This is a genomic window from Streptomyces albidicamelliae (assembly GCF_025642175.1).
Taxonomy (GTDB): domain Bacteria; phylum Actinomycetota; class Actinomycetes; order Streptomycetales; family Streptomycetaceae; genus Streptomyces; species Streptomyces albidocamelliae.
Genome location: NZ_CP106795.1, coordinates 5,533,583 through 5,764,268, shown reverse-complemented (window position 1 = coordinate 5,764,268; position 230,686 = coordinate 5,533,583). Strand labels below are relative to the sequence as shown.

At 70.6% G+C, this 230,686-nt stretch carries 197 protein-coding genes, 1 tRNA gene, 9 pseudogenes and 2 riboswitches (2 of these 209 cut by a window edge); of the genes and pseudogenes, 95 read left to right on the top strand and 112 right to left on the bottom strand.

Annotation, left to right across the window (positions count from 1 at the left end):
- Window positions 1–1,297, top strand: the 3' portion of a protein-coding gene (locus N8I86_RS26445; protein ID WP_263278870.1) for an alpha/beta hydrolase. 23 nt of this gene lie to the left of the window's left edge; the window shows 1,297 of its 1,320 coding nt (coding positions 24–1,320); its start codon lies off the left edge, out of view; the stop codon is at window positions 1,295–1,297.
- On the opposite strand, the gene N8I86_RS26440 is transcribed toward N8I86_RS26445, so the two are convergent.
- The 10 genes from N8I86_RS26440 to N8I86_RS26395 form a co-directional block, all read right to left on the bottom strand.
- Window positions 1,206–1,865, bottom strand: coding sequence for a trimeric intracellular cation channel family protein (locus N8I86_RS26440; RefSeq protein WP_263278869.1), 660 nt, complete (start codon window positions 1,863–1,865; stop codon window positions 1,206–1,208). The two genes, N8I86_RS26445 and N8I86_RS26440, sit on opposite strands and share 92 nt — an antisense overlap.
- A 47-nt stretch (window positions 1,866–1,912) precedes the next feature.
- Complete coding sequence (locus N8I86_RS26435; RefSeq protein WP_123436598.1) at window positions 1,913–3,304, bottom strand: M1 family metallopeptidase; 1,392 nt, start codon at window positions 3,302–3,304, stop codon at window positions 1,913–1,915.
- Between the two features lie 100 nt (window positions 3,305–3,404).
- Complete coding sequence (locus N8I86_RS26430) at window positions 3,405–5,015, bottom strand: ABC transporter ATP-binding protein (protein WP_263278868.1); 1,611 nt, start codon at window positions 5,013–5,015, stop codon at window positions 3,405–3,407.
- On the bottom strand, window positions 5,012–6,106 hold the full coding sequence (locus N8I86_RS26425; RefSeq protein WP_263278867.1) for an ABC transporter ATP-binding protein: 1,095 nt from the start codon (window positions 6,104–6,106) through the stop codon (window positions 5,012–5,014). Before N8I86_RS26425 ends, N8I86_RS26430 begins: the two co-directional genes overlap by 4 nt.
- Window positions 6,103–7,110, bottom strand: a complete 1,008-nt coding sequence (locus N8I86_RS26420) for an ABC transporter permease (protein ID WP_073889746.1) — start codon at window positions 7,108–7,110, stop codon at window positions 6,103–6,105. Before N8I86_RS26420 ends, N8I86_RS26425 begins: the two co-directional genes overlap by 4 nt.
- Before the next feature lie 72 nt (window positions 7,111–7,182).
- A complete protein-coding gene (locus N8I86_RS26415; RefSeq protein WP_443333246.1) occupies window positions 7,183–8,934 on the bottom strand; it encodes an ABC transporter substrate-binding protein in 1,752 nt (583 codons plus the stop codon).
- 55 nt (window positions 8,935–8,989) lie between these two features.
- Window positions 8,990–9,988, bottom strand: coding sequence for an ABC transporter permease (locus N8I86_RS26410; RefSeq protein ID WP_073889742.1), 999 nt, complete (start codon window positions 9,986–9,988; stop codon window positions 8,990–8,992).
- A 350-nt stretch (window positions 9,989–10,338) separates the two neighbouring features.
- Window positions 10,339–11,124, bottom strand: coding sequence for an enhanced serine sensitivity protein SseB C-terminal domain-containing protein (locus tag N8I86_RS26405; RefSeq protein ID WP_241840754.1), 786 nt, complete (start codon window positions 11,122–11,124; stop codon window positions 10,339–10,341).
- A gap of 211 nt (window positions 11,125–11,335) precedes the next feature.
- Window positions 11,336–12,127: an enhanced serine sensitivity protein SseB gene (locus N8I86_RS26400; RefSeq protein WP_073889738.1), complete on the bottom strand. Its 792-nt coding sequence runs from the start codon at window positions 12,125–12,127 to the stop codon at window positions 11,336–11,338.
- Window positions 12,128–12,193: 66 nt separating this feature from the next.
- Window positions 12,194–12,868 carry an ATP-binding protein gene (locus tag N8I86_RS26395; protein ID WP_263280156.1) on the bottom strand — a complete coding sequence of 225 codons (675 nt, stop codon included), beginning with the start codon at window positions 12,866–12,868 and terminating at the stop codon, window positions 12,194–12,196.
- A gap of 161 nt (window positions 12,869–13,029) precedes the next feature.
- Window positions 13,030–13,127: riboswitch (glycine riboswitch) on the top strand.
- Window positions 13,128–13,240: riboswitch (glycine riboswitch) on the top strand. It begins immediately after the preceding riboswitch.
- A 45-nt stretch (window positions 13,241–13,285) separates the two neighbouring features.
- Here N8I86_RS26395 and gcvT point away from each other — a divergent pair.
- The 7 genes from gcvT to N8I86_RS26360 all read left to right on the top strand — a co-directional run bounded on the left by gcvT (window position 13,286) and on the right by N8I86_RS26360 (window position 20,340).
- Window positions 13,286–14,404, top strand: coding sequence for a glycine cleavage system aminomethyltransferase GcvT (gcvT, locus tag N8I86_RS26390; protein ID WP_073889735.1), 1,119 nt, complete (start codon window positions 13,286–13,288; stop codon window positions 14,402–14,404).
- 117 nt (window positions 14,405–14,521) lie between these two features.
- Window positions 14,522–14,899: a glycine cleavage system protein GcvH gene (gene gcvH / locus N8I86_RS26385; RefSeq protein ID WP_073889733.1), complete on the top strand. Its 378-nt coding sequence runs from the start codon at window positions 14,522–14,524 to the stop codon at window positions 14,897–14,899.
- A 14-nt stretch (window positions 14,900–14,913) separates the two neighbouring features.
- Entirely contained in the window at window positions 14,914–16,176 is a 1,263-nt protein-coding gene (glyA, locus tag N8I86_RS26380; RefSeq protein ID WP_263278866.1) for a serine hydroxymethyltransferase, read from the top strand.
- Between the two features lie 63 nt (window positions 16,177–16,239).
- A complete protein-coding gene (locus N8I86_RS26375) occupies window positions 16,240–17,607 on the top strand; it encodes an L-serine ammonia-lyase (RefSeq protein WP_073889729.1) in 1,368 nt (455 codons plus the stop codon).
- Between the two features lie 42 nt (window positions 17,608–17,649).
- Window positions 17,650–18,609: an asparaginase gene (locus tag N8I86_RS26370; protein ID WP_263278865.1), complete on the top strand. Its 960-nt coding sequence runs from the start codon at window positions 17,650–17,652 to the stop codon at window positions 18,607–18,609.
- 105 nt (window positions 18,610–18,714) lie between these two features.
- Entirely contained in the window at window positions 18,715–19,746 is a 1,032-nt protein-coding gene (locus N8I86_RS26365; RefSeq protein ID WP_073889725.1) for a Ca2+-dependent phosphoinositide-specific phospholipase C, read from the top strand.
- Window positions 19,747–19,782: 36 nt separating this feature from the next.
- Window positions 19,783–20,340: a glycoside hydrolase family 25 protein gene (locus N8I86_RS26360; RefSeq protein WP_073889723.1), complete on the top strand. Its 558-nt coding sequence runs from the start codon at window positions 19,783–19,785 to the stop codon at window positions 20,338–20,340.
- A 30-nt stretch (window positions 20,341–20,370) separates the two neighbouring features.
- On the opposite strand, the gene N8I86_RS26355 is transcribed toward N8I86_RS26360, so the two are convergent.
- Window positions 20,371–21,132: a helix-turn-helix domain-containing protein gene (locus N8I86_RS26355; RefSeq protein ID WP_263278864.1), complete on the bottom strand. Its 762-nt coding sequence runs from the start codon at window positions 21,130–21,132 to the stop codon at window positions 20,371–20,373.
- Window positions 21,133–21,378: 246 nt separating this feature from the next.
- Between N8I86_RS26355 and N8I86_RS26350 the strand changes: the two genes are divergently transcribed.
- Genes N8I86_RS26350 through N8I86_RS26340 form a run of 3 tightly spaced genes read left to right on the top strand, consistent with a single transcriptional unit; the run spans window position 21,379 to window position 23,876 of the window.
- Window positions 21,379–22,050 (top strand): DUF4097 domain-containing protein, encoded by a 672-nt coding sequence (locus N8I86_RS26350; protein WP_263278863.1) that lies wholly within the window; start codon window positions 21,379–21,381, stop codon window positions 22,048–22,050.
- Window positions 22,051–22,080: 30 nt separating this feature from the next.
- Window positions 22,081–23,061: an ATP-binding cassette domain-containing protein gene (locus N8I86_RS26345; protein ID WP_263278862.1), complete on the top strand. Its 981-nt coding sequence runs from the start codon at window positions 22,081–22,083 to the stop codon at window positions 23,059–23,061.
- Window positions 23,058–23,876: an ABC transporter permease gene (locus N8I86_RS26340; protein WP_073889715.1), complete on the top strand. Its 819-nt coding sequence runs from the start codon at window positions 23,058–23,060 to the stop codon at window positions 23,874–23,876. The genes N8I86_RS26345 and N8I86_RS26340 overlap by 4 nt, the downstream gene beginning before the upstream one ends.
- Before the next feature lie 115 nt (window positions 23,877–23,991).
- On the opposite strand, the gene N8I86_RS26335 is transcribed toward N8I86_RS26340, so the two are convergent.
- Window positions 23,992–24,654, bottom strand: coding sequence for an NADPH-dependent F420 reductase (locus N8I86_RS26335; RefSeq protein WP_263278861.1), 663 nt, complete (start codon window positions 24,652–24,654; stop codon window positions 23,992–23,994).
- A 190-nt stretch (window positions 24,655–24,844) separates the two neighbouring features.
- A complete protein-coding gene (locus tag N8I86_RS26330) occupies window positions 24,845–25,057 on the bottom strand; it encodes an EF-hand domain-containing protein (protein ID WP_073889711.1) in 213 nt (70 codons plus the stop codon).
- Window positions 25,058–25,220: 163 nt separating this feature from the next.
- Between N8I86_RS26330 and N8I86_RS26325 the strand changes: the two genes are divergently transcribed.
- Window positions 25,221–25,889: a GNAT family N-acetyltransferase gene (locus N8I86_RS26325; protein WP_263278860.1), complete on the top strand. Its 669-nt coding sequence runs from the start codon at window positions 25,221–25,223 to the stop codon at window positions 25,887–25,889.
- On the opposite strand, the gene N8I86_RS26320 is transcribed toward N8I86_RS26325, so the two are convergent.
- From N8I86_RS26320 to N8I86_RS26295, 6 genes are all read right to left on the bottom strand, one after another.
- Complete coding sequence (locus N8I86_RS26320) at window positions 25,856–27,043, bottom strand: YncE family protein (protein ID WP_263278859.1); 1,188 nt, start codon at window positions 27,041–27,043, stop codon at window positions 25,856–25,858. The genes N8I86_RS26325 and N8I86_RS26320 overlap by 34 nt on opposite strands.
- Complete coding sequence (locus N8I86_RS26315; RefSeq protein WP_263278858.1) at window positions 27,043–27,861, bottom strand: polysaccharide deacetylase family protein; 819 nt, start codon at window positions 27,859–27,861, stop codon at window positions 27,043–27,045. Before N8I86_RS26315 ends, N8I86_RS26320 begins: the two co-directional genes overlap by 1 nt.
- A gap of 186 nt (window positions 27,862–28,047) precedes the next feature.
- Window positions 28,048–28,551, bottom strand: coding sequence for an ATP-binding protein (locus tag N8I86_RS26310; protein ID WP_055710475.1), 504 nt, complete (start codon window positions 28,549–28,551; stop codon window positions 28,048–28,050).
- A gap of 298 nt (window positions 28,552–28,849) precedes the next feature.
- Window positions 28,850–29,617 carry an enoyl-CoA hydratase/isomerase family protein gene (locus N8I86_RS26305; RefSeq protein ID WP_263278857.1) on the bottom strand — a complete coding sequence of 256 codons (768 nt, stop codon included), beginning with the start codon at window positions 29,615–29,617 and terminating at the stop codon, window positions 28,850–28,852.
- Between the two features lie 80 nt (window positions 29,618–29,697).
- A complete protein-coding gene (locus tag N8I86_RS26300; RefSeq protein ID WP_385330910.1) occupies window positions 29,698–30,930 on the bottom strand; it encodes a L,D-transpeptidase in 1,233 nt (410 codons plus the stop codon).
- Window positions 30,931–31,088: 158 nt separating this feature from the next.
- Complete coding sequence (locus N8I86_RS26295) at window positions 31,089–32,312, bottom strand: L,D-transpeptidase (protein WP_263278855.1); 1,224 nt, start codon at window positions 32,310–32,312, stop codon at window positions 31,089–31,091.
- Between the two features lie 224 nt (window positions 32,313–32,536).
- Between N8I86_RS26295 and glgX the strand changes: the two genes are divergently transcribed.
- The 5 genes and pseudogenes from glgX (at window position 32,537) to N8I86_RS26270 (ending at window position 38,211) form a co-directional block, all read left to right on the top strand.
- On the top strand, window positions 32,537–34,777 hold the full coding sequence (gene glgX, locus N8I86_RS26290) for a glycogen debranching protein GlgX (RefSeq protein WP_263278854.1): 2,241 nt from the start codon (window positions 32,537–32,539) through the stop codon (window positions 34,775–34,777).
- 180 nt (window positions 34,778–34,957) lie between these two features.
- Entirely contained in the window at window positions 34,958–35,464 is a 507-nt protein-coding gene (locus tag N8I86_RS26285) for a SigE family RNA polymerase sigma factor (protein WP_073889700.1), read from the top strand.
- An 11-nt stretch (window positions 35,465–35,475) separates the two neighbouring features.
- Window positions 35,476–36,090 (top strand): hypothetical protein, encoded by a 615-nt coding sequence (locus tag N8I86_RS26280; protein WP_263278853.1) that lies wholly within the window; start codon window positions 35,476–35,478, stop codon window positions 36,088–36,090.
- A gap of 131 nt (window positions 36,091–36,221) precedes the next feature.
- Window positions 36,222–36,944 (top strand): annotated as a pseudogene (locus N8I86_RS26275) (dolichyl-phosphate beta-glucosyltransferase); the annotation flags it as partial.
- Between the two features lie 10 nt (window positions 36,945–36,954).
- Window positions 36,955–38,211, top strand: coding sequence for a hypothetical protein (locus tag N8I86_RS26270; protein ID WP_404830832.1), 1,257 nt, complete (start codon window positions 36,955–36,957; stop codon window positions 38,209–38,211).
- A gap of 37 nt (window positions 38,212–38,248) precedes the next feature.
- Here the strand turns inward: N8I86_RS26270 and N8I86_RS26265 are convergent, their stop codons facing one another.
- Window positions 38,249–40,105, bottom strand: coding sequence for an ABC transporter ATP-binding protein (locus N8I86_RS26265; protein WP_263278852.1), 1,857 nt, complete (start codon window positions 40,103–40,105; stop codon window positions 38,249–38,251).
- Window positions 40,102–41,928: an ABC transporter ATP-binding protein gene (locus N8I86_RS26260; RefSeq protein WP_073890433.1), complete on the bottom strand. Its 1,827-nt coding sequence runs from the start codon at window positions 41,926–41,928 to the stop codon at window positions 40,102–40,104. Before N8I86_RS26260 ends, N8I86_RS26265 begins: the two co-directional genes overlap by 4 nt.
- 233 nt (window positions 41,929–42,161) lie before the next feature.
- On the opposite strand from N8I86_RS26260, the pseudogene N8I86_RS26255 reads away from it, so the two are divergent.
- A pseudogene (locus N8I86_RS26255) lies at window positions 42,162–43,918 on the top strand (ABC transporter transmembrane domain-containing protein).
- Window positions 43,915–45,687, top strand: coding sequence for an ABC transporter ATP-binding protein (locus N8I86_RS26250; protein ID WP_263278851.1), 1,773 nt, complete (start codon window positions 43,915–43,917; stop codon window positions 45,685–45,687). The pseudogene N8I86_RS26255 and the gene N8I86_RS26250 overlap by 4 nt, the downstream one beginning before the upstream one ends.
- A 53-nt stretch (window positions 45,688–45,740) precedes the next feature.
- Here the strand turns inward: N8I86_RS26250 and N8I86_RS26245 are convergent, their stop codons facing one another.
- Window positions 45,741–46,127, bottom strand: a complete 387-nt coding sequence (locus N8I86_RS26245) for a hypothetical protein (RefSeq protein ID WP_263278850.1) — start codon at window positions 46,125–46,127, stop codon at window positions 45,741–45,743.
- Between the two features lie 470 nt (window positions 46,128–46,597).
- Here N8I86_RS26245 and N8I86_RS26240 point away from each other — a divergent pair, with 470 nt between their 5' ends.
- From N8I86_RS26240 to N8I86_RS26230, 3 genes are all read left to right on the top strand, one after another.
- Window positions 46,598–48,649: a M4 family metallopeptidase gene (locus tag N8I86_RS26240; protein WP_263278849.1), complete on the top strand. Its 2,052-nt coding sequence runs from the start codon at window positions 46,598–46,600 to the stop codon at window positions 48,647–48,649.
- A gap of 244 nt (window positions 48,650–48,893) precedes the next feature.
- On the top strand, window positions 48,894–50,555 hold the full coding sequence (locus tag N8I86_RS26235) for a M4 family metallopeptidase (RefSeq protein ID WP_263278848.1): 1,662 nt from the start codon (window positions 48,894–48,896) through the stop codon (window positions 50,553–50,555).
- 70 nt (window positions 50,556–50,625) lie between these two features.
- Window positions 50,626–51,147 carry a DUF1990 domain-containing protein gene (locus N8I86_RS26230; RefSeq protein ID WP_073889686.1) on the top strand — a complete coding sequence of 174 codons (522 nt, stop codon included), beginning with the start codon at window positions 50,626–50,628 and terminating at the stop codon, window positions 51,145–51,147.
- A 100-nt stretch (window positions 51,148–51,247) separates the two neighbouring features.
- Here the strand turns inward: N8I86_RS26230 and N8I86_RS26225 are convergent, their stop codons facing one another.
- Window positions 51,248–53,866 carry a glycosyltransferase family 1 protein gene (locus N8I86_RS26225; protein WP_073889684.1) on the bottom strand — a complete coding sequence of 873 codons (2,619 nt, stop codon included), beginning with the start codon at window positions 53,864–53,866 and terminating at the stop codon, window positions 51,248–51,250.
- A gap of 332 nt (window positions 53,867–54,198) precedes the next feature.
- Between N8I86_RS26225 and N8I86_RS26220 the strand changes: the two genes are divergently transcribed.
- The 4 genes from N8I86_RS26220 to glgB all read left to right on the top strand — a co-directional run bounded on the left by N8I86_RS26220 (window position 54,199) and on the right by glgB (window position 61,980).
- On the top strand, window positions 54,199–56,328 hold the full coding sequence (locus tag N8I86_RS26220; protein WP_263278847.1) for an alpha-1,4-glucan--maltose-1-phosphate maltosyltransferase: 2,130 nt from the start codon (window positions 54,199–54,201) through the stop codon (window positions 56,326–56,328).
- A complete protein-coding gene (gene treS / locus N8I86_RS26215; protein WP_263278846.1) occupies window positions 56,325–58,025 on the top strand; it encodes a maltose alpha-D-glucosyltransferase in 1,701 nt (566 codons plus the stop codon). Before N8I86_RS26220 ends, treS begins: the two co-directional genes overlap by 4 nt.
- 93 nt (window positions 58,026–58,118) lie before the next feature.
- Window positions 58,119–59,513 (top strand): maltokinase N-terminal cap-like domain-containing protein, encoded by a 1,395-nt coding sequence (locus N8I86_RS26210; protein ID WP_123436618.1) that lies wholly within the window; start codon window positions 58,119–58,121, stop codon window positions 59,511–59,513.
- An 85-nt stretch (window positions 59,514–59,598) separates the two neighbouring features.
- Entirely contained in the window at window positions 59,599–61,980 is a 2,382-nt protein-coding gene (gene glgB, locus N8I86_RS26205) for a 1,4-alpha-glucan branching enzyme (protein WP_388938002.1), read from the top strand.
- A 130-nt stretch (window positions 61,981–62,110) separates the two neighbouring features.
- On the opposite strand, the gene N8I86_RS26200 is transcribed toward glgB, so the two are convergent.
- Together N8I86_RS26200 and N8I86_RS26195 are read right to left on the bottom strand one after the other, a co-directional pair.
- Entirely contained in the window at window positions 62,111–64,342 is a 2,232-nt protein-coding gene (locus N8I86_RS26200) for a HelD family protein (protein ID WP_263280155.1), read from the bottom strand.
- A 170-nt stretch (window positions 64,343–64,512) separates the two neighbouring features.
- Entirely contained in the window at window positions 64,513–65,034 is a 522-nt protein-coding gene (locus N8I86_RS26195; RefSeq protein ID WP_185091235.1) for an Lrp/AsnC family transcriptional regulator, read from the bottom strand.
- A 45-nt stretch (window positions 65,035–65,079) separates the two neighbouring features.
- On the opposite strand from N8I86_RS26195, the gene N8I86_RS26190 reads away from it, so the two are divergent.
- Entirely contained in the window at window positions 65,080–65,991 is a 912-nt protein-coding gene (locus tag N8I86_RS26190) for an NAD-dependent epimerase/dehydratase family protein (protein ID WP_263278844.1), read from the top strand.
- Window positions 65,992–66,028: 37 nt separating this feature from the next.
- On the opposite strand, the gene N8I86_RS26185 is transcribed toward N8I86_RS26190, so the two are convergent.
- On the bottom strand, window positions 66,029–66,796 hold the full coding sequence (locus tag N8I86_RS26185; RefSeq protein WP_073889674.1) for a DUF2127 domain-containing protein: 768 nt from the start codon (window positions 66,794–66,796) through the stop codon (window positions 66,029–66,031).
- Window positions 66,797–66,890: 94 nt separating this feature from the next.
- Window positions 66,891–68,564, bottom strand: coding sequence for an MFS transporter (locus N8I86_RS26180; RefSeq protein WP_263278843.1), 1,674 nt, complete (start codon window positions 68,562–68,564; stop codon window positions 66,891–66,893).
- Between the two features lie 142 nt (window positions 68,565–68,706).
- On the opposite strand from N8I86_RS26180, the gene N8I86_RS26175 reads away from it, so the two are divergent.
- Window positions 68,707–69,330: a TetR/AcrR family transcriptional regulator gene (locus N8I86_RS26175; RefSeq protein WP_263278842.1), complete on the top strand. Its 624-nt coding sequence runs from the start codon at window positions 68,707–68,709 to the stop codon at window positions 69,328–69,330.
- A gap of 209 nt (window positions 69,331–69,539) precedes the next feature.
- Here the strand turns inward: N8I86_RS26175 and N8I86_RS26170 are convergent, their stop codons facing one another.
- Window positions 69,540–70,919: a cation:dicarboxylate symporter family transporter gene (locus N8I86_RS26170; RefSeq protein ID WP_073889669.1), complete on the bottom strand. Its 1,380-nt coding sequence runs from the start codon at window positions 70,917–70,919 to the stop codon at window positions 69,540–69,542.
- Between the two features lie 154 nt (window positions 70,920–71,073).
- Here N8I86_RS26170 and N8I86_RS26165 point away from each other — a divergent pair, with 154 nt between their 5' ends.
- The 7 genes from N8I86_RS26165 (at window position 71,074) to dacB (ending at window position 79,194) form a co-directional block, all read left to right on the top strand.
- Window positions 71,074–72,726, top strand: coding sequence for a sensor histidine kinase (locus N8I86_RS26165; protein ID WP_073889668.1), 1,653 nt, complete (start codon window positions 71,074–71,076; stop codon window positions 72,724–72,726).
- Entirely contained in the window at window positions 72,723–73,436 is a 714-nt protein-coding gene (locus N8I86_RS26160) for a response regulator (protein WP_123436623.1), read from the top strand. Before N8I86_RS26165 ends, N8I86_RS26160 begins: the two co-directional genes overlap by 4 nt.
- Window positions 73,437–73,544: 108 nt before the next feature.
- Window positions 73,545–74,918 carry an extracellular solute-binding protein gene (locus N8I86_RS26155; protein ID WP_263278841.1) on the top strand — a complete coding sequence of 458 codons (1,374 nt, stop codon included), beginning with the start codon at window positions 73,545–73,547 and terminating at the stop codon, window positions 74,916–74,918.
- On the top strand, window positions 74,915–75,778 hold the full coding sequence (locus tag N8I86_RS26150; RefSeq protein ID WP_263278840.1) for a carbohydrate ABC transporter permease: 864 nt from the start codon (window positions 74,915–74,917) through the stop codon (window positions 75,776–75,778). The genes N8I86_RS26155 and N8I86_RS26150 overlap by 4 nt, the downstream gene beginning before the upstream one ends.
- Window positions 75,778–76,605 carry a carbohydrate ABC transporter permease gene (locus N8I86_RS26145; protein ID WP_263278839.1) on the top strand — a complete coding sequence of 276 codons (828 nt, stop codon included), beginning with the start codon at window positions 75,778–75,780 and terminating at the stop codon, window positions 76,603–76,605. The genes N8I86_RS26150 and N8I86_RS26145 overlap by 1 nt, the downstream gene beginning before the upstream one ends.
- A gap of 138 nt (window positions 76,606–76,743) precedes the next feature.
- On the top strand, window positions 76,744–77,451 hold the full coding sequence (locus tag N8I86_RS26140; protein WP_073889662.1) for a transcriptional regulator: 708 nt from the start codon (window positions 76,744–76,746) through the stop codon (window positions 77,449–77,451).
- Window positions 77,452–77,583: 132 nt separating this feature from the next.
- The gene (dacB, locus tag N8I86_RS26135; RefSeq protein ID WP_263278838.1) at window positions 77,584–79,194 is read left to right on the top strand and encodes a D-alanyl-D-alanine carboxypeptidase/D-alanyl-D-alanine endopeptidase; all 1,611 of its coding nucleotides are present in this window, start codon (window positions 77,584–77,586) and stop codon (window positions 79,192–79,194) included.
- Window positions 79,195–79,280: 86 nt separating this feature from the next.
- Here the strand turns inward: dacB and N8I86_RS26130 are convergent, their stop codons facing one another.
- The gene (locus tag N8I86_RS26130) at window positions 79,281–80,306 is read right to left on the bottom strand and encodes an ATP-dependent 6-phosphofructokinase (RefSeq protein WP_073889659.1); all 1,026 of its coding nucleotides are present in this window, start codon (window positions 80,304–80,306) and stop codon (window positions 79,281–79,283) included.
- A gap of 192 nt (window positions 80,307–80,498) precedes the next feature.
- Between N8I86_RS26130 and pta the strand changes: the two genes are divergently transcribed.
- The 3 genes from pta (at window position 80,499) to pyk (ending at window position 85,314) form a co-directional block, all read left to right on the top strand.
- Complete coding sequence (gene pta / locus N8I86_RS26125; RefSeq protein ID WP_073889657.1) at window positions 80,499–82,574, top strand: phosphate acetyltransferase; 2,076 nt, start codon at window positions 80,499–80,501, stop codon at window positions 82,572–82,574.
- 22 nt (window positions 82,575–82,596) lie between these two features.
- A complete protein-coding gene (locus tag N8I86_RS26120; RefSeq protein ID WP_263278837.1) occupies window positions 82,597–83,805 on the top strand; it encodes an acetate kinase in 1,209 nt (402 codons plus the stop codon).
- An 84-nt stretch (window positions 83,806–83,889) separates the two neighbouring features.
- Window positions 83,890–85,314 (top strand): pyruvate kinase, encoded by a 1,425-nt coding sequence (gene pyk, locus N8I86_RS26115; protein ID WP_263278836.1) that lies wholly within the window; start codon window positions 83,890–83,892, stop codon window positions 85,312–85,314.
- A 98-nt stretch (window positions 85,315–85,412) separates the two neighbouring features.
- Here the strand turns inward: pyk and N8I86_RS26110 are convergent, their stop codons facing one another.
- The 4 genes from N8I86_RS26110 to N8I86_RS26095 all read right to left on the bottom strand — a co-directional run bounded on the left by N8I86_RS26110 (window position 85,413) and on the right by N8I86_RS26095 (window position 89,713).
- Entirely contained in the window at window positions 85,413–86,789 is a 1,377-nt protein-coding gene (locus tag N8I86_RS26110) for a hypothetical protein (protein ID WP_263278835.1), read from the bottom strand.
- The gene (locus N8I86_RS26105; protein ID WP_073889651.1) at window positions 86,779–87,363 is read right to left on the bottom strand and encodes a DUF6114 domain-containing protein; all 585 of its coding nucleotides are present in this window, start codon (window positions 87,361–87,363) and stop codon (window positions 86,779–86,781) included. Before N8I86_RS26105 ends, N8I86_RS26110 begins: the two co-directional genes overlap by 11 nt.
- Window positions 87,364–87,480: 117 nt before the next feature.
- On the bottom strand, window positions 87,481–88,119 hold the full coding sequence (locus N8I86_RS26100) for a DUF6230 family protein (protein ID WP_073889650.1): 639 nt from the start codon (window positions 88,117–88,119) through the stop codon (window positions 87,481–87,483).
- A 622-nt stretch (window positions 88,120–88,741) separates the two neighbouring features.
- The gene (locus N8I86_RS26095; protein WP_073889648.1) at window positions 88,742–89,713 is read right to left on the bottom strand and encodes a tetratricopeptide repeat protein; all 972 of its coding nucleotides are present in this window, start codon (window positions 89,711–89,713) and stop codon (window positions 88,742–88,744) included.
- A gap of 209 nt (window positions 89,714–89,922) precedes the next feature.
- On the opposite strand from N8I86_RS26095, the gene N8I86_RS26090 reads away from it, so the two are divergent.
- The gene (locus N8I86_RS26090) at window positions 89,923–90,555 is read left to right on the top strand and encodes a TetR/AcrR family transcriptional regulator (protein ID WP_073889647.1); all 633 of its coding nucleotides are present in this window, start codon (window positions 89,923–89,925) and stop codon (window positions 90,553–90,555) included.
- A gap of 57 nt (window positions 90,556–90,612) precedes the next feature.
- Here the strand turns inward: N8I86_RS26090 and N8I86_RS26085 are convergent, their stop codons facing one another.
- The 4 genes from N8I86_RS26085 to N8I86_RS26070 all read right to left on the bottom strand — a co-directional run bounded on the left by N8I86_RS26085 (window position 90,613) and on the right by N8I86_RS26070 (window position 94,527).
- Complete coding sequence (locus N8I86_RS26085) at window positions 90,613–92,313, bottom strand: acyl-CoA mutase large subunit family protein (protein WP_073889645.1); 1,701 nt, start codon at window positions 92,311–92,313, stop codon at window positions 90,613–90,615.
- 75 nt (window positions 92,314–92,388) lie between these two features.
- Window positions 92,389–92,727: a DUF3817 domain-containing protein gene (locus N8I86_RS26080; RefSeq protein WP_073889644.1), complete on the bottom strand. Its 339-nt coding sequence runs from the start codon at window positions 92,725–92,727 to the stop codon at window positions 92,389–92,391.
- Between the two features lie 43 nt (window positions 92,728–92,770).
- The gene (locus N8I86_RS26075; RefSeq protein ID WP_073889642.1) at window positions 92,771–93,280 is read right to left on the bottom strand and encodes a MarR family winged helix-turn-helix transcriptional regulator; all 510 of its coding nucleotides are present in this window, start codon (window positions 93,278–93,280) and stop codon (window positions 92,771–92,773) included.
- 11 nt (window positions 93,281–93,291) lie between these two features.
- The gene (locus N8I86_RS26070; protein WP_263278834.1) at window positions 93,292–94,527 is read right to left on the bottom strand and encodes an MFS transporter; all 1,236 of its coding nucleotides are present in this window, start codon (window positions 94,525–94,527) and stop codon (window positions 93,292–93,294) included.
- A gap of 88 nt (window positions 94,528–94,615) precedes the next feature.
- Between N8I86_RS26070 and N8I86_RS26065 the strand changes: the two genes are divergently transcribed.
- Window positions 94,616–95,596: an ArsR/SmtB family transcription factor gene (locus N8I86_RS26065; RefSeq protein ID WP_263278833.1), complete on the top strand. Its 981-nt coding sequence runs from the start codon at window positions 94,616–94,618 to the stop codon at window positions 95,594–95,596.
- An 11-nt stretch (window positions 95,597–95,607) separates the two neighbouring features.
- Here N8I86_RS26065 and N8I86_RS26060 read toward each other — a convergent pair whose 3' ends face one another.
- The 5 genes from N8I86_RS26060 to N8I86_RS26040 all read right to left on the bottom strand — a co-directional run bounded on the left by N8I86_RS26060 (window position 95,608) and on the right by N8I86_RS26040 (window position 98,462).
- Window positions 95,608–96,255, bottom strand: a complete 648-nt coding sequence (locus tag N8I86_RS26060) for a TetR/AcrR family transcriptional regulator (RefSeq protein WP_073889638.1) — start codon at window positions 96,253–96,255, stop codon at window positions 95,608–95,610.
- The gene (locus N8I86_RS26055) at window positions 96,252–96,932 is read right to left on the bottom strand and encodes a DUF4166 domain-containing protein (RefSeq protein ID WP_263278832.1); all 681 of its coding nucleotides are present in this window, start codon (window positions 96,930–96,932) and stop codon (window positions 96,252–96,254) included. Before N8I86_RS26055 ends, N8I86_RS26060 begins: the two co-directional genes overlap by 4 nt.
- A complete protein-coding gene (locus N8I86_RS26050; RefSeq protein ID WP_073889635.1) occupies window positions 96,929–97,681 on the bottom strand; it encodes a hypothetical protein in 753 nt (250 codons plus the stop codon). Before N8I86_RS26050 ends, N8I86_RS26055 begins: the two co-directional genes overlap by 4 nt.
- 146 nt (window positions 97,682–97,827) lie before the next feature.
- Entirely contained in the window at window positions 97,828–98,121 is a 294-nt protein-coding gene (locus tag N8I86_RS26045) for an MTH1187 family thiamine-binding protein (RefSeq protein WP_073889633.1), read from the bottom strand.
- Window positions 98,118–98,462: a DUF3817 domain-containing protein gene (locus N8I86_RS26040; protein ID WP_073889632.1), complete on the bottom strand. Its 345-nt coding sequence runs from the start codon at window positions 98,460–98,462 to the stop codon at window positions 98,118–98,120. Before N8I86_RS26040 ends, N8I86_RS26045 begins: the two co-directional genes overlap by 4 nt.
- 183 nt (window positions 98,463–98,645) lie before the next feature.
- Between N8I86_RS26040 and N8I86_RS26035 the strand changes: the two genes are divergently transcribed.
- The 4 genes from N8I86_RS26035 (at window position 98,646) to N8I86_RS26020 (ending at window position 101,302) form a co-directional block, all read left to right on the top strand.
- The gene (locus tag N8I86_RS26035) at window positions 98,646–99,278 is read left to right on the top strand and encodes an AIM24 family protein (RefSeq protein WP_123436632.1); all 633 of its coding nucleotides are present in this window, start codon (window positions 98,646–98,648) and stop codon (window positions 99,276–99,278) included.
- A 1-nt stretch (window position 99,279) separates the two neighbouring features.
- The gene (locus N8I86_RS26030; RefSeq protein ID WP_073889629.1) at window positions 99,280–99,930 is read left to right on the top strand and encodes an AIM24 family protein; all 651 of its coding nucleotides are present in this window, start codon (window positions 99,280–99,282) and stop codon (window positions 99,928–99,930) included.
- Complete coding sequence (locus N8I86_RS26025) at window positions 99,927–100,733, top strand: AIM24 family protein (RefSeq protein WP_263278831.1); 807 nt, start codon at window positions 99,927–99,929, stop codon at window positions 100,731–100,733. Before N8I86_RS26030 ends, N8I86_RS26025 begins: the two co-directional genes overlap by 4 nt.
- 92 nt (window positions 100,734–100,825) lie before the next feature.
- The gene (locus N8I86_RS26020; protein WP_073889626.1) at window positions 100,826–101,302 is read left to right on the top strand and encodes a MarR family winged helix-turn-helix transcriptional regulator; all 477 of its coding nucleotides are present in this window, start codon (window positions 100,826–100,828) and stop codon (window positions 101,300–101,302) included.
- Here the strand turns inward: N8I86_RS26020 and N8I86_RS26015 are convergent.
- From N8I86_RS26015 to N8I86_RS26005, 3 genes are all read right to left on the bottom strand, one after another.
- Entirely contained in the window at window positions 101,299–102,582 is a 1,284-nt protein-coding gene (locus N8I86_RS26015; protein WP_263278830.1) for an MFS transporter, read from the bottom strand. The two genes, N8I86_RS26020 and N8I86_RS26015, sit on opposite strands and share 4 nt — an antisense overlap.
- 144 nt (window positions 102,583–102,726) lie before the next feature.
- On the bottom strand, window positions 102,727–103,683 hold the full coding sequence (gene meaB, locus N8I86_RS26010) for a methylmalonyl Co-A mutase-associated GTPase MeaB (RefSeq protein WP_073889624.1): 957 nt from the start codon (window positions 103,681–103,683) through the stop codon (window positions 102,727–102,729).
- Window positions 103,684–103,720: 37 nt separating this feature from the next.
- Entirely contained in the window at window positions 103,721–104,920 is a 1,200-nt protein-coding gene (locus N8I86_RS26005) for an acetyl-CoA C-acetyltransferase (protein ID WP_073889623.1), read from the bottom strand.
- Between the two features lie 150 nt (window positions 104,921–105,070).
- Here N8I86_RS26005 and mce point away from each other — a divergent pair, with 150 nt between their 5' ends.
- The 8 genes and pseudogenes from mce (at window position 105,071) to N8I86_RS25965 (ending at window position 115,353) form a co-directional block, all read left to right on the top strand.
- Window positions 105,071–105,511, top strand: a complete 441-nt coding sequence (gene mce, locus N8I86_RS26000; RefSeq protein WP_073889621.1) for a methylmalonyl-CoA epimerase — start codon at window positions 105,071–105,073, stop codon at window positions 105,509–105,511.
- Window positions 105,512–105,717: 206 nt separating this feature from the next.
- Window positions 105,718–109,632 carry a polarized growth protein Scy gene (gene scy, locus N8I86_RS25995; protein ID WP_073889619.1) on the top strand — a complete coding sequence of 1,305 codons (3,915 nt, stop codon included), beginning with the start codon at window positions 105,718–105,720 and terminating at the stop codon, window positions 109,630–109,632.
- A 182-nt stretch (window positions 109,633–109,814) separates the two neighbouring features.
- Window positions 109,815–110,750 (top strand): coiled-coil domain-containing protein, encoded by a 936-nt coding sequence (locus N8I86_RS25990; RefSeq protein WP_073889618.1) that lies wholly within the window; start codon window positions 109,815–109,817, stop codon window positions 110,748–110,750.
- 214 nt (window positions 110,751–110,964) lie between these two features.
- Window positions 110,965–111,228, top strand: coding sequence for a DUF3253 domain-containing protein (locus N8I86_RS25985; RefSeq protein ID WP_073889616.1), 264 nt, complete (start codon window positions 110,965–110,967; stop codon window positions 111,226–111,228).
- A gap of 71 nt (window positions 111,229–111,299) precedes the next feature.
- Window positions 111,300–112,253: an ABC transporter ATP-binding protein gene (locus N8I86_RS25980; RefSeq protein ID WP_263278829.1), complete on the top strand. Its 954-nt coding sequence runs from the start codon at window positions 111,300–111,302 to the stop codon at window positions 112,251–112,253.
- Between the two features lie 4 nt (window positions 112,254–112,257).
- Window positions 112,258–113,031 (top strand): ABC transporter permease, encoded by a 774-nt coding sequence (locus N8I86_RS25975; RefSeq protein WP_073889613.1) that lies wholly within the window; start codon window positions 112,258–112,260, stop codon window positions 113,029–113,031.
- 131 nt (window positions 113,032–113,162) lie between these two features.
- Window positions 113,163–114,481, top strand: a pseudogene (locus N8I86_RS25970) (ABC transporter ATP-binding protein).
- Complete coding sequence (locus N8I86_RS25965) at window positions 114,478–115,353, top strand: ABC transporter permease (protein WP_073889610.1); 876 nt, start codon at window positions 114,478–114,480, stop codon at window positions 115,351–115,353. The pseudogene N8I86_RS25970 and the gene N8I86_RS25965 overlap by 4 nt, the downstream one beginning before the upstream one ends.
- A 7-nt stretch (window positions 115,354–115,360) precedes the next feature.
- On the opposite strand, the gene N8I86_RS25960 is transcribed toward N8I86_RS25965, so the two are convergent.
- Window positions 115,361–115,687 carry an ATP/GTP-binding protein gene (locus N8I86_RS25960; RefSeq protein ID WP_073889609.1) on the bottom strand — a complete coding sequence of 109 codons (327 nt, stop codon included), beginning with the start codon at window positions 115,685–115,687 and terminating at the stop codon, window positions 115,361–115,363.
- Window positions 115,688–115,908: 221 nt separating this feature from the next.
- Between N8I86_RS25960 and N8I86_RS25955 the strand changes: the two genes are divergently transcribed.
- On the top strand, window positions 115,909–116,937 hold the full coding sequence (locus N8I86_RS25955; protein ID WP_263278828.1) for an LLM class flavin-dependent oxidoreductase: 1,029 nt from the start codon (window positions 115,909–115,911) through the stop codon (window positions 116,935–116,937).
- Window positions 116,938–117,053: 116 nt separating this feature from the next.
- On the opposite strand, the gene N8I86_RS25950 is transcribed toward N8I86_RS25955, so the two are convergent.
- The gene (locus N8I86_RS25950; RefSeq protein ID WP_073889606.1) at window positions 117,054–117,446 is read right to left on the bottom strand and encodes an SCO5389 family protein; all 393 of its coding nucleotides are present in this window, start codon (window positions 117,444–117,446) and stop codon (window positions 117,054–117,056) included.
- Between the two features lie 276 nt (window positions 117,447–117,722).
- Between N8I86_RS25950 and nucS the strand changes: the two genes are divergently transcribed.
- On the top strand, window positions 117,723–118,394 hold the full coding sequence (gene nucS, locus N8I86_RS25945; RefSeq protein ID WP_073889605.1) for an endonuclease NucS: 672 nt from the start codon (window positions 117,723–117,725) through the stop codon (window positions 118,392–118,394).
- A gap of 37 nt (window positions 118,395–118,431) precedes the next feature.
- Here nucS and N8I86_RS25940 read toward each other — a convergent pair.
- The 3 genes and pseudogenes from N8I86_RS25940 to N8I86_RS25930 all read right to left on the bottom strand — a co-directional run bounded on the left by N8I86_RS25940 (window position 118,432) and on the right by N8I86_RS25930 (window position 122,538).
- A pseudogene (locus N8I86_RS25940) lies at window positions 118,432–120,881 on the bottom strand (ATP-binding protein).
- A 272-nt stretch (window positions 120,882–121,153) separates the two neighbouring features.
- Window positions 121,154–121,477, bottom strand: coding sequence for an STAS domain-containing protein (locus tag N8I86_RS25935; RefSeq protein WP_073889601.1), 324 nt, complete (start codon window positions 121,475–121,477; stop codon window positions 121,154–121,156).
- Window positions 121,478–121,689: 212 nt separating this feature from the next.
- Entirely contained in the window at window positions 121,690–122,538 is an 849-nt protein-coding gene (locus tag N8I86_RS25930; protein ID WP_073889599.1) for a 3-hydroxyacyl-CoA dehydrogenase family protein, read from the bottom strand.
- A gap of 245 nt (window positions 122,539–122,783) precedes the next feature.
- Here N8I86_RS25930 and N8I86_RS39065 point away from each other — a divergent pair.
- Window positions 122,784–122,918 (top strand): annotated as a pseudogene (locus N8I86_RS39065) (ABC transporter permease); the annotation flags it as partial.
- 13 nt (window positions 122,919–122,931) lie between these two features.
- Window positions 122,932–123,504: a cob(I)yrinic acid a,c-diamide adenosyltransferase gene (locus N8I86_RS25925; protein ID WP_263278827.1), complete on the top strand. Its 573-nt coding sequence runs from the start codon at window positions 122,932–122,934 to the stop codon at window positions 123,502–123,504.
- 170 nt (window positions 123,505–123,674) lie between these two features.
- Here N8I86_RS25925 and N8I86_RS39420 read toward each other — a convergent pair whose 3' ends face one another.
- From N8I86_RS39420 to N8I86_RS25915, 3 genes and pseudogenes are all read right to left on the bottom strand, one after another.
- The gene (locus tag N8I86_RS39420; RefSeq protein ID WP_404830831.1) at window positions 123,675–123,989 is read right to left on the bottom strand and encodes a hypothetical protein; all 315 of its coding nucleotides are present in this window, start codon (window positions 123,987–123,989) and stop codon (window positions 123,675–123,677) included.
- Window positions 123,990–124,042: 53 nt separating this feature from the next.
- Window positions 124,043–124,117 (bottom strand): annotated as a pseudogene (locus N8I86_RS39415) (hypothetical protein); the annotation flags it as partial.
- Between the two features lie 133 nt (window positions 124,118–124,250).
- Window positions 124,251–124,820 carry a hypothetical protein gene (locus N8I86_RS25915; RefSeq protein ID WP_123436646.1) on the bottom strand — a complete coding sequence of 190 codons (570 nt, stop codon included), beginning with the start codon at window positions 124,818–124,820 and terminating at the stop codon, window positions 124,251–124,253.
- Between the two features lie 151 nt (window positions 124,821–124,971).
- Between N8I86_RS25915 and N8I86_RS25910 the strand changes: the two genes are divergently transcribed.
- From N8I86_RS25910 to N8I86_RS25900, 3 genes are all read left to right on the top strand, one after another.
- On the top strand, window positions 124,972–126,144 hold the full coding sequence (locus tag N8I86_RS25910) for a sensor histidine kinase (RefSeq protein WP_263278826.1): 1,173 nt from the start codon (window positions 124,972–124,974) through the stop codon (window positions 126,142–126,144).
- Window positions 126,141–126,782: a response regulator gene (locus N8I86_RS25905; protein WP_073889591.1), complete on the top strand. Its 642-nt coding sequence runs from the start codon at window positions 126,141–126,143 to the stop codon at window positions 126,780–126,782. The genes N8I86_RS25910 and N8I86_RS25905 overlap by 4 nt, the downstream gene beginning before the upstream one ends.
- A 125-nt stretch (window positions 126,783–126,907) precedes the next feature.
- Complete coding sequence (locus tag N8I86_RS25900) at window positions 126,908–128,728, top strand: glycoside hydrolase family 18 chitinase (protein ID WP_123436649.1); 1,821 nt, start codon at window positions 126,908–126,910, stop codon at window positions 128,726–128,728.
- A gap of 82 nt (window positions 128,729–128,810) precedes the next feature.
- On the opposite strand, the gene N8I86_RS25895 is transcribed toward N8I86_RS25900, so the two are convergent.
- The 26 genes and pseudogenes from N8I86_RS25895 to N8I86_RS25770 all read right to left on the bottom strand — a co-directional run.
- Window positions 128,811–129,257 carry a DUF2550 domain-containing protein gene (locus N8I86_RS25895; protein ID WP_073889588.1) on the bottom strand — a complete coding sequence of 149 codons (447 nt, stop codon included), beginning with the start codon at window positions 129,255–129,257 and terminating at the stop codon, window positions 128,811–128,813.
- 154 nt (window positions 129,258–129,411) lie between these two features.
- A complete protein-coding gene (locus tag N8I86_RS25890) occupies window positions 129,412–129,786 on the bottom strand; it encodes a F0F1 ATP synthase subunit epsilon (RefSeq protein WP_030610105.1) in 375 nt (124 codons plus the stop codon).
- A 110-nt stretch (window positions 129,787–129,896) separates the two neighbouring features.
- Window positions 129,897–131,333 carry a F0F1 ATP synthase subunit beta gene (atpD, locus tag N8I86_RS25885; protein WP_073889586.1) on the bottom strand — a complete coding sequence of 479 codons (1,437 nt, stop codon included), beginning with the start codon at window positions 131,331–131,333 and terminating at the stop codon, window positions 129,897–129,899.
- The gene (locus N8I86_RS25880) at window positions 131,333–132,250 is read right to left on the bottom strand and encodes a F0F1 ATP synthase subunit gamma (RefSeq protein ID WP_073889584.1); all 918 of its coding nucleotides are present in this window, start codon (window positions 132,248–132,250) and stop codon (window positions 131,333–131,335) included. Before N8I86_RS25880 ends, atpD begins: the two co-directional genes overlap by 1 nt.
- Window positions 132,251–132,271: 21 nt before the next feature.
- Window positions 132,272–133,864, bottom strand: a complete 1,593-nt coding sequence (atpA, locus tag N8I86_RS25875) for a F0F1 ATP synthase subunit alpha (protein ID WP_093474674.1) — start codon at window positions 133,862–133,864, stop codon at window positions 132,272–132,274.
- 139 nt (window positions 133,865–134,003) lie between these two features.
- Window positions 134,004–134,819 carry a F0F1 ATP synthase subunit delta gene (locus N8I86_RS25870; RefSeq protein ID WP_073889580.1) on the bottom strand — a complete coding sequence of 272 codons (816 nt, stop codon included), beginning with the start codon at window positions 134,817–134,819 and terminating at the stop codon, window positions 134,004–134,006.
- On the bottom strand, window positions 134,816–135,361 hold the full coding sequence (locus N8I86_RS25865) for a F0F1 ATP synthase subunit B (protein WP_073889578.1): 546 nt from the start codon (window positions 135,359–135,361) through the stop codon (window positions 134,816–134,818). The genes N8I86_RS25870 and N8I86_RS25865 overlap by 4 nt, the downstream gene beginning before the upstream one ends.
- 41 nt (window positions 135,362–135,402) lie before the next feature.
- Complete coding sequence (gene atpE, locus N8I86_RS25860; RefSeq protein ID WP_073889576.1) at window positions 135,403–135,633, bottom strand: ATP synthase F0 subunit C; 231 nt, start codon at window positions 135,631–135,633, stop codon at window positions 135,403–135,405.
- Between the two features lie 74 nt (window positions 135,634–135,707).
- Window positions 135,708–136,529, bottom strand: a complete 822-nt coding sequence (gene atpB, locus N8I86_RS25855) for a F0F1 ATP synthase subunit A (protein WP_263278825.1) — start codon at window positions 136,527–136,529, stop codon at window positions 135,708–135,710.
- Between the two features lie 225 nt (window positions 136,530–136,754).
- Window positions 136,755–137,207 (bottom strand): hypothetical protein, encoded by a 453-nt coding sequence (locus tag N8I86_RS25850; RefSeq protein ID WP_073889572.1) that lies wholly within the window; start codon window positions 137,205–137,207, stop codon window positions 136,755–136,757.
- 302 nt (window positions 137,208–137,509) lie between these two features.
- On the bottom strand, window positions 137,510–138,841 hold the full coding sequence (locus N8I86_RS25845; RefSeq protein WP_123436651.1) for an MraY family glycosyltransferase: 1,332 nt from the start codon (window positions 138,839–138,841) through the stop codon (window positions 137,510–137,512).
- A 161-nt stretch (window positions 138,842–139,002) separates the two neighbouring features.
- A complete protein-coding gene (locus tag N8I86_RS25840) occupies window positions 139,003–140,241 on the bottom strand; it encodes a serine hydroxymethyltransferase (RefSeq protein ID WP_263278824.1) in 1,239 nt (412 codons plus the stop codon).
- A gap of 103 nt (window positions 140,242–140,344) precedes the next feature.
- Window positions 140,345–141,022 (bottom strand): arsenate reductase/protein-tyrosine-phosphatase family protein, encoded by a 678-nt coding sequence (locus tag N8I86_RS25835; protein WP_073889568.1) that lies wholly within the window; start codon window positions 141,020–141,022, stop codon window positions 140,345–140,347.
- Window positions 141,019–141,666 (bottom strand): L-threonylcarbamoyladenylate synthase, encoded by a 648-nt coding sequence (locus tag N8I86_RS25830; RefSeq protein WP_073889567.1) that lies wholly within the window; start codon window positions 141,664–141,666, stop codon window positions 141,019–141,021. Before N8I86_RS25830 ends, N8I86_RS25835 begins: the two co-directional genes overlap by 4 nt.
- Before the next feature lie 49 nt (window positions 141,667–141,715).
- Window positions 141,716–142,561 (bottom strand): peptide chain release factor N(5)-glutamine methyltransferase, encoded by an 846-nt coding sequence (prmC, locus tag N8I86_RS25825; RefSeq protein ID WP_073889566.1) that lies wholly within the window; start codon window positions 142,559–142,561, stop codon window positions 141,716–141,718.
- A gap of 30 nt (window positions 142,562–142,591) precedes the next feature.
- Window positions 142,592–143,659: a peptide chain release factor 1 gene (prfA, locus tag N8I86_RS25820; protein WP_073889565.1), complete on the bottom strand. Its 1,068-nt coding sequence runs from the start codon at window positions 143,657–143,659 to the stop codon at window positions 142,592–142,594.
- A 108-nt stretch (window positions 143,660–143,767) separates the two neighbouring features.
- Window positions 143,768–143,989, bottom strand: coding sequence for a 50S ribosomal protein L31 (gene rpmE, locus N8I86_RS25815; protein ID WP_015657814.1), 222 nt, complete (start codon window positions 143,987–143,989; stop codon window positions 143,768–143,770).
- 187 nt (window positions 143,990–144,176) lie between these two features.
- Complete coding sequence (locus N8I86_RS25810; protein ID WP_263278822.1) at window positions 144,177–145,310, bottom strand: LCP family protein; 1,134 nt, start codon at window positions 145,308–145,310, stop codon at window positions 144,177–144,179.
- Window positions 145,311–145,581: 271 nt separating this feature from the next.
- A complete protein-coding gene (rho, locus tag N8I86_RS25805) occupies window positions 145,582–147,558 on the bottom strand; it encodes a transcription termination factor Rho (protein WP_073889562.1) in 1,977 nt (658 codons plus the stop codon).
- Between the two features lie 425 nt (window positions 147,559–147,983).
- Window positions 147,984–148,901, bottom strand: a complete 918-nt coding sequence (thrB, locus tag N8I86_RS25800; protein WP_073889561.1) for a homoserine kinase — start codon at window positions 148,899–148,901, stop codon at window positions 147,984–147,986.
- Window positions 148,902–149,228: 327 nt separating this feature from the next.
- Window positions 149,229–150,287, bottom strand: coding sequence for a threonine synthase (gene thrC, locus N8I86_RS25795; protein WP_073889559.1), 1,059 nt, complete (start codon window positions 150,285–150,287; stop codon window positions 149,229–149,231).
- A 6-nt stretch (window positions 150,288–150,293) separates the two neighbouring features.
- Window positions 150,294–151,586, bottom strand: coding sequence for a homoserine dehydrogenase (locus N8I86_RS25790; protein WP_073889558.1), 1,293 nt, complete (start codon window positions 151,584–151,586; stop codon window positions 150,294–150,296).
- Window positions 151,587–151,747: 161 nt separating this feature from the next.
- Window positions 151,748–153,139: a diaminopimelate decarboxylase gene (gene lysA / locus N8I86_RS25785; protein WP_263278821.1), complete on the bottom strand. Its 1,392-nt coding sequence runs from the start codon at window positions 153,137–153,139 to the stop codon at window positions 151,748–151,750.
- Between the two features lie 54 nt (window positions 153,140–153,193).
- Window positions 153,194–153,406, bottom strand: coding sequence for a DALR anticodon-binding domain-containing protein (locus N8I86_RS25780; RefSeq protein WP_263280154.1), 213 nt, complete (start codon window positions 153,404–153,406; stop codon window positions 153,194–153,196).
- Complete coding sequence (locus N8I86_RS25775; RefSeq protein WP_263278820.1) at window positions 153,306–154,460, bottom strand: DALR anticodon-binding domain-containing protein; 1,155 nt, start codon at window positions 154,458–154,460, stop codon at window positions 153,306–153,308. The genes N8I86_RS25780 and N8I86_RS25775 overlap by 101 nt, the downstream gene beginning before the upstream one ends.
- 411 nt (window positions 154,461–154,871) lie before the next feature.
- Window positions 154,872–155,387 (bottom strand): annotated as a pseudogene (locus N8I86_RS25770) (response regulator); the annotation flags it as partial.
- A 111-nt stretch (window positions 155,388–155,498) separates the two neighbouring features.
- Here N8I86_RS25770 and N8I86_RS25765 point away from each other — a divergent pair.
- Window positions 155,499–155,570 (top strand) — tRNA-Arg (locus N8I86_RS25765).
- A 401-nt stretch (window positions 155,571–155,971) separates the two neighbouring features.
- Window positions 155,972–156,340: a GNAT family N-acetyltransferase gene (locus N8I86_RS25760; RefSeq protein WP_263278819.1), complete on the top strand. Its 369-nt coding sequence runs from the start codon at window positions 155,972–155,974 to the stop codon at window positions 156,338–156,340.
- A 114-nt stretch (window positions 156,341–156,454) separates the two neighbouring features.
- Here N8I86_RS25760 and N8I86_RS25755 read toward each other — a convergent pair whose 3' ends face one another.
- From N8I86_RS25755 to N8I86_RS25695, 13 genes and pseudogenes are all read right to left on the bottom strand, one after another.
- Window positions 156,455–157,828, bottom strand: coding sequence for a tyrosine-type recombinase/integrase (locus N8I86_RS25755; RefSeq protein WP_263278818.1), 1,374 nt, complete (start codon window positions 157,826–157,828; stop codon window positions 156,455–156,457).
- The gene (locus N8I86_RS25750; protein WP_263280153.1) at window positions 157,825–157,995 is read right to left on the bottom strand and encodes a helix-turn-helix transcriptional regulator; all 171 of its coding nucleotides are present in this window, start codon (window positions 157,993–157,995) and stop codon (window positions 157,825–157,827) included. Before N8I86_RS25750 ends, N8I86_RS25755 begins: the two co-directional genes overlap by 4 nt.
- Window positions 157,995–159,371 (bottom strand): replication initiator, encoded by a 1,377-nt coding sequence (locus N8I86_RS25745; RefSeq protein ID WP_263278817.1) that lies wholly within the window; start codon window positions 159,369–159,371, stop codon window positions 157,995–157,997. Before N8I86_RS25745 ends, N8I86_RS25750 begins: the two co-directional genes overlap by 1 nt.
- A 99-nt stretch (window positions 159,372–159,470) precedes the next feature.
- Complete coding sequence (locus N8I86_RS25740) at window positions 159,471–159,773, bottom strand: SpdD-like protein (protein ID WP_263278816.1); 303 nt, start codon at window positions 159,771–159,773, stop codon at window positions 159,471–159,473.
- 19 nt (window positions 159,774–159,792) lie between these two features.
- A complete protein-coding gene (locus N8I86_RS25735) occupies window positions 159,793–159,948 on the bottom strand; it encodes a hypothetical protein (protein WP_263278815.1) in 156 nt (51 codons plus the stop codon).
- A gap of 14 nt (window positions 159,949–159,962) precedes the next feature.
- Complete coding sequence (locus N8I86_RS25730) at window positions 159,963–160,142, bottom strand: mobile element transfer protein (protein WP_135789794.1); 180 nt, start codon at window positions 160,140–160,142, stop codon at window positions 159,963–159,965.
- A 13-nt stretch (window positions 160,143–160,155) separates the two neighbouring features.
- Entirely contained in the window at window positions 160,156–160,857 is a 702-nt protein-coding gene (locus N8I86_RS25725) for a DUF2637 domain-containing protein (RefSeq protein ID WP_263278814.1), read from the bottom strand.
- Between the two features lie 86 nt (window positions 160,858–160,943).
- The gene (locus N8I86_RS25720) at window positions 160,944–162,311 is read right to left on the bottom strand and encodes an FtsK/SpoIIIE domain-containing protein (RefSeq protein WP_263278813.1); all 1,368 of its coding nucleotides are present in this window, start codon (window positions 162,309–162,311) and stop codon (window positions 160,944–160,946) included.
- Window positions 162,312–162,316: 5 nt separating this feature from the next.
- A pseudogene (locus N8I86_RS25715) lies at window positions 162,317–162,664 on the bottom strand (SCO3933 family regulatory protein).
- A gap of 183 nt (window positions 162,665–162,847) precedes the next feature.
- Window positions 162,848–163,669 (bottom strand): integrase, encoded by an 822-nt coding sequence (locus N8I86_RS25710; protein ID WP_263278812.1) that lies wholly within the window; start codon window positions 163,667–163,669, stop codon window positions 162,848–162,850.
- Window positions 163,666–164,517, bottom strand: coding sequence for a sigma factor-like helix-turn-helix DNA-binding protein (locus N8I86_RS25705; protein ID WP_263278811.1), 852 nt, complete (start codon window positions 164,515–164,517; stop codon window positions 163,666–163,668). The genes N8I86_RS25710 and N8I86_RS25705 overlap by 4 nt, the downstream gene beginning before the upstream one ends.
- A 175-nt stretch (window positions 164,518–164,692) precedes the next feature.
- Window positions 164,693–165,082 carry an ATP-binding protein gene (locus N8I86_RS25700; RefSeq protein WP_263278810.1) on the bottom strand — a complete coding sequence of 130 codons (390 nt, stop codon included), beginning with the start codon at window positions 165,080–165,082 and terminating at the stop codon, window positions 164,693–164,695.
- A gap of 89 nt (window positions 165,083–165,171) precedes the next feature.
- Window positions 165,172–166,017, bottom strand: coding sequence for a helix-turn-helix domain-containing protein (locus tag N8I86_RS25695; protein WP_263278809.1), 846 nt, complete (start codon window positions 166,015–166,017; stop codon window positions 165,172–165,174).
- Between the two features lie 567 nt (window positions 166,018–166,584).
- On the opposite strand from N8I86_RS25695, the gene N8I86_RS25690 reads away from it, so the two are divergent.
- The 3 genes from N8I86_RS25690 (at window position 166,585) to N8I86_RS25680 (ending at window position 169,693) form a co-directional block, all read left to right on the top strand.
- Window positions 166,585–167,154 carry a hypothetical protein gene (locus tag N8I86_RS25690; RefSeq protein ID WP_263278808.1) on the top strand — a complete coding sequence of 190 codons (570 nt, stop codon included), beginning with the start codon at window positions 166,585–166,587 and terminating at the stop codon, window positions 167,152–167,154.
- Window positions 167,151–167,837 (top strand): RES family NAD+ phosphorylase, encoded by a 687-nt coding sequence (locus tag N8I86_RS25685; RefSeq protein WP_263278807.1) that lies wholly within the window; start codon window positions 167,151–167,153, stop codon window positions 167,835–167,837. Before N8I86_RS25690 ends, N8I86_RS25685 begins: the two co-directional genes overlap by 4 nt.
- Window positions 167,838–169,378: 1,541 nt before the next feature.
- The gene (locus tag N8I86_RS25680; RefSeq protein ID WP_263278806.1) at window positions 169,379–169,693 is read left to right on the top strand and encodes a S1 domain-containing protein; all 315 of its coding nucleotides are present in this window, start codon (window positions 169,379–169,381) and stop codon (window positions 169,691–169,693) included.
- Window positions 169,694–170,413: 720 nt separating this feature from the next.
- Here the strand turns inward: N8I86_RS25680 and N8I86_RS25675 are convergent.
- Window positions 170,414–171,421, bottom strand: a complete 1,008-nt coding sequence (locus N8I86_RS25675; protein WP_263278805.1) for a DUF7019 family protein — start codon at window positions 171,419–171,421, stop codon at window positions 170,414–170,416.
- Window positions 171,422–171,936: 515 nt separating this feature from the next.
- Between N8I86_RS25675 and N8I86_RS25670 the strand changes: the two genes are divergently transcribed.
- On the top strand, window positions 171,937–172,263 hold the full coding sequence (locus N8I86_RS25670; RefSeq protein ID WP_263278804.1) for a hypothetical protein: 327 nt from the start codon (window positions 171,937–171,939) through the stop codon (window positions 172,261–172,263).
- A gap of 446 nt (window positions 172,264–172,709) precedes the next feature.
- On the top strand, window positions 172,710–173,255 hold the full coding sequence (locus N8I86_RS25665) for a GIY-YIG nuclease family protein (RefSeq protein ID WP_404830830.1): 546 nt from the start codon (window positions 172,710–172,712) through the stop codon (window positions 173,253–173,255).
- A 211-nt stretch (window positions 173,256–173,466) separates the two neighbouring features.
- Here the strand turns inward: N8I86_RS25665 and N8I86_RS25660 are convergent, their stop codons facing one another.
- Both N8I86_RS25660 and N8I86_RS25655 read right to left on the bottom strand, forming a co-directional pair.
- Entirely contained in the window at window positions 173,467–174,480 is a 1,014-nt protein-coding gene (locus N8I86_RS25660) for an HNH endonuclease family protein (protein WP_263278802.1), read from the bottom strand.
- The gene (locus N8I86_RS25655; RefSeq protein WP_263278801.1) at window positions 174,477–175,133 is read right to left on the bottom strand and encodes a class I SAM-dependent methyltransferase; all 657 of its coding nucleotides are present in this window, start codon (window positions 175,131–175,133) and stop codon (window positions 174,477–174,479) included. Before N8I86_RS25655 ends, N8I86_RS25660 begins: the two co-directional genes overlap by 4 nt.
- 992 nt (window positions 175,134–176,125) lie before the next feature.
- On the opposite strand from N8I86_RS25655, the gene N8I86_RS25650 reads away from it, so the two are divergent.
- The 5 genes from N8I86_RS25650 (at window position 176,126) to N8I86_RS25630 (ending at window position 185,462) form a co-directional block, all read left to right on the top strand.
- Complete coding sequence (locus N8I86_RS25650; RefSeq protein ID WP_263278800.1) at window positions 176,126–179,722, top strand: type I restriction endonuclease subunit R; 3,597 nt, start codon at window positions 176,126–176,128, stop codon at window positions 179,720–179,722.
- Window positions 179,719–181,164: a restriction endonuclease subunit S gene (locus tag N8I86_RS25645; RefSeq protein WP_263278799.1), complete on the top strand. Its 1,446-nt coding sequence runs from the start codon at window positions 179,719–179,721 to the stop codon at window positions 181,162–181,164. The genes N8I86_RS25650 and N8I86_RS25645 overlap by 4 nt, the downstream gene beginning before the upstream one ends.
- Before the next feature lie 23 nt (window positions 181,165–181,187).
- A complete protein-coding gene (locus tag N8I86_RS25640) occupies window positions 181,188–182,696 on the top strand; it encodes a class I SAM-dependent DNA methyltransferase (RefSeq protein WP_263278798.1) in 1,509 nt (502 codons plus the stop codon).
- A 53-nt stretch (window positions 182,697–182,749) separates the two neighbouring features.
- Window positions 182,750–184,294 (top strand): AAA family ATPase, encoded by a 1,545-nt coding sequence (locus N8I86_RS25635; protein WP_263278797.1) that lies wholly within the window; start codon window positions 182,750–182,752, stop codon window positions 184,292–184,294.
- Window positions 184,295–184,358: 64 nt separating this feature from the next.
- Window positions 184,359–185,462, top strand: coding sequence for a restriction system modified-DNA reader domain-containing protein (locus N8I86_RS25630; RefSeq protein WP_263278796.1), 1,104 nt, complete (start codon window positions 184,359–184,361; stop codon window positions 185,460–185,462).
- Window positions 185,463–186,120: 658 nt separating this feature from the next.
- Here N8I86_RS25630 and N8I86_RS25625 read toward each other — a convergent pair.
- Together N8I86_RS25625 and N8I86_RS25620 are read right to left on the bottom strand one after the other, a co-directional pair.
- Window positions 186,121–188,238, bottom strand: coding sequence for an AIPR family protein (locus N8I86_RS25625; RefSeq protein WP_263278795.1), 2,118 nt, complete (start codon window positions 188,236–188,238; stop codon window positions 186,121–186,123).
- Window positions 188,239–188,264: 26 nt separating this feature from the next.
- Window positions 188,265–189,629, bottom strand: coding sequence for a hypothetical protein (locus tag N8I86_RS25620; protein ID WP_263278794.1), 1,365 nt, complete (start codon window positions 189,627–189,629; stop codon window positions 188,265–188,267).
- 947 nt (window positions 189,630–190,576) lie between these two features.
- Between N8I86_RS25620 and N8I86_RS25615 the strand changes: the two genes are divergently transcribed.
- From N8I86_RS25615 to N8I86_RS25595, 5 genes are all read left to right on the top strand, one after another.
- Complete coding sequence (locus N8I86_RS25615) at window positions 190,577–190,879, top strand: hypothetical protein (protein ID WP_263278793.1); 303 nt, start codon at window positions 190,577–190,579, stop codon at window positions 190,877–190,879.
- A 268-nt stretch (window positions 190,880–191,147) separates the two neighbouring features.
- Window positions 191,148–191,645 carry a hypothetical protein gene (locus N8I86_RS25610; protein WP_260147803.1) on the top strand — a complete coding sequence of 166 codons (498 nt, stop codon included), beginning with the start codon at window positions 191,148–191,150 and terminating at the stop codon, window positions 191,643–191,645.
- A 47-nt stretch (window positions 191,646–191,692) separates the two neighbouring features.
- Window positions 191,693–192,034, top strand: a complete 342-nt coding sequence (locus N8I86_RS25605; protein WP_263278792.1) for a hypothetical protein — start codon at window positions 191,693–191,695, stop codon at window positions 192,032–192,034.
- A 476-nt stretch (window positions 192,035–192,510) separates the two neighbouring features.
- Window positions 192,511–192,762 (top strand): hypothetical protein, encoded by a 252-nt coding sequence (locus N8I86_RS25600; protein ID WP_263278791.1) that lies wholly within the window; start codon window positions 192,511–192,513, stop codon window positions 192,760–192,762.
- Window positions 192,763–193,220: 458 nt separating this feature from the next.
- Window positions 193,221–195,317 (top strand): CDP-glycerol glycerophosphotransferase family protein, encoded by a 2,097-nt coding sequence (locus N8I86_RS25595; protein ID WP_260147806.1) that lies wholly within the window; start codon window positions 193,221–193,223, stop codon window positions 195,315–195,317.
- Between the two features lie 190 nt (window positions 195,318–195,507).
- Here N8I86_RS25595 and N8I86_RS25590 read toward each other — a convergent pair whose 3' ends face one another.
- The 4 genes from N8I86_RS25590 to ku all read right to left on the bottom strand — a co-directional run bounded on the left by N8I86_RS25590 (window position 195,508) and on the right by ku (window position 200,353).
- Window positions 195,508–196,101 carry a putative immunity protein gene (locus tag N8I86_RS25590; protein ID WP_263278790.1) on the bottom strand — a complete coding sequence of 198 codons (594 nt, stop codon included), beginning with the start codon at window positions 196,099–196,101 and terminating at the stop codon, window positions 195,508–195,510.
- A gap of 83 nt (window positions 196,102–196,184) precedes the next feature.
- Entirely contained in the window at window positions 196,185–196,886 is a 702-nt protein-coding gene (locus N8I86_RS25585; RefSeq protein WP_263278789.1) for a DUF6308 family protein, read from the bottom strand.
- 71 nt (window positions 196,887–196,957) lie between these two features.
- Entirely contained in the window at window positions 196,958–199,066 is a 2,109-nt protein-coding gene (locus N8I86_RS25580) for a TerD family protein (RefSeq protein ID WP_263278788.1), read from the bottom strand.
- A gap of 159 nt (window positions 199,067–199,225) precedes the next feature.
- Entirely contained in the window at window positions 199,226–200,353 is a 1,128-nt protein-coding gene (ku, locus tag N8I86_RS25575; RefSeq protein ID WP_263278787.1) for a non-homologous end joining protein Ku, read from the bottom strand.
- A 53-nt stretch (window positions 200,354–200,406) separates the two neighbouring features.
- Between ku and ligD the strand changes: the two genes are divergently transcribed.
- Window positions 200,407–201,300, top strand: a complete 894-nt coding sequence (gene ligD / locus N8I86_RS25570; RefSeq protein ID WP_263278786.1) for a non-homologous end-joining DNA ligase — start codon at window positions 200,407–200,409, stop codon at window positions 201,298–201,300.
- Between the two features lie 1,133 nt (window positions 201,301–202,433).
- On the opposite strand, the gene N8I86_RS25565 is transcribed toward ligD, so the two are convergent.
- The gene (locus N8I86_RS25565; protein WP_073889500.1) at window positions 202,434–203,237 is read right to left on the bottom strand and encodes a nuclease-related domain-containing protein; all 804 of its coding nucleotides are present in this window, start codon (window positions 203,235–203,237) and stop codon (window positions 202,434–202,436) included.
- Window positions 203,238–203,337: 100 nt separating this feature from the next.
- Between N8I86_RS25565 and N8I86_RS25560 the strand changes: the two genes are divergently transcribed.
- From N8I86_RS25560 to N8I86_RS25530, 7 genes are all read left to right on the top strand, one after another.
- Window positions 203,338–203,844, top strand: coding sequence for a protein-tyrosine phosphatase family protein (locus N8I86_RS25560; protein ID WP_073889498.1), 507 nt, complete (start codon window positions 203,338–203,340; stop codon window positions 203,842–203,844).
- Between the two features lie 126 nt (window positions 203,845–203,970).
- Window positions 203,971–204,711 carry a hypothetical protein gene (locus N8I86_RS25555; protein WP_073889497.1) on the top strand — a complete coding sequence of 247 codons (741 nt, stop codon included), beginning with the start codon at window positions 203,971–203,973 and terminating at the stop codon, window positions 204,709–204,711.
- The gene (locus tag N8I86_RS25550; protein ID WP_073889495.1) at window positions 204,708–205,952 is read left to right on the top strand and encodes a sensor histidine kinase; all 1,245 of its coding nucleotides are present in this window, start codon (window positions 204,708–204,710) and stop codon (window positions 205,950–205,952) included. Before N8I86_RS25555 ends, N8I86_RS25550 begins: the two co-directional genes overlap by 4 nt.
- 119 nt (window positions 205,953–206,071) lie before the next feature.
- Window positions 206,072–206,533, top strand: coding sequence for a hypothetical protein (locus tag N8I86_RS25545; RefSeq protein WP_073889494.1), 462 nt, complete (start codon window positions 206,072–206,074; stop codon window positions 206,531–206,533).
- A 43-nt stretch (window positions 206,534–206,576) separates the two neighbouring features.
- Window positions 206,577–207,938 carry an FtsW/RodA/SpoVE family cell cycle protein gene (locus N8I86_RS25540; protein WP_073889492.1) on the top strand — a complete coding sequence of 454 codons (1,362 nt, stop codon included), beginning with the start codon at window positions 206,577–206,579 and terminating at the stop codon, window positions 207,936–207,938.
- A 23-nt stretch (window positions 207,939–207,961) separates the two neighbouring features.
- Window positions 207,962–209,419, top strand: coding sequence for a penicillin-binding transpeptidase domain-containing protein (locus tag N8I86_RS25535; protein ID WP_107423632.1), 1,458 nt, complete (start codon window positions 207,962–207,964; stop codon window positions 209,417–209,419).
- Between the two features lie 44 nt (window positions 209,420–209,463).
- Window positions 209,464–209,955: a DUF3291 domain-containing protein gene (locus tag N8I86_RS25530; RefSeq protein ID WP_073889489.1), complete on the top strand. Its 492-nt coding sequence runs from the start codon at window positions 209,464–209,466 to the stop codon at window positions 209,953–209,955.
- On the opposite strand, the gene N8I86_RS25525 is transcribed toward N8I86_RS25530, so the two are convergent.
- Window positions 209,939–210,754 (bottom strand): hypothetical protein, encoded by an 816-nt coding sequence (locus N8I86_RS25525; RefSeq protein ID WP_263278785.1) that lies wholly within the window; start codon window positions 210,752–210,754, stop codon window positions 209,939–209,941. The genes N8I86_RS25530 and N8I86_RS25525 overlap by 17 nt on opposite strands.
- A 166-nt stretch (window positions 210,755–210,920) precedes the next feature.
- On the opposite strand from N8I86_RS25525, the gene N8I86_RS25520 reads away from it, so the two are divergent.
- The 4 genes from N8I86_RS25520 (at window position 210,921) to N8I86_RS25505 (ending at window position 214,127) form a co-directional block, all read left to right on the top strand.
- Window positions 210,921–211,859 (top strand): AurF N-oxygenase family protein, encoded by a 939-nt coding sequence (locus tag N8I86_RS25520; protein WP_073889486.1) that lies wholly within the window; start codon window positions 210,921–210,923, stop codon window positions 211,857–211,859.
- 127 nt (window positions 211,860–211,986) lie between these two features.
- The gene (locus N8I86_RS25515) at window positions 211,987–212,643 is read left to right on the top strand and encodes a TetR/AcrR family transcriptional regulator (protein WP_123436697.1); all 657 of its coding nucleotides are present in this window, start codon (window positions 211,987–211,989) and stop codon (window positions 212,641–212,643) included.
- 4 nt (window positions 212,644–212,647) lie between these two features.
- Entirely contained in the window at window positions 212,648–212,950 is a 303-nt protein-coding gene (locus tag N8I86_RS25510) for a hypothetical protein (RefSeq protein WP_263278784.1), read from the top strand.
- Between the two features lie 112 nt (window positions 212,951–213,062).
- On the top strand, window positions 213,063–214,127 hold the full coding sequence (locus N8I86_RS25505; protein ID WP_073889482.1) for a C40 family peptidase: 1,065 nt from the start codon (window positions 213,063–213,065) through the stop codon (window positions 214,125–214,127).
- Here the strand turns inward: N8I86_RS25505 and N8I86_RS25500 are convergent.
- Genes N8I86_RS25500 through N8I86_RS25480 form a run of 5 tightly spaced genes read right to left on the bottom strand, consistent with a single transcriptional unit; the run spans window position 214,100 to window position 219,838 of the window.
- The gene (locus N8I86_RS25500) at window positions 214,100–215,353 is read right to left on the bottom strand and encodes a styrene monooxygenase/indole monooxygenase family protein (RefSeq protein WP_123436699.1); all 1,254 of its coding nucleotides are present in this window, start codon (window positions 215,351–215,353) and stop codon (window positions 214,100–214,102) included. The two genes, N8I86_RS25505 and N8I86_RS25500, sit on opposite strands and share 28 nt — an antisense overlap.
- A gap of 46 nt (window positions 215,354–215,399) precedes the next feature.
- On the bottom strand, window positions 215,400–216,056 hold the full coding sequence (locus N8I86_RS25495; RefSeq protein WP_073889456.1) for a GTP-binding protein: 657 nt from the start codon (window positions 216,054–216,056) through the stop codon (window positions 215,400–215,402).
- Window positions 216,037–216,444 (bottom strand): DUF742 domain-containing protein, encoded by a 408-nt coding sequence (locus tag N8I86_RS25490; RefSeq protein WP_073889454.1) that lies wholly within the window; start codon window positions 216,442–216,444, stop codon window positions 216,037–216,039. Before N8I86_RS25490 ends, N8I86_RS25495 begins: the two co-directional genes overlap by 20 nt.
- Complete coding sequence (locus N8I86_RS25485) at window positions 216,441–216,944, bottom strand: roadblock/LC7 domain-containing protein (protein ID WP_073889453.1); 504 nt, start codon at window positions 216,942–216,944, stop codon at window positions 216,441–216,443. Before N8I86_RS25485 ends, N8I86_RS25490 begins: the two co-directional genes overlap by 4 nt.
- Window positions 216,941–219,838: a nitrate- and nitrite sensing domain-containing protein gene (locus N8I86_RS25480; RefSeq protein ID WP_263278783.1), complete on the bottom strand. Its 2,898-nt coding sequence runs from the start codon at window positions 219,836–219,838 to the stop codon at window positions 216,941–216,943. Before N8I86_RS25480 ends, N8I86_RS25485 begins: the two co-directional genes overlap by 4 nt.
- Before the next feature lie 384 nt (window positions 219,839–220,222).
- On the opposite strand from N8I86_RS25480, the gene N8I86_RS25475 reads away from it, so the two are divergent.
- Complete coding sequence (locus tag N8I86_RS25475; protein ID WP_073889450.1) at window positions 220,223–221,011, top strand: protein phosphatase 2C domain-containing protein; 789 nt, start codon at window positions 220,223–220,225, stop codon at window positions 221,009–221,011.
- A gap of 19 nt (window positions 221,012–221,030) precedes the next feature.
- Here the strand turns inward: N8I86_RS25475 and N8I86_RS25470 are convergent, their stop codons facing one another.
- Window positions 221,031–221,522, bottom strand: a complete 492-nt coding sequence (locus tag N8I86_RS25470; protein ID WP_073889448.1) for a MarR family winged helix-turn-helix transcriptional regulator — start codon at window positions 221,520–221,522, stop codon at window positions 221,031–221,033.
- A gap of 239 nt (window positions 221,523–221,761) precedes the next feature.
- On the opposite strand from N8I86_RS25470, the gene N8I86_RS25465 reads away from it, so the two are divergent.
- The 6 genes and pseudogenes from N8I86_RS25465 to N8I86_RS25440 all read left to right on the top strand — a co-directional run bounded on the left by N8I86_RS25465 (window position 221,762) and on the right by N8I86_RS25440 (window position 226,671).
- Window positions 221,762–222,586, top strand: coding sequence for a lysozyme (locus N8I86_RS25465; RefSeq protein WP_263278782.1), 825 nt, complete (start codon window positions 221,762–221,764; stop codon window positions 222,584–222,586).
- A gap of 185 nt (window positions 222,587–222,771) precedes the next feature.
- Window positions 222,772–223,374: pseudogene (locus N8I86_RS25460) on the top strand (PAS domain-containing protein); the annotation flags it as partial.
- Between the two features lie 280 nt (window positions 223,375–223,654).
- Window positions 223,655–225,136, top strand: coding sequence for an ATP-binding SpoIIE family protein phosphatase (locus N8I86_RS25455; RefSeq protein WP_317633619.1), 1,482 nt, complete (start codon window positions 223,655–223,657; stop codon window positions 225,134–225,136).
- Between the two features lie 249 nt (window positions 225,137–225,385).
- On the top strand, window positions 225,386–225,571 hold the full coding sequence (locus N8I86_RS25450) for a hypothetical protein (protein WP_241840747.1): 186 nt from the start codon (window positions 225,386–225,388) through the stop codon (window positions 225,569–225,571).
- Complete coding sequence (locus tag N8I86_RS25445; protein WP_107423606.1) at window positions 225,572–226,420, top strand: DUF2637 domain-containing protein; 849 nt, start codon at window positions 225,572–225,574, stop codon at window positions 226,418–226,420.
- Window positions 226,417–226,671: a hypothetical protein gene (locus N8I86_RS25440; RefSeq protein ID WP_073889442.1), complete on the top strand. Its 255-nt coding sequence runs from the start codon at window positions 226,417–226,419 to the stop codon at window positions 226,669–226,671. Before N8I86_RS25445 ends, N8I86_RS25440 begins: the two co-directional genes overlap by 4 nt.
- A gap of 88 nt (window positions 226,672–226,759) precedes the next feature.
- Here the strand turns inward: N8I86_RS25440 and N8I86_RS25435 are convergent, their stop codons facing one another.
- The 3 genes from N8I86_RS25435 to lon form a co-directional block, all read right to left on the bottom strand.
- Window positions 226,760–227,401 carry a hypothetical protein gene (locus N8I86_RS25435; RefSeq protein ID WP_263278780.1) on the bottom strand — a complete coding sequence of 214 codons (642 nt, stop codon included), beginning with the start codon at window positions 227,399–227,401 and terminating at the stop codon, window positions 226,760–226,762.
- A 138-nt stretch (window positions 227,402–227,539) separates the two neighbouring features.
- Entirely contained in the window at window positions 227,540–228,574 is a 1,035-nt protein-coding gene (locus N8I86_RS25430; protein WP_263278779.1) for a serine/threonine-protein kinase, read from the bottom strand.
- Between the two features lie 490 nt (window positions 228,575–229,064).
- Window positions 229,065–230,686 carry the 3' portion of an endopeptidase La gene (lon, locus tag N8I86_RS25425; protein WP_263278778.1) on the bottom strand. Its footprint extends 799 nt past the window's final position, so the window shows 1,622 of its 2,421 coding nt (coding positions 800–2,421); its start codon lies off the right edge, out of view; its stop codon occupies window positions 229,065–229,067.

Sequence of the window (230,686 nt, the reverse complement as noted above, 5' to 3'; positions counted from 1 at the left end):
CCTCTGCACGACCATCGCCCTGTCCGTGGTCGCTCTCGTGCTGCCGCTCCTGACGTGGTCGCGGATGCGCGGGCCCCGGCCGCTGCGGCTGGCGGCGCGGACGCTGATGCTGCTGTTCGCCCAGGGCACGGCGGTGACCCTGGTCTTCGTCCTGGTGAACAACCAGAACGCCCTGTACGACAACTGGGCCGACCTCCTCGGCACCGGCGATCACGTCCAGCAGGCCGCGGACCTCGGCGGCGACGGCACCGGCGGGATAGCGGTGCAGCGGCTGCCCAGGGTCGAGCAGACCTTCACGCCGGCCGACGGACCCGGCATGCGCGCGGCCGGCGGAGTACGCGTCACCCAGCTCAAGGGCCGGGTCTCGGGCGTGAACGCCGAGGTCTACGTCTGGCTGCCGCCCCAGTACGACGACCCGGCCTACCGCGGCAGGAGGTTCCCGGTCGTGGAGCTGCTGCCGGGCTACCCTGGCTCGGCGAAGGCCTGGTTCGGCTCACTGCGGGCCCACGAACAGTTGCTGCCGCTGATGCGCAGCGGACAGGTCGCGCCGTTCATCCTGGTCGCGCCGCGCACCAACCTGCTGGCCGGCGTCGACACCGGCTGCGCCAACATCCCGGGCCAGGTCAACGCCGACAGCTGGCTCAGCATCGACGTGCCGAAGATGGTCACCGACAACTTCCGGGCCCAGCCGGCACCGCGGGGCTGGGCGGTGGCCGGGTACTCGGCGGGCGCGCACTGCGCGGCCAAGCTGGCCGCGGCCCACCCGGACCGGTACCGGGCCGCGGTGAGCATGTCCGGGTACAACGACCCGATCGGCGAGCGCAACTCCCTCGCCGCCCAGACCCCCGCCCTGCGCGACGCGAACAATCCGTACCTGCTGCTGCGGAAGGCACCCGTACCGCCCCGGATCGCGCTGTACCTCTCCGGTCAGCCCGGCGACGGCTACGAGGCGGGCACGGCCCTGCAGTCCGCGGCCCGGGCGCCGACCACCGTGCACGTGGTGTTCGTACCGCGCAGCGCGGGCGGCCACAACATGGCGCTGTGGCGGCCGCAGGTCACCCCGGTCTTCCGCTGGCTGACCCTGGAGATGGGCCAGGGCCGCGCCGGAGGCCGGGAGGGCGCCGCGGACGGCCCCGCCGGCTCCCTGCCGGGGGCCACCGGGTCCCTCACCGGTACCGCCGCCGGGGCCCGCCGGCCGGCCGGCGCTACTCCTCGGTCACCGTCGACCGGCGGTTCCACGCACGCGGCGCTCGCCAGTGGAACCGCATCGCGGCCAGCCGCAGCACGAAGGCCATGACGACCGCGAGCCCGCTGGTGAGGGGGGTCAGGGCGTCGTACCGGATGAACAGCACGACCATCGAGGCGCCGACGATGGCGGGGACGGCGTACAGATCGCGGTCCCAGCGCAGCAGCGAGGGCACCTCGTTGGCGAGCACGTCCCGCAGCACGCCGCCGCCGACGGCGGTGGCGAGGCCCAGCGTCGCCGAGGCGGTCAGGCCGAGGCCGTAGCTGTACGCCTTCGTGGTGCCGCTCACGGCGAAGAGGCCGAGACCGGCGGCGTCGAAGACGAGCACGCCCATCTGGATCCGCTCCACGTGCGGGTGCAGGAAGAAGACGACGAGCGTGGCCAGCAGCGGGGTGACGAAGTAGCCGAGGTCGGTGAAGGCGGCCGGCGGAACCGCTCCGATGACCAGGTCGCGGAACAGCCCTCCGCCCAGCGCGGTGACCTCGGCGAGCACGGCGATGCCGAAGACGTCGAAGTTCTTCCGGACGGCCAGGAGCGCGCCGGAGATCGCGAACACGAAGATGCCGATCACATCGAGCGTGTGCTGGACGGAGGGACTGAAGAGTTGCTCGAGCTGCACCCTGCCATTCTCACCCGACAGGACGGGTGAACCTTACAAAGCCAGGCTCACAGGGCGGGTTTCCCTGTTGTGAACAGCCAGGCGTCGAAGAGGTCGTCCAGCTGCTGCCCGCTGACCCGCTCGGCGAGGCGGATGAAGTCGGCGGTGTCCGCGTTGCCGTACCGGTGGAGCCTGGTCCAGGCGGGCAGCAGGCGGAAGAAGGCCCGGTCCCCGATCCGCTCGCGCAGCGCCTGGAGTGTCATCGCGCCGCGCTGGTAGACGGCGGAGGCGAACATCGTGTCGCGCTGCGGGTCGGCCACCTTGATCTGCCAGAAGGCGGAACCGGCGGGACGGGAGTCGTAGCCGGCGCGGAAGGAGTCGTGGGCGGAGCGGGTGCCCTGGTGCTCGGCCCACAGCCACTGGGCGTACGTGGCGAACCCCTCGTTCAGCCAGATGTCCTTCCACCGCGCCACGCTCACCGAGTCACCGAACCACTGGTGGGCCAGCTCGTGCACGATGGTCGACTCGCTGCGCACGGCCGAGTAGGCGGGCTTGCTCTGCACCTCCAGCGAGAACCCGGCCTCGGGCATGTCGTCGACGATCGCGCCGGTCTCCTCGAACGGGTAGGGCCCGAAGACCTGGGACCAGTAGTCCGTGGCGGCGGCGGTGACGGCGTACACGTCGACGCTGTTGCCGTTCTTCAGCACCGGGTCGACGGCGACGTAGATCGGGATGCCGCCGGGGGTCCTGCCGGTGCGTACGTCGAACTCACCGATGGTGGCCGTGGCGAGGTACGTCGCCATCGGCCTGCTCTCGCGCCAGTGGGTGTACGTCGAGCCGCCCCGGTCGTACGTCGACACCAGCCGGCCGTTGGAGACGGCGGTCAGGCCCCGCGGGGCCTTGACGCGGATGTCGTAGGTGGCCTTGTCGGAGGGGTGGTCGCTGGACGGGAACCAGGTGGAGGCGGCGTTGGGCTCGCAGGCGACGAAGACGCCGTCGCCGGTCTTCATCCAGCCGTAGTCCGAGCCGAACACGATGGGGCCGTTGAGCGGCCGGGGTACGCCCCCGTAGGTGACGCTCACGGTGAAGTGCCGTCCGGCGCGCAGGTAGTGGCGCGGGGTGACGGTCATCTCGTCGCCGTCCCGTGTGAACGCGGCGCGCCTTCCGTCGACTTCGACACGAGTGACCTCCAGCTGCTGGAGGTCGAGGTCGAAGGAGGAGAGGTTCTGGGTGGCGCGCGCGGTGAGGGTGGCACGGCCGTCGAGGCGGCCGGTGTCCGGGGCGTAGGCGAGGGCGAGGTCGTAGTGGCGGGCGTCGAATCCGCCGTTTCCGAGTTCCGGGAAGTAGGGGTCGCCGATGCCCGCCGTGCCCGGGGTGGGGGCGGAGGAGGCGGCGATGACGAGGAAGGAGGCCGCCGCGGTCGCGAGGGCCCCCAGACGTGCCGAACGGGAGAGTGCCATGAGTCGTCCCTTTCGAGCATGTGCCGGTCAGTGGACTGACACGGACGACTCTGCGCTCTCCCGTTGCGGCATGTACATGACTTTGCCGACTTGTCATGTGCTACTTGTCGGTTGACTCCTGGGAGTCGGTTCCGGACTCGGCCTCGCGCTCCGCCTCGGCCTCACGGCCGGCCTGCTCGGCGACGGCCTCCGGCTTCCCGGCGTCGGCCTCCGGCTCCGCGGCGGGAGCGTCGGCGGCGGCACCGGCGGTCGCCTCGGGCGCGTCGGCCGCGCCGTCGGCCGCGGGTTCGGCCTTCCCGGTGGAGACCTTCGCCCCGGGACCCGTCTTCGCGCCGGACTCCGCGGCGGCCTCGGCGGCCGCTTCGTCCTCGGCGACGGGCTCGGCCTCGACGACCGGTTCGGCCTCGGTCTTGGCGGACTCGGCTTCGGATTCGGCCTTGGCCTCGGACCCGGAGTCCGCCTTGGCAGCGGGCTTCGCCGCAGCGGCCGGCTTCTCGGCGGTCACCGTCTCCTCGGCGGTCACCGTCTCTTCGGCCGTCACCGTCTCCTCGGCCCCCGGCTCCTTCGCCGCGGCACCGCCGGCGGCGATCGAGTCCGGGACCAGCTCCGACGCGGCCTTCGCCACCGACAGCAGGACGGTGTCCTGCGGAGCCTGGTCGGCGAAGTTCTCCGGGTGGTGGCAGGCGACCCGCTGACCCGGCTTCAGCTCGACGAGCTGCGGCTCGGTCGTCTTGCAGATCTGCGTCGCCTTCCAGCACCGGGTGTGGAACCGGCAGCCGGACGGCGGGGCGATCGGCGAGGGCACGTCGCCGCGCAGCAGGATGCGCTCGCTCTTCTGTCCCCGGCGCTTCGGGTCCGGCACCGGCACGGCCGACATCAGCGCGTTGGTGTACGGGTGCATCGGCGCCTCGTACAGCGAGGTGCGGTCGGCGAGCTCGACGATCTTGCCGAGGTACATCACCGCGATGCGGTCCGAGACGTGCCGCACCACGGAGAGGTCGTGGGCGATGATCACGTAGGTGAGGCCGAGTTCCTCCTGGAGGTCGTCCATGAGGTTCACGACCTGCGCCTGGATCGACACGTCCAGGGCGGACACCGGCTCGTCCGCCACCACGAGCTTCGGCTTGAGGGCGAGCGCGCGGGCGATGCCGATGCGCTGGCGCTGGCCGCCGGAGAACTCGTGCGGGTAGCGGTTGTAGTGCTCGGGGTTGAGGCCCACCAGCTCGAGGAGCCGCTGGACCTCCTTCTTCACCCCGCCCTCGGGCTCGACGCCCTGCAGCCGGAAGGGCGCGGAGACGATCGAGCCGATGGTGTGCCGGGGGTTCAGGGAGCCGTACGGGTCCTGGAAGATCATCTGGATGTCGCGGCGCAGCGGGCGCATCCGCCCGGTGCTCAGCCGCGTGATGTCCTGGCCCTCGAAGGTGATCCTGCCGCCGGTCGGGTCCTGGAGGCGGGTGATGACCCGGCCCATGGTCGACTTGCCGCAGCCCGACTCGCCGACCACGCCCAGGGTCTCGCCCTTGCGCACCTCGAAGTCGATGCCGTCGACCGCCCTCACGGCGCCGACTTGGCGCTGGAGGATGCCCTTCTTGATCGGGAAGTGCTTGGTCAGGCCCTCGACCCTGAGCAGCACGTCACGCTCTTCCGGGGACGACGCCTGCTTCGGGACCGTGGCCTCGGCGACGGTGTCCGTCTTTTTGGTCTCACTCACAGCTTCGGCGCAATCTCTTCGGTCCAGATCCGCTGACGGTCCTCCGCCGAGAGGTGGCAGGCGGACCAGTGCCCGGTGCTCACCAGCTCCAGCTCGGGGCGCACCGTGCGGGTGACGTCCCCCTTGGGGATGTCCGCGTACGGGCAGCGCGGGTGGAAGGCGCAGCCCGAGGGGACGTTGATGAGGCTCGGCGGCTGGCCCTTGACGGGGATGAGCCGTTCGGAGGTGTCGCGGTCGATGCGGGGCATCGAGCCGAGCAGACCCCAGGTGTAGGGGTGCTGCGGCTGCTCGAAGACCTGGGCCGCCGGACCGCGCTCCACGCACCGGCCGCCGTACATCACGAGGACGTCGTCGGCGATCTCGGCGACCACACCGAGGTCGTGGGTCACCATGATGACCGCGGAGCCGAACTCCTTCTGCAGATCCCGGATCAGGTCGAGGATCTGCGCCTGGACGGTCACGTCGAGGGCTGTGGTCGGCTCGTCCGCGATGAGCAGCTCGGGGTTGTTCACCAGCGCCATGGCGATCATGGCGCGCTGGCGCATACCGCCCGAGAATTCGTGCGGGTAGCCGTCCACACGCTTGGCCGGCTCGGGGATGCCGACCCGGTCGAGCATCTCGATGGCCCGCTTCCGGGCGACCTTCTTGCTGACGTTGTGGTGCACCCGGTAGGCCTCGACGATCTGGTCGCCGACCTTGTAGTAGGGGTGCATGGCGGACAGCGGGTCCTGGAAGATCATCGCCATCTCGCGGCCGCGGAGCTTGCGCACCTCGTCCGGGGCGGCGGAGACCAGCTCCTTGCCGTCCAGCCAGATCTCGCCGGACATCTGCACGTTCTTGCCGCGGGTGCCGAGCCGGTGCAGGCCCATGATGGCCTGCGAGGTGACGGACTTGCCGGAGCCGGACTCGCCGACGACGGCGAGGGTCCGGCCCTTCTCCAGCGAGAAGCTGAGCCCGTCGACGGACTTGACCAGGCCGTCGTCGGTCGGGAAGTGCACCTTGAGGTCGCGGACCTCGAGGAAGGCCTCGGGCGCCTGGCGGGCGGAGGTGGGCTCCCCCACCGCGGCACCGGTCTTGGAGAGTTCGGTCACGAGAGCCTCACCCGCGGGTCGGCGGCGGCGTAGAGCACGTCCACCAGGAGATTTGCGAAGACGACGAAGAATGCGGCGAGCAGGGTCACGCCGAGGATCTTGGGCAGGTCGTTGTCGGTGATGCCCTGCACCGCGTACTGGCCGATGCCGGGCAGCGAGAACACCGACTCCGTGATCACGGCGCCGCCGAGCAGCAGACCGAGGTCCATGCCGAAGACCGTGATGATCGGGGTGAGGGCGGCCCGCAGTCCGTGCCGGGTGACGACGGTGCGCTCCCGCAGGCCCTTGGCGCGGGCCGTGCGGATGAAGTCCTCGTTCATCGTCTCCAGCATGCCCGAGCGGGTGAGCCGGGCGTAGATCGCGGAGTACAGCAGGGCGAGCGAACACCACGCCGGGAAGAGGGTGTTGGCCCACTGCGAGGGGTTCTCGGTGAACGGGACGTAGGTCTTGCCGAAGATCGGCCACTGATAGGTGAAGAGCAGGATCGCCAGGTTTCCCGTGAAGAACATGGGCAGCGAGACGCCGGTGAGCGCGATGCCCATGAAGGCCCGGTCCAGGACCGAACGCGGCTTCAGTGCGGAGACGACGCCGGCCACGACACCCGAGACCAGCCACAGCACGGCGGCACCGACGGCCAGCGAGAGGGTGATCGGAAGCCGGGAGGTGAGCTCCGGCCACACGGCCTGGTGGTTCTTGAACGAGTAACCGAAGCAGGGTGCGTCGCAGTGCACCGTGGTGGGGCCGAGGTCGTAGGTGGCGCCGGCCACGATCCCCTTGATGAAGTGCCAGTACTGGACGTAGACGGGCTGGTCCAGACCGAGGTTGTGCTTGACAGCGGCGATGTCCGCCTTCGACGGGCTCTTGCCGATGTACTGCTGCGCCAGCTGGTCCGCTGTCTGGCCGGCAAGCCGTGGCAGCAGGAAGAAGATGGCGAAGGTGACCGCGGAGACGACCAGCAGCAGGATCACTGCCGCGAACGTCCGGCGGAGGATGTACGAGATCACGGGGACCGGCGCTGGTGCCCGCGGGCCGCGAAGCCCGCGGGCACCAATGCCTTCACCTGCCTTCCGGGGCTGCTACTTCGACGCGACGCCGATGTTGAGGTAGTCGTACTGACCGCTGAAGGCCGCCGTGGAAACCAGGTTGGTGTAGTTCTGCGGACGGGCCAGCAGGACCTTGAAGTAGGTCAGCGGGACGATGACGGCGTCGTCCATCGTCTTCTTGTCGATCTGCGTGTAGAGGCTGTTGCGCGCGGCGTCGTCCTGCGTGCCGATCGCCTTGCCCAGCAGGGTGTTGACGTCCTTGTTGTCGTACTGCGACAGGTTCGTGTTACCCGACTGGCTGATCGCCTTGCCGTTCAGGATCTGCTGCAGGAAGCCGTAGCCGGAGGGCCAGTCGGCACCCCACTGCATCATCTCCAGGCCGATGTTCTGCTTCTTGGTGAACTTCGGCACACCCGCGTAGTCGGTGAAGTACTTGCCCGACGGGAACTGCTTCAGGCTGGCGTTGATGCCGACCTTCTTCAGCGAGTTGATGATCGCCGTGGCGGCGTCGATCTCCTGCGGACGGTCCGAACGGGCCGAGATGTTCGTCGAGATCGACGACTTGCCGCAGGCCTTGAGCTGCTCCTTGGCCTTGGCGACGTCGCCCTTGTTGCCGGCGGTCGCGTAGGCGTCGGCCTTCTCGTAGCCCGGGATGTCCGGAGGCAGGACCGTGGAGGCGATGTCACCGCGGATCGGGCCGCCCTCGGCGGTCTGCACCGAGACCTTGTCGATCGCGAACTGCACGGCCTTGCGGCACTCGACCTTGTCGAACGGCTTCACCGTGGTGTTGATCGCCATGTAGACCAGGCGGCCACCGTAGGTGTTGTCGGTGTTGGCCTTCTTGTCGGCGTCGGTGAGCACCTTGGCCTGCGTGGAGGCCTGGACACCCGTACCGGCCAGGTCGATCGCGTCGCCGGCGAGGACGTCCTGGTCGATGGTCTCCGGGTTGACCTTCAGCTTGACGACGATCTTCTCCGGCAGCTGCTTGCGCAGCGGGTCGGTCTTCGCGTCCCACTTGTCGTTGCGCACGAGCACGGCCTGCTTGCCGTCCTCGTAGCTCTGGAACTTGTAGGAGCCGGAGGACACGATGTTCTTGACGTAGTCGACGCCCTTGTCCTTCGCCTGGGGCACCGGCGCCGTCTGCGGGGCGGCGACCAGGTAGTCGAACTCCTGGAAGGCCTGCTTCAGGTGGAAGACGATCGTGGTGTCGTCCGGCGTCTCGATGGAGGACAGGCCCTTGCCGCTCTTGTCCTTGTAGGGGCCCTTGTACTTGTCGCCGTCGGCCATGAACTGCTGGAAGTAGTTCGGGCCGAGGGAGAGCACGTCACGCGCGAAGTTCGAGCGCTCGACGGCGTACTTGACGTCCTTCGACGTGATCGCCGTGCCGTCCTCGTACTTCAGGCCCGCACGCAGCTTGTACGTCCAGGTCTTGCCGCCGTCGCTCGGGACGCCCTTGCTCGCGGCGAGGTCCGGGACGAGGGTGTTGCCCTTCTCGCCGGCGCCGGGCTGGAACGTCATCAGCGGGCGGGCGTACAGCCGGCTGAGGTTGTACATGTACGCGTAGTACGTGTTGCCCGGGTCGAACGAGTCCGGGACGTCGGACAGCTCGTAGGTGAGCGTCCCGCCCTTCTTGTCGGAGGCGTTGACGACGTCCTTGGTCGCGGCGTTGGCCCCGGCCGACTTGGTGCCGTTCTCGTTCTTGTTGTCATCGGCCTTGCTGCAACCCGCAAGAAGCAGGCTGACGGAGCCGATGGCCGCGATCGCGGCCAGCGCTGACCTTCGCATGATGGGCGCTTTCCCCTCCATTGTTGGAAACTTTTCGGGCTCTCCGCCGCCGGCGTCAGCGGCTGCGTGGGTCGAGAGCATCGCGGAGACCGTCACCCAGCAGGTTGAAGGCCAGGACGGTCACGAAGATGGCGAGTCCGGGAACGATCATGTACTGCGGGTCGACCTGGTAGTACGTGACCGCTTCGCGGAGCATGCCGCCCCAGGACGCCTGCGGGGGCTGGATGCCGACGCCGAGGAAGCTCAGGGACGCCTCGAAGAGGATGTTGGTCGGGATGAGCAGCGTCGAGTAGACGATGATCGGGCCGACCAGGTTGGGCATCAGCTCCCGGAACAGGATGTACGGGGCCTTGGCACCCATGCCGCGGGAGGCGTCGACGAACTCGCGCTCCCGCAGGGCGAGGGTCTGCCCGCGGACGATCCGGCCCAGGTAGGGCCAGTTGAAGAAGCCGATGACGAAGATGAGCACGCTCAGGTGGAGCGGGAGCCCGTTGAGGCCGAACGCGCCGCCCTGCAGGGTCGCGGAGATGGCGATGGCGAACAGCAGGAGGGGGAAGGCCAGGAACGTGTCCATCAGCCGGCTGATCACGTTGTCGACGCGGCCGCCGTAGTAGCCGGCGATGACGCCCATGATCGCGCCGATCACGTTGGACAGGATGGTGGCGCCGAAGGCGACCACCAGCGACACCCAGGAGCCCTCCAGGACGCGGGTGGCGATGTCACGCCCGAACTTCGGGTCCACGCCGAGCGGGTGGTCCGCGCTCATGCCGCCCCAACTGCCCTTGGGCAGCGAGGTGTCCGGGGTGATCAGGTCCTGGTTGAAGGCGTTGGGGTCGAGCCCCAGGGCGGCCTGGAGGGGGCGCGAGAGGATCGCGAGGAGGATCAGCAGGATCACGATGACGCCGCCGGCGACGGCGACCTTGTCCTTCTTGAACCGGGTCCAGGCGATCTGACCCAGAGAACGACCCTCGATCTGCCCCTTACCGGCACCCGCGAGCACAGCCTCCGGCTGTGCCTCGGCTGCCGCCCCGGTGGTCTCGATCGGTGCGGTCACGGTGAGCGACCCCTCTCGCCGGTGGTGACCGGCCTGCGCCTGCCGCGGATTGCGGCTTTGTCGACTTGCCATCGATCACGGGGCCTCGGCCTCGTGTCTGAGTCGCGAGTCTTCAGCGTGGCCGCGATCACCCGCCAGATGTGACGGCGAAAGTATGCGCAACCGTGATGCAGTGCGGGGGATTCCGTTATCCGAACAGTGGGTAACGGCTCTCGGACGCGGGCCAGTTGTGACGGAACGGGGAATTTGCGCGATTTGGTGCGTGCGGCTGACGTCTACGCGCGCAGAAGCGGTCGGCCCGCGCAAATCCTGCATTCCGGCGCCAAGAGCGGGGCGCCGGGACGAGTTGATCAGAAGCCGCCGTGCACCGGCGGATAGCCGTATCCCGCGGCCGGCGCCTGCGACTGCGGGGCGGCCTGCAACTGGGGCTGGGGCGGGGCGGCGTGGGCCTCGCGGTCGTAGAACGGGCGCGCGTTGGCCCGCATCCACATCACCACCGGGTCGTACTCGTCGGTCATCGCGACCGTCGACACCGGCAGCCCCTCCGGGACCGCCCCGACGGACTGCTGCATCATCCCGCGGACCGAGTCGACCGCGGCGGGCGAGGTGTCGTACACGTCCAGGCCGAGAGCGAGGTACGGCGCCCCCAGCGCCGGCTGCACCCAGGCGCGGCGCAGGGAGCGCAGGGCCGGGGTGCGGTGGGCGTTCTGCGCGAGCAGGGCGTAGAACTGCGGGATCTCGATGGTGGGTTCGGCGAGCCGCAGCGGGCCGGCGGGCTGCCGGTCCAGTCCGGTGGCGATGCGGCGCAGGTCCAGCCAGGGGATGCCGACGCCGCCGCCCCGGGCGTGCGGGTTGAGCCAGAGGCCGTAGTGGTCCGGGTAGAGGGTGCGGGCCACGTCGAGCCCGTCGACCACTTCGTACGAGCGGTTCCAGCCGCTGGCCGACAGCTCCTGGGCGGAGGTGACACAGGGGGCGTAGTGGAAGCCGTCGACCTCCATGTCCCCGTACTGGGCGTCCGGGGAGCCGGCCTGGCCGTGCCACAGGAGCATCCAGATCTGGCCGGAGGACGGGGTGGCGAGAGCGCGGAGCAGGGCCTCGTAGGCGTCATAGCGTCCGGGCGTGACCTGGCGCAGCATGCTTTCCACGCTGCCGCTTGGGCTCGCGCTCACCTGTCTTACCGCCCCTCCGATTGTTTCCCCGCGTGTGGGGACAGCTTAAGCGCCCAGGAGCCCGGGGCCTCGTGTTCGTGCGCGGGTGCGGGTCGGTGGTGGGGCCACGCGCCACGCGGCGGCGGCGCCCGCCGGACGCGGCCCCGTGCTCGCGAGGTGGCCCGCGCCCGCGCCGGGTCTAGTGACCGTACTGGTGGAAGGGGCGGACGTGGGTCTTCAGCCAGTCGGCGACCGGGTCCTGGGCGACGTCCAGCAGGACGAGGTTGACCGGCCACTTGACCGGGACTTTGCCGAGGGCCCGGCCCAGGGCCTCCAGCGGCAGCGCGCGCAGGTCGCCCTCCCACTGGGAGAGTTCGACGCCCACGAACATCACCGGGTCGGCCGTCTCGATCGCGGCGAGGCAGCGGCGGGCGGTGAGCACCACGCCGGTCTGCGCGAACTCGGCGGAGGCGGCGGCGAGGAAGTCGACCGGGTCGTCCTGCCAGTCGGGCTCGAAGAGCCGGACCCGGCCGCCGGTGCTGAGTCCGTCGAGCGGGGTGCGGCCGGCCCGGCACAGCTCGGCGACCGCCTCGGGCGGCAGCGGCACGCCGACGACGCCCCCGGGGTTCACGACCAGGCCCGCCTGCGGGGGCAGGCCCCGGGCGAACTCCACGGCCGGGGCGACGGTGAACGACATGTGGGAGCCGGCCACCTGGCGGAGCTGCTCCTCGGAGCTGAACACCGGGACGTACACCTGGCCGTCGATCTCGGTCGTGGGCAGGTCGAGCGGGCCGCTGTCCGGGCCTCCGCCGTGGGGCAGGGGGATCCACAGGAAGCTCCGGCCGAGGACCTCGACGATCCGGCCGCCGGCCTCGGGCATGCCGAGGGAGGCCGAGAGCACCTCCTCCAGTTCGTTGCCCGGCCAGCCGCCGTGCGGGTGGGGGTGCGCCTGTGCCGGGAAGTCCGCGCTGATGTCCGCCGGGAAGTCCATCTGCCTACCGCCTGCTGGTGACCACTGCTGTGAGCCAGAAGGCTAGCGGGTGGCTGTGACAGCGCCTCACCGAGTGAAGCCCACGCGGCTCAGGACGTCCGCCGCGTCCCGGTCCAGCAGCACCGCCGAACCGCAGCCGGCGGGCAGCTCCCCCTTCTCCACGGCGCGCAGCAGGCGCTCGGCCGTACGGCGGTGGCGGCGGAAGGCGTAGCGGGACACGCCCCGGCCGCGCTCGCGCTGCCCCGCCCTGGCCGTGCCGGGCGGGACGTCGAGGAGGAGCAGGTGCAGGGTGCCGCCGCGGCGCCGGGCCTCGCGGGCCAGCCAGGCGCGCACCCACGGCTGGGTGCCGCAGTCGTGCACGACGACGCCCTCGCCGGTGCGCAGGGCCCGGCGGAGTCCCGTGTAGTGGGCGAGGCGGACCAGCGGGCGGTAGAGCGCGTACGGGAGCCCGCGCGGGACCTTGGTGTCCCAGCGGTCGCGGGTGTCCTGGGAGTCGACGCGGTGGCCGGTGACCGTGCGGTGCATGAGGGTGGACTTGCCGCTGCCGGGCAGGCCGGTGATCACCACGAGGTCGGCCGGGCCGAAGAGCAGGGCGTGCGGGCTGCGGCCGGCGCGGTCGCGCAGGTCGCGGACGACCGGGACGGAGCGGGCCGCGGCGCGCTCACGGGCTGGCGCGGAAGGCTGCTTCGGCACCGCGATGCCGGTGGTGGCGGCGTAGGCCGAGGTCCTGTTCACCGTGATCGTCCTCCCCTGTGGGTTCGGTAACCCCTTTGCCCGCCAAATGTAAAGAGAAGGTAATGCGGTTGGGTGCGCGTACTGCCACAGGTCGGTTACAGATTGCGGCCCTGACGGGTGGGGGCGCGGCGTGCAATGATGTGCCCGCCAACTGCATACCGGCCGTTTGAATCCGCGCGGGAGAGTCCCCGGCAGTCTTCACCGGGGCGCCGAAGGAGCAAGTCCCTCCCTTGAATCTCTCAGGCCCCGTTACCGCGCGGGCGAGGCACATCTGAAAAGCGGGCCGCTGCGACAGCGGCCCCACCCACGGTGCAAGCCGTGATCGTCCCTGTGGCGGTCGTGGCGAACCTCTCAGGTTCCGATGACAGATGGGGAGGAACGTTCCTCGCCCGTCCCATTCCTGTCCTGGGAGACGACCGCCCGATGAGCAGCACTGAACTCCGTCTCACCGCGCTCGATGCCGTGCATCGCTCGCTCGGTGCGACGATGACCGACTTCGCCGGCTGGGACATGCCCCTGCGCTACGGCTCCGAGCGCGACGAGCACCTCGCCGTGCGGACCAGGGCCGGCCTCTTCGACCTCTCCCACATGGGTGAGATCACCGTGTCCGGCGCCGGAGCGGCCGCCCTGCTGAACCACGCCCTGGTCGGCAACATCGCCTCGGTCGGTGTCGGCCGCGCCCGCTACACCATGATCTGCCAGGCCGACGGCGGCATCCTGGACGACCTGATCGTCTACCGGCTCGCCGAGACCGAGTACATGGTCGTGGCCAACGCCTCGAACGCCCAGGTGGTGCTGGACGCGCTCACCGAGCGTGCCGCCGGTTTCGACGCGGAGGTACGCGACGACCGGGACGCCTACGCGCTGATCGCCGTCCAGGGCCCGGAGTCCCCCGGCATCCTGAAGTCGCTCACCGACGCCGACCTGGACGGCCTGAAGTACTACGCCGGCCTGCCCGGCACGGTCGCCGGCGTGCCCGCGCTGATCGCCCGCACCGGCTACACCGGCGAGGACGGCTTCGAGCTGTTCGTGAAGCCGGAGCACGCGGTCGCGCTGTGGCAGGCGCTGACCGAGGCCGGCGAGGGCGCCGGTCTGGTGCCGTGCGGTCTGTCCTGCCGGGACACGCTGCGCCTGGAGGCGGGCATGCCGCTGTACGGGCACGAGCTGACCACCTCCCTGACCCCCTTCGACGCCGGGCTCGGCCGGGTGGTCAAGTTCGAGAAGGAGGGCGACTTCGTCGGGCGCGAGGCGCTCGCCGCGGCCGCCGAGCGGGCCTCCGCCGAGCCGCCCCGGGTCCTGGTCGGCCTGATCGCCGAGGGCCGCCGGGTGCCGCGCGCCGGATACCCCGTCGTCGCGGGCGGCCAGGTGATCGGCGAGGTCACCTCCGGCGCCCCCTCCCCCACCCTGGGCAAGCCGATCGCCATGGCCTACGTCGACGCCGCGCACGCGGCGCCGGGCAGCGCGGGCGTGGGCGTGGACATCCGGGGCAGCCACGAGCCGTACGAGGTCGTGGCGCTGCCCTTCTACAAGCGCCAGAAGTAGACACTGGGCGGCGGAACGCACCGGTCGCACGACCCCCCGCGTCCTCCGCATGCCCGCGAACCGTCCCAGCGGTACCCCATTCACCAGCACTCCCGCGCGTACAGGAGAATTCAGGCCATGAGCAACCCCCAGCAGCTGCGCTACAGCAAGGAGCACGAGTGGCTGTCGGCCGCCGAGGACGGCGTCTCGACGGTCGGCATCACCGAGTTCGCGGCCAACGCGCTCGGCGACGTGGTCTACGCCCAGCTCCCCGAGGTCGGCTCCACCGTGGAGGCGGGCGAGACCTGCGGTGAGCTGGAGTCGACGAAGTCGGTCTCCGACCTGTACTCGCCGGTGACCGGCGAGATCACCGAGATCAACGAGGACGTCGTCAACGACCCGTCGCTGGTCAACTCCGCCCCCTTCGAGGGCGGCTGGCTGTTCAAGGTCCGCATCTCGGACGAGCCGGCCGACCTGCTCTCCGCCGACGAGTACGCCGCCCACACCGCCGGCTGAGGAGTCGTAGCCCGATGACCGTCCTGAACACGCCCCTGCACGAGCTGGACCCGGAGATCGCCGCCGCGGTCGACGCCGAGCTCGGCCGCCAGCAGTCCACCCTGGAGATGATCGCCTCCGAGAACTTCGCGCCGCTCGCGGTGATGGAGGCCCAGGGCTCGGTCCTCACCAACAAGTACGCCGAGGGCTACCCGGGCCGCCGCTACTACGGCGGCTGCGAGCACGTCGACGTCGCCGAGCAGATCGCCATCGACCGGATCAAGGAGCTGTTCGGCGCCGAGTACGCGAACGTCCAGCCCCACTCCGGCGCCTCCGCCAACCAGGCGGCCCTGTTCGCGCTGGCCCAGCCCGGGGACACGATCCTCGGCCTGGACCTGGCGCACGGCGGCCACCTGACCCACGGCATGCGGCTGAACTTCTCCGGCAAGCAGTTCAACGTGGTCGCGTACCACGTGGACGACTCCGGCCTGGTCGACATGGCCGAGGTCGAGCGGCTCGCCAAGGAGCACCGCCCGAAGGTGATCATCGCGGGCTGGTCGGCGTACCCGCGCCAGCTGGACTTCGCCGAGTTCCGCCGGATCGCCGACGAGGTCGAGGCGTACCTGTGGGTCGACATGGCCCACTTCGCGGGTCTGGTCGCCGCCGGTCTGCACCCGAACCCGGTCGAGCACGCGGACGTGGTCACCTCCACGACGCACAAGACCCTCGGCGGTCCGCGCGGCGGGATCATCCTCGCCAGGAAGGCCTTCGCCAAGAAGCTGAACTCGTCCGTCTTCCCGGGCTTCCAGGGCGGTCCCCTGGAGCACGTGATCGCGGCCAAGGCGGTCTCCTTCAAGGTCGCCGCCTCGGAGGAGTTCAAGGAGCGCCAGCGTCGTACGGTGGAGGGTGCCCGCATCCTCGCCGAGCGCCTGACGGCGCCCGACGCCCGCGAGGCCGGGGTGAACGTGCTCTCCGGCGGCACGGACGTGCACCTGATCCTGGTGGATCTGCGTGAGTCCGAGCTGGACGGGCAGCAGGCCGAGGACCGTCTCCACGAGGTCGGCATCACGGTCAACCGCAACGCCGTCCCGAACGACCCGCGGCCCCCGATGGTCACCTCGGGTCTGCGGATCGGCACGCCCGCCCTCGCCACCCGCGGCTTCACGGCCGAGGACTTCGCCGAGGTCGCGGACGTGATCGCCGAGGCGCTGAAGCCGTCGTACGACGTCGAGGCCCTCAAGGCGCGCGTGCAGGCGCTCGCCGACAAGCACCCGCTCTACGCGGGCCTGAACAAGTAGTCCCCGGTGGGGCACCCGCCAGGGGTGCCCCACCACCCGCTGTAGCTTTTTTGAGGAGTGACCGTGGCCATCTCGGTCTTCGACCTGTTCTCGATCGGCATCGGCCCGTCCAGCTCCCACACGGTCGGCCCGATGCGTGCGGCGCGGATGTTCGCCCGCCGCCTGCGCAACGAAGGGCTGCTGGAGAAGGTGTCCGCGGTCCGCACCGAGCTGTACGGCTCGCTGGGCGCGACCGGACACGGACACGGCACCCCCAAGGCCGTCCTGCTCGGCCTGGCCGGCGACTCGCCGCGCACGGTGGACGTCGAGACGGCGGACGCGCGCGTGGAGGCGATCAGGTCCGAGGGCCGGATCGCCCTGCTGGGCGAGCACGAGATCGCCTTCGACTTCGACCGGGACCTCGTCCTGCACCGCCGCAAGACCCTGCCGTACCACGCCAACGGCATGACGGTCTGGGCGTTCGACGCCTCGGGCGACGAGCTGCTGTCCAAGACGTACTACTCGGTCGGCGGCGGCTTCGTCGTGGACGAGGACGCGGTCGGCGCGGACCGCATCAAGCTGGACGACACCGTCCTGAAGTACCCCTTCCGCACGGGCGACGAGCTGCTGCGCCTGACGAAGGAGACCGGCCTGTCGATCTCCTCGCTGATGCTGGAGAACGAGCGCGCCTGGCGCACCGAGGACGAGATCCGGGCGGGTCTGCTGGAGATATGGCGTGTCATGCGCGAGTGCGTCCAGCGCGGCATGTCCCGCGAGGGCATCCTGCCCGGCGGTCTGAAGGTCCGCCGCCGCGCCGCCGTCTCGGCCCGCCAGCTGCGCGCCGAGGGCGACCCGCTGGCGCACGCCATGGAGTGGATCACGCTCTACGCGATGGCCGTGAACGAGGAGAACGCGGCGGGCGGCCGGGTCGTCACCGCCCCCACGAACGGCGCGGCGGGCATCATCCCGGCGGTCCTGCACTACTACATGAACTTCGTGCCCGGAGCCGACGAGGACGGCGTGGTCCGCTTCCTGCTCGCCGCCGGCGCGATCGGCATGCTGTTCAAGGAGAACGCCTCCATCTCCGGCGCCGAGGTCGGCTGCCAGGGCGAGGTCGGCTCCGCCTGCTCCATGGCGGCCGGCGCGCTCGCGGAGGTCCTGGGCGGCTCGCCCGAGCAGGTCGAGAACGCCGCCGAGATCGGTATGGAGCACAACCTCGGCCTGACCTGCGACCCGGTCGGCGGCCTGGTGCAGATCCCCTGCATCGAGCGCAACGGCATGGCCGCGGTGAAGGCGGTCACGGCCGCGAAGATGGCGATGCGCGGCGACGGCTCCCACAAGGTGTCGCTGGACAAGGTCATCAAGACCATGAAGGACACCGGGGCGGACATGTCCGTGAAGTACAAGGAGACGGCGCGGGGCGGGCTCGCGGTGAACATCATCGAGTGCTGACGGGCGCGGGCCGAGGGGCGGGCGCCGGGAGGGGGGCGGGCTGTGCACGCGCTGGTGGCCGAGGTCCGGCGGGGTGACTTCCTGGAGTCGGTGCACCACGGAACGGTCCTCGCGACCGGACCCGGCGGGCGGACCGTGCTCGCCGTCGGTGAGCCGGACCGCCCGATGTTCCCCCGCTCCGCCAACAAGCCGCTCCAGGCGCTCGGCATGCTGCGCGCCGGCCTCGCCCTGAACGGCGAGCTGCTGGCGCTGGCCTGCGCCAGCCATTCCGGCGAGCCCTTCCACCTCGACGGCGTGCGCCGGATCCTGAAGGGCGCCGGGCTCGGCACGGACGCCCTGCGCTGCACGCCCGGGCTGCCCATCGGCGAGGCCGCGCTGCGCGCCCACCTCGCGGCCGGCGGCACCGCGGCGCCGCTGACGATGAACTGCTCGGGCAAGCACGCCGCGATGCTCGCCACCTGTGTCGTCAACGGCTGGGACACGGCCGCCTACCTCGATCCGCGCCACCCGTTGCAGCGCGCCCTGCGGGAGACCGTCGAGGACCTGGCCGGCGAGAAGGTCGCCGCGACCGGGGTCGACGGCTGCGGCGCACCCCTGTTCGCCCTCGGCTACCGGGGACTGGCGCGCGCGTTCGCCCGGCTGGCGACGAGCCCGCCCGGCTCCCTCGAACGGCGCGTCGCACGGGCGATGGGCGGGCATCCCGAGTACGTCGGCGGGACCGGCCGGGACGTGACCCGGCTGCTGCGGGCGCTGCCCGGCGCGGTCGCGAAGGACGGCGCGGAGGGCGTCTACGCGATGGCGCTCCCCGACGGCTCGGCCGTCGCCCTGAAGATCGCCGACGGCTCCGCCAGGGCCCGTCCGGTCGTCCTGGTCGCCGCGCTGCGCCGGCTCGGCGTCCCGGTGGACGACGGCGGGATCCTCGCGGAACTGGCGACCGCCCCCGTGCTCGGTCACGGCGAACCGGTCGGCGAGGTGCGCGCCGCGCGGATCCTGCGCGGCTGACCGGACCCCGGCCCGGCGGACCGATGTCCTCCCCGGGGCTACCGCACGGTAACCGATCCCCCCTACGCTGCCGTCGACTCGACCACAACGAAGGGGAGTTGACGCATGCGCGGCATCAGACGAACGGCGGCGCTCGTGGGCGCCGCCGCCTTACTGGCGGTGGCACCGGGCAACGCCCACGCGGCGTCGCCGAAGTTCTCCGAGACGACGGCGATCGGCACGCACAACGCGTACGACAAGGCCAAGTACACGTACTTCGCACAGGCGTTGGACTCGGGCGCCTCGCTGCTGGAACTGGATGTGTACGTGGACAGCATCACCCACCGGTGGCGGGTCAGCCACAGCAACCCGTTCGGGAACAACAACAACTGCGAGGCGGCGAAGTCCCCCGACGAGCTGTACGGCAAGAGCCGCAACCAGGATCTCGGCGGCTGCCTCGACAACATCGCGGCCTGGAACCGGCTGCACCCCGACCACCCGCCGATCGTGTTCAAGGTCGAGATGAAGGTCGGCTTCAACGACCGGGCGGGGCTCGGCCCGGACGAATTCGACCGGCTCGTCTCGCAGAAGCTCGGCGGCAGCGTGTACAAGCCCGCCGACCTGCTGGGCGGGACCTACGGCACGCTGGACGCCGCCGCCCGCGCCGACGCCTGGCCCGCGCGTGACTCGCTGCGGGGGAAGTTCCTCTTCGAGCTGATCCCGGGCACGGTCGAGCAGGCGAACCCCTTCGACCACTACTGGACGGACGAGGAGTACGGCGACCATCTGCGGGACCTGTCCGGGGCCGGGCAGCTCGGTCAGGCACAGGCCTTCCCGGCCGTGCTCGGCGCCGAGAACGGCGACCCGCGCGCAGGCCGCTACGACGCGTCGATCCGGCCGTGGTTCGTGTTCTTCGACGGCGACGCGGCGACCTACGTCAACAACGGCTACGACACGTCGTTCTACGCCGCGAACCACTACATCCTGATCACGACGGGTGCCGACGGAGTGTCCCCGGCGATCTCCTCGACCACTCCCACGGACGCCGAAGTCGCCTCCCGGCTGGCCCTGTTGGCCAAGAACCACGCGAGTCTGATCACCTCCGACTGGTCGGCGAAGCCCGCGTCCGTCCTGGGGGCGGTCGCGAACCGAGGCTGAGGTTCCGGATGCGGCCGCAGGGGGCACAACTCCTGCATGCTCCACGGCATCGACGTCAGCGCCTATCAGTCCTCCGCGTACGACACGGACGGTCTCTCCTTCGTCTTCATCAAGGCGACGGAGGGCCGTTCGTACGTCAATCCCCGGCTCACCGCCCAGACGAAGACCGCCCGAGACGCCGGACTGGTCGTCGGCTTCTACCACTTCCTGTGGCCGGGCAGCCTCACCGACCAGGCCGAGTACTTCCTCCGCCACGCCCCCGACCGCCCGGGCGACCTTCTCGCCGTCGACTGGGAGACGACCGGCGAGGGCACGCACGCGAGCAACGCGGAGAAGGACCGCTTCATCCGCAAGCTGAAGGACCTGCGGCCGGACAACCGGGTCGTGCTGTACGCGAACCGGGACTTCTGGCTGAACATCGACACGACCTCGTACGCGGGCGACGGCCTGTGGATCGCGGACTACGTCACCGCCGGCAAGCCCCGCATCAAGGCCAAGTGGCGGTTCCACCAGTACACCAGTGAACCGCACGACAAGGACGTGGCGAACTTCGCGAGCAGGGCGGCGCTCAGGGAGTGGGCCGCCGACGCGTGACTCCGGCTCCGCCGCGTGCGGGGCGGGCGGCTAGGGCCTGTCGTGCTCCGCGGAGGTCCCGGTGGTGCCGTCCGGCGCCGCGCCGGGCTTCGCGTGGAGGATCTCGCGGGCCTGCTCCGCTGCGCGGGCGATGCTCTCGGAGACGAAGTCCACGAAGCGGGCGATGTTCTCCAGGCGGGTGGCGGCCGGGGTGCCGGGACCGAGGACCCCGACGCCCTGCCGTGCGGTCTCGCCGAGGTGGGCGGTGGCGCGGGCGCTGGCCATCGTCGACTGGTACATCACGTCGTCGTCCACGACGTAGCGTTCGCGGCGGCGTTCGTCGCGCTCGCGGCGGACGAGGCCCTGGCTCTCCAGGAAGGCGATCGCCTTGGAGACGGTCGCCGGGCTGACCTGGAGGCGCTGGACGAGTTCGGACGCGGTGAGGGTGCCCGCGTCGGTGGTGTAGAGGCAGACCAGCACACGGGCCGTCATCCGGGGCAGGCCCGACCCCATGAAGACGGCGGTGAGCAGCTCCTCGTAGGCGCGGACGGCCTCGGCGTCCCGACCGTGCGGCTGCGCGGGGGTGCCGGGGTCCCGGGGTGCGGTCTGCCCGTGGCGCCGGGCGCGTCGTTCGGTGGCCCGGTGGGCGGCGTCGGCGCGGTAGGCGGTGGGTCCGCCGTTGCGCATGACCTCGCGGGTGACGGTCGAGGTCGGGCGGCCCAGGCGCCTGGCGATCTCCGCGTAGGCGAGGCCGTCGGCCAGTCCCAGCGCGATCCGCTGACGTTCCTGCTGGGTGAGCCTGCCTCCCGGCATCGCGGCCTCCTTCGTGGTGCGTGACGTCCGCACTATAGCGTTCACTTTCAGTCCATTGCAACGAAGGCATCTCAGTGCCGTTGCGTTAGATTCCCAACCGTTGCAACGATTTCCCCGCATTACCCTGCGCTGACAGGGTTTTGAGGCCTCAACTCCGTTGCCTATTGAGTGAACGCAACGTAGCGTTTCCGGTGTCAGAAACAGCGGGCCGAAGGGGTCCGCACCTGAAGACCGAGGAGTTTTGCGATGCCGAAGTTCGCCACCCCCGCCCCCGTGACCGCCCGCATCGACATCCCCGCCGGACGCATCCGGCTCATCGCCGCCGACCGCGCCGACACCACCGTCGAGGTCCTGCCCGCCGACCCCGCCAAGAGCCGCGACACCAAGGCCGCCGAACGGATCGACGTCACCTACGACGCCGGCGTCCTGCGCATCACCGCCCGCGAGCCCGCCCACCGCGCCCTCGGCACCCCCGGATCCGTCGAGATCACCGTCCAACTCCCCGCCGGCTCCCACCTGAAGGCCACCACCGCCCTCACCGAACTCCGCGGCGTCGGACGCCTCGGCCACGTCACCCTCGACGCCGCCCAGGCCACCGTCAAACTCGACGAGACCGACGAAGCCCGCCTCACCCTCAAGGCCGGCGACATCACCGTCGGCCGCCTCACCGGCCCCGCCGACCTCAGCACCCACAAGGGCGACCTGACCGTCACCGACGCCCACCGCGGCGCCCTCACCCTGCGCACCCAGCACGGCCGGATCTCCGTCACCGCCGCCCGCGGCACCTCCGCCACCCTCGACGCCCACACCGCCTACGGCCGCATCCACAACGCCCTCACCAACACCGACGGCACCGCCGCCGGCCTCACCATCCACGCGTCCACCGGCTACGGCGACATCGACGCCCGCAGCCTCTAGATCCGCATCCAGCGACAGGGGGGCACTCCCATGACCGACTCGGCCATCACGGCGCACGGACTGCGCAAGGCCTACGGCGACAAGACCGTCCTAGACGGTGTCGACCTGGCCGTCCCGCAGGGAACGATCTTCTCCCTGCTCGGCCCGAACGGCGCCGGCAAGACGACCGCCGTCAAGATCCTCTCCACCCTCGTCTCCCCCGGCCCCGGCTCCGGCCCGATCCGGGTCGCCGGCCACGACCTCGCCACGGACCCGCAGGCCGTGCGCGCCGCGATCGGCGTCACCGGGCAGTTCTCCGCCGTGGACGGGCTGATCACCGGCGAGGAGAACATGCTCCTCATGGCGGACCTGCACCACCTCTCCCGCCGCGAGGGACGGCGGGTCGCCGCGGAACTGCTGGAGCGCTTCGACCTCGGCGAGGCCGCGAGGAAGCCGGCCGCCACCTACTCCGGCGGTATGAAGCGCCGCCTCGACATCGCCATGACCCTGGTCGGCGACCCGCGGGTCATCTTCCTCGACGAGCCGACCACGGGACTCGACCCGCGCTCCCGGCACACCATGTGGCAGATCATCCGCGAGCTCGTCACGGGCGGTGTCACCGTCTTCCTCACCACCCAGTACCTGGAGGAGGCCGACGAGCTCGCCGACCGGATCGCCGTGCTGCACGACGGCGGGATCGCCGCCGAGGGCACGGCCGAGGAACTGAAGCGGCTGGTCCCCGGGGGACACGTGCGGCTGCGCTTCACCGACCCGGCCGTGTACCGCGGCGCCGTCTCCGCCCTGGACGAGGCCGTCCGGGACGACGAGGCCCTCACGCTGCAGGTCCCCGGCGACGGCGGCCAGCGGGCACTGCGCTCCCTCCTCGACCGGCTGGACACGGCCGGTGTCGAGGCCGACGAGCTGACCGTGCACACCCCCGACCTCGACGACGTCTTCTTCGCCCTGACCGGCGGCGCAGGCGTCCCCGACCAGCCGAACCGGCCCAACCAGTCCGAGGAGTCCGTCCGATGAGCGCACCCCTGGCCCCCGCCCGCGCGAACGGCTTCTCCCTCGCCGTGCGCGACTGCGTCACGATGCTGCGCCGCAACCTCCTGCACGCCCGGCGCTACCCGTCCCTCACCCTGAACCTGCTGCTGACCCCGGTCATGCTGCTGCTGCTCTTCGTCTACGTCTTCGGCGACACCATGAGCGCGGGCATCGGCGGCGGCGGACCGGACCGCTCCGCCTACATCGCCTACATCGTCCCGGGGCTGTTGCTGATGACCATCGGCAGCACCGTGGTCGGGACCGCGGTGTCCGTCTCCAACGACATGACCGAGGGCATCATCGCCCGCTTCCGGACGATGGCGATCCACCGCGGTTCGGTGCTCGTCGGGCACGTCGTCGGCAGCGTGCTCCAGTCGGTCCTCAGCGTGGTCCTCGTCGGCGCCGTCGCCGTGGCCATCGGCTTCCGGTCCACCGACGCCACCGTGCTGGAGTGGCTCGCGGCGTTCGGACTGCTCGTGCTCTTCGCCACGGCACTCACCTGGATCGCCGTCGGCATGGGGCTCGTCAGCCCGAACGCCGAGGCCGCCGGCAACAACGCGATGCCGCTGATCCTGCTGCCGCTGCTGTCCAGCGCCTTCGTCCCGGTCGACGCGATGCCGGGCTGGTTCCGGCCGATCGCCGAGTACCAGCCGTTCACACCCGCCATCGAGACCCTGCGCGGTCTGCTGCTCGGCACCGGGATCGGTCACCAGGGCTGGCTCGCCGTCGCCTGGTGCGTGGGCCTCGCGGTGCTCGGGTACGTCTGGTCGACCGCGAAGTTCGACCGCGACCCGAAGTAGCCGCGGTGCGAGCGCGGGCCGGCTCCCGCGACCCGTACCCGAAGGGGGCGGCGCACCTCGACACCCCGTCGAGGCGCGCCGCCCCTTCCCGTGCGGGAAACGGACCTCGCGCGGGTCAGCCCCGGAAGTCCGCCGGGCGTTCCCGGGAGGCCTCCGCGAGGGCCTTGCGGACCGCGGCCACGTCCCCGCGCAGCCCGTACACCGGGGTGCCCGGCTGCTGGCGCCAGGAGTCGTCGATGCCGCCCGCGTCGACCGTGTCGAAGCCGAGCTCGTCGATCAGGGCCCGGACCCTGGCCTTGGCCGGCTCGTCGTCACCGGCGACCGGGAGGGCCATGCGGGCGGAGTCGCCCGCCGGGCGGGGGCGGTCCAGGATGTCCTGGGCGTAGGTGCCGTTGAAGGCCTTGACCACCGGGCGGCCCAGGTGGCGTTCGGTCCAGCGGCTCTCGGTGAGGCCCTCGTCCTCGATGCCGGCGATCCGGCCGTCGCGCTGCTGCGGGTAGTAGTTGCCGGTGTCGATCACCGCGGCGCCCTCGGCCGCGCCGTCCAGCAGGCCGGCGGGCAGGTCCGGCACGGCCTTCAGAGGAACGGTGACGACGACGACCTCGGCGCCCTCGGCCGCCTCCTCTGCGCGGACCGGGGTGGCGCCGGTCTCCTCCGCCAGTTCCTTGAGCGTCTCGGGTCCGCGGGAGTTGGCCACGAAGACGTCGTGGCCGAGGGCGGTGAGCCGCCGGGTGAGGTTGCCGCCGATGTTGCCCGCGCCGATGATGCCGATCTTCATGACATGCCCTCCGGGGTATCGATGCACACGCATACGTCCGTTCGGCGTCAACTCCGGCGGGGCGGGGACGTATTCCGTGACCCCGGCGATCGGGTGAGGGGGCCGGAACAGCGCGGAGGGGGTGCCCCTCCCGCTGCTCGCGGGACGGGCACCCCCTCCGGGGCACGCCAGGGGTTCCGGCGGCCTGGGACTACTTGTTCAGGTAGGCCCAGAACTCGTCGAACGACAGGACCTTGTCGCCGTTCAGGTCGCGGGTGCCGATGATGCTCTCGGCCACCGTCTCGGTGACGTTCCAGTCACCACCCTGTGCCAGGGCGGACTTGAACTCGGCCGCGGTGATGAACCCGTCACCGTCCGCGTCGATCCGCTGGAACTGCTTGCGTGCTTCCTCGATGTCCGCCACCGATCCGCCCCTTTTGGTCGTGTTTCTCATGCCGTGCTGGCGTACTGACGCAGGTCAGATTAACGGCCCGGCCGGACACGCAGTGCCTCGGCCACCCACCCGGGCTCCGGGCCTGCCAGTCTGGGCCCTCCAGTCCAGTGGGCCGAGACGGAAGGAGCGGGCCGTGGAGACCTTGCGGGACATTCTCGACGCGGCGGCGCGCGGTGCCTTCCCGCCGGCGGACGGCCGGACGACGGTCGTGGCGCAGCCCTCGGAGCGGGACGCCGGGGTGATCGCGTTCACCGGGCACTCCGTCGTGTTCACCGACGAGGACCCCCGCTGGGTGCGCGGGGCGCTGCGCGCGGCCGAGCGCGGGAGCGACGCCCTGGCCGCCGCGATGAGCCCCCGTTTCCTGACCGCACTGCTGGACCGGACGGGCCGCCTCACCGACACCGTGGACGTCCTGCTGGTGGGTGCCCCGCTGCCGGGGACTCCCGGGATCCCCCTGCGCGCGCTCGACGACCCGGCCCACCCCGGGTGCGGAGCTCGCGCCGGCGCGCGCGACGCGGTCCGGGTCTGGACGGCGGACGGCGGGCTGCTGGTGCTGGGGCGAGGGGTCGCGGGCCGGCTGGAGGTGGCCGTGGAGGTGGCGGAGGAGCACCGGCACCGGGGGCTGGGGCGGGCGCTGGCGACGGCCGCCCGGCAGCTGGCCGGGGAGCCGGTGTGGGCCCAGGTGGCGGCGGGGAACGCCCGCAGCATGCGGGCGTTCCAGGCCTCCGGGTACCGTCCGGTGGGCTCGGAGGCGCTGCTGCGGCCGGGTCAGCGGAAGATGCCGGTGTGCCCGAGCGAGTAACGGCCCGGCTGGGGGTAGACGGCGAGGCCGTGCGGGCCGCTGCCGACCTTGATGCGGGCGAGTTCCGCGCCGGTGCGGGTGTCGATGGCGTAGACCTCGGCGTTGTAGCGGCCGGACAGCCACAGGACCTTGCCGTCGGCGGAGACCCCGCCCATGTCGGGGCTGCCGCCGCCGGGCAGGCGCCACTTCTTGGTGAGCCGGCCCCGGGTGAAGTCGAAGAGGGAGATCGTGCCCTCGCCGCGGTTGGAGATGTACATCTCGCGGGAGTCCCGGCTGACGTACAGGCCGTGGGTGCCCTTGCCGGTGGCGAGGAACCGGGGCCTGGTGAACTTGTCGCCGTCGAGGATCCACAGGCCGTTGGCCATCATGTCGGCGATGTAGAACAGCTTGCCGTCCGGGGAGATCTTCACGTCCTGCGGCATGGCGCCCTGGAACGGCAGTTTCTCCTGCGCGACCACCTTCATGGCCGCGGTGTCGACCTTGAGGACCTCGCCGCTGAACTCGCAGGAGACGATGAAGTAGCGGCCGTCGACCGAGAAGTCGGCGTGGTTGACGCCGTAGCAGCTGACCGGGACAGCCTTGACGACCTTCATCGTGTGGGCGTCGCGGAAGACGAGTTCGCGGTCCATGGAGGCCATGACGACCGCGTACTTGCCGTCGGGCGTGAAGTAGAGGTTGTACGGGTCGTGCACCTCGACCGGCTTGCCCGCCCGGCCGGTGCGCGGGTCGATGGGGGTGAGGCTGTTGCCGAGGTCGTTGTTGACCCAGAGGGTCTTCAGGTCCCAGGACGGCACGACGTGCTGGGGCTGGTGCCCGACGGGGATGGTCTCGATCACCCGGTAGGTCTTCGGGTCGATGACGGTGACCGTGTCGGACTGGGTGTTGGGGACGTACACCCGGGAGGGGAAGTCCTTGACCACGGGCGAGAGCCGGTTGGGCCGGTCGGCGGCGTAGACGTCGGTCGGGTCCTCCACCGGCGGCATCCCGGGCAGCACGTTCACCTGGGGCTGCCTGGCCCGCGGCTGGACCGGCGCCTTGCTGGCGGGGGCCGCGTTCTCGGGGCGCTCCTCCCCGCCGCCGCACGCCGAGAGCAGCGTCAGGGCGGTGAGGGCGGCGCCGGCGGCCAGCAGGCGGGCGGCTTTCGTGGTTCTCATCAGCTCAGCAGCTCCGTGGTGGTGACCGCGCGCAGTCCGCGGCGGTCGAGTTCGTGGAGGACGTCGGGCAGGGCGGCGACGGTGTCCGGATAGCCGAAGTGCAGGCTCACCACGGACCCGTTGGTCACGTCGGCGAGGACCTTGCGGGTGACGGCGGCGGCGCCGGGGCGGGTGTAGTCGAGCGAGTCGACGTCGTACGACAGCACGTGCGGGTAGCCGGCGGCGCGGGCCAGCCCGGCGACGAGGGGCGAGGCGGTGGGCGCGCGGGAGGGGCGGAACCAGGTGCCGATGGAGCCGGTGAGCCGCCGCAGCCGGTCGGCGCAGTCGATGATCTCCTTGCGCGCCGACGCCTGGGACATGGCGTTGACGGAGACGTGGCGCTGGGTGTGGTTGCCGAGGTCGTGGCCGCCGTCGAGGATGCGCCGGGCGACGTCCGGGTGCTCGTCCAGCCAGGTGCCGACGGCGAGCACGGTGAGGCGGGCGCCGCGCTTCTCGGCCGTGCTCAGCAGGGAGTGGGCGAGGGCGGGGTCGCCCTGGCCGTGGAAGGTGAGGGCGACCTGGCGGCGGGTGCGCGGGCCGTGGGTGATCTGGGCCGGCTGTCCGGGGTAGGCCCGGGGTGCGGGCGCGGTCCGGGCGGTGGCCGCAGGCCGGCCGGACACGGAGGCGTGGGGCGGGGACAGGGGGGTGGACGCGTCGGCCGGCGTGGTGGCCGGGGCGGCCCGTCCGGAGCCGCAGCCGGCGGCCAGCGCGCCACCGGTGACGAGCCCGGCGCCCGCGCGCAGCACCTCGCGTCGGTTGGTCGTGGTCACCCGCACCATTTAAGGGGCGAAGGGTAAGAAAACCGCCGATTAGCCGGTTCGGGGTGTTATCGGGTCGCGGGGCGCGCAGCCGGTCCGCGGGACGCGCCGGGCCCGCCCGGGGGGTCAGGGCCTGTCGTGTGGATCGTGCCCGCGTCGCCAGACAAGGCACCGTGGGCCAGGCCGGCCTGATCCGAACGACAGGCCCTAGCGGTCGGCGACCCGCATCTCGAACCAGGTGGTCTTGCCGCGCGGCAGCAGGTCGACGCCCCACCGGTCGGAGAGTTTGTCGACGAGGAACAGCCCGCGGCCGCTGACGTCCATCTCCTGAACGGGCATCAGGCAGGGCAGGCCGCGGGAGGGATCGCGGACCTCCACACGGATCCAGCCGGGACGGCGGCGCATGCGCAGACCGAAGACGCGTGCACCGGTGTGCCGTACGGCGTTGCCGACGAGTTCCGACACGAGTAGGACGGCGTCCTCGGTGAGCTTCGGGGTCAGCCGCCAGGTGCGCAGGACGACGACCTGGGCGAGCCGGCGGGCGGTGGCGGCGGACTCCGGGCGGGACGGCAGCGGTACTTCCGCCTCCGTCGGGTTGCCGAACAGTTCGAGCGCCTTGAGCGCCTGTTCGTCCTCGACCGCGGGCGACCATCGTGCCGCGGCCGCACGGCTGTGTCCCCGCGGCTGTTCGATGCCCTCCAGCCCCGCCATGCCCCCATGATGGCGGCCCGGAGCCGTCTTGGGGGCCGTTCCGGAGGAATACGCCCCCCGTACGCCCCTGCCGTGCGCTCGGCGATCGGCATATGCCGTCGGCATGCCGACATCCGGTACATCCTGGTTGACCTGCGACGACGGGCCGCCCAGGGGCAATCGCCGGAACGCCCCGACAAGACAGGTTTAAGGTTGTCTTAAGGCTCCCATAAACCGCCCCATCGGGGGACCCGGGTGAGACGCCGTGTCAATTGCAAGGGTTCCGGGGTGAGTTACGGAGAAGTTCACCCCGCGGGTGTCACAGGAACTTGGCCTTGCCCGGCCCTTCCTCGACGAAGCTGCGCATGCCCCGCTCGCGGTCCTCGGTGGCGAACAGACCCGCGAACCAGTTCCGTTCGACGGCGAGGCCGGTGTCGATGTCCGTCTCCAGGCCGGTGTCGACGGACTCCTTGGCGGCGCGCAGCGCGATCGCCGGGCCCTGCGCGAGCTTCGCGGCCCAGGCGTGCGCCTGCTCGTACACCTCGGCGGCCGGCACCACACGGTCGACCAGACCGATCGTGAGGGCCTCGTCGGCCTTGACCTGACGGCCCGTGAAGATGAGGTCCTTGGCCCTGGACGGTCCGACCAGCCGGGGCAGCCGCTGGGTGCCGCCGGCGCCCGGGATCAGGCCGAGCAGGATCTCGGGCTGGCCCAGCTTGGCGTTGTCGGCGGCGACGCGGAAGTCGGCGCACAGCGCGAGCTCGCAGCCGCCGCCGAGCGCGTACCCGGTGATCGCCGCGACGACCGGCTTGGGGATGCGGGCCACGGCGGTGAAGGAGTCCTGCAGGGCGCGGGCACGCCGGACCATCCCGGCGTGGTCCATGTTCTGCATCTCCTTGATGTCCGCGCCCGCCGCGAACACCCGCTCGCCGCCGTAGATCACCACGGCGCGCACGTCGTCGCGGCGCGTGGCCTCCTCGGCGAGTTCCTTCAGCCGGTCCTGCGTGGCGATGTCCAGCGCGTTCATCGGGGGCCGGTCCAGGCGCAGGGTTCCGACGCCTTCGGCGACTTCGAGAGAGACGGTCATGGTGAGCAGGTTAACGGGGACTAACGGGAACGGGCCCGGTGCCGTTCCTCACAGCACCGGGCCCGTACGTCGGGCGGGGTTCACTTCTTCCAGTCGGCCCAGGACATGTTCCAGCCGTTGAGGCCGTTGGCCGGGTCCACCGTGCGGTCGTGGGACTTCTTCACGACCACCACGTCACCGACGATGGAGTGGTTGAAGAACCAGGCCGCCGGGACGCCCTTGTCGTAGCCGCCGCGCACGTCGCGCAGACCGACGCAGCCGTGGCTGGCGTTGTAGTTGCCGAAGGCGCCGCCGCCCCAGTAGTTGCCGTGGATGAAGGTGCCGGAGGTGGTGAGGCGGATGGCGTGCGGCACGTCCTTGATGTCGTACTCGCCGCCGTAGCCGACGGTCTCGCCGTTCATCCGGGTGACGGCGAGCTTCTCGCTCATGACCATCTGGCCGTTCCAGGTCTCGTAGCCGGGCTTGCCCGTGGTGACCGGGATGGTCTTGACGACCTTGCCGTCCTGGGTGACCTTCATCGTGTGCTTCTTCGCGTCCACGAAGGAGACCTGGTCGCGGCCGATGGTGAACTTCACGGTCTTGTGCTGCTCGCCGTAGACGCCGTCGCGGCCCTCGACGCCGTCCAGGTTGAGGTCGACGGTGACCTTGGTGCCGGACTTCCAGTAGTGCTCCGGACGGAAGTCCAGGCGGTCGTTGCCGAACCAGTGGCCCTCGACGTCGACGGCCGGCTCGGTCTTGATGCGGATCGCCTTCTCCACGGCGTCCGGGCTGGTGATGCCCCGCGTGAAACGTATGGAGAACGGCATGCCCACGCCGACGGTGGAACCGTCCTCGGGGGTGAAGGAACCGGTGAAGGTGTTCTTCGGGGTCAGCGTGGTGAAGCTGGAGTCCTCGGCCGCCGCGCGGCCCTCGGAGTCCTTCGCGACCGCGTGCACCGTGTACTTGGTGCCGGCGGCCAGATGGGTCGACGGCGTCCACGAGGCGCCGCCGCCGGATATGGTGCCGTCGATCTTCGCGCCCTTGGCGTCCTTGACGGTCACCTCGGTCAGCTTGCCCTGGGCGACGGCCACCTTGAGGGCGCCGCTCGTGTCGACGTCCCTGGCACCGGACTTGGGCGCGATGCTGACGGCGGCCGTCGACTGCTTGCCCTGCTGGGTCGCGCGCTTGTCCTTGCCGTCCGCCGGCCCCGCCTTGTCGTCACCGCCCCCGCCGCACGCGGCGAGCGTCAGCACGAGAGCGCCGGCCACCATCGCCAGTCCCCTACGACCTCGCCGCTCCGCCACCGACGCCCCCGAAACAGGCCGCACGTTCAACTCGCACTCCCCCTCGCCGGACCTGGCCAGGTCCGCTCCCCACCACACTGGTGCGCGCATATTAACCGCCTGGTCATGAGGCGGGTGTCAGGCGTATGTCACCGTTCCGTCGCAACTTCCGCCCGACCCCCTCGCCCCGAACCCGGCCCCTCACCCGGTTATTTCACCGCGCTGCCCGCTTTCCACACGTTCCAGGTCATGTTCCACCCGCCGAGCCCGTTGTCCGGTGAGACGGTCTTGTCCTTGCTGTGCACCACCTCGACGACGTCACCGACGAGACTGCGGTCGAAGAACCAGCCCGCCGGGGTGTCCGAACTGCCGCCCTTGACGTCCATCAACCCCACACAGCCGTGGCTGACGTTGACCTGGCCGGGGGCGTCCGGGGCCCAGTAGTTGCCGTGCAGGAAGGTGCCGGAGTCGGTCAGCTTCATGGCGTGCGGGACGTCGGGGATGTCGTACTCGCCGCCGAAGCCCACCGTCCGGCTGTTCATGCGGGTGACCTCCAGCATGTCCATCACCACCATCTTCCCGTTGTACGTCGGGTGCTTGGGGGCGCCCGCCGTGATCGGGACCGTGGCGAGGAGCTGCCCGTCGCGCCGTACGTCCATGGTGTGCTTGGCCGCGTCGACCAGGGAGACCTGGCTGCGGCCGACGGTGAACGAGAACGTCTTGTCCTGCAGCCCGTAGGCGCCGCGCGCGCCCTCGACGTCCCGCAGGTCCAGGTCGACGGTGACCTCGGTGCCGGGCTTCCAGTAGTGCTCGGGACGGAAGTCCAGGCGGTCCTTGCCGAACCAGTGCGGGCGGATCTCGACGGGGGGCCGCGCGCTGACGTGGACGGCGCGTTCGACGGCGGCCCGGTCGGTGATCTCCCGGCTGAAGGCGAGGGAGACGATCATCCCGGTGCCGACCACGGAGCGGTTCTCCGGAGTGACGTATCCGATGAACCGCTGGTCGGGGACGTAGGTGGTGAAGGTGGTGTGCCGGGCAGAGCGTCGGCCCCGGGAGTCCAGCGCGACCACGTCGACGGTGTACTTGGCGGCGAGCGCCAGCTTGGCCTCCTCGGGCTGCCAGGTCAGGCCGTCACCGCTGATACGGCCGGGTACGGGGGTGTCCTGCGCGTCCTGCGACCGGACCACGGTCACCTTCTCCAGGCGTCCGCCCGGCACCCGCACCCGCAGCCTGCTGTCGGGCCGTACGGCCTTGCTGCCGTCGTCGGGGGTGACACGGATGACGTCCTCGGGAGCCGGGGGTTTGCCCAGCGATCCGCCGATACCCAGCGGGCCCGAGCCGTCCGCCGAGCAGCCGGCCGTCAGCCCTGCCCACATCACTGCCGCGGCCAGCGCGGCCAGCGCGCGCCGCGCGCGTCCTTGTACGTGCCTCACGCGGGACTCAACGACGGCGCACGCTCCGGGGAAACGTGAGTGCGACCCAAGCATTGGGCAGAACAGAGGGAAGGACGACACGTTGGGGAGCCGCCGCGCCCGCGCCGGAGCCGTCGGGGCGCAGCCGTGTCGGGTGGTCAGGGGTGCCGAAAGGCACGCCCGGCCCCCGGGCACGGCCGACTGCGCCGCCCCGGGGGCGAGCCACTGAAAGAGGGGCCGACAAGGTGACGAGCGCAGCCGAGCAGCGGGCACCGGCCGGGGAGCCGGCCGGGAGCGGGCAACCGGCGGCGGTGAACGGCTCCCGGCGGGCCGTACCGCCCGCACCGGCCGTGTGGCCGGGTGCGCCGACCCCGCTGGGGGCCCGGTTCCGGGTGGGCCCGGACGGGGTCGCGGGCACCAACTTCGCCCTGTGGGCGGCCGGTGCGGAGGCGGTCCGGGTGTGCCTGTTCGACGAGCGGGGCCGGGAGACCCCGATCCCGCTGACCGAACTGACGCACGAGATCTGGCACGGCTTCGTGCCCGGCGTGATGCCCGGACAGCGGTACGGCTACCGGGTGGACGGCCGCTGGGACCCCTGGACCGGCGCCCGCTGGAACCCGGCCAAACTGCTGCTGGACCCGTACGCCCGGGCGGTGGACGGGGAGTTCCGGCTGCCGCCGGAGGTGTACGGGCACGTCCGGGACTGGCCGGAGCAGCATGTCGCGGACACCGTGCGGGACGAGCGGGACTCGGCGCCGTACGTGCCGAAGGGGGTCGTCGTCCACGACGACGACGACTGGTCCGACGACCGCCGCCCCAAGACGCCGTGGGCGGACTCGGTGATCTACGAGCTGCACGTGCGCGGCTTCACCGCACTGCACCCGGACATCCCGGAGGAACTGCGCGGCACCTACGCCGGCCTGGCCCACCCGGCCGCGATCGAGCACCTGGTGCGGCTCGGCGTCACGGCCGTGGAGCTGCTGCCCGTCCACCAGTTCGCGCACGAGGACCATCTGCTGCGCCGGGGCCTGAAGAACTACTGGGGCTACAACTCCATCGGCTACTTCGCCCCGCACGCGGCCTACGCGGCCTCCGGTACGACGGGTCAGCAGGTCGGCGAGTTCAAGCGGATGGTGCGCGCCCTGCACGCGGCCGGCATCGAGGTCATCCTCGACGTGGTCTACAACCACACGGCGGAGGCGGGCGAGCTGGGCCCGACCCTGTCCCTGAAGGGCATCGACAACCGCGGCTACTACCGGCTCCAGGGCGACGCCCGCCGCTACGCCGACTACACCGGCTGCGGCAACACCCTGCACGTCGTCCAGCCCCAGGTCCTGCGCCTGATCACGGACTCGCTGCGCTACTGGGTGACGGAGATGGGCGTCGACGGATTCCGGTTCGACCTCGCGGCGGCGCTCGCCCGTTCGATGCACGACGTCGACATGCTCTCCCCGTTCCTCGCGGTCATCGCCCAGGACCCGGTGCTGCGCCGGATGAAGCTGATCGCCGAGCCCTGGGACATCGGCTCGGGCGGCTACCAGGTGGGCGCGTTCCCCCCGCTGTGGACGGAGTGGAACGATCGCTACCGCGACGCGGTGCGGGACTTCTGGCGGCACGCCCTGCCGGACGTCCGCGAGATGGGCTACCGCCTGTCCGGCTCCAGCGATCTGTACGCCTGGGGTGGCCGCCGCCCCTACGCCTCGGTCAACTTCGTCACCGCGCACGACGGGTTCACCCTGCGCGACCTGGTGTCGTACGAACGCAAGCACAACGAGGCCAACGGCGAGAACAACCGGGACGGCACCGGCGACAACCGCTCCTGGAACTGCGGCACGGAGGGCGAGACCGGCGACGAGCGGGTACGGGCGCTGCGGCGCAGACAGCTGCGCAACCTCCTGACCACGCTGCTGCTGTCCACCGGGGTGCCCATGCTGGTCGCCGGTGACGAACTGGGCCGCACCCAGCGCGGCAACAACAACGCCTACTGCCAGGACAACGAGATCAGCTGGCTGGACTGGTCGCTGCTGCGGGAGCCCGGCTGGCGGGCGCTGTACGAGCTGACGTCGCGGCTGATCGCGCTGCGCCACCGGCACCCGGTGCTGCGCCGCCGCGCGTTCTTCTCCGGCCGGGCCCACTCGGCGGACGGGCTGCGGGACCTCGCCTGGTTCACCTCACGGGGCGCGGAGATGACCGAGGGCGACTGGTACGCGCCCGCGGCCACGCTCGGCATGTACCTCTCCGGGCGGGACATCCCCGGCCGGGACGAACGGGGCGCGCCGGTCGTGGACGACAGCTTCCTCGCGGTGCTGCACGCGGGCGACCGGCCGACGGGCTTCGTGCTGCCGGGCCCGCCGTGGGCGGAGCGGTACGAGGTCGTCGTGGACACCTCCCGGGAGGAGCAGTCCGAGGCCCCGGGAACGGTCCACCCGGCGGGCGAGGAGATCACGGTCCCGGCCCGCGCGGTACTGCTGCTGAAGGTCGCCTGAACCCCGGGGCGGGACGCCGTCGCGGGCCCCGCGAACCCGTCCGTACGGCTGTGCGGGAGACTCCCTGAGCCTGTGCGCGGGCTGTGCGTGACGCGGATCACGCCGGCCGGGTGCAGCACTCGAGGGGGTCCAGGGCCTTTCCCCTGGTGTAGACAGCCGGCGAGGACGGGGACCGTGGGGATGGAGCAGACGAGGGCCGGTGAGTACGACGCGTTCGTGGCGGCCCGCTGGTCGGTGCTGTTCCATCTGGCCCGTCTGCTCACCGGCGGGGACCGGCACCGGGCCGAGGACCTGTTGCAGGAGTCCCTGGTGAAGCTGTGGTTCGTCTGGCCGAAGGTGGCCGACGAGGCACCGGAGGCGTACGTCCGCAAGGTGCTGGCCCGCGCCGCGGCCCGTTCCGCCCGGCGGCGCTGGTGGGGCGAGCGTCCCGTGGACGAGCTGCCCGAGGTGGCGGCGGCCGGCGACGTGTCGGCGACCGTGGCGGAGCGTTCCCGGCTGGAGGCGGCGCTCGCGCAGCTGACGCCGCAGCAGCGCGCCGCCGTGGTGCTGCGCTACTACCAGGACCTGCCGGACCGGCAGGTCGCGGAGGTGCTGGGCTGCCCGGTGGGCACGGCCCGGTCCCACGCCGCGCGCGGGGTGGCCCGGCTGCGCCGGCTCCTGGCCGACGTCATCGAGCCGGTGGGGTGAGGGAGAGACCCATGGACCGCATGGAGCACCTGGACGGCACGGACGGCGGGGATCACCTGGACCGCGGGGATCACCGGCCCCTCGGCGGGCACGGCGACGGGCCCGCGCACGGGGACCGGCACGACCACTTCGAGCGTCAGCTGAGCCGGCTGATGCACTCCGCCCGCGAGCAGGCGTCCTTCGACGTCCGGCACCAAGAACGGTTGCGGGCGGGCGTGCGGACGCGCCGCCGGGTGCGGGCCGTACGCCGGGCGGCCGGGTCCGTCCTGGCGGTGGCCGGCCTGGGACTCGGCCTGTTCCTGTGGCCGCACGGCCACATCGACGACCGGCCGAGCGCGCCGCATCCGCGGCCGCTGACGGAACCGAGCACGACGACCTCGCCGACCCCGACGCCGAGCGCGACCCCGTCCGCACCGGCGACGTCGGAATTCCCGACGCCCGACGGCGACCCGACCACCTCCGAGCCCCCGATCAACGGCGGGAGTTCGGTCACCGGCACCGTGCGGCCGCCGACCGACACGGCGAAGGCCACGGCGACCGCCACGGCGACGGCCACGCCCGGGGACGACGGCACCACACCGCCGGCCACGGCACCGGAGACCACCGCGGCCGGCCGGAACGGCTAGCCCGCCACCGTCCTGCCGCTCCCCCCGCGTGCCCGCGGCACGCCGACGACCGACGACACCCAGGGACTCACGTGACAGACATCCGACCGGGCCGGCCACCCGCCGCGGCCCCCGTGCCCCGGCGCGCGCCCCTGCCGACGCACCACGAGGAGCCCGTCCTGGACGTGGCCGTGCCGGTGTTCAACGAGGAGAAGGACCTGGAGCCGAACGTCCGCCGGCTGCACGCGCACCTGCGGGACACCTTCCCCTACCCGTTCCGGATCACCGTCGCGGACAACGCGAGCACCGACCGCACCCCGCTGATCGCCGCCCGGCTCGCCGAGGAGCTGCCCGAGGTGGCCGCGCTCCGGCTGCCCGAGAAGGGACGCGGCCGGGCGCTGCGAGCGGCCTGGTCGGGTTCGCGTGCCCCCGTGCTGGCCTACCTGGACGTCGACCTGTCGACCGGGCTCGCCGCGCTGCTGCCGCTGGTCGCCCCGCTCATATCCGGCCACTCCGACCTCGCCATCGGCAGCCGGCTCGCCCCCGGCGCGCGGGTGGTGCGCGGGGCCAGGCGGGAGGTCATATCCCGCTGCTACAACGTGCTGCTGCGGTGCACGCTCGCCGTCGGCTTCTCCGACGCGCAGTGCGGGTTCAAGGCGGTGCGCCGCGAGGCCGCCGAGCGGCTGCTGCCGCTGGTGCGGGACGGCGAGTGGTTCTTCGACACCGAGCTGCTGGTGCTGGCCGAGCGGGCGGGCCTCAGGATCCACGAGGTCCCGGTGGACTGGGTCGACGACCCGGACAGCAGCGTGGACATCCTCGCGACCGCGCTGGCGGACCTGCGCGGGATCGCGCGGATGCGGCGCGCGCTCGGCCGCCGCCGGCCGTGTGCCGTGGCGGTGCCCCGGTGACCGCGACCCTGCCCCGCACCCTGGCCTCCGCCCCCGGCCCGAGCCCGGCGAGCGGCTGCGGGCCGCCGTCCGCCGGCACGGCCCGGTCCTCGCCCTGTTCGGCGCGCTCAAACTGGCCGGTTTCTGCTCCTTCATGTACCTGCTGTCGTCCGCCGGGGACTACCGCACCAAGCACCCCCGGTTCGGCGGCGGCGCGCACGCCTGGGACGTGCTGGCGACCTGGGACGGCTGGTGGTACCAGCAGATCGCCCTGCACGGCTACGACCCGCGACTCGTCCCGGTCCCGGGCGCCACCGGCCTGATCACGCTGGAGGGCAACTCGGCGGCGTTCTTCCCGCTCTATCCGGCGCTGATCCGGATGACCTCCGCCGTCACCGGCCTCGGTTCGTACGGCGCCGGGCTGCTGGTGTCGATCGTGGCGTCCTTCGCCGCCGCCCTCGGCATCCACGCCGTCGCCGAGCGCCTCGGCGGCCGGCGGGCCGGGCTCGCCGCGGCCGGGCTGTGGGCGGTGTGGCCGGGCTCGGGCGTGGAGTGGGCGGTCTACTCCGACTCCCTGTACGTGGCCCTGGCCGCCTGGGCCTGCCATGCCGTCATGACCCGACGCTGGCTCACGGCCGGGCTGCTCACCTTCGCGGCCGGCCTCAACCGGCCCACGGCCGCCGCGCTGATCGCGGCGCTGGCCGTCGCCGTGCTGCTGTCCCTGCGCCGCCGGGAGGACGGCGCCCTGCGCCCGCTGGTCGCCCTCGCGCTGGCACCGCTCGGGCTGCTCGGCTATCTGCTCTGGGTCGGCGACCGCATGGGCGACCTGGGCGGCTACTTCGCCCTCCAGTCGGGCGCCTGGGCGCACAGCTTCGACTACGGCGAGCAGACCTGGGACGTGCTGACGTCCGTACCGGTGGGCAAGTTCGACTACCTCTTCGCCTACCCCTTCGCCGACGTCATCTCGGTCGCCGTCATCCTGCTCGCCTGCGCGCTGCTGCCGCTGCTGGTGCGGCTGCGCCCCCCGGCGGTGCTGGTCGTGTACACCGTCCTCACGCTCGCCCTGGTGCTCGGCAGCCAGCAGATCGTCGCCAACATCTCCCGCTACCTGCTGCCCTGCTTCCCGCTGTTCCTGCCGCTGGCGCTCGGCCTGCGACGGCTGAGCCTTCCCCTGCAGTGCACCTTGCTCGGCATCGCGGCGCTCGCCTCCGGCTCGTACGCGGGCTACGCCCTGTTCGAGCTCGGGGTGCCGTGATCCGGCCCGGGGCCTCCCGCCGGGCCGGACCCGGCAGTCAGGCCAGGCTGTCCCGCCAGGCCCGGTGCAGGTCGGCGAATCTGCCCGTGCCGGCGATCAGCTCGTCGGGGTGGCCGTCCTCGACGATCCGGCCGTGCTCCATCACGAGCACCCGGTCCGCGATCTCCACGGTGGACAGCCGGTGCGCGATCACCACGGCGGTCCGGCCCTTCAGCACCGTCGACATGGCCCGCTGCACGGCCCGTTCGCCCGGGATGTCCAGGGAGCTGGTCGCCTCGTCCAGGATCAGCACGGCCGGGTCGGCGAGCAGCGCGCGGGCGAACGCCACGAGCTGACGCTGACCGGCCGAGATCCGGCCGCCGCGCTTGCGGACGTCGGTGTCGTAGCCGTCGGGCAGCGCGCTGATGAACTCGTGCGCGCCGATCGCCTTCGCGGCCCGCTCGATCTCCTCCCGTCCCGCGTCGGGCCGGCCGATCGCGATGTTGTCCGCCACCGTGCCCGAGAACAGGAACGCCTCCTGCGTCACCATCACCACCCCGCGCCGCAGCTCGGGCACGGGCAGGTCGCGCAGGTCGACCCCGTCCAGCAGCACGCGTCCCTCGGAGGGGTCGTAGAACCGGGCGAGGAGCTTGGCCAGGGTGGACTTGCCGGCGCCGGTGGTGCCGACGACGGCGACGGTCTGCCCGGCCGGCAGGGTCAGGTCGAAGCGGGACAGCACCTCGCCGCCGGTGCGATAGGCGAAGCGGACGCCGTCGAAGACCACCTCGCGCCCGGGGAAGCCGGCCTTCGCCGGGGGCAGTTCGCGGGGCGCCGACGGCTCCGGCACGGACGGGGTCTGCGCCAGCAGCCCGGCGATCTTCTCCAGGGAGGCGGCGGCCGACTGGTAGGAGTTCAGGAACATCCCGAGCCGGTCGATCGGGTCGTACAGCCGGCGCAGGTACAGCACCGCCGCCGCCAGCACGCCCAGTTCCAGCGAGCCGGACGCGACCCGGTAGGCGCCCCACAGCACGATCCCCGCGACCGCCGTGTTGGCGACCAGGCGCGAGCCGACCACGTAGCGGGCCATCTCCAGCAGCGAGTCGCCGTTCGTCCGCTCGTGCCGTTCGTTGAGGACGGCGAACTCGCCCTCGTTGGCGCCCTCCCGGCGGAACGCGCGCACCGGGCGGATGCCGTTCATCGTCTCCACGAACTTGACGATGACCGCGGCGATCGCCGTGGAGCGCGCCCGGAACACCCGTCCCGCGCGCCGCTGGTAGAGCCGGACGAGCAGGTACAGCGGCACGAAGGAGGCCACCGCGACCGCGCCCAGGCCGAGGTCGAGCCACAGCAGCATCACCGAGATGTAGACGAAGGACAGCACGACGGTCACCAGCTCCTGGAGCCCCTCCTCGAGGAGTTCCCGCAGCGACTCGACGTCCGTGGTGGAGCGGGAGATCAGCCGGCCCGAGGTGTACCGCTCGTGGAAGTCGACGCTCAGCGCCTGCGCGTGCCGGAAGATCCGGCCGCGCAGGTCGAGCAGGACGTCCTGGCTGACCCGGGCGGAGGTCTCGATGAACGCGAACTGGAGCACGCCGGAGGCGAGGGCGCACAGCAGGTAGCCGGCGCCGACCGCGATCAGCGGACCGTGCCGGTGGTCCCGGAACGCGGGTACGGCGTTGTCGATGGCGTACGCCACCAGCAGCGGGCCCGCCTGCACGGCGGCCTGCTGGAGCAGCAGCAGGAGGGTGGTGAGGGCCGCGCGGGCCTTCATCGGTGCGAGCAGGGAGCGCAGCAGCGCGGGGGTGGCGCCGGGCGGGGTGGGCAGGACGTCCCGGTCGAAGGGGTCGCCGGCGTCCTGCGGGCGGGGGCGTTCGTCGTCCTCGGCGACGGCGGGGGTGGAGGCGGTCGTGGTCAACGGATGTCCTCCTGTTCCTCGGATTCCCCGGACATCAGACGGGCGTACTCGGCGTTGTCGCGGAGCAGTTCGTGGTGGGTGCCGACGGCGGCGATCCGGCCGTCCGAGAGCAGGGCGACCCGGTCGGCGAGCAGCACAGTGGACGGCCGGTGGGCGACGATCAGGGCGGTGGTGTCGGAGAGGACCTGGCGCAGTGCCGCCTCCACGGCGGCCTCGGTGTGCACGTCCAGCGCGGACAGCGGGTCGTCCAGCACGAGGAACTCCGGCCGGCCGACCACCGCCCGGGCCAGCGCGAGACGCTGGCGCTGGCCGCCGGAGAGGCTGAGGCCCTGTTCGCCGACGCGGGTGGCGGTGCCGTCCGGCAGGTCGTGCGCGAACTCGGCCTGGGCCACGGCGAGGGCCCGGTCGAGTTCCTTCCGGCCGGTGCCGTCCGCCGCGCCCATGAGCACGTTCTCACCGACGCTCGTGGAGAACAGCGTGGGTTCCTCGAAGGCCACGGCCACCCGGGCGCGCAGTTCCGCGCGGGGCATCGCGGTGATGTCGACGCCGTCGAGGGTGATGCGGCCGGAGGTGACGTCGTGCAGGCGGGGCACGAGGGCGGTGAGCGTCGTCTTGCCGCTGCCGGTGGCCCCGACGAGGGCCATGGACTCGCCGGGCCGGATGTGCAGGTCGACGCCGGTGAGCAGCGGTGGGGAGCCGGGGGGTGCGTCGGGGTAGCGGAACCGCACGTCCTCGAAGCGCAGGCCGCGCGCGGCCGCCGCCGGACGCGCCTCCCCCGGCGCGGTGGCGCCCCGCGGTGCCGGGCCGGGCGCCGCGCCGGCCGGGCCGTCCTCCGGCGTCTCGTCCAGCACCTCGAAGTACCGCTCGGTCGCCGTCGCCGCCTCCTGGCTCATGGCGAGCAGGAATCCGATCGAGTCCACCGGCCACCGCAGCGCGAGCGCCGTGCTGAGGAAGGCGACCAGCGTGCCCGCCGACAGGTCCCCGTCGGCCACCTGTACGGCGCCGAGGACCAGGGCCGCCCCGATCGCCATCTCGGGCAGGGTGACGATGACTCCCCAGATGGTGGCGAGCAGCCGTGCCTTGCGCAGTTCGGTGCCGCGCAGGCCGACCGCCAGTTCGCCGAACGCCCGTGCCTGGCTGCGGTGGTGGCCGAAGCCCTTGATGATCCGGATGCCGAGCACGCTCTCCTCGACCACCGTGGTCAGGTCGCCGACCTGGTCCTGGGCGCGCCGGGCCACCTCCGCGTAGCGCCGCTCGAAGATCACGCAGGTCCAGACGACGGGGACCGCGGGCACGAGGACGACCAGGCCCAGGGTCCAGTCCTGCACGAGCATGATCACCACGCCGACGAGGATCGTCACGCTGTTGACCAGCAGGAAGGTCAGCGGGAAGGCCAGGAACATCCGTACCAGCATCAGGTCGGTCGTGCCCCGGGAGAGCAGCTGGCCGGACGCCCAGCGGTCGTGGAAGGCGACCGGCAGGCGCTGGAGGTGCCGGTAGAGACCGGCCCGCATCTCCGCCTCGACGTGCGACAGCGGGCGGGCCACCAGCCAGCGCCGTATCCCGAACAGGACCGCCTCGGCGACACCGAGCAGCAGGAGGCAGAGGGCCCCGAGCCACACCCCGGCCGGATCCCGTCCGGCGACCGGTCCGTCGACCATCCACTTCAGGACGAGCGGGATCACCAGCCCGGTGCAGGAGGCGACGACCGCGACGAACGCGGCCGTGAACAGCCGGGCGCGGACGGGCCGGACGTAGGGCCACAGCCGCGCCAGGGTGCGTACGGCGGAACGGTCCTCGGTGGTTGCACGTGTCGTGGGCATCACCGCGAGCCTACGGACCGGCACGGACGAAGCCCACTGAGTTTCGGCCGGACCCGGCTCCGCCGTTGGTCCTACGACCTGCGCGTTCGCGAGCCCGTGCGCACTGCCGCGGGAGCCGGCCGCTCACCCGGGTGGCGCTCTTTATTCCCTGGAGCCGCGTCCCCGCCCCCGGATAGGTTCGACGTTTCCGGCCGGGCCCCGCTCCCGGCGCGGCCGAGCGGATCGGGGGACGGATGATCGACGTCTACGAGGACCCGGGCAGGCCCGACACCCGGGGCGGCTGGCGCTATCTGTGGTGGCTGGTGCTGCGCCAGCCGGGCCGGTCCGCGGCCGGGGCGCTGCTGGGCAGTACGTGGATGGTGCTGCTGGCGGCGCAGCCGTACATGACGGCGCGGGCCGTGGACGACGGTCTGGTGCCGGGGCGGCCGGGGGTGCTGGCCGGCTGGACGGTGGCGATGTTCGTGGTCGGGGCGGTGAACGCCTGGCTGAGCATCATGCGGCACCGCACGATGACGCGGGTGCGGATGGACGCCAACTTCCGCACGGTGAAGGTGGTCGTGGACCACGTCGTACGTCTCGGGGCCGCGCTGCCGCGCCGGGCCGGGGCGGGCGAGGTGGTGACGATCGGGGTCGGCGACGTGCAGACCCTGGCGCAGGCGCTGACCGTGGTCGGGCCGGGGGTCGGCTCGGTCGTGGTGTACGCGGTGGTGGCCGGCCTGCTGCTGGCCGTCTCCGTCCCGCTCGCCGCCGTGGTGCTGCTCGGGGTGCCGGTGATCGCGTTGCTCACCGGGCCGCTGACGCGGCGGCTGCAGGGCGCGGAGAGCGAGTACCGGGAGCGGCAGGGTGTGCTCACCGCGCGGATCGGGGACCTCGCGGGCGGCCTCCGCGTCCTCAACGGGCTGGGCGGGAAGGGCCTGTTCGCGGAGGCCTTCCGGCGTGACTCGCAGCGGCTGCGGGCGCAGGGCTACCGGGTGGGCGCGGTGGCCAGCTGGGTGCAGGCGCTCGGCATGGGCCTGCCCACCCTCTTCCTCGCGGTGGTGACCTGGCTCGCCGCCCGGCTGGCGGCGCGGGGCGCCATCACCGTCGGCGAGCTGGTGTCGGTGTACGGCTATGTGGCGGTGCTGATCGGGCCCGTGGCGTTCTTCGTCATGATGGCCTACGAGCTGAACCGGGGCGTGGTGGCCGCGCGCAGGGTGGTACGGCTGCTGCGGCTGGAGCCGGAGCCCGACACCGGCCGCCGTGCGGCCCCGGACGGACCGGCCGAGCTGCACGACCCGGCGTCCGGGGTGCGGGTGGTGCCGGGCCGGCTGACCGCGGTCGCCGCCGCCCGGCCGGCCGAGGCCGCCGCCCTGATCGACCGGCTCGGCCGGTACGGGCCGACCGACGCCACGTGGGGCGGGGTACGGCTCGACGAGGTCCCGCTGGACGCGGTGCGCGCGCGGATCCTGGTCGCCGACAACGAGGCCGACCTGTTCGCGGGGCCGTTGCGGGACGTGGTGGCGGCCGAGCGCCCGGCCGGCGACGCGGCCCTCGCCCGGGCGCTGTACGCGGCGGCCGCCGAGGACGTCGTGCGCGGCCTGCCCGGGGGCCCGACTCGCCCGTGGCCGGGCAGGGCCGCAGCCTGTCGGGCGGTCAGCGGCAGCGGCTGCGGCTGGTTCGGGCGCTGCTGGCCGATCCCGAGGTGCTGCTCGCCGTGGAGCCGACCTCGGCCCTGGACGCGCACACGGAGGCGACGGTCGCCGGACGGCTGCGTGCGGCGCGCGAGGGCCGTACGACGGTGGTGACGTCCACCTCCCCGCTGGTGCTGGACCGTGCGGACACCGTCGTGTTCCTGGTCGACGGCAAGGTGGCGGCGACCGGCCCGCACCGGCGGCTGCTGGACCGGGAGGCGGGCTACCGGGCCCTGGTGGCGCGGGACGCCGGGGACACCGGCGACACGGACCACGTGGCGGGCACGGTGGACACCGACGCCGAGGAGGCTGTGCGATGACGGCGGGTGAGCAGCTGCTGCCGGTCGCGGACCGGTCCCGGGTGCGGCGAGCGACGCTGCGGCTGGTGCGGGCGGACGGCCGGGCGTTCGCGGCGGTGCTGCTGCTGAACGCGCTCGCGGCGGGCGCGGGACTGGTCGGGCCCTGGCTGGTCGGGCGGATCGTCGACGAGGTGCGGGCCGGGCACGGCGTCGACGCGGTGGACCGGCCCGCCCTGTGGATCCTGCTGTGCTCGGTGGCGCAGCTGCTGCTGGCCCGCTGGGCGCGGTACGTGGGCCACCGGTTCGGCGAGCGGACGCTGGCCCGGGTGCGCGAGGAGTACGTCGAGCGGGTGCTGGCGCTGCCCGCGTCCGCGGTGGAGCGGGCCGGCACCGGCGACCTGACGGCCCGCGGCACGGCGGACGTGGCGACCGTCGGCACCACGCTGCGGGACGTCGGCCCGGATCTGCTGGTCAACGGTGTGCAGGCGCTGTTCGTGCTCGGCGCGGTGTTCGCCCTCGATCCGCTGCTCGGGTTGTTCGGGCTGCTCGGCCTGACCCCGATCCTGCTGGCGCTGCGCTGGTATCTGCGGCGGGCCCGGGACGGGTACCTCGCCGAGGGCGCGGCGACGTCGGAGATCGCGGAGATCGTCGCCTCGACGGCGGCCGGGGCCCGCACCGTGGAGGCGTTCCGGCTCCGGGGGCGCCGGACCGCGGCGAGCCGGGACGCGCTGGAGACGTCCCGGCGGACCCGCTTCCGCACGCTGTTCCTGCGGACGGTGTTCTTCCCCGCGGTCGAGGTGACGTACACGGTCCCGGTGGCGGGTGTGCTGCTGTTCGGCGGGTGGTTGCACGCGCGGGGCGGGGTCGGGGTCGGCGCGGTGGTGGCGGCGGCGCTGTACCTGCGGCAGTTCACCGAGCCGCTGGACCAGATCCTGATGCGGGTGGAGCAACTCCAGAGCAGCGGCGCGTCGTTCGCGCGGGTGGAGGGTCTGGCGCGGGCGCCGCGCGGGGACGCGGGCGGCGGGTCCCCGGTGCCGGCGGACGACCGGATCGACGTGCGCGGGGTGCGGTACGCGTACGAGCGCGGGGGCGAGGTGCTGCGCGGGGTGGACCTGACGGTGCGGCCCGGGGAGCGGCTGGCGGTGGTGGGACCCTCGGGTGCCGGGAAGACCACGCTCAGCCGGCTGCTCGCGGGCATCGACCGGCCGGGGAGCGGCACGGTGACGGTGGGCGGGGTGCCGGTCGCCGAGCTGGAGCCGGAGGTGCTGCGCCGTCAGGTGGTCCTGGTCACCCAGGAGCACCACGTGTTCCTCGGCACGGTCCGGGAGAACCTGCTGATCGCCGAACCGGACGCGACGGACGCCGACTTGTGGGCCGCGCTCGGGGCGGTGGGCGCGGACGACTGGGTGCGCGCCCTGCCGGACGGACTCGGCACCCGCCTCGGCGCGGGCGGCTGCCGCACCGACGGCTCCCAGGCCCAGCAGCTCGCCCTGGCCCGGGTGGTGCTGGCCGATCCGCACACCCTGATCCTGGACGAGGCGACGGCCCTGCTGGACCCGGCCACGGCCCGCCACACCGAGCGCGCCCTGGCCGCGGTGCTGCGGGGCCGTACGGTCATCGCGATCGCCCACCGTCTGCACACCGCGCACGACGCCGACCGGGTGGCCGTCATGGAGAACGGCCTGCTGACGGAACTGGGCACGCACGAGGACCTGGTGACGGCCGACGGCCCCTACGCGGCCCTGTGGCACACGTGGCACGGGGACACCGGGGACACCGGGAAGGGCTGAGCCCGCCGGAGCGCCCCGCACCGGCCCCCGTCCGGGCGCCCGCGGGAGGCGGTTCAGTCCCGCCGGAGCCGTCCGGGCGGCCAGGGTGTCCAGAGCCGGTCGCGGGTGCGGGCGCGCCCCACGACGTCGGCGCTGTGCGGACCGGCCACCGCCGCCGTCACCGGCCACAGCAGGAAGGTCGGCGCGAACTCCGCGTAGCCCCCGTCCAAGGCGGCCACGGCCACGGCGAACTCCGCGGGGAGGAGCACGCCGGCCGTCGGCGTCCCCGCCCACGCGAACCCCGCGGTGCGGCGGACCGGACGCGACACGAGTGTCAGCACCCCGGCGAGGACGAGCCCCGTCAGCACCCCGACGAGGGCTCCGCCGCCGAGAAGCACCCCGAGGCCCCTCAGGTCGGCGGCGGCCTGCGCGGTGTCCCCGCCCCGGACGTACTCGGCCACGGCGACCGGCCATGCACAGGCCCCCCAGGGCAGCGCCGGGACCCCGGCCACGACCAGCCCCGACCCGTACCGCCCGCCCGACGGTCCCGCGCCCGCTCATCCGCCCCCCGCTCGTCGGCCCTCCCCGCCGCAGACCCCGGCCGGCGCCCGGTCCCTGCCCGCGGTCCTCCCCCGGCGGCGCTCCCTGGCTCAAACCCCTTCACCGGCCTGCCGGTTCGCATACCGAACAGGAACATCCGGTCAACGGAGCATTTCTGGCCAAATTCGTGACGCGGTCCTGACAGGTCCGGTGATTCCTGTCACTCTTCCCTGGCCGACTCACAGCAACCCCACAGCTGACGCACCTTGCGTGAGCCGGCTCCGCACCTGCACGAGGTTCCGCGCAACGCCCTGTTCTGCCCGGACGTCTTCAACCCACCGTCCGGTCTCCCCTGGCCGCGCGACCCGCGGTCATGCAGAAGGAGTCAGTGTTGAGAAGCAATTCCTCTCGCGGACGCACCTCCCACACCCCGCAGCGCACCCTCACGCACCGCCGCACCGCCACCGTCGCCCTCGCCGGCGTCGCCGCCCTGATCGCCGCCGCCGTGCAGACGGGTGCGGCCAGTGCCGCACCGGCGAAGCCGCAGGCAGGCAAGGCCGACCCGGCCCACGTCGCCGTCAGGCTCACCCCCTCGCAGCGCGCGGAGCTGCTGCGCGACGCCGACGCCGCGAAGGCCGCGACCGCCCGGTCCATCGGCCTGGGCGGCAAGGAGAAACTGGTCGTCCGGGACGTCGTCAAGGACGCCGACGGCACGACCCACACCCGCTACGAGCGCACCTACGGCGGACTGCCGGTGCTCGGCGGCGACCTGGTCGTGACCGCCAGATCGGGCAAGACGATGGACGTCGTCAGAGCCACGAACGCCACGCTGAAGGTCCCGGGGCTCACCCCGGCCGTGGCGAAGGCCGCCGCCGAGAAGCAGGCGGTGCAGCGGGCGAAGGCACTCGGCGGCACGAAGTCGGCCGCGGACAGCGTCCACAAGGTGATCTGGGCGGCGGACAGCAAGCCCGTGCTGGCCTACGAGACGGTCGTCGGCGGCCTCCAGGACGACGGCACCCCGAACCGGCTGCACGTCATCACCGACGCCACGACCGGCAAGAAGCTCTACGAGTACCAGGGCATCGACACCGGTGTCGGCAACACCCAGTACAGCGGGCAGGTCACGCTGACCACGACCCAGTCGGGATCGACGTACACCCTCAACGACGGGGCGCGCGGCAACCACAAGACGTACAACCTGAACCACGGCTCGTCGGGGACCGGGACCCTGTACTCGCAGAACAACGACACCTGGGGCAACGGCACCAACTCCAACGCCGCCACCGCGGGCGCGGACGCCCACTACGGCGCCGCGGCCACCTGGGACTTCTACAAGAACACGTTCGGCCGCAGCGGCATCAAGAACAACGGTGTCGGCGCCTACTCCCGCGTCCACTACGGCAACTCGTACGTGAACGCCTTCTGGGACGACGGCTGCTTCTGCATGACGTACGGCGACGGCTCCGGCAACGCCAAGCCGCTGACCGCCATCGACGTCGCGGGCCACGAGATGAGCCACGGCGTCACCTCCAACACCGCGGGCCTGAACTACAGCGGTGAGTCCGGCGGCCTCAACGAGGCCACCAGCGACATCATGGGCACCGGCGTGGAGTTCTACGCCAACAACTCCACCGACGTCGGTGACTACCTCATCGGCGAGAAGATCGACATCAACGGCAACGGCAGCCCGCTGCGCTACATGGACAAGCCCAGCAAGGACGGCGCGTCCAAGGACAGCTGGTACTCGGGCATCGGCGGCGTCGACGTGCACTACTCGTCGGGCCCCGCGAACCACTTCTTCTACCTGCTGAGCGAGGGCAGCGGCACCAAGGTCATCAACGGTGTCACCTACAACTCGCCGACCGCGGACAACCTCCCGGTCACCGGCATCGGCCGCGACAAGGCGCTGCAGATCTGGTACCGCGCGCTGACCACCAAGTGGACGTCCACCACCAACTACGCGGGCGCCCGCACCGGCACCCTCGCGGCGGCCGGCGAGCTGTACGGCGCCACCAGCGCCGAGTACAAGGCGGTGCAGGACGCCTGGGCGGGCGTCGGGGTCGGCTCGCGCTCCGGTGGCGGGGGCGGCGGCGGTACGTCGTACGAGAACACCACCCCGGTGTCGATCCCGGACAACGGCCCGGCCGTCACCTCGGACATCACGGTCTCCGGCCGGACCGGCAACGCGCCGAACAACCTCCAGGTGAGCGTCGACATCACGCACACCTGGCGGGGCGACCTGGTGATCGACCTCGTCGGACCGTCGGGCACCTCGTACCGCCTGAAGAGCTTCAGCGGCTCCGACTCGGCGGACGACGTGAACCAGACCTTCACGGTCAACGCCGCTGCGGAATCGGCTAACGGCACCTGGAAGTTGAAGGTGCAGGATCAGGCCACCTATGACACGGGAACGATCAACAGCTGGAAGCTGACGTTCCCGTAAACCGCACGCCAAAGCCGCACGAACACAAGGCCGTTCGAGGGTCCCGTGCCCTCGGACGGCCTCCGTTCACATGGCCGCAACATTTATCGGACAGTCGCCTTTCGGCCAACATCACTTCAGGGTCCTGACATGTACGCGCCCCTGATGTCACTCTCTCTCCACCCGCCGCAGCACAGCAACTTCACCACCCCACACCCCGACGGCATCCCCACGCCGGACGGACTCCCCACAAGAAGGAGCTTCTGTGAGCCCCCTCTACGCGCGTCACAAGCGCACCACCCTGGCCGTCGCCACCGCCGTCGCGGCCGGAGCCCTCCTCTCCACCGGTCTGACCACGACCGCCTCGGCCCAGACGCCGGCCGGATCGGCCGCCGCGAAGCCGCTCGCCGCGGCCCCGACCACGCTGTCGGCCGCCGCCCGCACCACGCTGATCCAGAAGGCGCAGGCCGGCGCCGCCGGCACCGCGCAGCGCATAGGCCTCGGCGCCAAGGAGAAGCTGGTCGTCAAGGACGTCGTGAAGGACGTCGACGGCACCGTGCACACCCGCTACGAGCGCACCTACGCGGGCCTGCCCGTGCTGGGCGGCGACCTGGTCGTCCACACGGCCAAGTCGGGCAAGGCCGAGGGCGTCACCAGAGCGAACAAGTCCACCATCAAGGTCGCCTCGCTCAAGCCGCAGATCTCCGCCGCCAAGGCCGAGAAGCAGGCGGTGTCCGCCGCCAAGTCCCTCGGCTCCGCCAAGTCCGCCGCGGACGGCGCGCGCAAGGTGATCTGGGCCGGCTCCGGCAAGCCCGTCCTCGCCTACGAGACGGTCGTCGGCGGCCTCCAGGACGACGGCACCCCGAACCAGCTGCACGTCGTCACCGACGCCGCCACCGGCAAGAAGCTCTTCGAGTACCAGGGCATCGAGAACGCGACCGGCACCGGCAAGAGCCTGTACTCCGGCACCGTCAGCCTCACCACCAACCTGTCGGGCTCGACGTACCAGCTGTACGACACCACGCGCGGCGGTCACAAGACCTACAACCTGGCCCACAAGACGTCGGGCACCGGCAGCCTGTTCACGGACGCCGACAACGTCTGGGGCACGGGTGCGGCCTCCAGCTCCTCGACGGACCAGACGGCCGCCGTGGACGCCGCCTACGGCGCCCAGGAGACCTGGGACTTCTACAAGAGCACCTTCGGCCGCAGCGGCATCAAGAACAACGGCGTCGGCGCCTACTCCCGTGTCCACTACGGCAACTCGTACGTGAACGCCTTCTGGGACGACAGCTGCTTCTGCATGACCTACGGCGACGGCTCGTCGAACACGCACCCGCTCACCTCGCTGGACGTGGCCGGCCACGAGATGAGCCACGGCGTCACCTCCAACACCGCGGGCCTGAACTACAGCGGTGAGTCCGGCGGCCTCAACGAGGCCACCTCGGACATCTTCGGCACGGGTGTGGAGTTCTTCGCGAACAACTCCTCCGACGTCGGCGACTACCTCATCGGCGAGAAGATCGACATCAACGGCGACGGCACCCCGCTGCGCTACATGGACAAGCCCAGCAAGGACGGCGGCTCCGCCGACTCCTGGTCGTCCACGGTCGGCACCAAGGACGTGCACTACTCGTCCGGCGTCGCGAACCACTTCTTCTACCTGCTCGCCGAGGGCAGCGGTTCGAAGACGATCAACGGCGTGACCTACAACTCGCCGACCTCCAACGGCTCCACCGTCACCGGCATCGGCCGCGCCAAGGCGCTGCAGATCTGGTACAAGGCGCTGACCACGTACATGACGTCGACGACCAACTACAAGGCCGCCCGCACGGCGACCCTGAACGCGGCGTCCGCGCTGTACGGCTCCACCAGCACCGAGTACAAGACGGTCGCCGCGGCCTGGTCGGCGGTCAACGTCAGCTAGCCGCATCCGGGAAGGCTCGGGCGGTACCCGGGAGGAAGTCCTCCCGGGTACCGCCCTACCCTTGTGACCCATGTCCCCGGCGCCCTTCACCTACGAGCCGGTCGGCGCGACACGCGACGACCCGGCCTTCTGCCCGCCCGGCTTCCGCCCGATGCTCGTGCGCACCCGCCTCGGCGAAGGACAGCGGCTCTTCCAGCGGGCCGCCGAGGCGGTCCTGACCTGGGAGATGCACCGCGCGCTCGGCGTGGGCATCGACGCGGGCGCCGACCGCGCGGCCCCCGGCGTCGACGTCACGGTCACCCTGGCCGGCATCGTCAAGGCCCCCTGCCGCGTGATCTGGACGGCCGAGGACCCCCGCCGGGCCGGCTGGGCGTACGGCACGCTGGAGGGCCACCCCGAGTGCGGCGAGGAGGCCTTCGTGGTCGACCGCACGGGCGACGGCACGGTATGGCTCACGGTCGCCGCCTTCAGCCGCCCGGCCAAGTGGTACGCCCGCGCCGGCGGCGCCGCGACCCGCGGCCTCCAGCACGCCTACGCCCGCCGCTGCGGAACGGTCCTCCGCCGCCTGTGCGCCGACGAGGACGAGAGCTGAGACGAGTCGACCGGGCACCGGCCTCGGCGCGGCCGGGTGTGCGCCGACCGCGCCGCAGCAGACTGCGAGGCCGAACGGGGGGACGGCCTCGCAGGGGTGGTCACCTCAGCAGGACGCCTGCTCCCTCCACCACGTCCTCCGCCGGGACGGCCACCAGGCCTAGTTCCGCGCCGGAGGCGAGGAGGCGGTGGGCGGGGAGGACGCGGACCGTGTAGCCGTAGGGGCCGGTGCGGTCCAGGGACAGGGGGCCCTCGTACAGGCAGCGGCCCTCCAGGTCGGGGGCGCCGGCCGGTTTCAGCGGGACGATCGTGGCGTCCGTGATCCGGTCCTCCGCGTCCACCCGGCCGGACACCGCCTGCACCTCGACGTCGTCCGGGGCCAGCTCGCCCAGGGCCACCCGCACCCGCAGCCCGACGGTCGTGCCCAGCTCCGCGGTGGCCGTCGTGGCGGTCGTCTCGACGTGGCCGACGCCCACCTGGGGCCAGGCGGCCCGCACCCGGGACTTCCACTCGGCCAGGTCCCGTGCCGTGTCCGGGGTCAGCGCCCGGTGGGCCTGCGCGGCGGGCGCGTAGAGCCGGTCGACGTACTCCCGCACCATGCGCCCGGCCAGCACCTTCGGGCCGAGCAGGGTGAGGGTCTGCCGGACCATCTGGATCCACCGGTCGGGCAGTCCGCCGCGGCCCCGCTCGTAGAAGCGCGGGGTCACCCGCTGCTCCATCAGGTCGTACAGGGCCGCCGCCTCGATGTCGTCCCGGCGGTCGGCGTCCGTGCCCGCCCCGTCCGCGGTCGGGATGGCCCAGCCGAAGTCCGGCCGGAACCATTCGTCCCACCAGCCGTCCAGCACCGAGAGGTTGAGGCAGCCGTTGAGGGCCGCCTTCATGCCGGAGGTGCCGCACGCCTCCAGCGGGCGCAGGGGGTTGTTCAGCCAGACGTCGCAGCCCGGATAGAGGCTCTGCGCCATCCCCATGCCGTAGTCGGGCAGGAACACGATCCGGTGCCGCACCCGCGGGTCGTCCGCGAACCGCACCAGCTCCTGGACGAGCCGCTTGCCCCCGTCGTCCGCCGGGTGCGCCTTGCCCGCGACCACGATCTGCACCGGCCGCTCCGGATGCAGCAGCAGCTCCATCAGCCGGTCCCGGTCGCGGAGCATCAGCGTCAGCCGCTTGTACGACGGCACGCGCCGGGCGAACCCGATCGTCAGGACGTCCGGGTCGAGGACCCCGTCGATCCAGCCCAGCTCGGCGTTCCCCGCACCGCGCTGCCGCCAGGACGCCCGCAGCCGCTCCCGCACCTCCAGCACCAGCCGCTCGCGCAGGGTGCGGCGCAGCTCCCAGACCTCCTCGTCCGGGATGCCGGCGACCGAGTCCCAGCGTTCGGTGCCGCCGACGGTGAGCGCGTCCTCGGCCCGCTGGGCGCCGAGCTGCCGGGCGCCGAGCCGCAGCACCTCCGGCGCCACCCAGGTCGGGGCGTGCACCCCGTTGGTCACGGAGGTGATCGGTACTTCCTCGGGGTCGAATCCCGGCCACAGTCCGGCGAACATCTCCCGGCTGACCTGTCCGTGCAGCAGCGACACCCCGTTGGCCCGCTGGGCCAGCCTCAGGCCCATCACGGCCATGTTGAACAGATTGGGTTCGCCGCCCGGGTAGGTCTCCATGCCGAGCGCCAGGACGCGCTGCACGTCGATGCCGGGCAGCTCCGCGTCCGGCCCGAAGTGCCGGGCGACCAGCTCCCGGTCGAAGCGGTCGATGCCGGCCGGGACCGGGGTGTGCGTGGTGAACACGGTCCCCGCCCGCACGGCCTCCAGCGCGGAGTCGAAGTCCAGCTGCCGTTCGCACAGTTCGGCGATCCGCTCGAGCCCGAGGAAGCCCGCGTGGCCCTCGTTGGTGTGGAAGACCTCCGGCGCCGGGTGCCCGGTGAGCCGGCAGTACGTCCGCACCGCCCGGACACCTCCTATGCCGAGCAGCATCTCCTGGAGCAGCCGGTGCTCGCTGCCGCCGCCGTACAGCCGGTCGGTGACGCCGCGTTCGCCGAGGTCGTTCTCCTCCACGTCCGAGTCGAGCATCAGCAGCGGCACCCGGCCCACCTGCGCCAGCCAGATCCGGGCGTGCAGCGCCTTGCCGCCGGGCAGGGCGAGGGAGACCTGGGCGGGGGTGCCGTCGCTGTCCTTGAGCTGGGTCACGGGCAGCTCGTTGGGGTCGAGCACCGGGTAGTGCTCCTGCTGCCAGCCGTCGCGGGACAGGCTCTGCCGGAAGTACCCGTGCCGGTACATCAGCCCGACGCCGATGAGGGGTACGCCGAGATCGCTGGCCGCCTTCAGGTGGTCCCCGGCGAGGATGCCGAGGCCGCCGGAGTACTGCGGCAGTGCGGCCGTGATGCCGAACTCCGGCGAGAAGTAGGCGACGGCGGCGGGCAGTCCGTCGGCCTGTGTCTGGTACCAGCGGTCGCCGGTCAGATAGTCGTCCAGGTCGTCGGCGACCGCCGTCAGCCGGCGCAGGAACCGCCGGTCGCCGGCCAGTTCGGTCAGCCGGGCCGGCCGTACCGTGCCCAGCAGACGTACGGGGTCGCCCGCGGCGGCGGCCCATGCCTCGGTGTCGACGGACTGGAAGAGGTCGCGCGTTTCCGCATGCCAGGACCAGCGCAGATTGCGCGCCAGGTCACTCAGCGGCCGGAGGGGGGCGGGGAGCACGGGACGGACGGTGAACCGACGGATCGCCTTCACATTCCACCTCGGGACGCGTTGCCAGGTGAGACGCACGGCGTTGTGCGTCTCGTCGTCACCCTCGACGGTAGTGGTTACCCGGGCGTCGGTGGGGGACTCCCCGGCGGGGGTGTCGGGGCGTCAAGCCGCGGTCACCGGGCACCCGGAGAAAATGGGGCCGGTCTTGTGTGTGGACGTACGCGTGAGTAGTTAACAAAGTGCCGGATTGCCCACCCGAACCGGGTGGGAAGGCTCCTCCGGTACACACCCCACAGGCGTCACCCAGCACCACCGCAGGACCCACCTCCCCACAGCCATCCGCCACACCGACGTTGACGCGGACAGGAGCGGTCATGCCCGCCACGCACCACTCGTCAGCACCTCCGACAAGCAGCAAGGCCAAGGCAGCAGGAAAGAGGCCACCGGGCGGGAAGGCGGCCGAGCCCGCCGCCGGTGTGCCCGCTCCGGCCGCCTCCGGGGAGCGGTCCTCCCCCGATCCGTCCACCGCGGTGGGCCGCATTCCCGTCCTCGACGTACGCCCCGTGGTCCAGCACGGGCGCAGGCCCGCGAAGGCGGTGACCGGCGAGTCGTTCGAGGTCTCGGCCACCGTGTTCCGGGAGGGGCACGACGCCGTCGCGGCCAACGTGGTGCTGCGCGACCCGGCGGGCCGGCCCGGGCCCTGGACGCCGATGCGGGAACTGGCGCCGGGCACCGACCGCTGGGGCGCCACCGTCACGCCGGACGGCCCCGGCCGCTGGACCTACACCGTCGAGGCCTGGTCGGACCCGCTGGCCACCTGGCGGCACCACGCCCGGATCAAGATCCCGGCGGGCATCGACACCGACCTGGTCCTGGAGGAGGGCGCCCGGCTGCACGAGCGTGCGGCCGCCGGGGTGCCGGAGGACCGACGGCCGGCCGTGCTGGAGACGGTGACGGCCCTGCGCGACAAGAACCGGCCGGCCGCCTGGCGCCTCGCGGCGGCGCTCGCCCCCGAGGTCGTGGAGGTCCTGACCCGGTATCCCCTGCGGGAGCTGGTCACCGAGTCGGACGCGATGCCGCTGCTGGTGGAGCGGGAGCGGGCGCTGTTCGGTTCGTGGTACGAGTTCTTCCCGCGTTCGGAGGGTACGGCGGAGCGGCCGCACGGCACGTTCCGCACCGCGGCCCGACGGCTGGCGGCGATCGCCGACATGGGCTTCGACGTCGTCTACCTGCCGCCGATCCACCCGATCGGCACGACCTTCCGCAAGGGCCGCAACAACACGCTGAACGCCGGCCCGGACGACGTGGGCGTGCCCTGGGCCATCGGTTCTCCCGAGGGCGGGCACGACGCCGTCCACCCGGACCTCGGCACGATCGAGGACTTCGACTTCTTCGTCGCCGAGGCGCGGAAGCTGAACCTGGAGATCGCGCTGGACTTCGCCCTGCAGTGCTCCCCCGACCACCCCTGGGTGGAGAAGCATCCGGAGTGGTTCCACCACCGTCCGGACGGCACCATCGCCTACGCCGAGAACCCGCCGAAGAAGTACCAGGACATCTACCCGATCGCCTTCGACGCGGACATGGACGGGCTCGTCACCGAGACCGTGAGGGTCCTGCGGCACTGGATGGACCACGGGGTGCGGATCTTCCGGGTGGACAACCCGCACACCAAGCCGGTCGTGTTCTGGGAACGGGTCATCGGCGAGATCAACGGCCGGGACCCGGACGTGATCTTCCTGGCCGAGGCGTTCACCCGGCCCGCGATGATGCACACCCTCGCGCAGGTCGGGTTCCAGCAGTCGTACACGTACTTCACCTGGCGCAACGACAAGCAGGAGCTGACGGAGTACCTGACGGAGCTGTCCGGCGAGGCGGCGGCCTACATGCGCCCCAACTTCTTCCCGAACACCCCGGACATCCTGCACGCCCACCTCCAGCACGGCGGCCGGCCCGCCTTCGAGGCCCGCGCCGTCCTCGCCGCCACCCTCTCCCCCACCTGGGGTGTCTACAGCGGCTACGAACTGTGCGAGAACACCCCGCTGCGGCCGGGCAGTGAGGAGTACCTCGACTCGGAGAAGTACCAGCTGAAACCGCGCGACTGGGAGGCCGCCGCACGCGAGGGCCGGACCATCGCCCCGCTCATCACCCGGCTCAACGACATCCGTCGGCGCAGTCCGGCCCTGCGGCAGCTGCGCGACATCCACTTCCACCACGCCGACCAGGACGCGGTGATCGCCTACTCCAAACGGAGCGGATCGAACACGCTTCTGATGGTCGTCAATCTCGACCCGCATCACACCCAGGAGGCCACGGTCTCGTTGGACATGCCGCAACTCGGCCTGGACTGGCACGAGTCGGTGCCGGTGCGCGACGAGCTCACCGGCGAGACCTACTACTGGGGCAGGGCCAACTATGTGCGCCTCGAACCGGGTCATAGGCCCGCGCATGTCTTCACCGTCCTGCGACCGTCCAACCCGCAGATCGGAGGGTCACCCACAATATGATCGTCAATGAGCCCGTTCCGGACACATTCGAGGACACTCCGGCGAAGGACCGCGACCCGGACTGGTTCAAGCGAGCCGTCTTCTACGAGGTCCTCGTCCGGTCCTTCCAGGACAGCAACGGCGACGGTGTCGGCGACCTGAAGGGCCTGACCGCCAAACTCGACTACCTGCAATGGCTCGGCGTGGACTGCCTGTGGCTGCCGCCGTTCTTCAAGTCGCCGCTGCGCGACGGAGGATACGACGTCTCCGACTACACCGCGGTGCTCCCCGAGTTCGGCGACCTCGCCGACTTCGTGGAGTTCGTGGACGCCGCCCACCAGCGCGGCATGCGCGTCATCATCGACTTCGTCATGAACCACACCAGCGACCAGCACCCGTGGTTCCAGGAGTCCAGGCGCGATCCGGACGGTCCGTACGGGGACTACTACGTCTGGGCGGACGACGACAAGCAGTACCAGGACGCCCGGATCATCTTCGTCGACACCGAGGCCTCCAACTGGACGTACGACCCGGTACGCAAGCAGTACTACTGGCACCGGTTCTTCTCGCACCAGCCGGACCTGAACTACGAGAACCCGGCCGTGCAGGAGGAGATGATCTCCGCGCTGAAGTTCTGGCTGGATCTCGGGATCGACGGGTTCCGGCTGGACGCGGTGCCGTACCTGTACCAGCAGGAGGGCACCAACTGCGAGAACCTGCCCGCCACCCACGAGTTCCTGAGGCGGGTGCGCAAGGAGATCGACGCGCAGTACCCCGACACCGTGCTGCTGGCCGAGGCCAACCAGTGGCCGGAGGACGTCGTCGACTACTTCGGCGACTACGCCTCCGGCGGTGACGAATGCCACATGGCGTTCCACTTCCCCGTCATGCCGCGCATCTTCATGGCCGTCCGCCGCGAGTCCCGCTACCCCGTCTCGGAGATCCTGGCCAAGACCCCGGCCATCCCGGCCGGCTGCCAGTGGGGCATCTTCCTGCGCAACCACGACGAGCTCACCCTCGAAATGGTCACCGACGAGGAACGCGACTACATGTGGGCCGAGTACGCCAAGGACCCGCGGATGCGCGCCAACATCGGCATCCGCCGCCGCCTCGCCCCGCTGCTCGACAACGACCGCAACCAGATCGAGCTGTTCACCGCCCTGCTGCTGTCCCTGCCCGGCTCGCCGATCCTCTACTACGGCGACGAGATCGGCATGGGCGACAACATCTGGCTCGGCGACCGCGACGCCGTCCGCACCCCCATGCAGTGGACACCCGACCGCAACGCCGGCTTCTCCTCCAGCGACCCCGGACGCCTGTTCCTGCCCACCATCATGGACCCCGTCTACGGCTACCAGGTCACCAACGTCGAAGCCTCCATGTCCTCCCCGTCCAGCCTGCTCCACTGGACGCGCCGCATGATCGAGATCCGTAAGCAGAATCCTGCCTTCGGACTGGGGTCCTATACCGAGCTGCCGTCGTCGAACCCGGCGGTGCTCGCCTTCCTGCGGGAGTTCGAGGACGATCTCGTGCTCTGCGTCCACAACTTCTCCCGCTTCGCGCAACCCACGGAGCTGGACCTCAGCCGGTTCGAGGGACGGCACCCCGTCGAGCTGTTCGGCGGTGTGCGCTTCCCGGCGATCGGTGAACTGCCGTACCTGCTCACCCTCGCGGGGCACGGCTTCTACTGGTTCCGGCTGCGCCGGGAGGCGGCGTAGTCCGGCCGGGTGGGGCGGTGGTCGGTTTCCACCGCCCCACCCGGGGCACGCAGAAGTAAACCCCCGACGATCCGGGGAAAGGACGCGACGCCCATGGCGGAAACGGTCACTCCCTCCGGCACCACCGGCACGCTGCTCGCCTCGCTCGACCCCTTGCTGCGCACCTGGCTGCCCCGGCAGCGCTGGTTCGCGGGCAAGGGGCGCCCCGTCACCGGGTTCACCCCGGTGGCCGTCACCGAACTGCTGCGCCCCGACGGCCGACTGGGCCTGTACCACCTGCTGCTCCGCGTCCACCAGCCGCCCGCACTGGGCGCCCCGGCGCACCCCGGCGACTGCTACCAGCTCCTCATAGGCGTGCGCGAGGCGCTGCCGCCCCGGCTGGCGCCCGCGCTGATCGGCCACGTGGAGGAAGGACCGCTGGCCGGGCGCACGGTGTACGAAGCCCTCTACGACCCCCGGCCCGCCGAGGTCCTCATGGAGGCCCTGCGCACCCGCGCCCGTATCGGCGGCCTGCGTTTCGAGCGGGACCCGCACCAGGAGATACGCGAGGGCCTCGTGGCCCGCCTGATGACGGCCGAGCAGTCCAACTCCTCTGTCGTCTACGGAGATACGTTCATCCTCAAGCTGTTGCGCCGGGTCGTTCCCGGCGTGAACCCCGATCTGGAGCTGCCCCTCGCCCTGGCCCGTGAGGGCTGCCCGCGGGTGCCCGCGCCGACGGCCTGGCTCCACGCCGAGGCGGACGGCGAACCCGACGGACCGTACGTCCTGGCGGTGCTCCAGCCCTACGTCAGCGGCGCCACCGACGGCTGGGAACTGGCGCTGCGCGAACTGGCCAAGGGCGAGGACTTCCTCGCCGAGGCACGGTCGCTGGGCCGGGCCACGGCGGAGGTGCACACCGCGCTGGCCCGCGCCCTGCCGACGGTCACCCTCGGCCACGCCCAGCTCCAGCCGCTGGCCGACGGCATGACCGAGCGGCTGGAGGCGGCCGTGCAGGCGGTGCCGGCGCTGCGGCCGTTCGAGCGGGGGCTGCGGTCGGCGTACACCGCGCTGGCCGATCTGGCCGCCGAGGGACGTACCTGGACGGCCCAGCGGGTCCACGGCGACCTGCACCTCGGGCAGTGCCTGCGCTCTCCGTCAGGTGAGTGGTCGCTGATCGACTTCGAGGGCGAGCCGGCCCGGCCGCTGGCCGAACGGCGCATGGCGCAGCCCCCGGTGCGGGACATCGCGGGGATGCTCCGCTCCTTCGACTACGCCGCCCACTCGGCGACCCCGGCCGCCCCGGACTGGGCGCACGCCTGCCGGGCCGCGTACTGCTCCGGCTACGCGGAGGTGGCCGGCCGCGACCCGCGCACCGATCCGGTGCTGCTGCGGGCCTACGAGACCGACAAGGCGGTCTACGAGGTCGTCTACGAGGCCCGGCACCGCCCCGACTGGCTGCCCGTGCCGCTGTCGGCGGTCCGCCGCCTCGCCACGTCCGAACCGATCTGATCCTCGCCCGGGAGACTCGCTCGTGACGTCCAAGAAACCAGTCCCCTCGAAGAACAAGTCCGCCAAGAGCAAGTCGGACAAGAAGGTGCCGCAGCAGAAGACCGCGCAGGCGAAGGCCCCGCGGGCGGAGGTCCCGCAGACAGAGGCTCCGCAGACAGAGGCTCCGCGGACAGAAGCTCCTCGGACGGAGGCTCCGCGGCCGGAGGTTCCGGAGACTCCCGGGACGCGGGCCCCGCGGGTGCCCCCGCAGCCGGCGGCACCCGCTCCGGAGGTCGCCGTGTCCCCCGCGGTGGACGCCGGTGACCGCGAGCGGCTGCTGCACGGCACCCACCACGACCCGCACACGGTCCTCGGTGCCCATCCGGTGCCGGGCGGGGTCGCCTTCCGGGTCTTCCGCCCGTACGCGCAGGCCGTCACGGTGGTCTCCGGCGAGCTGCGGGCGCACCTGCACGACGACGGCGACGGGTTCTTCTCCGGGCTCGTCCCGCTGAGCGAGGTCCCGGCGTACCGGCTGCTCGTGACGTACGACGGCACGGTCGACGAGACCGAGGACGCCTACCGCTTCCTGCCCACGCTGGGCGAGCTGGACCTGCACCTGCTCGGCGAGGGCCGGCACGAGCAGCTGTGGCAGGCGCTCGGCGCGCACGTCACCACCCACCAGGGGGTGACGGGCACCCGGTTCGCGGTGTGGGCGCCCAACGCGCGGGGCGTCCGGGTCACGGGCGGCTTCAACTTCTGGGACGGCACCGGCCACCCGATGCGCTCGCTCGGTTCCACCGGGATCTGGGAGCTGTTCGTTCCGGGCGTCGGTGAGGGCGAGCTGTACAAGTTCGAGATCACCCGCCCGGACGGCTCGCGCACCCTGCGCGCCGACCCGCTGGCCCGCCGCACCGAGGTGCCGCCCGCCACGTCCTCGATCGTGCACGCCTCGCACCACGAGTGGGGCGACGCGGAGTGGATGGACCGGCGCGCGGACACCCCGGTGACCGAGGCCCCGTTCTCGGTGTACGAGGTCCACCTGCCGTCCTGGCGGCCGGGCCTCACCTACCGCCAGCTCGCCGACCAACTCCCCGCGTACGTGACGGAGATGGGCTTCACCCACGTGGAGCTGATGCCGGTCGCCGAGCACCCCTTCGGCGGCTCCTGGGGCTACCAGGTCACCGGCTTCTACGCGCCGACGGCCCGCCTCGGCACCCCGGACGACTTCAAGTACCTGGTGGACCGGCTGCACCAGGCGGGCATCGGCGTGCTGATGGACTGGGTGCCGGCCCACTTCCCGCGCGACGCCTGGGCGCTGGCGGAGTTCGACGGGCGTCCGCTCTACGAGCACCACGATCCGCTGCGGGCCGCCCATCCCGACTGGGGCACGCTGGAGTTCGACTTCGGCCGCCGTGAGGTGCGCAACTTCCTGGTCGCCAACGCCGTGTACTGGTGCGAGGAGTTCCACATCGACGGGCTGCGCGTGGACGCGGTCGCCTCGATGCTCTACCTCGACTACTCGCGCGAGCCCGGCCAGTGGACCCCGAACGAGCACGGGGGCCGGGAGAACCTGGACGCGGTGGCCTTCCTCCAGGAGATGAACGCCACGGTGTACCGGCGCTGCCCGGGCGTGGTGACCGTCGCCGAGGAGTCCACCGCCTGGGACGGGGTCACCCGGCCCACCCACCACAAGGGCCCGAGCGGCTTCGGCGGGCTCGGTTTCGGCCTGAAGTGGAACATGGGCTGGATGCACGACTCGCTGGAGTACATGAGCCACGACCCCGTGCACCGCAAGTACCACCATCACGAGATGACGTTCTCGATGGTGTACGCGTACAGCGAGAACTACGTCCTGCCGATCTCCCACGACGAGGTCGTGCACGGCAAGCGGTCCCTGGTGTCGAAGATGCCGGGCGACTGGTGGCAGCAGCGGGCGGGCCACCGTGCCTACCTCGGCTACATGTGGGCGCACCCCGGCAAACAACTCCTCTTCATGGGGCAGGAGTTCGCCCAGGGCGCCGAGTGGTCCGAGGCGCACGGCCCCGACTGGTGGCTGCTCGACCCGTCCTACGGCGCCGAGGCGGACCACCGCGGGGTGCGGGATCTCGTACGCGACCTGAACGCGGTGTACCGGACGACTCCGGCGCTGTGGCAGCGGGACACCGACCCGGCGGGCTTCGAGTGGATCACGGGGGACGCGGCGGACGACAACGTGTTCGCGTTCCTGCGCCTGGACGCCGACGGCGCCCCACTCCTCGCCGTCTCCCATCTGGCCCCGGTGATCCGGCACGACTACCGCCTCGGCGTGCCCGAGGACGTGCCGGCCTGGCAGGAGGTGCTGAACACCGACTCGGGCGCGTACGGCGGGAGCGACGTCACCACCCCGGACGCCGTCAAGCCCGAGCCGCAGCCCTGGCACGGCCGCCCGGCGAGCGTCCGCCTGACCCTGCCGCCCCTGTCGACGGTGTGGCTGCGGCCGGCGTGGTGACCGGCGGCCTTGCCGTGCCCACCGGGACGGCACGACGGGGCGGGTGAGACCGGGGGCCTGGAGCGGCTGCTCCAGGCCCTCCGCCGTGCCTCAGGCGTGCCTCGGGCGTGCCCCAGTCGTGCCTCCGCCGTCAGGCGGCCGCGGCCAGGCCCGGCGGCAGCGTCCCGGTGTGCAGGATCCCCAGCCGCTGGGTCGCGCGGGTCAAGGCCACGTACAGGTCGCTGGTGCCGTAGGCGCCCGGCTCCACGACCAGTACCGAGTCGAACTCCAGGCCCTTGGCCTGGCGCGGGTCGAGGAGGACGACCGTGTGCGTCAGGTCGGGCTCGGCGCCGGCGGTGACGCCGTCGAGGCGGGCGGCCAGCGAGCGGTGCAGTTCCCGCGGGGCGATCACCGCCAGGCGGCCCTCGGCGGGCGTGAGTTCGGCCACCGCCCCGGCGACCGCGCCGGGCAGGTCCCCGGCCGCGTGGCGCACCCAGGGCCGCGACCCGGTGGAGCGGACCGAGCTCGGCGGTGCGAAGTCCGGCTGCTCGGCGCGGACGACGGACGCTGCCAGGTCCATGATCTCGGCCGGGGTGCGGTAGTTGACGGCGAGACGGGTGTGCTCCCAGCGGTCCTCGACGTAGGGGGCGAGGATGCCGGACCAGGAGCCGACGCCGGCCGCCTCCGCGGTCTGGGCGGGATCGCCGACCAGGGTCATCGAACGGGTCGGGCTGCGCCGCATGAGCAGCCGCCAGGCCATCGGGGACAGCTCCTGCGCCTCGTCCACGATGATGTGCCCGAACGCCCAGGTGCGGTCGGCGGCGGCGCGCTCGGCGGCGCTGCGGTGGTCCGCCTCCTCGTGCCGTTCGGCGAACCGCTCGGCGTCGATGATGTCGTGCGCGGACAGCACCTCCGAGGACTCCGGGTCGCTGTCCTCCTTGTCGTCGAACTCGAAGGTGCGGGAGGCGTAGGAGACGTCCAGCACGCCCTGCGCGTAGGCCACCTGGGTCTCCCGCTCGCGTTCCGCGCGGGCCCGGGCCGTCCGCTCGTCCTCGCCGAGGAGTTCCGCCGCCTCGTCCAGGAGCGGCACGTCGGCGACGGTCCAGGCGCGGGTCACCGGGCGGCGCACCGCGTCGGCGTCCTCCGGGGACAGGTGGCCGTCCGGCTCGGCGAGGAAGTCGGCGAGCAGCCGCCGCGGGGTGAGCCGGGGCCACAACCGGTCGATGGCGGACCGGACGTCGGGGTTCTCGGCGAGTTCGTCGCGGATCTGCGTGATGTCGGAGGCGTCGAGCAGGCTGCTGCCGTCGTACGGGTCGGTGCCCACGCGCTCGGCGTACAGCTCGGTGAGCGCGTTGAGGATGTGGCCCTCGAAGTGCTCGCGGGCCGCGTTGTGCGGCAGCCCGGCCGCGCGGGTGCGTTCCCTCGCGACGCCCACCAGGCCGTCGTCGAGCATCAGCACCTCGCGGTCGTGCTCGATCGCGACGACCGGGTCGGGCAGGGCCTGCCGGTCGCGTACGACGGCTGCCAGCACGTCGGCCATGGCGGCGCGGCCCTTCACCGCGGCCGCCTCGGGGGTGTCGGCGGCGGTGGCCCGCACCCCGGGGAACAGTTCGCCGACGGTGGCCAGCAGCACCCCGGTCTCGCCGAGGGAGGGCAGCACCTCCCCGATGTACCCGAGGAAGGCCGGGTTCGGGCCGACGATGAGCACGGCCCGGCGGGCGAGCAGTTCCCGGTGCTCGTACAGCAGGTAGGCGGCCCGGTGCAGGGCCACCGCGGTCTTGCCGGTGCCGGGGCCGCCCTCCACGACGAGCACACCGCGGTGCGGCGCCCGGATGATCCGGTCCTGCTCGGCCTGGATCGTCCGCACGATGTCGCCCATCCGGCCGGTGCGGGCCGAGTTGAGCGCGGACAGCAGGACGGCGTCCCCGGTGGGGTCCTCGTACCCGGTGCGCGTGGCGTCGCCGAGGTCGAGGATCTCGTCGTGCAGGGAGGTGACGGTCCGGCCCTCGGTGGCGATGTGCCGGCGCCGGCGCAGGCCCATCGGCGTGTGTCCGGTGGCCAGGTAGAAGGGGCGGGCGACGTCGGCCCGCCAGTCGATGAGGACCGGGGTGCGCTCGGCGTCGTCCCGGCGCAGTCCGATCCGGCCGATGTGGTGCTCGGTGCCGTCGGTCAGGTCGATCCGGCCGAAGCAGAGCGAACCGTCCACGGCGTTCAGCGCGGCGAGCAGCCCGGACCGCTCGGCGACCAGGATGTCCCGCTCCAGCCGGGCCTGCATGGGCTTGTCGCCCTGGGCGAGGGCGTCCGCGACCGACGTCTCGGTCTCACCGCGCAGGCCGTCCACGCGCGCGTACAGTCCGTCGATGAATTCCTGCTCGTGCCGCAATTCATCGTCCGGAAATTCGGTGTTTGACAATTCCGCTCCCGCCCGGATATACTCTGCTCAGTGAACTTCTCCGCGACTGTTCTTAAATGAAGTCGCGAACCACTGAATATACGCACAGAAATCCCCCGAGCGCAATTGCCGGGGGATTTTTTGGTGGGTGACGCGCGGGTTCAGGGGGCGTCCGGCGGCAGCAGCGGCTTCCGGCGCACGGGGGACGACAGCACGATCGAGGTCGTCGTCCGGCCCAGGGCGGAGGTCCGCTCCAGGATCTCCTCCAGGTGCACGGTGTCGGTGACGGCGACCTTGAGGATCCAGCAGTCCTCGCCGACCACGTGGTGCACCTCGGTGATCTCCGGCCGCTCGATCAGCTCCCGGGTCCTCGGGTGCCCGAGGGTGTACCCGCCGTGCGGGTCGACGCGTACGAAGGCCTGGATGCCGTAGCCGAGCCGGGCGGGCACCACCTGGGCGCCGTACCCCTCGACCACCCCCGCCTCCTCCAGCCGGCGCACCCGCTCGGCCACGGCCGCGGGGCTGAGGCTGACCCGCCGGCCCAGTTCGCTGAGCTTGATCCGCCCGTCGGTCTGCAGCAGCCGCAGGATGTCCCGGTCCACGCCGTCGAAGGCCACCGGTGTTTCGCGGGCGACGACCCGAAGGCGCCGCGGTTCTTTCGGTGCGGCGGCCGTTTCTCCCATGTCTCCCCCTTCAGAGCGCCGTGTCCGGCCCGGAGAATTATGACCATGACAAAGGCACGAGAGGTACTGGTCATCGGCGGCAACCGCTATTTCGGCAAGCGGCTGATCGCCCGCCTGCTGGCGGCCGGTGACCGGGTCACCGTCCTCAACCGGGGTTCGTCGCCGGCGCCGGCGGGCGCGGTCGCGCTGACCGCCGACCGAGGCGACGAGGGGGCGCTCACCCGGGCGCTGGGCGACCGGACCTTCGACGTCGTCCTCGACCAGGTCTGCTACACCCCGCGCCAGGCGGAGCTCGCCCGGCGCGTCTTCACCGGCCGCGCCCGGCGCTATGTGCTGACCTCCACGGTGGAGGTGTACGAGCACCAGCACTCCGCGGCGCCGGTGCGGGAGAGCGCGGTGGACCCGCTGACGGTCGCCGTGGACACCGGGCTGCCGTGGGACGACCCGGAGTTCCTGGACTGGAACTACGGCGAGGGCAAGCGGCAGGCGGAGGCGGTGTTCGCGGCCGGCCCGGACCTGCCGTACGCCTCGGTGCGGGTGGCCCATGTGCTGGGCGGTGCCGACGACTTCACCGGACGTCTCGCCCACTACGCCGACCGGATCCGCAGCGGCGCCCCCATCGCCGTCCCGCCCGTGGCGCACCCGGCCACGTACATCCACGTCGAGGAGATCGCCGACTTCCTGTTCTGGACGGCGGGCGAGGACTTCACGGGCCCGGTCAACGCGGCCTCGCACGGCGAGCTCACGGTCGAGGAGCTGGCCGCGGAGGTGGCCGTCCGGGCCGGCGGGGGCGAGCCGCGCTTCGAGACGACCGACGCGGCCGAGGTGTCCCCGTTCGCCTTCCGCCGCCACTACGGCATGGACAACACGCGGGCCGTGCGGCTCGGTTTCGCCTTCGGGGACGTACGGCGGTGGCTGCCGCGGGCGGTCGCCGAGACGCTGGGCGGTACCGGCTGACGGGGCGGGGACGGCCGGCGGGCCGAGGGCACCGCGGTCACGCGGGCATGACGCCCGCCGACTCCTCCACCTCAAGCAGCGAGGCGCTGTGCCGCTCCTCGTCGAACTTCCGGCGTCCGCCGCGCAGTCCGAACAGGCGCTTGGCCAGGGCGATGTAGAGGACGGCGAGGATGTTGAGGACCAGCGTGGCGATCTTCAGCCAGCTGATGTGCTCGGTGAGTTCGTAGATCTCCAGCGGGAGGAAGGCGGCCGTCGCGACCACCGTGAGGTACTCGGCCCAGCGTTTGGCGTACCACAGGCCGACCGCCTCGACCAGTTCGACCAGCGCGTAGGCCAGCAGCAGGGCGGCCACCAGCAGCAGCGTGGAGTGCCGGTAGCCGAAGGCCTTCTGGATGGAGCCGACGACCGGCGAGTGGTCGAGGTCGTAGTGGAAGTGCCGGAACACCGGGCGCAGCACGTCCAGGTACTCGTTGAACAGCCGCCGCACCGCGTCCTGGCTGTTGCTGAACTTCCAGACCGCGACCGCGACGAGCACGATGAACACCCCGCGCACGGCCCGCTCGACGGCCAGGAAGCGCAGGATGAACAGGTCGCGCAGCACCTTGCCGCGCGGCACCAGCGGGGCGTCGGCGGCCGGTCCCGAGCCGTGCGGCTCGCCGAGCACGAAGTCGCCGCAGCGCAGGCAGCGCCAGACGTCGCCGAGCGCGGTCGTCGCGTGCAATCGCACCCGCAGCCGGGGGTCGTCCGGCGCGTAGGTCACATGCCCCTTGCGCGAGCAGGTCCGCCGGTCCCAGTCGATCTTCATCCCCCGTGCCTCCACACCTGTACGGACGCCACGCGCGAACGTGCCGTTCCGGTCGATCCGGAGCGGCACGTTAGCGGACGCGGGCGCCCGGCGGTCAGCCGGCCGCGCTGTCCACGAGTTCCCTCTCCTCTTCCTTCACCTGAGGGGCGGGGCTCTCGCGGCGCGGGAGCAGGACGGCCACCAGGACCGTGCCGATGCCCAGGATCACCGCGCCGACCAGGCTGGTGTGGGCCACCGCGTCGGAGAAGGCGGAGCCCACCGCGTCGGCCATCCGCCGTGCGCCGCCCGCGAGTTCGCCGGCCTGCTGCTTGAGCTGCGCCGCCTGCTGCGGGTCCTTCGCGGCCGCGGCACGAGCCGCCACCTGGTGCGCCTTGTCACCGATGCCCTGCGCGACGGCGTACCCGGCGCCGACCGAGTCCCGCGCGGTGTCCAGGGCACTCGCCGGGAGCTTCGAGCCGGCGGTGGCGTCGGTGAGGTGGTCGCCGTAGGAGGTCGCGAGCAGCGAGCCGAGGACGGCGATGCCCAGCGAGCCGCCCAGTTCCAGCGAGGTGTCGTTGACGGCGCCGCCGACGCCCAGCTCGGCCTCCGGGAAGGCGCCCATGATGGCGTCGGTGCAGGGCGAGAGCGCGAGGCCGATGGCGAGGCCGAGGATGACCAGGGGTGCCACGAGGTCGCCGTAGGCGGAGGCCGCGTCCACGCGGGTGAGCAGGGCGAGGGCGGTGGTGCCGCCGACCATGCCCGCGCCGACGGTCCACTTCATGCCGACGCGGGGGGTGAGCCAGCCGGTCAGCGCCGAGCCGGCGAAGACGGCGCCGGCCAGCGGCAGCATGCGCACACCGGTCTCCAGGGCGTCGTAACCGAGGACGAACTGCAGGTGCTGGGTGAGGTAGTAGAAGGCGCCGAACACGGCGAGGAAGAACAGGGCGACGGCGAGGTTGGAGCCCGCGAACCGGCGGCCGGTGAAGCGGCGCACGTCCAGGATGGGGCGCGGGTGCCGCAGCTCCCACAGGACGAAGGCGGTCAGGGCGACACCCGCGACCACCGCGGCCGTGACGGCCTTGGCGCCCCAGCCGAAGTGCGGGCCCTCGATGATCGTGTAGATCAGGGCGCCGGCCCAGATCACCGACAGCAGACCGCCGACGTAGTCGATGCGGTCGTGGTGACCCGCCCGGGACGGCGGGACGAGGACGAAGGCGCCGACGAGGGCGACGGCCGCGACGGGCACGTTGATCAGGAAGGTCGAGGCCCAGCCGTGGTCGCGCAGCAGGGCGCCGGCGACCACCGGTCCGGCGGCGATGGCGAGTCCGGCGGTGGCCGTCCACAGGGTGATGGCCTTGGCCCGCTCCGCGCGCGGGAAGGTCGCGGCGAGCAGCGAGAGCGTGGCCGGCATGATCAGGGCCGCGCCGACGCCCATCACGGCACGGGCCGCGATGACGGTGGTGGCGCTGCCGGCGAGGTAGCCGAAGACCGCTCCGCCGCCGAAGACGACGAGGCCGAGCACGAGGGCGCCGCGCCGGCTGTACTTGTCACCGATCGCGCCGAGCAGCAGCATCAGGGCCGCGTAGGGGACGGTGTAGCCGTCGATCACCCACTGGAGGTCGGCACCGGAGAGGCCGAGGTCCTTCGTCATGTCGGGCGCCGCGACCGTGAGGGCGGTGTTCGCCATCACGATGATCAGCAGGCTCAGGCACAGCACCAGCAGTGCCCACCAGCGCCGGGCGTAGGGCCGGTTCATCCTCTCGACCGGTTCGGTCATGACGAGTCGCATGGCAGGGGTCGCCTTCCTCGGATGCGCGACGGGAACTTCACGAGGTTGCGCGTCCTCTCCTTGCACAGCCATGTGCAATTGCACAACCATGTGCAATGTACGTCGTTGCACAACGCTGTGCAAGTCGGCTCGGGGAGGCACAATGACCGCCATGACCACGGGTAGCACCAGCCGCGCCGACGCCAACCGACGCCGCATCCTCGACGTCGCCCTCGCCGAGCTGCTGCGCGACCCCGACGCCTCCATGGACCAGATCGCCCGCGCCGCCGGCGTCGTACGACGGACCGTGTACGGCCATTTCCCCAGCCGGGAGGCGCTGATCAGCACGCTGATCGACGGGGCCGTGGAGGCGCTGGCGGACGCGGACGGCCACGCCCGGGACACGGTGACCGACCCGGCGGAGGCGGTGGCCCGCTCGGTGCTGGCGATCTGGGCGGTCGCCGACCGCTACCGGCTGCTGGTCGCCCTGGCCCAGCGCACGGTCACCGTGCAGGGCATCCGCGAGCGCCTCGCCCCGCTGCGCGAGACCAAGATCCGTGTGCTCCGCCAGGGGCTGGACTCGGGCGTGTTCAGCTCCCCGCTGCCCGCTGCGGCGCTGGCCTACGTGCACGAGCAGATGCTCTTCGCGGTGATGGAGGCGGTGAACGACGGGCTGCTCACGGCGGAGGAGGCGGGCCGCTCCGCCACGGTCGCCGTGCTGACCGCGGCGGGCGTACCCGCCTCGCTGGCCACCTCTCTGGTGGCGAGGGTGAGTGAGGACTCCTGAACGACCGGACGCCCGGCCCGGGTTCAGGCGGGGCCGGGCGTCCGGAACCGGAGGGGCGCCGACGTTCGACGGGCGCCGGGGCCGGTGGGCGGCTAAGGGTCTTTCGTTTGGATCAATCCGGCCTGGCCCACGGTGCCTTGTCGGCCGACCCGAGCGGGGCGTGGTGCGTGCCACGCCCCGCGACGCGGGCATGACCCAAACGACAGGCCCTAGGCCTTGGCCAGCTTCTCTTCCCTCGGCTCGGGGACCGGGGTGACCGTCGTCCCGCCCTCGTCGAGCAGCGTCGTCTCGTCGAACGGCAGCTCGCCCGCGAGCACCCGCCGGACACGCGCGTCGTCGATCTCCTTGGTCCAGGTACCCACCAGGACCGTGGCGACCGCGTTCCCGGCGAAGTTGGTCAGGGCGCGCGCCTCGCTCATGAACCGGTCGATGCCGACGATCAGGCCGACGCCGTCGACCAGCGCGGGCTTGTGCGACTGCAGACCGCCCGCGAGGGTCGCGAGACCCGCCCCGCTGACGCCCGCCGCGCCCTTGGAGGCCAGCAGCAGGAAGAGCAGCAGCGGGATCTGCTCGCCGACCGACATCGGCGTGCCCAGCGCGTCCGCGATGTACAGCGACGCCATGGTCATGTAGATCATCGTGCCGTCGAGGTTGAAGGAGTAGCCGGTCGGCACGGTGATGCCGACGACCGGCTTGCTCACGCCCAGGTGCTCCATCTTCGCGATCAGCCGCGGCAGCGCGGACTCGGAGGAGGAGGTGGACAGGATCAGCAGGAACTCCCGGGCGAGGTACTTGAACAGCGAGAAGACGTTCAGGCCCGCGACGATCCGCAGCAGCGCGCCGAGCACGATGAAGACGAACAGGAAGCAGGTGACGTAGAAGCCGAGCATCAGTACCGCGAGGCTCTTGAGCGCGTCCAGGCCGGCCGAGCCGACCACCGCCGCGATGGCGCCGAAGGCGCCGATCGGCGCGGCCCACATGACCATGGCCAGGATGCGGAAGACGAGGCGCTGGATGTGCTCGATGCCGCGCAGCACCGGCTGTCCGGCCGACCCCATGGCCTGCAGGGCGAATCCGGCGAGCAGGGCCACCAGGAGCGTCTGGAGGACCTGCCCCTCGGTGAACGCGGAGACGAACGTGAGCGGGATGATCGACAGCACGAAGTCGACGGGCGGCAGCGCGTCGCTGGAGACCTGGGCGTGCCCGGTCTGCTTGAGCGCGTCGGTCAGGTGCAGCCCCTCGCCCGGGTGCAGCACGTTGCCGACGACGAGGCCGATGGCGAGCGCGACGAGGGACATCACGAGGAAGTAACCGAGGGCGATACCGCCGACGGCGCCGACCTTGGCGGCCTTCCGCACGGAACCGATGCCGAGCACGATGGTGCAGAAGATGATCGGCGAGATCATCATCTTGATCAGGTTCACGAAGCCGGTGCCCAGGGGCTTGAGCTCGACCGCGGCATCCGGCCAGATGAGGCCCACGGCGATGCCGAGCGCGACCGCCACGATGACGGCGATGTACAGGTAATGGGTCCGGTCCCGCTTCACGCGGGGTGCGGCAGGTGCCGTGTCGGGGGTGCTGGCGGCCACGACTGCCCTCCTTGACGTCTTCGTCGGCGAACAACCGGCGTGCGGCTCACGTCCGGGCGTTACGGGGGAATGCCGTGACTATCTCCCGCCCTGTGAGAGCGGTCACCCTTCCGTTCATTTAGTTCACGCTTAACCGGAGAGGCACACTGCTGACATGCGCCTCCCCCTCCTCCGCCGACCCCGCAGCCTGGCGGGCCAGCTGTTCGCCATGCAGGCCGTGCTGATCGCGGTGGTCGTCGCCGGGTACGCGCTGTTCACCTACGTCAGCGACCGGCGGCAGGCCGAGGACGCGGCGGTCCGGCAGGTGACGGCGGTCGCCCGCTCGATAGCGGACGCCCCCTCGGTCCGCGAGGCCATCCGCACCCCGGACCCGACGGCCGAGCTGGAGCCGTACGCGCTCCAGGTCATGCGGGACGCGGACGTCGACTTCGTCACGATCATGGACCCGCGGGGCATCCGCTGGACCCACCCCGAGGAGAAGCAGATCGGCAGGCGCTTCCTCGGCCGCATCGACCCCGCCCGGCACGGCCACACCTTCACCGAGACGTACACCGGCACGCTCGGCCCGTCCGTGCGCGCGGTGACCCCGGTGGAGGACAACGGCCGGGTCATCGGCCTGGTCAGCGCCGGGATCAAGGTGGAGGCGATCAGCGCGCGGGTGCAGGACCAGGTCACGGCCCTGCTCGCGGTGGCCGGCACGACCCTGCTGCTGGGGGCGGTCGGCACCTATGTGATCAACGCCCGGCTGCGCCGGCACACCCACGGCATGAACGCGGCCGAGCTGAGCCGGATGCACGACTACCACCAGGCGGCCCTGCACGCGGTGCGCGAGGGTCTGCTGATGCTGGACGGGCAGTACCGGGTGGCGCTGATCAACGACGGCGGCCGGGAGCTGCTCGGTGTGGACGGGGCGGAGGAGGTGGTCGGCCGCTCGGTGGCGGAGCTCGGCCTGCCGGCCCCGCTGACGGGCGCCCTGCTGGCCTCCGAGCCGCGCGTGGACGAGGTCCACCTCACGGCGTCCCGGGTGCTGGTCGTGAACACCTCCCCGGTGACCGGCGGGGAGCGGCGCGGCACCGTCGTCACCCTGCGGGACGTCACCGAGCTCCAGTCCCTCATGGGTGAGCTGGACTCCGAGCGGGGGTTCACGCAGGCGCTGCGCTCCCAGGCGCACGAGGCGGCGAACCGGCTGCACACGGTCGTGTCGCTGATCGAGCTGGGCCGCGCCGAGGAGGCGGTCCGGTTCGCGACGGCCGAGCTGGAACTGGCCCAGGCCCTGACCGACCAGGTGGTCGCCGCGGTGAGCGAGCCGGTGCTGGCCGCCCTGCTGCTGGGCAAGACGGCGCAGGCCAACGAGCGGGGCGTGGAGCTGGTGGTGTCGCAGGACAGCCGCCTGGACGACGGGCTGCTGCCGGAGAGCGTGTCCGCGCGGGACCTGGTCACCATCCTCGGCAATCTGATCGACAACGCGGTGGACGCGGCGCAGGGCAGCGCCGGTGCGCGGGTGACGGTGACGGCGTACGCGTCGGCCGCCGAGCTCGTCCTCAGGGTGACGGACTCGGGTCCGGGTCTCGACCCCGCCCATGGCGACCTGGTGTTCCAGCGGGGATTCTCGACGAAGCCGGCCGGGCCCGGCGGCCGGGGCCTCGGCCTGGCCCTGGTCCGGCAGGCGGTGTCCCGCCACGAGGGCACACTGACGGTGGCGGAGTCCGACCGGGAGGGTGAGGGCGGAGCGGTGTTCGAGGTGCGGTTGCCGTTGCGCACGGCCGGGGCCGGTGCCTCCCCGGCGCGGGAAGGCGGCGCGGCATGAGCGGCGGGCAGCCGATCAGGGTGCTGGTGGTGGAGGACGATCCGGTGGCCGCCGACGCGCACGTGATGTACGTGGGCCGGGTGCCGGGATTCGTCGCCGTCGGCAAGGCGCACACGGGCGCACAGGCCCGCCGGGTCCTGGACCGCACCCCGGTGGACCTGCTGCTGCTGGACCTGCACCTGCCGGACGTGAACGGGCTGCAGTTCGCCCGCTCCCTGCGCGCGGCCGGGCACCACGCGGACGTCATAGCGGTGACCTCGGCCCGGGACCTGGCGGTGGTCCGCGAGGGCGTCTCCCTGGGCGTCGTCCAGTACGTGCTCAAGCCCTTCACCTTCGCCACGCTCCGCGACCGGCTGGTCCGTTACGCCGAGTTCCACGCGTCCGTCGGCGAGGCGAGCGGCCAGGACGAGGTCGACCGCGCCCTGGCGGTGCTCCGCGCCCCGGCCCCGGCGGCCCTGCCGAAGGGGCTGAGCGGGCCGACGCTGGAGCGGGTGACGGGCACGCTGCGGGAGGCGGCCGAGGGACTCACCGCGGCGGCCGCGGCCGAGGCCGTGGGAATCTCCCGGATCACGGCCCGCCGCTATCTGGAGCACCTGGTCGACACGGGCCGGGCCGGCCGGAGTCCGCTGTACGGGCAGGTGGGCCGGCCCGAGCTGGTGTACCGGTGGATGCCCCAGGGCCGATGGGACGCGGACTCCGCCGGACACTGACACACCGTCACCAGCCAATGCCCGCCTACTCATTGACCTGACCGGACCACCGCTCTTACCTTCACACGGCAGCAATCTCCGCGCCACCCCACGTGTGCTCAGGAGGTCATGCCCGTGCGCCCCACCGCCGCCCTCTCCGCCCTCCTCACCGCCGCCCTCGCCGCCACCGCGCTCACCGCGTGCAGCCCGGGATCCGGCAGCAGCCCCGACACCGTGAAGGTGTCGTACAAGCAGTCGACGGACAACTCCGTCAAGGTGATGGACACCTACCTCGCCGGCATCAAGACGCAGTTCGAGAGCAAGTACCCCGGCAAGAAGGTGGAGTTCGTCCCCATCAAGGCCCCCGACTCGGAGTACTACACCAAGCTCCAGCAGATGCTGAGGTCACCGCGTACGGCACCGGACCTCGTCTACGAGGACACCTTCCTCATCAACTCCGACATCACCAGCGGCTATCTGAAGCCGCTCGACCCGTACCTCGCCAAGTGGCCGGACTGGAAACGGTTCATCGGCACGGCGAAGGCGGCGGCCAGGGGCGAGGACGGGAAGACGTACGGGGTCCCGGACGGCACCGACACCCGCGGTCTCTGGTTCGACAAGCGCGTCTTCGCGAAGGCCGGCCTGCCCGCCGACTGGCAGCCGAAGACCTGGGACGAGGTGCTCGCCGCCGCCCGGACCATCAAGAGGAAGGTCCCCGGCGTCACCCCGATCAACGTCTACACCGGCAAGCCCGCCGGCGAGGCCGCCACCATGCAGGGCTTCGAGATGCTGCTCTACGGCACGGGCGACGGGAGGACGGACCCGCTGTACGACGCCGGGAGCAAGAAGTGGATCACCGGCGGCCGGGGTTTCCGGGACGCGCTTCGGTTCGTCGAGACGGTGTACAAGGAGAAGCTCGGTCCGGACGTCTCCGACGCCCTCGACCCCAACTTCGCCACCGCCGTCCGCGGTGAGCTGCTGCCCGAGGGCAGGCTCGGCATCGACCTCGACGGCTCCTGGCTGCCGCAGGACTGGCTGCCGGGCAGCGGGCACGAGTGGCCGGACTGGTCGAAGCGGCTCGGACTGGCCGCCATGCCGACGCAGGACGGGCAGGCACCCGGCAGGGTGAGCATGTCCGGCGGCTGGACCTGGGCCATTCCCGCCAAGGCCGGCAACCCCGGCCTCGCCTTCGACTTCATCCGGACGATGCAGACCAAGGACAACGCCCGGAAGTGGTACATCGCCAACTCCGGCATCGCCGTCCGCGAGGACGTCGCCGACGACCCGGCGTACGCCACCGCCCAGCCCGGCATCGCGTTCTTCACCGAACTCGTGGCGAGCACCCACTACCGGCCGGCGTTCCCCGCGTACCCGAAGGTGTCGACGGCCGTCCAGGAGGCCATGGAGGGCGTGACGACCGGCGACCGGTCGGTGGAGCAGGCGGCCGGCGACTACGACGCCACGCTGAAGGACGTCACCGGCGGCCGAGTGGTCCGCAGGTGACGGCTCGGCGCCGGGCCGCCCGGGCCCTTCCGCTCACCCCCGCCCTCGTCCTGCTGCTGCTCTTCCTCGCCGGCCCGATCGCCTATTGCGCCTACATCGCCTTCACCGACCTCCAGCTGACCGGCCAGGCCCACTCCTCCTTCGTCGGCCTCGCCAACTTCCGCCGGGCGTTCCGGGACGACGCCTTCCTGAACGCCGTGTGGCTGACCCTGGTGTTCACCGTGCTGTCCTCGCTCGTCGGGCAGAACACCCTGGGGCTCGCCCTGGCCGCGCTGATGAAGCGTGCCTCGAAGCCCGTCCGCACCCTCACCGGCGGGGTCGTCGTCACGGCCTGGGTGCTGCCGGAGGTGGTCGCGGGGTTCCTGCTCTACGCGTTCTTCCGGCGCGAGGGCACGCTCAACGCGATCCTGGACCAGTTCCATCTCCCCCGGCAGAACTGGCTGTTCACCCTGCCCGTCCTCGCCGTGTCGTTCGCCAACGTGTGGCGCGGCACGGCCTTCTCCATGCTCGTGTACTCCGCCGCCCTCGACGGGATACCCGCCGAGATCACGGAGGCGGCCGAGGTGGACGGGGCCGGCGGGTGGCGCCGGATGTGGCACATCACGCTGCCGATGATCCGCCGGTCCATCGGCACCAACCTCATGCTCAACACGCTGCAGACACTGTCCGTCTTCGGCCTGATCTGGGTGATGACCCGGGGCGGCCCCGGGGACCGCAGCCAGACCCTGCCGCTGTACATGTACGAACAGGCCTTCCAGAACAGCATGATCGGTTACGGCACCGCCGTGGCCCTGCTCCTGCTGCTCGTCGGCTCCCTGTTCTCCGTCGTCTACCTGCGGCTGCTGCGGACGGAGGTCTGATGCCCCGCAAGCGCGCCTCCCGAAGGCTCGCCGCCGACGTCTCGCTCCTCGCCGCGGCCGCCGCCTTCGCGCTGCCCCTCGCCTGGGTGCTGCTGTCGTCCGTGGACCCGCACGCCGGCCTGCGGGTGAGGGTCCCGGGCGGGCTCACCCTGGCGAACTTCGACGCGGTCCTCACTCCGGACATCACCTACACCCCGCTGCTGAACAGCCTGCTCCTGTGCGGGGGCGCCACCGCGCTGACCGTCGCCTGCGCCGCGCTCGCGGCCTATCCGCTCTCCCGGTTCCGGTCCCGGCTGAACCGGCCGTTCCTGCTGTCGATCCTGTTCGCGACGAGCCTGCCGATCACGGCGATCATGGTGCCGGTGTACGCGCTGTTCGTCCGGGTGAACCTGATCGACACCCTCCAGGGCACGATCCTCTTCTTCGCCGCCTCCCAGCTGCCGTTCGCCATCTGGCTGATGAAGAACTTCATGGACGGGGTGCCGAGGGAACTGGAGGAGGCGGCGTGGACGGACGGCGCGTCCTCGCTCCAGTCCCTGGTCCGGATCGTGCTGCCGCTGATGGGACCGGGCGTCGCCGTGGTCACCGTCTTCTCGTTCGTGATGATGTGGGGGAACTTCTTCGTCCCGTTCATGCTGCTGCTCACCCCGGACCGGATGCCGGCCTCGGTCAGCATCAACGACTTCTTCGGCAACCGGGGCATGGTGGCCTACGGACAGCTCGCCGCGTTCTCCGTCATCTACTCCACCCCCGTGATCCTGCTCTACGTCCTGGTGGCCCGCAGACTGGGCGGCGGATTCGCACTGGGCGGCGCGGTGAAGGGGTGACGCCCGGTAACCGCAGGTGACGGGGGTGACACCGGGTGCCACCGGCGGCGAGCCGATCCAGACGTACGAACCCACCAAGCGTGATGTTGGCGGAACAGCCCGTAGTCACCGCCCGGGTGCGCCCCTACCTTGTGCGGGGTGCGCCCACCCTCACCCCAGCCCAGCCAGCCCGCTCCCCCGTTCAACGCCCCGGCCGCCCGCAGGCTCCGCGCCGCGCTCGGCATGGGTCCCGAGCACGTCGCCTACGGACTGCGCGTCTCCTACGGCCTGCCCTACGTCACCCCCGACCTCGTGACCGCCTGGGAACGCGGCACCGCCACCCCGGCCAACCCCGAACTCACCGCGCTGGCCGGCGTGCTGTGGTGCTCCCCGGGTGAACTCCTCGGCCGCCCGCGCACCCTGCGCGAGCACCGCATCGCCCGGGCCGTCGCCGCGGAGGACGTCGCCCACGCCGTCGGCATGGACCTGCGCGGCTACCTGCGGATGGAGGAGCGCGACGACTGGCGGGGCAACGAACGCCAGTCGGCGGCGCTCGCCGGGGTGCTGGACCTCGCCCTGCCGGACTTCGTGACCGTCACGGGCCGCGAGGCGAAACTCGCCGAGCTGCTGCACAGCGCGGTGACCACCCGCTGGCAGGCGTACGTCCGGCCGGTGACGAAGCTGGCCCCGGTCGACCGGAACGTCCTGGAGGAGGTCCTGCAGGAACTGCACCAGGACTACCAGGGCCACATGGCCGCCACCCTCAGTTGGGGCGGAGGCACGCGCGGTGCCAGCGAGTCCGGACGGGACTTCCTCGACCGGATCGTCGACAACTTCTGGGCGGGCGTCGAGAGGAGAACGCCGTAGGACCCGCGCCACGGCGAGTGCCGTCACCCGGACGGGCGAGCCAGTGCGCGCTTCACCCCGACCGCCGGGACGCTGGGCACCAGGAGACGGGTGTCCCGATCCCGTCCGGAGGCAGGGAACGGCGGGCGGCGCATGGCGGGAAGCGGACGAGGCCGCGGGGCGTGGCGGCGGGCCCTGGCCGCGGGACTGTGCCTGTGCCTGCCCCTGCTGCTGACGGGCGCCTGCACCGGCACCCTCGGGACCCCGGCACGCGCGGACGGTGCACCGATCGATCCGCGCATTCAGCAGATCATGGACAAACCGGTCTACCGGCACGGGCAGTTCGGTCTGCTGGTCGTCGACCCGGCGACCGGCCGCACGGTCACCTCGCTCAACCCGGAGCGGCTGTTCGTCCCCGGGTCGACGACGAAGCTGTTCACCGTGTCGAGCGCCTGGGACACCTTCGGCGGCGCTCACCGCACCACCACCCCGGTGTACGCGCGGGGCCGGATCGGCGACGGCGCCCTCGACGGGAACCTGGTGCTGGTCGCCTCGGGCGATCTGACGATGGGCGGCCGGACCAAGCCGAACGGCACCCTCGACTACCGGCCCGTGGACCACACGTACGCCGACGCCCTGCCCGGCCTCGCCCAGCTCACCCCGGAGAACCCGCTCGCCGGGCTGGACGACATGGCCAGGCAGGTACGGGCCCGCGGGATCACGCACGTCAGGGGCGACGTGGTGGTCGACAACCGGCTGTTCGCCCCGGACCCGGCGCTGACCACCGATCCGGACCCTATGATCGTCAACGACAACCTGATCGACATCCTGAGCACCCCGACGACTCCCGGTGAGCGGGCCTCGTTCACCTGGCGTCCGCGGACCGCGCGGAACTCGGTCAGGTACCGGGTCACCACCGTGGCCGCGGGCAAGCCCACCGCCATCACGGCGACGACGGGGGCGGACGGCGTCATCACGGTGTCCGGGACCCTGGCGGCCGACGCCGATCCGTGGCTGGTCACGACGCCGATCGCGGATCCGGCGGCGTTCGCGCGCACCGCGTTCATCGAGGCCCTGGAGCGGGCCGGGGTCACCGTGGACGCCCCCGCGACCGGACCCGACCCGGCGCCCCCGGCGGACACCCCGGGCGGCGATCCGGTGGCCCGGCTGGTCTCCGTGCCGTTCGAGCAGGAGGCCACGCTCATCCTCAAGGTCAGCCACAACCTGGGCGCCGATCTGATGGTCTGCCTGCTCGCCGTCCGGCGGGGCAGCCGGAACTGCCAGGACGGCTTCGCCTCGATCAAGGCGTTCGACGACAAGGCGGGGGTCGATCCGGCCCAGGCCTCCCAGGCCGACGGGGAGGGCGGGGTGCCCGGCGACGCGTTCACCCCGCGCGCCTACATGCCGCTGCTGACATACTGGCTGAACGGGCCCGACGCCACGCGCTTCCGCGAGGCGCTGCCGGTCCTGGGCGTCAGCGGCGACCTGGCCCTGTTCGGCGCGGACAGCCCGGCCAGGGGCAAGGTGTTCGCGAAGACCGGGACCCGCGCCGACGGGAACGACCTCACCGGGCAGGTGCTGGTCGCCTCCCGGGCGATGGCCGGCTACCTGGACGCCGGCGGCGGCCGGTACCGCCTGTTCGCCGTGGTCTTCAACGACTCCATGGCCGCGACGGCGGACGACGTCCTGTCCGTGGCCAAGGACATCGCCCGGATCTCCGAGCTGCTCCAGCAGGACGCGGCCGGCGCGGGCAGCGGCCCGTGAGCCGTGCGGAGGGCGTGGCGGCCCGGGCCGCGCTGACGCCGGGGTGACGCCGGTACGGCCCGGCGGGGTCCGGGACGGGGAACGGTCTAGAACACCGACTCCGCCTCGTCCATGCGGTCCTTCGGCACGGTCTTCAGCTCGGTGACGGCCTCGGCGAGCGGCACCATCACGATGTCGGTGCCGCGCAGCGCGGTCATCCGGCCGAACTGGCCGCGGTGCGCGGCCTCGACGGCGTGCCAGCCGAAGCGGGTGGCGAGGACGCGGTCGTAGGCGGTGGGGACGCCACCGCGCTGGACGTGACCGAGGATGACCGGCTTGGCCTCCGTGCCGAGGCGCCGCTCCAGCTCGTACGCCAGCGCCGTGCCGATGCCCTGGAAGCGCTCGTGGCCGTACTGGTCGATCTCGCCCTTGTCGTAGTCCATGGAGCCCTCGGCGGGGTGCGCGCCCTCGGCGACGCAGACGACGGCGAACTTCTTGCCGCGGGCGAAGCGCTCCTCGACCATCTTGACCAGGTCGGCGGGGTCGAAGGGGCGCTCGGGCAGGCAGATGCCGTGGGCGCCGGCGGCCATGCCGGACTCCAGGGCGATCCAGCCGGCGTGCCGGCCCATGACCTCGACGACCATCACCCGCTGGTGGGACTCGGCGGTGGTCTTCAGGCGGTCCATGGCCTCGGTGGCCACGCCGACGGCGGTGTCGAAGCCGAAGGTGCGGTCGGTGGAGGAGATGTCGTTGTCGATGGTCTTCGGGACGCCGACGACCGGGAGACCGGCGTCGGAGAGCATGCGGGCCGCGGTCAGCGTGCCCTCGCCGCCGATCGGGATCAGCGCGTCGATGCCGAACTCCTCGACCATGTCGGTGGCCCGCTCGCAGGCCTCGCGCAGCCGGTCGCGCTCCAGGCGGGAGGAGCCGAGGATGGTGCCGCCGCGGGCGAGGATGCCGCTGACCGCGTCCAGGTCGAGGGCGCGGTAGTGGCGGTCGAGCAGACCCCGGTAGCCGTCCTCGAAGCCGATGACCTCGTCGCCGTACTGCGCGACCGCACGGTGCACGACGGACCGGATCACGGCGTTCAGGCCGGGGCAGTCGCCGCCTGCGGTGAGAACTCCGATGCGCATCGTGCTGTGTCTCCTGCTCGCTGTGGGTACCGGTGAGCCGGATTCGATTCTTTCACGTCCGTCGGGGCGGTGAAGTCCTGACGGGCGCCTTAACCGGCACCAGGGGTATTGTCAAGAGGGATCTGCTCACCTCGGTGGGCAGTTTTTGTGCCGAGGACGCGACCCACCAGACATGAGGAACGGAGTGGACACGTGACGCGCAGCGTGTACGTGACCGGGATCGACCGCGGTGACGGCCGCCAGGTAGTGGAACTGGGGGTCATGGAGCTCCTCACCCGGCAGGTCGACCGGGTGGGCGTCTTCCGTCCGCTCGTCCACGACGGTCCCGATCGGCTGTTCGAGTTGCTGCGGTCCCGGTACCGCCTCTCGCAGGACCCCGCGACCGGCTACGGCATGGACTACCACGAGGCGTCCGCGCTCCAGGCCGAGCAGGGCACCGACGAGCTGGTGTCCACGCTGGTGGACCGCTTCCACCGGGTCGCCCGCGACTACGACGTCGTCCTCGTCCTCGGCACCGACTACGCCGACACCCAGTTCCCCGACGAACTGTCCCTCAACGCCCGCCTCGCCAACGAGTTCGGCGCCTCCGTCATCCCGGTGGTCGGCGGCCGCGGGCAGAGCACCGAGTCGGTCCTGGCCGAGACCCGCAACGCCTTCCGCGCCTACGACGGCCTCGGCTGCGACGTCCTCGCCATGGTCACCAACCGGGTCGCCCGCGAGGACCGCGACGAGATCGCCGAGCGGCTCGCGAACCGGCTCCCGGTGCCCTGCTGGGTCGTCCCCGACGAGCCCGCGCTGTCCGCGCCGACGGTCGCGCAGATCGGCCAGGCCCTCGGCGCGAAGGTGCTGCTCGGCGACGAGTCGGGCCTGGCCCGGGACGCGCTCGGCTTCGTCTTCGGCGGCGCGATGCTGCCGAACTTCCTGGGCGCCCTGACCCCGGGCTGCCTGGTCGTCACCCCCGGCGACCGCGCCGACCTGGTCGTCGGCTCGCTGGCCGCGCACAGCGCTGGCACCCCGCCGATAGCCGGTGTGCTGCTCACCCTGAACGAGGTGCCGAGCGACGAGATCCTCACCCTCGCCGCCCGCCTCGCCCCCGGCACCCCCGTGCTCTCGGTGGCCGGCAACTCGTTCCCCACCGCCGAGCAGCTGTTCTCCCTGGAGGGCAAGCTGAACGCGGCCACCCCGCGCAAGGCCGAGACCGCGCTCGGTCTGTTCGAGCGGTACGCCGACACCGCCGACCTGGCCCGCCGGGTCTCGGCGCCGAGCAGCGACCGCGTCACGCCGATGATGTTCGAGCACAAGCTGCTGGAGCAGGCCCGCGCCGACCGCCGGCGGGTCGTCCTGCCGGAGGGCACCGAGGAGCGGGTGCTGCACGCGGCCGAGGTGCTGCTGCGCCGGGGCGTGTGCGACCTGACCCTGCTCGGGCCGGTCGACCTGATCCGCAAGAAGGCCGCCGACCTCGGCATCGACCTGGGCGACACCCAGCTGATCGACCCGGCCGCCTCCGAACTGCGCGACACCTTCGCCGGGAAGTACGCGGCGCTGCGCGCCCACAAGGGCGTCACGGTCGAACTCGCCTACGACGTCGTCTCCGACGTCAACTACTTCGGCACCCTGATGGTCGAGGAGGGGCTGGCCGACGGCATGGTGTCCGGCTCGGTGCACTCCACGGCGGCGACCATCCGCCCGGCCTTCGAGATCATCAAGACGAAGCCGGAGTCGTCCATCGTCTCGTCCGTCTTCTTCATGTGCCTCGCCGACAAGGTGCTCGTGTACGGCGACTGCGCGGTCAACCCGGACCCGAACGCCGAGCAACTGGCGGACATCGCCGTCCAGTCGGCCGTTACGGCGGCGCGGTTCGGCGTGGAGCCGCGGATCGCGATGCTGTCGTACTCCACTGGCACGTCCGGCTCGGGCGCCGACGTCGAGAAGGTGCGCGAGGCCACCGAACTGGCCCGCTCGCGGCGCCCGGACCTGAAGATCGAGGGGCCGATCCAGTACGACGCGGCCGTGGAGCCGTCCGTCGCCGCCACCAAGCTGCCGGGCTCCGAGGTCGCCGGCCAGGCCAGCGTGCTGATCTTCCCGGACCTCAACACCGGCAACAACACCTACAAGGCCGTGCAGCGCTCGGCCGGCGCGATCGCGGTCGGCCCCGTCCTGCAGGGTCTGCGCAAGCCGGTCAACGACCTGTCCCGCGGCGCGCTCGTGCAGGACATCGTCAACACCGTCGCCATCACGGCGATCCAGGCCCAGACGCCCGCCACCTGAGCACAGAAAGCACCCCGACACCGTGACCGCGACCCGTGTCCTCGTCCTCAACTCCGGCTCCTCGTCGGTGAAGTACCAGCTGCTCGACATGCGCGACCGGAGCCGGCTGGCCGCCGGCCTGGTGGAGCGGATCGGCGAGCAGACCTCCCGGCTCAGGCACACCTGCCTGACCACCGGCGCCACCCGTGAGCAGACCGGGCCGATCGCCGACCACGACGCCGCCCTCAAGGCGGTCGCCGAGGAGCTGGGCCGCGACGGGCTCGGCCTGGACTCGCCGGACCTGGCCGCGATCGGCCACCGGGTGGTGCACGGCGGGATGTTCTTCACCGAGCCCACCGTCGTCGACGACCAGGTGCTCACCGAGATCGAGCGGCTGATCCCGGTCGCCCCGCTGCACAACCCGGCGAACCTCACCGGCCTCCGCACCGCTCGGGCGCTGCGCCCCGACCTGCCCCAGGTCGCCGTCTTCGACACCGCGTTCCACACGACGATGCCGGAGTCCGCGGCGCGGTACGCGATCGACCCGAAGATCGCCGACCGGCACCGGATCCGCCGCTACGGCTTCCACGGCACCTCGCACGCCTACGTCTCCCGGGAGACCGCGCGGCTGCTGGGCAAGGAGCCGTCCGAGGTGAACGTCATCGTGCTGCACCTGGGCAACGGCGCCTCGGCCTCCGCGGTCCGGGGCGGCCGGTGCGTGGACACCTCGATGGGGCTGACGCCCTTGGAGGGGCTGGTGATGGGTACGCGATCCGGTGATCTGGATCCGGCCGTCATCTTCCATTTGGCACGGGTTGGCGGAATGTCCATGGACGAGATCGACACTCTCCTCAACAAGAGGAGCGGTCTGTTCGGTCTCTGCGGGGACAACGACATGCGGGAGATCCGCCGGCGGATCGACGAGGGCGACGAAGAGGCCCGGCTCGCCTTCGACATTTACATTCACCGGCTCAAGAAGTACATCGGCGCCTATTTCGCCGTACTCGGGAACGTGGACGCGGTGGCCTTCACGGCCGGCGTCGGCGAGAACGCGGCGCCGGTGCGGGAGGCCGCGATCACGGGCCTCGACGGGCTCGGCATGGCGGTCGACCCGGAACTGAACGCCGTGCGCGGCGACGGGCCGCGGCTGATTTCCCCGGCGTCCGCGCGGGTGGCCGTGGCCGTGGTGCCGACGGACGAGGAACTGGAGATCGCGACCCAGACCTACGCACTGGTCGGAAAGAACAACTGAATAGCACCTGAGCGGTGTGGCACTCATTTGTATCTTCCGCCAGACGGAATATTCCGTAGCGAAACAAACCGATAGGATCGCCCCATGCGCCGTTCGAAAATCGTCTGTACTCTCGGCCCCGCGGTCGACACCCACGAGATGCTCGTCGCCATGGTCGAGGCGGGCATGAATGTAGCCCGGTTCAACTTCAGCCACGGCACCCACGCCGAGCACCAGGCGCGGTACGACCGCGTCCGTGCCGCGTCCAAGGAGACCGGCCGGGCCATCGGTGTCCTCGCCGACCTCCAGGGCCCGAAGATCCGCCTGGAGACCTTCGCGGAGGGTCCGGTCGAGCTCGAGCGCGGTGACGAGTTCGTCATCACGACCGAGGACGTGCCCGGCGACAAGCACATCTGCGGTACCACGTACAAGGGGCTGCCGGGCGACGTCTCGCGCGGCGACCAGGTCCTCATCAACGACGGCAACGTCGAGCTGAAGGTCCTGGACGTCGAGGGCACCCGGGTGAAGACGATCGTCATCGAGGGCGGTGTCGTCTCCGACCACAAGGGCATCAACCTGCCCGGCACGGCCGTCAACGTGCCCGCGCTGAGCGAGAAGGACATCGAGGACCTGCGCTTCGCCCTCCGGATGGGCTGCGACCTGGTCGCGCTGTCCTTCGTCCGGGACGCCAAGGACGTCCAGGACGTGCACCGCGTCATGGACGAGGAGGGCCGGCGGGTCCCCGTCATCGCCAAGGTGGAGAAGCCGCAGGCGGTGGAGAACATGGAGGACGTCGTGATGGCGTTCGACGGCGTGATGGTCGCGCGTGGCGACCTCGCCGTCGAGTACCCGCTCGAGAAGGTCCCCATGGTGCAGAAGCGCCTGATCGAGCTGTGCCGGCGCAACGCCAAGCCGGTGATCGTGGCGACCCAGATGATGGAGTCGATGATCACCAACTCCCGTCCGACCCGCGCCGAGGCCTCCGACGTGGCCAACGCGATCCTGGACGGCGCCGACGCGGTCATGCTCTCGGCCGAGTCGAGCGTGGGCGCGTACCCGATCGAGACGGTCCGGACGATGTCGAAGATCGTCCAGGCGGCCGAGCAGGAGCTGCTCTCCAAGGGCCTGCAGCCGCTGGTCCCGGGCAAGAAGCCGCGTACGCAGGGCGGTTCGGTGGCCCGTGCGGCCGCCGAGATCGCCGACTTCCTCGGCGGCAAGGGCCTGATCGCCTTCACCCAGTCCGGTGACACCGCGCGCCGCCTCTCCCGCTACCGCGCGTGCCAGCCGATCATCGCCTTCACCACGGACGAGTCCACCCGCAACCAGCTCACCCTGAGCTGGGGCGTCGAGTCGCACGTCGTGCCGTTCGTGAACACCACCGACGAGATGGTCGACCTGGTGGACCAGGAGATCGCCAAGCTGAGCCGGTTCGACTCGGGCGACACGGTCATCATCACCGCCGGCTCGCCCCCCGGCGTCCCCGGCACCACCAACATGCTCCGCGTGCACCACATCGGCGGCACCAACTGACGAGCCCCGCAAGGGCCTTGAACGGCACTGAGGGCGCCCCCCGCGCACGGGGGGCGCCCTCAGTCGTCCGCGGCTCCCGGACGGGCCTGCGTGACCGCTCAGTCGGTCGTGTACACGTGCATGCCGGGCACGTGGAGGCTGCCGCCGAACTGGGCCGCCTGGACCACCTTCACGTGGGTGAAGTAGATCAGCGGGATGTTCAGCGGGGGCGGGCTGTCGGGGCTGAAGGTCACCGGGATCAGACCGAACAGGTTGCCGGAGATGCTCTCGGTGTACATCACCGTGTCGCCGTTGCGGATGGTCGACGTCGAGCCCTTGGCCGCCTGCACGTGGTAGGTCTTGTTCGCCTGCTTGTCGTTGACCGTCTGGTGCAGGTCACCGATGTCCGTGCCGCCCGAGATGACGTACTTCAGCACCTTCTTCTTGGTGCCGTTGGCCGTCTTCACCTCGACGACGCCCTGGTAGTCGGCGCCCTTGAGGAGCAGGGAGCTGGCGTTCAGGTACCACGGGTCGTCCGCCACCGGCGTCTTGTTGTCGACGCCGCTCTCGTCGTCCGTGGCCACCGGGCAGTCGTCCGCGGCGTCGGAGGCGCTCGCGGACGGGGCCGGCGTCGCCGACCCGGCCGCGTCCTGCGCCGCCTTCGCGGTGTCCTCGGTCGTCTTCGAGACCTTGTCGGTGGTGTTCTTCACCGTGTCCGAGACCGTCTTGCCCGCCTTGGAGGCGGTGTCCTTGACGGTGTCGGAGACCTTCGTGCCGGCCGTGTCCGACGTCGACGTACCGGACCCGGACGCCGACGCCGAGGGTGCGGCCGACGACGGGGACGCGGACGGGGTGGGACTCGCGGACGAGGTGCCGGAGTCCTTGCCGCCGCCGGTCAGGACGTCGCCGAGCGTGTCGCCGATGGTGTCCAGCAGGTTGCCGCTGCTCTGGGACGCGGACGGGGTGGGCGTGGCCGTGTCGCCGCCGGAGCCGGAGCCCTTGTCGGACGTGCCGGTGCCGGTGTCGGGGGAACCGGGGGTCGCGCTCGGCTCGGGCGTGCCCTGGTCGCCGGAACCTGAATCCGGCGAAGAGGTCTTGCCCGTGTCCTTGGCGCCGCCGGCATCCTTGCCGCCCTCGGCGTCGGTGCCCGGTGTGGCCGTCTCCGTCGGCTTCGTGCTCTCCGAGGAGGACGGCGACGGCGAGGCCGAGGTGTCACCGGAGTCGTCCAGCGCCTTGACGCAGTCCTTGTACTCGTCGGCCGTCAGGCTCTTGGCCGACGTCGAGGGGGACGGGCTGCCGTTGTCGGCCAGGGCGAGCGTGGAGGTGAACCCCATGCCCACGATCACCGCGGTCGGCATCGCCACGGAGGCTATCGCCTTGCCGGCCGGCATGTGGAACCTGGTGAACAGCGGCTTCCTGGGTGCCGCGTGGCGGGGACCGGTTCTCGCACGGGACCCGTCCACATCGGTCCCGCGGATCGCCTCGTCAGCCGGCACTGTGCCTCCCGTTCGCCCCGTTGGCCGGGCTCGTTCCTGACAGGTCGTTCGTGCTCACCGGGTCCGCGCCCTGGCCGGGCAGCGGAGCGAATCCGGCGGTGTCGCCCTTGTCCGGAGCGGTCCCGGGGACGTCGCCCGCGGCCGGGGCGGCCTCGGCGGCCGGTTCCGGCTGCTCGGTGGCGCCCGGCGCCCAGGCCACGGCCATCGCTCCACCGATGAGGGAGAGCAGGAAGCCCAGGACGAAGCCACCGAAGTTGGACACGGGGATGGACACCAGTGCGAGGAGGATCGCGGCGACTCCCGCGAAGGTCCGCACGTGCTTCTGGAACCAGAGACTGACGCCCAGGACGATCAGCAGCACACCGATGATCAGGGATCCGGCTCCCGCAGTGGTCGCCATCGCCAGCGTCAGATGGCCGAACTGCAGGTGGGCGTACGGGAAGTACATGATCGGAACGCCGCCGAGCAGGACGAACAGACCGGCCCAGAAAGGACGCGTGCCCCGCCAGGCGCGGAACTGCTGCCTCCGGTGGGTGAACTGGCCGGGTGCGGCGGCAGGGGTCTCGGCGCTCATGGAAAACAGCTCCCTGGTGCGGTGTTGCTGTGGTGGTGATGTGTGCCGCGTGCGCGGACGCGGCCGGAGTGTGGACGGGCGGGGGCGCCACCGGCTCCCCCGCCCGTCATCGAGTGCTTAGTAGCACTCCTTGACACCCGTCGCCAGCGACATGTGGAGACCGCTGAGCTTGAAGGTTCCGGCGGTGGTCGCCCACGCCGTCTGCTTCACGCCGACCAGCGTGGCCTTGTCGGCCTGCTGCGCGAAACCGAAGGGGTTGGCCTGCTCGCCGCCGCCCTTCATGCCCGGACCCTTGGAGGCGTCCTTCGCGGCCACACCGATGTCGATGTTGTCGAACGTCGCGTCGGCGTTGAGGTCGGCAACGTCGATGTAGATGTTGTCGGCCTGGACCTTGTCGTGGCCCTCGCCGCCGGCGCGCAGGATCAGGCTGACGTTGCCGAAGACCGGCACGTCGGGCGTGACCACGGACTGGCACAGGTTGGTGATCTCGGCGTGCTTGAACGCCGAGACGGCAACCGGGTGGGCCGTCTTCTTGCCGTCCATCGTGTAGCCGCTGTCGATGGCTCCGTACTGCTCGAAGCCGGTGCCGACGAGCGAGTCGGCGGACACCTTGAACGACTGGCCGGACACGCTGAACGAAGCGGCGAGAGCGCCCTGTGCGAGGGCCACACCTATACACGCCGTGGCGGCGACGCTGGGCACCATGACCACAGCGAACCGCTTCCATCTGGTCCCGCCACGCACCTGGGACTCCATATTTCCTCCTTCTCGGACGTACATCTCCTGGCCCGGACTCGCCCCGGTCGGCGGCTCAGCCAGGCAGGGATGGGAGAAGTGCTACGTCCTCGGGAAGGAGAGCGCCTGCACTCGGTGGCGCGAACCGCGCCCGAATCACCGGCGATCACCCCCGAGCGACAACCACTGGTCGCGCCTGACACGCATCACGCACAACCTTGCTGGACAGGCTTCGCCGGACGGCGAAGACCCCCCTGCCCAAGAACCGGCGCCACTGCCGCCGGTTCTGCTCGGTGGGGACCCAGGGTTTCCCGCGACCCGACCGGTTGCCGGGGTGCGGGAATGGACCGAGCGTCGCCGATCGTGGTGCATTCTCGGCCCGGGCACAAGGGGGTTCGTTACTGGCTAGTAACGGCCGGATAACCGGAGGACGACCGGCCGATCTCGGAGTGCGACGCTCGGTTGCATCGAGGGTCAGAGCAAAGCCGTTGATCCCTGGATGAAACCAGACAGATCAACGGCCTCGATTTACTCCGAGTAACAGCGGCCGCGATTACCAAGATTTGGTAAAGCGCGGCCGCCCCGACAGCTCGTCGGCGAATCTTTCACCCCGGCATCACAAGCCGCGGCGTTTAGCGACTGGTCAGAACAGGGCGCGCGCCAGCGCCCGGCGGGCCCCGATCACCCGCGGATCGTCGGGTCCCACGACCTCGAACAGCTCCAGCAGCCGACGACGTACGGTGTCCCGGTCGTCACCCGCGGTGCGCCGCACGGTGTCGATCAACCGCCCGAAGGCGTCGTCGACATGACCGCCCACCAGGTCCAGGTCGGCGGCGGCGATCTGCGCGTCCACGTCGGCCGGCCTCTCGGCGGCCTCCCGGCGCACCTTCTGCGGGTCGAAGTCCTGCACACGCTGGAGCAGTTCGGCCTGGGCCAGGCCGAGCTGCGCCTCCGGGTGGGCCGGGTCGTCGGCCAGCACGTTCTTGTACGCCTGGATCGCACCGCCCAGGTCGCCCGCGTCGAGGGCCTGCGCGGCGGCGTTCAGGGTCGCCTCGTACGGGCCCACGGGCGCCTCGGCCCCGGCGGAACCGCCGGCCTCGGCGTCCGGGTCGACGGTCAGGCCGGTCAGGCCGAACCGCTGCTCGGCGACCTGCACCAGCTGGTCCAGGGTCTCCCGGATCTGCTGCTCGGGGGTGACCCCCTGGAAGAGCGGCAGCGCCTGGCCCGCGACGACCGCGAACACGGCCGGGATGCCCTGCACCCCGAACTGCTGCATCAGCATCTGGTTGGCGTCGACGTCGATCTTGGCGAGGAGGAAGCGCCCGGCGTACTCGACGGCCAGTCGCTCCAGGACCGGGCTGAGCTGCTTGCAGGGCTCACACCACTCGGCCCAGAAGTCGATGACGACGGGTACTTCGGCGGAGCGCTGCAGTACGTCGCGCTCGAAGCCGGCTTCGTCGACGTCGATGACGAGGTCGGCCGGCGAGACGGCCCCCGTCCCACCCTGCCGGGCGGCTTCGGCGCGCGCCTGCTCGGCCTTGGCCTTGGCCTCCTGGGCCGCCTTCACCGCGGCGAGGTCGACGACGCCGCTCATGGACATGTTCCGTGGCTGCATGCGTCTATCCTCCCCGTTCCGGCGCCGGAATGAAAAAAGCGAGGTGCCGGCGCCTGGGTCCCCACCCCGCGCCGTGGTCGTCGCCCGTGTACGTCCCTCACGAGCTTTCGCTACGACCCGTAGCGTAATGGCATCGGGGCACCTCGCGACACCACACCCCGGTGATCTCCCTCACGACGCCACAGGAACCGCCGGTTTATGGTCAGTGGATGCAGAGCCGCACCCCAGCGGGCCGTACCGGCCGCCCGCGCAACGCCGCCGCGGACACCGCGATCCTGGCCGCGACGCGGGAGGCGCTGGTAGAGCTGGGATGGTCCAAGCTCACCCTCGGGGACGTGGCGACCCGCGCCGGGGTCGCCAAGACCACGCTGTACCGCCGCTGGGCCGGTAAGAACGAACTGGTCGTGGACGCGGTGGCGGAGCTCTTCGACGAGCTGGAACTGCCCGACCGCGGCAGTCTCGCCGCGGACATCGAGGGTGTGGTCCTGCAGTTCGCGGCCATCCTGGCCCGGCCGGAGGCCAAGAGCGGTCTGATGGCGGTGGTCGCGGAGTCGACCCGGGACGACGCGTTGCGCGAGCGCATCCGCGCGTCGATCGTCGAGCGTCAGATACGGCTGGTTCTGGAGGGTCGGGAGCGGGCCCAGTGCCGCGGCGAGCTCCCCCCGGAGCCGGACCCCGCCGAGGCGGCCCGCACGGTGGACCTCATCTTCGACGTGGTGGCGGGCGCGGTGGTGCACCGCACCCTGGTGAGCGGCAAACCGGCCGACGAGGACTGGGTGCGCGGCTTCACCCGGGTGCTGCTCCTCGGCCTGACGGCGGCGGAACCGACCGCGGCCGAGTAGCGGGCCCGGCCCGCACCAGGGGGCGGTGCTCCCTGGTGCGGGCCGGGCGGCGCCGGGCTAGAAGCCGGGCGGTTCCGTGTACACGCCCCACTCGTCGCGCAGCACGCCGCAGATCTCGCCCAGCGTGGCCTCGGCGCGCACCGCGTCCAGCATCGGCTCGATCATGTTGGCGCCGGACCGGGCCGCGTCCAGCATCGCCGCCAGCGCGGAGCGCACCGCCGCGTCGTCGCGCGCCGCCTTCCGCTCGGCGAGCACCCGCACCTGCTCGCGCTCCACCTCGTGGCTGACCCGCAGGATCTCCAGGTCGCCGGTGACGGAGCCGGTGGCCACGTTGACGCCGACGACCCGCTTCTCGCCCTTCTCCAGGGCCTGCTGGTAGCGGAACGCCGACTCGGCGATCTCGCCGGTGAACCAGCCGTCCTCGATCCCGCGCAGGATGCCGGAGGTGACCGGGCCGATCGGGTGCCGCCCGTCGGGGTGCGCCCGCAGGCCCCGCTCCTTGATCTGCTCGAAGATCTTCTCCGCGTCCGCCTCGATCCGGTCCGTCAGCTGCTCGACGTACCACGAACCGCCCAGCGGGTCGGCCACGTTGCCGACCCCGGTCTCCTCCATCAGCACCTGCTGGGTGCGCAGGGCGATCTCGGCGGCCTGCTCGCTGGGCAGCGCGAGGGTCTCGTCCAGCGCGTTGGTGTGCAGGGAGTTGGTGCCGCCGAGGACGGCGGCCAGCGCCTCCACGGCGGTGCGCACCACGTTGTTGTACGGCTGCTGCGCGGTCAGCGAGACCCCGGCGGTCTGCGTGTGGAAGCGCAGCCACTGGGCCTTGTCGCTCTTCGCGCCGTACACCTCCCGCATCCAGCGCGCCCAGATCCGCCGCGCGGCCCGGAACTTGGCGATCTCCTCGAAGAAATCGACGTGCGCGTCGAAGAAGAAGGACAGACCCGGCGCGAAGACGTCCACGTCGAGCCCGCGCGAGAGGCCCAGCTCCACGTACCCGAAGCCGTCGGCGAGCGTGTACGCCAGCTCCTGCGCGGCCGTGGCCCCGGCCTCGCGGATGTGGTAGCCGGAGACGGAGAGCGGCTTGTAGGCGGGGATGCCGGCCGCGCAGTGCTCCATCAGGTCGCCGATCAGGCGCAGGTGCGGCTCGGGCTGGAAGAGCCACTCCTTCTGCGCGATGTACTCCTTGAAGATGTCGGTCTGCAGGGTGCCGTTGAGCACCCCGGGGTCGACCCCCTGCCGCTCGGCGGCGACCAGGTACATGCAGAAGACGGGCACGGCGGGACCGCTGATCGTCATGGAGGTCGTGACGTCACCGAGCGGGATGTCCTTGAACAGGACCTCCATGTCGGCGGCGGAGTCGATGGCGACGCCGCAGTGCCCGACCTCGCCGAGCGAGCGCGGGTCGTCGGAGTCGCGGCCCATGAGGGTCGGCATGTCGAAGGCCACGGACAGACCCCCGCCGCCGGCGGCGAGGATCATCTTGTACCGCTCGTTGGTCTGCTCGGCGTTGCCGAAGCCGGCGAACTGGCGGATGGTCCAGGTGCGCCCGCGGTAGCCGGTCGGATGGAGCCCGCGCGTGAAGGGGTACTCCCCGGGCCAGCCGATCCGCTCGAATCCCTCGTAGGTGTCGCCCGGTCGGGGCCCGTACACCGGCTCCACGGGGTCGCCGGAGAGCGTGGTGAAGTCAGCGTCGCGCTTGCGTGCGGCGTCGTAGCGGGCCTGCCAGCGGCGGCGGCCCTCGTCGATGGCGTGAGCGTCCATACCATCGAATTTACTAGGACGTCCTAGTAAATGTCGATGGCTGACCGCCGTACGGAACTCGTACGGCGGTAAAACCTAGGCCTTGGCGACGGCCGGGGCGCGGCCGGCGGTACCGGCCTCCAGCTCGCGGCTGATCCTGCGCTCGACGAAGAACGCGGCCGTGGGGATGGTGCCCGCGAGCAGCACCCACAGCTGCTTGCCGACCGGCCACTTCGCCTTGGACCCCAGGTCGAAGGCGAACACCAGGTAGACGACGTACAGCCAGCCGTGGGCGATGGCGACGACCCGCGTGAAGTCGGCGGCACCGCTCATGTCGAACCCGTACTTCGCGATCATGCTCAGGCACAGCAGCACCAGCAGGACACCGGTGGTGTAGGCCAGGACGCGGTAGCGGGTCAGCACGCTCTTCTTCATGCCCATGAGCGTAACCACCCGTTCCGGGAGATCTTGCCCCGGGTCACTCCTCGTCGAAGTCGTGTGCCGAGATCCGCAGCGGACGGAGCATCGCGAAGATCTCCTGGCACTCCTCCGCGTCGTACGCGCCGAGGCCGAAGTCCATGGACATGAGGTCCCGGGTGGCCGCGTCGACCACCTCGCGGCCCTTGTCGGTGATGACGGCGAGGGTGCCGCGGCCGTCGTTGGGGTTGGGCCGCTTGGCGACCAGCCCGGACCTGACCAGCCGGTCCACGGTGTTCGTGACGGACGTGGGATGCACCATCAGCCGCTCACCGATCTTGGACATCGGCAGCTCACCGGCCTTGGAGAAGGTGAGCAGCACCAGCGCCTCGTAACGGGCGAACGTCAGCCCGTACGGCTTGACCACCGCGTCCACCTCGGCGAGCAGGATCTGGTGGGCCCGCATGATCGAGGTGATCGCGGCCATGGACGGCACGTTTCCCCAGCGCTGCTTCCAGAGCTCGTCGGCACGCGCGATGGGGTCGAACGGAAGGCTGAGTGGCTTCGGCACGTCATCAGACCCTACCGGCCGGTCATATGCCGGGCAGCCCCGTCTCGGCTTTCGGTCGCCCGGGCCGCCAGGGCCAGCCCGCAGCAGCACAGGACGCCCACCGCGCCGGCCCCCACCACGGCCGCCCTGACCCCCGCCACCTCGGCCGCCGCACCGGCGAGCGCCATGCCGGCGCCCTGGACCGTCATCAGGCCGGCGCTCAGCAGGGTCATGGCCCGCCCGCGCAGCTCCTCGGGCACGGCCCGCACGAACCACTGGTCCAGGCCGAGGGTGTACGCGGAGCCGGCCCCGGACAGCAGCAGGAGCAGCAGCGAGCCGGTGAGCCCCGGGTGGAGGGCGTAGCCGAGGTAGGGCAGCAGGGTCAGGCAGAGCAGGGGCAGCGCGACGCGCTCCCGGGCCGCGGGACGCAGCCGGGCCCCGGCGAACAGCTCGCCGGCCACCGTGCCTACGGGCAGGGCGCACATCAGCAGGCCGAGGCCGGTGGAACCGCTGCCGAGGGCATCGGCGTACGGCGCGGCCAGCGCCTCGGGGACGACGGAGAACGCCGCCGGCACCCAGAACAGCAGGAGCAGCACCCGGACCCGGGGGCGGGCGAGCAGCTGCCGCAGGCCCGGCGGGGCGTCGCCGCTCGGCCGGGTGCGGGCGGGCCGGTGCCGGGTGCCGAGGCGCAGCAGCGCCGCGGAGGCGAGGAAGGTGGTGACGGTGATCAGCAGGGCGTGGCGCGGGGTGACCACGGTGAGCAGCAGACCGCCGAGGCCGTAGCCGACGAGCAGGGCGCTCTGGGCGACGATCCGCAGCAGGGAGCGGCCGAGCACGAACAGGTCGCCGTCGCCGAGGACGTCGGCGAGGGTGGCCGTGCGGGTGCCGGAGAACACCGGGGCGACGACGGCGAGGCAGCAGCGCAGCACGAGGAGCAGGCCGATGCCCGGGCCCGGGACCGCCATCAGCGCGACGCAGCCCGCGCACACCAGGTCGCAGGTCACGAGCACGCGCCGGGCCGGGAAGCGGTCGGCGACCGGGGCGAGCAGGGTGCCGCCGACGGCGTACGGCAGGAAGCCCAGGGCGAAGGTGAGCGCGCTCCACAGGGGTGAGCGGGTCAGGTCGTAGACGAGGACGGACAGTGCGATCTCGCTGACGATCACGCCGAGCATGGACAGGACGTGCGCGGCGAAGACGGCCCGGAACTCGGGCACGGCGAGGACACGGCCGTATCCGGCGGGCGCCGGGGCCTGGGCAGGAGCGGACATGCCGGGCAGCGTGCCCTGCCGGCGGCGGGCGGCCGTAGAGTTTCGGCTCGGGCCGAATGTCCGGCCAGGCAGCGATCAGGTGGTGCCCATGCCCTCACGCCTCCACTTCGGCGACGACGACTTCCTGCGCTGCCGGTTCGCCCTCTCGCCGGTCTGGGAGACGCAGGAGGCGGTGCGGACGCTCAAGCGGCGGGACCGGCACGGGTACCACGCGCCCTGGCTGCGCCGGATCCGGGACGCGGCGGCCGGGCTCGACCTCGCGCCGCTGTGGCTGCTGATGCCGAGGCGCGGGCACAGCCCCGACTGGCTGGTCCCGCCGCTGCTCGGCCCGGCGGTGTCCTTCGCGGAGGAGATCGCGGCGATCCGGGCGGCCGATCCGGAGGCGGCCCGGGCGGACACCGCCGCGTCGCTGGCCTGCACACCGGGCGCGCCCGACTCGCCGCGGGGCCGGGCCTGGCTGGCGGATCCCGGGCGGATGGTGCGGGAGCTGGCGGACGCGCTGGAGGAGGCGTGGCGGGTGCTGGTCGAGCCGGACTGGCCGCGGCTGCGGGCCCTGCTGGAGGCGGACATCGCCTTCCACTCGCGGCGGCTGGCCGAGGTGGGCCTCGGCGGGCTGCTGCCGGAGATCCACGCGCGCTGCGGCTGGCAGGAGACGACGCTGACCGTGCAGTCGGGCGGCGAGCACGAACGGCACCTGAACGGCCGGGGTCTGGTGCTGATGCCGAGCGTCTTCACCTGGCCGGACGTGATCAGCAGCTTCCCGCCGCCCTGGCAGCCGGCCGTGATCTACCCGGCGCGGGGCGTCGGGGGCCTGTGGGCGGAGCCGGCCGAGCGGACGCCCGAGGCGCTGGTGCGGCTGCTGGGCCGCAACCGGGCGGCCGTGCTGGCCGCGCTCGACGAACCGGCCGGCACCACCGCCCTCGCCCACCGTCTGCGGCTCGCGCCGTCGTCGGTCTCCGCCCATCTGACCGTGCTGCGCGACGCGGGCCTGCTGACCGCCCGCCGCTACGGCCATCAGGTGCTGTACGAGCGGACACCTCTGGGGATGGCGCTGACGTCGGCGGGCTGACGCCTCCCGGGTCAGCGGCCCTGCCGGCGCAGACGGTGGCGTACCGCTCGCTGGGCGACGGGGCCGAGCTCCTCCAGCGCCGTGACGAGGGCGCCCAGTCGCTCCAGGGCGTCGAGGGCCGCGTGGGCGCCCCGCTCGTCGACGCCCTCGTACAGTTCGATGCCGACGAAGGAGGCGGCGACGGCCCGGGCCAGGCCGGCGGGGTCGGTGAACTCGCCGAGGGGGGTCGCCGCGAGGACGCGGCGCAGCGCGCCCTCGATCTCGGCGATCCACAGGTCGAGTCCGGCCGCGGTGGCGGGACCGAGCCCGGCGTGGGTCTGGGCACCGGCGAGCAGCTGGCCGAGGAGCGCCACGTGCCCCTCGGCCCGCTCCCGGTCGTGCATCTCGCGGCCGACGGCGAGGAGTTCGGACAGGGAGGTGACGGCGGCGAGCCGGTCCCGGTACTTGGCCACGGACTTCTCCGCGCCGTACCGGCAGGCCGCCGCCAGCAGTTCGTCCACGGAACCGAAGTGGTAGAAGACCAGCGCCTGGTTGACGCCGGCCGCGGAGGCCACCGTACGGGCCGAGGTCTTGGCGATGCCCTGCTCGGTGAGGGTGCGCAGGGCGCCCTCCAGCAGCTTGGTCTTGGTCTCCTGGGACTTGGCCGTCTCCGGGCTCATGCGCGCGCCTCCTCCCGCACGGGGCGCAGTCCGGGCCGCACCCCGTGGGCGCGGACGTCCGTGTAGGAGGCGGTGAAGGAACCCTCGTAGCCGAAGAGCGGTCCGAAGAAGCGGTTGACCACCCGGACCCGGATGCGGAAGCGGCCGGCCGTCTCGTCGTAGGACTCGCGCACCTCGGCCGTGGCGCCGAGGAGTTCGGGCACGCGGACGTCCACCGGCCCTTCCCGGAAGCGGTGTTCGCCGGAGCGGATCAGCAGGGAGCCGTCGGGCTCGGCGTGGAAGTGCAGTTCGCTGGCGAGGTGCTGGTGGGTGCCGAGGTAGTCGAGGATGCGGTCGCCGCGGGGGCCGAGCACCATCTGGGCGTCGAAGCGGCGGGAGCGGCCGGGCAGTTCGAAGGTGCGCACGAAGCTCACCGTCTCACGGCCGTAGCTGTCGGTGTACGGCACGTTCTCGATCACGAAGGGGATGTCGCGGCCGGCCTCGGGGACCAGGATGTTGCGGGTGGCGCCCAGCGCCAGGAAGGGCTTCACGAACGCCCGTCCGTGCCAGACGCGGTCCATCACGCCCCGGCCGGTGCAGGCCTCGCCGCTCGCGAGGCCCACCGAGAAGCGGCGCCGCAGCCGTGGGTGCAGCCGGTCGAAGCCGGCGCCCATGACGGTCTCGAACATCGAGGTCATGAGGGCTTCTCCAGGGTGCGCAGCAGGCGGGGCGCCCGGGTCCGCGTGGCGGGGGCCCGCAGGCAGCGCCGGGCCGCCGGGGTGCAGGCGAGCGGTTCCGTGAACAGCACGAGGGAGATGCCGACGACGAGCAGCAGTGGGCAGAGGAAGGCCGCGGTGTCGGCGAAGGGCCCGAACAGGCGCAGGAACGGGTCGGTGCCGAGCCCGCTCAGGCAGAGCCCGAGGACGAGCGCGCGGACCGCCAGTTCGGTGAGCCAGTTCTGCAGGGCGCGTTCGGGGGTGATGCCCCGCTCCAGCCAGAGTCTGAGCCGGTCGAAGGACCACGCGGTCGCCCAGCCCATGAGCGGGCGGAACAGCGCCCGGTCGCCGAGGGCGCCGAGGGCTCCCCAGCGGGGGCGGTAGTCGTAGCCGGTGAGGAAGCGGACGCCGTGCGCCTCCGGCACGTAGCGCCAGTAGCCGCTCCCCTCGGCGATCAGGGAGAGGGGGTGCGGGGAGGAGAAGCGCAGGGCGGAGGTGCGGGTGCCGTCCGGGCGTTCCTTCTCACCGGCCGCGACGCCGGTGCCGGAGACGGTGAGGAACGGCAGCAGGCGCGTGGAGTAGCGGAAGCGCTGCGGCTCGCCGGCCACGCGCGGGAGGTACGCGATCTCGGTGAAGCGCAGGTCCCAGCGCTGGTGCCGGGCGGGGTCCTGGGTACGGGCCCACAGCTCGTCGAGGTCGGCGCGTATGTGCGTCTCTATGTAGAGACCCATGTGTTCCCCCACGTCAAACCAGTGTTTTGAGCGACCGCTCAAACAGTCGTCCAAAAAAACACCCCTTTGAGCGATCGCTCAAAGGGGTGGTACGAGAGAACCCCGGTCCCAGGGACCGGGGTTCGGGGGCCGGGGGGCCCGCGCGATCACTGCGCCAGGTACCGCTCGACGGTCTCCACCTTGGCGGTGAGCCCGTCGGTCACACCGGGCCGGATGTCCGCCTTGAGGACCAGCGAGACGCGCGGGGCACGCTCCTCGACGACGGCCACGGCACGCCGTACGACGGCCATGACCTCGTCCCACTCGCCCTCGATCGAGGTGAACATCGCGTCGGTGCGATGGGGCAGTCCCGACTCTCGGACCACGCGGACGGCGTCGGCGACGTACTCCCCCACGTCCTCACCGACCCCGAGGGGCGTCACGGAGAAGGCGACGATCATACGTTCACGACCCCTTCCTTACGGGCGCGGGCCGCGATGACCGCGTCCTCGGCCTCACGGCGCAGCTTGCGCTCGGCGAAGAAGCCGCCGGTGGGCAGCACCGAGAGGACGAAGTAGAGGGCCGCGGTACCGAGCGGCCACTTGGTGCGGTTCCAGGCGTCGGCCCAGAAGATCACGTACAGGACGAACAGCACACCGTGGATCGCGCCCATCACGGGGACCGCGTTGAAGTCCGTGGTCCGCTTCAGCACCGAGCACAGGAGCAGGATCAGGAAGGACACGGCCTCAGGGGCGGAGACCAGGCGGAGGCGGCGGAGGGCGGTGGCGGTCTTGATGTCCACGGGTCACCTTCGGTGGGAGTGTCGAACGACGGTCTGCCGATTACGGACTGCCGGTTTGTGAACGCACGCACAAGCGTTCTCCCATTGTGGCAAACCGCGGCCCTAGGGGTCCGCTCAGGGTCGCTCTCCACCCCCGGGCCCTGTTCGCCCCACCCGTCCGGCCGCTACTTTCCCAGCGTGGCGATGTTCCGACTCCAAGGCAGCAAGGTGCTGGCCGTCGACATGACCGGGGACGCCGTGAAGGCGAAGAACGGCTCGATGGTCGCGTACGACGGTCAGATGGCCTTCAAGAAGCTGAGCGGCGGCGGCGAGGGGCTGCGCGGGATGGTGACCCGGCGGCTCACCGGCGAACAGATGACGGTGATGGAGGTGAAGGGGCACGGGACCTGCTGGTTCGCGGACCGTGCGTCCGAGATCAACCTGGTCGCCCTGAGGGGGGACAAGCTCTACGTCGAGTCGAGCAATCTGCTGGCGACGGACGCGGGCCTGCGGACGGGCACGACGTTCACCGGCCTGCGCGGCGCCTCGCAGGGCAACGGGCTGTTCACGACGACCGTCGAGGGGCACGGCCAGGCGGCGATCATGTCCGACGGCCCGGCGGTCGTGCTGCGGGTCAGCCCGCAGTACCCGCTGACCGTCGACCCGGGGGCCTACATCGCCCACCAGGGCGAGGTGCGGCAGTCCTTCCAGTCCGGTGTGACGTTCCGCACGTTCTTCGGGGAGGGCGGCGGCGAGGCGTTCCAGATCCGCTTCGAGGGCGACGGCCTGGTGTACGTGCAGCCGAGCGAGCGGAACACGATCGCGGGGGACCTGTGACATGACCTTCCGAGAGATCAACTCCAAGATGGTCGAGGCGACGGTGCTGCCGGGGCAGCGGCTGTACAGCCAGCGCGGGGCCATGCTCGCCTACAAGGGGGAGGTGTCCTTCACCCCAGACATCCAGGGCGGTCAGGGCGGGCTGATGTCGATGCTCGGGCGCCGGGTGGCCGGCGAGGCGACGCCGCTCATGTCGGTCGAGGGCAGCGGCACCGTCTTCTTCGGGCACGGCGGCCACCACGTCCATGTCATCGGCCTCTCCGGCGACACCCTCTACGTGGAGGCGGACCGGCTGCTCGCCTTCGAGGGCACCCTCCAGCAGGGCACGATGTTCATGGGCTCGCAGGGCGGTGTCATGGGCCTGGTCCGGGGCCAGGTCACCGGGCAGGGCCTGTTCACCACCACCCTGCGGGGCCACGGCTCGGTGGCCGTGATGGCGCACGGCGGCGTCTTCGAGCTCCCCATCACCCCGCAGCGCCCGGTCCACGTCGACCCGCAGGCCTACGTCGCCCACCACGGGGACGTGCGCAACAAGCTGTCCACCGCGCTCGGGTGGCGCGACATGGTGGGCCGCGGTTCCGGCGAGGCCTTCCAGCTGGAGCTCAGCGGCAACGGCACGGTGTTCGTCCAGGCGTCGGAGGAGAAGCTGTGAGCGCGTACGGAGTCCCCGGCGGCCCGGTGGTCCACGACCCCCTGATGCTGCCCGTCGACGACAACGTGAACGCCTACACGTTCTGCGTCGAGCTCAAGGGCGGTCAGTGGTTCCTGCAGAAGGGGAAGATGATCGCCTACTACGGGGCGATCGAGTTCAACGGCGTCGGGCACGGCCGACTCGACCGACTTGTCCGTACCTCGTTCCATTCGCCACTGCACGCGAGCGACTGGGTCGTGGCGCAGGGCTCGGGCAAGATGCTGCTGGCCGACCGTGCTTTCGACGTCAACTCCTACGACCTGGACGACGGGAACTTGACCATTCGCGCGGGCAACCTGCTCGCTTTTCAGCCAAGTCTCGCGCTCAAGCAATCGATCGTGCCGGGTTTTCTGACCCTCATCGGAACCGGAAAGTTCGTCGCCGCATCTAACGGGCCGGTGGTGTTCATGGAACCTCCGATCCGGGTCGACCCGCAGGCGCTCGTCGGATGGGCCGACTGCCCGTCCCCGTGCCATCACTACGACCACGGATACTTGGCGGGTGTACTGGGCGGCCTACGTGCGATGACCGGCCTCGGCGGGGCCTCCGGCGAGGAGCACCAGTTCGAGTTCGTGGGCGCCGGGACGGTCCTGCTGCAGTCGACGGAGACCCTCATGGCCGAGGCGGCCACGGGTGTGGTTCCGCCGGATGCGGGGGTCCCCGGCGGTGGCGGAACGGCACCGGGTGGACACGGTCCGCAATCGTCGGGGGTACCGCGCCTTCCCGGACAGCTGGGAGACCTCCAGCGTCGCTTCGGGCTGTGAGCGGTAGTCTGCGGAGTGTGACATCGAACGCGTGCGCACAGTCACACCACCCGAAGTAGTTCGTCATTCAACTTCTTAGGTAGACTTCATTCATGGAGACCGAGACGGCCACGCGCTGGCTGACCGATGCGGAGCAGTGCGCCTGGCGCACCCACCTGGAGGTCAACAGGCTGTTGACGTACCAGCTCGAGAAGGACTTGCAGCCGTTCGGCCTGACTATGAACGACTACGAGATCCTGGTGAACCTGTCCGAGTCGGAGGACGTACGGATGCGGATGAGCGACCTCGCCTCCGCGACCCTGCAGTCCAAGAGCCGGCTGTCGCACCAGATCACGCGGATGGAGAACGCGAACCTGGTGCGCCGTGAGAACTGCGAGTCCGACCGGCGCGGACTGTTCGCCGTGCTCACCGAGCACGGCATGGAGACGATGCGGAAGGTGGCGCCGCACCACGTGGCGTCGGTGCGGCGGCACTTCATCGACCTTCTGTCGCCAGAGGCACTGATAGAGCTGGACAAGGCGCTCAAGCCGATCGCCGAGCACCTGCGGGGACAGCGGGGGCGTCCCTAGTTCCGTTCGCCTGCCGGACAGGCCTCGGCCGGGCGGCCGGGCGCTCCGGCCCGCTCGGGCGGGGTGCCCCCGGCCGGAAGGGCGTGGTCGGCGGCCCGGCCGGCCCGCCATCGCACCGCCGACAGCGCGGGCAGCAGGGCCGCGCCGCCCGCGAGGGCGAAGCACGCCCACAGTGGCAGGCGGCCGATCAGCAGCCCCGCCACCAGCGCTCCCCCGGAGCTTCCCGCGTTGACCCCCATGTTCACCCAGGCCCCGGCCCGGGTGCGGGCATCGGCCGGCACCGTCTCGTCGGCCAGGAGATAGGCCGTCGTCAGCGCCGGGGCGAGGAACGCCCCGGCGACGGCCATCGCCACCGTGAGCGTCCACAGGTTCGGCGCCAGACCGGCCGCCGCCACCGTCAGGCCCAGGGCGAGGGCGAAGAGAAGCAGCCGCTCGCGGGCCGCCGCCCGCCAGGGCACCGCCCCGTTCACCAGCCCGCCGACCGCGCTGCCCGCCGAGAGCGCGCCCAGCACCCACGGGACCGTGCCGGGATCGTAGGCGTGCGCCGAGGCGAAGGCCATCGCCAGCAGGTCCACCCCGCTGAGGGCCAGCCCCACGCCGAGGGCCACGGCCACGGGCGTCCCGAGCCCCCGTACTCGCCCGCGCCGCTGCGCGTGCGAGGCGGGCCGCGGACCCGGCATCACCGGGGACATGACGAAGGCGCAGGTGCCGGCCACGATCAGGAACGCGCTCAGCAGGATGCCGGACGCCGGGTGCGCGAAGACGGTCAGCGCGCCGATCAGTACCGGGCCGGAGACGTAGAGCAGTTCCTCCGCGACCCCGTCGAGGCTGTACGCGCGGCGCAGCAGGTCGCGGTCCGGGAGCAGTTCGGCCCACAACGCACGCATGGTCGGCCCGAGGGGCGGCGCGCACGCTCCGGCGAGCGCCGCGGCGGCCGCGAGGGCCGCGGGCGGTACCGCCGGACGCCAGGTGAGGGCCGCCAGGACGCACAGCAGGGTGCCGTAGAGCACCGACATCGGCAGCAGGGCGCGGCGGGGGCCGTGACGGTCGATCAAGGACGCCCTGACCGGCATCAGGAAGACCGACGTGGCGCCGAACAGGGACATCACCACGCCGGACACCGCGTAGGAGTCGGTGGCACGGGTGACGGAGAGCAGCACGGCGAGGGAGACCGTGCCGTAGGACAGCCGGGCGGTCAGGGCGGAGACGAAGGTGCGGCGCGCGTGCGGGACGCGCAGGACGGCGGCGTACGAGGGCCGCGTGGAGGCATGCGTGGACACGCTGACGTTCCTCTGCGTGAGGCGGAAGAGGGGACACCGAGGGACGCGGTGGCCACGGTCGGGCCCCGCGATCCGGTGCGCGCTCTACGCCAACAAGAGGAACATGGCGGCAATCTAGCAGCAGGCGGGCCGCACGCGGGCGGTTCAGCCCTCCGTCAGGCCCGCGACCAGTTCGTCGGCCGCGCGGTACGGGTCCAGCTCACCGGCGACGATGCGCTCGGAGAGGGCGCTGAGCCGGCGGTCGCCGTGCAGGTCGCCGATGCGTTCGCGCAGGGCGGTGACCGCGATGGTCTCCACCTCGCGGGCCGCGCGGGCCCGGCGGCGCTCGGCGAGGACCCCGCGCTCCTCCATCCAGGCGCGGTGCTTCTCCAGGGCCTCGACGACCTCGTCGATCCCCTCCGCGCGCGCGGCGACCGTCTTCACGATGGGCGGACGCCAGTCGCCGGCGGCGCGGGCCTCGCCCAGGCCCAGCATGTGGTTCAGCTCGCGGGCCGTGGCGTCGGCGCCGTCCCGGTCCGCCTTGTTGACGACGTACACGTCGCCGATCTCGAGGATGCCGGCCTTCGCCGCCTGGATGCCGTCGCCCATGCCGGGGGCCAGCAGGACGACCGAGGTGTCCGCCTGGGAGGCGATCTCCACCTCCGACTGGCCGACACCGACCGTCTCGACCAGGATCACGTCGCAGCCGGCGGCGTCCAGCACGCGGATCGCCTGCGGTGCCGCCCAGGCCAGGCCGCCCAGATGACCGCGGGTGGCCATCGAGCGGATGTAGACGCCCGGGTCGGAGGCGTGCTCCGACATCCGGACCCGGTCGCCGAGCAGGGCGCCCCCGGAGAACGGGGACGACGGGTCGACGGCCAGGACGCCGACCCGTTTGCCCTGTTTGCGATACGCCGTGACGAGCGCGGAGGTGGAGGTCGACTTGCCGACACCGGGCGAGCCCGTCAGACCGACGACGTACGCGTTGCCGGTCAGCGGGGCCAGTGCCGCCATGACCTCCCTGAGCTGCGGGGACGCCCCCTCCACCAGGGAGATGAGCCGGGCCACGGCCCGCGGCCGGCCTTCCCTGGCCTGGGCCACCAGAGAGGAGACGTCCTGCATCAAACAGCTCCGTTCACTTCACAGACGTTAAGGGGACTCAGGCCTTCGGAACCCGGACGATCAGCGCGTCGCCCTGGCCGCCGCCACCGCACAGCGCGGCCGCGCCGACACCGCCGCCACGCCGCTTGAGCTCCAGCGCCAAGTGGAGCACGAGACGGGCGCCGGACATGCCGATCGGGTGGCCCAGCGCGATCGCGCCACCGTTGACGTTCACCTTTTCCGTGGACACGCCGAGGTCCTTCATTGACTGCACGGCGACCGCGGCGAAGGCCTCGTTGATCTCGATGAGGTCGAGGTCGCCGACCTCCAGACCGTCCTTCTTCAGGGCGTGCCGGATGGCGTTCGACGGCTGGGACTGCAGGGAGTTGTCCGGGCCGGCCACGTTGCCGTGGGCGCCGATCTCCGCGAGCCACTCCAGGCCCAGCTCCTCGGCCTTGGCCTTGCTCATGACGACCACGGCCGCAGCGCCGTCGGAGATCTGCGAGGCGGAGCCCGCGGTGATCGTGCCGTCCTTGGCGAAGGCCGGCCGCAGCTTGCCGAGCGACTCCGCGGTGGTGTCGCCGCGGATGCCCTCGTCCTTGCTGAAGACGACCGGCTCGCCCTTGCGCTGCGGGATCTCCACGGGGGTGATCTCGGCCTCGAAGACGCCGTTCTTCTGCGCCGCGGCGGCCCGCTGGTGGGACAGGGCGGCGATCTCGTCCTGCTCGGGGCGCGCGATACCGAGGCGCGTGTTGTGCTTCTCCGTGGACTCGCCCATGGCGATGCCCTCGAAGGAGTCGGTCAGACCGTCGTAGGCCATCGCGTCGAGCATCTCGACCGCGCCGTACTTGAAGCCCTCGCGGGACTTCGGCAGCAGGTGCGGGGCGTTGGTCATGGACTCCTGGCCGCCCGCCACGACGATGTCGAACTCGCCGGCGCGGATCAGCTGGTCGGCCAGCGCGATGGCGTCGAGGCCGGACAGACAGACCTTGTTGATGGTGAGCGCCGGGACGCTCATCGGGATACCGGCCTTGACGGCGGCCTGGCGGGCCGGGATCTGTCCCGCCCCGGCCTGGAGCACCTGGCCCATGATCACGTACTGCACCTGGTCGCCGCCGATCCCCGCACGGTCGAGGGCGGCCTTGATCGCGAAGCCGCCGAGGTCGGCTCCGGAGAAGGACTTGAGCGAGCCGAGCAGTCGTCCCATGGGCGTACGCGCGCCCGCGACGATCACCGAGCTGTTCGTTCCAGAAGGCATGAGCTGCGATCCCCTTACCGGCCTGCCCAGGCCGAGGAGTGAACGAGGGTTTACTTCGAATGTACTGAGTGGCACTCCGTGCCGTCATCGGCCCGTCGGTGTGATCGCGCGCACGTTGCGTAACCATCTGATGAGCGCTGCACTGAATCCATGCTGACGCGAATCGACCACATCGGGATCGCCTGTCACGACCTCGACGCGACCGTCGAGTTCTACCGGGCCACGTACGGCTTCGAGGTGTTCCACACCGAGGTCAACGAGGAACAGGGCGTGCGCGAGGCCATGCTCAAGATCAACGAGACCTCGGACGGCGGTGCCTCCTACCTCCAGCTGCTGGAACCGACCCGCGAGGACTCCACCGTCGCCAAGTGGCTCGCCAAGAACGGCGAGGGTGTCCACCACATCGCTTTCGGTACGGCGGATGTGGACACCGACGCCGCGGACATCCGCGAGAAGGGCGTACGCGTTCTGTACGACCAGCCACGAATCGGTTCCATGGGGTCGCGGATCACCTTCCTGCACCCCAAGGATTGCCACGGTGTGCTCACAGAACTGGTCACTTCGGCGCCGGTTGAGTCGCCCGAGCACTGACCGCCGTACATATGGGCCGGTAGGGTTGGGGGCGGTCGTCCCTTCAACCGGGGCGACCGCATGCCGGGGTCCGGGTTTCGGGGGACGAGCGTCGGGGCGGCAGCCCGTGCTCCGCCGTTGATCTGACACCATTCCCCGGGGGCCCCGTCCGGCGGATGGACGGAGCTCGTTGGAGAAGCTGACCAGGGGACGGATGGGACCGCGCAGTGCGGGGCTACGAGAGCCAGGAGCGAGAGCCGGCGGCTGACGTCGACCACCTCTCTCGGTTCGAGGCCGAGATGAAGCGGCTGAAGACCGAGCGGGAAAAGGCGATCCAGCACGCCGAGGACCTCGGCTACCAGGTCGAGGTGCTGCGCGCCAAGCTGCACGAGGCGCGGCGCACCCTCATGACCCGGCCCGCCTACGACGGCGGTGACATCGGCTATCAGGCCGAGCAGTTGCTCCGCAACGCCCAGATGCAGGCGGAGCAGCTGCGCCAGGACGCCGAGCGGGAGCTGAGCCAGGCCCGCGCGCAGACGCAGCGCATCCTTCAGGAGCACGCCGAACAAGCGGCCCGGCTCCAGTCGGAACTGCACCAGGAGGCGGTGACCCGCCGCCAGCAGCTCGACCAGGAGCTGGCCGAGCGCCGCTCCACCGTCGAGTCCCACGTCAACGAGAACGTGGCCTGGGCCGAGCAGCTGCGCGCCCGCACCGAACAGCAGGCCAGGCGTCTGCTGGAGGAGTCCCGCGCGGAGGCCGAGCAGGCGATGGCCACCGCCCGCGCGGAGGCCGAGCGGCTGACCCGGGAGGCCCGGGAGCGGCTGCAGGCCGACGCCGAGTCGGCGCGCAGCGAGGCCGAGCAGATCCTGCGCCGCGCCCGCACGGACGCCGAGCGGCTGCTGAACGCGGCCTCCACGCAGGCCCAGGAGGCCACCGACCACGCCGAGCAGCTGCGCAGCAGCACGGTCACCGAGTCGGACGCCGCCCGCCGGCAGTCCGCCGAGCTGAGCCGGGCCGCCGAGGAGCGGATGGCCCAGGCCGAGGAGGCGCTGCGCAAGGCGCAGGCCGAGGCCGAGAAGGTCGTCACGGAGGCCGAGCAGGCCGCCGCCAAGACGCTGTCGAGCGCCGAGGCCGCCAACGAGACGCGGACGCGCACGGCGAAGGAGCAGGTCGCCCGGCTGGTCGAGGAGGCCACCAAGGAGGCCGAGCAGACCCGGTCCGAGGCCGAGCAGCTGGTCGCGGACGCCCGCGCCGAGGCCGAGAAGATCGTCGCCGAGGCGTCCGAGAAGGCCCGTACGGTCACCGCCGAGGAGAGCGCCACGCAGCTGTCCAAGGCGGCCAAGACCGCCGAGGACGTGCTCAACAAGGCGTCCGAGGAGGCCAAGCGGACCACGAAGGCCGCCGCCGAGGAGGCCGAGCGGATCCGCCGCGAGGCCGAGACCGAGGCGGACCGGCTGCGCGCCGAGGCGCACGACATCGCCGAGCAGCTCAAGGGCGCCGCCAAGGACGACACCAAGGAGTACCGCGCCAAGACGGTCGAGCTCCAGGAGGAGGCCCGCCGGCTGCGCGGGGAGGCCGAGCAGCTGCGGGCCGACGCGGTCGCCGAGGGCGAGTCGATCCGTGCCGAGGCCCGCCGCGAGGCCGTCGCGCAGATCGAGGAGGCTGCCAGGTCGGCCGAGGAGCTGCTGGCCAAGGCCAAGGTGGACGCCGACGAACTGCGGCAGAAGGCCACCGCGGACAGCGAGAAGGTGCGCACCGAGGCCATCGAGCGCGCCACCTCCCTGCGCCGGCAGGCCGAGGAGACCCTGGAGCGCACCCGCAAGGAGGCCGAGCGGCTGCGCGCCGAGGCCGACGAGCGGGCCGAGGCCGTCCGGGCGGACGCCGAGCGGGCAGCGCTGGAGCTGCGCGAGGAGACCGAGCGCGCCGTCGAGGCCCGCCGCGGCGAGGCCGCCGAGGAACTGACCCGGCTCCAGACCGAGGCCCAGGAACGGCTGGACAACGCCGAGCAGGCGCTCACCGACGCCCGCGAGGAGGCCGCCCGGATCCGCCGCGAGGCCGGCGAGGAGACGGAGCGGCTGCGCGCGGAGTCCGCCGAGCGGATCCGCACGCTCCGGCAGCAGGCCGAGACGGAGGCCGAGCGGCTGCGTGACGAGGCCGCGTCCGACGCGTCCGCGTCCCGTGCCGAGGGCGAGGCCGTCGCCGTACGGCTGCGTTCCGAGGCCGCCGCCGAGGCCGAGCGGCTGAAGGCGGAGGCGCAGGACACCGCTGACCGGGTGCGCGCGGAGGCGCAGGCCGCGGCGGAGCGGCTGGGCGCGGAGGCGTCCGAGACGCTGGCCGCCGCCCAGGAGGAGGCCGCCCGGCGCCGCCGCGAGGCCGAGGAACTCCTCGGTGCCGCCCGCGAGGAGGCCGACCAGGAGCGCGAGCGGGCCCGCGAGCAGAGCGAGGAACTGCTGGCCTCGGCGCGCAAGCGCGTCGACGAGGCGCAGGCCGAGGCGACCCGGCTGGTCGAGGAGGCCGACCGGCGCGCCACCGAGATGGTCGCCGCCGCCGAGCAGCACGCCCAGCAGGTCCGGGACTCCGTCAGCGGACTGCACGAGCAGGCGCAGGAGGAGATCACCGGACTGCGCTCGGCCGCCGAGCACGCGGCCGACCGCACCCGGCGGGAGGCCGAGGAGGAGGCGGACCGGGTCCGCGCCGACGCCTACGCCGAGCGGGAGCGGGCCGGCGAGGACGCGAGCCGGCTGCGGCGCGAGGCGAACGAGGAGTCCGAGGCCGCGAAGGCGCTGGCCGAGCGGACGATGGCCGAGGCGATCTCGGAGGCCGAGCGGCTGCGCTCGGACGCCTCCGAGTACGCCCAGCGGGTGCGCACCGAGGCGTCGGACTCACTGGCCGAGGCCGACCAGGCCGCGTCCCGTACCCGGGCGGACGCCCGCGAGGACGCCAACCGCATCCGCTCGGACGCGGCGACCCAGGCGGACACCCTCATCACCGAGGCCCGCAACGAGGCCGAGCGGCTCCAGACCGAGACGGTCGCGGAGGCCGAACGGCTCGTCAACTCCGCGCGCGAGGAGTCCGAGCGGCTCCGGACGGAGACGGCCGCCGAGGCCGAGCGGGTGCGCGCGGAGGCCGTCGCGAACGCCGATCGGCTCCTCGGGGACGCCACCGGCGACGCCGAGCGGCTGCGCGCCGAGGCCGCCGAGACGGTCGGTTCCGCGCAGGCGCACGCGGAGCGGCTGCGGTCCGAGGCCGAGCGGGTCAAGGCGGACGCGGAGGCGGAGGCCGAACGGCTCGTCAACTCCGCGCGCGAGGAGTCCGAGCGGACCCTGGACGAGGCCCGCAAGGACGCCAACAAGCGGCGCTCGGAGGCGGCCGAGCAGGTCGACACGCTGATCACGGAGACCGCGGCCGAGGCCGACAAGCTGCTCGCCGAGGCCCAGCAGCAGGCGCTGAAGACCACCGCGGACGCCGAGTCGCAGGCCGACACGATGGTCGGCGCGGCCCGCAGCGAGGCCGACCGGATCGTCTCCGAGGCGACCGTCGACGGCAACACCCTGGTGGAGAAGGCCCGGACGGACGCCGACGAGCTGCTGGTCGGCGCCCGTCGGGACGCCACCGCCATAAGGGAGCGCGCGGAGGAGCTGCGCGACCGCATCACCAGCGAGATCGAGGAGCTGCACGAGCGGGCCCGCCGCGAGGCCGCCGAGACGATGAAGTCCACCGGCGACCGCTGCGACGCGCTCATCGCGGCCGCCGAGGAGCAGCTGGCCAAGGCGCAGGCCAAGGCCAAGGAGACGCTGTCGGAGGCGAACTCCGAGGCGGGCAAGGTGCGCATCGCCGCCGTCAAGAAGGCGGAGGGGCTGCTCAAGGAGGCCGAGACGAAGAAGGCCACCTTGGTGAAGGAGGCCGAGGAGCTGAAGGCCGAGGCGATCCGGGAGGCCCGGCGCACGGTCGAGGAGGGCAAGCGGGAGCTGGAGATCCTGGTGCGCCGGCGCGAGGACATCAACACCGAGATCTCCCGGGTGCAGGACGTCCTGGAGGCGCTGGAGTCCTTCGAGGCCCCGGCCGGTGCGAAGGACGGCGGAGTCAAGGCGGGTGCGACCGTGGGAGCCCCCCGTTCGGGTGGCAAGTCGTCGGACGGCTAGCCCGCGGGGTGCATTCCGGTGTCTTCTGGGGGCTTTGCCCGGGTACTTGGCAAGCCGTCCGGCGGTCAGCCACCCGAAAGAGGTGCCATTCTCCAGATCAAAACCGTATCCGCTCGATGACACACCGCTTCGGCCCCTAGGATTCCCCTTATCACCTCACCGGTCTCATTGACAGGAACCCCATGAGCGACACTTCCCCCTACGGCTTCGAGCTTGTGCGGCGTGGGTACGACCGCGCTCAGGTGGACGAACGTATCTCCAAGCTCGTCTCCGACCGTGACAGCGCTCTAGCCCGCATCACCGCCCTGGAGAAGCGCATCGAGGAGCTGCACCTCGAGACGCAGAACGCCCAGGCACAGGTCACCGACGCCGAGCCGTCGTACGCGGGTCTCGGCGCGCGGGTCGAGAAGATCCTGCGCCTGGCCGAGGAAGAGGCGAAGGAGCTGCGTGAGGAGGCCCGGCGCGCGGCCGAGCAGCACCGCGACCTCGCCGAGTCGGCGGCCCAGCAGGTCCGCAACGACGCCGAGTCCTACGCCACCGAGCGCAAGGCCAAGGCCGAGGACGAGGGCGTCCGGATCGTCGAGAAGGCCAAGGCCGACGCCTCCCAGCTGCGTTCCGAGGCGCAGAAGGACGCGCAGTCCAAGCGCGAGGAGGCGGACGCCCTCTTCGAGGAGACGCGTGCCAAGGCCGCGCAGGCCGCCGCCGACTTCGAGACCAACCTGGCCAAGCGCCGCGAGCAGTCCGAGCGCGACCTGGCGTCCCGTCAGGCCAAGGCCGAGAAGCGCCTCGCCGAGATCGAGCACCGCGCCGAGCAGCTGCGTCTGGAGGCGGAGAAGCTGCGCACGGACGCCGAGCGCCGCGCCCGCCAGACGGTGGAGACGGCCCAGCGCCAGGCCGAGGACATCGTGGCCGACGCGAACGCCAAGGCCGACCGGATCCGTTCGGAGTCCGAGCGCGAGCTGGCCGCCCTGACCAACCGCCGCGACTCCATCAACGCCCAGCTGACGAACGTCCGCGAGATGCTCGCCACGCTGACGGGCGCCGCGGTGGCCGCGGCCGGCACGTCGACCGACGACGAGCCGATCTCCCGCGGGGTGCCGGCGCAGCAGACCCGGTAGTTCCGGGCAGTCGTACGACGCCGTGAGGGGGCGGCGGGACCGGGTCCCGCCGCCCCTTCCGCGTGCCCGCGGCCGTCCCGTGGGCCGCGCGCCGTGGCCGGACCGCGCCCCGCGGCCGCCGGGTACGGCGCCGTAGCCTGGCCGTAGGAGCGTGGGGCGTGGCCCGCCGCGGCGGGCCGGTGCCGCGCGGACGGGCCGGGAAGGAGGGCCTCTCATGCCGGACGGCGGGCGGTCCCTGGAGGACGCCATTCTCGATCTGCTCGACCGGCGGGCGCCGGGTGCCTCCGTCTGTCCCTCGGACGTGGCACGCGCGGTGCACCGGGGCGAGGACGAGGGCTGGCGGGAGCTGATGGAACCCGTGCGCCGGGCGGCGGCGCGGCTCGCGGCCGACGGCCGGGTGGAGGTCACCCAGCACGGCTCCCCCGTCGATCCGGCCGAGGCCCGGGGGCCCGTCCGGATCCGCCGGCCGGCCCGGTGAGCCCGTACGGCGGTGCCCCGGGCCGCCCCCTCCGAGTGGCAGGGCCCCGGACCCCGTCCTAGCGTGGCCGCATGATCGAGCTGGAGGGGCTGACCAAGCGGTACGGCGACAAGGTGGCGGTGGACCGTCTCACCTTCGCGGTCAGACCCGGCATCGTGACCGGGTTCCTCGGCCCCAACGGCGCCGGGAAGTCCACGACCATGCGGATGATCCTCGGGCTCGACCACCCCACCGCCGGCGACGTCCGCATCGACGGCAGGCACTACGACCGGCTCAAGGACCCGCTGACGTCCATCGGCGCCCTGCTGGACGCCAAGGCCGTGCACGGCGGCCGCAGCGCCTTCAACCACCTGCTGTGTCTCGCGCAGAGCAACGGGATCCCCGCGCGCCGGGTGGCGGAGGTGCTGGACACCGTCGGGCTCACCGCGGTGGCGCGGAGGAAGGCGAAGGGCTTCTCGCTGGGCATGGGGCAGCGGCTCGGCATCGCCGCCGCGCTGCTCGGCGATCCGCGGATCCTGATGTTCGACGAACCGGTCAACGGCCTCGACCCCGAGGGCATCCACTGGATCCGCACCCTGATGAAGTCGCTGGCCGCGCAGGGGCGGACGGTGTTCGTCTCCAGCCACCTGATGAGCGAGATGGCGCTGACGGCGGAGCACCTGGTCGTCATCGGGCAGGGCAGGCTGCTCGCGGACACCTCCATGGCCGACTTCATCCGGCAGAACTCACGGTCGTACGTCCGCATCCGCACCCCTCAGCGCGAGCGGCTGCTCGACGTGCTGCACCAGGCCGGGATCACGGTCGTGGAGTCGGGCGCCGGGGCGCTGGAGGTGGAGGGCGGCAAGGCCGAGCAGATCGGCGAGCTGGCGGCCCGGAACGGGCTCGTGCTGCACGAGCTGAGCCCGCGGCAGGCTTCGCTGGAGGAGGCGTTCATGCAACTGACCGCGGAGGCGGTGGAGTACCACGCGCACGCCGACACGGGTACCGGCGGGCAGGACTGGGGCGCCGGCTGGAAGGAGGCCTGACGTCATGGCGGCCGCACAGGTGCTCCGGTCCGAATGGACCAAGATCCGTTCGGTGGCGTCGACGGTCTGGACGCTGTCGCTGGCGGTGGTCGTGACCATCGCCCTCGGGATGCTGATCTCCGCGCTGACGAGGAGCCAGTTCGAGCAGATGCCGCTGCGCGAGCGGCTCTCCTTCGACCCCACGGTCATCAGTTTCGCCGGGATGACCCTCGGCCAGCTCGCCATGATCGTGTTCGGGGTGCTGGTCGTCACCAACGAGTACAGCACCGGCATGATCCGGGTCTCGCTCGCGGCCGTACCGCAGCGGGGCACCTTCCTGTTCGGCAAGATCGCGGTGGCCGGGGCGCTCGCGCTGGCCGTCGGCATGGTGACGAGCTTCGCCGCGTTCTTCCTCGGGCAGGCGATGCTCGGCTCGCTGGGCACCGGGATCGGCGATCCGGGAGTGCTGCGCGCGGTGCTCGGCGGCGGGCTCTACATGGCGCTGATCGCCATGTTCTCCATGGGCGTCGCCGCGATGCTGCGCTCGCCGCTGCTGTCGCTCGGCATCCTGATGCCGTTCTTCTTCCTGATCTCCAACATCCTCGGCAACGTCGACGCCACGAAGAAGATCGGCCGCTTCCTGCCCGACCAGGCCGGCAGCCGGATCATGCAGGTCGTGCCGGTCCTGGACGACGACACGCCGTACGGGCCCTGGGGCGGCCTGGGAATCATGGCACTGTGGGTGATCGCCGCGCTGCTCGGTGGTTACGCCCTCCTCGAGCGCCGGGACGCCCAGTAGACCGCCGTACGACGGATCGTGATGTTCTGGCTTTACCTTCCTTTGGGCGGAACCGTCAGCGCCTCGATATCCTCCTAACCCTTACGGGGGCGTGTGCCCCGCTGTCCTGAACCTTTCGATGGGTGCGGAGCATGATCGAGGCTGTAGGCCTGACCAAGCGCTACGGCGACAAGACCGCCGTGTACAACCTTTCCTTCCAGGTGCGGCCGGGAGCCGTCACCGGCTTCCTCGGGCCGAACGGCTCGGGCAAGTCGACGACGATGCGGATGATCCTCGGGCTGGACAATCCGACGTCCGGCTCGGTGACCATCGGCGGCTACCCCTACCGCAGGCTGCCGAACGCCCCCCGGCAGGTCGGCGCGCTGCTGGACGCCAAGGCCGTGCACGGCGGCCGCAGCGCCCGCAGCCATCTGCTGAGCCTCGCCCAGCTGTCGGGCATCCCGGCCCGCCGGGTGGACGAGGTGCTCGGCGTCGTCGGTCTGCAGGAGGTGGCGAAGAAGCGGTCCAAGGGCTTCTCGCTCGGCATGGGCCAGCGCCTCGGTATCGCCGCCGCGCTGCTCGGCGACCCGCAGGTGCTGCTCTTCGACGAGCCGGTCAACGGTCTCGACCCCGAGGGCATCCTCTGGGTCCGCAACCTGATGCGGGCCCTCGCGGCCGAGGGGCGTACGGTCTTCGTCTCCTCGCACCTGATGAGCGAGATGGCGCTGACCGCCGACCACCTCATCGTCATCGGCCGGGGCCAGCTCCTCGCCGACATGAGCGTGAAGGACTTCATCTCGGCCAACTCCGCCGACTTCGCGCGGGTGCGCACCCCGGAGACCGAGCCGCAGCTGCGCGAGAAGCTGTCCTCCGCGCTCACCGAGGCGGGCGGCCACGTCCTGCCGGAGCAGGACGGCGCGCTGCGGGTGACCGGGCTGCCGCTGCCCCGCATCAGCGACCTCGCGCACGACGCGGGCGTCCGGCTGTGGGAGCTGTCGCCGCACCAGGCCTCGCTGGAGGAGGCGTACATGCGGATGACGCAGGGCGCCGTCGACTACCGCTCCACCGTCGACCAGAAGGCGGGACTGCAGCAGCAGCTGCCGCCCGGCGTCCAGCCGCCCATGCCGGTGCCCGGCCAGGGCCAGCCGGGCTGGTACGCCCCGCCGCCGCCCCAGCAGGGCGGGCAGCCGTTCACGATGCCGCCGGCGCCCACGGGTCCGTACGACGGTGCCGCGGCGGGCGCGTACGGCGCCCCGGCGCGCCTGCCGCCAACCCCTACGCCCAGCCGGCCGCTCAGGTCCCGGGCGCCCCGGCCGCACCGGCACCGCAGGCCCAGCCGGCCGTCCAGGCCCCGGCCGCACCGGCCGCGGCGCCGCAGCAGGCGCCCGCCGCGCCCCCGGTGCCCGGAGCGGCGCCCGCTGCCGCCGCCTCCGCCCCCGCCGACCAGACCCAGCCCGAGGACGCCCGATGAGCACCCACCAGCCCCCGATGCCGCAGGCCCCGCATGCCGCGCAGGCGGCGCCCGGCGGGCCGTACCCCGGCTACACCTCGCCGATCCCCGTGGTGCGCACCCACCTCGGGCACGCCGTCGCCTCCGAGTGGACGAAGATCAAGTCGGTGCGCTCCACCATGTGGACGCTCGGGGTGTTCGTGCTGCTCGTCCTCGGCATCGGCCTGCTGTCCGGCTCGCTGGTCTCGGCGAACTCCGGCGAGACCAGCCTGAGCGGCGAGAACCCGCTGTCCTTCGGCTTCTTCGGACTGCTCCTCGGCAGCATCTGCATCATCACGCTCGGCGTGCTGACCACGGCCTCCGAGTACGGCACCGGCATGATCCGCACGACCATGACCGCGTGCCCCAGCCGGGCCCGGGTGCTCGCCGCGAAGGCGATCGTGTTCTTCGTGCTGGCCTTCGTCGTCACCCTGGTGTCGTCCGGCCTCGTGGCCATGATCCACGCGTCCATGCTGGAGAACACGGGCGCGCGCACCCCGACCGGCGGTGACTGGTTCAAGGCGACCGTCGGCGTCAGCCTCTACATCGCGCTGCTCGGCCTGTTCTCGCTGCTGATCGGTTCGATCATCCGGCACTCGGCGGGCGCCATCACCATCATGATCGGCGTCGTGCTCGCCCCGCTGGTGCTGGCCCTGTTCATGGCGACCGAGTCGCTGAGCAAGGTGCGCGAGTGGCTGTTCGAGTACTCGATCCCGAACCAGCTGAGCGTGTTCTACGCCAATTCGCTGAGCGAGTCCGGCCCGTCCGGCTGGGACCCGCTGTGGATCGTCCTCGGTCTGACGGCGGCCGCGTACGGTGCCGCGTACGCGCTGCTGCACAGCCGGGACGTGTAGCCGCCGCTCAGAACCTCGGCGCGTTACGGGACCGCTGCACCCGCGTGGTGCGGCGGTCCTTCGCGTTCCAGCACGCCTTGTGCCAGTGGCGGCGGTCGTCCACCCCCGCGTGCTCCGGCCAGGCCACCACGTGCGGGACGCCGGAGGGGATCATCTGGTCGCAGCCGGGGCAGCGGTAGGTCTTGCCCTCCGTGCTCGCGCCCGCCACGTGCCGCACGTTCCAGTCCTCGCCCTGCCAGCTCTCCGAGGACTGCCAGCCGCCGTACCGGCCGGCGCGGTCGTCCTCGGCGCTCGACGATCCGGCTGCCTTCGGTCGGTTGCGACGCGGGGACACGGGACACCTCTCGGGGCTATACAGGAAGCGCGACTGCATCCAGCCTACGCGCCGCCGAGAGGGGTACGCGTACGGAACCAACCCGTACAAGTCCCCCTGCAGGGCGCCCCATTCTGCAGACAATCCGCAAATCTTCCCGCGAGGCCGTGTCCTGGGCACGTGTCAGACGGTTATGCCGGGTGGGGGAGCTCCGGGTCGGAGCCAAGGAAGCAGGAAGAGCGATGCACGTAGGAAGTTTTGTGCTGGCAGCCCAGTTCCCGGGCCAGGGTCAGGGGGAGGCCCTGCACCGGGCGGTCCGCTCGGCCGAGGTCTCCGAGGAGGCCGGGCTGGACGCGGTGTGGCTGGCCGAGCACCACTTCGTGCCGTACGGCACCTGTCCGTCGGCGGTCACCCTGGCCGCCCTGCTGCTCGGCCGCACCCGGCGCATCCGCGTCGGCACGGCGATCAGCGTACTGCCCACCGCGCACCCGGTCGCCCTCGGCGAGCAGGCGGCGCTGCTGCACGTGACGAGCGGCGGACGGTTCACCCTGGGCGTGGGCCGGGGCGGGCCCTGGGTGGACCTGGAGGTCTTCGGAGCGGGCCTGGAGGCCTACGAACAGGGGTTCCCCGAATCCCTCGATCTGCTGCTGCGCTGGCTGCGCGAGCCGGCGGTGGCGGCCTCCGGCGAGCGGTTCTCCTTCCGCGAGGTGGCGGTCGTGCCCCGGCCGTCGGAGGCGCTGACGGACGCCCCGGGCCCCGAGGTCGTGGTGGCGTGCACCTCGCCGGCAAGCGTGCGGCTGGCCGCCGAGCGCGGTCTGCCGATGCTGCTCGGCATGCACGTCGGGGACGAGGAGAAGGCCGAGATGGTCGCCCTGTGGCGGCGGTGCGCCCGCGCGGCGGGCCGGAGCGCCGAGGAGGTCGCGGACGCCGCCCATGTGTCGGCCGGGGTCTGCCAGCTCGCCGACCGGCGCACGGACGCGGCGGAGACGCTGCTGAAGGCCATGCCGGGCTGGCTGCGGCAGGGGCTGGGCGCCCATGTGACGGTGGACGGCCGGGCCCGCTCCATGCGCGACCCGCACGCCTACACCGAACTGCTCTGCGGGCTGCACCCGGTGGGCACTCCGCGGCTCGCCGCCGACCGGCTCGCGGCCACCGCGGAGCGCACCGGCATCTCCCGCTTCGCCCTCCTGGTGGAGGGCTCGGGCGACCTCGCGGCCACGGAGGAGAACCTGCGGCGCCTCGGCGCCGAGGTGCTGCCCCAGTTGCGCTGACCACATCCCGCGCGCAGGCCACCTGGGGGGCTTGCCGCCCCAGTACTGAATGCACCTCCCGGCGGGTGGAGCGGCAAGCGAGCGGCTCGGGGGCTCGGCCGTACCGGAGCCGCGCGTCAGCAGTCCCGGAGCTCCGGCGACTGGTTGAGCAACTGGCTGCGCACCGAGGTGAAGCGGGCCAGCTTCTCGTCCACCGAGGCGTCCAGCGGGAACACCGCCACGCGGTGGCAGTTCTGGAAGGCCAGCCGCACACCGAAGTGCCGCTGCAGCGCGCCGCGTATGGCGTCGCTCGCGAGTGCACGCAGCAGCTGTCCGCGTGCCTGCTCGTCCGGCGGGGGCGTCTGGTTGTCGGCGAAGGAGCCGCCGTCCACCTTCAGCTGGGCCACCAGGGAGCTGATCATCTCCCATGCGTAGGGCAGGGAGGTCCGGACGCAGTCGACGAATGCTGCTTCGTCGACCTCGCCTCGCTCGGCCTGTTCGAGTAGGGCCGGTGAGACGTCGAGCGACATGGGTTCTCCTCTCGCACCCCCGCGGAGCAGGGGTTGCCGGACAGATAAGGGAGTTCGCGATTTCGAACACGCTCAGTACATGGCTCGCGACCTCCCGTTCCCTACGGTAGGCAACGGTCGGTGACCACACCAGCAGATTGCGTATATCGAACGGTCCCGTTACGCCCACAATCGGCCAGGGATGAACAAGAGTTTCCAGGGACAAATGGTGCGATCCCTGGGGAGCGGGACGGGCGGATCGCGCGCACCGACGGCCGTCGAGTAGCGTTGCCGACCATGCGTCTCGTCATCGCCCGGTGCTCGGTCGACTATGCCGGCCGGCTCACCGCCCACCTGCCCTCGGCGCCCCGCCTGATCCTGGTCAAGGCGGACGGCAGCGTCTCCATCCACGCCGACGACCGGGCCTACAAGCCCCTCAACTGGATGTCGCCGCCCTGCACGCTGAAGGAGGGCACGGGCGACGAAGAGGGCGTGTGGACCGTCGTCAACAAGGCAGGCGAGAAACTGATCATCACGATGGAGGAGATCCTCCACGATTCCTCGCACGAACTGGGCGTGGACCCCGGCCTGATCAAGGACGGCGTCGAGGCGCACCTCCAGGAACTGCTCGCCGACCGCATCGAGACGCTGGGCGACGGCTACTCGCTGATCCGCCGCGAGTACATGACGGCGATCGGCCCGGTGGACATCCTCTGCCGGGACGCCGACGGCGGGACCGTCGCCGTCGAGATCAAGCGACGCGGCGAGATCGACGGCGTGGAGCAACTCACCCGTTATCTGGAGCTGTTGAACCGCGACCCGCATCTGGCCCCGGTCCGCGGCGTCTTCGCCGCGCAGGAGATCAAGCCCCAGGCCCGCGTCCTCGCCACCGACCGGGGCATCAACTGCCAGATCCTGGACTACGACGCCCTGCGCGGCATCGAGGACGACAAGCTCCGCCTGTTCTGACGGCGCGCGGCGGTGGCGCCGGGGGGATGCCCCGGCGCTACATCAGCCCGCCGAAGAAGAGGTCCGGCTCCTCCCCGTAGGCGGCCCGCGCCGTGTTCTCCGGGCTGCCGGACGTCGCCGGGCCGCCCGCCGTGTCCGTGGTGGACGGGGTCGTCGAGCCCGTCGGGGTCGGGGACCCCGACGGCGTGGCGGAGGACGGCGGCGGCGAGGAGGGCGTGCCCGTGGGCGACGTCCTGGTCGGGTGCGGCGTGGACGGCTTCGTCGTCCGCGACCTCGACGGTGTGGGAGACGTGTGTCCGCCGCCCGTCCCCCTGGTCCGGCTCGGGTCGGCGGAGGGTTCCGCCGGGACCGGCGGTGCCGGGTCGTCCGTCGTGCCGTAGGTGCCGTCCGGCCCCGGCGAGGTCGGGCCGCCGGTGGGCGTGCCGGTGCCGTGGGCGGTGCCGGTGTCGTCCGCGGGTCCGGCGTCCGGGCTGCCGTCGTCCACGTCCTGGCTCGCCGACGGGTTGACGTCGACCGTGCCGGCCGGGTTGTCGCCCGCGTTCTCGTGGGACGTCATGCCGAGGGTGACGACGGTGCCGAGCACGGCGGCGAGCAGCGCCGCGGAGCCCGCCGCCACCAGGTTGCGCCGGGCCAGCCGCCGGACGCCGCCGAACGGCCTGCCGTCCGGGGGACGGTGGGTGACCAGGGGGTCCACGACGGTGGTGTACGGCGGTGGCACCGACTCCTCGTGCCGTACCTCCGGCACCTCCTCGCCCGCCGTCGGCGCCGGTCCGGGCGCCTCGCCCGCGAGGTCGGCGACCAGCGCCAGCGCACGCCGGCCGGCGACGGTGCCCCGCTTGTCGGCGAGCGCCGCGCGCAGTCCGCCGGAGGCCTCCAGTTCGGCCCGTGCGCGGTCGAGCCGCCCCTCGCACAGCGCGAGGACTCCCAACTCGTGGTGGAAATAGGCTTGTTCGGACACCTCGCCGGACGCCCGGGCGGCTTCCGCGCCGGAGCGCAGCGCCCGGTCCCAGGCGTTCCAGTGGAGTCCGGCGGCGAAGGCGGGCGCGGCCGTCCGTGCGAGCCGTACCGCGCAGGCCTCCTCGCCCTCGACGGGCGGGACCGTCTGCGGCACCGCCGCGGCGAGCGCGGCGAGCACCGCGTCGGCCTCCGCGCAGACCCGCTCGGGGGTGACCGAGGGGTGCCCGGCCCACCAGGCGTAGTGCTGGGCGGCGGTGAGGGCCTGGGCCGGGGCGTCGTCGGCGTACCCGGCGGCCTCCAGCTGGGTCCGCACACCCGCGGCGAGCCGGTAGCGGGCACCGACCGGGGAGACCAGCCCGCAGCCCGCGAGCTCCCCGAGGGCGGCGTCGGCATGGGTGTCGCCCACGAGGGCCGGCAGATGGGCCTGGTGGGGCACCTCACCGCCGAGGGCGACCGCGAGGCGCAGGGTGGCGCGGGCGGAGGCGCTGAGCCGGGAGGCGAGCAGCGGGGCGGGGGCGGCGGCCTCGCCGAGGAGGGCAGCGGCACGTCCTCCGACGGGGCGGCGGCCGGATCCGCGGGGGTCTCGGCCGGCCGGCGCACGTCCTCGAAGACGCCGTACTCGTCCACCGCGCCGGCGCTGGCCCGCAGCTGGTCGTGCTGCCGCAGGAGGGCGCCGGCCTGCACGAACCGCAGGGGCAGCCCCTCGGACTCGAACCAGAGGTCGCCGGCCCAGTTGGCCTCCTCCTCGGTGAGGACCCGGCCGACGGCCTGTTCCAGGAGCTCCACGCCGGCGGCGCGGTCGAGACCGCCGAGGAAGACCTCCTCGACCTCCGACTCGGGGGAGGGCGCCTGCACGTCCGGGGTGGCGCCCAGCAGCAGGGCGCACTCGGGGGTGGCGTCGAGCAGCTCGTCCAGGGCGGTGCCGCCGAACTCGACGTCGTCGAGGACGACGACCGCGCCGATCTCCCGCAGACGGGCGAGCAGTTCGTCCTGTTCCGGGCGGTACCCGGGGGCGTCGTAGACGGCGTGGAAGAGATCGTGCATGACCTCGGCGGCCGAGCGGTGGAAGCCGCTGAGCCGGACCACGCCGTCGGGTGCGAGGTCCACGCAGTCCTCGGCGACCAGGTCGAGGAGGGCGGTGCGGCCGGAGCCGCCGGGCCCCGTCAGCCGTACGGTCCGGCCGCGGGCCAGCAGGCGGACCAGGCGCTCGCGTTCGTCCTGCCGTTCCAGCAGGGAGGGAGCGGGCCGCCCGGGTCCGGCCGGTACCGGCGGGCGGGCGGCGTGCTCGGCGTCGGCACGCTCGGCGGCGGTGCGCTTGCGGGGCGCGGCGGGGCGCTCGACGGGCGGGCAGGGCTCTATCTCGCTGCCGTCGACCGGGTTGACGGTCAGCAGCAGGTCACCGGAGACGAGTCGCACCGTGCGGGCGAGCGCGGGCGTGTTCGGGACGAAGTCGGAGGTGAGGGAGTCCCGAGGCGGGCGGCGGCTGTACGCCTGGCCGTGCTCCTCGGGTCCCGGGGTGTTCGGGTCCATGGGTTCCTGCCCCCCAAAAAGCGTCGTGTGGCCGTGATGCGGCCCCTCCCGGCCTGGTCGCACACGGCGCTGTCGCTTCTGGTCCGGGCCCGCTCGGTAGAGGGTTGCGAGGCGGCGGGCGACCGAACCCTAAACCTTCGCTCAGTATCTCCGACAGGGTGGGGTGCCGTGCGGTCCGAGACGTCACGGTCTCATGAGGATTGCCCGCGACGCGCCCTTCGGCGGCTGCGCCCGGGTCTCCCCCGACGCCCGGTTCACACCCGATCGAGGCGTTACACCCGGGGCAGGGACTCGACTCCGATGCCGCCCTCGATGGCGAGGATGCGGTGCAGCCGGGTGGCCACCAGCAGACGCTGCATCTGCGGCGGCACGCCGCGCAGCACGAGGCGGCGGCCGCAGCGGCCGGCCCGCCGGTGGGCGCCCATGATCACACCGAGGCCGGTGGCGTCCCAGGAGTCCAGTTCGGAGAGGTCGAGCACCAGGTCACCGACCCCGTCGTCGACGGCCGAGTGGAGGGCCGTACGGGCGTCCGCCGCGCTGCGTACGTCAAGGCGGCCCCCGACGGCCAGCTCGGCGTCGTCGCCCCTGATGTACATATGCGCTCCCCGTTGAGTGCGGTTGGCGTACTCCGTGACGGTGCTGTGCAACGTCTGACTGTGTGAGTGGCGGTGCGGTTGCTGCTTGTAAGCGAACCGATACCGAATTCACCCGCGGGAGTGATGGCTCCCGGGGTGAATGTCCGTCGTGTGCACGTACGGAGGCCCCGGTGCGCCGTACCGATGGGTCCCGGTCCGGCGCACCGCTGGTCTCAGTACGTGTAGAAGCCCTGCCCGCTCTTGCGGCCGATGTCACCGGCGTCCACCATCCGGCGCATCAGCTCCGGCGGGGCGAACTTCTCGTCCTGCGACTCGGTGTAGATGTTGCCGGTGGCGTGCAGCAGGATGTCCACGCCGGTGAGGTCGGCGGTGGCGAGCGGGCCCATCGCGTGGCCGAAGCCGAGCTTGCAGGCGAGGTCGATGTCCTCGGCGGTCGCGACGCCCGACTCGTAGAGCTTGGTGGCCTCGACGACGAGGGCGGAGATCAGCCGGGTGGTGACGAAGCCGGCGACGTCCCGGTTGACGACGATGCAGGTCTTGCCGACGGACTCGGCGAACTCCCGCGCGGCGGCGAGGGTTTCGTCGCTGGTCTTGTAGCCGCGGACGAGCTCGACGAGCTGCATCATCGGCACCGGCGAGAAGAAGTGCACGCCGACGACCCGCTCGGGGTGCTCGGTGGCCGCCGCGATCTTGGTGATCGGGATGGCGGAGGTGTTGGAGGCGAGCACGGCGTCCGGGCGCACGATCTTGTCGAGCGCGCGGAAGATGTCGTGCTTGACCTCCAGCTTCTCGAAGACGGCCTCGACGACGATGTCGGCGTCGGCGGCGGCGTCCAGGTCGGTGGTCGGCGTGATGCGGGCCAGGGCGGCCTCGGCGTCCTGCGCGGCGAGCTTGCCCTTGCCCACGAACTTGTCGTACGAGGCCTTGATGCCGTCGGTGCCCCGCGTCAGCGCCTCGTCGGTGACGTCACGCAGCACGACGTCCCAGCCCGCCTGCGCGGCGACCTGAGCGATACCCGATCCCATGAGACCGGCCCCGATGACAGCGAGCTTGCGTGCCACTGACGACTCCTCGAACCCTGTTGACTTCTGCCTCTCGGCGGACCCTAGCGCTCGAGCGACGACTTGAGGACGGTAAGTAATGCGTGTCACTGTCTCAGGGGGTGAGACCCCGGTCACGTCAGATTTGACGGACATGGCGATCCCCCCGCCGGCCCGCGCGGAAGGCTGCGCGCCGGGCCGGCCGGGGCGGCCGGGGCGGTAATTCCGCGCGGGTCGGCACCGGTTGACGGTCCCGGCGGAATCCGGTCGACGGAGTGCGCGGCGCGCGCACCGGGCACCGCACGAGCGCGCACAAGCGGTACGGCGTCCTGGTCGCGGCCGGGTCCGCGGCAGCCGCCGTGACGGTGGGCACACGGGTGTTCCGGACGGCCGGGGCGTAACTACGCTGGTCACATGGTCAATCTGACGCGCATCTACACCAGGACCGGCGACAAGGGCACCACCAACCTCGGCGACATGAGCCGGGTGCCCAAGACGGACCTCAGGATCTCGGCGTACGCGGACGCCAACGAGGCCAACGCGGTGGTCGGCACCGCGATCGCGCTGGGCGGCCTCGACGAGGAGGTCGTCGCGGTCCTCACCCGTGTCCAGAACGACCTGTTCGACGTGGGCGCGGATCTGTCCACGCCGGTGGTGGAGAACCCGGAGTTCCCGCCGCTGCGGGTGGAGCAGTTCTACATCGACAAGCTGGAGGCGGACTGCGACCGCTTCAACGAGCGGCTGGAGAAGCTGCGGTCCTTCATCCTGCCGGGCGGCACGCCGGGCGCGGCGCTGCTGCACCAGGCGTGCACGGTGGTCCGCCGGGCCGAGCGCGCCACCTGGGCGGCGATGGAGGCCCACGGCGACACCATGAACCCGCTGACCGCGACCTACCTCAACCGCCTCTCCGACCTCCTGTTCATCCTGGCCCGCGCGGCGAACGGCGAGCTCGGGGACGTGCTGTGGGTCCCGGGCGGCGAACGCTGACCCGGCCCACCGGACGGGCGACGCCGGCCCGGTGAACGCCGGGGCGGGGGTCGCTCCCGGCCCGGCCGTCGGTCCGTGCGCGGGTGGGCCCGCGGGTCAGCGGTCCGCGGTGCTCCTCGCGTCCCGGTCGGCGGCGGCCGCCGCGGACTCGGCCGCGTCGACCTTCTTCTTCATGTCCGCGTAGCCCGAGGGCGCGGGGTGGGCGTCGTGTCCGGGGACGCGCCGTCCTGGTGGGTGCAGCCCGCCATGAGCGTCACGAGCAGGACCGCCGCCGGGACGGCGGGCAGCCGGCGGCGGGCCCGCGTCAGCTCCCCGGCTTCCCGTCGTCGCCCGTGCGGCACCACGTCCTGACCGCGGGCGAACGGTTTGACGAGGTGGTCGTCGCCGCCCGCCTGTGGCCCGGCTGTCCGGTCGGCGGTCTCGTCGAGCGCGGAGAGCATGAGCACGGGCAGGTCGCGCCCCCTCGTCGCGGAGCCGGGGTGCACACCTCGATGCCGCTCGGGCCGGGCATCGACACGTCGAGCACGAGGACGTCGGGCGGCGCGTCCCGGATGGCGTGGAGCGCCTCGGTCCCGTCGGCGGCGGTCCCGACCGCGAAGCCGTTGAGCCGCAGTCCGCGCTCCGGTGAACGGCGGATCGCCGCGTCGTCGACGACCAGGACCGTGCCGGAGCCTGCGTGTCAGCCATGCACCCTCCTCGGCGCCCGGTCAGGGTACGGCCCGTGGCTGTGCGGGCGGCGGGGAACGTCAGCGGTGCTCGGCCGGTTCCGGGTCCGGGCCGTGCTCCGGCCGGCGTTTGGGGAACAGGGTGTAGCTCGCCGCGACGACCAGGTTGATGCCGATCACCCAGAGCATCCGCGTCTGCCAGGCCCGCAGCGAACCGGTGTCGCCGTCGCCGCCGACGTACCGGGCAGCCGCTTCGAGCAGCGCGAGGGCGACCGCGCAGGCCAGGATCCAGCGGCCCGCGACCTTCCACTCGTGGACGGCGCGGGCCGTGCCGTACTTCGGGGGCCGCACGGGTGGCGGGCCGCCGGCGAAGCGGTGGGCCACCCGCGCGTCGGCCCACTTGACGGTGGAGTGGCCGAGGCCCACGGTGAAGCCGATGTAGACGGCGGCGAGGCCGTGGCGCCAGTCGGGTTCCGCCCCGTTCCTGAGGTCGACGGCGGTGACCGCGAACAGCACCACCTCCAGCAGGGGCTCGCACAGCAGCAGCGCGAGACCGGTGCGGGGCATCCGCAGGACGTACCGGAAGAGCAGTCCGGCCGCCAGCAGCACCCAGAACGCCACCTCACAGGCGATGATCAATCCGACGAGCACGGCTCGCTCCCTTCGTCCACCCCTCAAGGCTCCCCCGGGCCGGGGCGCGGATCGTCGTCACCGCCGACGAGACCGCCGTAAACGAAAGTCGCAGTCCGGGACCCTCCCGGGGGAGCAGGCGGGGCGTGCGGGGGGCGTGTTGGATGGGGGCATGCCCCTCGCACTCCCCCGCCCCCACCGCGACGACTGGCGCATCGCCGTGGGCGGGCTGCTCGGCGGGGTGCTGCTGTGGGGGCTCGGTATCCATCCGCGCCTGGGCACGGACCCGCTCGTGCTGTGGCACGCCCCGTGGGCCCCGCTGGTGCCCATGGCGGTGACGGCCGCGTGCGAGCCGCTGCGCCGCGGCCGGCCCCGGCTCGGTCTGCTGATCGGCACCGCCGCCCTGGTGCTGGACACGGTGACGCTCGGCAGCGTCGTCACCGTCGTGCTGTACACCGACCTGATGTACGCCGCCGTCCTGTACGGCACTCCGGCCGCCGCCCGCCGCATCCCGTGGGTCACGGGGATGCTGACGGTGCTCGGCGGGGTCGTGCCGGCCGCGCTCTGGCGTGATCCGCAGGCGCTGCTGATCGGGGTGGGCGTCGGGGTGGTCGCGTTCGGCCCCGCCGCCACCGGCGCGCTCGTCCGCAACCACCGCGACGCGGCCGAGGCCGCGCGGCTGCGCGCCGAACAGACCGCGCTGCTGGCCGAGATGGACCGCACGCAGGCGGTCATCGCGGAACGGGCGCGGATGGCCCGGGAGTTGCACGACATGGTCGCCAACCACCTGTCGGCCATCGCCATTCACTCGACGGCGGCGCTCTCCATCGGCGATCCGCGGACCTCCGGGGAGGCCCTCGCCGTGATCCGGGAGAACAGCGTGGCGGGGCTGGCCGAGATGCGCCGGCTGATCGGCATCCTGCGCGACGGCTCCGGCGATCTGGAGCCCGCCGCGTCACCGACGCTCGACGGTCTGGACGCGCTCGTGGACGGTGCCCGCGCGAACGGTCTGGACGTCACCTTCGACGCCGGTCACGGCCCGGTGCCCACCCCGGTCGGCCTGGCCGCCTACCGGATCGTGCAGGAGTCCCTGACGAACGCCATGAAGCACGCCGCGAAGGGCTGCGTGCACATCGCCCTCCGGCAGGCGGACGGAACGCTCGGCATCCGGGTGACGAGTCCCTACCGGCCCGGTGACACTCCGCGCGCTCCCGGCTCGGGCGCCGGTCTGGCGGGCATGCGGGAGCGCGCCGCGCTGCTGGGCGGCACCTTCGAGGCCGGGCCCGGGGACGCGCTGTGGACCGTGCACGCCACGCTGCCGCTCACCGAAGGAGAGCCCGCATGATCCGTGTCGTGGTCGCCGAGGACCAGTCCGCCGTCCGTGCCGGGCTCGTCCTGATCCTGCGCAGCGCCCCGGACATCGACGTGGTCGGCGAGGCGGAGGACGGGCTGCGGGCGGTCGAACTGGCCCGGGAGACCGGGCCCGACCTGGTCCTGATGGATGTGCAGATGCCCCGCCTGGACGGGGTCTCCGCCACCCGGCAGATCGTCGCCGAACGGCTCGCGGACGTCCTGGTGCTGACCACCTTCGACCACGACGAGTACGTGTTCGGGGCGCTGCGGGCGGGGGCGGCCGGGTTTCTGCTGAAGAACACCGAGGCGGGGGATCTGCTGGAGGCGGTGCGGACGGTGGCACGCGGGGAGGGGATCGTCGCGCCGGCGGTGACCCGGCGGCTGATCGCCGAGTTCGCCGCGGGGCCGGCGCGGGGCACGAAGGCCGACCCGGGGGTGCTGGAAGGTCTGACCCGGCGCGAGCGGGAGGTGCTGTCGTGCGTCGGCGAGGGGCTGTCCAACGCCGAGATCGCCGAGCGGCTGCGGATGGCCGAAGGCACCGTGAAGACGCACGTCAGCCGCCTGCTGGCCAAGCTGGAGCTGCGCAGCCGGGTTCAAGCGGCGGTGCTCGCACGGGAGTTGGGTGTCTGACACCGCCGCAGGGCAACTGGTCCAGACCTATTGACCCGTGGTCCAGACCTTTCTACTCTCGCAGCACCGTGGGCGTGAAGGCTCAGTCATGCCCCTGACACCCCCGAGGAAGAGGGAGGCGCAGCATGCGCTTCAGACACAGAGCCGCGGCAGGGTTCGCGACCCTGTTGCTCCCCCTGGCCGGCCTGGTCGGTCTCGCGAGCCCCGCCCAGGCCGCGACGAACGCCACCGCCACCTACACCAAGTCCAGCGACTGGGGAACCGGCTTCGGCGGCCAGTGGACCATCAAGAACACCGGCAGCAGCAGCATCAGTTCCTGGACCGTCGAGTGGGACTTCCCCTCCGGCACGTCGGTCACCTCCGCCTGGGACGCGGACGTCACCAGCTCCGGAAACCACTGGACCGCGAAGAACAAGTCCTACAACGGCACCCTCGCCCCCGGTGCCTCCGTCTCCTTCGGCTTCAACGGCGCGGGCTCCGGCTCCCCGTCCAACTGCAAGCTGAACGGCGACAGCTGCGACGGCACCACCGTTCCCGGTGACGCCTCGCCCTCCGCCCCCGGCACCCCGACCGCCTCCGGCATCACCGACACCTCGGTGAAGCTCTCCTGGGGCGCGGCCACCGACGACAAGGGCGTCAAGAACTACGACGTGCTGCGCGACGGCGCCAAGGTCGCCACGGTCACCACCACGTCGTACACGGACACCGGCCTGACCGCCGGCACCGACTACTCGTACACCGTGCGGGCCCGCGACACCGCCGACCAGACCGGTCCGGTCAGCGGCGCGGTCAAGGTGCACACCACCGGCGGCGGCACCACTCCCCCGCCCACCGGCGACAAGGTCAAGCTCGGCTACTTCACCGAGTGGGGCATCTACGGCCGCAACTACAACGTCAAGAACCTGGTGACGTCCGGTTCCGCCGCCAAGATCACCCACATCAACTACGCCTTCGGCAACGTCACCAACGGCCAGTGCGCCATCGGCGACTCCTACGCCGACTACGACAAGGCGTTCACCGCCGACCAGTCGGTGAGCGGCGTGGCCGACACCTGGGACCAGCCGCTGCGCGGCAACTTCAACCAGCTGCGCCAGCTGAAGGCCAAGTACCCGAACATCAAGGTGCTGTGGTCGTTCGGCGGCTGGACCTGGTCCGGCGGCTTCGGCCAGGCCGCGGCCAACCCGGCGGCCTTCGCGCAGTCCTGCTACAACCTGGTGAAGGACCCCCGCTGGGCCGATGTCTTCGACGGCATCGACATCGACTGGGAGTACCCCAACGCCTGCGGTCTGAGCTGTGACACCAGCGGCGCGGCCGCCTTCAAGAACCTGATGTCCGCGCTGCGCGCCAAGTTCGGCTCCAGCGCCCTGGTCACGGCCGCGACCACCGCCGACGGCTCCGCCGGCGGCAAGATCGAGGCCGCCGACTACGCCGGTGCCGCCCAGTACGTCGACTGGTACAACGTGATGACGTACGACTTCTTCGGCGCCTGGGACGCGAAGGGCCCGACCGCCCCGCACTCCCCGCTCACCTCGTACTCGGGCATCCCGAAGGCGGGCTTCACCACCGCCGACGCGATGGCCAAGTTCAAGTCGTCCGGTGTTCCGGCCAAGAAGCTGCTCATCGGCATCGGCTTCTACGGCCGCGGCTGGACCGGCGTCACCCAGGACGCTCCGGGCGGCACGGCCACGGGCCCGGCGGCCGGCACCTACGAGCAGGGCATCGAGGACTACAAGGTCCTGAAGTCGTCCTGCCCGGCCACCGGCACCGTCGCCGGCACGGCGTACGCGCACTGCGGCAGCAACTGGTGGTCGTACGACACCCCCGCCACCATCGCCACCAAGATGGCCTGGGCGAAGGACCAGGGCCTCGGCGGCGCGTTCTTCTGGGAGTTCAGCGGCGACACCGGCAACGGCGAACTGGTGAGCGCCATCAACAGCAACCTGTAGCCGGGCAAGAACCCCTACGCAACGTCGACGCTCCCCCGGACTTCGTCGTCCGGGGGGACCCCCACACAGCGAGTGAACGCGGCTACGCCACGTTCACTCGCTGTCCGGGCGGGGCTGCCTCCAGCCACGCGAGAAACCCGGTCAGCGCGTCTTCGCTCATCGCGAGTTCGAGGCGCGTGCCCCGGTGGGTGCACGCGAGGACCACCGCGTCGGAGAGCAGCGCCAGCTCCTCCTCGCCCTCGGGCAGCCGGCGGCCGGCCACCTCGATCTGCGCCCGCTCCAGGGTGCGGCGCGGCCGGTAGGCGTAGGAGAAGACGCGGTACCACTCGATGCGGTCGCCGTTGTAACGGGCGACGCCGTAGCTCCAGCCCTTGCCGCCGGTGTCCGGTTTCTCGGCCACGTCCCAGCGCAGGGAACAGTCGAAGGTCCCGCCGGAACGCTGGATCAGCCTGCGGCGCAGCCCGAAGAAGAACAGTCCCGCCAGCACGAGCGCGACCACGATCCCGCACACAGTCAGAGCGAGGACCATCGGCACCGACCTCCTCGTCTCCCAGGCAGCAGCACTGCTCTTGTTACTGAGTAATGAAACGGAAAAAACACCCACATCTGCCTCAGCCGCGACCGGCACCGGATTGCTCCGGGCCGGCCGCGGCTGAGTGACGTCAACGTACAGCGCGGCTGGGTCAGCGCGCGGTCGCCGCACGAAGTCGGACGTCCGCGCGTCGCTCGGCGGCGGCATCGCCCTCCGCCTTCGCACGCTCCAGCTCTCGCTCCGTGCGCTGGACATCGATCTCGTCCGACAGCTCGGCGATCTCGGCCAGCAGCGACAGCTTGTTGTCGGCGAACGAGATGAAACCGCCGTGCACCGCGGCGACGACCGTTCCACCTTCACTCGTACGGATGGTCACCGGGCCCGACTCCAGCACACCGAGCAGCGGCTGGTGACCGGGCATGACGCCGATGTCGCCGGACGTGGTGCGCGCGACCACCAGGGTGGCCTCGCCGGACCAGACCTGGCGGTCGGCGGCGACCAGCTCGACGTGCAGCTCAGCAGCCAAGGTTGGCTCCTCGGGTCACCACCCGGCGGTAGTGCCGGGTGTTGGGGTCAATTCTAGTAGGCGTGGCAGAGGGGGCGGGACGCGCCCGCCCCCTCGGACGAGCACAGGGCTCAGGAGACGCCCAGCTCCTTGGCGTTGGCCTTGAGGTCCTCGAGGCCACCGCACATGAAGAACGCCTGCTCGGGGAAGTGGTCGTACTCACCGTCGCAGATCGCGTTGAACGCGGCGATCGACTCGTCGAGCGGCACGTCCGACCCGTCCACGCCGGTGAACTGCTTGGCGACGTGGGTGTTCTGGGACAGGAAGCGCTCCACACGACGGGCACGGTGGACAACGAGCTTGTCCTCCTCGCCCAGCTCGTCGATACCGAGGATCGCGATGATGTCCTGGAGGTCCTTGTACTTCTGGAGGATCGTCTTCACGCGCATGGCCGCGTTGTAGTGATCCGCCGCGATGTAGCGCGGGTCCAGGATCCGGGACGTGGAGTCCAGCGGGTCCACGGCCGGGTAGATGCCCTTCTCGGAGATCGGACGGGAGAGAACCGTCGTCGCGTCGAGGTGGGCGAAGGTGGTGGCCGGGGCCGGGTCGGTCAGGTCGTCCGCGGGGACGTAGATCGCCTGCATCGAGGTGATCGAGTGACCACGGGTCGAGGTGATGCGCTCCTGGAGGAGGCCCATCTCGTCGGCCAGGTTCGGCTGGTAACCCACGGCGGACGGCATACGGCCGAGCAGCGTGGAGACCTCGGAACCGGCCTGCGTGAAGCGGAAGATGTTGTCGATGAAGAACAGCACGTCCTGCTTCTGGACGTCACGGAAGTACTCGGCCATGGTCAGGCCGGCCAGCGCGACGCGCAGACGGGTGCCCGGGGGCTCGTCCATCTGGCCGAAGACCAGGGCGGTCTTGTCGATGACGCCCGAGTCCGACATCTCCTCGATGAGGTCGTTGCCCTCACGGGTGCGCTCACCGACACCGGCGAACACGGAGACACCGTCGTGGTTGTTGGCGACGCGGTAGATCATCTCCTGGATGAGCACCGTCTTGCCGACACCGGCACCACCGAACAGACCGATCTTGCCGCCCTTGACGTACGGGGTCAGCAGGTCGATGACCTTGACGCCGGTCTCGAACATCTCGGTCTTCGACTCGAGCTCGTCGAAGTTCGGCGCCTTGCGGTGGATGCCCCAGCGCTCACCGGTGTACTGCTCGTCGACGTTCAGCACCTCACCGAGGGTGTTGAACACCTTGCCCTTGGTGAAGTCACCGACGGGCACCGTGATGGAGTTGCCGGTGTCGGTGACCGGGGCCTGGCGGACCAGACCGTCGGTGGGCTGCATGGAGATGGTGCGGACCAGGCCGTCACCCAGGTGCTGGGCGACCTCCAGGGTCAGCGTCTTCTTCTCGCCGGCGTTGGCCGGGTCGGCCACCTCGACGTGAAGGGCGTTGTAGATGTCCGGCATCGCGTCGACGGGGAACTCCACGTCGACGACCGGGCCGATGACCCGGGCGACGCGGCCCGTAGCCGTCGCGGTCTCAACAGTGGTGGTCATTATCGGTCACTCCCCGCGGTCGCGTCGGCCAGGGCGCTCGCGCCACCGACGATCTCGCTGATTTCCTGGGTGATTTCGGCCTGGCGGGCCGCGTTGGCAAGACGGGAGAGCGTGTTGATCAGCTCACCCGCGTTGTCGGTGGCCGACTTCATCGCGCGCCGCGTGGCGGCGTGCTTCGAAGCGGCCGACTGGAGCAGCGCGTTGTAGATGCGGCTCTCCACGTAGCGCGGCAGCAGGGCGTCGAGGACGTCCTCCGCCGACGGCTCGAAGTCGAACAGCGGAAGGATCTCGCCCTTGGGCGTGGCCTCTTCCGCGACCTCTTCGAGCCGCAGCGGCAGCAGCCGGGCGTCGAGCGCCGTCTGCGTCATCATCGAGACGAACTCGGTGAAGACGAAGTGGAGCTCGTCCACGCCGCCCTCGGCCGTGTCCTTCTCGATGGCCTCGATCAGGGGCGCCGCGACCTTCTTGGCGTCCGCGTACGAGGGCTCGTCGGTGAAGCCGCTCCACGACTCCGCGATCTTGCGCTCACGGAAGTTGTAGTGGGCGACACCGCGCCGGCCGACGATGTACGTGTCGACCTGCTTGCCCTCGCGCTCCAGGCGCTCGGTCAGCTGCTCCGCCGCCTTGATGGCGTTGGAGTTGAAGGCGCCGGCCAGACCGCGGTCGCTCGTGAGGAGCAGGACCGCGGCACGGGCCGGGTTCTCCACCTCCGTGGTGAGCGGGTGCTTGGTGTTCGAACCCGTACCGACCGCCGTGACCGCGCGGGTCAGTTCCTGCGCGTACGGCGTGGAGGCCGCCACCTTGCGCTGCGCCTTGACGACGCGCGAGGCGGCGATCATCTCCATCGCCTTGGTGATCTTCTTGGTCGCGGTGACGGATCGGATGCGACGCTTGTAGACCCGGAGCTGGGCTCCCATGAGTCAGGTCCCTTCCTTACGTCACTTGGCGGCAGCGGCCGGAGTGTCCTCGCCGAGCAGCTTGCCGTCCGAGGTCTCGAACTGCTTCTTGAAGTCCGCGATCGCGTCGGCGATGGCCGTCAGGGTGTCGTCGGACATCTTGCCGCCCTCGCGGATGGAGGTCATGAGGCCCTGCTCCTTGCGGTGCAGGTACTCCAGCAGCTCCTTCTCGAAGCGGCGGATGTCGGCGACGGGCACCTCGTCCATGCGGCCGGTGGTGCCGGCCCAGACGGAGACGACCTGGTCCTCGGTCGACATCGGCTGGTACTGGTCCTGCTTCAGCAGCTCGACCATGCGCTGACCGCGCTCCAGCTGCGACTTCGAGGCCGCGTCCAGGTCGGAACCGAAGGCGGCGAACGCCTCCAGCTCACGGAACTGGGCGAGGTCCACACGAAGGCGGCCGGAGACCTGCTTCATCGCCTTGTGCTGCGCGGAACCACCGACTCGGGAGACGGAGATACCGACATTCAGCGCGGGGCGCTGACCGGCGTTGAACAGGTCCGACTCCAGGAAGCACTGGCCGTCGGTGATGGAGATGACGTTGGTCGGGATGAACGCCGAGACGTCGTTGGCCTTGGTCTCGACGATCGGCAGACCGGTCATCGAACCGGCACCCATGTCGTCGGAGAGCTTGGCGCAGCGCTCCAGCAGGCGGGAGTGCAGGTAGAAGACGTCACCCGGGTAGGCCTCACGGCCCGGCGGGCGGCGCAGCAGCAGCGACACGGCGCGGTAGGCGTCGGCCTGCTTCGACAGGTCGTCGAAGATGATGAGGACGTGCTTGCCCTCGTACATCCACTGCTGACCGATGGCCGAACCGGTGTACGGCGCCAGGTACTTGAAGCCGGCCGGGTCGGACGCCGGGGCGGCGACGATGGTCGTGTACTCCAGGGCGCCGTTCTCCTCCAGCGCGCGGCGCACGCCGGCGATGGTGGAGCCCTTCTGGCCGATGGCGACGTAGATGCAGCGGACCTGCTTCTTCGGGTCGCCCGAGCGCCAGTTGTCGCGCTGGTTGATGATCGTGTCGACGGCCAGGGCGGTCTTGCCGGTCTGGCGGTCACCGATGATCAGCTGACGCTGACCACGGCCGACGGGGGTCATCGCGTCGACGGCCTTGTAGCCCGTCTCCATCGGCTCGTGCACCGACTTGCGCTGCATGACCGTGGGGGCCTGCAGCTCGAGGGCGCGGCGGCCGGACGTCTCGATCTCGCCGAGGCCGTCGATCGGGTTGCCGAGGGGGTCGACGACGCGGCCGAGGTAGCCCTCGCCGACCGCGACGGAGAGGACCTCACCGGTGCGGTGCACCGGCTGACCCTCCTCGATGCCGCTGAACTCACCGAGGACGATGGCACCGATCTCGCGCTCCTCGAGGTTGAGGGCGAGGCCGAGGGTGCCGTCCTCGAACTTCAGCAGTTCGTTGGCCATGGCCGAGGGCAGGCCCTCGACCTTCGCGATGCCGTCGCCGGCAAGGGTGACCGTACCGACCTCCTCGCGCGAGGCCGCGTCCGGCTTGTACGACTGGACAAAGTTCTCCAGCGCGTCCCGGATCTCCTCCGGCCGGATCGTGAGCTCCGCCATCTGGGTTCCCTGCTCTCCTTGTTGGGCCCGAAGTTTCACTTGGGGGGGATGGGGACTCCCCCCTGAAAGAGGTGAATCCTCTGCACGGCCCAACCAGGGCCGTAATTACGTACTGCGTTCTCGAGATGTCGAGTTGCTGCTAGCTCGCCATGCGGCGGGCGGCCTCGTCCAGCCGGTCCGCCAGGGAGCCGTTGATGACCTCGTCACCGACCTGCACCCGGATCCCGCCGAGGACGTCGGGGTCCACGTCGAGGTTGAGGTGCATCCGACGCCCGTAGAGCTTGGTCAGGGCGGCGCCGAGGCGCTGCTTCTGTCCGTCGCTCAGCGGCACCGCCGAGGTGACGACGGCGACCATGCGGTCCCGGCGCTCCGCGGCGAGCTTGGACAGGGACTCCAGTCCCGCCTCCAGGCTACGTCCACGCGGCGCGGTCACGAGGCGGACGACCAGACGCTCGGTGGCGGGCTTGGCCCGGCCGCCGAGGAGTCGGCGCAGCAGCTCGGTCTTGGCCTGGCCGCTCGCGGCGCGGTCGGTCAGCGCGGCGCGCAGCTCGGTGTTGGAGGAGACGATCCGGCCGAACCGGAACAGCTCGTCCTCGACGTCGTCGAGCGTGCCCGTCTTCTCCGCGGCGGTGAGGTCGGCGATGTTCGCCAGCTCCTCCAGCGCGTCCACCAGGTCGCGGGGCTGCGACCAGCGGGCGCGGGCCATCCCGGACAGCAGGTCGGCGGTGGTACCGCTGACCTGGCCGCCGATCAGGCGCTGGACCAGCTCGGCCTTCGCCTCTCCGGGCTTCGCCGGGTCGGTGAGGACCCGGCGAAGGCCGGCCTCGCGGTCGAGCAGCGCGGTGACGGCCGCCAGCTCTTCGGCGAGCTGAGCGGCGTCCACGGACGTGGAGTCCGTCAGCGCGTCGAGACGCTCACGTGCGGCTGCCAGGGCCTCGCGGCTCGCTCCGTTCATCGCGTGGCCTCGGCCTTCTCCTCGAGCTCGTCGAGGAAGCGGTCGATCACGCGGCTCTGCCGGGCGTGGTCCTCGAGGGACTCGCCGACGAGCTTGCCGGCCAGGTCGGTGGCGAGCTTGCCGACGTCCTGACGCAGCGCGGAGGAAGCGGCCTTGCGGTCGGCGTCGATCTGCGCGTGACCGGCGGCGACGATCTCCTCGCGCTGCCGCTGGCCTTCCGCGCGCATCTCGGCGATGAGCGTGGCGCCCTGCTCCTGCGCCTCCTGACGCAGGCGCGCGGCCTCGTGCCGGGCCTCGGCGAGCTGAGCCTTGTACTGCTCAAGCACGCTCTGGGCCTCGGTCTGCGCGGCCTCGGCCTTCTCGATACCGCCCTCGATGGCCTCGCGGCGCTGCTCCAGAACCTTGTTGATGTTCGGAAGGAGCTTCCAGGCGAGGAAGCCGAAGACGATGACGAAGGCGAGCAGGCCGATGACGAGCTCGGGGATCGGCGGGACGAGGGGGTTTTCCTTGCCCTCGGCCGCCAGAATGAGCAGCTGGCTCATGTCAGTGCCTTTCGTCTAGGGGGCTGTCGCTGATCGGCTGATCAGGTGCCGTAGACGAACGGCATGACCAGGCCGATGAGGGCGAGCGCCTCACAGAAGGCGAAGCCGAGGATCTGGTTGGCGCGGATCAGGCCGGCCGCTTCGGGCTGACGGGCCAGAGCCTGGGTGCCGTTACCGAAGATGATGCCGACGCCCACGCCGGGGCCGATGGCAGCGAGGCCGTAACCGACGGAGCCGAGCGAGCCGGAAACAGCGGCAAGGGTCTGGGACATGCCAGTTCTTCCTTTTCTGTACGGACCGGTGGGGGTTGGCCACCGGACGATCAGGGGGTGGGGCGGGGCGGCACTCAGTGGTGCTCGGCGAGGGCGCCCTGGATGTAGGTGCACGTCAGAAGGACGAAGACGTACGCCTGCAGTGCCTGGATGAAGAGCTCGAAGGCCGTCATCACGATCGTCATGATGAAGCTGACGCCGGCGTAGGCGATGCCGATGCCGTTCAGCAGGTACCAGCTGGCGATCGTGAAGAGCAGCAGCAGGGTGTGGCCCGCGAACATGTTGGCGAACAGTCGCACCGCGTGGGTGAAGGGCCGCACCAGCAGGTTCGAGAAGAACTCGATCACCATCGCGAGCGGCAGGACCGCACCGAGCGACTTGTCGTAGCCGGTGACGTTCTTGAAGAAGCCCACGAAGCCGTGCCGCTTGAAGGTCAGCGAGACCCACAGGATGTAGACGATCAGCGCCAGCACGAGCGGGTACGAGATGATCGACGTCACCGGGAACTGGGCGATCGGGATGATCGACCACAGGTTCATCATCCAGATGAAGAAGAACAGCGAGACGACCAGCGGTACGTACTTCTCGCCCTCCTTCTTTCCGATCGTCTCGTAGACGACACCGCGCCGGATGAAGTCGTAGCCGGACTCGGCGACCATCTGGAGCTTGCCCGGGACGACCTTGGGCTTGCGGAAGGCCGCCCAGAAGAAGCCGACGATGATGATCGAGCCGAGCAGCGCCAGCAGCATCGTCTTGTTGAAGTACACGTTACTGTCGGCGTCGCCCCAGAGGGGCTTGAACAGGAACGAGTGCAGGCCAGGAGCCGGGAATCCACAGCCGTCGAAGATGTGGCAGTCGGTCTCGAAGGCGAGCACCTGCGTCGGGTCAGCACTCACCGCGGGCTCCTTCAGCGTGGCGCATAGGTACGGCAACCTCGTTGTGTCGGCGCGGCGCGAGGCCGCGGTTCGGCACGGGACTGGTGTTACGGATGTGGGGGCGGCTGGGGGGCATCTCGCCTCGCGATTGAGCAGGCGTCAGCTCGGATGCCCGCGCCCGCGATGCCGCAGTTGGCACCGGACGATAGCAGGATCTCTCACGCGTCTTTATCCCGGCCCTACCCCTCACGACGAGTGCCCCGACTTGTGGGACTTTTCATCGCGGGAGGAGGCGTCCGAGGACGAATCCGGTTCGACGTAAAGGATCTTGGACTTCATGTGCGCACGCGTCTGCGCGGCGATCCACGTGAGGGTGCCGGCGACGAGCGTGAGCGCGAAAGCCCGGGGGTTGAACAGCGTGGTGTGCTTGAAGGCCGCCACGAAGACGAACAGCAGCAGGATCTGCGCCGCGTAGAGCATCAGTCCCATGGCCTGGAACAGGTGCGGAAGCGATTTGGCAGTCCGCTGCAGGACGTAGAGACCGAGTCCCATGAAGAGCAGGACGATCACCGTCGCGACGCCGGCCCCGATCGCTCCCTTGCCGCCCGCGACCACACCGCTGACGGCGGCGGCGATCGCGCCGACGGCAGCCGTGGGCACGGCGGCCTGGGCCAGGATCCGGACGTCATTGGACGGCATGGCGGCAACTCCGCTTTCACAGGGGGGCAGGTGTCGTCATGGACGAGCGTAGTCCCGGGCCGAGGGGGTCGAGACCTCACTCCGATGGACCATCGCACTGGGTCCTTCGGCTCTATCCCGGGTTCTCGTGAACCGTATCACAAACTATTTGATGAGGTCTTTACCTGTGGGGTGTGCTTGCTGTCACACATGAGAGTGACAGTGCGCGTCTGTGCAGAAACCGCGCCCACTTGTCTGGTATTGGGAGACTTTGCTCCCCCACGACTTGGCAATGCTCTAGTCAGATTCTTACCTTGGCCGGCTCAGCCGCGGTCGGGGAAACGCGAACGGGGGCCGATCGCCGTAGCCCCGTTGACGCCCGAGACGCCCGCCGTCACGGGGGCCCGGTCGCCGGGTTCCGCGGGCTCCACGGGCTCCACGGCCGTCTGCGCGGCCGGGTCCGCGAGGAGGGCCGCTCCGTCCGTGCCGCGCCGCCTCCGGTAGCGCGGGGGCACGAACCGCTGGGCCCAGGCCGGCACCCGGGGCGTGAACCGCGGGAGCAGCAGCAGGACCAGGCCCACGGCGCTCAGGAACACCACACCCAGCACGATCCACATCGACGCCGAGTTGACCGAGTACGCCAGCGCCCCGAAACCGATCAGCGCCGACCAGAAGTACATGATCAGCACGGCCCGGCTGTGCGAGTGGCCGATCTCCAGCAGGCGGTGGTGCAGATGGCCCCGGTCCGCGGCGAACGGGGACTGGCCGCGCCAGGTGCGCCGGACGATCGCCAGGACCAGGTCCGCCGCCGGCACGGCGATGATCGTGAGCGGCATCAGCAGCGGGATGTAGACCGGCACCATCTGGTGCACGGTGCTGCGCTCGGAGGCGCCGAAGCCGAGGTTGTCCGGATCGACCTGTCCCGTGACGGAGATCGCGCCCGCGGCCAGCACCAGCCCGATCAGCATCGACCCCGAGTCGCCCATGAAGATGCGCGCGGGATGCATGTTGTGCGGCAGGAAGCCCAGGCACATGCCCATCAGGATGGCGGCGAACAGCGTCGCCGGGGCGGCGGCCTCGATGCCGTACGAGTACCAGATGCGGTACGTGTACATGAAGAACGCGGCGGCGGCGATGCAGACCATGCCCGCGGCCAGCCCGTCGAGGCCGTCCACGAAGTTCACCGCGTTGATGGTGATGACGACCAGCGCCACCGTCAGCAGGGTGCCCTGCCACTGGGTCAGCGCGACCGTGCCGACAGTCGGGATGGGCAGCCACAGGATCGTCAGACCCTGCATGACCATCACGCCGGCCGCGATCATCTGGCCGCCCAGCTTGATCAGGGCGTCGATCTCGAACTTGTCGTCCAGGACGCCGATCAGCCAGATCAGCGCGGCTCCGGAGAGCAGCGCCCGCGGCTCGTTGGACTTGACGAAGACCTCGTTGAGGTTGGTCAGGTGGTCGGCGACCAGCAGGCCCGCGCACAGCCCGAAGAACATGGCGATCCCGCCGAGCCGCGGAGTGGGTTCCCGGTGCACGTCACGGGCCCGGATCTCCGGCATCGCCCCGGCCACGATCGCGAACTTCCGTACCGGCCCTGTCAGCAGATACGTCACCGCGGCCGTGACGCAGAGCGTCAGCAGGTATTCACGCACGGGCTTCCCCACAGGTCTCGCTGGCCATCACAGCCCCACACCCTAGCGACGGACGCTTGACGATGGAGACTTCCGGGTGGCGACGATGGTTGCACGGGTGGCTGTGCGTCACGCTCCGCAACCGGACATATCGACATGTACGGAAGACCGCCCACCCCCGCTCAACCGGGATACGGCGGGAACGCGGCCGTCAGCTCGCGCACCGCCTCCCGCGCCGCGGCCGGTTCCGTCCCGCCGCGCAGCACCGAGCCGAGCAGGGCAGCGATCCGCACCATCTCCGCCTCCCCCATGCCCTGCGTGGTCACCGCGGCCGTGCCCAGCCGCAGCCCGCGGCCGTCCCCGTGGGGAAGAGCACAGCAGTCCAGCACCAGACCGGCCGCGAGGAGCCGGCCGCGCGCGGTGCGCCCGTCCACGCCGAGCGGGGCCGGGTCGGCGGTGATGAGGTGGGTGTCGGTGCCGCCGGTGGTGACGGCGAGCCCCTCGGCGGCCAGGTGGCCGGCGAGCACCCGTGCGTTGGCGACCACCTGATGGGCGTACGCGCCGAACGCCGGTGTCGCCGCCTCGCCGAAGGCGACCGCCTTGGCGGCGACGGTGTGCATCTGGGCACCGCTCTGTGTGAACGGGAACACGGCCCGGTCGACGCGCTCGGCCAGCTCGGCGCCGCACAGGATCATCCCGCCGCGCGGGCCGCGCAGCACCTTGTGTGTGGTCGCGCACACGATGTCCGCGTACGGCACCGGGTTCGGCGCCGCTCCCCCGGCGACCAGGCCGATCGGGTGCGCCGCGTCCACGATGAGATAGGCGCCGACCTCGTCGGCGACCTCCCGGAAGAAGGCGTGGTCGAAGTGGCGGGGGTAGGCGATGGACCCGCAGACGATGGCCTTGGGCCGGTGGTTGCGGGCCAGGTGGCGCACCTGGTCGTGGTCGAGGTAACCCGTCTCGGCGTCGACGCCGTAGCCGACGAAGTCGAACCAGCGGCCCGAGAAGTTCGCCGGTGAGCCGTGGGTGAGGTGGCCGCCGTGGGGCAGGCCGAGGGCGAGGACGGTGTCGCCGGGGCGCAGCAGGGCCGCGTAGGCGGCCAGGACGGCCGAGGAGCCCGAGTGGGGCTGGACGTTGGCGTGCTCGGCGCCGAAGAGGGCCTTGGCCCGGTCGACGGCGAGGCGTTCGGCGACGTCGACCAGTTCGCAGCCGCCGTGGTGGCGGGCGCCCGGATAACCCTCGGCGTACTTGTTGGCGAGCGGGGAGCCGAGGGCGGCGAGCACGGCGGGCGAGGTGAAGTTCTCGGCGGCGATCAGCTGGAGCGTCGTCGACTGCCGGGTGAGCTCCCCGAGCAGGATGTCGGCGAGTTCGGGGTCCTGCCGGCGCAGGACATCGGTCTCGTGCAGGGTGGGAACCGACATGACGGGCTCCGGGCGGTCGAGGGTGACGTACCCCCCAATGTAGGCCCGCGCGCGCGGGAGGCGCCCGGTGATGGGCCGCACGGGGGCCCGGGGCCCCCGCCGCCTACGCCCGCGCCGCTACTCCGGTCAGCGCCGTGACGACCGGATCCAGCGCCTGGTGTATCTCGTCGCCGATGGACCGGAAGAAGGGGAGCGGGGCGCCGTACGGGTCGTAGACCTCGTCGGCCTCCGCGGTCGGGGCCAGCAGCCAGCCGCGCAGCGCGGCGGCCGCACGGACCAGCGCACGGGCCCGCATGACCACGCCGTCCTCCAGGGGCGGCAGCGTCGTCGGGTCTATCGCGCGGACCAGGCGGGTGAACTCCTTCAGGGTGAAGGTGCGCAGACCCGCCGAGTGGCCCATGGAGATGACCTGGGCGCGGTGGTCGCGGGTGGCGGTGAGCACGAGGTCGGCCATGATGACGTGCTCGTCCAGCAGCTCCCGGCCGGTGAAGCCGGCGGCGTCCGCGCCGAACTCGGCGAGCACGGCCTCCGCGTTGGCCTCCATGGGCGCGCCCTCGTGGCCCCAGGTGCCCGCGCTCTCCACGATCAGCCCTCCGCCGAGCACGCCGAGCCGCTCCATGACGAAGTGGCGGGTCAGCCGCTCGGTGATGGGTGATCGGCACACGTTGCCGGTGCTGACGTGGAGGATGCGGAAGGTGTCGTGCGGAAGGCCGAAGGTCGTCGTCTCCTCCGCCGCACGCTGCCCGGTGCCTATGCCACGCCCCGCTTCAGGGGCCGTCAATTCGCCACCTCGAGGTCGGGTACGACCTTGCGCAGCTCGTCCGGGGAGATGGCGCCCTCGCGCAGCAGCAGCGGCACCTCGCGGGAGACGTCCACGATGGACGACGGGATGTTCCCCGGGGTCGGGCCGCCGTCGAGGTAGACGGAGACGGAGTCGGCGAGCATCTCCTGGGCGGCGTCGCAGGTCTCCGGCGCCGGGTGGCCCGTGAGGTTCGCGGAGGACACGGCCATGGGGCCGACCTCGGTGAGCAGCTCGATGGCGACCGGGTGCAGCGGCATGCGCACGGCAACCGTGCCACGGGTGTCCCCGAGGTCCCACTGCAGGGACGGCTGGTGCCGGGCGACCAGCGTCAGCGCGCCCGGCCAGAAGGCGTCGACGAGCTCCCAGGCCAGCTCGGAGAAGTCCGTGACGAGGCCGTGGAGCGTGTTCGGGGAGCCGATGAGGACGGGGGTGGGCATGTTGCGGCCCCGGCCCTTGGCGGCGAGCAGGTCGGCGACGGCCTCGGAGGAGAACGCGTCGGCGCCGATGCCGTACACCGTGTCGGTCGGCAGCACCACCAGCTCGCCCCGGCGGACGGCGGACGCGGCTTCGCGCAGACCCGTCACGCGGTCGGTCGCGTCGTTGGTGTCGTATCGCCGTGCCATGTCTAGCGGGCCTCCTCGTACACGTACTGCGGGGTGAAGTTCGGGGTGCTCACGGCAGCGCCTTGCGGGCGGTCGCGAACCGGGGGCGCTTGTTGAGGTCGGGGTGATCGGCCGCGTCGGCCCAGCCCCGCTCCTCGGTGAAGATCCACGGCACCTGGCCGCCCTGGGTGTCGGCGTGCTCGATGACGACGACACCGCCCGGGCGCAGCAGCCGGTGCGCGGTGCGCTCGATGCCGCGGATCAGGTGGAGGCCGTCCTCGCCGGAGAAGAGCGCCAGCTCCGGGTCGTAGTCGCGGGCCTCCGGGGCGACGTACTCCCACTCGGTGAGCGGGATGTACGGCGGGTTGGAGATGACGAGGTCGACCTGGCCGTCGAGGTCGGGGAACGCGGTCAGCGCGTCACCCTGCCGCAGGTCGACCCGGGAGCCCGCCATGTTCTTGCGGGTCCACACCAGGGCGTCCTCGGACAGCTCCACGGCGTGCACCCGCGAGCGCGGGACCTCTTGGGCGAGGGCGAGCGCGATGGCGCCGGAGCCGGTGCACAGGTCGACGATGCAGGGCTCGACCACGTCCATGGCGCGCACGGCGTCTATGGCCCAGCCGACCACGGACTCGGTCTCGGGCCGGGGCACGAACACCCCCGGTCCGACCTGGAGTTCCAGGTACCGGAAGTAGGCCCGCCCGGTGATGTGCTGCAGCGGCTCGCGCTGCTCGCGCCGGGCGATGACCTCCCAGTACCGGGCGTCGAAGTCCGAATCCTTCACGGAGTGCAGTTCGCCGCGCTTCACACCGTGCACGAACGCGGCGAGCTCCTCCGCGTCGGTGCGCGGCGAGGGCACGCCGGCGTCGGCCAGCCGCTGGGTGGCCTGGGCCACCTCCGCGAGCAGCAGGTTCACGCAAGTCCTCCGGAAGTACTCGTACGTGCCTTACGCGGCCGCGAGCTTCGCCGCCGAGTCGGCGTCGACACAGGCCTGGATCACCGCGCCGAGGTCGCCGTCCAGCACCTGGTCCAGGTTGTAGGCCTTGAAGCCGACGCGGTGGTCGGAGATGCGGTTCTCCGGGAAGTTGTAGGTGCGGATCTTCTCGGAACGGTCGACGGTGCGGACCTGGCTGCGGCGGGCGTCCGCCGCCTCCCGCTCCGCCTCCTCCTGCGCCGCCGCGAGCAGCCTGGAGCGCAGGATACGCATCGCCTGCTCCTTGTTCTGCAGCTGGCTCTTCTCGTTCTGGCAGGAGGCCACCACTCCGGTGGGCAGGTGCGTGATGCGCACCGCGGAGTCGGTGGTGTTCACCGACTGGCCGCCCGGGCCGGAGGAGCGGTAGACGTCGATCCGCAGGTCGTTCGCGTTGATCTCGACGTCGACCTCCTCGGCCTCCGGGGTGACGAGCACACCGGCGGCCGAGGTGTGGATACGGCCCTGGGACTCGGTGGCCGGCACGCGCTGCACGCGGTGCACGCCGCCCTCGTACTTCAGCCGCGCCCACACGCCCTGGCCGGGCTCGATCTGCCCGCGGGCCTTCACCGCGACCTGGACGTCCTTGTAGCCGCCGAGCTCGGACTCGGTGGCGTCGATGATCTCGGTCTTCCAGCCGATGCGCTCGGCGTAGCGCAGGTACATGCGCAGCAGGTCGCCGGCGAAGAGGGCCGACTCGTCGCCGCCGGCACCCGCCTTGATCTCCAGAATGACGTCCTTGTCGTCACTCGGGTCGCGCGGGACCAGCAGCAGCCGCAGCTTCTCGGTCAGCTCCTCGCGCTGCTTCTCCAGGTCCTTGACCTCGGCCGCGAAGTCGGGGTCGTCGGCGGCGAACTCGCGCGCGGTCTCGATGTCGTCGCCCGACTGCTTCCAGGAGCGGTACGTGGCGACGATCGGGGTGAGCTCGGCGTAGCGCTTGTTCAGCTTGCGCGCGTTCGCCTGGTCGGCGTGGACCGACGGATCGGCGAGCTTCTTCTCCAGATCGGCGTGCTCGGCGACGAGTTCCTCGACGGCCTCGAACATCTTTCGGCTCCTGTACTGCGATGAAAGGGAAGGGCGGGCGACCAAAAACGCCGGTCCCGGGCACACCCCCGAGAAGGGCGCGACCGTGGACCGGCGAAATGGGGCTCGCTACTTCTTGGAGCCGGCAGCCTTGCCGAAGCGGGCCTCGAAGCGGGCCACACGGCCACCGGTGTCGAGGATCTTCTGCTTGCCCGTGTAGAACGGGTGGCACTCGGAGCAGACCTCGGCCCGGATGGTGCCGGACTCGATGGTGCTACGCGTGGTGAACGACGCGCCACAGGTGCAGCTGACCTGCGTCTCGACGTACTCGGGGTGGATGTCGCGCTTCAAGGTGTCTCCTAGATTTCGGGAGGGCGCCGGGTCGCCGCCGCGGGATGCGGGGACGTGAACCGGAGCCGACGTACCAGTCTGCCAGGACTGGGGCCATCCACCCAAACCGGGGGTGCGGTTGTTCTATTCCTGGGCGTGGGGGCGGCGCTGTCCGCGGCTCTCGCGCGCCGGGGAACGCCGCCGCCGCTCAGCCGCTGAGGACGCCCTTGGCCTCGCCGGTCGCCGTGCCCTCGGTGGCGGACCTCGGGACGGGCCGGTCGTTCTTCAGCGCGTCCCAGACCTGCCGGGCCTTCGCCTTCGCCAGCACGACCCGGTTGGGGTCGGCCGGGTCGTACTGCACCGGCATCGTCACCATCTTCATGTGGGACGAGCTGATGCCCTTGAGGCCGCCCGCGAAGTCCATCAGGGAGTTGACCGAGCCGAGGTCGGAGTCGGTGGTGACGGCCTTGGTGGCGGTGTCGGCGAGGGCGTACAGCTTCTTCGGGTTCGAGAAGACGCCGACGTGCTTGACCTGGTCGATCAGTGCCTTGACGAACGCCTGCTGGAGCTGGATGCGGCCGAGGTCGGAGCCGTCGCCGACGCCGTGCCGGGTGCGGACCAGGCCGAGGGCCTGCTGTCCGGTGAGGGTGTGGGCGCCGGCCTTGAGGTGCAGGTGGCTCTGCGGGTCGGCGATGTTCTTCGTCGTGGTGACCTCGACCCCGCCGAGGTCGTCGATGAGCTTCTGGAAGCCCTCGAAGTCGACCTCCAGGTAGTGGTCCATGCGGATGCCGGTGATCGACTCGACGGTCTTCACCGCGCAGGCCGCGCCACCGGTCGAGTACGACTCGTTGAACATCACGCCGTTCGCGGCGGGGTGCTCGGCGCCCTTGGTGTCGGTGCACGCGGGGCGGTCGATCAGGGTGTCCCGCGGGATGGAGACCACGCTGGCCTTCTTGTGGCCCTGGTAGACGTGGACGATCATCGCCGTGTCGGAGCGGGCGCTGCCGTCGTCGGTGCCGCCGCCGAGCTTCTTGTTCTTGCCGGCGCGGGTGTCCGAGCCGAGGACCAGGATGTTCTGCGAGCCGTTGTCGATCTTCGTGGGCCGGTCGTTGCCGAGGGCCTGGTTGATGTCGACGCTCTTCAGGTTGCCGTTGAGCTTGAAGTAGACGTACCCGAAGCCGGTGCCGGCCAGCACGACCACGCCCGCGGCCGTCCAGGCCGTGACGAGCAGGGCCTTGCGGCCCGTGCCACGGGTCTTGCGGCGGCGGCCCCTGCCGCGGCGGCTGCGGCCGGTCGGGTCCGGCTCCGGTATGCCGGGCTCCGGCGTGCTCTCGGCGGACACATCGCTCCTAGGTCTCGTCGGTCGGTTACCCCCTGCGTTCAGGGTCAGGCGTGGTCGTCACCGCACCATCGTCGCTCCGCCTGGTCAGACGGAGAAACTCGGGAAAGGGTTGCACAACGCAGAGTGCCCACCGCGTAGGGCGATGGGCACTCCGTGTCACTGGCCGGGCGGGGTCACACCCCGCTCACCTGCGTGTTCGACCTGGTCGGGCGAAGCGCTCGACGTAGGTACCGGTCGAGATCCCTGTGGTACAGATCTCCGCGAAGGACGGTCAGTCCCCGTTGCCCGGGGTCGGCGTCGTCTTCTGGATCTGCATCAGGAACTCGCCGTTCGACTTGGTCTGCTTCATCTTGTCGAGAAGCAGCTCGATCGCCTGCTGCTGGTCCAGCGCGTGCAGGACGCGGCGGAGCTTCCAGACGACCGCCAGCTCCTCGTTGCCGAGCAGGATCTCTTCCTTACGGGTACCGGACGCGTCGACGTCCACCGCGGGGAAGATGCGCTTGTCGGCGAGCTTCCGGTCGAGCTTGAGCTCCATGTTGCCGGTGCCCTTGAACTCCTCGAAGATCACCTCGTCCATGCGGGACCCGGTGTCCACCAGGGCGGTGGCGAGGATCGTCAGCGAGCCGCCGTCCTCGATGTTGCGGGCCGCACCGAAGAAGCGCTTCGGCGGGTACAGGGCGGTCGAGTCGACACCACCGGACAGGATGCGGCCGGAGGCCGGCGCCGCCAGGTTGTAGGCACGGCCCAGACGCGTGATGGAGTCGAGCAGCACGACCACGTCGTGACCCAGCTCCACCAGACGCTTGGCGCGCTCGATGGCGAGCTCGGCGACCGTGGTGTGGTCCTCGGCCGGACGGTCGAAGGTCGAGGAGATGACCTCGCCCTTCACCGACCGCTGCATGTCGGTGACCTCTTCCGGACGCTCGTCGACGAGGACGACCATCAGGTGGCACTCGGGGTTGTTGTGCGTGATCGCGTTGGCGACCGCCTGCATGATCATGGTCTTGCCGGTCTTCGGCGGGGCCACGATCAGACCGCGCTGGCCCTTGCCGATCGGCGACACGAGGTCGATGATGCGGGTGGTCAGCACGCCCGGGTCCGTCTCCAGGCGGAGGCGGTCCTGCGGGTAGAGCGGGGTCAGCTTGTTGAACTCCGGGCGGCCACGGCCGTGTTCGGGCGCCATGCCGTTGACGGAGTCCAGGCGGACCAGCGCGTTGAACTTCTCGCGGCGCTCGCCCTCCTTGGGCTGGCGGACCGCACCGGTGATGTGGTCGCCCTTGCGCAGGCCGTTCTTGCGGACCTGGGCGAGGGAGACGTACACGTCGTTCGGGCCCGGCAGGTAGCCGGAGGTCCGGATGAACGCGTAGTTGTCGAGGATGTCCAGGATGCCCGCGACGGGGATCAGGACGTCGTCCTCGGCGAGCTGCGGCTCGGGAGCGATGTCGTCGCGGCCGCGACGGCCACGGCGGTCGCGGTAGCGGCCCCGACGGCCACGGCGGCCGCCCTCGAAGTCGTCGTCGTCCTGCTGCTGCTGCCGGTCCTGGCGGCCGCCGCCCTGCTGCTGGCCCTGCTGCCGGCCCTGGCCGCCCTGGCCCTGCTGGTCGTCGCCCTTGTTGCGGCGGCCGTCGCGGTCGCGGTCCCGGCCGCGCTCACGGCGGTCGCGGCGGCCACGGCCCTCGCCGTCACCGGCGTCGCCCTTGGCCTCGCCCTGCTGTGCGGGCGCCTCGGCCTTGGTCTCGGTCTTCGCGTCCGCGGCGACGGTCTCGGCGCCGCCCGCGGCGGGGCTGCCCGCGTCGGCGGTGGCGCGGCGGCGACGGCGCTCGCTGGGCGCGTCCTCGGAAGCCGGCTGGCCCGGGATCTCGATCTGCTGCTGGGCCACGGCCTTCTCAGCGGCGGCCTCGGTCTTCGCCTCGGCCTTCTTCTCCGCGTCCTCACCCGTACGGGCCTTGGAGGTGGCCCGGCGCTTGGGCTTGGTCTCGGTGGCGGTCTCGGCCTTGGCGGCCGGAGCGCCCCCACCGGCCTGCGCCTCCTTGATGACCTCGATCAGCTGGCTCTTGCGCATGCGCGCCGTGCCCCTGATGCCGAGGCCGGATGCGACCTGCTGCAGCTCGGCCAGCACCATGCCCTCGAGGCCGGTACCGCGGCGCCGCCGGGAGCCGGCACCGGTGGCAGGCGCGGAGGCGTCCGTGGCGGGCGCGGCAGCGGTCTCCTCGACACGTGCGCCCATCAGATCGGTGGTGTCGCTCACGAAGGGTCCTTCCCTGGAGCGGACGTCGGCCTGTCTGGCTCGGCGACCGGTTGTGCTGTCCGGCTACGGTCCTGTCTTCCGTGAACCGTGCCGGGGCGGTGGTCCGCCATAGCGGCGGAAGAGGAAAATTTGCTGGTGATGGCGCTTCCGCAGCCGTGGCACCCAGTGTCACGTGGCGTGGTAGCACCGATTCCGGAGCTCCCCCAGAGGGGTTACCCCCACCGTTGGCCCGCTCAGTGCCCGCATACGACGTACTGCCCAGGTACGGCACAAGGGACACGGAGTGGCTCGGGAGGCTCCCGGAAGAATGTCTGTCCCGGACGGGGACACGAGGCACCTCGCCATGGTGGGGTCGGGTGCAGACTTGAGATTAACACTACCGGATCCAACAAACATTCCCCCTCTCCATATCCGGCAACCGTGTGTCAGGTCGCAAGCGGCAGCACGCTCGCTCCCTCGACGTCCAGGCTCAGCCGGTTGGCGGCCCAGTCGGTGCCGGCCAGGGCCTCCACCTTGTCGGCGGTACCGACGTCGGCGAGTGCCATGACGGTGGGCCCGGCACCCGAGATCACGGCCGGGATGCCGTCGGCCCGCAGCCGCTCCACCAGCGCCGCGCTCTCCGGCATGGCGGGGGCGCGGTACTCCTGGTGCAGGCGGTCCTCGGTGGCGGGCAGCAGCAGCTCGGGGCGCCGGGTGAGGGCCTCGACAAGCAGGGCGGCACGGCCCGCGTTGGCGGCGGCGTCCACGTGCGGTACGGAGCGCGGCAGCAGGCCGCGCGCGGTCTCGGTCAGGACCGGCTTCCCGGGCACGAAAACCACCGGAACGATGGAATCACTGGGGTCCATCCTGATGGCCCGGGCGGCACCGGACTCCATCCAGGACAGGGTGAAACCGCCGAGCAGACAGGCCGCCACGTTGTCCGGGTGGCCCTCGATCTCCGTGGCCAGTTCCAGCAGCGCGGCGTCGTCCAGCCGGGTCTCGCCGCCTATGGTCACCGCGCGGGCGGCGACGATTCCGGCGCAGATGGCGGCGGAGGAGGAGCCGAGGCCGCGGCCGTGCGGGATGCGGTTGGCGCAGACGATCTCCAGGCCGCGCGGCTGGCCGCCCAGCAGGTCGAAGGCGGTGCGCAGGGAGCGGACGAGCAGGTGGCTCTCGTCCCGCGGCAGGGTCTCGCCGCCCTCACCCGCGATGTCGATGTGCAGCCCGGAGTCGGCCACCCGGACGACCACGTCGTCGTAGAGCCCCAGCGCGAGGCCCAGGGCGTCGAAGCCCGGACCGAGGTTGGCGCTGGTGGCGGGAACGCGCACCCGGACGGCGGCGGCGCGGAACGCTGGACCGGCCATCGCTCGTTGACTCTCCTTGAGCTGCGTGACGGTCGAATGACGCTCGAGGGACTCGATGGACATGCGACCGATGTTCGGTGGACATCCGATGACGTACGAGGACCCGTCGGGCCGCGGAGACGACGCGGTGCCGTGCCACACGCGGGGGCATATGCGGTGGGCGGGTTCGGTACAGCCTATCGAAGGAAGGTTCTGTGGCGACATAGGGCGCACGGGAGGCGCACGATGCGTGTCGCAGGCCCCTCGTGCACCCCGGCACGGAGGGCCCCCGGCCCTTGCCGGTGGCAAGGTCCCGGGCCCCTTGCCAGGGGCCCGGGTCCCGTCGCCTCAGGCCAGGCCGAGGCGCTCGGCCGCGGTGGCCGCGTCGACCGGGACGGTGACCGGCTGCGGCGCGCCGGCGACGGCCCAGTCGGGGTCCTTCAGGCCGTTGCCGGTGACCGTGCACACGATGCGCTGGCCCGGGTCGACCCTGCCCTGCTCGGCGGCCTTCAGCAGACCGGCCACGGAGGCGGCGGAGGCGGGCTCCACGAAGACGCCCTCCTGCGCGGCCAACAGGCGGTAGGCGCGCAGGATTTCACGGTCCGTCACCTCGTCGATGACACCACCGGACTCGTCGCGGGCGGCGAGGGCGTGGTTCCAGGAGGCGGGGTTGCCGATACGGATCGCGGTGGCGATCGTCGAGGGGTCCTTGACGATCTCGCCGCGCACGATCGGGGCGCTGCCGGAGGCCTGGAAACCCCACATGCGCGGGGTCCTCGTGGAGACGCCGTCGGCGGCGTACTCCTTGTAGCCCTTCCAGTAGGCCGTGATGTTGCCCGCGTTGCCGACCGGCAGGACGTGGATGTCGGGCGCGTCGCCGAGCATGTCCACGATCTCGAAGGCGGCCGTCTTCTGGCCCTCGATCCGCACCGGGTTGACCGAATTGACCAGCGCCACGGGGTAGTTCTCGCTCAGGGCCCGGGCCAGGGTGAGGCAGTCGTCGAAGTTGCCGTCGACCTGGAGGATCTTCGCGCCGTGCACGAGGGCCTGGCCCATCTTGCCGAGGGCGATCTTGCCCTGCGGCACGAGCACGGCGGAGACCATGCCGGCCCGGACGCCGTACGCGGCCGCGCTGGCGGAGGTGTTGCCGGTGGAGGCGCAGATGACGGCCTTCGCCCCCTCCTCCTTGGCCTTGCTGATGGCCATGGTCATGCCGCGGTCCTTGAAGGATCCGGTGGGGTTGGCCCCCTCCACCTTCAGGTGGACCTCACAGCCCGTGCGCTCGGAGAGCACCTGCGCGGGCACGAGGGGCGTGCCGCCCTCGCGGAGCGTCACGACCGGCGTGGTGTCGGATACCGGCAGCCTGTCCCGGTACTCCTCGATGATTCCGCGCCACTGGTGGGTCATTGCTGGTTACTCTCCTTCAACCCGCATGATGCTGGCGACACCCCGCACGGTGTCGAGCTTGCGCAGCGCCCCGACGGTCCCGGTGAGGGAGGCGTCGGACGCGCGGTGGGTGACGACGACGAGGGAGGCCTCGCCGTCCTTGCCCTGCTGGCGAACCGTATCGATGGACACCCCGTGCTCGGCGAACACGGTCGCGACCTGGGCCAGGACACCCGGTTTGTCCGCGACGTCGAGGCTGATGTGGTAGCGCGTGACGACCTCGCCCATGGGCGAGACCGGCAGGGCCGCGTACGCCGACTCGCCGGGCCCCGTTGCGCCGTTGAGTCGGTTGCGGCACACGGCGACGAGGTCGCCGAGCACGGCGGAGGCGGTCGGGGCGCCGCCGGCGCCGGGACCGTAGAACATCAGCTGGCCGGCCGCGTCCGACTCCACGAAGACGGCGTTGTACGCGCCGCGCACGGAGGCGAGCGGGTGGCTCAGCGGGATCATCGCGGGGTGCACGCGCGCGGTGACCGACGCGCCGTCCTTGGAGCGCTCGCAGATGGCGAGCAGCTTGATGGTGCAGCCCATCTCCTTGGCCGAGCGGAAGTCGGCGGCGGTGACCTCGGTCATGCCCTCGCGGTAGACGTCGTCGAGACGCACGCGGGTGTGGAAGGCGATCCCGGCGAGGATGGCGGCCTTGGCCGCGGCGTCGAAGCCCTCGACGTCGGCGGTCGGGTCGGCCTCGGCGTACCCGAGGGCGGTGGCCTCGTCGAGGGCCTCCTGGTACCCGGCCCCGGTGGAGTCCATCGCGTCGAGGATGAAGTTGGTCGTGCCGTTGACGATGCCGAGCACCCGGTTGACCTTGTCCCCGGCGAGGGACTCGCGCAGCGGGCGGATCAGCGGGATGGCGCCGGCCACGGCGGCCTCGTAGTAGAGGTCCCTGCCGTGCTCGTCGGCGGCCGCGTGCAGGGCGGCGCCGTCCTGGGCGAGCAACGCCTTGTTGGCGGACACGACCGACGCGCCGTGCTCGAAGGCGGTGGTGATGAGGGACCGGGCGGGCTCGATGCCGCCGATGACCTCGACCACCACGTCGATGTCGCCGCGTTTGACGAGGGCGGTGGCGTCGGTGGTCACGAGTGCCGGGTCGATGCCCTCGCGCACCCTGCTCGGGCGCCGCACGGCCACCCCGGCGAGCTCGACCGGGGCGCCGATCCGCTGGGCGAGGTCGTCGGCGTGCGTCGTCATGATGCGCGCCACCTCTGAGCCGACCACTCCACAGCCCAGCAGCGCCACCTTCAGCGGACGCGTACGCATCATCCGACCTCGTTTCCTCATACCGTCTACGGTGGGACCAGTCTCACTCACCGGACGGGGGATTCTCCCCTTAGTCCGGATCGTGAGACATCTATTTCATTTGTGCAGGGGCGGCGGACCGTAGATCTTCCACCCCCGCGGGCGGCAACCGGCCTCGGTCGCCGTCACCCGACGTCGAGACGCAGGAGATCGTCCTCCGTCTCGCGCCGCACGATCACCCGGGCCTCGCCGTCCTTCACAGCGATCACGGGCGGCCGCAGCACGTGGTTGTAGTTGCTCGCCATGGACCGGCAGTACGCGCCGGTGGCCGGCAGGGCGATCAGGTCGCCCGGTGCCAGGTCGGCCGGCAGGAACGCGTCCTTGACCACGATGTCCCCGCTCTCGCAGTGCTTGCCGACGACACGCACGAGCATCGGCTCGGCGTCCGAGGTGCGCGAGACCAGGGCGACGCTGTACTCGGCGTCGTACAGCGCGGTCCGGATGTTGTCGGACATGCCGCCGTCGACGGAGACGTACGTCCGCAGCCCCTCCAGCGGCTTGACCGTGCCGACCTCGTAGAGCGTGAACGCGGTCGGCCCGACGATGGCGCGGCCGGGCTCGACGGAGATCCGGGGCGTGCGCAGCCGGGCGGCCTCGCACTCCCGGCCGACGATCTCCGTGAGCGCCTTGGCGATCTCGTGCGGCTCCCGGGGGTCGTCGTCGCTGGTGTAGGCGATGCCGAGGCCACCACCGAGGTCGATCTCCGGCAGCTCGACGCCGTGCTCGTCGCGGATGGCCTTCAGCAGCCCGACCACCCGGTGGGCGGCGACCTCGAACCCGGACATGTCGAAGATCTGCGAGCCGATGTGGGAGTGGATGCCGATCAGTTCGAGCCCGTCCAGCTGCAGCGCCCGCCGCACCGCCTCCGCGGCCTGACCGCCGGCGAGCGGGATGCCGAACTTCTGGTCCTCGTGCGCGGTGGCGATGAACTCGTGGGTGTGCGCCTCGACGCCGACGGTGATCCGGATCTGGACCTTCTGCCGCTTCCCGAGGGACTCCGCGACATGGGCGACCCGCACGATCTCCTGGAAGGAGTCGAGGACGATGCGCCCCACTCCGGCCTCGACGGCCCTCGTGATCTCCGCGACGGACTTGTTGTTGCCGTGGAAGGCGATCCGGTCGGCGGGCATGCCGGCGGACAGGGCGGTGGCCAGCTCGCCGCCGGAGCACACGTCCAGGTTCAGGCCCTCCTCGTGCAGCCAGCGCACGACGGCACGCGAGAGGAAGGCCTTCCCGGCGTAGAAGACGTCGGCGTCGGCCCCGAAGGCGGTGCGCCAGGCGCGGGCCCGGGCCCGGAAGTCGGCCTCGTCGAGGATGTACGCGGGGGTGCCGAACTCCTCGGCGAGCCGGTTGACGTCGATCCCGCCGACGCCGACGACGCCGTCGGCGCCGCGCGTGACCGTCTGGGCCCACACCTTGGGGTCGAGGACGTTGAGATCGGCGGGCGGCGCGGAGTAGTGCCCCTCGGGAAGGACGTCGGCGTGGCGGGGCCCGGCGGGGTGCGCGGAACGGCTCATGACGTGACTCTCAGACTCTCTGTATCTCTCCGGGGCTCATGTCTTCACCGGCCCTCAGAGGTGTTCGGGTGCGTCGATGCCGAGCAGGGAGAGGCCGCCGGCCAGCACCGTCCCGGCGGCTTCGGCGAGAGCCAGCCGGGCCCGGTGGGCGGCCGAGGGTTTCTCCTCACCACGGGGAAGCACACAGGGCAGAAACGGCAGCACGGCGTCGGCGACGGTGACGAGATGCCGGGCAAGCCGATCCGGGGCGCGCTGGGTAGCGGCCAGGGCGAGGACGCGGGGGTGGTCGGCGAGGGGGGTTTGGAGGGGGGTGGGGGGGGGTGGTTACGGGGGTGCGCCGGGGAGCGCCGCCGCTTTGGGCTTCGGCTTCTTGGGCTTCGGTGCCCGTGTCGACGTCTTGGGCGTCGGTGCCGGTGTCGACGTCGGCCGCGGGGGCGGTATCGGCCGCGGGGCCGAGGGGACCGCCGTACGGCCGCCCGGCACCGTGACCGAAGCGGGCGTCACCGTGGGCCGTCGGCTGGTGGCCGGTCGGCTGGTGGCCGGCCGACTCCTGGCCGGTCGACTCGTGACCGGTCGACACCTGGCTGGTCGACACCTGGCTGGTCGGTTCATGAAGCGGGCCCGGTTCGGCGGTGAAGCCCAGGCGGGCGGCGTTGCGGCTGAGGGAGCGGATCCGGGCGTGGGCGTACCGGACGCGGAAGAGGGGGTTGCCCTCGCGCTGGACCAGGTGATCGGCGGTGATGCGGGGCCGGTCGTGCGGCGCGGGGTGGAGGAGGGCCCACTGGGCGGCGTCGGGACCGAGCGGCGCGGGGTCCTCGGGGGCCGGCACGGGCCGCAGATTGACGGGCTCGCCGTGCTCGACGGTGGCGCGTCCGCCCTGGGTGGCGACGATCCGTACGACCGCGTCGGCGACGACCTCGGCCCGCACCTCATATGGCACCCGGAGCGCCACGACCTCCCCGGCGAGGGCGTCACCGTGCCCGTACTCGGCACCGCGGGACCGGATCTCCCGCACGAGGGCGGTGAGGACGTCGGCCTGGTCGTCGAGGCTGATGTTGAGGAAGCCGGGCCCGGTGACGACGACGTCCCGCACCCCGTCCGCGTCGGCGAGATGCGGCCGCAGGATCTCGGCCACGCGCCGCGGGGGCTGCCCGGCCGGCCGGGCGAGCTGCAGGGCGATGGTGGTGGAGAAGTCCCCGCACCCGCCGGGCCCCGGTTCGGTCACCACGGCACGCTCGGGCACGGTCACGTCCAGCTCCCCGCCGTCGACAGCGCGACGCACCGCGTGCAACACGGTGCGGGAGAGCTCGACGGGGGTCACGGGACAAGCGTAGGGGAGGAGGGGGGTGGGCAGGCGAGGCGGTTCAACCTGCGGACGGTACGGGTCGCGGCGCGGGCAAGGGGGAGGTGTGACCTGCGGCCTGCCACGGAGGCGGAAGAGGAGGTCGCTCACCTATCAGGGCCGCGCGGCTCATCTCCGGATGCGGAGGTCGGGCGACGCAAAACGATGCACGGCACGCAACCGGCGGGCGACAGCTGCTCCGGCCGACAACGGCTCTGAGCGACAGCTGCTCTGGCGCTCTGGCCGACAACTGCTCTAACTGCCGAAGGGAACTTCGTCCGGGACGCCGTCGACGTCATGGCGCACGCTGTCGACGTCACGTCGCACGCCGTCGACGTCACGTCGCACGCCGTCGCCGTCGGAATGGGCACCGCCGTCGTCGTCCCCACCGCCGGCGGCCTCCGCGTCGGGACCGGCCCCGCCAGGACCGCGACGCCGGTGTCCTTCCCTCCCCTGCCCGTCCTGCTGATGCCCGTCACGGCGCCCGATCAGGTCCTTGACGAGGCGTACGAGCTCGGCGGGTTCGAAGGGCTTGGCGAGGAACGCGTCCACACCGACGTCGAGGCCGGTCTCGACCTCGTACTGCGTGCAGGCGCTGATGATGGCGAGGGGAAGGTGGTGCGTACGGGGGTCGGCGCGGAGTCGAGCGGCGGTACGGAGCCCGTCGAGGCGGGGCATGACGACGTCGAGGGTCACGAGGTCAGGCTGGACCTGGTGCACCACGTCCAGACACTCGGCACCATCGGCCGCGGTCACGACCTCGAGCCCTTCCAGCTCAAGGTTGACCCTGATCAGCTGCCGGATGACCTTGTTGTCGTCCACAACAAGCACCCGACCCGACACGCCTGGCACAACTCGAGAGTAGGTCCGCGCCGGCCACCGCGTCCGGGTTTTGCCTACTTCCACCCCGTACAGGGGACCGCCTGCACCGACCCGTCGAAACGGATTCCTGATCACCCCCGCGGACCTGCTAGTGTTCTACCCGTCGCCGCGAGCGAGCAGCTCAGCAGCCGACACGCCCCCGTAGCTCAGGGGATAGAGCAACGGCCTCCGGAGCCGTGTGCGCAGGTTCGAATCCTGCCGGGGGCACCCAGCATGAGGTGCCCAAAGACCCCGTCACCAGCGGAAACGCTGAGGCCGGGGTCTTCGCGTATGTGCAGGCGTGTGCGGCCTGGAGCGGGCGTATGCCGGGGTCTGTGGACTATTCGTGGACAGGAACTGAGCGCGTCTGCCCAGGTCACAGCGGCTATATCGGAGCGGACGCGGCCCGGCGTGCCGGTCCCCCACAAGATCCACGGCGCCGAATACGCTGCGCCTAACTGCCAGACGAGAACGGCTCTTCACGTCGCTCCGGACGGCACAGCCGCCGCATGCAGGAAGGGTGTGGCATGAGGTCTCCAGACGTACACCTACGTGAGATCACTGACGACAACCGGGATGCCGTTCGTGCCCTCCGCGTCCGCCGTGATCAGAAGCAGTTCGTCGCCTCCGTGTCCAAGTCTCTCAAGCAGGCGGCACAGCACCCGGAGGCCAATCCCTGGTACCGCGCGGTGTACGTCGGCGACGAGCCAGTTGGCTTCGTGATGCTGTCGTGGAAGCCGCCGGCTGGTCCTTACACAGGGCGGCACTTCATCTGGCGCCTGCTCATTGACAAGCACCATCAGGGGCGAGGGATCGGTCGAGAAACTCTCACGCAGGTCGCCGCCCTGGTTCGTGAGGACGGCGCCACCGAGTTGCTGACCAGCTACGATCCCGGCGATGGCGAACCGTGGCCCTTCTACCAGAAGTTCGGATTCGAGCCCACCGGGGAGATCGACGACGGCGAGATCGTGCTGCGGATCGTCTTCCCCGCTCAGTGAGCTCATGGGAAGCCGCAAATTCTGGAAGCCAGCCAGCGGCCGATGCCTTGCGACCGGCACACGACGAAGCCCCCGGCCCGCACAGGGACCAGGGGCTAATGGCTATGTGCCTCGTCACTCGTATTCGCGCAGTAACTCTTCGATCTTGCGGTTGGCGATTCCTTGCCGCCCATCAAGGCACTTGGCGTAGCGGCCCAGCAGCACTTCAACACTGTTGCCGGCACGTTCGGCCACCTCGGTCGGGTCCACCCCGGAGTTGAGCCAGGTCGACAGGGCCGAGTGCCGGAGGTCGTACGGTCGGGCGGCGAGCGGTGAGGCGACCACAGTCGGCGGTAGCGCCAGCGCACGGGCCTCCTGCCAGACGCGGTAGTACGTGGACGAGCCGACCACTCCCCCGCGCTCGTTGGTGAACAGCCGCCCGTCCTCGGCGGTGCCGAAGGTGTCGAGGTGCTGCCGGAGGATGGCGACAAGCTGGGGCGGAATCGGCACGATGCGGACCTCCTCTGCCGGCCGGTTCTTCAGGCCCCGGTCGTCATGGGTCTCGCCGGAATCCGTCCACTGCTTGCCGACACTGGGGCGCGTTCGATTCAGCAGGACTGTCCCCCAGCCGGTCTTGGGGAGCTTCACGTCCGCGTCAGTGAGACCGACGGCCTCAGCCGGACGCAGGGCACCGTAGTACATGAGCGCGAACAGACCGACGAGCCGACGGCCACGCGCACGGCCGTACCCACCGACGTAGGAAACCGCGGTCAGCAGGGACCGAGCCTGCTCGGGATTGGCGACCACACGAGGATCGACCTCTCCGGCAACCTTCGGCTTCTTCCAACGGATGCCCGTGACCGGGTTCTCGCTGAACTCCCCAAGGTCCACCGCGTAGTGCAGCGCGTTGACGAGGGTCCGACGCTTGCGCCGGACGGTCTCTGCGGCTGCCGCCGTCCCGTCGAGCTTCAACCTGAGCGAGTCCAGGACGGCCCTGCCAATCGCAGCGTCCCCGAGGTCCGAGAGGGGGCGCGACGCCTTGGCTACCCAGTGCAAAGCGTTTGCGACCTCGGTCGGCAATTCACGCTCGTCCGGGCCGGGAAGGACAAAGGCCCAGTTGCGAAGCGCCTTCCTGAGCAGTTCCTCGGACGGCTCCCCCGGGCGCTCGTCGAGAAGGGCCACCGTCACTGCAGTCAGCGCTTCATTGATCCCGTTGCGCGTGTTCGGCGCCGCGTGTGGCCACTTCATGGCGAGGTACTTCAGAGCGAAGGCGTACCAGGTCATCGAGGCCGCCTTCTCGACCATCGATTCCGGTAGCCCCGTCACCGTGTCGAACTCTTCGCCCGCATGTGTAGCGCGGAGCAGCTTGGACCGGTAGTGGTCCGCCAGTCCTTTGGTGCGAAATTGCTCGGAGAAGACCTTCCCGGCGACCATCCATCGGACGTCATAGGACGGATTCTTGGTATTCCGCTTCCGGACGCCCCACACCTTCACGTCGAGAGACTTCACGCCGCCGCCTCCAACTGACGCAGCCACGCGGCGAACTCAGCGCGCCAAATTCGGAGTTCACCATTAGGCAGCTTGAACGCAGCGGGTCCCTGCCCCAGTTCACGCCACCTGTAGAAGGTGCGGCGAGACACCCCACCCAGCTCCGCGAGGATCTGCGGGACGGTCATCAGTTCGTCGCGTCGGTGGTCCACGTCAGCGCTCCTTCCGTGTCGTCGTCTGCATGGCCTGCAGGGGCACTACTGCCGTGAGTGATGAGGTGCTCTGCCGCAGTTAGGCCCGTCCCGGCGAAGACCCAGTGGGAGAGGACGAGGACGGTGTCCGGGTCGGGCAGCGGGTGGCCGGCCTCGGCCGCGCGTTCGCGGGCCAGGGCTTCGTTGTGGTTGGCGCGTTCCTGGCGGAGGGCGCCGAGGGTGACGGAGTAGGCGCGGGACTTGGTGGAGAAGTGGCCGCGGAAGCCGAGCATGTGGGCCCACTTGCGCAGCCGCAGGTCTTCGAGTTCGGGGAGCGCGCCGAGTTGCCAGCAGGTGAGGATCATCCGCCGGGCGTGGTCGGTGACGCCGGAGCCGATCAGGTCCGTGATGGGGTTGCGGATGGGGCGGTCGAGGGTGCCTGCGGTCTCGGCACCCTTGGTGGCGTACTTCGCGATGTACGCGGCCACGGCGCGGCTGGACAGCTCCGAGGCACCCGCGAAGTCAGCCGAGCGGATGGGGCGGATGTCGAGCTGCTCGCCGAAGCGGAAGGCGTACGCGTGCCCGTCGAGGTCCGGGCCGGGCGTCTCGGTGAGGTGGGCCGCCGAGCGGATCGCGTCAGTGAGCAGTTCGGTCGTCGCCCAGGCCGGCGGCGCGTCTTCAGCACCGTCCGGGCCGTCGAGGCGGATGACGGCGTGGAAGTGGACGGCGCCGCGCCGCTGGTACTCGGCGACCTTGGCGTACGAGAGCTTCAGGCACTCGCGTAGGGCTGAGCGTCCGATGCCCGCGCGGGAGGCGAGCTGGTGGCGCAGGTAGGTGGTGAAGCGGGCCCACAGCGCGCCTGCGTGTGCGTTCCACAAGATGGCCGCGCGGTAGTCGTACCGGTCCGGGTCGAGCGGCGTGCCCAGGGCGGGGTCGTCCTCCAGGTGCCGCCGACCGCAGCGGCACCGACCGCCCGACGGCCGGTTGTGGACGGGTCCGAAGGAAGGGGCGGTGAAGGTGGCGAAGACGCGGGGGTGTTGGGCGACAGCCGGGCCGACGCCCTTGCCGCCGCTCAGGCCGGCCGTGACGAGGTGGAAGGTGTCCTTGCGGTACACCTCCGCACAGGCGGCGCACCGGGTGGCGCGACGGTTGTTGCAGCGGATGAGGAGCTGTCCGGCGGGGAGGTCGCGGTCCACGACCTCCCGGACGATCTCGCCGGTTGCGGCGTGGACGTCGAGCCGGTGGCCCTCCATCCGTACCGGCCGCTCGCAGCCGCCGAGGCGCTGGATCTGCCGTGCATAGGTGCTGAGCTCACCGTGCTGGGCGAGGGTCACCAACTGGCGGATGGCTCCGGTCGGAGCCGCGGGACGCATGTGCGGGTTCCTCCTTGAGAGCGGGAGTTGAGGACCCCGTCCGGCTTGTCCAGGGGGCTAGACACCGAGAGCAAGCCGGACGGGGCGGAGCGGATGAGGTCAGCGCCTGGTGAGAAGGGAGCGCGTTACGAGGGCGCAGACGGCCACAGAGGCGGCCGTGATGGCGACGGCGAGGAGCATGGAGACCAGGACGGCGCCGACGACCAGGACCACGGCGGTACCGCCGCCGACGAGGACGAGCATGGTGCCAGGGGTGAGCTGAACGGCGGGCCGGGTCGATACCGGGGTGACGGCGGCCGGCGGAGTCGGGGCGGCCGGGGAGATGGTGGTCGACTCGACGACGGCAGGCGGGGTGACCAGGCCGGTGGGCTGGGGCATGGTCGGGATGTTCGGGCGGAACATGGGTGGATCTCCTTTCGCGTTACTCGACGAGGGAGTCGATGACCGGGGCCAGCAGGCTGTCGGCGAGGAGGTAGCCGCCGAGGAGCAGCACGGCGATGAGCCACCAAGGCGGGCGGATGAGCTTGACGCCCAGGACCCCGATACAGAGCAGGGCGAGCCAGAGCGGGACATCCATGCGGCGGTTTCCTCTCAGGCCGAACAGCGGTGGGTGCGGGCGGCGAGTTCAGCGGCGGCACGGCTGTCGTACTCGGCGGAGAAGTCGCAGCGGGGCGCCGTGCAGGCGGCCAGATGGCGGTTCCTTCCGCGGTCGAGGTAGGAGGCGACGTTCACCGGGCCGATACGACGGACGTTGCGGAAGCGCCGGTGCATGGTGGTGCTCCTCTCAGAGGTGGGCGGCGACGGATGCCGTCATGGACGGGGGCAGGCCGAGCCGGGCGCGTACTGCGTCGGGGTCGGCGGGACGGCCGGTGGCCGAGCGGTGTTCGTCGGCCAAGGCTCGAGCGCGATCGACGAGGGCGGGCGGGAGTGCGACGGCGGGAACGGGAGCCGGGGAGGGCTCGGCGACCGGTTCGGCGACCGTGGCCGTAGCGGCGGGTTCGGGATCGTTGGACGGCGCCGGAAGCGCGTCCCGATCGGGCGCGTGGACGGTGGCCGGGGCTCGGTCGGCCGCGTCCGCACTGTCGCCCGGTGCGGCCGGCGCCTCCGGGCCGTGCGGGGCGTGAGCCAGGAGCGTTCCACCGAAGAAGGCGACGGCGGGCCAACCGGCGACGACGACGCGGAGCGAGGCGGGAACGTGGCCCAGGTCGAGGAGCCCCGCGGTGGCGACGTTGGCACCGAGGGACGCGGCCAGGGCGACCAGGAACCACAGCCGCGATCCCCCTGCCGGTCGTCCGACGCGTTGCTGGTCGCGCATCCGGCGCCAGGCGGCGACCAGCAGCAGGTCGACGCTGACCGGGTAGGCCCATGCCTTCCACCCGCCCTGTCCTGACGCTTCGGCGAGATCGTGAAGGTGGGAGAAAGACAGGGCCCCGGCGATGACCGCCTGCACGAGGACGGCGTCTACGCGGACCAGGTGGGCACGCATGGGCACGGCGTTCCTTCCGGTTTCGGGCATGGCGGGATAGGGACGTGGCGTGAGGCGGTCACGCCGGCCGTGGGAAGGGAGCGCGGTTACCCGGTCACCGGGCGGGCTGCGGGCGCGGTAGCGGCAGGCGAGGTCGGACCGGCGGACTCCACGGCGATGACGGGCCTGAAGGAGTCGAGCCGGGGCAGTTCCGGCACCAGGCCAGAGGTGTCACGGCACACGGCCGCCGCATCGTCGAGGGTCAGATGAGGTGAGCGGACGCGGGACCAGCCGCCAGAGGAGTCACCGACGATCGCGACGCCGGGACGTTCGGCCGGGATGGAGGTAGCGGCCAGGGCCGCCTCAGGGGCGATGTCGGCCAGCGCCATGTTCGCCGACGACTCGTCGTTGACCCGGTGGCAGACCCGTCCGGTCAACTGGGCGCGAAGCATGGTGGCGCCCTTGCCGAGTTCGGAACCGAAGCGCTGTCCGCACACCTCCAGGTAGATGCCAGCGGCGCGGCCGAGCTGGGCGAGGCGGATCAGCTTGGTGACCATCGCGTCCCGTCGCTTCTCGTCGTCCTTACTCGCGGCGAGGAAGAGTTCCGCCACCTCGTCCACGACGACCACGACCGGCAACGGCCGTACGTCATCCGGCAGCCCCCACACGTCGGACGTGAGCACGGCGTCCGGGCCGGCCGCGCCGCTAAGGCCGATGAGGCAGAACCGCGCCTCCATTTCCGCCAGCAGGGCGTCGAGGAGGTCGTTCGCCCGGTCCGGGTTGTCGGCGAGCGCGGACAGCCGGGGTGCGAAGGGGGCGAGTTCGACGCCCCATTTGCAGTCGATGCCGACGAGGACGACCGGTTGGCGGGCCAGGCCGCACAGCAAGTTGCGCAGGTAGACGGATTTGCCGGACTGGGTGGCGCCGAGGATCAGTTCGTGCGGCACGGTGCGGAAGTCCCTTACATGCCATCGGCCGTCTTCCCGCAGTGCGAGCGGCAGGCAGAGCGGGCCGGCCGACAGGCGGCGCCGGGAGGGCCGTACGTCGGCGAGTACGTCCCAGCCGACCAGCCGCAGTTCGAGCCACCCTGGTTTGGTGGGGTGCACGTAGACGGCGTGGGCGCCCCACGCGTGCCGAAGCCGGTCGGCCGAGGCGGTGAAGTCCTCGGGCGCCTGCCCGGTCGCCATGCGTAGGCGCATCACGAGTCCGGACCCGGTCGGCAGTGGGAACGAGTGGCGAGGCGGTACGGGGGCCGCCTGCCGCCCCATCATTCGGGCCGTGGCCCGGCGGACGGCCGACGCCGGTACCGTCAGGCCGCAGGCGTCCATGGTCGCCCGGTACGAGATGAGTACCCGCAGCGCGACGACCGGGTATCCGACGAGCCACCAGAACAGGACCGGCATCCGCCGGCGCAGCACCAGCAGCGCGACCAGGACCAGCAAGACCGGTAACAGCGTCTGGACGGTGTCGGCCATGGCGGTCAGCCCTGCACCGCGGCCGGGGCACTGACCATGACGGCGTCCGCCCGGTAGGCGATGCCGTGACGGGTGCGGCCGCCGAACTCACTCTCCTAGGGCCGGGCCACCAGGCCGGACAGGATGACCGGGGCGCCCATCACCAGGCCCTCACCGATGCCCTGTTCGGGAACAGTGACCTTGATCATGTCGGAGCCACCGGCCGCGATGAACACCAGCTCCAGCGTCATCAGCCGCTGGTTGGTCACCGGGTCCACGGCGATCTCACCGGTCTGCCGGTCCTTCACCTTGACCTCAGGCAGCTTGGTGACGAGGAGCGTCGCGGCCGAAGTGTCCACGGGGATTACACGCATTGTCTGTACCTCACTGGGTTGTCGACGCCCTTGTTGCTCGGCGCCATCCGTCTTGAATACCCCCCTAGACAGTCACGGGAGGAGCCCGCCTCAACTGTCTAGGGGGGTTGACGGTAAAGGTAGCCGACGGACCGTCAACTGTCTAGGGGGGTATACGTGCGTGTCTCAGGCCTGGGGGGCGAGCTACGACAGCACCCAGTGGAGGGCTGTCGCGTCGTCGCGCGCCTTGCCACGCGGCCAGCGCCGACCCTCGGGGTCATCGGCCTCGGCGGCACGTACGCGACCGATCAGCTCACCCGGGCCCGACGAGTTAAGGAGGCCCAACGTCGCTTTCCAGTCGGCGAGTTCGAAACTGTCGACGAGTCGTGTCGCGCCATCGCTCAGCAGCGTCACGGAGGCCAGTGAATCAAGCGGCACCGTCCCCGTCAGGGCGTGCTCGGCTGCCTGCGGATCGGGGCCGGCGATCCAGAAGCCGCCCGGCCGGTTACGCAGGCCGGTCAGGGCATCCCGGTATTCCGCTAGTGCAGCGGAGTGTGCGGGCGACCCCGTGGGCAGGGCGTCGACCGGTTCACGCAGGCGCTTTCCCACGTCGTCCAAACGCTGGTCGGTGATGGCGGAGGTACTCCCGTCCGTCTCGGCGAGGAGGAGGGTCGAGTCACCGAGCACGAGGTACTCCAGAGCTCCCGCCTCGGCCCGGACAGCGACGACCGTACTGGTCGGACTGGCCCGATAAGCCAGGTCGCATGTGTCCTCGTGCAGGGAACGGACCGTTCGGATCGAGTCGGCGAGGCAGTCGGCGAGCGGCCGGGCGGGGTGCGCCGCGACGTCAGCCAGCAGCAGCCCGCCCAGCGTGGAGGAGAACCAGGCAATGCCGTGCACGCATCCGGTCTCCGCTCCGGCCACGCCGGCGCCGTCAAGGAGTACGGCCGCGCCGAAAGAGGCGGCGGCGAAGTCCTCGTTTTCCCGTCCCGGGTCGGCCGGCTGCGAGCCGAGGGCGACGTTCACGCCGTCGCCTCCTCGTCGTGCAGGTAGAGGGGGCAGAGCAATTCCACGGATTGCGGCTCGTCGGTCTCGGGGTCGTACTCGACGCTCACCAGTGTGGAGAAGTGACGCTCGCCCACCTGCCCCCAGAGCGTGTTGAGGTCCGAGGTGAGCAGGTGGACCACGCCGAGGGAGCCAGCCGTGTGGATTCCGGCAATGGCGAGCACCGAACCGTTGCCGTCCGGTCGGGGCAGCCTGCCGAGGTACCCGACGTCGTGCGGGCGGCGCGGCTCGATGTCCGCCCCCGCGTGGTAGGCCGTGCCGGTGCACCGGTCCACCAGCGCCCACGGTTCACCTTCCGGGTGTTCCCAGCTGAGTACCGGGTCCTGGGCGTACAGATCTTTCATGGCGTCGGACATACCCGGCCCGCAGACGACGATCAGGCCATCACGGTTCAGGTCGATCTCACCGCTCACCAGCACGTGACCAGAGCTGACGGCAAGCCCGTAGGACTTGGCCAACTCCTCCAGTCGCTTGCCGGAGTTCATGTCGGCCATGGCGACGACCGGACGCTTCTTCTCGCCGTCCCACCGCAGCGGAGTCGCAACAGTGACGGCACCCGCACCAAGGAAGGCCCCCTCGGGTGCCGGGCCGGTGTGCCGGATCTGGTGGATCCGCCCACGGCTCAGGCCGGCCTTTTCGGCGATCTGCGCATAAGACAGCCCTTGGGCATGCAGGTCCTGGACCACACGGCGGCGAAGCCGGGCCAGTTCGGTCACCTCTTGCTGCGCGTCGGCCAGCCTCTTCGTGACCTCACGCAGGAGCAGATACGGATCATCGATCGCTGTGATCCGTTGCAGCTCGTCCGACATGACCGCACCTCCTAGAAGTACCCAGGAGTCTAGGGCCCTAGACGGAATGGACGGGAGGCGCCGTCCTGTACGAACGCCGACCACGTAGAACCGGGACCGCCGTCGAGGCACGCCCCGAGGACTCACCCGCCACCGCCCGATAGGCGGCCGCCGATCGCCGTCGAAAAGAGCGTGATCACACCCCCTCCCGAGCTAGCTCGGCCCACACGGAACGCCCGTCGGGCCAGTTCTTCACACCCCAGTCCTTAGCGCAGCCCGCGATCAGTAACAGTCCGCGACCCCCCTCCTCCTGACTGGCCCCGTCGCACAGGTGCGGTTCGCAGGCGCCGCCCTGGTCGACCACCTCGATGCGCACGACGTCGTCGCCGAAGCCCACGATCACGAGGAACCAGCCGTCGGCCGAGCCGCTCAGCGAGTGCCGTACGGCGTTGGTCGCCAGCTCACTCACGACCAGGACGGCCTCATCGACAGGGCCATGCTGTGCGGTGAGTGATGCGACGAAGTGCCGGGCGTGAGCCACTTCCTCGGCGAGGCCAGGGAAGGCGCGGCACCACTTAGTGAGCATGGGAAAACACCTCTGTTCGTCTAGGGGGCTAGACAGCGCAGCGGCAGCGTATTCCCATGCATGGCCAGCAGGCCAGGCATCTAGAGGAATTATTCCTCTACCGAGTGATTGCGGAACTCTTTCATCACCCGCAACAGCAGCTCGCGTACCTCATGACCGAAGACGGCAGCCCGCTCGAACTGACCGAACGTCTCCTCGTACGTGGCCACCTCGACAAGGTCGGCCAGCAGCTGTTCGCCAGTGAACGACTCGACAACGACCGCCTGTTGGTCGCACAGGGTGAAGCCGTGCCGCGGCAGCACCGGCACCGGCGTACGCCACGGGATGACCCCGAGCCGGACCGAATTGAGGCTTTCGATGGCCAGCAGCCGGTCGAGCTGAGCGAGCATCAGCGTTGGGGTGCCGGGCCAGGTTCGCAACACCGCTTCCGTCAGCACGAACACCGACTCGCGCCCCGGCTCGTACAGCACGGCCTGCCGTTCAACGCGGGCAGCAACAGCCCGGCCGACCGTCTCAGTCGTCGAGTTCGGTGCGCTCTGGAAGACGTGGCGGGCGTACTCCGCACTCTGGAGCATGGCCGGCAGGACCACGCACTGGAACGACCGCACCAGCCGAGCCGACCGCACAGCGTCATCGAGCACCGCCCCGGCGACTCCGTCATCATCAGGTGCAAGCCTTGCGTCTGCGGCAGCCTCGACGGCGACCAGGAGGTCACGCACCTCACGAGCCGACGAGTCATCAAGGCCGAGAGCACGAGAGAGCCGATCAAGGACATCGAAGCTCGGAACCATACGCCCGTTCTCCACCTTGGACACGGTTGGCTGCCCTACGCCAGCCCGTTGCGCCAACCCGGCACCTGTCAGGCCAGCTTCAGCACGCAGTCCCCGAAGACGCGCCCCAAGCGCCTTCATCCGCTCCTGTCGCTCACTCCCCATAGTCAGGGTTCTACACCACGGAGCAGCAGAGGCCGGATTGGGTACGCGAGCTGCAGTGATCAGCAAGGGCACCAAGCATGATTCAAACTTTCTCTACTGGTTCAAGGCGGCTCGCTCCGCTCCCCGCGCGCGGCCCGGCCCCCGGCCGGGCCTGCGCTCCTGCCTCCGTCCCGCTCCAGCCCGGCCGGCGCCCGTGCCGCGCTCTCAGTAATCAGCCGCCTGATGCCAGAGAAGGGTTATGTCGTGGCTGGGGCGGTCGGCTCCACGGCTTTAGGCAGCCACTTTGGCGCGAGCCTCGAAGATCATGGCCCCAACGTCGTGCTTTACCGGGCAGGTCTACAGACTGCCCGCCGCGCCGCAAGCTTACGGGGCCATGATTACTCGCACCAAAGTAGCTCCAGCCCAAAGCCGCTCCGCCAACCGCGTGAGCAAGCTCAGGTCTCTTCATCGGCCCACCCAAGCCGCAAAGGTCCCAGCGGCTGCTGGACCGCGCCATATAGCCGTGCGGCATCTCGGGCAGTGCTCATTCATCGCGCGCTGACAGACGCCCTCAGCTACGATGAGAGGGTGGAAGAGAAGAGTCTTATAGACTTTATGGCCCAGGCTTTCCGGAGCGAATTTGGCCAGCGATGGGACACTGTCGAAAGACGGTCGCGGGAAAGTGTCGACTTCCATGACGACCCAGCATATCTTGCCATCGCAAAAGATGCCGCCTCGATTGCGATCAGTAACGTTCTCTGGCATACGGCGCTAGGCGTCAGTCTACGAGCAAGTGAAGTAGCTTCGAGGATCTCTGGCAAGACTGAAGGTCAGGTCGAGAAAGACGTAGAAACCGGGTTTCTGGTGGGCCTGAAAGGCCGCCATGAAACTTTTCTGCCAATTTGGCAATTTAGGGACGACTTCTACGACCTCACACTAAAGGAGAGCGCCCGAGTCATTTTGGAAGTTTTCCGGAATCAGCTCGGCAAGACCTTTCGCTCAGACATCGTCATATCGTGGGCCGCAACCCCGCAAAGGGAGCTCGATGACCGGGCACCGCGGTCCATAATCGGTGAACCTGAGACACCGGGGAACCACGACCAAATAGAACTATTGAGTAAGTCAGCAAGCGTGACCGCTGGGAGGTTGTCCAGATGACTACCGAGGATCCCGTATTCACGGTCGAAGCGGATTACTTGCACTTCTATCGAATCTATCCGAAGGTTACGTCGCACGGCGATCCGGGAAGTGTCATTTGGTTTGGCTTCGCCGGTTACTACTATAACGACAAAACGAAAGCCTGGGATTTGCGTCCGGGTAACCGCTATGATCCCGTAAGGACGGTCAAAGATGGGAGCGACCCAGGAGGTACTTGCTACGTAGCGGACATGGCACTGGGGGCATTCGTGGAGGTGTTTGTTCGGCTAGGCGCGGTGGCCATAAGCGAGAGTACTGTTTTCCAGAACCGAATGGCGACCGTTTCACTGAACTCATCCGTGGATGTTTGCAATGTGATGTCCCCGGCAAATGTAGGCCTCCGGGGTATGGAACCCAACCTATGGAATGAGGTTGGGCCCCCTTACCCGAAAAGTCAGCAGTTCGCGAAGCAGATTCGAGATGAAGGCCTTAAGGGGATCCACTTCAGATCGGTTAGAGATCCTTCAGGCGAGCTTGAAAACGTGGCCACATTCAGCGAGAAAAGCGGACTGGATGTTGGAAATATGTTTCACGTTGTAGCCGATTACGAGATCCCTCCGAGCCTGATTGAATCGGCTGCAGACCGGTATAAGATCCAGGTTGCCAGGGATCCCTCAGGTCCTGCGGGATACTTTCGCCCTTAGGTCGGCACGTACAGCCCGAGTCCGGCAAATACCATCAGCAACCCGGACCCCTCGCGTTTGGTGAGGCACATGGGAATCCGCATGCACTACTCTTTTCGACGGGGATCTACCGGATGCGGAATCCTGCCGCCATTAAGGCACCGAATCAAACTTGACCGCCGCACGCGCTTGCACCTGACTCTTTCCAGCGCCTAGCGGTGGTTGCTGCACAGCAGTGGAGACAGACCTTTCGATGGCTGACTGACCAACTTGCCTGGCCTCAATGACCTCCCTGCTGAGAGTCTGGGACGAAGAGGCCGTGCCAGACGCATGCCAGATGGTACGGGGAACCGCTAGGAGCACCGGAGACTCAACACTCATCGCCAGGCGTCGGCCACGCCGGCCCTGCCGTAGTCGGAGCTACTCCTTCCCCAAAACTCTCAGCTTGGGAAGCTGAGGTGATCTAGCGCTCCTTAGCGGGGGTGACCTGCGGCAGAATGGTGCCCCTGCTCTGGTCGACGATATTGCAGCGTGGTCGAGGCCGGTGGGGGTACAGCGAGACATACGCGCGCCTGATCGGTCGGCGCACCCGCCGTCGTGGCTGACTGCCGTCGGCTGAGGTTCATGCGGCCCGTGTCGGAGGCGTCCGCCGTCGATCAACCGGCGGTCCGCGTGATCAGCTCTGGGCCGTCTCTGGGCCGTCCGAGGGCCCCCGATGCCGACCGGCGGCGACCGACAGGGACAGACGACCCCCAGCCGTCACCAGCGAACCCCAAGGTCACAGCCCCCCCGATCTAACTGGTCTCCTTCCAGGGGTGGCGGTCAGGCAAGATGGGATGTGTCTTGCCGTGAATGGCCATCTGCCCATCACGATCGACTGACTACGTAGCAGCGCAATGGCTGGCTGCTGCGGCCACAAACGCGTCCATGGCCACCCTCGACACCTCCGCCCTCGCCGTCAACTCCTCACTGTCTGAAGCCTCTCCGATGGCAATGGAGGCTTCGAAGGCATCACCGGCCAGGTGCACGGCTGGTTCCGGAACGCCCGCGAGCTTGAGCCGTAGAAGGCAAGCCCTACTCGTCGTGCGGGCCTCGAAGCAGGCATCCTTGGACTCTCGGTACGTGTCATTGTTGGTCCCGTAGTCGCGTCTGGTGGACCATCGCCAGATCTGCCGGCGGCGTAACTCCACGAGCGCCTCCGCCAGGTCGCAAATGGCCGTTCGTTGATCTTGCCGCTGACGGTCGCGACGGGCGAGCTCAGCAGCACGATCGGTATGACGGCGTTGAAGGAACCCGGTGACGACGGACCCACCGAGCGTGCCTAGGACTGCGATGAGCGCAACCAAGACGGCCTGCATAGCGATAAGTTCAGCGGCCCTGGTCGCTCTTGGCGAGAGCGCAACCGGCAGCGCGTTCAGTCACGCGACAGCGTATGTCTGTCGAATGTGTGTCGACGCTAGCGGCCCCAGCGCCCTCGGTACGCCTATAGGCACTGGTCAGAGGGTGCCGCGGTCCGGATTAAGCAGGCGCCTTCTAAGCACTCGCTGCGTCATGATCTACCGATGGACGAGTTCACCTGGCCCACGGGTCCTGAAGTGCCGACCGCGGATGCAGTGCTGGAGGGCTGGCCGGCGACCGTCGCAGCCCTGCCCGTAGGGGCCCACATCACTGGCGAGGTCATCGGTCGCCAGCCCTTCGGTGTCTTCCTGCGTATAGATGGCGTGCCAAACGCCATAGCGCTGGCGGAGATCACATCCATGCCGCTGGGGATGGACCTGCCGGCCCTCGGGGCCCTCGTCAGTGGTGAGGTCTTCTGGCACGCGGACAACCACCAGGTCAGGGTCCGCCTCGATGGGTGGCAGGCAGCCGACGAGTGATCGCCCCTGGGCCACTCCTGGGCCGTCCTGGGCCGTCCGAGGCCGACCAACGCTGACAGTCGGCGCCCACAGGTGACCACCCCCACCCCGCTCTGGCCTGGGCTCCCCGAGTTGATCTGCGACACTGGAAGGGTTATGCCGAAGCCCGGAGAACTGGTATGACGACGCCGGGCCGGCTGGCTACGGTGGTCCCGTGCTGGAAGAAGATGGGGGCCTAGCCGTTTGGCTGGAGTCGAAGCGGCTACTCGCCAGTCCTGAGCGTCACATCGACACTTTGCGGTGCCTGCTTGCCGAGGACGACGACGCGCTCCTGATGCACGACTACGACCTGATCAGTGATCCGCAGACAGTTGCCATCGTGAGAGCTCAGCAGCGCGCAGCGGGACAGCGCCGCCGTAGGCTGCGACGACTGGCGACGCGCCGACACTCCGCGAAGTGACATCAGCGGATGACATCAACGCCCCCGGACGGCAATGGACTGGAACAGCCACGGGGGCACCGGGAACCCTCGGCGTCATGAGCACGGAGCAGGCCGCACGGCCCGGTGAACGAACTCCTTAAAGCGAGTGTCAGCCCACCTGGCCGGCTCGAACGGGCCCGCCCTCCACAACAGGCCAGCGCTGCGAGTCTGCAGCTATCGCACCACGGTCGCTGGCGAGACGTGACGTGACAACGCCCCCAATTACACGCGATTTCGCTGGTGGAGCGCGGCCGTGGGTATCAGTCCCGGGCCTGCGTGAACCTGCGCCGACGAGCCGCCCCGGCCGTACTCGACTCCGGTGTATCAAGAGCCGTGGGCACCGCAGCTGGCGGACCGATCACAGCACGACGACGTCGTGACAGGAAGCGCAGCGGTCGTAGCCAGCGGTGGCGGGACCAGCCTGAGCCGTTGCGGAGTTCGGCATAGCGCACCACCGCGTCTGGGCTCTGAGTGCGGATCCACATCGGTCTGCCGACCATGATGCGCTCCGCTCCCGCCGATTCGCCCTCAAGGCGCCACCGGGTAGGGTCGAGCACGACATCGGTGTAAATCTCGGCGAAGAATTCGCAGTCGCCGGCGTGGCCGATGGTGAAGCCGCGTGTCTCTGGTCTGCCCACATGCTCGCCGCTGATGCTTGAGAAACCCTGGTCCAGGGCGATCTTCAAAGCCTCCACGGATCGCGCTTGCTCGTCGTCCCACTGGGAAGTGTTCTGCGTCCCCCGGCTTCGCAGGAGCTCCTCGATTGCCGGCGCCGCCGAGGACGTCCAGCCGTTGTCGAAGCCGTCGCTCGGCCCGAAGCCGCGGAGATTGTCCTTGCTACCGAAGAGGCAGAGATCGACCCGCCGACCGTTCGCGCTGCGAAGTTGGACATGCATGACGACGCCGCCCTGAGCGTGCCACGCAGCGAACTCCGCGAATTCGACCTTGCCAACACCTGTGATGTAGGAAGCTGGGGGCTCCGTGTCGAGATCTTCAACGGCGGCGGTACCGATGTGCCGCTTAACCCTGCGCGCCTCCTCAAGCCGGTTCCGGGTAACGCGCGTCTGTTGCCCAAAGCTGCTCTGGAGACCGGGCACGGACACGCCAACTGTCCAGGTCCGTCGCCCCGCGAGTTCGATTCCGTTCTCCTCGGCAACCCGTTGGATCGCCCGGTCGGACCAGTAGACATACCTACCGACCTCGCTACCGCTGGACACCATCCGACCTTGCCTTCCGTTCATCACATTTGCAGGGGCGCAGACGCTCATGCTGGCACCCCAGGCGTGTGGACTTCACTAGAACAGCAGGTTCGTCCCCCGGCAGTCCCGCCTACGCGCTTCAGATTCCACGACCAGACCACGAAGGCCGGGCCTGAGAAGCCAATTGGGAGAACCACGCCGCCTGGCAGCGGAACCGGATGATCAAGGCAGGGCTTCTCAAGCCGTACGAACGGCACGGTGCTCCCTGTGCACTCACAGAGGCAGAGTGGGCAGCTCACCATGCTCTTGCGTCCGTTCAGGGACGAACTCGAAGCTGAGGCTGCGGGGCTAGGTCACCAGCCCTACCCATCGCGGGGATGAGTGTCTAACTGCGTGACAACGCCGACGGACAGCGACGGACAACCGTGCACACCTGTGGACCATCGCAGCAGGTGAGAGGCACAGCGCCCCAAGGCCAGGCGCCTGCCCAAGTTGCTTCGGGACAAAGAGGTCATATCACCAGCGTCTTGGCAGTGGTGACCTCGGCCGGGGCGATGTCAGAACCCGATGAGAGCGTGTCCAGCGTGGACACACCCATGGCCCCGGACAACGGGGATGAGGAGCATGCCGTCATCGCCCACTTCCGGCTTGCTGCCGACGGTTTCGGCGACGCCGACCAACGAGAGCGGGTCTACGAGGCTGAGGAGGTGATGGCAGCCGCGGTCGAGGAGGCCGGTGTCGGGGAGGTCGACGGCAACGAGTTCGGAGGCGGCGAAGCCGTGCTCTACGCCTATGGTCCGGACGCAGATGCTCTCTTCAAGGTCATGGAGCCGACTCTGCGCGGTCTGCCGTTCAGGCCGGCGCACGTCGTTCTCAGGCGGGGCGATATCGAGTCCCGTGTCGACCTGTAGGCCTGCCAGGCCGCTGAGGGGAGGTGACGGCCGGGTGCTCGGTCCGGGCCGTCTCTGGGCCGTACGAGGCCAGCCGACGTCGACCGACAACGACAGAAGCCCACGGCATCTGAACTGGTCAGAGCCGTGGGCTTCCTCAGCCTCGCTGGTCAGCGAGACCCTTGATCAGTAGACCGGCATGTCAGGCCCACACACCGCGTGCCTGACGGCAGTGACGGCAACGCTGACGGCAACGACGGCGGGCGGCAGCAGCGTTAGGCGGCCCGGTACGGGAGCGGCACGGATCAATCAGGCTTCCCCACCACGGCGTGCCACCTTCTAAGCGCCTGGTCTCCCCGGCCACAGCACCGCTTTCCCACCCGGCCAGGCCCACCGATGGTTAGAGCGGATCACTCTCAGCGGCAGCAGGTAGCCTGCGGCGATCAGGTCGACGCACGGGAGGCTCCATGACAGCTACTGCTCTCACGAATCCCACTCGGTTGTGGACGGCGCAGGAGGTCTTGGACCGGGCAAACCCCGTCCCCGCGGCGTCCGGTGTGTACGGGTGGTACTTCGAGCAGGCACCCCACCCGGACCTGGTTTCCGGACGCCTGCTCTACGTCGGCATAGCACCGCGGTACATGGCGAACCGGACCAGCACGCAGAGCCTTCGAAGCCGCGTGCGCTACCACTTCCGCGGCAACGCTGAAGGGTCAACACTGCGGCTGTCTCTCGGCTGTCTGCTCGACCTGGAGCTGCGACGAGTGGGCAGTGGCAAGCGGCTGACGTTCGGCCAGACCGGCGAGGCCAAGCTCAGCCAGTGGATGGCGGACAACGCCCGCGTTTGTTGGGTAGAGCATGACGAGCCCTGGACGCTGGAGTCAGAGCTCATCTCACAACTGGACCTTCCGCTGAACCTGGACCAAAACCGCCACAATGCCTTCCACGCTCAGCTCAAGGAGATCCGAGCCAGAGCACGGCAGCGTGCTAGGGAGCTTCCCATCAGCGCGTAGAGGCCGACAGCCAGACATCACCGGTTGACGTCAACGACGATGAGCCGGAGCGCACAGGCGGTCACACCCCGGAAACTGATGCAGCACCACGGGCGCGTGCCGCACGTGGTTTGGGGCGTCAATCGAACTCCTAGAGCGGTGCTCATCCGTCGCGATCACTTCAGAGCCATGCACGCCGTCCGTGATCGACCCAGGATTCCTGGGGTCGGACTCAGCCTGCTGTCTGAACGGCTCCCAGAAACTCGGTCCACGAGGGCGCCTTCTGGCCGGGCAGGGCGTGTTTCAGGCTGAGTTGCAGTGTGCGGCGCAGGGGATGGGGGGAGTGCATGATTGCGTCATTCCGGGCCGCGAGGCGGGCGAGTTGGGCTGGGGTGGGCAGTCGGTCGCTCTTGGCTCCGTTGCAGGTTGCATGTGCGGGGGCAAGGTTCCACAGGGCGTCCAGATCTGGACCGTGCCAGGAGCCGACGCTGTCGAAGCGACGCATCAGGGAGAACGGGAAGACGTGGTCGACGGCTATGGCTTCCCCCGGGCCCAGAACATCCCCGCAGATCAGGCAGCGGCCGTGTTGAAAACCGACCGCGGCGTCAACGATGCCGGTCACCGAGCGGCGTCGGCGTTTATCGGTGATTTTAAGGGTGTCCCAGTCGACCGTGACACCCTCCTCGACGAGGCTGCGCCCGACGCCGGCAGCGAAGGAGCTCTCTACGATGCTCCAGCGCGCACCCAACTCAGCAGCCAAGCTCGCTGCTTGCTCCGACTGCGCCAGTCGCAGCAGGTCAGGAGTCAGGCGCACGACACGCTGCCGTCCCGTCCCTACCAGCTCGTAGAAGGTGTGGGCCACCGCAGTTTCACCACGGAGATTGTGGAACTTCTGCATCACCATCATCGGCATGGAACGCACTGCGGCTGCCAGCAGACGCTCGGTGGGCCAGCCGGCCTCCAGCGTCACGGCTCTCTCCTGTTCAGCGACGGTGAGAAAGTCTTTCTCGCCCAGCTCCACCGTCTGCGGCGCCTGCGGGTCCTGGGCCAAATGCTGCACCAGGCCCAGGCTGTAGGCGGCGGCGAGCTCGGCAAGGGAGATCTCCTCTCGCCCGGTCCACCCGAACTCCAGCAGAGCCTGCCCGAGAGCAAACTTGTAGGTGCGCGAGTTGGCCCCCATCAGCACCGCCAACCGCCACGACGCGCGCGCCGAGGAATCCTGGGCGTAGAAGTCTCGCCCGCTCACTCGCCCCCCTTGCGCAGTACAACCGTCTGCCACCACACCTCGGCACGGCCGAGCCGGTCCGCGCCCTCCCCTACCAGTCGCACCAACCGCAGCGCCGCCCGCTCCCCGTCTTGCACGACCTCCTCCGCGGGCACATCGAACATCACCCGGTCTGTCGGCGGGACTCCGCGCCGAAGCGAGACGACCAGCAGCCCCGCCGGAGCCAGCAGCGTGGCCAGCCGCTCCATCGCCTGCCCACGCTCGGCCGACGCCAGGTGCATCCACACAGCCGACAGCAGCACCAGCTCAAAAGGCCCTTGCAAGTGGGACAGTGCGGGCAGCGAGTCCTCGAGCCAACGGACGTCGTCGCACGGGTTGAGGCTCTGCGCGACCTCCCGAAGCTCACGGACCGGCTCTGCCGCCACCACCTGGTAACCGCGCTGTGCGAGTGCCACGGCGTCCCGCCCAGTGCCAGCACCTACGTCCAGCACCTTCGCCGGCGCCGGCGGAAGCAGATCCAACACCCCACCATGCACTTCCTCGAACGTAACGCTCCCATACCTCTGCCCCAGCACTTCGGCGCGCTGCGCGTAGTAAGGCTGGACGCCCGCCGCGGGCTGGCCCACCGCCGACGACTCGCCGAGGTGAGGGAAGTTCTCGCCTGTACCAACCATGGCCTCAAGCTACGGGACCGCACCGACAACGGTCGACGCATGAAGACGAAGGGTGGGTAAGGAGTCACTCGGCACCTCGGCAGACGTGCCAGAACCGTGCCAGGTGGTGCGGGCAGCCATAGGCAGCACCGAGGAATGCAAGCCGCGGACGTCAGGCGTCGACACCGCTACGCCGCAGGTCAACAATCTTCCCGCCCCTGAAGCACCCAAGCTTCTCAAGCGGATGTCATCTCACCTGGAGCTAGACACCAACCCCGCATGCATCTTCTGGGTGTCACGGTTTGCCGCTCGTCCGGGCTGCAGCGCTGGGGCGCCGGTCCCAGCCGAGCGGCAGGGCCTTGAATCTCAGCGGCTCGCAGCGCGTCCCGTTGCGACAGTTGCTCATCAGTAGCTGGCCCAGTGCGACGCGCCCCTGTGGCGCATCTGGACGAAGCTCGAGTAACGACTTCCTTCACGGGTTCAAGGCGGCTCGCCCCGTTCCGCGCTCATAGCAATCAGCCGCCTGATGCCAGAGAAGGGGTGCGTCGTGGCTGGGGCGGTCGGCTCCACGGCTTTACGGAGCCACTTTGGCGCGAGCCTCGAAGATCACGGCCCCAACGTCGTTCTTACCGGGCAGGTCCAGAGACTGCCCGACGCGCCGGAAGCTTACGGGGCCGTGATCACTCGCGCCAAAGCAGCGCCACCCCCAAGCCTCCACCGCCCTACGCCGACGGGTACCCTCGCTGGCCTGCCGAGCCCCGCCTCCCCCATTACGGCAGCCCACGCTCATACTGCGTTCTGGTGCCGGAACCGGGGCGAAGGCTCAAGGAGCTACAGCCCCTTGCCAAGCGGGATGCACGGCGTCTCCTAGGTACGGTCCTCGTCATTGCGGTACGTCGTCGGGGAGCCCGTGACAAGATCGGGATAGCTGTCAGGACGCCTGGTGTTCGGTACCTTTGTCACCGCTAGGACAGCAGCAAACGCTGGGCGGTTGAGCGAACGGGGAGGGCTTCGTGAGCCAGGGGCGTGGTCCGATCGACACGCGTGTCAGGGAGCTGGCCGCCCGATCCGCGAACTTCGGTTTCCTGCTGCCTCACGAGCCTCTCTTGGTGCTGTACGGAACGAGCGCAGAGGTAAACCTCTTCACTGACCCAAGCATCACGCTCCTCAAGGGGCGCCAATTCGGGGAGACACTGGCGACTGCCCTGATGCGGCGATCTGGCATCACAATCGGCAAGGACGATCAGGCCCACAGGGTGCATGCTCTGGTGCGGGCCGGCTTCCTCGACGAATCAGTACGGCTGATGTTCGATGCTCTTCGGTGCCCAGTGGCCGAAGCCGTGGACACAGATTTCGCCCTTGAGCGACAAGCCCTGCGCACAGTCAGGCACTGCTTCCGGCTGGGGGTATGGTTCCACCGCCTTCTGACCGGCGATCGGGAACAGATTCCTTTCATCCCGCCCGACGCTCCGGACTGGATCCAGACAGCAGAGCCAGCAGATGCAGATGCCCGTACCGAGTTGCACGCACTACGGAGTGAGCTCGAGGCCGTCCGCGCCAGCCTAGAGCTCTCTCGTGTCAGCTACTCAGACCGAGAACGCAGCCGCGAGGAGGCGTTTGAAAAGGCTCGCCAGAGCGCCTCTGCCGAGTTGGCACGCGCCAGGGCTGTCCTCCCCGAAGTATCGACACTGGTTACTTCCCTGGCCTCAGAGGCATCGCGGCTCCAGGATGGATTCAACGAAGCTCCGTTGCCGCGCAAGCCAACCGCGAGCCAGAGAGAGTTGCTTGTCTCTAATGCTCGCCGGGCAGCCCAGGAACCGCTGAGCGAAGCGCGGGTGCGCGATCGAATCGACGAGATGCTGGAGGATGTGGGCTGGTCGGTCCAGGACGGAAAGGGTAACCAGAACCTCTACGCAACACGAGGCGTTGCTGTGCGCGAGGTGACCACCGCGGCTGGCAGAGCGGACTACTTGCTCTATGTCGATACCAAACTCATCGGCGTCATTGAAGCCAAGCACGAAGGCGCCGACCTCTCCGCTGCCGAACGGCAAGCTGATCGCTACGCGGAAGGACTGACCGCCCGACAAGACCTGCAGGCTTGGCGGACGCCCCTTCCGTATCGCTACGTAAGCGACGGGGGTCTGGTTAGGTTCCGCAACGACCTCGATCCGGATTCGCGTACCCGCGACGTGTACTCCTTCCACCAGCCTGAAACTATCGCCCGATGGATTCGGGAGGCCGAAGCCGATGCGGCAGCGCCCACCTACCGAGCTCGCATCAGGAAGCGCCTGCCGAAGCTCGACCCTGCGGAAGTGGCTGCTGGGCTTCTCAGGCCGGCGCAATTTGAAGCGGTCCAGGGCTTGGAGGAGTCTCTGCGTCGCGGAGACCAGCGCTCCCTCATCCAGATGGCAACGGGCGCTGGCAAGACGTACGCGGCGGTCACCGCCACATGCCGTCTATTGAAGCATGCCAAGGCCCACCGAATCCTGTTCCTCGTGGACCGTAACAACCTAGGCTCCCAGGCCCTCACAGAGTTCACCAATTACACGACTCCAGATGACGGCCGGAAGTTCACCGAGCTCTACAACGTTGACCAGCTCACCGGCTCCACGGTACTGGACTCATCTAAGGTCGTCATATCCACTATCCAGCGGCTTTCCAGGCTTGTTGCCGGTCAGGAGCCAGGAGATCCCGAAGACTACAGCGAATCGTCCGCATTCGAGGATGAAGAACGCAACACCGTAGCATCAACAGCTGAAGTCACCTATAGTCGCAGGCTTCCGCCGGAGTCGTTCGACCTAATCATCATTGACGAGTGCCACAGGTCCATTTATGGCCGATGGCGTTCGGTTCTTGAGTATTTTGATGCACACCTCGTCGGCCTCACCGCGACGCCCGTCGCCCAAACCTTTGGCTTTTTCCATCAGAACTTGATCAGCGAGTACACCTACGAACAGGCTGTGGCAGATGGGGTAGCGGTCGACTACACAACTTATCGCATCAAAACGGCTATTAGTGAGCAAGGATCAGTAATCCCGGTCGAGACTCATGTACCGATCAAAAACCGTCGGACTCGACGTCGTCGGTACGAAGAATTGGATGACGACTTCTCCTACAGCTCCAACCAGGTCGGCAGCAAGGTCATCAGCACGGGGCAGTTGCGCACAGTTCTCACCGCCTTTCGGGACAACCTAACCCTGTTCTTCCCTGAGCGTGGCAACGTGCCCGCCGACATGCGCATGACACCAAAGACGCTTGTATTCGCGCGCGACGATAACCACGCAGACGAAATCGTCGAAATGGTGCGCGATGTTTTCGGGCGGGGCAACAGCTTCTGCAAGAAGATTACAGGAAAAGCAGCCCAGCCGGATCAGCTGTTGTCTGAGTTCCGTAACGCTCCCGAGCTGCGTGTCGCCGTAACGGTGGACATGATCGCCACAGGCACCGACGTTCGGGCTATCGAGTGCGTGTTCTTCCTGCGAGATGTCAAGAGCTGGGCCTACTTCGAGCAGATGCGCGGTCGCGGTGCGCGAGTGATCGACTCAGCGGAACTGCAGGCGGTGACGCCAGATATTCGAGAGAAAACCCGGTTCGTCGTCATTGACGCCACCGGTGTCACAGAAAGTCATAAGCGGGAAACACCTGTAGTGGAGCAGGATGACGCGAGGCGCACATCGCTCCGCAAGCTGCTCGGCAAGACCGCCGGCGGCACCATCGACGAGGACGAAGCCGAAGAGCTGGGGCTTAGGCTGTCACGGCTATCACGCACGCTTACTGATGAAGACCACGCGGAGATCACTCGCTTGGCCGGGGAACCGCTGGACACAATCACCGGCAGAATCGCCAAGGCAATCGACGTAGATCACGTAGACAGAGTTCGGCAGGCAGAAGGCGTCAAAGGTGTGCACTGGATGGTCCAGCAAGCCGTGCTGCCTTTGGCAGCCAACAAGGATCTGCGTGACCTCCTGGCCTATATCAACACTGACCAGCGAATCGTCTACGACGAGGTGAACCCGGACTCTCTTCTGTCTGTCGGGCCAGTGGAGATGGCCCAGCAGACTGTGACCAGTTGGCGCGAGTATCTCGCCGCACATCATGACGAAATCACTTCCCTCCAAGTCGCTCTAACGGGCCACGGGGGACGTGACGTTCGCCCCCGTGCGGCCTACCAACAACTCAAGGACTTGGCCTCACGCATTGCACGGCCGCCCCATCAGTGGACGGTAGAAAGACTGTGGCAGGCATACGAACAGCTCGGGGCAGCCTCAAGCGAGCCAGGCATCAAGCACGGGCCGCCAGACCTGGTTTCCCTGATCCGCTATGAGCTTGGTCTGGACACCGAGGTACGCCCCTACCGATCAACTGTGGAAGGCCGGTTCGCCAACTGGGTCGAGCGCCAGAGGCAGGCGGGCGTGACCTTCACCGAGGATGAGCTGTGGTGGCTGGAGCGGATCGTCGACACGATGGCCACCAGCGTCAGGTTCGATGTCGCAGACCTGGACCGCGTACCCTTCACCGAGCGCGGAGGAACTGACGGGTTCCTGCGCGTCTTCGGTGACGACCGTGCCGAGGCTGTCCTCAACGAGCTAGATCAGGAACTGACCGCATGACCGAACTGCCGCCCGGGTGGGCGCGGTGCGCGCTGCAGGACTTCTCAGAAGTACGTCTTGGCCGGCAGCGTTCGCCCAAGAACCACAATGGCAGTAACATGCGGCCCTACCTGCGCGCGGCCAACGTGGGATGGCAGGGGCTACTCCTCGACGACGTGAAGTTCATGAACTTCACCGAAGCCGAAGTGGAGACCTACAGACTTCAGCGTGGCGACATTGTCCTCAGCGAGGCATCCGGCAGTGCTGGCGAAGTCGGCAAGCCAGCACTGTGGAACGACGAGATCGATGACTGCTGTTTCCAAAACACGCTGATTCGAGTCCGAACCCAGGACGCCAATCCCCGCTTCTTGGTGCACTTCTTGCGATACGAAGCGCTGAGGGGAGCCTTCGCACAGGATTCACGCGGTGTCGGAATCCACCATCTTGGAGCGGCACGGCTAGCCAAGTGGCAGATCGACCTTCCTCCGCTGCCAGAGCAACAGCGGATTGTTGACGCGCTCGAAGATCACCTATCTCGTCTGGACTTCGTCGAGTCGTCGCTACGAAACGTCATCGCCCGCCTGTCGATACTTCGCGACAAGATCACCAGTATGGCAACCACTGGTGATGTGAGCGCCGCAAGCAGGGTGGCAGCCAAGATCTCTGAGGCCGGGATCGACGACGGCCCGTTGCCGCTACTCCCGGCCGGCTGGCGCTGGTCCAGGTTGGGGGACATCGCACATGTCGTCGGCGGCGTCACCAAGGACAGCAAGAAGCAGAACGACCCCGAATATGTCAGCGTCCCGTACCTACGCGTCGCCAACGTGCAGCGCGGCCGCCTCAACTTGACTGATGTGTCGACAATTCGGGTCGCACCAAAGAAGGCCGAGCAACTCCTCCTCAAACATGGCGATGTCCTTCTCAACGAGGGCGGGGACCGCGACAAACTTGGCCGGGGGTGGATCTGGGAAGAGCAGATCCCCGGATGCATCCACCAGAATCATGTCTTCCGGGCCCGAGTTGACCAGAGTGTTCTTCATCCGAAGCTCCTGGCATGGCACGCCAACGGCTTCGGACAACGGTGGTGCGAGCTAAACGGAAAACAGAGCGTCAACCTTGCATCGATCAGCCTCAGCAAGATCAAGCTACTTCCAGTTGCAGTCCCTCCGCCGGAAGTGCAACTGGATCTCGTAAGCCACATTGAGGAACGACTGAGCATGGCAGACGCCGCGCTTGAGACGGCGGAGGCCGGTCTGCTCCGAGCCAAAGCCCTGCGCAGGGCTGTCTTGCGAAGCGCCTTCTCCGGAAAGCTGGTGGAGCAAGACCCCTCCGACGAGCCCGCGACGGCGCTGTTGGACCGCCTCATGTCAACGCGGCCGGCGAAGGCACCTCGACGACAGACACGCAGGCCGAGCGCAGCACCCCAGCGTGAGAGCCAGGCAGTACAGGAGACCCTGCTGTGACCCCACCAACGACCTCGACTCGAGTGAGTGTCGACGCCCAGGCTCTCGTCAACAAACTTTGGGGCTACTGCAACGTCCTGAGGGATGACGGTGTCTCCGTGCTCGATTATGTCGAGCAGCTGACCTACCTCCTGTTCCTCAAGATGGCCCACGAGCAGAAGAATCGCCGGTTCAATCAGGTCGACATCCTCAACGGTCTTGATGCCTGGCAGATCCTGCTGGACGCCGAGGGCCAGGACCTTGAAGACCGCTACAGCGAAATCCTCAGCGTCCTCGGCCGCAGCGGCGGGATGCTCGGCCGGATCTTCCAGAAGGCGCAGAACCGAATTCAGGATCCCGCCAAGCTGAAGCGCTTGATCCGAGAGCTGATCGGCAAGGAGAACTGGTCCGGTACAGGCGTCGACATCAAGGGCGATGCTTACGAAGAACTGCTCGCAAAGAGCTCGGAGGACGTCAAGTCTGGCGCTGGGCAGTACTTCACTCCACGAGAACTCATCCGTGCCGTGGTCGACTGCGTACAGCCAACTCCAAGCGACACGATCATGGACCCGGCATGTGGGACCGGGGGCTTCTTGCTGAACGCCTTCGAGTACATCCAGCAGCACTACGAAATGGGTCTAACCCCCGAACTACGGGAACGGCTCAGCATGGGAGCAATTCGGGGAAACGAACTCGTCGATGGCACAGCCCGCCTCGCCGCCATGAACCTGGTACTGCACGGCATCGGCCAGCCGAACGGTGAGTCACTGATCGAGGTGGGTGATGCATTGGCAAAGCCACCGGCCCGTCATGCATCGCTCGTTCTCGCCAACCCTCCGTTTGGCAAGAAGTCATCGATCATGATCATCGGCGAAGGTGACGAGTTTGAGCGCAAGGATCTCACCTACCACCGCCGGGATTTCTGGGTAACCACAACCAATAAGCAGCTCAATTTCGTTCAACACATTTATACCTTGCTGCAGACTGGTGGCCGAGCGGCTGTTGTAGTTCCAGACAACGTGCTGTTTGAAGGGGGCGTGGGTGAGACCATTCGCCGACGACTCCTGCAGCAATGTGACGTGCACACTCTGCTCAGGCTCCCCCCAGGGATCTTCTACGCCGGCGGAGTCAAGGCGAATGTTCTGTTCTTCGAAAAGCTGCCGCCTCGCGCAGACGGCGAAGCGCACACTCGGAAGCTCTGGGTCTATGACTTCCGGACCAACCAGCACTTCACGCTCAAGCAGAACCGGCTGTCCAGGGAGGACCTGGACGATTTTGTTACCGCCTACGCCCCGGGCAAGGACCGTGGTGAGCGGACCGAGACGGACGCGTTCAAGGCGTACGCCATCGAGTACCTCCTGAGTCGCGACATGGTGAATCTTGACCTCTTTGCGAACCTCAAGGACGAGTCAGTCGAGGACGCTGACGATCTGATCGAACCTCACGTCCTCGCCCAGGAGATCGCAATAGAACTAGAATCAGCTCTGTCGGAGCTGATCAATCTCACCGAAGCACTGCGACCTGGAGTATCGCCAACCGAGGAAGTGCTCTAGGTCACCTCGTGTGTCACTAACAGTGCGATAGACGTGTTCCGTGGGGAGGGGACGTGCAACTGCTGGAAGTCCACTTGCCTAGTTATCGGGGCCTTCAGGACTTCACTCTCGAACTGTCCGAAGGCGGTGACATTTACGTCCTCGTCGGCCGAAACGGCCGCGGCAAATCTCGAGTTCTCCAAGCGATTGCTGAAGTCTTCGGGAGTCTGTGGCGGGGGCAGCGTGCTCCGTTCGGATACCGGATCAAATACAGTCACGATGGACACCTCGTCGAGGTGTCCCAGACCGCAGTCCGTTCCACACCCAAGATGACCGTCATCGACGGAGATTCAGTCAGCTCAGTCGTTCATAAAGCTGATTGGAGCATCCATCTCCCCGACCATCTCTTCGGCTATCAAGCCGCGAGGGAATCCGGATGGGGGGAGGAGTTTGATCGCCACAAGCGCGAGGACATGGCGGCTGCCCGAGGGGACAACACAGCCGTCACCGGGCAATCCCTAGCCCGTGGAGTCCGCCCCCTTTTCCTGTGTGACGTCACCCATCTTCCGTTGATCCTTCTCGCGCTTCTTTCGAACTGGTCAGAGAAGTTCGCACATCTCGCGGAGAGATATGTGCGAATCTCCGGATTTGCGTCCGCAGATATCACTATTCGGAGGCCGAGCTGGTTCAAACGCGCCCGGGATATCGAGAAGCCCTATTGGGGCCTAGAAGGTGACGCTCCAGCACTTTTCGACGCGATTGCCACGCAGGGCAGATTCGGCGCCATTCCAGATGCATCAGCTAGCAGTTCGTACACGGATTTTCGGATCACCATAGCAACACCCGACGACTTGAAAAGTTTTCGTCGGCTATTCGCTTCTGACGCCGCCATGTTCGCTATGTTTGAAAGACTCTACTCGGCTGGATTGCTGAAAGCCAGCGTGCGGCTGAGCATGGTTGACGGACACCAAATAAGCCCAGAAGAACTGAGTGCGGGCGAACAACAGTTCCTCACAATTATGGGGATGCTGAGGCTACAGCGCGGCGAGGAGTCCCTTTTCCTGCTTGACGAGCCGGCTTCGCATTTTCACCCAGGCTGGAGCAAGCGTTGGCACTCGATCGTCCAAGACATGTTGGAAGACGGACAGAATTCGCAGTTCATCGCGGCTACTCATGATCCAGCGCTCGTGCTGAACATTCCTCGTGATCAGATTCGTATGCTCCATGGGACGGCAGCTGGTGCCGTCCGGGCGGAGATACCGACGGTCGACCCGCGTGGGCATGGTGTGGGCGCATTGTTGACCACCGAGCTGTACAACTTGAGTACGCAATTGGATGACCATACGCAAAGACTCATTGACATCCAATACGAGCTTTCCCGAATGCCTGCGCTGAACGAGGAAGACAATCGGCGGTTGCGGAGCGTCAATCAGGAGCTTGAATCCCTCGGGTTTGACACGATTCGCCGCGATTCTGTGGTTTCGCTATTTCTTGCAGAGCTTGATCGAAGGCGTAAGGAGCTTTTGAGGAGAGCAGGCAGCGCAGACCCACCTTCATCCGAGGAGTTCGCGGTTATGGTGAGAAACCTCTTCGACGAAAGACTTACCAGGGGTTTGTGACGACGTGCGCTACGTAGACGTGAGTCATTTGGTTGTACCGCCTGCCTGGACTCGACATGCAACTGTGCTCAAGAAACGCGTAGCGGGTTGCGGCACTGACAAGATCAAGCTCGCAGCATTGTTCAAGAAGTCCCCATACTGGACAAAGCTGCGCCCGCAACTCATTGCGCTGGCCGGCCGAAAATGCTGGTACTGCGAGGGTGAGGTCTCCAACAGTCGCCTTGCAGTTGATCATTTCAGGCCGAAGGGTGGCGTGGTCGAGGAGCCAGCGAATATTGGGTACTACTGGCTAGCTTACGAGGTTGGCAACTTCCGACTCATCTGCGAATTTTGCAACTCGTCAACAGACGACGACCCATCAGGCAAGCGCGTTACAAAGATTCACCATTTCCCCCTATTGAATCCGAATGCAAGGATTCGAGTGCCAGGCGCCAGACCAGAGGTAATAGAGAAAGAATTGCCCATCCTCCTGGACCCCTTAAATTCAAGCGATTGCGACCTTCTCGACTTTGATTCTGCGGGTACCGTACGCCGAAATGACCACCGCCCCCGATCCGCACTTGAACGCGCTGCAGAAATATGCAGGGTCACCGAATCGATCCGCATCTACGGCCTTGATCGACCAGGGCTGACCGAGAGACGAACTAAAGTATGGTCGGACACGGTCCTTAAAGCAAACCTACTCGAACTGGGCATTGATATTGGTGATGGCGTAGATCCCGTGGACAGGGTCCGGGATCTCATCACGCCAAAGGCGACCCACAGCGGTGCCGCACTTTCCGCCTTGCGCGGTAGCCGACATCTCAGGTCCGTCGTAAGCCATTTCTCCAAGGAACTACGACTTGACCCAGGCTTCGAGGGCATCACTCAGCCAGAAGCTCACACGGCACTCGACCTGATCAATGCTGGCTCGCTGAAAAGCGGTGTCGAACTGATCGGAGTCACCGATATCGGCGAGGTCGTGGCCGTGCTCCTGGCTGACGGACGGCTCGAACTGGGACCCCGATCATACGCTACCCCAACATCCGCGGCACGAGCTGCTACAGGGAGCGCGGATACAGACGGGTGGGATTTCTGGCATATCGGCGTCGCGAATAGTCTCGTTCCACTATCCCAGATTCGGCGAGAATTCAATGAGTCCCGAACTCAATCGTCGTCCGGGCAGTGATGGAAGGCAGAGCGTCATAACATCGCGCCCACCATTACCGAGAGAGACAACCAGCATGACATGTCTGTCTCGCGTACCAGAATGGCCCGGTCGGTCCCCAGGGTCGTCCGGCTTCATCACCCAGAGACTTGCGTCGGTCTATCAGCAAACACTTCGACCTGTCCGTGTCTCTGTCGGTGTCGCTCACCTTCCTCACGCTCCTGGCTGCCGCCGTCGGTGTCGCGGGCGCTACTGGCTCTGAGGACGACGCGTGTTGCGGCCAGGCGCAGCTATAAGTGCCAGGCGTCGGACCATTTGTTGACGGCGTGGGCCCTGCGTGCTTTGAGGCTGTGAGCAGCGCCTTTTGCGCAGTGCCGGCACGCCGTTCGCTGCCGACCAGGCCGCCCCCGCCGTGCGGGAGTTCCAGGAAGTCCTGGAGGTCGTGTCTGACACGGATGGAGACGCCTCCGAGACCACTCTTGACCTGAGCCGCAGCATTGGCCTCCTCCTCTTTTCCGAGGGGCACCGCACCGGGCCGAGGACGTCCCCGACGCCCACCGCGAAGACATGTGCGTCCTCCTCGGAGAGGACCACGAGGAGACCCGCAAAATCGCCGACCTCCTCGCCCAGCTGCACCACCCCTAGGGGTTAGGCCACTGTTGACGTCCCGCCGGTACCGTCACGCCTCGCCCTCTTCACCCTCTTCGTCCTCTTCGCTGTGGATGCGCTGTGCCAGATCCCACAGGCTGCGGCCATCCGCGAGGAACCAGCGAGCTGTCCCCTGGTTGGACACCGGCCGATCGTCCCATTCGGCATCCGCCCACATCTTCGACACCAGCCCGGACGGCGAGTACTGCTGTTCGTCGTACGCCCACAGGATCGGCTTGGTCCGGTGATTGACCCAGGTCGCCTGGCGTCGCCTTTCGTCTTCGGCAAGCCACTTTTCCATGGCCTCGCGCTCGGGCTCGTTCAAAGCCACGTGCCGAAGCGGGGATCCGTCCTTGATGACGCGGCGGTCGACCAGGAGCGGCACCGTGTTCCGGCGACGCGGCTTGCGCTCCTTCACAGGAGGTGCGGGAACGGCGACACCATCGGCCAGGTCTCCGAGGACATGTTTCGCGAGCTCTCGGCATGTCTCTGCAGTCTGGAACGCGCTCCTGATTTGGGGACGCGGCCCGTGGCGAGTAACGATCTGGTGCGTCAGCCGACGCACCAGATCTGGTACGAGAACGGGAATCTTCTCCAGGACCTCGCTGTCCCAGTCGAAGTCGGGGTCATCGATGCTCGTGGCACCGAGATACTGGAAGAGCAGGTGGGTGACGAGAAAGTCACCGTGCTCCGCGGTCGCCGCCTCGCGGCTGTTCTGACCACTGCCCAGTTCGTAGACCGCGCTCCGTGCTGCGCGCAGTGTAAGCACGGAACGCCATACCTTCTGAGGGGAGGGCTCGCGTTTGAACAGCAGGGTGTGGCTGCCCTTGGGACCCTGCTCCCAGAGGTTCTCCGTGGAACTGGCGGCTCGGGCTGCCTGTTCTGCATCCGGGTGCAGGCAGGCAAGGGCGAGGGCGAGTTCGTCTAGTGAACAGCCGGTCTCGGGCGCAGCCACCGGCTCGCCCCGCTTGATCACGTACTGCTTGCGCAGTTCGGCGCGGAGGTTGGCCTTGATCGCCTGGTGCACGGGTTCGAGTGCGATGTGATCGCGCTGTTCGATGGCGTTCTGCCGGTTCGCAGCCTGCGAGACCTGTACGCCGAATTTCCGGTCCTCATGCGTGTTGATGACCTTGATGCTCAGAGTGGCGTGGGCCGCGGCTTCACCGTCATCGTGCATGGCCCTGGCGACAGCGCGCACCGTCTGAGCGCCGTTGACGATGCTCGCCCCCGTCACAGTGAGAGTGGTCGGCCTGCTCTGCGGTGCCTTGGCGCTGTCGTGCTTCGCCGTGAGCGAGTCGCAGATCATGGTGACGCCGTTGTTCAGGTGCCAGAATCTGGTGGGATCGGACGTAAGGGTCTGACCGATCTCCGCATTGGTGACGGTAGTCCCGAGCGGGGCCCGGAGATTCTGCTCGAACAGGCCGGTACCGTGCGTCTCGTACCATCCTGCGACGCTCTCGGCGGAGACTGTGCCCTGATAGGCCTCGAGCGGTCCCTTCTGCTGGTACCAGTCATCAAGGCGTACGTCCAGACAGATCGGCTTCGGCCGAAGATCGGCATGGATCTGGTGATGGAAGTCTGCGGCGTACAGCACCTCGACGCTCAAACGGGCACCATGCTTGTTGAACTCGTCGAGAGCGTTGTCGAGAACCTCGCGAGCGGGCGGAGAGGGCTCCACGGTGCCCATCAGCGCGATGACCAGAGTGGCTCTCTCGTTGACGATGAACGGCCTGGCCTCCAGGGCGAGGGCGCCGGCACGCTGGTTGAACTGGTCGTACAGTTCGTTCTCGATGCGGTTCAGGCCGTCCACCATCGCCTTGGCGGCGTCCACGTCGAAGGTCGCCGTACCCTTGTCGCTCCACTTCGCCTGGACGAGCAGAGCCTGCCCGCTCTCCGGCAAGGGGGCGATGGCATCCAATCCCTGGTCCGCGATGCCGTCCGTGACGAACCGGGCCGCCTCGGCCACACTGCATTTGGCCACGCGTCGTACCGCGAGAGCTGCGAGGGCCCGGGAGAGGAAACGCTGTTCGTAGTTGCCCCCTCGGAAGTGGGCGATATCGCTGTCGTCTATCACCCCGTCGAATGTCTCGTGCAGTTGAGCGCGAACCTGCGTTACCTGGCGAGGCGTGTCCGCCCCCGAGGTGGCCATAGATGGTTGCCTTCCCACTGGTGGTGTCATGCGATGCCTTGAGCCCGCTCCCCAATTCCTGAGCCGTTGCCACGCGGCCGACTGCTGAAGTCAACGACTAACAAAGCGACACCGACCGTTTCGACCGAGGCATCGACCCAGTCCAAGGCCACTTCGAAGGGCACGTAGCGCGCACCGAACCAACCGTCGCGCACCAAACGGGCGAAGTCGGTCGGCACCAGGTGGCGGGTGAGCATGTCGGTGGAAAGACCTGGGAGACCATGCACCGTGGCGACCGAGACCGCTGCCGCAATCTGGCCGTATGGGTAGATCGCGCCGGGGCTCGTCCGGTGCAGAGCAGCAGTGAAGGGCACCTGCTCGTGAATGCGGAGAAAGAGAGGGTCGTCCAGCAAGCCGTAATCGTCGGCGCTGCGTCGGGCGGGTCTCGGCAGACGGTGAACACGGCCGAGGAAATCGTCCAGAGTGTGCCGGGCGTCGGACGACAAGAGCCCGTTCGGGCCAGGACTCAGGTAGCGCAGTACGACGAGTGTCTGGGTGTCGACGTGGTAGTAGTAGGCGTCGAGGGAACCCTCCCCGCCATCGACCACCCATCGATCGGTTATCGACGTGGCCTCGAAGTCATAGCTTTGGCGGCCTCCGCCGCTCGCGAACGAGCGGACGGCGATCTCACCGACGCCGCTGAACCTCTCCGCTGCCCGCCCGCGGATGTCGTCGAGCATCGGCTGAACCGCAGTCCCGGTGAGTCCGCTCAGGAAGCCTGCCCGGGCGGCTCTCCTGTCCCAGCCGCGTACCGGCGCGAAGTCGTTCGGGGCCAATCCGGCTATCTTGGCGAAGAGCAGCAGAGCGTCACGCTCATCGCGCCAGCGGAGCTCCCGGTCGCTCCAACCTTCGCCGTCGTCGAGCAACGGCAAGAGCCTCTGGACTTCCGCGTCGAGATCAGGGGAGATGCGCCGGAGATTGACGAACACGATGTCCGCGCCGACCGTGACAGGACCGCTCTCCGGTAACGACCTGGCGAGTGCGCCTTCCCGCTCGCCGCCGGCGCACCAGAGCGCCGAGAAAGGCACCAGGCCTCGAATCCTTCGTGCACGGGTGATGACGACCTTCCGGTCCCGGTCAGTCTCGTGAGCAGGGCGCACGATGCCCAGCCCCCATATACGTTCCGGTTGCTCCCGGTCACCTTCGTCAGTCTGCTGGTCGGTAGGAGCAAGCAGTATCGCGAGGTGTGACTTGACCTCGGGCCAGTCACGGCAGGGTTGAGAGTAGGACCTTCCCTTGGTGTGGTCGGCATCGAGCAGACGAAGTAAGTCATCATCAGGGCGCAGAATCGCCAGTCGCGGCGATCGCTCCGAAGACGGGAAATCTATCTGCCTTGGTTGTGCGAATGCCATCCACTCCCCCGAACCGCCTGCCACCACACCGAGCTAGGCTCAGTCCGATGGTCCTCACGTAGTGCTCCCCGCAGCCTCGACAATCGGCACGGCAACGCCGTCGCTCTGACCGGAGCAGTGCTCATGCGCATGTTACGAGCTGTGGACCACGTGTGGACCCATACTCGCGCAACACCCGTCTGCAGGGCCGTGGCCTGTGACGATGCCGGACAGTCAAGCGCCCTCCGGAGCCGTGTGCGCAGGTTCGAATCCTGCCGAGGGCAAGTCGCAGAAGGTGCCCAGACACCCCGCTACCGCCGAGAGCTACGGCTGGTTGGAGACCAGTGCGAGCCCGTCGGCGGTCCGGGAAAGCCACGTCGTCGTGTGGTCGTAGAGCCCCGGCCGGCGGTTGCGCTCTCTCTTTGCGCAGCGGTCCCTGTCTAGGCGGTGCAGCCCCCATGAACACCCCGTACTGCCGCTCCTGACCTCGTGCCAGTCGGCCCGGCCCAGCAGGTCCGCGCAGCTGGACGTAGGCGTTCGGGCCGTAGGGCCGGTCCACGCCGTTGGCGTCGCGCGCGGGGACACCTCGGTCCCGTCCAAGAAGCTGATCAAGTCCTTCTGGACGGTGCTCTGGCAGCGTCGGCACCAACAGTTCGCCTCGCCGAGCCGGGATCTGAAGAACAGCCCTGCCGGAGCTGCCGGCATCCCTCGCAGTCGTACATGATCTTGCTACTCAGCGTCAGCTCAACGGTCCGTCGCCAATCCTCCGCTGGCTCACCAGGTAGGGTGCGCGTCCCGTTGGTGCGCGACGATCGCAGCCTTCAACGGCGCCGCGCGCGCATCTTCGCGTGGGGCACGGCCAACCCCGTTAACAAGAGGTACGCGTACCTACCTGAACCTTCCTGTGGACCTCCTACGGCAGACCCTTGGCAGGCGCGTCCGTGCCGCTGGGCAGCTAAGTTGAGGTCGTGGACGACGAGGCGATCAGCATCAAGCTCACGCGTGACCAGGCACTCGTGCTGTCGGACTGGCTGTACCAGGTGATGTTCCAGTCCGACGACCTCGCGGGGATCGTGCGCGAGCGAGCCGTTTGGTCACCGATCTACGCCATCTCAGGAACACTTGATACAGCGCTGACCGAGATCTTCAGGCCCGACTACGCTTCACGGCTCGAAGCGTCCAAGGAGCGCCTTCAGACCCAGATGTACGGCGAAGCCAATGAGTCAACGGTGCCGATCGAGGATGACTCAGCTACCGAACGCGGCAATTGATCGCAAGCCTGCCAGGCTGAGTGCTTGAGGGTCTCGCATAACCGGGCCGTGCCGCACCGACAGCGCCCATCCAGTAACAGAAGAACAACGCGGTGATCAAGGTCGACTGATGTAGCCGTTTGGGCGGTGCTGGGACCGGTGTGCCTGGAGAGCCCGCGCGTATTTCGTTTGACGGGTGTGCAGTTGGCGGTGGAACTATGAGGCCGCGGGGCCCGTCGGGGCGACCGCGTCAACTCCCAGCTGACCACGGGGACGTGGAGGGGAACACATGCTTTTCGGTACACCCGTCAAGGCAGCGTTGTCCGCTGCCGCCGTCGCGTCGGCCCTGCTGATCCCGGCCGCCGGTTCCGCGTCCGCTGCCCCGGCCTCGGGCTCGACGTCCGGCTCCGGAGCGACCGTCTCCGCGGCCGCCAGCAGCTTCGACGCCAAGTGTCGGAGCCACAGCCGTACCTATGTCCTGAAGAAGTACTACCGTCGCGTGCCCGTCGGTCCGCCCACCTTCTACACCCTGCGCTGTGGCACGACCACGTGGGGCTGGAAGCACATCAAGCTGCGGCACGGTTGGAACAGCTCGATGGACCGGAAGATCGGTGCCGCCATCGGGTCCGGTGACCCCAACGGCCGTGGTGGGTACTCCACCTACGCCAATCAGTGCCCGCGCATCGAGAAGTTCCGCACCATCCTCGGTACTCCGGGTGGCAACAACGACCTCCTGACGGCCTACAAGGTCGACCAGCCGGCCGTCGCCGGTGCTGTTGCCTGCTAGATGCCGTGCCGACGCGCGGGCCGAGGTGAAAGGTGGATGATCCCTCCGTGGAGGAACGTACACCGGCCGAGCAGGCCCTGAGTCGCTCGTACGTCACCGTCGACGAGGTCCGTTTCGACGTCGTGAAGATGTCGGTCGAGCACCGTCCGGACCGGAGCATGACCTTGACGTACCAGCTGACCGTGGGCCGCCGTGGCCACCCCGACGAGCGTTGGGTGGTCTCTCTGCCCCTGGACGACAAGTCCTGGGTGGATGTGCTCACCTCGCCCGCGCCTCCTCCCGACCGGCTGCAGCAGCTCGTCCACCTCGTGCACGCGCATCTGGACGAGTGGTGGGACACGAAGGGGTACAACCGGCGGTCGGCGAAGATGGGGCGGCGGCTTCCCTGATCGACGCCCGGGACGCAGATCCGGCCTCGTCCCGGTCAGGCTGGATCTGCGTCCCCGGCGTTCGAGCGGTCGTACCGGATGTGCGTCCCGGGCGTTCAAGTGGTCGTACCGGATGTGCGTGCCGGGCGTTCGCGCGGTCGCATCGCTGGTCCTGGCGGGCGCCCTCCCGCTGCCGCCTCGGTCGCCGCCGCCGCCTCCTTCCGTGTAGGAGTTACCAGGCTCTCGGCCGTGGGATCGGCTCCCCGGGCAGCGTCCCTTGCCGGCTCCGACAGGCACCGCCCCGCGCACCCCCGTGTCCCCCTACATACACAGAGCCGCATACACAGAGCCGTTCCCCGCGCCCACCCGGAACCGTCTACTCCCCCCCCCGCCGTGCCACCGAGTGGTGGATTTTCCTCGGCACGTTCGTTCTCTATGCGCTCGGTCGGTGGTTCTTCGCCTGGTCGCAGGCTCGGCGGGACGGGGACAGGCACCCCGTGCGGGCCGCGTTCGCCGAGGAGGACGACGCCCCCGGTGCCTCGAGCGCGGCTCTGAGGGGTGGCTTTCGGTCCTACCGGCAGTTCTTCGGGTTCGTCGGCAGTATGGTCGCGGTCGTGCTGGTCGCCGTCCTGACCGACGGCCGGCTGCGCGTCGTCCTGTTGTGGATCATCGTTCCCCTGCTGGTCGTCGCCCTCTCCTTCCTCGACTTCCGCCAGGCACGCAAGGCGCGATCAGGAGCAGGCGCCTGAGCGGGGTATGGCCGGCGTCACTTGTCACCGAGAGAAGCGTCCCGCTCACTCGGTCTCACACGCGGCGAAACGAGCCCGTGCAGCGCGTGTGAAAATTGGGCGACCGGGGCGTCGAGACCGGCGGCAGGCGGTCGCGGTGACGAAATTCTCCCTCTCGGGACCGTGGCCGGGACGTCGTCGTGTCTGACCAGGCATGCAGCCGATCGGCGAGGGTAAGCGGGGGCTGCGTGGCCGTAGTTGTGGAGGCTGCTCGGAACCGGCCATTCATGGGTTACGTCTCACCCAGAGTGCCAAGAACGCGACGATGCAGGTAAAGTCCGACCACCTTCTAGATGAACATCCGTACGCATCGGCTTGCGGCCCGCGGCCATCCGAATCGCGCCAGTCAGCAGTCAGTGCCCGTGGATGTTGAGTTGCCTGGAGCCCGCTAAGTGTCAGCGTCCCCCCCTTCCGCTCGGTTGCGCGCCGCAGCGGTACGCCTCTTCCTGCCGACGGTGATCGCCCTGTCGTTCGCCGCTCAGGCGGCAGGTGCGCTCCTCCCCAGCGTCCCCCTGCTCGTGGCCTCCACCGCCGTAGGACTGGCGGCGGACCTCGCTCTGCACCGGTGGCAGCGGGGCATGGCCACGACTCTCGGGAAGCTTCATGCGACCGTGACCGTGCGCCAGGCAGTCCGTGATCTTCTGCTCGTGACCGGCCTGATCCGAATAGAGGACCAGGACTACGAGACGAAGTACATGGCTCTCGCCTGCGGCCTGCTGATCTTCTACGCTCTGCACTTCGCGTCGCAGGCCCTGGCGATCGTCGTACGGCGCAGCCGCACCCTGCCGATCCTGACCCGGAACATCGACGCCTCGCCCCTGCGGCTGAGCCCCGCTCCCCCGGCGCTGCTGATGCGCCGCTCCGGGCAGCGGCTCCTCGTGTTCGGTCTGCCCGCGACGGCCGGCCTGCTGGTCGCCGCGATCGCCGACTCGGGCTGGGCGGCCGCCGCGGGCATCGGGCTGTCCGCGGTCCTCGCGCTGGCGGCCATCGCCGTCCTGGCGGCGCGGCTGCGGTCGAGCCGCAAGCCGGTGACGAGCGAGGAGGCGCTGGAGTGGTTCGAGTCCTGGCTCGCGGAGTACCAGCCGACGGTGGGCATGTACTTCTCCGGCGGCACGAGCTCCGCCTACCAGGCGAACATGTGGCTGGAGCCGCTGGCCCGGCTGGAGGGCCGCCCGCTGATCGTGCTGCGTGAGCGCTTCATGATGCGCAAGATCGCGTCCACGGACATCCCGATCGTGTGCCTGCCGAAGGTCGCCGACGTGATGCGGCTGGAGCAGTCCACGCTGAAGATGCTGATCCACCCGTCGAACTCGGGCAAGACCTCGCAGGTGCTGCGGATCCCCACGATCAAGCACGCCTTCGTCAACCACGGCGAGAGCGACAAGCTCTCCAGCTGCAACCCGTACGCGAAGGCGTACGACGAGGTGTGGGTGGCCGGCCCCGCGGCGCGCGAGCGGTACGCCCTGGCCAACGTGGGCGTCGACGACAAGGACATCGTGGAGATCGGGCGCCCGCAGCTCGACGTGATCAAGCCGTACGCCGGTGCGCCGACGGGCTCGTACACCACGGTGCTCTACGCCCCCACGTGGGAGGGCTGGGACGGCAACCCCGGCAACACCTCGGTCATCGAGGCCGGCGAGAACATCGTCCGCTCGCTGCTGGCCGACCCGGGCGTCCGGCTCCTCTACAAGCCGCACCCGCTGACCGGCTCGGTCGAGCCGCGCGCGGGAGCCGCGAACCTGCGGATCCAGGAGATGATCCGCGCCGCCGTCGCGACCCGTGCCGCGGAGCACGCGAACGAGCGCCCGGCGGCCTCCGCCGCGGCCGAGCTGGAGCGGCGGACCGCCGAGCTGGACCGGCTGACCACGTCCTCGTTCCGGGACAGCGCGGACGACGCCGAGCGGATGCTGCTCCAGGCGGTGCCGGAGACCGGCCGGGCCGCGGCCGTGGCCGCCGCGACCGCCGCGTGGGAGACCGCGTACTGGGACTCGTTCCCGGCGTGGGAGCACCTGATCGTCACGGACGCGCGGCCGAACGTCTACGCCTGCTTCAACGTGGCCGACCTGCTGATCAGCGACGTCTCCAGCGTGATCTCGGACTACCTGGCGAGCGGGAAGCCGTACGCGGTGACGAACACCAGCGGTCTGCCGGAGCGGGACTTCCGCACCACCTTCCCGACCGTGCGCGCGGGTGCCGTCCTCACTCCGGACGCCTCCGGGATGCCGGCGCTGCTGGAGTCCGTGCGGAACCCCGAGAACGACCCGTACGCGGCCGCCCGCACCGAGCTCAAGGAGCACCTGCTCGGTCCGTCCGACCCGCCGTCGGTGGTCCGCTTCAACGACGCCTCCCGTGCGCTGTGCGCGAAGGCCGAGGAGCACCGCGCGGGTATGGCGGTGCGGGCGCTCATGGCGATCCCCAGCCAGCGGGACGCCGAATCGCCGGGCCAGCGGGACGCCGAGACGCCGGGCCAGCGGGACGCCGAGTCGCCGGCCGACAACGAGCACGTCAAGGGCTGACCGCCCGACCGCTTTCAGGGCGTGTACGCCGGCACCGGCCGGTGGCCCCCGGAGCAGCGGCCGCCGCACCGATCGGGTGCGGCGGCCGTACGCTTCGGGGGCCGTTTCGTTTTCCGCGCGGTTGGCCGTGCCTGTGCCTCCCACCTCGGCGTGCGGTGGGGTCCGCCGACGCGGGGGCGGACGAGCGGCCTCAGGCGCGGAGTGCGGTGTCCAGGTCGCGGATGAGTTCTCCCACGCGGCCTCCTCCGGGAGGTGCGGCGGGCAGGCGGCCCAGCACCGCGGTGACCGCCGGTGGAGCGTGGTGACGTGCCCACGCGAGGGTCTGTCCGGTGCCATCTCGGCCCCCTCCGGACGCCAGTTCCTCGGCTCGTGCCGCGTGTGCTGCCGCGCCGAGGATGTGTTTGACCTGGTGCGCGCTGGCCTTGGGATGCAGGTACGCGGCGGCGGCCGCGTGACTCGCCGCCCGCGCGGCATCGGCCGCGGCCGCTCCGCCGGGCACTTCCCCGGCGACACCGTCTGCCGCTTCACCGGTCACCTCACCGGTCACTTCACCCGCCGCTTTGTACGCCGCCCAGGCGCACGTCCGCAGTGCTTGCGTGCGCCGGCCGCCGTCGGCGAAGGCCTGCGCGGCTTCTACGGCGGCTCGGGGGCGGGAGTCGCCGGGGAGACTCCGCTCGAAGATCGGCAGCACTCTGCGCGCGCACTCCGCCGCGAAGCCCGTGATCCCCTGGAGTTCCTCGGTAGTGAGCTCGATCGTGTCCGGCTCGGTCGGCGTGGCTGACATGGCCCAAGCCTGTCAAAAGTCGCCGATCACGACCGCGCTCTTCCACGTCATTTCCCGGCCGCCCTCTGTACGGCCGTACGGCGTCACCTCCCGGCGTCACCTCGTCCGAGGCGCCATGCCACGACGTCGAAGACCCGCAGCAGAGTCGTGTCGGCCGGCGCGTGAGAGGCGAGGACGGTCCAGTCCTCCCTCTGGCGTTCCAGGTCGGCGTCGATGAAGCCGGCGAGCAGGGGGAAGAACTCCGCGTCCCGCCGGTTGCGTACGCGGGTCATGGGATAGCCGGCCGTAGGCTCTCGCGTCCAGTAGCACCGTCTTACGTTGTCGTCGAACAGCGGTATGAGCAGGGGCCGCTTGCGGTGGAGGACCTTCACCAGCGTGGTGAGCTGTACGCCCGGCAGCGCGCCGAAGGGGTCCAGTACGGACACCAGGTCGCCCAGGAGCTTGGTGTGGGTGCCCTTCTCGACGGCGGTATGGAGGGTGAGGTTCGTCGGTATCTCGCCGAGCGAGCGCTCCAGCGCCGGCCGGACCCTCTGGAGGGAGTACACGGCTTTGATGCTCGGCCCCGCGTTGAGCACCAGGGGCGCCAGCAGGTCGCCGTCGTTCAGTTCGTTCGGCCCGCTGCCCGTAGCGAGGCGGTCGTAGGCGGGATAGGCGTAGACGGGTCCCTTACCGAGAGCCGCGGCCTCCCGGTTGGCCGTCTCGTCGAAGTAGTCCTTGATCCAGAAGGACGCCTTCTCGATGTCGACCCGGCGGCCACCGACGTGGATGTGCTGGTCTGTCATCATCCCTGCTCGGTCGGTGAGGGGCCGGCGGCCGGGCGTCGGGCGCCTCGGCCGCCGGGGCGGGGTGCCGGGGGTCAGCCCGTCGGGGTTGCTTCTCTGGACGGGGTGCGGCGTGGTGCCGGGCGGTCCAGGTGGGCCGCCACGGTGGTGTAGAAGCGGTGCACCGCGTCGTCGACGCTGCGGATGAAGCCGGTCTCGGCGTTGCCGCGGCTGCTTCCCATGCCCTTGAGCAGGGTCAGGCGGAAGCCGGTGATGCCGGCGCCGTCCTTCGGCAGCAGGTCCGCCGGTTCGGGACGGAGCCGTTCGAGGGTGCCCCGGGGGCCGCCCGTCTCGCCCTCGACGAGGGTCTCGATGTGGAGGTCCGCCGGTGCTTCGGCCAGGGTCCGGACGAGCCGTTTCGCCCAGGAGAGGGGGTAGCCCTGCTCGGGTGCCGGGATCGCGAGGGACGTACGCAGTCTGCCGGTCCGGAGATCCGCGGTGACCGCGAGCACGCCGGGCGTGCCCTCGATGCGCAGTTCCGCCTCGAGCCGTCCCTCGGCGCAGAGCCGCTCGGCGAGAAGGGTCCGGCGCGCTCCGGGATCCGTCCCCCGCTTCGCGCGCTGGACGGGCAGCACCTTCTGTCCCAGTTCGCCGCCCAGACCCAGACAGACCTGGCGGACCAGCCGCTCCCAGCTCTCCACGACCTCCAGGGCGCGCGGGTCCCCCTGGCACAGGGTCTCGTCGTCGATGCCGTTGCGTACGGGGACCCAGGCCGGGCCCATGTTCTGGAAGCCGTGGCAGCCGGAGTTCTCGTGCTGGAGGTAGTGCAGGAGCTCCTGGAGGAGCCAGGCGTGCGCCGCGTTGCCGACACCCTCGTGCCGGATCAGCATCTGCGCCTGGTGGGCCACCTCGGCCCAGGACAGGTGCCGGAGCGCGACCTTGTGCTTGCGCCGCTTGTCGATCTTGACGTCGACGAGCGGGCTGCCCTCCAGGGCGACGTCGTTCGACAGCGTGATCACGGCCTCGTAGCCACGGCGCGCGGCGATGTCCATGTACGCCTGCACCTGCTCCGTCCTGAGGGCGTTCCCGTTGGTCTTCGTCTCGACCAGGGCCGTCCACAGCTTCCCGGCACGCTCGACGCGGATCACTCCGTCGGGGCGTCGCGGTGAGTCACCGTGCGGGAGGCTGACCTCGGTGAACGTCTCCATGCGTCCCGCGGGTGCGCCGAAGGCCGCGGTGAGTCTCCTGCCGAATTCCGGCACCTGGGCCATGACCGACAGCAGCACCGAGGTGGCCCGCGTCTCGCGGTCGCGGTCGCTCTTCAGCGCCGACACCGGGAAGAGCCGGGCCTCCCTCCAGGACTCGTTCTCGGCCAGGCTCTTCCTGGCCACCTTGGGCAGGGTGACCTTCTTCTTGGCGGTACGGGGCCGGGCGACCCGCTTCGGCGGCTCGCCGTCCTCGGCAGGTCTGCGAGGGGACGGCACCGCGGTCAGCGGCTCCGGGGCGGCCCCCGCGGCGGCCGGACCGGCAGCGGGGTTCGGGGCCGGGGCCGCCTGGTGTGCCGGATCGCCGGTCGCCTCGCTGTCCTGCTCCCCGGTCACCGCCGTACCGGAACCGGACTCCGCTTCCAGGGCCGTCTCTCCGGCCGCCGCCTCCACCGCCGCCGCGTCGTCCTCGATGTCGACGCCGAAGTCGGTCGCGAGGCCGGCGAGCCCGCTGGCGTAGCCCTGGCCCACGGCACGGAACTTCCACTCCTCCGCCCGCCGGTACAGCTCACCGAAGATGATCGCGCTCACCGAGTCGGCGTCGTCGATGGCGAACCGCAGCAGGTCCTCGCCGGTCCCGTCGGCCAGCGAGAGCCGTACGTCCTGAAGTTCGCCGAAGCGCGCTCCGCCGTAGCGGCTGGCGGCCACGACGATGCGGTGCACGTCGGCGGGGACCGCGGTGAGGTCGAAGCTGATCCGGTCCTCGCTGCCGTCCTCGGTCGGCGTCTTGCCCAGCAGTTGCACGCTTCCGTCGGCGGCGACCGGGTTGTTGTAGAAGTAGAAGTCGGTGTCGCTGCGCACCTTGCCGTCGGCGTCCAGCAGCAGCACCGAGACGTCCGCGTCGCCCTCGCCGGTCGGGCTCCCCCAGCCCAGTCCGACGATCACCGAACCGACGTCCTCGCTCAACGCCGCCAGAGCGACGTTCGAGCCCTTGATCATTTCCTGCACTGTGCCCCCCAACTGACGCGGGCCGGGCAGGAAATGCGCCCCCTCCCCCGGCCGCATGGAACACGACGCGGTGTGACGCGCCGCACGGGGGGTAACTGTAATACCCACGGAGTGGCGGGCAGGGGCAAGTCGCGACTTCCCGGTGGAACCTCAGGCCGAGCGTTTGCGGGAGGGTGTCTTCTTCGCCGTCGTCGCCTTCGCCGTAGGCGCCTTCGCGGCTGTCGCCTTCTTCGTCGCCGCCGTCGACCTGGCCGGGTTCCCGGACGTCCCGCTCTTCGCCGTCGCGCTCTTCGAAGTCGTGGTCTTCGAAGTCGTGGTCTTCTTCGTGCCCGACGTCGCCTTGGTGGTCGCCTTGGACGTCGACTTCCTCGAGGGGGCCGCCTTCTTGGCCGCGGCCGTCTTCCTCGTGGTGGACGTCGACTTCTTGCCGCCCGTCTCCTTGGGTGCGGTCCGGCCCCGGGACAGGGGTCTGACCTCGGCCTCGCCGCCCGGGGCGGGCGCTCCGCGCGACTCCCGTGCGGCCCTGACGCTGTTCTCCAGGGCGGCCATCAGGTCCAGCACCTGACCCCCGGCCGCCGGCGCGGGGGCCTCCGGCGGGGCCTCGCCGGCGGCCTTCGCCGCGATGACCTCCTCCAGCGCTTCCCGGTACTCGTCGTGCAGGTCGTCCAGGTCGACCTCGCCGAGGGTGTCCATCAGGGCGTCCGCGAGGTCCAGCTCCTTGTCGCGGATGGTGACGTCGGTGTCCGGGGCGACGCCCTCGGGGGTGCGTACCTCGTCCGGCCAGAGCAGGCCGTGCATGACGATGGCCTCGCCGACCACGCGCAGCATGCCGAGGCGCTCGCGGCCGCGCAGCGCGAACTTGGCGACGGCCACCTTGTCGCTGCGCTTGAGGGCCTCGCGGAGGAGGGCGTACGGCTTGGCGGCGGGCGCTCCGCCGGCCGCGAGGTAGTAGGCCGAACCCATCTGGAGCGGGTCGATCCGGTCACCCGGCACGAAGGCGACGATCTCGATCGTGCGCGCGGTGGGGATGGGCAGGTGGGAGAGGTCCTCGTCGGTGATCGGGATGATCGTGCCGTCCGCGTCCTCGTACGCCTTGCCGATCTCGGCCTGGCCGACCTCGCGCTCCTCCAGTTCGCAGACCTTGCGGTAGCGGATGCGGCCGTTGTCCTCGGTGTGGATCTGGCGGAAGGAGATCGCGTGGCTCTCCGTCGCGTTCACCAGCTTGATCGGGATGCTGACGAGACCGAAGGAAATGGCGCCGTTCCATATCGATCGCACGTGCCGCGCCCTTCCTTTCCCGTTTTTCCCTGTCCGTCTGGGATTGTCATCTTATGACGCCTATCACAGAGGTGGAGGGGCGGCGGGTCGCGCTCAGCAACCTGGAGAAGGTGCTGTATCCGGAGACCGGCTTCACCAAGGGGGAGCTGCTGCACTACTACGCGACCACCGCCGGTGCCCTGCTGCCGCATCTGCGGGACCGCGCGGTGTCGTTCCTGCGCTACCCGGACGGTCCGGAGGGCCAGCAGTTCTTCACGAAGAACGTGCCGCCGGGTACGCCCGAGTGGGTCACGACGGCCGGGGTCCCCCGGTCGTCCGCGGACGCCCCGGCGCGGATGGTGGTCGTGCAGGACCTGCCGAGTCTGGTGTGGGCGGCGAACCTGGTCACCGAGTTCCACACGCACCAGTGGCTGGTGCAGAGCCCGGACGAGGCGGATCGGCTGGTGTTCGACCTCGATCCGGGCGCGCCGGCGACCGTCGTCCACTGCTGCGAGGTCGCCCTGTGGCTCCGGGAGCGGCTGGCCGCCGACGGGATCGAGGCGTACCCGAAGACCGCCGGGTCGAAGGGCCTGCACCTGCTCGCTGCGGTGCGCGGAGGGTCGTCGGAGCGGACGTCGGAGTACGCGAAGGCGCTGGCGGTGGAGGCCGAGCGGGCACTGCCCCGGCTGGTGGTGCACCGGATGACGAAGAGTCTGAGGCCGGGGAAGGTGCTCGTCGACTGGAGCCAGAACGCGGCCCGCAAGACGACGGCGACGCCCTACACGCTGCGGGCCCGCCGCGCCCCGCTGGTGTCCGCGCCGGTGACCTGGCAGGAGGTCGAGGACTGCCGTGATCCCGCCCGGCTGGACTTCCGGGCGGACGACATCGCTCCGCGCCTGCAGGACCTCGGCGACCTGATGGCTCCCCTGCTGGACCGGGACCGGGCGGCTCCCTTGCCGGCGCCCTGACCGGAGCGGCGAGCCGAGGAGGGCTGTCAGGCGGCGAGGGCGGCGGGCCGGGCCTCGACCGAGCCGCCCGCGAGCGCGGACCGGGCGTCCCGGCGAGGTTCGGCGGAACCTGGGTGGACCCGGGACCGTCGGCGGGCGTCCCGGAGAGAGGCGGGAGGCCGGCGATCGCCGCCGAAGGCCGGTGCAGCCCGCGGCGGGTCGCAGCCGGTCGGGGAGGGCCCACGGCCCCCTCATGGGCCAGGCAAGGCCCGTGAACTCGGCAGGGCCTACGCGCTCGGCAGGACTCCGGGCTCGGCAGGGCCCGTCGGCTCGGCAGGACTCCGGGCCAGGCAAGGCCCGCGGGCTCGGCAGGACTCCGGGCCAGGCAAGGCCCGCGGGCTCGGCAGGGCCCGTCGGCTCGGCAGGGCGCCGGGCCAGGCAGGGCCCGCAGGCTCGGCAGGACTCCGGGCCAGGCAGGGCCCGCAGGCTCGGCAGGACTCCGGGCCAGGCAGGGCCCGCCGGCTCGGCAGGACTCCGGGCCAGGCAGGGCCCGCCGGCTCGGCAGGACTCCGGGCCAGGCAGGGCCCGCCGGCTCGGCAGGGCTCCGGGCTAGCAGGGCCCGTCGGCTCGGCAGGGCGTACAGGACAAGCAGAGCTTGCGCGCTCGGCCGGGCCTGCGCTCGGCAGAGCCCCTCCGCTCGGCAGGGCCAACAGGCTAAGCAGAGCCCGCGGGCTCGGAAACCGCGAGGCAGACGCCTCGCCGCTCAGCCCCAGAGACCGCGGGAGGCAGGGCCGCTTCACCACCCCAGAGACCGCCAGAGGCTCGGCCACTCAGCCGTGAAGGCCGCCGGAGGCACCCCGCACCCCAGAGCCCAGCTGCACACCCTTCCCCCGCCCCGGCCCCCGCGAACTGCCGCCCCCTCGGCACCCCCAGTCACCCAAGTCACCCCACTCACCTGAATCACCCGAGTCACCCCAGTGACCCCATCACCCCCATCACCTCGTCACCTCGTCACCTCGTCACCTGAGTGACCCCGTCCCCCCAGCCCCCTGTGACCCCGTCACTCCACTCACTCGTCACCCAAGTGACCCGTCACCCCAGCCCCCAATGACCCCGTCACCCCAGCCCCCAGTCCCCCCAGTCACACCCCCAAGTCACACCCTCCCCCAAGTCCCCCGGTCCCTAGCCATCGCGTGCAGCGCTTCCACGTCCGCCGGTTTCAGGACCGCGCCCGCGTGGGCCAGGGTCGGCAGGGACGGGTCCTGGAGGACGCGGACGCCCCGGGGGGCGGTGGTCAGGGTCAGGTCGGCCGGGCCGGCCAGGGCGAGGACCGGGTGGACCTCGGCGGTCAGGGCGTAGGAGGCGCGGTCGGCGCAGGCGCGCAGGTGGCGCAGGACGGGCTCGGGTTCGCGGCGGCCCACGGTGACCATGGGGTCGGCGACCAGCACCCGGCTCTTGCGGGCGTACAGGGCGTGGACGGCGAAGAGGCCGCCGGGGCCGATCAGCAGGTGGTGGATGCGGTCGCCGCCGGGCAGCGGGACCGAGTGCAGGGTGTGCCAGCCGGCGCCCTCCAGCCGGTCCAGGGCCTCGCCGACGGTCTGCTCGGCGGTCAGGGCGCGCCTGCGGGGGTCGGGGCGCAGCCGGTGGGCGGGGCCGGGGTCGCGGTCGAGGGCGACGAGGAGGGCCTCGCCGGGGCGGTTGGGCGCCAGGTCGTCGTCCGGGTGCAGGGTGAGCCGGGCGAGTTCCGCGGGGGTCGGTACCGGGGGCGGTCCGACGGTCACCGGGCCGGTCAGGAAGGGTTTCAGGGCCGCGAGCACGTCGTCCCCGCGGTCCTCGTCGAGCAGGTTGACCCGGCCGGTCTCGCGGTCGTACCAGGCGACATTGTCTCCGTCCGGGCGGCAGACGTAGATCCGTTCCCGGCCGTGCCGGAAGGCCGGCACCACACGCAGTCCGTTCATGCGCCATCACCCCTCGACCATGGGAACAGGCGGGGTGCTCCCGGGGCAAGAGCGGTTACCTTGGATGACGGCCCTGTGCGAGGGAGTTGGGGAGGCGTCGTTGCGGACCCGCGGAAAGCAGCCCGACGTGCCGGCTCCGGAGCGCCCGTGGAGCGAGATCGTGCCCGGCCTGTGGATGGGCGGGCACGAGTTCCGGGGCCGTTCGGGGCGGCTGGAGTTCGCCGTCGTACGTGACGAGTTCGAGGTGGTGCAGTCGCTGCTGCGGCTGCCGGGGTACGGCCCCGATCCGGGCGTCGAGCACCATGTGTGGCCGATACCGGACGGCCCGCTGGACGGGACGCAACTGGCCGGGGTGATCCGGCTGGCCCGTGCGGTGAACGAGGCGCTGGACTCGGGCCGCCGGGTGCTGGTGCGCTGCTACCACGGGTACAACCGCTCGGGGCTGGTCGTCGCGCACGCCCTCGGTCAGCGCGGCCGGTCGCCCGACGAGGCGATCCAGCTGATCCGCGCCCGGCGCTCGGCGTGGGCGCTGCACAACGAGCTGTTCGTGGAGTACCTGCGGGCGGGCCTGTCGACCGTGCGGCTGCTGGAGGAACTGGCCGAGTAGCCTTCTCTCCCAGCACCACCGCCGGGGAACAAATAGGACTTCCCCAGGTATCTGAGAACACTTCCCTACGAATATACGAATTAAGGTGTACGGGGCCCCTCCGTCCCCGATGCCCCCAGGAGCACCGTGCCTGCCCGTCGCCCCCTGCGCACCGCCCTCGCCGCGGCCGTCCTCGCCCTGCTGTCGGCGACGGCGACCGCCTGCGGGGACACCGGCGGGCTGCAGGGCGCCGGCGCGACCCCGACCGCCGTCAGCCCGGCCAAGCTCTGGCCGGACCTCAGGCCGGCGTCCAGCCCGGCCTACCCGTACGACGTGGCGACCAGGGCGGTCGTGAAGGGGGTGCGGGTGCCCGGGGACGACCTGCGGAAGGTCGATCCGGTGGACGTCGTCGAGGCGGAGATCGAGGCGCATCCGGACGACTACGGCTCGAAGGGCGTGTACCACGCGACGGTGGACCGCATGAAGGAGTGCCGTCCGGGCGGCGACGAGGCGCGGTGTCCGCTGCTGAAGCCGTACTACCGGGACCTGACGGGGGACGGCCGGCCGGACCTGACGCTCGGCTTCCGGCTGTATCCGACCAACCAGACGGCGGTGCGGGTGTACACCGTCGAGCACCACAGGCTGGTGCAGGTGCTGGCCGACAACGACGCGATCATCGGGGTGGAGCTGGCCGGCCGGGAGCTGATCGAGCGCTCCCCGGCGGACATCTCCGGCTACGAGTACCGCACCACCTGGGTGTGGGACCCGGAGGAGCGGGCGATGACGTTCTCCCGTGACGAGTACCTGCACACCGGTGGCGGCCGGCCCGGCCGGAAGCCGTCCCCGTCGGCGAGCCCCTCGGCGAGTCCCTCGGCGGGCGCGCCGTGAGGATCGCGCTGCCCCGGTGGGCCGGGACGCTCGCGGTGAAGGCGGCCGTGTTCATCACGGTGATGTGCTGCGCGCTGGCGGCGCTGCTCGGCATACTCGTGCACGTCTCGGTGACGAACCAGACCGTCGAGCAGGCCCGGGACCTGGCGCTGTCCCGGCTGGAGGACACCACGAAGGCCTTCGAGGCCGGTGACGCGCTGCCGCCGGGCGCCGGGGTGGACCCCGCGGGGCTGCCCGCGTCGCTGCGGGCGCTGGCGGTGGCCGGCCGGCGCGGCACGGTGGTGGCGTCGCACCAGGGGCGTCCGATCATGTGGGCGGCGGGTCCGGCGGCCGGGCACCGGGCGCTCGCGGTGGAGGTGGACTACTCGCAGCAGTCCCGCACCATCGCCGGGCTCGACCAGTCGATCCTGTGGTCCGCGGGGCTCGCGATCGGCGCGACCGTGCTGGTGGGCGCGTTCGCGGTGACCCGGGTGACCCGTCGGCTGCACGGCACCGCACGGGTGGCCCGGCGGATCAGCGGGGGCGACCTGGACGCCCGGGTGGACGATCCCCGTACGAAGGATCCGACCCGGCCGCAGGACGAGGTGGCGGCGGTCGCGGCCGCCCTGGACACGATGGCCTCGACCCTGCAGAGCAAGCTGCTCAGCGAGCAGCGGTTCACCGCGGACGTGGCGCACGAGCTGCGCACCCCGCTGACCGGGCTGCACGCGGCGGCCGAGCTGCTGCCGCCGGGCCGGCCGACGGAGCTGGTCCGGGACCGGGTGGCGGCGCTGCGCACGCTCACCGAGGATCTGCTGGAGATCTCCCGGCTGGACACCGGCCGGGAGAGGCAGGAGGTCGACACCGAGGAGCTGGGCGCGCTGGCCGGGCGGGTGGTGCGGGCCTCGGGCACGGACACCGAGGTGCGGATCGTGCGGGACGCGCGGGTGGAGACCGACCGGCGGCGGCTGGAGCGGGTGCTGGGCAATCTGGTGGCCAACGCGCACAAGCACGGCGGCCCGCCGGTGGTGCTGACGGTGGACGGGCCGGTGGTGACCGTGCGGGATCACGGGGACGGCTTCCCGGAGTACCTGGTGGCGCACGGGCCGCAGCGGTTCCGCACGGAGGGCGGGGCCAAGGGGCACGGGCTGGGTCTGACCATCGCGCTCGGGCAGGCGGAGGTGCTGGGGGCGCGGCTGTCGTTCGTGAACGCGGTGGACGGCGGCGCGGTCGCGACGCTGACGCTGCCCGCGGAGGACTAGGGTCCGCGATCGCCCGAAGGGACCACTGTGACGGGCGCCGGGCGGTCAGCGCCCCTAGGGTGGCAATCGGTCAGGATGCGGCATAGGCCCCGCTTCGCCCGTTTTCCCGGAGGTATCCCATGTCCCTGCGTTCCTCCCTCGGCCGCGGACTGGCCATAGCCGCGGCCACCGGTGTCCTGTTGACCGGTGTCGCCGCCGTCCCCGCCGCGGCCGACGACGGGGCGGGCGACGACGGGTCGGGCCTCAACCTGCAGAGCGACGGCGGTCAGGACGCCGGTCTCACCGGCCTCGACGGCCTCACGGGCACGGGCGGCCTCGACGGCTTCGGCAACGGCGGTTCGGCCGGCCCGTACCGAGGGGTCGTCACCGCGCGGGGCGGCCTGTGGCTGCTCGACCGGCCGGACCGGGGCAGTCGGCGCGTCCGGTTCGTCCCGGAGGGCGACCCGGTCTCGATCTTCTGCAGGACCACGGGCGACTTCGTGCTCGGCACCCCGGTCTGGTACCTGCTGACGGACGGCACCTGGGCGTGGGGCACGGCCCGGTACATCCGCAACGTCGGGCCCACGCCACGCTGGTGCTAGTGGGCACGGCACACAAGACGCCCTGTTTAGGTAGGTTCCGGGCATGACGAAGGCCGGAACCACCGTGGCGGCGGCCCAGACTCCCGCACCCTCCGTACGCCTGCCCCGGCGCCGGGGCGTCGAACTGGCCCTGATCGTGCTGGCCGTCCTGCTGTCCGTGTACGGCTACTGCGCGGTGGGCCTCGCGCGGACCGGGACCGTCCCCCCGGGTGCCGCCGTCTACGGCGCCGGACTCGGTGTGCTGGCCCTGTTCGCGCACGTCGTGGTCCGGATCCGGGCGCCGTACGCCGATCCGCTGCCGCTGCCGATCGGCGTGCTGCTCAACGGGCTCGGCCTGGTCCTGATCTACCGGCTGGACCTGGAGACCCCGGGCGACCGGGCGGCCCCCACCCAACTGGTGTGGTCCACGCTCGGGGTGGGGCTGTTCATCGGCGTGATCCTGATGCTGCGCGACCACCGGGTGCTCCAGCGGTACGCGTACGTCTGTGTGGTCGCGGCCCTCGTGCTCCTGCTGCTGCCGATCCTGTTCCCGGCGGTCAACGGAGCCCGCATCTGGATCCGGATCGCCGGGTTCTCCATCCAGCCGGGCGAGTTCGCGAAGGTGCTGCTCGCGGTGTTCTTCGCCGCCTACCTGGCGGCCAACCGCAACGCGCTCGCGTACACCGGCCGCAAGGTGTGGCGGATGCAGTTCCCGACCGGGCGGGTGCTCGGCCCGATCGTGACGATCTGGCTGCTGAGCGTCGGCGTGCTGGTCCTGGAGCGCGACCTCGGCACCTCGCTGCTGTTCTTCGGCCTGTTCGTGGTGCTGCTGTACGTCGCCACCGGCCGGACGGGCTGGATCGCGGTCGGGCTGGTGCTGGCCGTGCTCGGGGCCGTCGCCGTGGGCCGTCTCGAACCGCACGTGGGCGGCCGGATCGAGGACTGGCTGCACCCGTTCGCCACCATCGAGGCCGGACAGGGCCCCAACCAGCTCTCCCAGTCGCTGTTCGCCTTCGCCGCCGGCGGTGTCCTCGGCACCGGTCTCGGGCTCGGCCACTCGATCCTCATCGGGTTCGCGACCAAGTCCGACTTCATCCTGGCCACGGCGGGCGAGGAGCTGGGCCTGGCCGGGCTCGCGGCGATCATCCTGCTGTACGCCCTGCTGGTGGAGCGCGGCTACCGCGCGGGGCTGGCCCTGCGCGAGCCCTTCGGCCGGCTCCTCGCGGTCGGGCTCGCCTCGATCGTCGCCCTCCAGGTGTTCGTGATCGCGGGCGGGGTCACCGGGCTGATCCCGCTGACCGGAATGGCGATGCCGTTCCTCGCCCAGGGCGGCTCGTCGGTGGTCACCAACTGGGCGATCGTGGCGCTGCTGATCCGGGTGAGCGACTCGGCCCGCAGCCAGTACGACGGGCAGGAGGCCCCGTGAGCGAGTACGGCGGCGGGCGGCCGATGGCCCGGTACATCCGGCACGCCTGCGCGTTCTGCGCCCTGCTGCTGGCGGCGCTGCTGGTCAACGCCGCCCGTGTGCAGGTGGTGCAGTCCGGCGACTACGACGGCAACCCGGCCAACCGCCGTGCCACGATCGCCCGTTACCAGCAGCCGCGCGGCGACATCCTGGCCGGCGGCGAGCCGGTCACCGGGTCCGTGGACACCGGCGAGCAGCTGCGCTTCGAACGCACCTACCGGGACGGCCCGTTGTACGCGCCGGTCACCGGCTTCGCCTCGCAGATGTACGGCACGACCTTCCTGGAGCACGCCCAGGACGGGGTGCTCGCCGGCACCGATCCGATGCTGTCGCCGCTGCCGCTGTGGAACGACGTGACGCGCGGGGCGAGTCCGGGCGGGGACGTCGTCACGACGCTCAACCGGCGGGCGCAGGAGGCCGCGTACCGGGGGCTCGCCGGGCGCAAGGGCGCGGTGGCCGCGATCGAGCCGGCCACCGGCCGGGTGCTGGCGCTGGTGACCAGCCCGTCGTACGACCCGGCGGAGCTGTCGGGCAACGGCGAGGCGGTCGCCTCGGCGTGGGAGCGGCTCAACCACGATCCGGAGAAGCCGATGCTCAACCGGGCGGTGCGGCAGACCTATCCGCCGGGTTCGACGTTCAAGGTGGTCACGGCGGCGGCCGCGCTGGACGCGGGCCTGGTCACGGATCTGGACGCGCGGACGAAGTCCCCCGACCCGTACCGGCTGCCGGGCACCACGACCCGGCTGACCAACGAGGCGGACGGCTGCCGCGACGCCCCGCTGCGGGAGGCCTTCGAGTGGTCGTGCAACACCGTGTTCGCCAAGCTGGGCGTGGACGTGGGGGTGCAGAACATGGCGGCCACGGCACGGGCGTTCGGGTTCAACGACGCCGGTCTGCGGGTGCCGTTCTCGGTCTCACCCAGCACCTTCGACCAGCACGTGGACCGGGCGCAGCTGGCGCTGTCCTCGATCGGGCAGTACAACACGCGGGCCACGCCGTTGCAGATGGCGATGGTCGCGGCGGCCGTCGCGGACGACGGCCGGCTGCGGTCGCCGTACCTGGTGGAGCGGACCACCCGGCAGGGCGGCGAGACCGTCGCCGGGGCGGGGGCGCATCCGGCACGGCAGGTCATGCGGCCGTCCACGGCCGTGCGGCTGAAGGAGCTGATGACCGGCGTGGTCGAGGAGGGCACCGGCACCCAGGCGGCGATCCCGGGCGCCGTGGTCGGCGGCAAGACCGGCACCGCGCAGCACGGGATCGGCAACTCGGGTGTGCCGTACGCCTGGTTCGTCTCCTGGGCGCAGGCCCGCGACGCGCTGGAGCCGGCGGTCGCGGTCGCGGTGGTGGTGGAGGACGCCTCCGCGAACCGGGGCGAGATCAGCGGCGGCGGGGACGCGGCGCCGATCGCGCGGGACGTGATGCGGGCCGTTCTCGGTCCGTGAGACCGGGGTACCGGGCGGGAGCGGCGCCGACCTACCGTTCGGCCATGACGGACACGGCAGCGCACGAACTCGCCCAGGTAAACATCGCCCGCCTCAAGTTTCCACTGGACTCACCGCAGTTGAAGGACTTCGTCGACGGGCTCGATCCCGTGAACGCGGCGGCGGACGGCTCGCGCGGGTTCGTGTGGCGGTTGCAGGGCGACAGCGGCAACGCGACCGACGTCCCGGTCCTCGGGGACGACTGGCTGATCGTCAACATGTCGGTGTGGCGGGACACCGACGCGCTGACGGCCTTCATGTACCAGGGCCTGCACCGGGAACTGCTGTCCCGGCGCCGGGAGTGGTTCGAGCGGCTCGCGGAGGCCGTGACCGCCCTGTGGTGGGTGCCGGCCGGCCACCGCCCGACGGTCGCCGAGGCGGAGGAGCGGCTGCTGCACCTGAGGGCGCACGGCCCGACGCCGTACGCCTTCACGCTGCGGACGTCCTTCCCGCCCGGGGAGACCGCGGAGAACGGGCGGGTCAGCCGATCGGCTTGACCGCCTCGGAGCGGATCTTGAGGGTCTGCTTCGCGAGCGCCTCCAGGTCCACCTCCGACGGGTCCTGCGTCACGCCCTCGGTGGTCACCTCGGCGACCGTGGCGCCCGTGTTGTCGTCGGCCCAGGCGCACATCGGCAGGGTGATCTTCGTGCCGAGCTGGTCCTGGGTCAGCACCTCGCAGCTGACGGTGACGTCCAGGTCGAAGTCCTTCGGCGGGACGGCGACCTTCGCCGAGGCGCCCTCGGCGGCGCCCTTCATCATGTTCTTGCGGGCCGCGTCGGTGTTCTTGAACCGGCCGTACATGCCCGACACCACCAGGGTGCCCTTGTTCTCGTCACCGCCGAGGCCGTAGCTGCCGACGACACCGTGGGTGTCCTTGGCGTCCCACGCGCCGTCGGCCTCGCTCTCGATCTTCTTGCCCTCGGAGCCGGAAAGGTCCTTGCTCAGCTGGTACTTGCCGTCGAGCAGCGTCTGCGGCAGCGTCAGCTTGTGCTCCGCCTCGGGGAAGCCGCTCTCGGCCACCATGCCGAGCACCACCAGGACGGCGACGACGGCCACGACCACACCGGCCACGATCCCGATGATCAGGCCGACGCGGCGCTTCTTCGGAGGCGGGCCCATGGGCGGCGTGCCCCACGCAGGGTACGGCTGCTGGGCGCCCGGCTGGGCCGGGTAGGGCTGCTGCGGCGGGTACGGGGAGCCGTACGGGCCGGGAGCGGCCTGCGGGGGCTGCTGGCCGTAGGGAGGCTGCGGCTGGTTCGGATACGGCTGCTGCGGCGGCTGCGGAGGCATGGACACGCCAGCACGCTACTGCACCCGGGTGACCGAAAAAGCACCGCACCCCGAAACGGGCCCGGCCGGCCCGGCGCGGCCGACAAGTCGTGCGCGGGGGATTGACGGCCTTGCTGACAAGCAGTCTCATAAGAGGCGGAAGACGTACCCCGGGTAACGAGGTGAGGGAGCCATGACGACCCTGACGGAAGCGGACGCGCTGGACGGCCTGCGCGACGCGCTCGGCCTGCTCAAGGACCGGGAGCAGGTGGCCGAACGGCTGCTGGTCTCCTCCGCCAAGCACTCCTTCGACCCGGACGAGGAGCTGGACTGGGACGCGCCCTTCGAGGAGGGCAAGTGGTTCTGGCCGCCGGAGCTGGTCTCGCTGTACGACACCCCGATGTGGAAGCGGATGAGCGAGGAACAGCGCATCCTGCTCTCCCGGCACGAGGCCGCGGCGCTGGCCTCGCTCGGCATCTGGTTCGAGATCATCCTGATGCAGCTGCTCGTCCGGCACATCTACGACAAGGCGGCGACGAGCGCCCATGTGCGGTACGCGCTCACCGAGATCGAGGACGAGTGCCGGCACTCGAAGATGTTCGCGCGGCTGATCTCGCGGGGCGGCACACCCTGGTACCCGGTGAGCCGCGCCCACCAGAACCTCGGCCGCCTCTTCAAGACCATCTCCACCACCCCCGGTTCGTTCACGGCCACGCTGCTCGGCGAGGAGGTCCTGGACTGGATGCAGCGGCTGACCTTCCCCGACGAGCGCGTCCAGACGCTCACCCGGGGCGTCACGCGCATCCACGTGGTCGAGGAGGCGCGCCACGTCCGGTACGCCCGTGAGGAGCTGCGGCGCCAGATGGTGACCGCGCCCAAGTGGTCCCAGGAGTTCACCCGGGTCACCTCCGGCGAGTTCGCGCGCGTCTTCTCGGTGGCCTTCGTCAACCCCGAGGTGTACACGAACGTCGGCCTCGACAAGCGCGAGGCCATGGCCCAGGTGAAGGCCAGCGGCCACCGCCGCGAGGTCATGCAGACCGGCGCCAAGCGCCTCACGGACTTCCTCGACGACATCGGCGTCCTGCGGGGCGTCGGCCGCCGGCTGTGGAAGTCCTCGGGGCTGCTGGCCTGAGCCCGGGCGGAGGACGCGCAGCCCCTCGGGCCGCCGGTTCGAGGGGACCGGCGGGAGGCCGGCGACCTGCTGTGACGGGCCGGAAGACGCGGTCGGTCCGGTGGGTGCAGCGATTAGGCTGACGGGCATGACCCCGTCGGCCACCCCCGCCTACCGCCGGCTCAGTGTCGAGGAGCGGCGCAGCCAGCTGCTCGACGCCGCGCTCTCCCTCTTCGCGCACCGCGCGCCCGAGGACGTGTCCCTGGACGACGTGGCGGAGGCGGCCGGGGTCTCACGGCCGCTGGTGTACCGGTACTTCCCCGGCGGCAAGCAGCAGCTGTACGAGGCCGCGCTCCGGTCGGCCGCCGAGGAGCTGCGGCAGTGCTTCGACGAGCCCCGCGAGGGCCCGCTGCTCCCCCGGCTCTCCCACGCCCTCGACCGCTACCTGACCTTCGTCGACGAGCACGACACCGGCTTCAGCGCACTGCTCCAGGGCGGGAGCGTGGTGGAGACGTCCCGGACGACCGCCATCGTGGACGGCGTGCGCCGGGCCGCCGCCGAGCACATCTTCAGCCACCTCGGCGTCCCGGACCCCGGACCCCGGCTGCGGATGACCGTCCGGATGTGGATCACGGCCGTGGAGGCCGCCTCGCTGATCTGGCTGGACGAGGACAAGCAGCCCCCGGTCGAGGAACTGCGCGACTGGCTGGTGGAGCAGTTCACGGCCCTGCTCACGGTCACCGCGGGCCGGGACCCGCAGACGGCCGGCCTCGTCGGCGCGTTCGCCGGGGAAGGCCGAGACTGAGGTCGTGAAGAGCCAGAACACCCCCTTCGAGGGCGGCCCCATGGACGGATGCGTGCTGCCCGTCCTGTGCGGCGCCACCGGTCACCCGCCGAAGACGTACCGCATCCCCGTCCCGGACCCGGACGGCGGTCCGCCCACGGTCCTCGTCTACCGCCGGGTGCCCCGCGGGCACAGCAAGCGGCTCGGACTGATCCAGGGCTGGAAGTACCGGTACGACCCGGACGACACGACCGGCGGCCGGCTCCGGTGGCCCTGGTCCAAGCCCCGGACACCGCCGCCCGGCAACCCGGATGACACGCACGGGTGAATCCGCTGCGCCGAACCGCGCACAGTCGGCACACAAACGCCACCGACACGTCTGATTATCACGGTGCGACGAGAGACGGAGAGTCCGTCTGTCCCGCACCGGAGGTGATGACGTGTCAGGAACCCTTCGGCGCCTGGCCTGTACGGCCACCGTGGCGGCCCAGGCCGTCCTCGCGCCGCTGCCCGCCGCGGCCGCACCGGAGCCGGAGCCCTCCGTCTCCCGGATGCTGACGGACCTTCAGCAGCTGTACCGGCAGACCGAGCAGGCCACCGAGGCCTACAACGGCACCGCGGAGCAGCTGAAGCAGCAGCGCGCCGAGGTGGCCCGCCTCGACGGTGAACTGTCCCGCGCCCGTCTCGCCCTCAAGGGCAGCCGGACCGACGCCGGGCGCCTGGCCAGGCAGCAGTACCAGAACAGCGGCGACCTCGGCCCCTACGTCCGTCTGCTGCTGGCCCGTGACCCCCAGCACGCGCTGGACGAGGGGCACGTCATCGGTGAACTGGCCCGGGAACGGGCCCGGACGGTGGCCCGCCTGACCAGCGCCGAGAAGCGGCGGGACGCCCTCGCCCGGGCGGCCCGCAAGGCCCTCGACACCCAGCTCACGCTGGCGGGGCGGCAGCGGAAGGAACGCGACGACGTCCAGCGCAGACTGCGCGACGTGGAGCGCCTGCTGGCCGGCCTCACCCCGGACCGGCTCGCCGCGATCGCCCGCCTGGAACAGCAGGGCGTCACCGCGGCGCAGGAGCGGCTCACCACCGCGGGCGCCCTGCCCGCCGACCGCCCGGCCTCGGCCGGGGGCGACCGCGCCGTCCACTACGCCATGGAGCAGCTCGGCAAGCCGTACCGGTGGGGCGCCGAGGGTCCGGCGTCGTACGACTGCTCGGGCCTGACCTCACAGGCCTGGTCCCACGCGGGCACCCCGATCCCGCGCACCAGCCAGGAGCAGTGGCGCCGGCTCAAGCGGGTCCCGCTGACCGACCTGCGCCCCGGGGACCTGGTCGTCTACTTCCCCGAGGCGACGCACGTGGCGATGTACGTGGGCGGCGGCAAGGTCGTCCAGGCCCCGAGACCGGGCGAGGACGTCAAGGTCTCCCCCATGGCGTCCTACCCGGTCCTGGGCGCGGTCCGTCCCGACGCCGCCGCCTCCGGTCAGGCCCCGGTGACCGAGCCCAGGTAGGCGCCCGTCTTCTCCGGGTCGTAGAAGAAGTTCTCGAAGTCGGCCGGGTCGTTGAAGCCGTTGGCGAAGCGGTCGGCCACCGGCTGGAGCTGGCCGGCGGCGCCGATGAGGTTCAGGATGTGCTCCGGCGGCGGCGCCAGCATCGCGTTCGTCCACTTGGTGACGTGCTGGGCGGTGGCCCAGTAGCGGTCGAACGTCGCCCGCATCCAGTCCTCGTCGAACGGCTTGTCCCCGTGTTCGAGGATCGAGGCGAGGTACGCCGCCGCGCACTTGGAGGCCGAGTTGGAGCCCTGGCCGGTGATCGGGTCGTTGGCGACGACCACGTCGGCCACGCCGAGGACCAGGCCGCCCGAGGGGAGACGGCCGACGGGGTTGCGCACGGTCGGCGCGTAGCGGCCGGCCAGCGTGCCGCCGGCGTCCGTGAGCTCGACCTTCGTGGCCCGCGCGTACTCCCAGGGCGTGAACTTCTCCATGAGTTCCAGGGTCAGGGAGAGGTGCTCGGCCGGGTCCTTGACGCCGTTGAAGACGTCGAGCGGGCCACCGGGTATGCCCTCCCAGAACAGGATGTCGGCGCGGCCGGAGGTGGTCAGCGTCGGCATGACGAACAGCTCGCCCACACCGGGGACCAGGTTGCAGCGGACCGCGTCGAACTCCGGGTGCTCCGGGCGCGGGCCGAGCCCGTGCACGTACGCCACCGCGAGGGCGCGCTGCGGCTCGCTGTACGGGGAGCGCTCCGGGTCCCGGCCGAACATCGACACGAGCTCGCCCTTGCCGGCCGAGACCAGGACGAGGTCGTAGGTGCGGGAGAAGTAGTCGAGGTCGCCGACCGCCGCGCCGTGGACGACGAGCTGGCCGCCGCGCTGGGCGAAGGTCTCCATCCAGCCGGCCATCTTCACCCGCTGGTCGACGGACTGCGCGTACCCGTCGAGCCTGCCCACCCAGTCGATCGCCCGCTGGGTGGGGCCCGGGTCGTGCGAGCCGGGGGCCGCGACCGAGACGCCGAGTCCTTCGATCTTCGGGGCCTGGGACTCCCAGAAGTTCAGCTGGAGATCGCGCTCGTGCTGAAGCGCCGTGTCGAACATGCACTGCGTCGACATGACCCGCCCGGAGCGGATCTCGTCGGCGGTCCGGTTCGACATCAGGGTGACCTCGTAGCCGTGCGACTGCAGGCCGAGGGCGAGCTGGAGTCCGGACTGGCCGGCTCCGACGACGAGTATCTTCCGCATGCGGGTGGTGTCTCCTACGAGGTGAGGACTGCTGGGGGAGGCAGGACTACTCGGGGGTTTCGTCCAGCGCGTGCGCCACCAGGGCGAGGAGGGTCTCGATGGCCGAGATCCGCCGCCGCGCGTCCATGATCATGACAGGGATGTGCGCGGGTATGGTCAGCGCCTCCCGTACGTCCTCCGGCTCGAACCGCTCGCTGCCGTCGAAGTGGTTGACCGCGACGACGTACGGCAGTCCGCAGCTCTCGAAGTAGTCCAGGGCCGGGAAGCAGTCCTTCAGACGGCGGGTGTCGGCCAGGACGACGGCGCCGATCGCACCGCGCACGAGGTCGTCCCACATGAACCAGAACCGCTGCTGGCCCGGCGTGCCGAACAGGTAGAGCACCAGGTCGTCGTCGAGCGTGATGCGGCCGAAGTCCATGGCCACGGTCGTGGTGAGCTTGCCCGGCGTGGCCGTCAGGTCGTCGGTCTCCTCGCTCGCCTCGGTCATCAGCGCCTCGGTCTGCAGGGGCGTGATCTCCGAGACGGCGGTGACCATCGTGGTCTTGCCGACGCCGAAGCCCCCGGCCACCACGATCTTCGTGGCGATGGGGGCCCGGGTGCGGTCCGTCTGCCAGGACTTCAGGTCGCCGTCCGGATCGGCGAGGCCGGCGGCGAGGGGGTTGCCTCCGACGGAGGCGGCTGCGTCAGAGACGACGGAGTCCACTCAGCACCCTTTCGAGCAGAGCGCGGTCCGGACGGCCGGTGCCGTGACCGGTTCCGGTGCCGTACACACGGATCTTTCCCTGGTCCGCGAGGTCGCTGAGGAGGACCCGGACCACGCCGAGCGGCATCTTCAGCAGCGCGGCGATCTCGGCCACCGTGCGCATACGGCGGCAGAGTTCGACGATGGCCCGCATCTCGGGCATGACCCGGGTGGCGAGCGAGCCGTTCGTCAGTTCCCTGCGCTCCTCGGGGGCCTCCAGCGCGGCCACGAAGGTCTCCACGAGGAGCACGTGACCGAAGCGGGTACGGCCGCCGGTGAGCGAGTAGGGGCGGACGCGGGCGGGTTTGCGGTCGCCGCCGCGGACGGGGAGCTTCGAGGTGCCGCTCATCGGGCGCTCCCGGTCGACGAGGCTTCCAGCGACTGCCGCAGTTCCGAGCGGAGTTCGGGGGTGAGGACGTGCCCGGCGCGGCCCACGAACAGGGCCATGTGGTACGCCACCACGCTCATGTCGCACTCGGCGGAACCGTGCACGCCGAGCAGCGAGCCGTCACTGATCGACATCACGAACAGGCTGCCCTCCTCCATCGCGACCATCGTGTGCTTGACCCCGCCGAACTCGATCAGCTTCGCGGCGCCGACGGTGAGGCTGCCGATGCCGGAGACGATGGTGGCGAGGTCGGCGGAGGATCCGCGCGGTCCGCCGCGCCTGGCTCCGCGGGTCTGCCGGGCCTCCTCCGCGTGCCCGGGGTCGGACGAGAGCAGGAGCAGGCCGTCGGAGGAGACCACGGCGACGGACTGGATGCCGGGTACTTCCTCGACCAGGTTGGTCAGCAGCCAGTGCAGGTTGCGGGCTTCACTGCTCAGTCCGTAGGTACTGGGCGCGGTCAACTGCTTGCCTCCTCGGCTGTGCCCCCCGTGGCTTCTTCGGCGTGTGCGTAGCGGGCCGGGCGCTGGTGGCCGGCCGTCTGTTCGGCGATCTCCGCCTCCACCTCGCGGTAGCCGGCCTGGGCGCCCTGGCGGAAGCCGCCGAGCCTGCGGCGCAGGGCGTCGGCGTCGACGCTTGTGCTGCGCTGGCGGGGCGTTGCGGCCGGTGCGGTGATCCTGGGCGTGCGCTTGGGCAGGCCCTTGCTCGTGACCCGGTCCTCATCGGGCTCCTGGAGAGCGTCGTCGGTCTCCTCGGAGGCCCCGGCGGAAGCGGGTGCGGTGGGGTCGTGGCCGTCCCCGTCCCTCGCCGGGCCCTCGTCGTCGGCCGCGGGGGGCCGGGGGGCGTTCCCGCCGTCGTCGGCCGGCGCCAGGTCCGGGAGCAGCAGCTCCATGGTGGTCTCGGCGAACGTCTCCGCCGGTGCCTTCGGGCGGGCCTCCGCCTGCTCACCGCCCGCTTCGGCCTGCTCGTGCACGGCCTGCTCGGCCTCGGTCCGCTCGGACGCGGTCTCCTCGGACGCGGTCCGCTCGGGCACGGTCTCGTCGGTCCCGGCCGGGTCGTCGGCGGCGTCCGGAGCCGTCCCGTCCGCCGTGCCGCCGGCGACGGTCTCCGCCGCCGTTCCGGCCTCCACCGCCTTCTCGGCGAGGGCGACGAGCAGGTCGCCGTCCTTGGGGCGGCCGTACAGGACGTTGGAGTTGACCTCGGCGTCGGCGCCCGGCAGGGAGAAGGCCGCCGTACCGCCGGCGGCCGTGGCCTGGGACGGGACGGCGGCCGTCGGGGCCTCGGCGAGCAGCGTGGCGGGCAGGACCACGACCGCGGCGATGCCGCCCTGCTTCTGCTCGCGCAGCTGCACCCGGACACCGTGGCGGTGGGCGAGGCGGGCGACGACGTAGAGGCCGAGCCCGAGGCCCTCGTCGCCCTCCTGGTCGTAGGGCGACTCGGGGTCGAAGTCGCTCAGGCGGGCGTTGAAGCGGTCGAGGCGGTCACCGGCGACGCCGATGCCCTCGTCCTGGACCGACAGCATGACCTCGCCGGACTCCAGGAGCCAGCCGGAGACCTCGACGGGCAGGTCCGGCGGGGAGAACGAGGTGGCGTTCTCCATGAGTTCGGCCAGCAGGTGGGAGAGGTCGTCGGCGGCGAAGCCGGCCACGTGCGCGTGCGGCGGGAGGGCGGCGATGCGGACACGCTCGTAGCGTTCGATCTCGCTGACCGCGGCGCGGACCACGTCGACCAGCGGCACCGGGCCGTGGTGCTGCTGGACGTGCTCGGTGCCGGCGAGGACCAGGAGGTTCTCGCTGTGCCGGCGCATGACCGTGGCGAAGTGGTCCAGCTTGAAGAGCGTGGCGAGGCGGTCGGGGTCCTGTTCGCGGTCCTCCAGGCCCTCGATGACCGCGAGCTGCCGTTCGACCAGGCCGAGGGTGCGCAGAGCCAGGTTGACGAAGGTGGAGCCGATACTGGTGCGCAGACGGTCCAGCTGGGCGGCGGACTCGGCGAGTTCGGCGCGGAGCTCCTCGCGGGCGTCGGCCATCTTCTGGCGCTGGCCCACCAGGTGCTTGCGGTCGGTCTCGAGCGTGGCCACGCGCTCGTGCAGGGCGGCCGCGTGCGTGTGCAGGGCGTTGACGGAGCGGACCACCTGGGCGAACTCGTCGTTGCGGCCGGTGAAGGTGATCGGTTCCTGCGTGAGCGGGTCCTCGGCCTCCGCCAGCCGGGCCGAGCCGCGGCGCAGCACGGACAGCGGGCGGGTGAGGGTGCGGGCCATGGCGGTGGCGATGCCGATCGTGGCCAGCATCAGGGCGCCGAGCACGGCGACGCGGATCTCCAGGGCGGTGACGTCGTCGTCCCGGAGCACCGCGAGGTCCTTGGTGCGGTGGTCGTAGAGCGCGGCCTCTGCCCCGCGCATCAGGTCGACGCGGGCGGACAGGGCCGCGTCCAGCTTCTTGGTGCCGGTGCTCAGCTCGCCGTCGGAGAGCGTCGGCTGGTCGGTGAGCGCGGCGAGGTACTTGTCGGCGGAGTTGACCTCGGGGCCGGTGACCGTGGAGTCGTAGGAGTCGACGGCCGCCTTGGGGGCGGTCGCGCGGAAGTCGGCGAGGGTCGCGTCGGCGCGCAGCCGGGCCTGCTGGGCGGCGGCCGTGAGGGCCTCGCGCTGCTTCTTGTCCTCGTCGGTCGCGGTGACGGACGTGGTGGGCAGGCCGGTGGTGGGGCTGATCACCGTCTGGGTGCGCGAGGGGACGTTCAGAGCGGCCAGCAGCAGGCCGCGCGCGGCGGCGGACTGCTGGACGGCCGAGTCCAGTTCGGCGAGCGCGTAGGCGCCGGAGCCGGCCCGGGCGGGCATCTGCTCGGCGAGCTGCCCGGCGAGCCGGTGCAGCTCGGTGATGGTCGCCGAGTAGGCCAGGTGGGCCTGGAGGGCGGTGCTCTTGCCGGTGAGGGCGGCCCGGCGGACGGCGGCGATGCCGTCGAGGTCGCCGCGGAGGGCCGCCGGGGTGTCGGTGTCGGCCCGCAGGTCCTCCACCTGCCGGTCGACACGGGCGCTGCGGTCCTCCGAGGGGGCCTTCGTCCTGGGGCGGCCGGCCGCGATGTACGAGGTGACCTCGTCGCGTTCGTCGGCGAGCGAGTGGGCGAGGACCAGCGCGTCCTGGGTACGGGCGGCCAGCGTCACCAGTTCCTGGGAGTCGCTGACGTCCTGGGACGCGGTGAGCAGCGCGGGTGCGCCGGCCCCGGCGACGGCCGCCGCCACCACGGCGACGGCGAGGATCAGCCGGGTGCGCACATGGGTGGGGCGGCCGGCGCCCACGGGGGTCTGCGGGTCGGTCCCCTTGGGGTCCGTCTGCCTGCCTGTGCGCCGAGGCCGCTTTTTCTGCACCGGTGCTCGCATTCCTGAACTCGTCCATCCAGGGGCCCGGGTGGCGCCCCGTCATCTCGGTGCCAAGTGGTGCGTACACCCGGTTCGTACGGTTCCCGACCCTCCCAGCGCCGGTGGGCAGTGGTCGCGCATCACCTGACCCGCCACCCGAAGGAGTGAACATCGGAGGGGAGTTGGCGGGCAAGTTCCGCCGGCGTGTGCGGTGGCCGTGCGCGGCGGGCCGGTTGGACGTGCGCGGCAGGCTTTGGCAAACTTCGCCACCACGTCTGCCCGGAGTGGATCATTCCCTCCCAAAACAGGCGGCTGACCTGCGCGGTCATGGCCTTCCGACGGTGGTTGCCAGCCTTTGGCGGACCCTGTGAAGGCCTGGTGCAGACTGGCTGGATGCGAACCGATCTCGTTTCGGAACCCGGTGACGCCGCCCGCCCCAACGAGGACTTCGCCGGGGTCGGACTATCCGCCTGCGGACAGGGCGGTTGCGTGGTCGTCCTGGACGGGGTGACTCCGCCCAGGGACGGCGCCGGCTGTCTGCATTCCGTGCCCTGGTTCACCGCGCGGCTCGGCGGTGCCCTGACCGAACTGACCGTTTCCGGTGGAGATCTGACGCTCCCGGAGATTCTCGGGCGGGCGATCGAACGGACCGCCGAGGCCCACACGGGCACCTGTGACCTTTCTCACCCGCGCACCCCGCAGGCAACCGTGGCGCTGGCCCGCTGGTCCGCCGGCACGGTCGAGTACCTGGTGCTGTCCGACTCCGCGTTGCTGCTGCGGAGCCCGGACGGCACGGTCGTCCCGGTGCTGGACGACCGGCTCGCCAGGCTCCCCCGGTCCGCGCTCGCCACCGACGCCCTGGTGGACGCGACCGTGCGGAACAAGGAGGGCGGTTTCTTCACGGCGGCCGCCGACCCCTCGGTGGCGGTCCGCGCGGTCACCGGCTCGGTGCCCCGGCACGAGGTCCGCGCGCTCGCCGCGCTGACGGACGGCGCGGCGCGCTGGACGGAGACGTTCCGCGAGGGCGACTGGACGGCCCTGTTCGACGTGGTCGCGAAGGAGGGCGCCCGCTGGCTGGTGGACCGGGTACGGGAGCTGGAGACGGCCGACCGGGTGGAGCGGGCGTTCCTGGGCCGCGGCAAGGCGCACGACGACGCGACGGTGGTCCACGTGGAGCTGTGAGGCCCGGGGGGGCGGGGGCCTACCTCTCCATGACGCCGTTCAACTCGTGGAGCAGCCGGGCCAGTTCCGCCACCTCGTGGCGGTCCCAGTGGGCGAGCTGGCTGACGTAGCGGGCGCGGCGGGCCTCGCGGACCGTGCCGACGCGGCCGCGGCCCTCGTCGGTGAGGGTGACCAGCCAGGCCCGGCCGTCGGCGGGGTCGGGCTGGCGGGTGATCAGGCCGAGGTCCTCCAGGGCGCGCAGCTGGCGGGACATGGTGGCCTTGCCCACGCCGATGTAGGCGGCGAGTTCCGTGGCCCGCTGGCCGCCCAGCTCGTCCAGCCGGATGAGCAGGCCGTACGCCGAGGACTCCAGGTCCGGGTGGACCTCGCGGGCCATCTCTCCCTGGTTGGCCCGGGCCCGCCGGAGCAGCACGGTCAACTCGCGTTCCAGCGCCAGGAACTCCTGGTCTGCACCACTCGGTGTCACTGGGCCGGTGACGCCGTGCGCGCCACCGATTCCGTCCTCGTGCACGTCAGCACCCCTGCTCGATTTCGCGGTCCTGAAAGTTTCTGTCAAACGCCGTCATAGCCGCAGCTCCGTAAGTATTTCGCAGGCGTAGACCAACGGCGTCGTCCGGACCCCCTTCCCACCCCGTCATCTACGTGCGTAGCTTCTTTACCAGGCAATGAATGGCATGCCCACGCCACTCTTGGCCTTTCTTCCACGGTCACTGCCACGGTCCCCCACACCACTCCCCCCGGAGGCACGCCATGTCCGTGCACAGACCCGGCCCCGCCCGCCCGCGCCCCCGCGCCGTCCTGCTCACGGCCCTCCTCGCGGCGCTCGCCCTCACCCTCCCCCTCACCTCCGCCCGGGCGGCGACCGCACCGGGCCGCGGCTCCGCCCACATGGGCATGGGCGTCCTCGCGCACGACGGCCAGGACGGCACCCCCAGCACCGGTGACGTCACCCAGACGGAGGGCGTGGACGTCGCCGGCTACCAGGGCAACGTCGCCTGGTCGACCCTGTGGAGCAGCGGGGTGCGCTGGGCGTACACCAAGGCCAGCGAGGGGACGTACTACACGAACCCCTACTTCGCCCAGCAGTACAACGGCTCCTACAACGTCGGCATGATCCGCGGCGCGTACCACTTCGCGACCCCGGACACCACCAGTGGCGCCACCCAGGCCAACTACTTCGTCGACCACGGCGGCGGCTGGTCGCGGGACGGCAAAACCCTTCCCGGCACCCTCGACATCGAGTGGAACCCCTACGGCGCCGCCTGCTACGGCAAGACCGCGAGCCAGATGGTCGGCTGGATCGCCGACTTCATCAACACCTACAAGGGGCGCACCGGCCGGTACCCGGTGATCTACACCGCCACCAGCTGGTGGACCCAGTGCACCGGCAACTACGCCGGCTTCGCCGCCAACGATCCGCTGTGGATCGCCCGGTACGCCTCGGACCCGGGCACGCTGCCGGCCGGGTGGTCGTACTACACGATGTGGCAGTACACCTCCTCCGGCCCGACCGTCGGCGACCACGACAAGTTCAACGGGGCGCTGGACAGGGTGCAGGCCCTGGCCCTCGGCTGACCGCCGCCGGGCACCGGTACCCCGCCGACGACGGCGGGGGCCGGTGCCCGACGAGGAGGCGCCGCCCCGCCCGCGCGCAGCACTTCCCGCCCCGATTTCCCGCCCGTCCCTGCGTTGGTGCTCGGCGCCGGCCGGGATCATGCTGGTCAGGGAGAGCCTGCCGAGCAAGGGCGAGATGAGCGGCGATGGAGCGACAGTCGACGTACACGGCCACGGCCACCATCGATGCGCAGGGCATCCTCACAGGCTGGAGCGAGGGCGCCCAGCGGCTGCTCGGCTACGACTCCTCCGCGGTCCTCGGCCGGCCCGCCGCCGCGCTGCTCGCCGCCGAAGGCGCCGCGGCGAGGCGGGTCCTCGCCGGACGGGAACGCTGGAACGGCAACATCCCGCTGCGGCACCGCGACGGCCGGTCCCTGGAGCTGGCCGTGCTCGCCCACCGGCGGACCTCGGCCGCGGGAGCCGTCGACTGGCTCGTGGTGAGCGCCGTGACCGCCCGGACCCAGCCGCCCCGGGGGGAACCCCTGGAGGAGTGGACCTTCCTCCAGTCACCCTTCCCGCTGGCCATCTTCGACGCGGAACTGCGGCTGGTGCGCGCCAACCGCCGCATGGAGCACGCTCTCGCCCTGCCCGAGGCGGCGATGCGCGGACTGCGCCTCGTCCACATCGTGCCCGGCGCCGCGAGCGAGGAGGCCGACCGCTCGCTGCGGCTCGCACTGGAGTCCGGCCGGCCGCAGGACGTGCGGGTCCGCCTCGGCGCGGAGCTCGGCCGCGGGGTCGTCCTCACCCCGCTGAAGGACGCCGACAGCCGGGTCCGGGCCGTCTGCCTGTCCACCCAGCAGCCCACCCAGGACTCGGCCGTCCGCAGGAGCCCGTCGGGCGAGACCGGCTCGCGGGTCGGCACCGTCGCCGACCAGGCCCGCGCGGCGCAGGAACTCGGCGAGGTCACGGTCCCCCGGCTGGCCGACGTCATGACGGTCGACCTGCTCGACTCGACTCGCCCGCTCCGGCGCCGAGGACCCCGTCCCGCAGCCCGGCCCGGTCGTCCTGCGGCGCGCCGCCCTGCGCGCGGTGCCGAACGGCGACGGGCCGGCCTACGGCACCGGGGTGGGCGAGGCGATCGTCTGCCCGGCCGACTCCCCGCCGGCGCACTGCCTGGCGGCGGGCCGCCCGCTCCTGTACGACACCGCGGACCCGGCCATCACCGAATGGGCGACGCTGGACCCGGGCGCCGTGTGGCTGCGCACGTCCGGCGCCCGGTCGCTGCTCGCGGTGCCGCTGCTCGCCCAGGGCAACACGCTCGGCGTCGCCCTCTTCGGCCGGCACCGGGACCGGGAGCCGTTCGGCCCGGAGGACCTGCGGCTCGCGCAGGAGTTCACGGCGAAGGCGGCAGCGGGCATCCATGAGGCCCGGACCTACTCCCGGGCCCGCACCACCACCATGGCCCTCCAGCGCAGTCTGCTGCCGCACACCCTGCCCGACCAGGGCGCCCTGGAGATCGCCACCCGCTATCTGCCCGCGGCCACCCGGGCCGGCGTGGGCGGCGACTGGTTCGACGTGATCCCGCTGTCCGGGGCGCGGGTGGCGCTCGTCGTGGGCGACGTGGTCGGCCACGGCATCCGCGCCACCGCCACCATGGGCCGGCTGCGCACGGCGGTGCGCACCCTGGCCGACGTCGATCTGCCGGCCGACGAACTCCTCACCCACCTCGACGACCTGGTGCTGCGGCTCGCCGCCGACGAGGGCAGCTCCGACCCGGCCGCCGAGACCGCCGGCGGTATCGGCACCACCTGCCTGTACGCCGTCTACGACCCGATCTCGCGCCACTGCACCCTGGCCCGGGCCGGCCATCCGCCGCCCGCGGTGGTCACCCCGGACGGCGCGGTCCGCTTTCTCGACGTGCCCGCCGGGCCGCCGCTCGGGCTGGGCGGACTGCCCTTCGAGGCCGTCGAGACCGAACTGCCCGAGGGCAGTCTGCTGGCCCTGTACACCGACGGCCTGTTCGAGGCCCGCGACCACGACATCGACGAGGCGCTGGACAAGATGTTCGCCGCACTCGTCCGACCGGCGAAGTCGCTGGACTCCGTGTGCGACCGGGTGCTCACCGAGCTGCTGACCCACCGCCCCGACGACGACATCGCCCTGCTGGTGGCCCGCACCCGGGCACTGCACGAGGACCGGGTCGCCTCCTGGGAGCTGGCGAGCGAGAACACGGTCGTCTCCCGGGCCCGGCACCACGCCTCCGCGCAGCTGTCCGCCTGGGGCCTGGAGGAGGCCACGTTCACGACCGAGCTGATGGTCAGCGAGCTGGTCACCAACGCCATCCGCTACGGCCGCCCGCCCATCCGGCTCCGGCTGATCCACCAGGGCAACACGCTGGGCTGCGAGGTGTACGACTCCAGCGGCACCACCCCGCACATGCGGCGGGCGCGGATCTTCGACGAGGGCGGGCGGGGGCTGCTGCTGGTCGCCCAGCTCGCCGAGCGCTGGGGCACCCGGCACGATCGTGTCGGCAAGACGGTGTGGGCCGAGCAGACGCTCGCCCCCGGCTGACCGGCGCCGTACCCGGCAGCCGCCCCGGCGGATTTGGCTATAACTGGTAGAGCTACATATAGGCCCTACCGATACCCCATCTAGGTACTTGTCCGGCTAATCCCTCACCCATTTGCGCCGCATCCATCACCGAATGGCGGCGTTATCTGGAATATGACGAAGGCATCGGGGGGGCGGGGGTTCGCATCCGTCCCGAAGCGGTCGCACTCGACTGCGCGGCGGCCCGCGCGGCTGGGTTCCTACATGTACGTGCCAGGGCAACCCGCCACCGGCCCCGCCAAGGGTGTTCTGGTGAAGGGCGGCCTTCCCGTCGCCCTGGAGGTGACCGAGGAGATCCTGCAGGAGTTCGTGGATGTGATGAACTCCCTGGAGGATGACGTCGCACAACGCTGGCCGGGCCAGGAGACGTGGCTCTGCGGCTCGCCCACGGGGTGAGTGGACCACATCATGCATCATGAGCATATGGGGTATCCGGAACCCTCCATGGGATATCCGGACGACTATCAGAGCGAGTATCAGGGCGCCGAGGAATGGCATCCGGCGCCCACCGAAGGTTTCTACTCCCCTTTGATCCCTCCGGACTCCAGCTGGGATCCCGCGGAAGAACTGGCCTTCATCCTGCAGGAGACCCTCGAGCAGCAGCCGAAGATTCCGGCCGCGCGCGACGAGGACTTCTTCGTCCAACCACGCGTGAAGGCTCCACGCGAAGCGCTCGTAGAGATGACCGCGGAGTTGCCCCCGGTAAAGTCGCCTCCCCGAGGCCATCGAAGGGTCAGGGCCCGGCAGCGCCCGAGCAAGATCCGGATCGCCAGTCACTTCATCGCCGCGGTGGTGACCTCCGTCGCGTCCGCGGTGAGCATCTTCGGCGGCCTGATCGCCTACGACCCGCTGCGCTTCGTGGCGATGTCGCGGATGCAGACCGACGTGGTCTCCTGGTGGCCGGTGCTCGTGTTCGGCCCCTGGATGGTGGCGTCGCTCTCGATCGTCCGCGCCGCGCTGCACCAGCGCCGGGCCCTGCACTCCTGGTCCGTGCTCCTGGTGTTCTCGGCCATCGGGATGACGCTCTGCGTCGCACAGGCGCCGAAGGACATCATCGGAGCAGCGGCCGCCGCCCTGCCGAGTCTGGCCTCCCTGGCCTGCTTCCAGCAGGTGGTGCGTCAGATCACCCTGACGAGGCCGCCCCGGAAGGTCACGCCCCGGCACCGGACGAAGCTCGCCGGGGCACCCGCCGGAAAAGGTGACCGGCAGGTCCGTACACCACCCCGTGCCAGGAGCGCCGAGTGAACAGTGTTGCCGCGGGTTTCCTGACTCTGCCCGACGTCGCCCGGCTCCTGCCCCGCCAGCAGATGGCCATGGACTGCGCGGTCTGCGCGCGCCCGCTCGGTGCCAACGGCCAGGTGATGGGCGACGTGCTGCACCTCGGATTCCTGTACCGGCTCTGGGTCTGCATGCGCGGCTGCGACATGAACGGACCGGCTTTGGGCCACCAGGTCTCCCGGGGCCCGACCACCGCGGGGCCCGGGCTGCTGCTGTAGGCGCGCCGTGCGCGCGGGGTCCGGGTGGTGCGGTCGTCGACCGCACCACCCGGACCTTCGTACGTCAGCCTGTCAGGCGGTCCGCGCCCTAGCCGGCGGTGGCGTCACCGCCGTTGCCTCCGGTGGCGTTCCCACCGGCATTGGTGGTGGCATTACCGCCGTCGCCGCCGGTCGCGTCGCCGCCCTTGTTGGTGGTCGCATTACCGCCGTCGCCGCCGGTCGCATTGCCACCCTTGTTGGTGGTCGCATTACCACCGTCGCCGCCGGTCGCGTCGCCACCCTTGTTGGTGGTGGCATTACCGCCGTTCCCGCCGGTCGCATTGCCTCCCTTGTTCGTGGTGGCGTCACCGCCGTTGCCGCCGGTGGCCTTCCCGCCGCCGTTGGTCGTGGCGTTGCCACCATTTCCACCGGTCGCGTTACCGCCACCATTGGTCGTGGCATTACCGCCGTTACCACCCGTCGCATTTCCCGGGTTCTTCTTGTGGTCCTTCTTGTGATGGTCCTTCTTGTGGTGGTCCTTCTTGTGATGGTCCTTCTGGTCGTGGTTCTTGTGATGGACGACCATCGTCGTCACGGCCGAGTCGGGCATCGTGCCCGCCGAGGCGGCGGTGGCCGGGAGGATGATTCCACCGGCGACGACCACGGCCGAGGCGACGAGTGTCGAAAGACGGAAACCGCGCTTGGTACGGATCTCCTGGGCGTTCTGAACGTTCTCGGTGTTGCGCTGCATGATTAGCTCCTACTTGTCGTCCGGGCCTTTTCGATTTCCGGTCCTTCCGGTGCGGCCCGTGCTTCAAGTAGGCCGGAACGTGAAAGCGGGGTCATGTTCCGAGGACTCGGGACTTGACGAGCAGGAGGGCGGCCGGGACTATGCCGGTCGCTTGAGGACCGGGCCGGCCCAGGCGGGCGGCTCGGGCACCGGCGCGGACACCGTCAGGGTCTCCGCGCCCAGGGTCCGCACCGGGTCCGCCGGTGCGTCCGCGGCGGGGGTGGCCACACGGGCGTCCACCAGCGTCGGCGTACGGCCTCGCGGGCCGACCTCGCCGGTCGCGGTGCGCAGGGCGGCCACGAACTCCAGGCAGGAGCCGTGACGGTCGTCGGGGATCTTCGCCAGGGCCCGCCTGAGGACGTCGTCGGCGGCCCCCGGAAGGTCCGGTCGCCTGTCGCTGAGCGCGGGCGGCGGATCGTACTGGTGCGCCCAGAGCAGTTCGAGGTGGTCCTCGCGCTCGAAGGGCGGGACACCGGCCAGGATCTCGTGGACCACGCACGCGAGGCTGTACAGGTCCGCCCTGCCGTCGACCGGGCGCCCGGCGATCCGCTCCGGCGCCACGTAGTCGAGGGTGCCGACGAACTCGCCCGCGGTGGTGAACCCGGTGAGCGACAGGGACTTCTTCGCCAGCCCGAAGTCGGTGAGGTAGACGTGCTCGGGGTGGTCGCTGTCGATGCCCTTGGCCACCAGGACGTTGCCGGGCTTGACGTCCCGGTGCACCAGGTCGCGCGCGTGGGCCGCGTCGAGCGCGGAGGCCAGCTGGGCCGCGATGCGCAGGGCGGCGGGCACCGGGAGCGGGCCCTCGCGGTCGAGCAGGGCGCGCAGATCGAGACCGGAGACGAAGCACATGGCGATGTAGAGGATGCCGTCGGCCTCGCCGGCCTCGAAGACGGGGACGATGTTGGGGTGGTCGATGGCGGCGGCCACCCGGGACTCCTGGGCGAAACGGCGGCGGAAGGCGTCGTTGCGGGTGTACTCGGGGGCCAGCAGCTTCAGCGCGACCGTGCGGCCGAGGCGCAGATCCTTGGCGCAGTAGACGACGGCCATGCCGCCGCGACCGAGTTCGCGCTCGACCCGGTAGCCCGCGATCTCCGTTCCGATCAGACCGGAGGGCCGACTGCCCTGCCCACTCACGCCCGAATTCTACCGACCCGACACCGTCCCCCGCCTGACCACACCGCCCAGAGAGGCTGCGCTCATGGCGACGGCGGACGGTCCCGGCACCGACGGCAGCCTCCCGGACGGCCCGGCACGGGGCCCGCACACGGGACACCGCCGGAGGCGGCCGCTAGCCGACGGCGGAGGCGGTCGGGCACGACGGCGGACCGGGCAGGGCACCACGGCGGCCCCGATCACGCCGGACGGCATGGACGCTGCGCACACGGCGGCAGCCGGGGCCGCGCTCGGCGGCAGGCCGGGCCGGGGGGCCGACGCGGGCCGGCCCGGAGCGACGCGCGCCGGGCCGGGGCGGGAAAGGCAGGCGTCACGCATACGGCGGCGGGGCGAGACGCAGGACCGCCCCAGGCATGGCGCCCGGCCCGACCAGGGAAACGCGCGGCCGGAAACGTGGCGGAGGCCCGGGCCCCCGTGGGGGTCCGGGCCTCCGCTCGTCCGGGAGCGTCCGTCACGCCGCTACCGGAACCTCCGGCGTCGCACCGCTCGCGGCGGGTGCGAGCGCCAGTTCCAGGACCTGGCGGACGTCGGTCACGGCGTGGACGTCGAGCTTGTCCAGCACCTCGGCCGGGACGTCGTCCAGGTCGGGCTCGTTGCGCTTGGGGATGATCACGGTGGTCACCCCGGCGCGGTGGGCGGCGAGCAGCTTCTGCTTCACACCGCCGATGGGCAGCACCCGCCCGGTCAGCGAGACCTCACCGGTCATCGCCACGTCCGTGCGGACCAGCCGGCCCGACAGCAGCGACGCGAGGGCCGTCGTCATCGTGATGCCGGCGCTCGGGCCGTCCTTGGGGACCGCGCCCGCCGGGAAGTGGATGTGCACGCCCCGGTCCCGCAGGTCACCCACGGGCAGCTCCAGTTCGGCGCCGTGGCTGCGCAGGAAGCTCAGCGCGATCTGCGCCGACTCCTTCATCACGTCGCCCAGCTGGCCGGTCAGGGTCAGCCCGGCCGCGCCCGTCTCCGGGTCGGCCAGGGAGGCCTCGACGAAGAGGACGTCACCGCCCGCGCCGGTCACCGCGAGGCCGGTCGCCACACCGGGGACCGCCGTACGGCGCTCGGCCGGGTCCTGGGCGGACTCGGGCACGTGGTGCGGGCGTCCGATCAGCCCGCGCAGATCCTCGTCCCGCACGGTGAACGGCAGCTCGCGCCGGCCGAGTTCGTGCTGGGCCGCGACCTTGCGGAGCAGTCGCGCGACGGCCCGCTCCAGGGTGCGCACGCCCGCCTCACGGGTGTACTCGCCGGCGAGCCTGCGCAGCGCGCTCTCGTCGATCGTGACCTCGTCCGTGCTCAGGCCGGCCCGCTCCAGCTGGCGCGGGAGCAGGTGGTCCCGGGCGATCACGATCTTCTCGTCCTCGGTGTAACCGTCCAGGCGGACGATCTCCATACGGTCGGCGAGCGCCTCCGGGATGGCCTCCAGGACGTTGGCGGTGGCCAGGAAGACCACGTCCGACAGGTCGAGTTCGACCTCCAGGTAGTGGTCGCGGAAGGTGTGGTTCTGCGCCGGGTCCAGGACCTCCAGCAGGGCCGCGGCCGGGTCACCGCGGAAGTCGGAGCCCACCTTGTCGATCTCGTCGAGGAGCACGACCGGGTTCATGGACCCGGCCTCCTTGATCGCGCGCACGATCCGGCCGGGCAGGGCACCGACGTACGTACGGCGGTGGCCGCGGACCTCGGCCTCGTCGCGGACGCCGCCGAGGGCGACCCGGACGAACTTGCGGCCCATGGCGTGCGCGACGGACTCGCCGAGGCTGGTCTTGCCGACACCGGGCGGCCCGACGAGCGCGAGCACCGCGCCGGCGCGCCGGCCGCCGATGACTCCGAGGCCCCGGTCGCCGCGCCGCTTGCGCACCGCCAGGTACTCGGTGATGCGCTCCTTCACGTCCTCCAGGCCGGCGTGCTCGGCGTCGAGGATCGCCTTCGCGCCCTGGATGTCGTACGCGTCCTCGGTCCGCTCGTTCCACGGCATCTCCAGGACGGTGTCCAGCCAGGTGCGGATCCAGGAGCCCTCGGGCGACTGGTCGGAGGCCCGCTCCAGCTTGTCGACCTCCTTGAGGGCGGCCTCGCGGACCTTCT

What these genes read in the sequence shown, in the direction of transcription:
- N8I86_RS26435 (WP_123436598.1), bottom strand. Translation starts at nt 3,304, where the DNA reads ATGGCACTCTCCCGTTCGGCACGTCTGGGGGCCCTCGCGACCGCGGCG.
- N8I86_RS26415 (WP_443333246.1), bottom strand. Translation starts at nt 8,934, where the DNA reads ATGCGAAGGTCAGCGCTGGCCGCGATCGCGGCCATCGGCTCCGTCAGC.
- N8I86_RS26405 (WP_241840754.1), bottom strand. Translation starts at nt 11,124, where the DNA reads ATGCTGCGCCAGGTCACGCCCGGACGCTATGACGCCTACGAGGCCCTG.
- N8I86_RS26400 (WP_073889738.1), bottom strand. Translation starts at nt 12,127, where the DNA reads ATGGACTTCCCGGCGGACATCAGCGCGGACTTCCCGGCACAGGCGCAC.
- gcvT (WP_073889735.1), top strand. Translation starts at nt 13,286, where the DNA reads ATGAGCAGCACTGAACTCCGTCTCACCGCGCTCGATGCCGTGCATCGC.
- gcvH (WP_073889733.1), top strand. Translation starts at nt 14,522, where the DNA reads ATGAGCAACCCCCAGCAGCTGCGCTACAGCAAGGAGCACGAGTGGCTG.
- glyA (WP_263278866.1), top strand. Translation starts at nt 14,914, where the DNA reads ATGACCGTCCTGAACACGCCCCTGCACGAGCTGGACCCGGAGATCGCC.
- N8I86_RS26365 (WP_073889725.1), top strand. Translation starts at nt 18,715, where the DNA reads ATGCGCGGCATCAGACGAACGGCGGCGCTCGTGGGCGCCGCCGCCTTA.
- N8I86_RS26360 (WP_073889723.1), top strand. Translation starts at nt 19,783, where the DNA reads ATGCTCCACGGCATCGACGTCAGCGCCTATCAGTCCTCCGCGTACGAC.
- N8I86_RS26355 (WP_263278864.1), bottom strand. Translation starts at nt 21,132, where the DNA reads ATGCCGGGAGGCAGGCTCACCCAGCAGGAACGTCAGCGGATCGCGCTG.
- N8I86_RS26350 (WP_263278863.1), top strand. Translation starts at nt 21,379, where the DNA reads ATGCCGAAGTTCGCCACCCCCGCCCCCGTGACCGCCCGCATCGACATC.
- N8I86_RS26345 (WP_263278862.1), top strand. Translation starts at nt 22,081, where the DNA reads ATGACCGACTCGGCCATCACGGCGCACGGACTGCGCAAGGCCTACGGC.
- N8I86_RS26340 (WP_073889715.1), top strand. Translation starts at nt 23,058, where the DNA reads ATGAGCGCACCCCTGGCCCCCGCCCGCGCGAACGGCTTCTCCCTCGCC.
- N8I86_RS26335 (WP_263278861.1), bottom strand. Translation starts at nt 24,654, where the DNA reads ATGAAGATCGGCATCATCGGCGCGGGCAACATCGGCGGCAACCTCACC.
- N8I86_RS26320 (WP_263278859.1), bottom strand. Translation starts at nt 27,043, where the DNA reads ATGAGAACCACGAAAGCCGCCCGCCTGCTGGCCGCCGGCGCCGCCCTC.
- N8I86_RS26315 (WP_263278858.1), bottom strand. Translation starts at nt 27,861, where the DNA reads ATGGTGCGGGTGACCACGACCAACCGACGCGAGGTGCTGCGCGCGGGC.
- N8I86_RS26310 (WP_055710475.1), bottom strand. Translation starts at nt 28,551, where the DNA reads ATGGCGGGGCTGGAGGGCATCGAACAGCCGCGGGGACACAGCCGTGCG.
- N8I86_RS26305 (WP_263278857.1), bottom strand. Translation starts at nt 29,617, where the DNA reads ATGACCGTCTCTCTCGAAGTCGCCGAAGGCGTCGGAACCCTGCGCCTG.
- N8I86_RS26285 (WP_073889700.1), top strand. Translation starts at nt 34,958, where the DNA reads ATGGAGCAGACGAGGGCCGGTGAGTACGACGCGTTCGTGGCGGCCCGC.
- N8I86_RS26280 (WP_263278853.1), top strand. Translation starts at nt 35,476, where the DNA reads ATGGACCGCATGGAGCACCTGGACGGCACGGACGGCGGGGATCACCTG.
- N8I86_RS26260 (WP_073890433.1), bottom strand. Translation starts at nt 41,928, where the DNA reads ATGCCCACGACACGTGCAACCACCGAGGACCGTTCCGCCGTACGCACC.
- N8I86_RS26250 (WP_263278851.1), top strand. Translation starts at nt 43,915, where the DNA reads ATGACGGCGGGTGAGCAGCTGCTGCCGGTCGCGGACCGGTCCCGGGTG.
- N8I86_RS26230 (WP_073889686.1), top strand. Translation starts at nt 50,626, where the DNA reads ATGTCCCCGGCGCCCTTCACCTACGAGCCGGTCGGCGCGACACGCGAC.
- N8I86_RS26220 (WP_263278847.1), top strand. Translation starts at nt 54,199, where the DNA reads ATGCCCGCCACGCACCACTCGTCAGCACCTCCGACAAGCAGCAAGGCC.
- treS (WP_263278846.1), top strand. Translation starts at nt 56,325, where the DNA reads ATGATCGTCAATGAGCCCGTTCCGGACACATTCGAGGACACTCCGGCG.
- N8I86_RS26210 (WP_123436618.1), top strand. Translation starts at nt 58,119, where the DNA reads ATGGCGGAAACGGTCACTCCCTCCGGCACCACCGGCACGCTGCTCGCC.
- N8I86_RS26195 (WP_185091235.1), bottom strand. Translation starts at nt 65,034, where the DNA reads ATGGGAGAAACGGCCGCCGCACCGAAAGAACCGCGGCGCCTTCGGGTC.
- N8I86_RS26190 (WP_263278844.1), top strand. Translation starts at nt 65,080, where the DNA reads ATGACAAAGGCACGAGAGGTACTGGTCATCGGCGGCAACCGCTATTTC.
- N8I86_RS26185 (WP_073889674.1), bottom strand. Translation starts at nt 66,796, where the DNA reads ATGAAGATCGACTGGGACCGGCGGACCTGCTCGCGCAAGGGGCATGTG.
- N8I86_RS26180 (WP_263278843.1), bottom strand. Translation starts at nt 68,564, where the DNA reads ATGCGACTCGTCATGACCGAACCGGTCGAGAGGATGAACCGGCCCTAC.
- N8I86_RS26175 (WP_263278842.1), top strand. Translation starts at nt 68,707, where the DNA reads ATGACCGCCATGACCACGGGTAGCACCAGCCGCGCCGACGCCAACCGA.
- N8I86_RS26165 (WP_073889668.1), top strand. Translation starts at nt 71,074, where the DNA reads ATGCGCCTCCCCCTCCTCCGCCGACCCCGCAGCCTGGCGGGCCAGCTG.
- N8I86_RS26160 (WP_123436623.1), top strand. Translation starts at nt 72,723, where the DNA reads ATGAGCGGCGGGCAGCCGATCAGGGTGCTGGTGGTGGAGGACGATCCG.
- N8I86_RS26155 (WP_263278841.1), top strand. Translation starts at nt 73,545, where the DNA reads ATGCCCGTGCGCCCCACCGCCGCCCTCTCCGCCCTCCTCACCGCCGCC.
- N8I86_RS26145 (WP_263278839.1), top strand. Translation starts at nt 75,778, where the DNA reads ATGCCCCGCAAGCGCGCCTCCCGAAGGCTCGCCGCCGACGTCTCGCTC.
- dacB (WP_263278838.1), top strand. Translation starts at nt 77,584, where the DNA reads ATGGCGGGAAGCGGACGAGGCCGCGGGGCGTGGCGGCGGGCCCTGGCC.
- N8I86_RS26130 (WP_073889659.1), bottom strand. Translation starts at nt 80,306, where the DNA reads ATGCGCATCGGAGTTCTCACCGCAGGCGGCGACTGCCCCGGCCTGAAC.
- pyk (WP_263278836.1), top strand. Translation starts at nt 83,890, where the DNA reads ATGCGCCGTTCGAAAATCGTCTGTACTCTCGGCCCCGCGGTCGACACC.
- N8I86_RS26105 (WP_073889651.1), bottom strand. Translation starts at nt 87,363, where the DNA reads ATGAGCGCCGAGACCCCTGCCGCCGCACCCGGCCAGTTCACCCACCGG.
- N8I86_RS26100 (WP_073889650.1), bottom strand. Translation starts at nt 88,119, where the DNA reads ATGGAGTCCCAGGTGCGTGGCGGGACCAGATGGAAGCGGTTCGCTGTG.
- N8I86_RS26095 (WP_073889648.1), bottom strand. Translation starts at nt 89,713, where the DNA reads ATGCAGCCACGGAACATGTCCATGAGCGGCGTCGTCGACCTCGCCGCG.
- N8I86_RS26090 (WP_073889647.1), top strand. Translation starts at nt 89,923, where the DNA reads ATGCAGAGCCGCACCCCAGCGGGCCGTACCGGCCGCCCGCGCAACGCC.
- N8I86_RS26085 (WP_073889645.1), bottom strand. Translation starts at nt 92,313, where the DNA reads ATGGACGCTCACGCCATCGACGAGGGCCGCCGCCGCTGGCAGGCCCGC.
- N8I86_RS26080 (WP_073889644.1), bottom strand. Translation starts at nt 92,727, where the DNA reads ATGAAGAAGAGCGTGCTGACCCGCTACCGCGTCCTGGCCTACACCACC.
- N8I86_RS26070 (WP_263278834.1), bottom strand. Translation starts at nt 94,527, where the DNA reads ATGTCCGCTCCTGCCCAGGCCCCGGCGCCCGCCGGATACGGCCGTGTC.
- N8I86_RS26065 (WP_263278833.1), top strand. Translation starts at nt 94,616, where the DNA reads ATGCCCTCACGCCTCCACTTCGGCGACGACGACTTCCTGCGCTGCCGG.
- N8I86_RS26060 (WP_073889638.1), bottom strand. Translation starts at nt 96,255, where the DNA reads ATGAGCCCGGAGACGGCCAAGTCCCAGGAGACCAAGACCAAGCTGCTG.
- N8I86_RS26055 (WP_263278832.1), bottom strand. Translation starts at nt 96,932, where the DNA reads ATGACCTCGATGTTCGAGACCGTCATGGGCGCCGGCTTCGACCGGCTG.
- N8I86_RS26050 (WP_073889635.1), bottom strand. Translation starts at nt 97,681, where the DNA reads ATGGGTCTCTACATAGAGACGCACATACGCGCCGACCTCGACGAGCTG.
- N8I86_RS26045 (WP_073889633.1), bottom strand. Translation starts at nt 98,121, where the DNA reads ATGATCGTCGCCTTCTCCGTGACGCCCCTCGGGGTCGGTGAGGACGTG.
- N8I86_RS26035 (WP_123436632.1), top strand. Translation starts at nt 98,646, where the DNA reads ATGTTCCGACTCCAAGGCAGCAAGGTGCTGGCCGTCGACATGACCGGG.
- N8I86_RS26030 (WP_073889629.1), top strand. Translation starts at nt 99,280, where the DNA reads ATGACCTTCCGAGAGATCAACTCCAAGATGGTCGAGGCGACGGTGCTG.
- N8I86_RS26020 (WP_073889626.1), top strand. Translation starts at nt 100,826, where the DNA reads ATGGAGACCGAGACGGCCACGCGCTGGCTGACCGATGCGGAGCAGTGC.
- meaB (WP_073889624.1), bottom strand. Translation starts at nt 103,683, where the DNA reads ATGCAGGACGTCTCCTCTCTGGTGGCCCAGGCCAGGGAAGGCCGGCCG.
- N8I86_RS26005 (WP_073889623.1), bottom strand. Translation starts at nt 104,920, where the DNA reads ATGCCTTCTGGAACGAACAGCTCGGTGATCGTCGCGGGCGCGCGTACG.
- mce (WP_073889621.1), top strand. Translation starts at nt 105,071, where the DNA reads ATGCTGACGCGAATCGACCACATCGGGATCGCCTGTCACGACCTCGAC.
- N8I86_RS25990 (WP_073889618.1), top strand. Translation starts at nt 109,815, where the DNA reads ATGAGCGACACTTCCCCCTACGGCTTCGAGCTTGTGCGGCGTGGGTAC.
- N8I86_RS25985 (WP_073889616.1), top strand. Translation starts at nt 110,965, where the DNA reads ATGCCGGACGGCGGGCGGTCCCTGGAGGACGCCATTCTCGATCTGCTC.
- N8I86_RS25980 (WP_263278829.1), top strand. Translation starts at nt 111,300, where the DNA reads ATGATCGAGCTGGAGGGGCTGACCAAGCGGTACGGCGACAAGGTGGCG.
- N8I86_RS25975 (WP_073889613.1), top strand. Translation starts at nt 112,258, where the DNA reads ATGGCGGCCGCACAGGTGCTCCGGTCCGAATGGACCAAGATCCGTTCG.
- N8I86_RS25965 (WP_073889610.1), top strand. Translation starts at nt 114,478, where the DNA reads ATGAGCACCCACCAGCCCCCGATGCCGCAGGCCCCGCATGCCGCGCAG.
- N8I86_RS25955 (WP_263278828.1), top strand. Translation starts at nt 115,909, where the DNA reads ATGCACGTAGGAAGTTTTGTGCTGGCAGCCCAGTTCCCGGGCCAGGGT.
- N8I86_RS25950 (WP_073889606.1), bottom strand. Translation starts at nt 117,446, where the DNA reads ATGTCGCTCGACGTCTCACCGGCCCTACTCGAACAGGCCGAGCGAGGC.
- nucS (WP_073889605.1), top strand. Translation starts at nt 117,723, where the DNA reads ATGCGTCTCGTCATCGCCCGGTGCTCGGTCGACTATGCCGGCCGGCTC.
- N8I86_RS25935 (WP_073889601.1), bottom strand. Translation starts at nt 121,477, where the DNA reads ATGTACATCAGGGGCGACGACGCCGAGCTGGCCGTCGGGGGCCGCCTT.
- N8I86_RS25925 (WP_263278827.1), top strand. Translation starts at nt 122,932, where the DNA reads ATGGTCAATCTGACGCGCATCTACACCAGGACCGGCGACAAGGGCACC.
- N8I86_RS25910 (WP_263278826.1), top strand. Translation starts at nt 124,972, where the DNA reads ATGCCCCTCGCACTCCCCCGCCCCCACCGCGACGACTGGCGCATCGCC.
- N8I86_RS25905 (WP_073889591.1), top strand. Translation starts at nt 126,141, where the DNA reads ATGATCCGTGTCGTGGTCGCCGAGGACCAGTCCGCCGTCCGTGCCGGG.
- N8I86_RS25900 (WP_123436649.1), top strand. Translation starts at nt 126,908, where the DNA reads ATGCGCTTCAGACACAGAGCCGCGGCAGGGTTCGCGACCCTGTTGCTC.
- N8I86_RS25895 (WP_073889588.1), bottom strand. Translation starts at nt 129,257, where the DNA reads ATGGTCCTCGCTCTGACTGTGTGCGGGATCGTGGTCGCGCTCGTGCTG.
- atpD (WP_073889586.1), bottom strand. Translation starts at nt 131,333, where the DNA reads ATGACCACCACTGTTGAGACCGCGACGGCTACGGGCCGCGTCGCCCGG.
- N8I86_RS25880 (WP_073889584.1), bottom strand. Translation starts at nt 132,250, where the DNA reads ATGGGAGCCCAGCTCCGGGTCTACAAGCGTCGCATCCGATCCGTCACC.
- atpA (WP_093474674.1), bottom strand. Translation starts at nt 133,864, where the DNA reads ATGGCGGAGCTCACGATCCGGCCGGAGGAGATCCGGGACGCGCTGGAG.
- N8I86_RS25870 (WP_073889580.1), bottom strand. Translation starts at nt 134,819, where the DNA reads ATGAACGGAGCGAGCCGCGAGGCCCTGGCAGCCGCACGTGAGCGTCTC.
- N8I86_RS25865 (WP_073889578.1), bottom strand. Translation starts at nt 135,361, where the DNA reads ATGAGCCAGCTGCTCATTCTGGCGGCCGAGGGCAAGGAAAACCCCCTC.
- atpE (WP_073889576.1), bottom strand. Translation starts at nt 135,633, where the DNA reads ATGTCCCAGACCCTTGCCGCTGTTTCCGGCTCGCTCGGCTCCGTCGGT.
- N8I86_RS25850 (WP_073889572.1), bottom strand. Translation starts at nt 137,207, where the DNA reads ATGCCGTCCAATGACGTCCGGATCCTGGCCCAGGCCGCCGTGCCCACG.
- N8I86_RS25840 (WP_263278824.1), bottom strand. Translation starts at nt 140,241, where the DNA reads ATGTCGGTTCCCACCCTGCACGAGACCGATGTCCTGCGCCGGCAGGAC.
- N8I86_RS25830 (WP_073889567.1), bottom strand. Translation starts at nt 141,666, where the DNA reads ATGGCACGGCGATACGACACCAACGACGCGACCGACCGCGTGACGGGT.
- prfA (WP_073889565.1), bottom strand. Translation starts at nt 143,659, where the DNA reads ATGTTCGAGGCCGTCGAGGAACTCGTCGCCGAGCACGCCGATCTGGAG.
- thrB (WP_073889561.1), bottom strand. Translation starts at nt 148,901, where the DNA reads ATGGCCGGTCCAGCGTTCCGCGCCGCCGCCGTCCGGGTGCGCGTTCCC.
- thrC (WP_073889559.1), bottom strand. Translation starts at nt 150,287, where the DNA reads ATGACCCACCAGTGGCGCGGAATCATCGAGGAGTACCGGGACAGGCTG.
- N8I86_RS25790 (WP_073889558.1), bottom strand. Translation starts at nt 151,586, where the DNA reads ATGATGCGTACGCGTCCGCTGAAGGTGGCGCTGCTGGGCTGTGGAGTG.
- lysA (WP_263278821.1), bottom strand. Translation starts at nt 153,139, where the DNA reads ATGAGCCGTTCCGCGCACCCCGCCGGGCCCCGCCACGCCGACGTCCTT.
- N8I86_RS25750 (WP_263280153.1), bottom strand. Translation starts at nt 157,995, where the DNA reads ATGACCGTCCCGCAGATCCTCGCGGAGCTGGGTGGGGTGTCTCGCCGC.
- N8I86_RS25745 (WP_263278817.1), bottom strand. Translation starts at nt 159,371, where the DNA reads ATGCGTCCCGCGGCTCCGACCGGAGCCATCCGCCAGTTGGTGACCCTC.
- N8I86_RS25740 (WP_263278816.1), bottom strand. Translation starts at nt 159,773, where the DNA reads ATGTTCCGCCCGAACATCCCGACCATGCCCCAGCCCACCGGCCTGGTC.
- N8I86_RS25735 (WP_263278815.1), bottom strand. Translation starts at nt 159,948, where the DNA reads ATGGATGTCCCGCTCTGGCTCGCCCTGCTCTGTATCGGGGTCCTGGGC.
- N8I86_RS25730 (WP_135789794.1), bottom strand. Translation starts at nt 160,142, where the DNA reads ATGCACCGGCGCTTCCGCAACGTCCGTCGTATCGGCCCGGTGAACGTC.
- N8I86_RS25725 (WP_263278814.1), bottom strand. Translation starts at nt 160,857, where the DNA reads ATGCGTGCCCACCTGGTCCGCGTAGACGCCGTCCTCGTGCAGGCGGTC.
- N8I86_RS25720 (WP_263278813.1), bottom strand. Translation starts at nt 162,311, where the DNA reads ATGGCCGACACCGTCCAGACGCTGTTACCGGTCTTGCTGGTCCTGGTC.
- N8I86_RS25705 (WP_263278811.1), bottom strand. Translation starts at nt 164,517, where the DNA reads ATGTCGGACGAGCTGCAACGGATCACAGCGATCGATGATCCGTATCTG.
- N8I86_RS25700 (WP_263278810.1), bottom strand. Translation starts at nt 165,082, where the DNA reads ATGCTCACTAAGTGGTGCCGCGCCTTCCCTGGCCTCGCCGAGGAAGTG.
- N8I86_RS25695 (WP_263278809.1), bottom strand. Translation starts at nt 166,017, where the DNA reads ATGGGGAGTGAGCGACAGGAGCGGATGAAGGCGCTTGGGGCGCGTCTT.
- N8I86_RS25685 (WP_263278807.1), top strand. Translation starts at nt 167,151, where the DNA reads ATGACTACCGAGGATCCCGTATTCACGGTCGAAGCGGATTACTTGCAC.
- N8I86_RS25680 (WP_263278806.1), top strand. Translation starts at nt 169,379, where the DNA reads ATGGACGAGTTCACCTGGCCCACGGGTCCTGAAGTGCCGACCGCGGAT.
- N8I86_RS25675 (WP_263278805.1), bottom strand. Translation starts at nt 171,421, where the DNA reads ATGAGCGTCTGCGCCCCTGCAAATGTGATGAACGGAAGGCAAGGTCGG.
- N8I86_RS25665 (WP_404830830.1), top strand. Translation starts at nt 172,710, where the DNA reads ATGACAGCTACTGCTCTCACGAATCCCACTCGGTTGTGGACGGCGCAG.
- N8I86_RS25655 (WP_263278801.1), bottom strand. Translation starts at nt 175,133, where the DNA reads ATGGTTGGTACAGGCGAGAACTTCCCTCACCTCGGCGAGTCGTCGGCG.
- N8I86_RS25645 (WP_263278799.1), top strand. Translation starts at nt 179,719, where the DNA reads ATGACCGAACTGCCGCCCGGGTGGGCGCGGTGCGCGCTGCAGGACTTC.
- N8I86_RS25625 (WP_263278795.1), bottom strand. Translation starts at nt 188,238, where the DNA reads ATGGCCACCTCGGGGGCGGACACGCCTCGCCAGGTAACGCAGGTTCGC.
- N8I86_RS25620 (WP_263278794.1), bottom strand. Translation starts at nt 189,629, where the DNA reads ATGGCATTCGCACAACCAAGGCAGATAGATTTCCCGTCTTCGGAGCGA.
- N8I86_RS25610 (WP_260147803.1), top strand. Translation starts at nt 191,148, where the DNA reads ATGCTTTTCGGTACACCCGTCAAGGCAGCGTTGTCCGCTGCCGCCGTC.
- N8I86_RS25590 (WP_263278790.1), bottom strand. Translation starts at nt 196,101, where the DNA reads ATGTCAGCCACGCCGACCGAGCCGGACACGATCGAGCTCACTACCGAG.
- N8I86_RS25585 (WP_263278789.1), bottom strand. Translation starts at nt 196,886, where the DNA reads ATGATGACAGACCAGCACATCCACGTCGGTGGCCGCCGGGTCGACATC.
- N8I86_RS25580 (WP_263278788.1), bottom strand. Translation starts at nt 199,066, where the DNA reads ATGATCAAGGGCTCGAACGTCGCTCTGGCGGCGTTGAGCGAGGACGTC.
- ligD (WP_263278786.1), top strand. Translation starts at nt 200,407, where the DNA reads ATGACGCCTATCACAGAGGTGGAGGGGCGGCGGGTCGCGCTCAGCAAC.
- N8I86_RS25565 (WP_073889500.1), bottom strand. Translation starts at nt 203,237, where the DNA reads ATGAACGGACTGCGTGTGGTGCCGGCCTTCCGGCACGGCCGGGAACGG.
- N8I86_RS25545 (WP_073889494.1), top strand. Translation starts at nt 206,072, where the DNA reads ATGTCCCTGCGTTCCTCCCTCGGCCGCGGACTGGCCATAGCCGCGGCC.
- N8I86_RS25540 (WP_073889492.1), top strand. Translation starts at nt 206,577, where the DNA reads ATGACGAAGGCCGGAACCACCGTGGCGGCGGCCCAGACTCCCGCACCC.
- N8I86_RS25535 (WP_107423632.1), top strand. Translation starts at nt 207,962, where the DNA reads ATGGCCCGGTACATCCGGCACGCCTGCGCGTTCTGCGCCCTGCTGCTG.
- N8I86_RS25530 (WP_073889489.1), top strand. Translation starts at nt 209,464, where the DNA reads ATGACGGACACGGCAGCGCACGAACTCGCCCAGGTAAACATCGCCCGC.
- N8I86_RS25520 (WP_073889486.1), top strand. Translation starts at nt 210,921, where the DNA reads ATGACGACCCTGACGGAAGCGGACGCGCTGGACGGCCTGCGCGACGCG.
- N8I86_RS25515 (WP_123436697.1), top strand. Translation starts at nt 211,987, where the DNA reads ATGACCCCGTCGGCCACCCCCGCCTACCGCCGGCTCAGTGTCGAGGAG.
- N8I86_RS25500 (WP_123436699.1), bottom strand. Translation starts at nt 215,353, where the DNA reads ATGCGGAAGATACTCGTCGTCGGAGCCGGCCAGTCCGGACTCCAGCTC.
- N8I86_RS25490 (WP_073889454.1), bottom strand. Translation starts at nt 216,444, where the DNA reads ATGAGCGGCACCTCGAAGCTCCCCGTCCGCGGCGGCGACCGCAAACCC.
- N8I86_RS25475 (WP_073889450.1), top strand. Translation starts at nt 220,223, where the DNA reads ATGCGAACCGATCTCGTTTCGGAACCCGGTGACGCCGCCCGCCCCAAC.
- N8I86_RS25465 (WP_263278782.1), top strand. Translation starts at nt 221,762, where the DNA reads ATGTCCGTGCACAGACCCGGCCCCGCCCGCCCGCGCCCCCGCGCCGTC.
- N8I86_RS25435 (WP_263278780.1), bottom strand. Translation starts at nt 227,401, where the DNA reads ATGCAGCGCAACACCGAGAACGTTCAGAACGCCCAGGAGATCCGTACC.